Raw genomic sequence first — 230,686 nt, forward strand, 5'->3', positions numbered from 1 at the left:
TTCATGCGAAATATCCGGGCAAGCTGCTGGCCTATAACTGTTCACCGTCCTTCAACTGGCAAAAAAATCTGGACGACACGACCATCGCCAGCTTCCAGCAGCAGCTGTCGGATATGGGCTACAAGTACCAGTTCATCACCCTGGCGGGTATCCACAGCATGTGGTTCAACATGTTCGACCTGGCGCATGCCTACGCACAGGGCGAAGGCATGAAGCACTATGTTGAGAAGGTACAGCAGCCAGAATTTGCGGCGGGCAAAGAGGGTTACACCTTCGTTTCGCACCAGCAGGAGGTGGGAACCGGCTATTTCGATAATGTGACCACGATTATTCAGGGCGGGACTTCCTCCGTCACGGCATTAACGGGCTCAACGGAAGAAGCACAGTTCTGATCTTTCCCCCTCTCCCCCCCGGGGAGAGGGTTGGGGTGAGGGGGAATATATGTCGCGTGGTCTGGAATTACTGATAGCCCAAACTATTTTGCAGGGCTTCGATGCCCAGTATGGCCGCTTTCTGGAAGTTACCTCTGGCGCGCAACAGCGTTTTGAGCACGCCGACTGGCATGCGGTTCAGCAGGCCATGAAGCAGCGTATCCATCTTTATGATCACCATGTAGGTCTGGTGGTGGAACAACTGCGCTGTATCACCGACGGTAAAAGCCCGGATGCGGAATTTTTACTGCGCGTGAAAGAGCATTACACCCATCTGTTACCCGACTACCCGCGCTTCGAGATTGCGGAGAGCTTTTTTAACTCCGTCTATTGCCGGTTATTTGACCACCGCTCATTATCTCCTGAGCGGTTATTTATCTTCAGCTCCCAGCCCGAGCGACGCTTCCGTACCATTCCGCGTCCGCTGGCGAAAGATTTCTTTCCCGATCGCGGCTGGGAAAAGCTCCTGCACCGCGTCTTAACGGATTTGCCGCTGCGCCTGCCGTGGCAGAATAAACCCCGGGATATCGGCTATATCCACGCGTATCTCAGTGAAACCTTCGGTGAGGCGGTGCTCAGCCGCAGCCATTTGCAGGTTGCCAACGAGCTTTTCTACCGGAATAAGGCCGCCTGGCTGGTGGGTAAACTGGTTACGCCGACAGCCATCGTGCCGTTTCTGCTGCCCATTCACCGTACCGACGACGGCGAACTGTTTGTCGATACCTGCCTGACTACCAGCGCTGAGGCGAGTATCGTATTTGGCTTCGCCCGCTCCTATTTCATGGTCTACGCCCCGCTGCCCGCCGCCCTGGTGGAGTGGCTGCGCGAGATCCTGCCGGGCAAAACCACCGCCGAGCTGTATATGGCGATTGGCTGTCAGAAGCATGCCAAAACGGAGAGTTATCGGGAATACCTGCGTTATGTCACCACGGCTGATGAGCAGTTTATCGAAGCGCCGGGTATCCGCGGCATGGTGATGCTGGTTTTCACACTGCCGGGATTCGACCGGGTGTTTAAGGTGATTAAGGATAAATTCGCCCCGCAGAAAGAGATGACCGCAGCCCACGTCCGTGCCTGCTATCAGCTGGTAAAAGAGCACGATCGCGTCGGGCGAATGGCCGATACCCAGGAGTTTGAAAACTTTGTGCTGGATAAGCAGCAGATCGATCCGGCGCTAATGACGCTGTTAATGCAGGAAGCGCCGACGAAAATTACCGATCTTGGCGATAAGATTGCGATCAGCCATCTCTACATTGAGCGCCGTATGGTGCCGCTAAATATCTGGCTGGAACAGTCAGAGGGCCAGGCTTTACGTGATGCCATCGAAGAGTACGGCAACGCCATCCGCCAGCTCGCCGCTGCCAATATTTTCCCCGGGGATATGCTGTTTAAAAACTTCGGCGTCACCCGTCACGGGCGGGTGGTGTTCTACGATTACGATGAAATTTGCTACATGACCGAGGTGAACTTCCGCGATATCCCGCCGCCGCGCTACCCGGAAGATGAACTGTCCAGCGAGCCGTGGTACAGCGTCTCGCCGGGCGATGTGTTTCCGGAGGAGTTTCGCCACTGGCTGTGTGCGGACCCACGCATCGGGCCGTTATTTGAAGAGATGCATGCCGATCTGTTCCGCGCCAGCTACTGGCGCGGGCTGCAAACGCGGATTAAAAACGGGCACGTGGAAGATGTCTACGCTTACCGCCGCAAGCAGCGGTTTTGCATCCGCTTTTCTCCCTCTCCCGCAGGGTAAGGGCATCATGTTTTCTCCCTCTCCCTGTGGGCTGAGGGATCCCCAGTAATTTTTTTATGCAGAAGCAATAAAGTTGCTTTCTAAATGACTGAGGGCTGTCAGCGATGCCCTGGTCCGGCTGTAAATCGCTGAGGCGTTTGCCTTCCGGCCGGGGCGAGGCGCAGGGATGCGCCGAGAGGGCGGCTTTACAGGGACGTTGCCTCCGCCCGTACCCGATAAGCCGGAAGGAATAAGCCGAGGGCACCGCGAAGCGGCGATTTACCGCCGGGAGCCCGGGTCGCCAGGGTGGTGGCGACTGAGCCACCCTGGCACGTTCACCGGTCATGTCGTTACAGAGTAGCAAGGAACATAAAGTGAACGGAATGACCACCACCGCCGTATGTTCCCCTCACCCTAACCCTCTCCCCGGAGGGGCGAGGGGATTGCTCAGTGCTCGCATTAATTTGTGGGGAACCCTCAGCCCACAGGGAGAGGGCCGGGGTGAGGGCACCAGACCGCTCTCAATCCTAGCGAATCCCACCATACGCCAGCGTCACCTCTTTTGCGGCCTTAATCACCAGCGCACCCAGCTCGGTGACGCGGTCGTCGGTCATACGTGAAATCGGCCCGGAGATGGAGATGGCGGCAAACGGCTCGCGGTGTTCGTCGAAAATACAGGACGCGAGGCAGCGCAGCCCGAGGGCATGTTCTTCGTCATCAAACGAATAGCCGCGCTTGCGGGTCAGAGCCAGATCTTCTTTCAGATGCACCGGCGACACCAGGGTGGCGTGGGTGTAGGCGTGCAGACCTTTACGGTGCAGCAGACCCGTCACCTGCTCTTCGCTAAGCTGCGAGAGAAACGCTTTCCCTGCGCCAGAGGCATGCATCGGCAGCTTGCCGCCAATCGGTGCGGACATGCGCATCAGCTGCGTACACTGCACCTGGTCGATGATAATCGCCTGATGATCGCTCTGATCCAGCACGGCCAGGTTTACCGTCTCGCCGGACTCCTCCATCAGCTTGCGCAGAATCGGGTGGACAATCGCCAGCAGGTTGCGGCTTTGCAGGAAGCTGCTGCCGACAATAAACGCATGTGCGCCCACCGCCCAGTGTCCCAGCTCGCCCACCTGACGCACGAAGCCCAGCTGCTGCATGGTGGTCAGCAGACGGTGCGTGGTGGAGTTCGGCAGGCCAGCCTGCTGCGCCAGCTCTGTCAGGGCCACGCTACCATGCGATTCGGCTATCCATTCCAGCAGCTTCAGGCCGCGCGTCAGGGATTGAACCTGTCCGCCAGGTTGTGCAGCGGTGGTTGCAGCAGGTTTTCTGCCGCGTTTAGCGGGAACGGTCGTAACCATGACGAACTCCTTTTTCTGTATCGTGGAAATCATTTTCGTTTTATTTGGTGGTTTTGCAACCGCTTTCCTGACTGATCGGAGGAGTGATAGTGAACATGTCTCATGTTACCGCTGTGTGACTTTTCGACCCTTAGAGATTATGCCAGTATGGAACGCAGCCTTTTGGCCATGTTGAACGTTGTCGGGAGCAAGTGTGAGCAGCAAAGTAGAGCAACTGCGTGCGCAGTTAAATGAACGAATTCTGGTGCTGGACGGCGGCATGGGCACCATGATCCAGGGCTATCGTCTGAGTGAAGACGATTTCCGCGGCGAGCGCTTTGCCGACTGGCCTTGTGACCTGAAAGGAAACAATGACCTGCTGGTGTTGAGCAAACCCTCTGTCATCAGGGATATCCACAACGCCTACTTCGAAGCGGGTGCGGATATTGTAGAAACCAACACCTTCAACTCGACAACCATCGCCATGGCGGATTACCAGATGGAATCCCTGTCGGCGGAGATCAACTTTGAAGCGGCGAAACTCGCCCGCGCCTGCGCCGACGAGTGGACGGCCCGCACGCCGGACAAGCCGCGCTATGTTGCTGGGGTGCTGGGTCCGACCAACCGCACCGCGTCGATTTCTCCGGACGTGAACGATCCAGCCTTCCGCAATATCACCTTTGACCAACTGGTGGCCGCGTATCGTGAGTCCACTAAAGCGCTGGTGGAAGGCGGTTCCGACCTGATCCTGATTGAAACCGTATTCGACACTCTCAACGCCAAAGCTGCAATTTACGCGGTGAAAGAGGAGTTCGAGGCGCTGGGTGTTGACCTGCCGATCATGATTTCCGGCACCATCACCGATGCCTCGGGGCGCACGCTTTCCGGCCAGACAACCGAAGCGTTTTATAACTCTCTGCGCCATGCCGAAGCGCTCTCCTTCGGCCTGAACTGCGCGCTGGGGCCGGACGAGCTGCGCCAGTACGTGCAGGAGCTTTCGCGCATCGCAGAGTGCTACGTCACCGCCCACCCGAACGCCGGTCTGCCGAATGCATTCGGTGAGTACGATCTGGATGCCGACACCATGGCGGCGCAAATCCGCGAGTGGGCCGAATCTGGCTTCCTCAACATCGTCGGCGGCTGCTGCGGCACCACGCCGGAGCATATCGCCGCCATGAGCCGCGCCGTCGCCGGGCTTGCACCGCGCAAGTTACCCGAGCTTCCGGTAGCCTGCCGTCTGTCCGGCCTTGAGCCGTTGACCATCGGCGACGACAGCCTGTTTGTGAACGTGGGTGAACGTACTAACGTTACCGGTTCTGCGAAGTTCAAGCGCCTGATCAAAGAAGAGAAGTACAGCGAAGCGCTGGACGTTGCCCGCCAGCAGGTGGAGAGCGGCGCGCAGATTATCGATATCAACATGGACGAGGGGATGCTCGACGCCGAAGCGGCGATGGTGCGTTTCCTCAACCTGATTGCCGGTGAGCCGGATATCGCCCGCGTGCCGATCATGATTGACTCTTCCAAATGGGACGTCATCGAAAAGGGGCTGAAGTGCATTCAGGGCAAAGGCATCGTTAACTCCATCTCAATGAAAGAGGGTGTCGATACCTTTATCCACCACGCGAAGCTGGTGCGTCGCTACGGGGCCGCCGTGGTGGTGATGGCCTTCGATGAAGTGGGCCAGGCCGATACCCGCGAGCGCAAAATTGAGATTTGCCGCCGGGCGTACAAAATTTTGACCGAAGAGGTGGGCTTCCCGCCGGAAGACATTATTTTCGACCCGAACATCTTTGCTGTCGCAACCGGCATTGAAGAGCACAACAACTACGCCCAGGACTTTATCGGCGCGTGTGAAGACATAAAACGCGAGCTACCGCATGCGCTAATTTCCGGCGGCGTGTCGAACGTCTCGTTCTCGTTCCGCGGCAACGACCCGGTGCGTGAGGCCATCCACGCCGTGTTCCTCTACTATGCCATCCGCAACGGGATGGACATGGGGATCGTTAACGCCGGACAGCTGGCGATTTACGACGACCTGCCCGCAGAACTACGCGACGCAGTAGAAGATGTGATCCTCAACCGTCGCGACGACGCCACCGAACGCATGCTGGATCTGGCGGAAAAATACCGCGGCAGTAAAGCTGACGAATCAGCCAACGTTCAGCAGGCCGAATGGCGTTCCTGGGATGTGAGAAAGCGTCTGGAATACTCGCTGGTAAAAGGCATTACTGAGTTCATTGAGCAGGATACCGAGGAAGCGCGTCAGCAGGCAGCCCGTCCGATTGAAGTGATCGAAGGGCCGCTGATGGACGGCATGAACGTGGTCGGCGATCTGTTCGGCGAGGGCAAAATGTTCCTGCCGCAGGTGGTGAAATCCGCCCGCGTCATGAAGCAGGCCGTGGCTTATCTTGAGCCGTTTATCGAAGCCAGCAAAGAGAAGGGCTCCAGTAATGGTAAGATGGTCATTGCCACCGTGAAGGGCGACGTGCACGACATCGGCAAAAACATTGTCGGCGTGGTACTGCAATGCAATAACTACGAAATTATCGATCTTGGCGTGATGGTCCCGGCGGATAAAATCCTCAGGACCGCTCGCGAAGTGAATGCGGATCTGATTGGTCTTTCCGGGCTGATTACGCCGTCGCTGGACGAAATGGTCAACGTGGCAAAAGAGATGGAGCGCCAGGGCTTCACTATTCCGCTGCTGATTGGCGGGGCAACCACCTCGAAAGCCCACACCGCAGTGAAAATCGAGCAGAACTACAGTGGGCCGACGGTGTATGTCCAAAACGCCTCGCGCACCGTGGGCGTGGTCTCCGCGCTGCTGTCTGACACCCAGCGCGATGACTTTGTCGCCCGCACCCGCAAAGAGTATGAAACCGTCCGCATTCAGCATGGACGTAAGAAACCGCGCACGCCGCCGGTTTCGCTTCAGGCGGCGCGCGATAACGATCTGGCGTTCGACTGGTCCAGCTATACGCCGCCGGTCGCGCACCGTCTGGGCGTGCAGGAGGTGACGGCCAGCATCGAAACGCTGCGTAACTACATCGACTGGACGCCGTTCTTCATGACCTGGTCGCTGGCGGGCAAATATCCGCGCATTCTTGAAGATGAGGTAGTAGGCGAAGAGGCGAAACGCCTGTTTAAAGATGCCAACGATATGCTCGACAGACTGAGCGCAGAGAAAGCCCTCAACCCGCGCGGCGTGGTGGGGCTGTTCCCGGCGAACCGCGTGGGCGACGATGTTGAAATTTACCGCGATGAAACCCGCACCCATGTGCTGGCCGTGAGCCACCATCTGCGCCAGCAAACCGAGAAAGTGGGCTTTGCCAACTACTGCCTGGCGGATTTCGTCGCACCGAAACTCTCCGGTAAAGCCGACTATATCGGCGCCTTTGCGGTGACCGGCGGTCTGGAAGAAGACGCGCTGGCGGACGCGTACGACGCACAGCACGATGATTACAACAAAATCATGGTGAAAGCGATCGCCGATCGCCTGGCGGAAGCCTTTGCTGAGTACCTCCACGAGCGCGTACGTAAGGTGCACTGGGGCTACGCGGCGAATGAGAATCTCAGCAACGAGGAGCTGATCCGCGAAAACTACCAGGGCATTCGTCCGGCGCCGGGGTATCCGGCCTGCCCGGAACACACCGAGAAGGGCACTATCTGGAAACTGCTCGACGTGGAAGCGCATACCGGCATGAAACTTACCGAGTCGTTCGCCATGTGGCCGGGCGCGTCCGTTTCCGGCTGGTATTTCAGCCACCCGGACAGCAAGTACTTCGCCGTGGCACAGCTTCAGCGGGATCAGATTGAAGACTACGCCCTGCGAAAAGGCATGAGCGTGTCTGAGGTGGAACGCTGGCTGGCGCCGAATTTAGGCTACGACGCAGACTAACGTCACTTTTCCTTACAACAAACAGGGCACCGCTATGGTGCCTTGTCTCTTTCTTACGTTTAAACCCTTATACTGGAATAAAGTTCTTACTATATTGCCCGGCGGCGCTGCGCTGACCGGGCCTGCGCGTAGGCCGGATAAGGCGTAGCCGCCATCCGGCAAGATAACGCGCAACAAGCCTCAGGAAAACAGATAACGATAAGGAGGAAAACCCACTGTGTTGACGTTGTTACACCTGCTCTCCGCAGTCGCACTGCTGGTATGGGGCACCCATATCGTTCGTACCGGCGTGATGCGCGTGTTTGGCGCACGTTTACGTACTGTTCTCAGCGGCAGCGTTGAGAAGAAGCCGCTCGCCTTCTGTGCGGGTATTGGCGTCACGGCGCTGGTGCAAAGCAGCAACGCCACCACCATGCTCGTCACCTCGTTCGTGGCGCAGGATCTGGTGGCACTCGCCCCGGCGCTGGTGATTGTCCTTGGCGCCGACGTCGGTACCGCGCTGATGGCACGTATCCTGACCTTCGATCTCTCCTGGCTGTCGCCGCTGCTGATTTTTATTGGCGTCATTTTCTTCCTCGGCCGTAAGCAAAGCCGTGCCGGGCAGCTTGGCCGCGTCGGTATTGGCCTCGGGCTGATCCTGCTAGCGCTGGAGCTGATTGTGCAGGCAGTTACGCCGATTACCCAGGCCAACGGTGTGCAGGTCATTTTCGCCTCGTTAACCGGCGATATTATGCTGGATGCGCTGATCGGCGCGGTGTTTGCCATTGTCAGCTACTCCAGCCTGGCAGCGGTCCTCCTGACGGCGACCTTAACCGCTGCGGGCGCGATCTCTTTCCCGGTGGCGCTATGCCTGGTCATCGGTGCGAATCTTGGCTCTGGCCTGCTGGCGATGCTTAACAACAGTGCAGCCAATGCTGCCGCCCGACGGGTGGCGCTGGGGAGTTTGCTCTTCAAGCTGGTGGGTAGCCTGATCATTCTGCCGTTTGTGCACCCGCTGGCGAACCTGATGGACAACCTCTCTCTGCCGAAAGCGGAGCTGGTGATCTACTTTCACGTCTTCTACAACCTGGTGCGCTGTCTTGCGATGGTGCCGTTTGCCGCGCCGATGGCCCGCTTCTGCGAGCGGCTTATTCGTGATGAACCGGAGCTGGACGCGCGCCTTAAACCGAAGCATCTGGACACCTCGGTGCTGGACACGCCCGCGCTGGCCATCGCGAATGCCGCCCGCGAAACGCTGCGCATGGGTGACGCGATGGAAACCATGCTGGAAGGGTTGCAAAAGGTGATGCACGGCGAGCCGCGCGAAGAAAAAGAGCTGCGCAGGCTGGCGGACGATATCAACGTGCTGTATACCGCCATCAAGCTCTATCTGGCACGGATCCCCCAGGACGAGCTGGCGGAAGAGGAGTCGCGCCGCTGGGCGGAAATCATTGAGATGTCGCTTAACCTGGAGCAGGCTTCGGATATTGTCGAGCGTATGGGCAGTGAAATCGCAGACAAATCCCTGGCCGCACGTCGGGCGTTTTCTGTCGAAGGGCTGAAGGAGCTGGAAGCGCTGCACGAACAGCTGGTCAGCAACCTGAAGCTGGCGATGTCGGTCTTCTTCTCCAGCGACGTGCCGAGCGCGCGCCGCCTGCGCCGCAACAAGCACCGTTTCCGCATCCTCAACCGGCGCTACTCGCACGCCCACGTTGAGCGTCTGCACCAGCAGAACGTGCAGAGTATCGAAACCAGCTCGCTCCACCTGGGGCTGCTGGGAGATATGAAGCGTCTTAACTCATTGTTCTGTGCGGTGGCATACAGCGTGATGGAGCAGCCGGATGAAGACGATGAGCGGGATGAGTATTAATCTCTGAAAGCGCCTCGCAAAACGGTTTTGTGAGGCGTGACTACCATAAAGAGCAATTTATTCTTCAACCCTTACATTTTTAAGGGAATAGGAAGTGCTCAATTATTACGCTACACTTCGCCAGTTCATGCGCATTCCAATGGGGGTTCTCATGCGCGGTGCTAATAGCATTAAAAAATCAGTGAATGTTTCCCTGTCGCCGGACATTCTTGAAGAGGCGCGAAGGCTTAAACTTAACCTTTCTGCCGTGCTAACGGCGGCTTTGCAGGAGCAATTTCGTGAACATCGGCGCGCAGAGTGGCTTGAAGAAAAATAAAGCTTCTATGGTCGCTCCCGCCGTTGAGGTCGCGGGAAAACCCTACGTGGTGATGATGCACATGATGGCAGGCATATCGCTAAAAGAGTTAGGTGAACGCGTTGCCGCTCGTACTAACAGCAGTGCTTCATTGCGGGATGCACTCGATTTTCTGATCAGCGGTTACTAGGACTTTTTTGTCAGGCGCAAGGTAAGGTATATTTCGCCCTTCACAGGAGAAACTATGCTGCCAACTCAATCAACCCGATTAAACAAATACATTAGCGAGAGCGGGATCTGCTCACGTCGCGAGGCTGACCGTTACATTGAACAGGGTAACGTGTTTCTTAACGGCAAACGCGCCACCATTGGCGATCAGGTGGTACCTGGCGATGTGGTGAAAGTGAATGGTCAGGTCATCGAACCGCGTGATGCCGAAGACCTGGTGTTTATCGCGTTGAACAAACCGGTTGGGATTGTCAGCACCACGGAAGATGGCGAGCGGGACAACATTGTTGATTTCGTGAACCACAGCAGCCGCATTTTCCCGATTGGCCGTCTGGATAAAGACTCTCAGGGGCTGATTTTCCTCACCAACCACGGCGATCTGGTGAACAAAATTCTGCGTGCCGGTAACGACCACGAGAAAGAGTACATCGTGACGGTGAACAAGCCGGTCACGGACGAGTTCATCCGCGGGATGGGCGCTGGCGTGCCGATTCTGGGCACCGTGACGAAGAAGTGTAAAGTCAAAAAAGAAGCACCGTTCGCGTTCCGCATCACGCTGGTTCAGGGCCTGAACCGCCAGATCCGCCGCATGTGCGAGTACTTCGGTTATGAAGTGACGAAGCTGGAACGCACGCGCATCATGAACGTCAGCCTGTCTGGCATCCCGCTGGGCGAGTGGCGTGACTTAACGGATGACGAGCTGATCGAGCTGTTCAAACTTATCGAGAACTCCTCGTCCGAAGCGAAGCCGAAAGCTAAAGCCAAACCGAAAACGCAGGCGATTAAGCGTCCGGTGGTGAAGGCACCGCAGGCGGAAGAGAAAGGGCGAGGCAAGCCGGGCAACGGAAAACGCTTTACCCAGCCGGGGCGCAAAAAGAAAGGGCGCTGATTAGCGCCTTCCACGGGTTGATGTGCTGGCGGACCAGGAAAAAGTCGCCTCTGCGTCGGGTTTATACGCCAGCTCTTTTTTCAGCTTGCGGGCTTTTTTCGCCGCGGCATCACGTTGCGCCATCAGCTTATCGATGTACTCTTTTTTAACCTGATTGGTTTCGGCGTTCGTCAGCGTGCGGCCATGCGCGATGCGGGCGCGGTCGAGAAGCGTTTTAAGTTCGCGCTGCTCGGCTTCGGTCATGTCTTTCTGGGTCAAACGTGGTGTAGCCATTGCTGAAGCCTCCTGATGGGGAGGCTTCAGTGTAAAGCAAGCCGGCTCAATTAACCCTGTTTCACCGCATCTTTTTTCGGTTGGTCATCAATCGGCTTACCGGACCAGTACCCTGCTAACAGCGAACCGGACAGGTTGTGCCAGACGGAGAACAGCGCTCCCGGTAGCGCCGCCAGTGGTGAGAAGTAAATTTTACCCAGCGCCGCCGCCAGGCCAGAGTTCTGCATCCCCACTTCGATCGCCAGCGTGCGGCAGGTGGATTCGTCGAAACCAAACAGCTTTCCACCCCAGTATCCGCCCAGCAGACCAATGGTGTTATGCAGCACAACCGCGACGATCACTACAAAGCCCACCGAAGCAATGTGCGATGCGGAACCGGCTACCACGGCGCTGATAATGGCAAGTATGCAGACCATCGAAAACGCGGGCAGATACGGCTCAACCGCTTTCACCACCCGCGGGAAGAGATGGTGGATCACCAGTCCCAGCGCAATCGGGATCACCACGATTTGCAGAATGCTGAGCAGCATGCCCATCACATCCACCTGGATATGCGCGTCCACGTACAGGCGGGTTAACAGCGGCGTGGCAATCACGCCCACCAGCGTGGAAACGGAAGAGATAGTGACGGAGAGCGCCACGTCGCCTTTCGCCAGATAGATCATGACGTTAGATGCCGTGCCGCTGGCGACGCTCCCCACCAGCACCATCCCGGCGGAAAGGTCGGGCGGCATCTTAAAGGCCATCGCCAGCAGCCAGGCCGCGAGCGGCATCACCAGGTAGTGCAGGAAAATCCCTGCGGCAACCGGTGCCGGGCGAGACAGCACGCGTTTGAAATCGTCAATTTTTAGATGCACGCCCATGCCGAACATAATCAGCATCAGTAGCGTGGTGACCCACGGACCAATGCCCGTGAACGTGGTGGGAGTGTAATACGCGAGTACGGAGAGCAGCAGCGCCCATAACGGGAACAGCCGGGTGATAGCGGAGAGCATAGTGAATTCCTTGCAGTATTGTCGTGTTGTTTTGTTATAAAAAAGCCGGGTCTGTGCCCGGCTTATGGATAATGTTTATCGTGCTAACGAATTTTATTCAAATAAATTCTGATGAAGTTTCTGCACAACCTGCTCGGCCTGATCGGCAGGGACCAGGAAGCAGAGGTTGTAGCTGGAGGCGCCGTAGCAAATCATGCGGATGCTGAACGGGTCGAGCACGCCGAACACCTCTTTGCCCACGCCGCACGCGCGCGACAGCTTATTACCGATGATGGCAACCAGCGCCAGATCTTCTTCCACCTCCACGCGGCACAGCTCGGAAAGCTCAATCAGCAGCGACTGCGTCAGCAGGGTGTCGCCGGTAGAGGTGGAGCCGGTGGTGTCGAGCGTCAGCGCAATGCTGACTTCTGACGTGGTGATCAGGTCCACGGAGATATTGTGGCGCGCCAGGATGCCAAACACTTCCGCCAGGAATCCGCGGGAGTGCAGCATATTATGGCTGTGCAGGGTAACCAGCGTCTGCTTACGACGCAGGGCAAGCGCGCGGAACAGCGGCGGGTTCTCGGTTTTCTTGCAGACCAGCGTCCCGCCCGCTTTTGGATCTTTACTGGAGCCAACGAAGACCGGAATGTCGCTGCGCACGGCGGGCAGCAGCGTGGCCGGATGCAGCACTTTCGCGCCGAAGGTGGCCATTTCAGCCGCTTCTTCAAAGGCGATCACGTCAATGCGTTTTGCCGCAGAGACCACGCGCGGGTCGGTGGTGTAAATGCCCGGCACGTCCGTCCAGATATCCACGCGGGTGGCATGCAGGGCTTCACCCAGCAGGGCGGCGGTATAGTCGCTGCCGCCACGGCCCAGCGTGGTTGTGCGCCCTTTGGCTTCGCTGCCGATAAAGCCCTGGGTGATCACTATGCCTTCATCCAGACGCGGGGCAAGCTGCTGGTTAGTGAGCTCTGCCAAAGCTTCCACGTCCGGCTCGGCGCGGCCAAAGCGGTCGCTGGTGCGCATTACTTTACGCACGTCGAACCACTGCGCCTGAATATTGCGCTCGCGCATGATCTCAACGAACAGCAGGGTGGACATCAGTTCGCCGTGGCTGACCAGTTCGTCGGTTAGAGCGGTAGAGGTTGCCAGTGAAGCGGCTTCTGCCAGGGTAGTGATATTTTCCAGCAGGCGTTCCACTTCCTCACGAATGACGTTCGGGTTTTGCAGACGCTCAAGGATGTCGAACTGAATTTTGCGCAGTGCATCCAGCTTCACGAAACGCTCGGTCGCTTCCAGTCCTTCAGACAAAGAAACCAGCAGGTTCGTCACGCCGGCTGAGGCGGAGAGCACCACCAGGCGGGTATTCGGATCGGCCAGCACCACATCGGCGCTGCGGTTCATGGCAGCGTAGTCTGCCACACTGGTGCCGCCAAACTTGGCGACCACAAAACTCGTCATAACAACCTCGTGTCAGGGAATGAATAGAGCGACCTTGGCACAAGAATGAAGCGAGAACAGGTGCAGGCGCAAAATACGGCCCTATAAATAAAATGCGGGGGAGGTCCTGTCAATGCTGGGATTATGCGGATTTTTCATGGGGGGGTACCCCTCAGAAACAGGACTTATAACAGGCCCATATTTTATGCTCCTTTTTACCCCTTTTTGACCAACATTTCGCCACGCCGGAAGGGCGCGACAGCAGCTATACTTTTCGGGTCTTTTCACCTGCGTTTGATGCAGACCAGGGCAATGGCATAAAAACCATCACAATTTTTATTTGCAGGCGCTACAATCGACCGCAGTCACAATTCTCAAATCAGAAGAGTATTGCTATGAAAAACATCAACCCAACGCAGACCGCTGCATGGCAGGCACTACAGAAACATTTTGATGAAATGAAAGACGTCACTATCGCGGATCTGTTCGCGAAAGATGCCGATCGTTTCAGCAAGTTTTCCGCCACCTTCGATGACCTGATGCTGGTGGATTTCTCTAAGAACCGTATCACCGAAGAGACGCTGGCGAAGCTGCAAGATCTGGCGAAAGAGACTGAGCTGGCAGATGCCATCAAATCCATGTTCTCCGGTGAGAAGATCAACCGCACCGAAGACCGTGCCGTGCTGCACGTGGCGCTGCGCAACCGTAGCAATACTCCAATTATCGTTGACGGCAAAGATGTGATGCCGGAAGTGAACGCGGTGCTGGAAAAGATGAAAACCTTCTCTGAAGCGATCATCTCAGGTCAGTGGAAAGGCTACACCGGCAAAGCGATCACCGACGTCGTAAACATCGGTATCGGCGGCTCTGACCTCGGCCCGTTCATGGTGACCGAGGCGCTGCGCCCGTACAAAAACCATCTCAACATGCACTTCGTGTCCAACGTCGATGGGACTCACATCGCTGAAGTGCTGAAAAAGGTGAACCCGGAAACCACGCTGTTCCTGGTGGCGTCTAAAACCTTCACCACTCAGGAAACCATGACCAACGCCCACAGCGCGCGCGACTGGTTCCTGAAAACCGCGGGCGACGAAAAGCACGTGGCGAAACACTTCGCGGCGCTGTCCACCAACGGTAAAGCGGTAGGTGAGTTCGGTATTGATACTGCGAACATGTTTGAATTCTGGGACTGGGTGGGTGGCCGCTACTCACTGTGGTCTGCGATCGGTCTGTCCATCATCCTGTCCGTCGGCTTCGACAACTTCGTTGAGCTGCTCTCCGGCGCGCACGCGATGGACAAACACTTCTCCACCACCGCGCCTGAGAAAAACCTGCCGGTGCTGCTGGCGCTGATCGGGATCTGGTACAACAACTTCTTCGGCGCTGAAACCGAAGCGATTCTGCCGTACGACCAGTATATGCACCGCTTTGCGGCCTACTTCCAGCAGGGCAACATGGAATCCAACGGCAAGTACGTTGACCGTAACGGTAACGCGGTGGATTATCAGACTGGCCCAATCATCTGGGGCGAGCCGGGCACCAACGGTCAGCACGCGTTCTACCAGCTGATCCATCAGGGCACCAAAATGGTACCGTGCGATTTCATCGCCCCGGCGATTACGCACAACCCGCTTTCCGACCACCATCCGAAGCTGCTGTCTAACTTCTTCGCCCAGACCGAAGCGCTGGCGTTCGGTAAATCCCGCGAGGTGGTTGAGCAGGAGTACCGTGACCAGGGTAAAGATCCGGCAACCCTGGAACACGTTGTGCCGTTCAAAGTGTTCGAAGGCAACCGTCCAACTAACTCCATTCTGCTGCGTGAAATTACGCCGTTCAGCCTGGGCGCGCTGATTGCCCTCTACGAGCACAAGATCTTCACTCAGGGCGCTATTCTGAACATCTTCACCTTTGACCAGTGGGGCGTTGAGCTGGGCAAACAGCTGGCAAACCGCATTCTGCCAGAGCTGGGTGACGATAAAGCAATCGACAGCCACGACAGCTCCACCAATGGTCTGATTAACCGTTATAAAGCATGGCGTGCGTAATAAATATGTCATGAACAATGCCGGCGATATGCCGGCATTTTTTTATCGGATAATTCCTGATGTCTGTTAGTTATCTCAAATTCTGAATCTGAGTTTAATCCGAAAAACACGGTTACCCCGTTAATTGCTGAGGGTTATTTTAAGAAAATACGGAGTGATACTTTAATGGGTTTATATTATAACTGTTTGATAATGAATGGTTATCTATTTCAATAATTATTTTTTCTTTTCATTTTTAACCATTAGTCTGAAAACCTCATCCCTATTTACCCCCACGGTAAACCCACTGCTTTAGTTGTGTATACTCGAATCCGCCTGAATTTCTTTTCGGGCAAATCTCCATTCATTCATTGAAGGGAAATTGTTATGAAGAAAGTACTGTATGGCATTTTTGCCATATCTGCGCTTGCGGCGACGTCTGTCTATGCAGCTCCGGTCCAGGTCGGGGAAGCAGCAGGGTCGGCAGCGACGTCTGCGTCTGCGGGGAGTTCTACCGCAGCCAGCACCAGCGCCGTAAGTTCAGCCGTGGGTGTCGCGCTGGCGGCAACCGGTGGCGGTGATGGCTCCAATACCGGAACCACGACCACTACGACGACCAGCACCCAGTAATACCGGGTGTTTTAATCATAACCACACTTCGGTGTGGTTATTTCGCCCCTTCGGAGAAGAGTCGTGAAGCGACCTGCAATCATCCTGATTTGCCTGCTGTTGCAGGCGTGCTCAGCTACCACCAAAGGGCTGGGCCACTCACTGTGGGACAGCATGTTCGGCACGCCGGGCGTGCATCTGACCGATGACGAACTTCAGAACATGCCGTATGCCAGCCAGTACATGCAGCTAAACGATGGTCCGCAACTGTTTGTGGTGCTCGCTTTCGATGAAAACGGGCAGCAGAAATGGGTGACGCAGGATCAGGCCACCATCGTGACTCAGCATTCCCGAATCGTGAAAACGTTGCTCGGCGGCGACAACCTGCTTGAGGTAAACAACCTGGCTGAAGATCCGCTCATCAAGCCGAATCAGATCGTCGATGGCGCAAGCTGGACGCGCACAATGGGCTGGACCGAGCACAAACAGGTGCGCTACGCCACGGCCCGCTCCACCTTCCGCTGGGATGGTACGGACAGCGTCAAAGTGGGCAGCGACGAAACGCAGGTGCGCGTGCTGGATGAAGAGGTGACAACCGATCAGGCCACCTGGCATAACCGCTTCTGGGTGGACGAAGAGGGGCAAATCCGCCAGTCCTTACAGTATCTCGGTGCCGGTTTCTTCCCGGTGAAGACCACCCTGATCAAGGCGGCGAAATCATGAAAATGTTCATTCACGTTGCGCTTCTCGCCAGCCTGGCCTCGCCGCTGGCGTGGTCTGCGGGAACGGTACAGGTCTACACCCCGGACAGCGAAAAACCTAAAACCTTAACCAATGCCGGGTATCTGCTCGATCTGGTGGGGCAGCCGAGGCTGGCGAAAAGCTGGTGGACCGGGGCGGTTATCAGCGAGCGTCAGGCGACGATTGTAGCGGAACAAAAACATCAGGCGCTGCTCACCCGACTGAGCGGGCTGGCACAACAGGAAGATGCTGACGATGCCGCGGCCATTACTAGCCTGCGTCAGCAGCTTCAGGCGGTTAAGGTGACGGGTCGCCAGAAGGTGAATCTCGATCCGGATGAGGTGCGCGTCGCCGAAAACGGCAATCCGTCGCTGGAAGGGGACTATACCCTGTGGCTGCCAGCTCAGCCTTCCACCGTCACCGTGATGGGGCTTATCAGCAGCCCTGGCAAAAAGCCGTTTACGCCGGGCCGGGACGTCGTGAGCTATCTCGACGAGCAAAGCTTGCTCAGCGGTGCGGATAACAGCTATGCCTGGGTGGTCTATCCGGACGGGCATACGCAAAAAGCGCCGGTGGCTTACTGGAATAAACGCCATATCGAACCTATGCCAGGCAGCATCATTTTTGTCGGTTTTGCCGACCATTTCTGGACGAAAGCGTATGACGGGCTTAATGCCGATATCCTTCGCTCCCTGATACAGCGGATACCGGAATAATGAAAAAAACCTATCTCTACAGCATGCTTGCACTATGCGTGAGTGCCGCCTGTCATGCAGAAACGTATCCGGCACCCATCGGCCCGTCGCAGTCCGATTTTGGCGGCGTGGGCTTACTGCAAACCCCGACCGCGCGTATGGCCCGCGAGGGGGAAATCAGCCTTAACTATCGCGATAACGATCAGTACCGTTACTACTCTGCGTCCGTGCAGCTATTCCCCTGGCTGGAGACCACGCTGCGCTACACCGACGTGCGTACAAAACAGTACAGCAGCGTGGACGCCTTCTCCGGCGATCAGACCTATAAAGACAAAGCCTTCGACGTGAAGCTGCGCCTGTGGGAAGAGAGCTACTGGATGCCGCAGGTCTCCGTCGGGGCGAAAGACATTGGCGGGACCGGCCTGTTTGATGCGGAATACATCGTTGCCAGCAAAGCCTGGGGACCGTTTGATTTCTCGCTGGGTCTTGGCTGGGGCTACCTCGGCACCAGCGGCAACGTAACCAACCCGTTCTGTACCTACAGCGACAAATACTGCTACCGCGATAACAGCTACAAAAAAGCGGGTTCCATCAACGGTGACCAGATGTTCCACGGCCCGGCCTCGTTGTTTGGAGGCGTAGAGTATCAAACGCCATGGCAGCCGCTGCGCCTGAAGCTGGAGTACGAAGGCAATAACTACAGCGAAGATTTTGCCGGCAAGATTGAGCAGAAAAGCAAGTTTAACGTCGGCGCCATTTACCGCGTCACCGACTGGGCCGACGTTAACCTCAGCTATGAGCGCGGTAATACCCTGATGTTTGGCTTTACGCTGCGCACCAACTTTAACGACATGCGGCCGCGCTACAATGATAACCCGCGGCCCAAATACCAGCCGGAGCCGCAGGATGCGATCATTCAGCACTCCGTGGTAGCGAACCAGCTGACGCTGCTGAAATATAACGCAGGCCTGGCGGATCCGAAGATCCAGACCAAAGGCGATACGCTGTACGTCACCGGCGAGCAGGTAAAATACCGCGACTCCCGCGAAGGGATCGAGCGCGCCAACCGGATCGTCATGAACGATCTGCCGGAGGGGATCCGCACGATCCGCGTGACGGAGAACCGTCTCAACCTGCCGCAGGTCACCACTGAAACCGATGTTGCCAGCCTTAAACGTCATCTTGAAGGCGAACCGCTGGGACATGAAACCGAGCTGGTGCAAAAACGCGTTGAGCCGGTGGTGCCAGAGAGCACCGAGCAGGGCTGGTATATCGATAAATCCCGCTTCGATTTCCATATCGATCCGGTGCTGAACCAGTCCGTGGGTGGGCCGGAAAACTTCTACATGTATCAGCTGGGCGCGATGGCGACGGCGGATCTGTGGGTGACCGACCACCTGTTGACCACCGGTAGTCTGTTCGGCAACCTTGCCAACAACTACGACAAATTTAACTACACCAACCCGCCGAACGATTCAAAACTGCCGCGCGTGCGTACCCGCGTTCGCGAATATGTGCAGAACGATATCTACGTGAATAACCTGCAGGCCAACTACTTCCAGTACTTCGGTAACGGCTTCTACGGCCAGGTTTACGGTGGCTATCTGGAAACCATGTTCGGCGGCGCGGGGGCGGAGGTGCTTTATCGTCCCGTCGACAGTAACTGGGCGTTTGGGATTGATGCCAACTACGTGAAACAGCGTGACTGGCGCAGCGCGCAGGACATGATGAAGTTCACCGACTACAGCGTCAAAACCGGCCACCTGACCGCCTACTGGACGCCGTCGTTCGCACAGGATGTGCTGGTGAAAGCCAGCGTCGGACAGTACCTGGCGGGCGATAAGGGCGGCACGCTGGATATCTCCAAACACTTCGACAGCGGCGTTGTGGTAGGCGGTTATGCCACCATCACCAACGTTTCGCCAGACGAGTACGGGGAAGGGGACTTCACCAAAGGGGTGTATGTGTCGATTCCGCTGGATCTGTTCTCGTCAGGCCCAACCCGCAGCCGTGCGGCAGTGGGCTGGACGCCGCTGACGCGCGACGGCGGTCAGCAGCTTGGACGTAAGTTCCAGCTGTATGATATGACCAGCGATAAGAACATTAACTTCCGCTGATGCTTGTTTGCCCGGTGGCGCTGCGCTTACCGGGCCTACGAGAATATTTTTGTAGGCCGGGCAAACGCAGTGCCGCCCGGCAAGAATGTTCATGTGGACAAAACATAAACAAAAAATATAGATCCCCGTCACATTTTTGCGTTATACAGGAACCTCGCCCTGGAGAATGAGGTGCTGTATGACATCCCTGACTCGTCCGCGTGTTGAGTTTATCTCAACGATACTCCAGACCGTGCTGAACCTCGGTCTGCTGAGCCTTGGCCTGATCCTGGTCGTGTTTCTGGGTAAAGAGACGGTGCATCTGGCGGATGTGCTGTTCGCACCTGAGCAAACCAGCAAATACGCGCTGGTGGAAGGCCTGGTGGTCTACTTTCTCTACTTTGAATTTATCGCCCTGATTGTGAAGTACTTTCAGTCCGGCTTTCACTTCCCGCTGCGCTATTTTGTCTACATTGGCATCACCGCCATTGTGCGGCTGATCATCGTCGATCATAAATCCCCGCTCGACGTGCTGATCTACTCGGCGGCGATCCTGCTGCTGGTGATCACCCTCTGGCTGTGCAACTCAAAGCGGCTGAAACGCGAATAAAAAAAGGGCGCTCCGAAGAGCGCCTAACAACAGTCACAAGTTGGTTCAATACAATACGTCTAAAGTTGAGGGTTGCAGTGGCATAACAGATGAAACTTAACCTTTCACACCGCCCGCCGTCAGGCCGTTGACCAGCCAGCGCTGGGCCAGCAGGAACACCACGGTAATCGGGATGGCAGAGAGGACGGCCGCCGCGGCAAAGTCGCCCCACAGGTAGTTTTGCGGGTTGAGGTATTGCTGCATACCGACGGCCAGGGTGTAGCTGTTCACATCGCGCAGTAACAGAGAGGCGACCGGTACTTCGGTGATCGCCGCGATAAACGACAGGATGAACACCACCGCCAGAATCGGCACCGACAGCGGCAGCAGCACCAGACGGAACGCCTGCCACGGGGTGGCGCCATCCAGCGCGGCGGCTTCTTCCAGTGAACCATCGATGGTTTCGAAATAGCCCTTGATGGTCCACACATGCAGGGCGATGCCGCCAAGATAGGCGAAGATCACGCCGCCGTGGGTGTTCAGGCCGATAAACGGCACGTACTGGCCCAGACGATCAAACAGGGCATACAACGCCACCAGTGACAGCACCGCCGGGAACATCTGGAAAATCAGCATCCCTTTCAGCAGGGTCGCTTTGCCAGGAAAACGCATACGGGCGAAGGCGTAAGCACAGGTGGTGGAGAGCGTCACGATGCCGATGGCAGTGATGGTCGCCACTTTTACCGAGTTCCATAGCCACAGCAGCACCGGGAACGGCGGGGGAGTGACGCGGCCATCCGCGTGTTCCACACTGAAGCCCAGCGCGAGTTTCCAGTGCTCCCAGGAGATTTCATCCGGGATTAGGCTCCCGGTGGCGAAGTTCCCCGAACGCAGGGAGATGGCGATAACCATCAGCAGCGGGAACATGATCGCCGCGATGAAAATCAGCAGGCCTAAGTGCGTCGCGAGGAGGCGCAGTTTCTGAGATTTGGGTTGTACCATAGCCATGTTCAGTGCCCTCCTTAGTCAAATTTCATACGTGTAGCTTTCAGGTTCACGATCGCCAGGGCGCCCACCAGCAGGAAGATCAGGGTGGCAATCGCCGCCGCCAGTCCGAAGTCCTGGCCACCGCCGCCTTCGAAGGCGATACGGTAGGTGTAGCTCACGAGCAGGTCGGTATAGCCTGCCGGCGTGGTGGTGCCGAGACGGTCCGGACCGCCGTTGGTCAACAGCTGAATCAGCACAAAGTTGTTAAAGTTAAAGGCGAAGCTGGCAATCATCAGCGGCGTCAGCGGCTTAATGAGCAGCGGCAGGGTAATTTTGAAGAAGTTCTGGAACGGACCCGCGCCGTCCATCGCCGAGGCTTCGTACAGGTCGTCCGGGATGGCCTTCAGCAGCCCCATGCACAGGATCATCATGTACGGATAACCGAGCCAGGTGTTCACGATGATAATCATCGAGCGAGCGGTGGTCGGGTCGCTGAACCAGGCCGGTTTGATGCCGAACAGCGCGCTCAGCATCATGTTGATTTCACCGAAGCTCTGGTTAAACAACCCTTTGAAAATCAGAATCGAGATGAACGATGGCACGGCGTACGGCAGAATCAGCAGCACGCGGTAAATCGCTTTCCCTTTCAGGGACTCCCACTGGACCAGACAGGCCAGCACCATGCCCACGGCCACGGTCAGGATCACGGTCAGGATGGAGAAGACTACCGTCCAGACGAAGATGGCGAAGAACGGTTTCTGGATGCCTTCGTCGGTAAACACGCGGGTAAAGTTATCCCAGCCGATGGTAACGGTATAGCCCGGGCTGAGCTTGTCGTCGCCCCAGCTGCCGTCGGCATTCACCGACTGATAGAAACCAATGTCGTTATTCGGACGGTACTTCACGCCGCTCTGGTTGTTGGTCAGCGTGCCGTCATCCGCCAGAGTATAAAGCGGCTGCGTGCCGGAAAACTGGCGCAGCGAGCTCATGGTTACTTTGCTGTCATCGGGCAGCACAGCGGTGAGCTGGGTCAGCGCCTGGCGATTTTGAGTGATGATACGCAGGTTGGCACGTTCACCTTCTGGCAGGGCCGCGGCCTCTTTTAAGACCAGCTTCTGCTCGCCGCCAAATTTGAACGCGTCGGAAAGATAGTTTTTGCCGCTCTCACCGTCAGTGAGCGCTAACTTCCACTCATCTCCCGCAGGATACAGGCCGAAGTTAAAGGTTTTACCCGCCTGATAAGAACGATCCAGAAGCACCTGGGTGGCACGCTCCTGCGCGAGCTGGTTGGTGCTGCTGTAGTTAGTAAAGGCAATCGCGATGGTGCAGATCAGCGGAAAGAGGACAAACAGCCCCATCCCGGCAACACCGGGGTAGACATAGCGCCAGGCATACGCTTTACGGTTGGCGAAAATATACAGGCCAACCGAGCTTAAAATCAGCGTCATGATGGCAAAAAGGTATTCCCCTTGCACGTACATTAAAACAACAAGGTAACCCACCAGCAGACACAGCAGACCTATCACTGACCACTTCAGTGCGTCGCTTTGCCACCAGCGTTTCTTTTTAATGACATCCATGGGGTTCTTCCTCTACAACGGTGGAAACTTATCGTCAGGTGGCGCTGCGCTTACCTGACCTACGGATCGTGCCGTAGTCGTAGGGCGGGTAAGCGCACGCGCCACCCGCCGTTTTTCAGACTTACTTAGTAATACGACCCTGAGCATCTTTCAGCGCGGCATCAACAGTCTGGCGACCGCTTGCAGCGTTGATGACGGCGGTACGGGTGGCGTACCAGAACGCAGCCATCTGTGGGATGTTCGGCATGATTTCGCCTTTTTGGGCGTTATCCATGGTGGCCGCAATGCGTGGATCTTTCGCTAACTGATCCTGGAAGGATTTCAGCGCAACGGCGCCCAGCGGTTTGTCCTTGTTCACTTCATCCAGACCCTGATCGGTCAGCAGGTAGTTTTCCAGGAACTCTTTCGCCAGCTCTTTGTTCGGGCTGGCGGCGTTGATACCCGCGCTCAGCACGCCAACAAACGGTTTAGACGGCTTGCCGTTGAAGGTTGGCAGCAGGGTCACGCCGTAGTTGACTTTGCTCTTGTCGATGTTGGTCCAGGCCCACGGACCGTTGATGGTCATCGCGGTTTCGCCTTTGTTGAACGCCGCTTCCGCGATGGAGTAGTCGGTATCCGCGTTCATGTGTTTGTTCTTAATCAGGTCAACCAGGAAGGTCAGGCCTTTTTTCGCGCCCGCGTTGTCCACGCCCACGTCTTTCACGTCATATTTGCCGTTTTCAAACTTGAACGCGTAGCCGCCGTCGGCAGCAATCAGCGGCCAGGTGAAGTACGGCTCTTGCAGGTTGAACATCAGAGCGGATTTACCTTTCGCCTTCAGCTCTTTATCCAGAGCAGGGATCTCTTCCCAGGTTTTCGGTGGATTTGGCACCAGGTCTTTGTTGTAAATCAGTGACAGGGCTTCAACCGCGATTGGGTAAGCGATCAGCTTGCCGTTATAGCGAACGGCGTCCCAGGTGAACGGGAACAGTTTGTCCTGGAAGGCTTTGTCTGGCGTGACTTCTGCCAGCAGGCCAGACTGCGCGTAGCCCCCGAAACGGTCATGCGCCCAGAAGATAATGTCCGGACCATCGCCGGTTGCCGCAACCTGCGGGAACTTCTCTTCCAGTTTGTCCGGGTGTTCTACGGTGACTTTGATACCGGTGTCTTTCTCGAATTTTTTGCCCACTTCGGCCAGACCGTTATAGCCCTTGTCGCCGTTAATCCAGATAACCAGCTTACCTTCTTCAATTTTGGCGAGAGCCGGTGCGGAAATCATCATTGCTGCGAGGGCGGACAATGCGAAAACGCGTGCGCCAGTCTTGATCTTCATATCTGCCATCCTTTATTGGTGATGTGCTCGTGGATACATAAGGTGGTTCAACGTGACTCAGTCTCCTTATTTGACATCCTCTTTCCATCCTCCCAGTCCCTACGCCCCACCCCCTGTTTGTGTGATCCCTGTAACATAAATTTAAGTTATGAGTGCTGGCGCACATAAAAACCCACTGAATTTTGCAGGCCGCTTCACGATTTTCGCCTTTGCCCCTCCGCTGCGGTCGCAGAGCCTGCTCTCTCATCCTCCCGCCTCCTCCCCCATAAAAAAGCCGGGGGGTGGAGGATTCACGAAAGTAATGGAACACGCATAGTGAACTTATCTTGAATGTTTCTGTCGGTGACAGGTTGTAACGAAGGGAGAAGGGCATGGCGAGCGTACAGCTGCGTAATGTAACGAAAGCCTGGGGCGACGTTGTGGTGTCAAAAGACATCAATCTGGACATCCACGAAGGTGAGTTTGTGGTGTTCGTTGGTCCATCAGGCTGTGGTAAATCTACTCTGCTGCGTATGATTGCCGGTCTTGAAACCATCACCAGTGGCGATTTATTTATTGGTGATACCCGAATGAACGACATCCCGCCAGCTGAACGCGGCGTGGGCATGGTGTTCCAGTCTTATGCGCTTTATCCGCATCTTTCCGTTGCCGAGAACATGTCCTTTGGCCTGAAGCTGGCCGGCGCGAAAAAAGAGACCATTAACCAGCGCGTCACCCAGGTGGCGGAAGTGCTCCAGCTGGCACATCTGCTGGAGCGTAAACCGAAGGCGCTCTCCGGTGGTCAGCGTCAGCGTGTGGCGATCGGCCGTACGCTGGTGGCCGAGCCGCGCGTGTTCCTGCTCGATGAACCTCTCTCTAACCTGGATGCCGCCCTGCGCGTCCAGATGCGTATCGAAATCTCCCGTCTGCACAAGCGCCTGGGACGCACGATGATTTACGTCACCCACGATCAGGTCGAAGCGATGACGCTGGCCGACAAAATCGTGGTACTGGACGCCGGTCGCGTGGCGCAGGTGGGCAAACCGCTGGAACTGTATCACTACCCGGCAGACCGCTTTGTTGCGGGCTTCATTGGCTCGCCAAAGATGAACTTCCTGCCCGTAAAAGTGACCGCGACGGCAATCGAACAGGTACAGGTGGAGCTGCCAAACCGTCAGCAAGTCTGGCTGCCGGTCGACAGCGCCAACGTACAGGTGGGGGCCAATATGTCCCTCGGTATCCGCCCTGAGCATTTACTGCCGAGCCACATCGCTGATGTGACGCTGGAAGGTGAAGTTCAGGTCGTCGAACAGCTTGGTCACGAAACACAGATTCATATCCAGATCCCCGCCATCCGTCAGAACCTGGTCTACCGCCAGAATGACGTGGTGTTGGTAGAAGAGGGTGCCACATTCGCTATCGGTTTGCCGCCAGAGCGTTGCCATCTGTTCCGTGAGGATGGCACTGCATGTCGTCGGTTGCACAAAGAGCCAGGCGTTTAAGCATTCCAATTACAAAGAAAAGCAATGATCTCAGGAGATAGAATAATGATTACTCTGCGCAAACTTCCTTTGGCAGTTGCCGTCGCAGCGGGCGTAATGTCTGCTCAGGCACTGGCAGTGGATTTCCATGGTTATGCTCGTTCTGGTATCGGCTGGACGGGTAGTGGCGGTGAACAACAATGTTTCCAGGCAACAGGCGCACAAAGTAAATACCGTCTCGGTAACGAATGTGAAACCTACGCCGAACTGAAACTGGGCCAGGAAGTGTGGAAAGAAGGCGACAAGAGCTTCTATTTCGACACCAACGTAGCGTACTCCGTGGCACAGCAGAATGACTGGGAAGGTACCGATCCGGCGTTCCGTGAAGCTAACGTGCAGGGTAAAAACCTGATTGAATGGCTGCCTGGCTCTACCATCTGGGCCGGTAAGCGCTTCTATCAGCGTCATGACGTACACATGATCGACTTCTACTACTGGGATATCTCTGGTCCTGGTGCCGGTATTGAAAACATCGATCTGGGCTTCGGTAAACTGTCTCTGGCAGCGACGCGTTCCCAGGAAGCTGGCGGTTCTTATGCCTTCAGCAGCCAGAACATCTATGACCGTACCAAAGATACCGCGAACGACGTATTTGACGTGCGTTTAGCGGGCCTGGAAACTAACCCGGACGGCGTGCTGGAACTGGGTGTGGATTATGGCCGCGCGAACACGACCGACGGCTATGATCTTGCCGACGGCGCGTCGAAAGATGGCTGGATGTTCACCGCTGAACATACCCAGAGCATGCTGAAAGGCTATAACAAGTTTGTGCTGCAGTATGCGATGGACTCAATGACCACGCAGGGTAAAGGTCTGAGCCAGGGTTCCTATGGTTCTTCCAGCTTTACCATCACGAATCCTGATGGCACGACGACCAACTACGCCAACGATGTGATTAATAACAACGGCAGCCTCTGGCGCATTCTGGACCACGGTGCAATCACCCTGGCCGACAAGTGGGACCTGATGTATGTCGGTATGTACCAGAAACTCGACATGGATGATAACCAGGGGAGTGACTGGTGGACCGTGGGTGTACGTCCGATGTACAAATGGACGCCAATCATGAGCACCCTGCTGGAAGTGGGCTACGACAACGTCAAATCCCAGGAAACCGGCGATCGCAACAGCCAGTACAAAATCACCCTGGCGCAACAGTGGCAGGCTGGCGACAGCATCTGGTCTCGTCCGGCCATCCGTGTCTTCGCAACCTACGCGAAGTGGGATGAGAAATGGGGCTACGCGAAGAACGGTAACGGCGATGCCACCCGTTACGCGATCTCTGACTCCACCGGTAACGGTCGATTCTCTACCAGCCGCGGCGATGACGATGAGTTCTCCTTCGGCGCCCAGATGGAAATCTGGTGGTAACCGCATCCTGATCTGACGATGTAATCTGGGGGGCGAAAGCCCCTCAATTCCTGAGGTACTGCGCGCTATTGCCTGGCCACCGCAGTGCTTACGCTTTCTGAGGTGATAACAATGAAAATGAAGAAAAATCTCGTCGCGCTGTGCCTGTCAGCGGGTCTGCTGGCCTGTGTGCCTGGCGTTACGCTCGCTGACGTCAATTATGTCCCGCAGAATACCAGCGCAGCGCCTGCCATTCCGACAGCCGCTCTACAGCAATTAACTTGGACGCCGGTGGATCAGTCCAAAACGCAGAGCACACAGCTTGCGACGGGTGGCCAACAGCTCAATGTGGCTGGCATTACCGGGCCGGTAGCCGCCTATAGCGTACCGGCTAATATCGGTGAGCTAACGTTGACTTTATCCAGTGAAGTTAACAAACAGACCAGCGTTTTTGCGCCGAACGTTCTGATCCTCGATCAGAACATGACGCCTTCCGCCTATTTCCCCAGCAGCTATTTTACCTATCAAGAGCCGGGTGTAATGAGCGCGGACCGCCTGGAAGGGGTAATGCGTCTGACCCCGGCGCTCGGGCAGCAAAAGCTCTACGTACTGGTCTTCACCACTGAAAAAGATTTGCAGCAAACCACCACTCTGCTCGATCCGGCAAAAGCCTATGCCAAAGGGGTTGGTAACGCCATTCCCGATATTCCCGATCCGATTGCGCGCCATACCACCGACGGCCTGCTTAAGCTGAAGGTGAAAACCAACAGCAGCTCCAGCGTACTCGTAGGCCCACTGTTTGGCTCATCTGGCCCGGGTCCGGTAACGGTGGGTAATACTGCCGCGCCTGTGTATGCCGCGCCAGCCGCAGCACCAGCCGCAGCCCCGGCCCCGGCGAAAAAAGCCGAGCCGGTGCTTAACGATACTGAAACTTACTTTAACAACGCCATCAAGCAGGCAGTTAAAAACGGCGATGTCGATAAAGCGCTGAAACTGCTTGATGAAGCCGAGCGTTTAGGTTCAACCACTGCCCGTTCCACCTTTATCAGCAGTGTAAAAGGCAAGGGGTAACCGTCTCCCCACAGTGCTGATTTTGTTAGTCGTTTGGTGCGCCTTCGCGGGCGCACTTTTTTTGGCTAAGTTGCACCTTTGTTGCGATAGTGATCGTTAAATTCTGTTTGTCCGTCCTCATTTTGCCAATCTGCGATACAATGCTTTTACGTTATGTATCGGAGAGTCTGGCATGTCAAACCCCGCGCTAACGCAGCTGCGTGCGCTACGCTATTTCGACCACATCCCTGCGCTTGACCCGGAGCAACTGGACTGGCTGTTGCTGGAAGATTCCATGACAAAACGTTTTGAGCAACAGGGTAAAACGGTCACGGTGACGATGATTCAGGAAGGGTTTGTCTCGCCTGCGGAGATTGCCAGCGAGCTGCCGCTGCTGCCGCAAGAAGAACGCTACTGGCTGCGTGAAATTTTACTGTGTGCAGATGGCGAGCCGTGGCTTGCCGGGCGGACGGTGGTTCCTGAGTCTACACTTTCCGGGCCGGAGCTGGCATTGCAACGCCTCGGCAAAACGCCCCTGGGGCGCTATCTGTTCACCTCGTCTGAACTGACCCGTGATTTTATTGAAATTGGTTGCGATGCCGATTTGTGGGGGCGCCGTTCCCGCCTTCGTTTGAGTGGCAAGCCGTTAATACTGACGGAACTCTTTTTGCCTGCATCGCCGTTGTACTAAGAGGGAGAAAAAATGGAGTGGAGTCTGACGCAGAATAAGCTGCTGGCCTATCACCGCCTGATGCGTACTGATAAACCCATTGGCGCGCTGCTGCTGCTGTGGCCGACCTTATGGGCGCTGTGGGTTGCCACGCCGGGCGTACCGCCGCTGTGGATCCTGGCGGTGTTTGTGGCGGGTGTCTGGCTGATGCGCGCTGCGGGCTGTGTGGTCAACGACTATGCTGACCGGAAATTTGATGGACATGTTAAGCGCACCGCGAATCGTCCTTTGCCGAGCGGTCAGGTGACCGGGAAAGAGGCGCGCATCCTGTTTGTGGTGCTGGTGCTTCTCTCTTTCATGCTGGTGTTAACCCTTAACACCATGACCATTCTGCTGTCCGTCGCTGCTCTGGCGCTGGCCTGGGTCTACCCATTTATGAAGCGATACACCCATCTGCCGCAGGTGGTATTGGGTGCGGCATTTGGCTGGTCGATTCCCATGGCGTTTGCCGCGGTCAGCGAGTCCGTTCCGCTCAGCTGCTGGCTGATGTTCCTGGCGAATATTCTCTGGGCCGTTGCGTACGATACCCAATACGCGATGGTCGATCGCGATGACGATCTCAAGATTGGCATCAAATCGACGGCGATCCTGTTTGGCCGTCACGACAAACTGATCATCGGCATATTGCAGGTGGCGGTGCTGGCGTTGATGGTGGCGATTGGTCGCCTGAACGGGCTGAACTGGGAGTTTTACTGGTCCGTGCTGGTGGCGGGTCTGCTGTTTGCGTATCAACAGAAGCTGATCGCGAAGCGCGAGCGTGAAGCCTGCTTTAAAGCGTTTCTGAATAATAACTACGTCGGGCTGGTGCTGTTTATGGGGCTGGCGATGAGTTACTGGTCATAAAAAAACCGGGTGGCGGCTTCGCCTTACCCGGCCTACGATTTAGCAGAACATGTAGGCCGGGTAAGCGTTAGCGCCACCCGGCTTTAACATCACTCGCCCTGCGTCGAACTCTCAATCGTTAAACGCACATCCGCGGTAATCAGCTCTGCCAGCATCTGGTAAACCTTCATCGTCTCTTCCGGCTCAGCATCGCCCGTATCGCTAATGTAACCTTCGTCGCGCAGCGTCAGCACCAGGGAGCTGAATACCGCTTTGTCGAAGAATTCCGGGGCGTTAATGCCATGCAGAACGGACAGGCGCTGGGCCAGCGTCCGACTCTCTTTTTCCAGCGTACCGCGGTTGATTGACGGGTTAGCACTCAATAACCAGAAGGTAATGGCGTAGCGCTGCAACGTCTCACGCGCACCGGAAGCCAGGAGCTGCAAGGTTCGGGAACGTGACGGATTGATATGCAGTTCGTCATCACTGATGGTAATCAGCCCCTGACGACGCATCTCTGCGGACATTTTATCGAGCTCTGCCGCCAGCTCATCCTTACTCCAGCGCAGGAACAGCTCCGCTTTCAGCATCGGATAGATGGCCTGAATATGGCGCAGCAGCTCCTGACGCGAAATACGGCGGTGCTGGGTAATAATGGCTGCCATCAGTGACGGCAGCATCAGCATGTGCGTGATGTTATTACGGTAGTAGGTCATCAGCACGGCCTGCTCGCGCGGCAGAATGATGATGTCACCAATCGTATCTTTCTCGACTTCGAACTTGTTCATCTGCAACGCGTGATCGATCAGTTCGCTGGCGGTGGCAGACGGCACGGTCGAATCCACGGAATACGGCACGTTGCGCATGATATCCAGATAGCAATCAATCTGCTCGGTCAGCTGCTCGCGAGTCAGTGAACGCTGGCGAGAGGCCAGAAGCGCGGTACAACACAGGTTCATGGCGTTTGCCGCACCAGCATTGTTGATGCGTACCATCAGCTCGGATGCAATGCCGTTGACCGTTGGCGTCAGCCAGGCCGGACGTACCGCTTCGATAGGATCAATAGACTCGCGCCACTCCGGAACATGATGGTTCAGATACGTCATCAGCGGCAGGGGCTCGCCAAAGTTCACGTAGCCCTGGCCGAGATTGCGCAATTTACTCAGACCACGCAGCATCTGCGGCAGACTCTCTTTCTCTTTGGTCGCACCGCGCAGCTCTTTCGCGTAGGTGCCCACTTCCATCACGTGTTCATAACCGATGTAAATAGGCACCAGCGTAATAGGACGCGTACCGCCACGCAGCATGGCCTGAATGGTCATCGACAGCGTGCCGGTCTTCGGATCGAGCAGACGACCGGTACGGGAGCGACCGCCTTCAACAAAGTACTCCACGGAATAACCGCGGCTGAACAGCTCGCCCAGATACTCCCTGAAAACGGTGGAGTAGAGCTTGTTACCCTTGAAGGTACGACGAATGAAGAACGCACCCAGACGGCGGAAAATCGGACCTGCTGGCCAGAAGTTCAGGTTGATACCGGCAGCAATATGCGGCGGCACCAGGCCCTGGTGATAGAGCACGTAAGAGAGCAGCAGGTAGTCCATGTGGCTGCGGTGGCAGGGCACATAGACAATCTCGTGGCCGTCGTGCGCTAACTGACGCACGCGCTCGGCGTTGTGGACGTTAATCCCCTGATAGAGGCGGTTCCATGTGAAACCGAGAATACGGTCAGAGAGACGAATCATCTCGTAGGAGAAGTTCGCGGCGATCTCTTCCATCAGCGCGATTGCGTTCTGCTGCGCTTTCTCGTGCGAAATCTTCTTGCTGCGCGCTTCATCTTCTACGGCACGGGCAATCGCTTTGGAAGCCAGCAGCTTGTTGAACAGATCCTGACGCGCCGGGAGACGTGGCCCAACGGCCGCCAGACGCTGACGTGCAAAGTGCATACGCGCAACGCGCGCCAGCTTTTGCGCAATGATTTTGTCAGTGCCGTGTTCATCCGCCATGCGGCGCAGTGAAACGGAAGGCGAGAAGCGGACAAAGCTGTCGCGTCCCAGCCAGGAGACGGCGAAGAACTTCTGAATGCCGTTGAGCATACGCAGCGGCGGGTTCTCTTCCCCTTTTTCACGCCCCGGACGACGGCCAAACATCACCGACACCGGCACCATCTGCACGTCCAGATCGGGGTTGCTGCGGTGCAGATCGAGGTAATCATGGAACAGCTTAATGGACTCTTCTTTCGGCGTGTAATAGGTGAACACGCGCGGTCCGCCATGGATGAACACGTAGCGCGGCAGCAGCGTACCGTCGACTTCCAGCGGTTCAAGCGGGTCAGGTAAATCGTGCGCCAGACATTGAGCGCGAAGCGTCAGCAGGTCTGCCTTCGAGTTATAAGGCAAAACGTACATAATAGGGCGCGACGTATCGAGCCCTAATTCCAGCGCAGGTTCTGCTGGGATAGACTTACTTTTTACCAGTACGCTTAATGGTAAATTAAGTAATTTGTAGTAAATTCGTGGCCAGCCGGACATAAACGATGTAAAGCCTCTGGTTAATAATGCAATTGCGGCGCAAGGATAACAGAAAGCGCGCAAAATTTCTGTTGTTACCCGTCATACTTCAGGTCGCAGCAAAACGCGCTGCGGCTTTAGTTACTGACGCTATTTATCATAAAAGGTTCTTTTAATGGCCAATAATACCACTGGGTTAACTCGAATCATTAAAGCTGCCGGTTATTCATGGAAAGGTTTCCGCGCCGCATGGGTTAATGAAGCCGCTTTCCGCCAGGAAGCGGTTGCCGCAATCGTTGCCGTTGTCATCGCCTGCTTCCTTGATGTTGATGCTATCACCCGCGTACTGCTCATCGGATCTGTCCTTCTGGTGATGATAGTGGAAATTCTGAATAGCGCTATTGAGGCCGTTGTTGACCGAATCGGGTCGGAATTCCATGAACTGTCTGGCCGGGCGAAAGACATGGGTTCCGCTGCCGTACTGCTGTCGATTATCACGGCGGCGATCACCTGGGTCACGCTACTTTGGTCGCATTTCCGATGAGCCTCGAGGAATAATTAAGTCCCTGGTTTTTTGTGCAGTTTTTGGTTCCAAAATCGCCTTTGACTGTATATACTCACAGCATAACTGTATATACACCCAGGGGGCGGTATGAAAGCGTTAACGACCAGGCAGCAAGAGGTGTTTGATCTCATTCGGGATCATATCGGCCAGACGGGTATGCCACCCACGCGTGCAGAAATTGCGCAGCGTCTGGGCTTCCGTTCTCCTAATGCTGCCGAAGAGCACCTTAAGGCGCTTGCGCGTAAGGGCGTGATTGAGATTGTTTCCGGCGCCTCACGCGGCATCCGTCTGCTGGTGGAAGAAGAGAGCGGTATTCCGCTGGTGGGTCGCGTAGCCGCAGGTGAACCTCTGCTGGCGCAGCAGCACATCGAAGGGCACTATCAGGTTGACCCAGGCATGTTCAAGCCGAGCGCCGATTTCCTGCTGCGCGTTAGCGGAATGTCCATGAAAGATATCGGTATTCTTGATGGCGATCTGCTGGCGGTACACAAAACGCAGGACGTGCGTAACGGGCAAGTCGTGGTGGCGCGCATTGATGATGAAGTGACGGTTAAGCGCCTGAAAAAACAAGGCAATACCGTGCAGCTTCTGCCTGAAAACAATGAATTCTCCCCGATTGTGGTGGATCTCCGCGAGCAGAGCTTCTCTATTGAAGGGCTGGCGGTCGGCGTTATCCGCAACGGTGAATGGCTGTAATCTCTTCCTGACAGGCTGTAGTTCCTCTACAGCCTGGCCTGTTTTCTGATTCCGGTAATTTCCATGGCATTGCTAACTTCTGCCGATAAGGCGTTGTGGCGTCTTGCGCTACCGATGATTTTTTCCAATATTACCGTTCCTCTGCTGGGGCTGGTGGATACGGCAGTTATCGGGCATCTCGATTCGCCGATTTATCTCGGCGGCGTCGCGATCGGCGCAACGGCGACCAGCTTCCTCTTTATGCTGCTACTTTTTCTGCGCATGAGTACGACAGGCCTGACGGCCCAGGCGTATGGTGCAAAAGATCCCCTGCGTCTGGCGCGTGCGCTGGTTCAGCCGCTCATTCTGGCGTTCGGTGCTGGCGCGTTAATCGTTCTGTTGCGTACGCCGCTGATTGATCTTGCGCTCCATATTGTAGGCGGCAGCGATGCCGTACTGGAACAAGCCCGTCGGTTCCTCGAAATTCGCTGGCTCAGCGCGCCCGCTTCACTGGCAAACCTGGTCCTTCTGGGCTGGCTGCTGGGCGTGCAGTACGCCCGCGCGCCAGTGATCCTGCTGGTGGTGGGCAACCTGCTTAACATTGTGCTCGATCTCTGGCTGGTGATGGGACTGCACATGAACGTCCGGGGCGCGGCGCTGGCTACGGCAATTGCCGAGTACGGGACGCTGCTGATCGGTTTGGGGATGGTCTGGCGCGTGCTGGTGATGCGCGGTATCACCCTGGATCTGCTGAAATCGGCCTGGCGCGGCAATATGCGTAAGCTGCTGGCGCTTAATCGCGACATCATGCTCCGTTCGCTCCTGCTGCAACTCTGCTTCGGCGCATTAACCGTTTTTGGTGCGCGTCTTGGGCCTGAGATCGTCGCCGTCAACGCAGTGCTCATGACGTTACTGACCTTTACCGCTTACGCGCTGGATGGTTTTGCTTACGCCGTCGAGGCGCATTCAGGGCAGGCTTATGGCGCGCGTGAAAGCGGCCAGTTACGCGAAGTCTGGCGTGCAGCCTGTCGTCAGGCGGGTCTGGTGGCGCTGGTCTTTGCTCTGGTTTACGCCTGTTTTGGTGGGCATATTGTCGCGCTTCTCACCTCGTTGCCCGCGCTACGTGAGCTGGCCGATCGCTACATCCTCTGGCAGGTAGTATTACCGGTGGTGGGCGTGTGGTGCTATTTGCTGGACGGCATGTTTATTGGTGCGACGCGAGGGGCGGAGATGCGCAACAGTATGGCCGTCGCTGCGGCGGGGTTCGGCCTGACGCTGCTGACCTTGCCGTATCTCGGCAATCATGGTCTGTGGCTCGCGCTGGCGGTGTTTCTCTCACTGCGTGGCCTTTCGCTGGCCGTTATCTGGCGTCGTCACTGGCGAAACAATACCTGGTTTCCAGCCCCGCACGATATATCGTAACGGTTAAAGATTCCGAATATAAAAATAAATGCCGAATCCTTAACTACAATAATAATCACGTCCAGCAGAAAAGAACGAAGCGGACGATACTCATAGACGCTTAACACGAGGACACGATTATGAATAAAGATGAAATCGGCGGCAACTGGAAGCAATTCAAAGGTAAAGCGAAAGAACAGTGGGGTAAGCTGACAGATGACGATATGACCGTCATTGAAGGTAAGCGCGATCAGCTGGTAGGTAAAATCCAGGAGCGCTACGGTTACGAAAAAGATCAGGCGGAAAACGAAGTCAAAGACTGGGAAACCCGTAACGACTACCGCTGGTAACCGGTACTATCCCCAAGGGCGGCCCTGAGCCGCCTTTTTCTTTGGCTTTAACGCGGCTTTTTCTTCACCAGGATAGAGTGATCGTGCTGACAGTCATCCTGATGACGGCATGACTCCACCTCCACGCAGGCAGAACATAAGCCGTGGGCTTCAATCACGTTATGGCGCAGCGCAAAGCCCATTCTGGCTGCCAGCGTATGCATAATATCTTCCACACCTTCCGCACACTCTTCCTTCACCACACCACAGCGATCGCAGATAAACATGGCGGACGTGTGAGTAGGCTGGTCAAAAAGATGGCACAGCACATAGCTGTTTGTTGATTCCACTTTATGCACAAACCCTTGCTCCAGCAGAAAATCCAGCGCCCGATAGACGGTCGGCGGTTTTGCCTGCGGCTCGCTTTCACGCAGCAGGTCGAGCAGATCGTAAGCGCTGATGGCACCCTGTTGCAGGCTCATCAGACGCAGTACCTCAAGGCGCTGCGGGGTCAGGCGCACATTGCGTTGCGCACAGAGCTTTTCAGCTTGCGCTAACAGCTCCTTTGTGGACTTGTCCATCGGGCACCTCGGATGTGGTAAGGGGTGAAAACCCTCACTTTATCATGTTCTGCTAAAAACACCGAGATCCGCCAGGCTGTGCTATACCTGACGCATCGCAAATCGGGAGATCGCATGATGAAAAGACCTGACTGTATTCGGCACTGGCGGGACGTGGAAGGCGCCGATGACGCAACGTATCCGGACAGCAATGAACGGTTTTCTATTGGCGCGCCGCTGGCCCGCAAGCTGGGACTCGGCCGCATTGGTATTCACCATGAACGGCTGCCGCCCGGACGCCGTACTTCTTATCCGCATGCGGAAAGCGACGAAGAGGAGTTTGTTTACGTTCTGGAGGGTTACCCTGAGGCCTGGATCAATGGTTATCTGTGGAAGCTTGAACCCGGAGACAGCGTGGGATTTCCTGCCGGCACGGGCGTGTGCCATACCTTTATCAACAACACCGATGAAGAGGTGCGCTTACTGGTGGTGGGTGAGGCTAATAAAAAACATAACCGCATCTACTATCCCCTCAATCCGGTGTATGCCGTGACGCGCGAAGACCACTGGGTAGACCATCCGCCTCAGTTTTTTGGCCCGCACGATGGAAAACCTGGGCGAAAATAATTTCCTCTTCTATAAATATTGATGGTCGTCACACATTAGAACAGGCCGGGATGGAATTTAACTTAGGGAAATAGCGGGTCTTTTTGTACTTATTCACAGCAATAGTTCGTTCCTGTTTGGGTGATAACAGACAGGGTTAACTAATAACAAACTATTTACGAGCACACTGTGAAAAAACATTTTAAATTTTCGATGGTTAGCATTGCTGTCTCCTTTTTTATGGCAAATCAGGCGGGAGCAGCCAATACCTGGACGGAAGCGCGTAGCGACGCAATGGGCGGAACGGGTGTCGCGGCAGGGAGCTATGGCAGCGGGGCGTTAATCAACCCCGCGTTACTGGCAAAATCTAAGCCCGAGGATGATGTGACGGTCATTTTGCCGTCCGTTGGCGTGCAGGTGACCGATGAAGACAATCTTCAGGACGAGATTGATACCATTAACGATAAAATCAATCATTACAAGGACGTGGTTGATAGTCTGACCCCCATTGATATCATCACGAATCCATTAGGTTCGATCAATCAGTTCCAGGGCGCAGCGAAAGATCTCGCTGATGAGCTGGACTACCTGAAAGGCAAAACCGCACACGCCACCGCAGGGGCGGGGATTGCCGTCAGTATCCCTAACGATGTCCTTTCCGTGGCCTTTATGGCCAAAGGCTATGCACATGGCCGCGTCAGCTCTTCAATCGATCAGCAGGACATTGATTATCTGCGCGGTATACAACGAAGCGATGCGGTGGCTGCCGGTGTGGCGCTGGATGCCGCGCTAAACGGTTCCGATCAGATCACCAAAAACCTTAACTCTACGGCGTCTGGTCGGGCGGCGATTGTGTCCGACTACGGTATTGCGGTAGCCCGTCAGTTCGATCTTGGCGGCGTTCCGGTTTCCGTTGGCGTCACGCCGAAGCTGCAAAAAACCTGGCTCTATAACTACACCACCTCAATCTACGATTACGACAGTAATAAGTGGAACGACAGCCGCTACCGTACCGACGACACTGGCTTCAACGTTGATGCCGGTATTGCTGCTGATTTCGGTGAAAACTGGACGGTCGGCGTGAGCGGGCAAAACCTGATGTCGCGCGATATCGATACCAAAGATATCCGCATTCGCAACGGGCGCACGGGAGAGGTGGTGAGTTATAAAGACACCTATCAGATCCGTCCGCTGGTCACTGCCGGGGCCGCCTGGCACAACGATCTGGTCACGCTGACCGCAGATGGCGATCTGACCGAAACCAAGGGCTTTAAAAGCGAAGACACCTCCCAGTACGTTGGCGTCGGTGCCGAAGTCACGCCGCTGAGCTGGCTGGCAGTACGCGCCGGTTATCGTGCGGATATGAAAGGGAACGACAGCAACGTCTTTACCGGCGGTGTCGGTTTCGCGCCGTTCAACTCCGTCCACGTTGACCTGATGGGGCTTTATGGCGAAGACGAGACCTGGGGCGCAGGGGCACAGTTGAGCATGACGTTCTAAAGTACACCGGAGGCGCTGCGCCTCCGGCTTTTCTTTGTGCTATAGTAGCGCCCCTTTTCCACCAGATGCTTAAAAGTTCGCCATGTCGTCAGAATTTCAGACCGCTTTCCCTGCACATCGTTTCTCCATTGCGCCAATGCTCGACTGGACGGACAGACACTGCCGCTATTTCCTGCGTCAGCTCTCCCGCCATACGCTGCTATACACCGAAATGGTCACTACCGGCGCAATTATTCACGGCAAAGGCGACTATCTGGCGTACAGCGAAGAGGAGCATCCGGTTGCGCTGCAACTCGGTGGCAGCGATCCGGCTGCGCTGGCGCAGTGCGCGAAGCTGGCCGAAGAACGCGGCTATGACGAGATTAACCTCAACGTCGGTTGTCCGTCCGACCGTGTGCAAAACGGCATGTTCGGCGCGTGTCTGATGGGAAATGCGCACCTGGTGGCGGACTGCATCAAAGCGATGCGCGACGTCGTCTCTATCCCGGTCACGGTCAAAACCCGTATCGGCATAGACGACCAGGACAGCTATGAGTTTCTGTGTGATTTCATCAACACGGTATCAGGGAAGGGTGAATGCGAGATGTTTATCATCCACGCCCGTAAAGCCTGGCTCTCAGGCCTCAGCCCGAAAGAAAACCGCGAGATCCCGCCGCTGGACTACCCGCGCGTGTACCAGCTGAAACGCGACTTCCCACACCTGACCATGTCGATCAATGGCGGTATTAAGTCGCTGGACGAGGCCAAAGCGCACCTCGAACATATGGATGGCGTGATGGTCGGACGCGAGGCGTATCAGAATCCGGGCATTCTGGCGACGGTTGACCGGGAAATCTTTGGCGTTGAGGGTGCTGACACCGATCCCGTGGCCGTAGTGCGCGCCATGTATCCGTACATTGAGCGCGAGCTGAGTCATGGTACGTATCTGGGCCACATTACCCGCCATATGCTTGGCCTGTTCCAGGGCATTCCTGGCGCGCGCCAGTGGCGTCGTTATCTCAGCGAGAACGCGCATAAAGCCGGTGCGGATATTGAGGTACTGGAACACGCGCTGCGTCTGGTTGCGGATAAACGTTAAATTTCGCTAAAAGATGGTCAAATACGCCACGCCCTGCAACACATTGCGGGGCGTTTTGCTTTCAGAACAACAACTTATTTTTGGCATGATTCTTGTAATGATCGCAGCATCATTCGGGAACTCGTGGGAGAGCACCATGCTGGAACTACTTTTTGTGATTGGCTTCTTTATCATGCTGATGGTCACGGGCGTGTCGCTGCTCGGTATTCTGGCCGCGCTCGTTGTGGCCACGGTGGTGATGTTTGTCGGCGGATTATTTGCCCTGACGATTAAACTCTTGCCGTGGTTACTTCTGGCGATTGCGGTGGTATGGGCCATACGGGCGATTAAATCACCAAAACTGCCGACTTATCAGCGTAATAACCGCTTCCGTTACTAAGGTATTGAGGGGTACGTCACATACCTGCAACTTTTCCGGCAGCAATCTTTAGAACAGAATAGGATTTACTTATCGAATCTGTCACTATGGCTGCCGCTAAAGAATTCATCGAGCTGTACCCTACATACAGCCGAACTAAAAAAAAGAAAGGGCTTCCCATGGGAAGCCCAATTTCTTTTTATGGCTCAGGGAATTAACAGACTTGAGCCCTGGGTTGCCCGGCTCTCCAGCACCTCATGCGCACGTTGCGCATCGGTCAGCGGATATTTCTGCGCTTCTGCCACATCCACTTTGATCACCCCGCTGGCGATCAGCGAGAACAGCTCGTTGCTGGCTTCCTCAAGTTCTTCCCGATTAGTGATGTAACCTTGCAGGGAAGGGCGGGTGACATACAGCGACCCTTTCTGATTCAGAATGCCCAGGTTCACGCCGGTGACAGCCCCGGAGGCGTTACCGAAGCTCACCATCAGCCCGCGACGTTGCAGGCAGTCCAGCGAAGATTCCCAGGTGTCTTTCCCCACCGAGTCATACACCACGCGTACCTTTTTGCCGCCAGTGATCTCTTTCAGCCGCTCAACGATGCTCTCTTCCCGGTAGTTGATCACCTGCCATGCGCCCGCGTCCAGCGCGCGCTGCGCTTTTTGCGCGCTGCCTGTGGTGCCGATCAGCTTCGCCCCCAGGGCTTTCGCCCACTGGCAGGCAATCAGCCCTACGCCACCTGCGGCTGCGTGAAACAGGAATTGCTCGTCAGGCTTAATTTCGTAGGTTTTGCGCAGCAGATAATAGACCGTCAGCCCTTTCAGGAATGAGGCGGCAGCCTGCTCGAAGCCGATCGCATTTGGCAGAAGCGCCGCTTTCTCGGCCGGAACGTTATGGATGGAGCTGTAAGCGCCCAGCGCCGACTGCGCGTACACCACGCGATCGCCTTCCTTAATGTGCTTAACCGCGCTGCCCACTTTGCTGACGATACCGGCCGCCTCGGTGCCCAGTCCGCTCGGCATCGACGGAGGCGGATAGAGACCGCCGCGAATATAGGTATCGATGTAGTTAATGCCGATTGCTTTGTTTTCAACCTGGATTTCGTTCTCGCCAGGTGCCGTGGGGGTAAACTCCACGGCTTGCAGTACGTCTGGCCCGCCATGTTTCTGGAACTCAATGCGTGTTGCCATGCTCCCTCCGTTAGAAAATTATGGTAATCTTTCGACCCACTCTTTATCTCGGTAACTCCATTCACTATGGCAGGAAACAAACCCTTCAACAAACAGACTGAACCCCGTGAACGTGATTATCAGGTCGCCGGGTTAAAAGTCCCGCCGCACTCGATTGAAGCGGAACAGTCGGTGTTGGGCGGTTTAATGCTGGATAACGAACGCTGGGACGACGTCGCCGAGCGCGTTGTTGCGGAAGACTTCTATACCCGCCCGCACCGCCACATCTTTACGGAAATGGCGCGTTTGCAGGAGTCGGGCAGCCCAATCGACCTGATTACGCTCGCAGAATCGCTGGAGCGTCTGGGACAGCTCGACAGCGTCGGCGGATTTGCCTATCTGGCAGAACTGTCAAAAAACACGCCAAGTGCCGCGAACATCAGCGCTTACGCTGATATCGTCCGTGAACGTGCCGTTGTCCGCGAGATGATCTCGGTGGCGAATGAGATCGCCGAGGCCGGTTTCGATCCCCAGGGGCGCACCAGCGAAGATCTACTTGATCTTGCCGAGTCCCGGGTCTTTAAAATCGCCGAAAGCCGTGCGAACAAAGACGAAGGCCCGAAAAACATCGCCGATGTGCTCGACGCCACCGTTGCGCGTATTGAGCAGCTTTTCCAGCAGCCGCACGATGGCGTGACGGGGGTGAACACCGGTTATGACGATCTCAACAAGAAAACGGCAGGTCTTCAGCCATCGGATTTGATTATCGTCGCGGCGCGTCCGTCGATGGGTAAAACGACATTTGCGATGAACCTCGTCGAAAACGCAGCGATGTTGCAGGATAAACCGGTTCTTATCTTCAGTCTTGAGATGCCCTCAGAACAGATCATGATGCGTTCTCTGGCATCCCTGTCGCGCGTGGATCAGACCCGCATCCGTACCGGTCAGCTCGACGATGAGGACTGGGCGCGGATCTCCGGCACCATGGGGATTTTGCTGGAAAAACGGAACATCTATATTGATGACTCCTCCGGCCTGACGCCGACGGAAGTGCGCTCCCGCGCGCGCCGTATCGCCCGTGAACACGGTGGCATCGGCCTTATCATGATTGACTACCTCCAGCTGATGCGTGTTCCGTCGCTTTCCGACAACCGTACGCTGGAGATTGCCGAAATTTCCCGCTCGCTCAAAGCGTTAGCCAAAGAGCTGCACGTGCCGGTGGTGGCGCTGTCGCAGCTAAACCGTTCTCTGGAACAACGTGCAGACAAGCGCCCGGTCAACTCCGACCTGCGTGAATCCGGCTCCATCGAGCAGGATGCCGACTTAATCATGTTCATCTACCGTGATGAGGTTTATCACGAGAACAGCGATCTGAAAGGGATCGCCGAAATTATTATTGGTAAGCAACGTAACGGCCCCATCGGTACGGTACGTCTGACCTTTAACGGCCAGTGGTCGCGTTTCGACAACTATGCCGGTCCTCAATATGATGATGAGTAATTTCTAAGGAATTCAAATGCAAGCGGCAACTGTTGTGATTAACCGCCGCGCTCTGCGACACAACCTGCAACGTCTGCGAGAACTGGCGCCCACCAGTAAGCTCGTTGCAGTCGTGAAAGCGAACGCTTACGGACACGGTCTTCTTGAGACCGCGCGAACGCTCCCCGATGCCGACGCTTTTGGCGTCGCCCGTCTCGAAGAAGCTCTCCGCCTGCGCGTAGGTGGAATTACGCAACCGATTCTGCTCCTCGAAGGCTTTTTTGAAGCCTCGGACCTGCCGACCATTGCCGATCAGCACCTGCACACGGCGGTGCATAACGAAGAACAGTTGGCCGCGCTGGAAACGGCCGAACTGAGCGAGCCGGTCACCGTGTGGATGAAGCTCGACACGGGCATGCACCGCCTGGGCGTGCGCCCGGAGAATGCCGAAGCGTTTTATCAGCGGCTGTGCCAGTGCAAGAACGTGCGTCAGCCGGTGAATATCGTCAGCCACTTTGCCCGCGCCGATGAGCCTGAATGCGGCGCAACGGAACAGCAGCTTGATATCTTCACCACCTTCTGCGAAGGCAAACCGGGGATGCGCTCCATTGCGGCGTCCGGCGGCCTTCTGCTGTGGCCGCAGTCGCACTTCGACTGGGCGCGTCCGGGGATTATCCTGTATGGCGTTTCCCCGCTTGAGAACAAACCCTGGGGACCGGACTTCGGCTTTAAGCCGGTGATGTCGCTGGTTTCAAAGCTGATTGCCGTGCGTGAGCACAAAGCAGGCGAGCCGGTAGGTTACGGCGGCACCTGGACGAGTGAGCGCGACACGCGGCTTGGCGTGGTAGCGATGGGCTACGGCGACGGCTATCCACGCGCCGCGCCAACGGGCACGCCGGTGCTGGTCAATGGTCGCGAAGTGAAGATTGTCGGCCGTGTGGCGATGGACATGATTTGTGTCGATCTGGGACCCGACGCGCAGGATAGAGCGGGGGACGATGCGGTGATGTGGGGCGAAGGCCTGCCGGTAGAGCGTATTGCTGAAATAACAAAAGTGAGTGCTTACGAACTTATTACGCGCCTTACCTCAAGGGTCGCGATGAAATACGTCGACTAATCACAGTATCCGGGAAGGGATATGTCACCATCTGAAATGGCTGCTTGTCTGGCCTATGCGCTCTCTGTCTGGCTGGCGGCCAGAAACAATATCAACACGTGGTGGATCGGTATTCTCGGCAGCGGGCTATACGCTTGGGTCTTCTATTCAGTGCAGCTCTATGCTGATGTTACCCTACAGCTCTTTTTCATTATCACGAGCATAACGGGTTGGGTGCACTGGCTGAAAGGAAACCGCGGAGAGGTATTGCCGGTGCGGCGAACCCGCCCCAGACATTTTCTCCTTCTGCTGGCCTGTGCCGTGGCAGTAGCGGCACTGTACGGGCTTTTATTGCATCGGTATACCAACGCCTGGGCGCCCTGGCTGGACTCCATTATTTTAACCTTCAGCATCCTGGCGCAGTTCATGCTAATGGGCCGACGCCTGGAGAACTGGTACGTCTGGCTTGCCGTCAATACCCTTGCCGTGCCGCTGTATGCGATGAGGGGCCTGCATTTGACCGCGGTTCTGTATCTGGTGTTCTGGTTTAACGCCTGGCACGGTTTATATCAATGGCGTAAGGAGATCCGCGCGCGATGAAACCTTACGCAGAGGGTCTGATTGTCGGCAAGTTCGCGCCCTTACACGCAGGACATGAATTGCTTATCAACGCTGCGCTTGCCCGGTGCGAGACGGTGTTTATCATCAGCTATTCGCTACCGGAAATGCCGGGGTGCGAACCCGAAAAGCGCCTTCAGTGGCTACAGACGCGTTTCCCGCGGTGTCGTCACCTGGTGTTTTCGCCAGAGATCGCGGCGGGCCATGATATTGAACCGCCGCCGCCCAACGACGCAGATGCCGATCGCCACCGACACTACGTGGCTGCCCTATGCGAACGCTTCTTTCACTGCCGACCGGACGCCGTATTCACTGCGGAGGATTACGGCGATGGCTTTGCCCGCGTATTAAGCCAGCGTTTTGGCAAACCGGTCACGCACGTGCGGCTTCAGCGCCCGGAGGGCCCTGATGCGCCCTCAGGCACGCTTATTCGCTCTGATGTTCATCGCTACCGCGAGATGCTCTCGGCGGAGGTTTACCGGAGTTTTGTCTTTCGAATTTGCTTATTGGGCGGCGAGTCGACGGGCAAAAGCACGCTTTCCCGGGCGTTGGCAGCAGCGCTTAACGCGCCCTATGTCGCTGAGTTCGGGCGCGAATACTGGGAAGAAAAGAACGGAGTACTGGAATGCGACGATCTCCTGCATATTGCGCGCGAGCAGGTGCGGCGTGAGGACGCAGCCAGCACGGCGCCTTATCTGATTTGTGATACGTCGCCCTTAACCACGCTGTTTTATACCCTCGACCAGTATGGCTCGGCGCCTCAGGCGCTGCACGACTTAGCCGGGCGGGACTACTCGCTGGTTGTACTGTGCGGCGATGAATTTCCCTTTGTACAGGACGGTACCAGGCAAGGCGCGGCGTTTCGCCGCAGGCAGCAGTCGTGGTATATCGCTGAACTGGCGCGCCGAAACATCCCGTATTTACGCGTCACAGGGTCGACGTCTGAGCGTATCGAACAAATTCGTGGGCATATCCAGGAACGGTTTTCATAACCTTCTCGACCTTCTCCTGCTTCCGGTTTATTGTTGAAAATCCTGCCTCATAACAATCCGGAGAACATCGCGTGTTTCAGAAAGTAGACGCCTACGCCGGCGACCCTATCCTCTCCTTGATGGAGCGTTTCAAAGAAGATCCTCGCAGCGACAAAGTGAACCTCAGCATCGGTCTTTATTACAACGAGGACGGCATCATTCCTCAACTGAAAGCCGTTGCCGAAGCCGAAGCGCGTCTTAACGCAACCCCGCACGGGGCTTCGCTTTATCTGCCGATGGAAGGGTTAAATACCTACCGTAATACCATTGCGCCGCTGCTGTTTGGTGCGGATCACGCGGTGCTCGCGCAAAAGCGCGTGGCGACTATCCAGACGCTGGGTGGCTCGGGTGCGCTGAAGGTAGGCGCAGATTTCCTGAAAAAGTACTTCCCGGATTCCGGCGTGTGGGTCAGCGACCCGACGTGGGAAAACCACGTGGCCATCTTTGAAGGCGCGGGCTTTAAGGTTGCGACCTATCCATGGTTCGACAGCGAAACCAACGGCGTACGCGTTGATGCGCTGCTGGAAAAACTGAACACCCTGCCGGAGCGCAGTATCGTATTGCTGCATCCGTGCTGCCATAACCCGACCGGTGCGGACCTCACCAATGCCCAGTGGGATGCGGTGATCGAGGTACTGAAGGCGCGTAACCTGATCCCGTTCCTCGACATCGCCTATCAGGGCTTTGGGGCGGGCATGGAGGAGGACGCCTACGCCATTCGCGCGATTGCCAGCGCGGGTCTGCCTGCGCTGGTCAGCAACTCTTTCTCAAAAATCTTCTCCCTCTACGGCGAGCGCGTCGGCGGTCTGTCCGTGGTGTGTGAAGACGCCGAAGCCGCGGGACGCGTACTCGGTCAGTTGAAAGCGACGGTCCGCCGTATTTACTCCAGCCCGCCGAACTTTGGTGCGCAGGTGGTCGCGACCGTACTGGGCGATGATCAGCTGAAAGCCACCTGGCTTGCGGAAGTGGAAGGCATGCGTAAGCGCATCCTGTCGATGCGTCAGGAGCTGGTTAACGTTCTGAAAGAGGCCGTGCCTGGACATAACTTTGATTATTTTCTCAAGCAGCGCGGGATGTTCAGCTATACCGGACTGAGCGCGGCGCAGGTCGATCGCCTGCGGGAAGAGTTCGGCGTCTACCTGATCGCCAGCGGCCGTATGTGCGTGGCGGGGCTGAATGCTGGCAACGTCCAGCGCGTGGCGCAGGCGTTTGCAGCTGTGATGTAAGTACTCATTACTTATTATCTCCCTCTCCCTGTGGGAGAGGGCTGGGGTGAGGGCATCAGGCCGCAGAAAATCTTGCCCGGTGGCGGCTGCGCCTTACCGGGCCTACATCACTCATCCACACTTTGTGATCGTCTTCTTTTTATTCAGCTTCATAAGTAAAAACTCCTTTTCTTCCCCTCCCGCTGGGGTTATGGTCGGATAGTTTTTGACCATCCGCTCAAAATAAAAAGATAACAAACTGAATATTCAGGGGAAAACATGCGCAAGATCACACTGGCGCTCAGCGCCGCCTGCTTATTGTTCTCGCTTAATAGTACCGTTGTTGCGCGGGCTTCTGCACCCACGCCGCTTTATACCGGCACCACCGCCGCCATTCTTGCCGAACAGGCCCCCATTCACTGGGTTTCAGTGGCACAAATCGAAAACAGCCTGACGGGTCGCCCGCCGATGGCCGTGGGCTTCGATATTGACGATACCGTTCTCTTCTCCAGTCCCGGTTTCTGGCGCGGCAAAAAAACGTACTCCCCTGAGAGCGAAGCCTATCTGAAAAACCCGGAATTCTGGGAAAAGATGAACAACGGCTGGGATGAGTTCAGTATCCCGAAAGAGGTTGCCCGCGCGCTGATCGCCATGCACGTAAAGCGCGGCGACAGCATTTACTTCGTGACCGGACGTAGCCAGACCAAAACCGAAACCGTCTCGAAAACGCTACAGGATGATTTTCTGATCCCGGCGGCCAGCATGAATCCGGTCATTTTTGCCGGGGACCAGGAAGGGCAAAACACCAAAACCCAGTGGCTGGAAAAGAAAAATATCAAGGTGTTCTACGGTGATTCAGATAACGACATCACCGCGGCGCACGATGTGGGAGCCAGAGGCATCCGGGTGTTACGCGCCTCGAACTCCACCTACCGGCCGCTGCCAATGGCCGGAAAATTTGGTGAAGAGGTGATCGTTAACTCCGAATACTGATGCATTAACGGCGGGGTGAATGCTTTTTTAAGCAAATCTCGCCGCGCGGGTTTTACCTTTCGCTTTCTTGCTGCACACTTAGAAAGATTCATCTTTCAACACGGAGCAGCACATGTGGTATCAACAGACCCTGACCTTAAGCGCAAAACCACGCGGATTTCACCTGGTGACGGACGAAGTCATCGGGCAAATCCGCGACCTGTCGCGCGTCAAAACGGGTTTGCTGCATCTGCTGCTTCAGCACACGTCTGCTTCTCTCACGCTCAATGAAAATTGCGATCCCACCGTCCGGTCTGACATGGAGCGGCATTTTCTGAAAACCGTCCCGGATAACGCCCCGTATGACCATGATTACGAGGGGGCGGATGATATGCCTTCGCACATCAAATCCTCTTTGCTGGGGGTCTCGTTGATGCTGCCGGTCCACAACGGACGGCTGCTGCTGGGAACGTGGCAGGGGATCTGGCTGGGAGAACATCGCATTCACGGTGGTTCGCGTAAAATTATCGCAACGCTACAAGGGGAATAAAGATGACAATTTCGGAGATACTTCAGTACTGCATGAGCAAGCCGGGCGCAGAACAGAGCGTTCACAGCGACTGGAAAGCCACGCAGATCAAAGTGGGTGATGTGTTGTTCGCGATGGTAAAAGAGGTGGAGGGACGTCCTGCGGCATCGCTGAAAACCAGTCCTGAACTGGCCGACTTACTGCGCCAGCAGCACGATGATGTCAGGCCAAGCAAGCATCTGAATAAAGCACACTGGAGTACGGTGTTTCTCGACGGCTCGCTGCCAGATTCGCAAATTTACTACCTGGTAGATGCGTCGTATCAACAGGCGGTAGAACTGCTGCCGGAAACGATCCGACAGCAGCTCTCCGTGTAACGATTACAGCAACGGTTTAAGGAAGCGCGCGGTGTGCGAGGCTTCGCACTCTGCAACGGTCTCTGGCGTACCGGAGACGAGGATTTCACCGCCGCCGCTGCCGCCTTCCGGGCCGAGATCGACAATCCAGTCCGCGGTTTTAATCACGTCCAGGTTGTGCTCAATCACCACGATGGTGTTGCCCTGATCGCGCAGCTGGTGCAGCACGTCCAGCAGCTGCTGGATATCCGCAAAATGCAGGCCGGTGGTCGGCTCGTCCAGAATATACAGCGTCTGACCGGTTCCGCGTTTGGACAGCTCACGCGCCAGCTTCACGCGCTGCGCTTCACCACCGGACAGCGTTGTCGCTGACTGCCCCAGACGGATATAGGTCAGACCAACATCCATCAGGGTTTGCAGCTTACGCGCCAGCGCAGGGACGGCGTCAAAGAACTCGCGCGCCTCTTCGATAGTCATATCCAGCACTTCGTGGATGGTCTTGCCTTTGTACTTAATCTCCAGCGTTTCGCGGTTATAGCGCTTGCCTTTACACTGGTCGCACGGCACGTAGATATCCGGCAGGAAGTGCATCTCAACCTTGATTACGCCGTCGCCCTGGCACGCTTCACAGCGGCCGCCGCGCACGTTAAAGCTGAAACGTCCTGGCGTGTAGCCGCGCGAACGCGCTTCCGGTACACCCGCGAAGAGTTCACGGACGGGCGTAAAGACGCCAGTATAGGTCGCCGGGTTGGAACGTGGGGTGCGGCCAATCGGGCTCTGATCGATATCGATAACCTTGTCGAAATGCTCCAGCCCCTGAATGTCGCGGTACGGTGCAGGCTCGGCCAGCGTCGCGCCGTTCAGCGCCGTCTGCGCAATCGGGAACAGCGTATCGTTGATCAGCGTCGATTTACCGGAACCGGACACGCCGGTGATGCAGGTAAACAGCCCGACAGGCAGCGTCAGGGTCACGTCTTTCAGGTTGTTGCCACGCGCCCCGGTTAGCTTCAGCACTTTTTCCGGGTTCGCCGCCACGCGCTGTTTTGGCACTTCAATTTTGCGCTTGCCGCTCATGTACTGGCCGGTCAGCGACTCGGGCACCGCCATAATGTCTTTCAGCGTTCCTTCTGCCACCACCTGTCCGCCGTGCACGCCAGCGCCCGGGCCGATGTCGATCACGTGGTCTGCGGCGCGAATGGCGTCTTCGTCGTGCTCAACCACAATCACCGTGTTGCCAAGGTTACGCAGGTGAACCAGCGTGCCGAGCAGGCGTTCGTTGTCGCGCTGGTGCAGGCCGATAGACGGCTCATCCAGCACGTACATTACGCCGACTAAGCCCGCGCCAATCTGGCTCGCCAGGCGGATACGCTGGGCTTCACCGCCGGAGAGCGTTTCAGCCGATCGGGAAAGCGTCAGGTAGTTCAGGCCGACGTTCACGAGGAACTTGAGGCGATCGCCGATCTCTTTCAGCACTTTTTCGGCGATTTTCGCGCGCTGGCCGGAGAGCTTCAGGTTGTTGAAGAAGTCCATCGCGTGGCCGATGCTCATGTCTGAGATGGTCGGCAGCGCCGTGTTTTCGACAAACACGTGACGCGCTTCGCGACGCAGACGTGTACCCTCGCAGGTGGCGCAGGAGCGGTTGCTGATGAACTTCGCCAGCTCCTCGCGCACCGCGCTGGATTCGGTCTCTTTGTAGCGGCGCTCCATGTTGTGCAGCACCCCTTCGAACGGGTGGCGACGCACGGAAGTGTCACCGCGATCGTTCATGTACTTGAACTCGATGTTCTCTTTGCCGGAACCGAACAGGATCACTTTATGTACGTTCGCGCTCAGGCTGGCCCACGGGGCTTCAACGTCGAACTTATAGTGCTCTGCCAGCGATTTCAGCATCTGGAAGTAGTAAAAATTACGCTTATCCCAGCCGCGAATGGCGCCACCCGCCAGCGACAGCTCCGGGTTCTGGATCACGCGGTCCGGGTCGAAATATTGCTGAACGCCGAGGCCGTCACAGGTCGGGCACGCGCCCGCTGGGTTGTTGAACGAGAACAGGCGCGGTTCCAGCTCGCGCATGCTGTAGCCGCAAATCGGGCAGGCGAAGTTGGCGGAGAAGAGCAGCTCTTCCGCTTTCGCATCGTCCATGTCTGACACCACCGCCGTGCCGCCCGACAGTTCCAGCGCCGTTTCAAAGGATTCCGCCAGACGCGTCGCCAGATCTTCACGTACCTTAAAGCGGTCAATCACCACTTCGATGGTGTGTTTCTTTTGCAGCTCCAGCTTTGGCGGATCGGACAGGTCACACACTTCGCCATCGATACGGGCGCGGATATAGCCCTGGCTTGCCAGGTTTTCCAGCGTTTTGGTGTGTTCACCCTTACGCTCTTTAATGATTGGCGCCAGCAGCATCAGGCGTTTGCCTTCCGGCTGAGACAGCACGTTATCCACCATCTGGCTGACGGTCTGGGCCGCCAGCGGAACGTCATGATCCGGACAACGCGGCTCGCCCACGCGCGCATACAGCAGACGCAGGTAGTCATGGATTTCGGTAATGGTACCGACCGTAGAACGCGGGTTATGCGATGTGGATTTCTGCTCAATGGAGATAGCAGGAGACAACCCTTCAATGTGGTCGACATCCGGTTTTTCCATCAGCGACAGGAACTGACGCGCGTACGCCGAGAGCGATTCAACGTAACGACGCTGTCCTTCGGCATACAAAGTGTCGAAAGCCAGTGAGGATTTGCCAGACCCCGAAAGCCCGGTCACGACGATGAGTTTGTCGCGAGGGATTATGAGGTTGATATTCTTGAGATTGTGGGTGCGGGCGCCCCGAACTTCGATCTTATCCATTCACCTTTCCCGGTTGGAACACGGATTGCCTGATTTGTTTGAAGGACAAACGGCTGTCAGAAACGGCTAATTATGACACAAAATGACCTGTTTGAATATACAGTATTGGAATGCATTTTCTGATTCACTGTGTAACAATGTCGAGTCCGCGAGAGAACTCTGGAACATGCTACGCAACTATCAAAGTGTCGCATGGAAATGGTACACTCGCGCGTTTACACTATTAAGAAACGTATTCAGGAGACACGAACATGGCCAGCAGAGGCGTAAACAAGGTGATTCTCGTCGGTAATCTGGGCCAGGACCCGGAAGTACGCTACATGCCGAGTGGTGGCGCAGTTGCCAACATTACGCTGGCTACTTCCGAATCCTGGCGTGATAAAGCGACCGGTGAAATGAAAGAGCAGACCGAATGGCACCGCGTTGTGCTGTTTGGCAAACTGGCTGAAGTGGCCGGTGAGTATCTGCGTAAGGGTTCTCAGGTCTATATCGAAGGCCAGCTGCGTACCCGCAAATGGACCGATCAATCCGGTCAGGAAAAATACACCACGGAAGTGGTGGTCAACGTAGGCGGCACCATGCAGATGCTGGGTGGTCGTCAGGGCAGTGGCGCACCGGCAGGTGGCGGCCAGCAGCAGGGCGGTTGGGGTCAGCCTCAACAGCCTCAGGGCGGCAATCAGTTCAGCGGCGGCGCGCAGTCTCGTCCTCAGCAGCAGTCTGCTCCGGCACCGTCTAACGAACCGCCAATGGACTTCGACGACGATATCCCGTTCTGATATCCAGACGCGTGAAACACAAAAAACCCAGACAATGTCTGGGTTTTTTTATAACAGGCTATCAGGTAATCACCATCGGCCAGTCTGGCGGAGTGTGGCTCATGGCTTCAACCATCACCACTTTAATGTTTTCCCAGACGGCGGCCATATCCACCAGCGTAATGCCGAGCAAACCTGTCGCGAACCAGCATGCGGCACCCAACCCTAACAGGGTGCTAATCACAGCAAGACCTGCGTAGTCGGACTTTCGGAACTGAATGTTTAACGTGCTGGCCAGGAACATCAAAACCGCGCTCAACAACGGCCAGCGCAGGAGCACCATACTGGTGGTAATGGTTGCCATAAAACCCATCCTCGACAAAACAGACGAACTGGAATGAAACAATGTTTCTCGTTACATAAGATGTGTGAACTATATCACATTTGCTGTTTTATTCGCCAGTATCGTATGAGGTAAAAGTGGGTTTATAACCGGGTAAAATATATCGTCCTCGTTCAGATCGGCGCTAAGCCGGAATTTTTATTTTTAATTCATTCAGATAGCAAAACCTTTGCAAAACACCCTCGGCTGTATAGCGTTTACAGCATTATGTCTATGGATTATGCTTGTGTGGAACAATAAATGTACCCGCAAAAATAATTCATCACATTGAATTATTTGGTTTTTTTTGGATTTTTATTCTTTTTTAACACTCAGCATACTCTTTGATTTCGTGGTCTTATTCTTTTATTCAGATATGAGTTATTGCGGTTGCTCTCTCGATTAATGACCTGCGAAAAGATAATGAAAGAAAAAAGACGCGAGATTATTAACGACAGCATGCAGGCTCTGCACGCCCTGGCGAAGCTGATGCCACAACTCAACGCGCAGTGTTCGCCGGTTGAAATGCTGGAAATCATCAACAGCGCACTGGGGGCAAATCTCTCGTGGGTCAGTGTCGAATCCGCAGACGGGCCGCGCGTGGTTTGTGCCGGCGACGTGACGTGTCACGCCTTCAACGTGGCGGATTTTCTTGCCAGCACCCTGTTGCAACGGCATCACCGCGCCTGGCGCGTTATCTACTGGAAAGAGCATATTGGCCGGGCGGTATTTTCCCCTCAGCACCCGGGCTATGCGCGGCTGCAAAGCGGCGTGCTGTGTAAACTCTCAGCGCATGGCAGACAGTGCAGTGGTTATTTCTTTTTGGCTTTTAATGAAAAACTGACCTCGTTACCGATATTGAAAAATATCGTGGTGGTATTGGTCGAGAAGCTAAAAGATTATTTTGATGACATCATCGTGCGGGAAAAAACAGCGCAAGAGATGCAGCGCGTCGTCACGCAATATAAAACTTTATTTGAACGTGCTCCGGTATTGATGAACGCCTTTGACAGACATAACCGGTGTGTATTGTGGAACGCCGAATGCGAAAAAGTCTTTGGCTGGAGTATGACTGAAATCGGCGAGCACCCCGATCCGCTGGCCCTGTTTTACCCGGATCCCGAGGAGCGACAGCGCGTGCAGGAGTCGGTTCGTTTCGCACCACTTAAGGATATGTACGAATGGCACCCGGTGCGTAAAGACGGGACGCCGTTAACCATCCTCTGGTCAAACATCCTTTTACCGGATAACTCCATTCTCAATATTGGCCTCGATATCACCGAACGTAAAAAAGCAGAACAGCAGCTGACCGTCAAAGCCACCACGGACGATCTGACGGGCTGTCTGAATCGCTCGACAATTTTACAGCGGCTCAAAATGGCGCTGGCAGCCAGTTCGCCGCAGGATGTCAGTAGCCATTTCTGTCTCCTGATGTTCGATCTCGATTATTTCAAGCAGATCAACGATCGGTGGGGACATCAGGTTGGCGATGCGGCATTGATTCACTTTTGCGACCGTATTCGCGAAGTGAGCCCGGCCGGGTCAGCACTGGGACGGGTAGGGGGCGAAGAGTTTGTTCTTCTGCTGGCGCGTACGGATGGTATGGCCGCTACGTTGCTCTCTTCCCGGCTGCGTGCCGCGCTGATCTCAAAACCGCTGCGTGTGGGCGATAAAACGCTGGTACTCTCTTTCAGCGCCGGGGTGGTTGAAGTCTGTCAGGGGCAACGGGATACTTCTGCCATACTGATGCGTGCTGATAAGGCATTATATGACGCCAAGCGTACGGGAAGAGGAAAAACGGTTCTGGCGTCTGATTATTTATAAATCAGCATAAGAACAAAGAGCAGGCTATTTCAGCCAACAAATTTTCCACACCTGTCGCGGGTAATTATTATCCTTATCAGAAACGAAATGAATACTTTTAGTTTGGCTTACGGGAAAATATTATCGGCATCACGAATTTTAGGATTTTTAATACCAAAAGTCAGTTGCTAACTTCCCATGATTCATGCAACGTAATCACCTGTTTATCAAAGCAGCCGGTCTTCATTGCTACAGGCGTACAACATGCAGGGATACAGAGCGGGAAATGAATCGTAGCGCGCGGCGCAAAATGCTCAAAGCGGTCGGGATTATCATGGTAGTTATGCTGCCGGTGATGCTTGCGCTATGGTTTGCCCAGCTTAGAGCCGTGTCGGAAATCAGCGCTCAGCTGCGCACGTTTGCTGAACTTGCTTTAAACAAAACTGAACGGGTTATTCAACAGGTTGATATGGCCCGGGAAGACGCGGAAAAATATCAGGGTAAAGTGTGTACGCCGGAGCATCGTCAATATATGTTGAACGTTTCCCGCGGTCGCCTTTTTGTTGCCGATTTAATTTATGCTGAAGGCCAGGACTTTCTCTGCTCGACCCTTTTTACGCCGGATCATCCTTACATCATCCCCGCTGCCAATTACACACGTAAACCCGACGTTGCTATCTATTATTTTCGCGATACGCCATTTTTTAATGGTTATAAAATGATATATATGCAGCGCGGAAATTATGTCGCAGTGGTCAACCCGCTTTCGTACAGTGAGGTGATGTCAGACGATCGTTCCCTGTCGTGGGGAGTGTATGACACCGTCAGCAATGCATTCTTTTCTGTGAGTCAGAAAGCCAATATTTCTTTATTGCATTCGATGCTCCGACATCAGGAAACGACTTTTCAGAAAGATGACCGTTTTTATACGATCGTAAAATCAGAGCAGAGGCCCATTGCGGCCATCGTTTCAACCTCCAATGCCCGTTTTTATAAAACGCTTTATCATCAGGCTACTCTGACGCTACCGCTGGGGATGATTTGCAGCATTATTATTTTGCTGGTGTGGTCGCGAACACACCGTGAATTCAATTCGCCTGGCCGACTTCTGCACCGGGCGCTGAATAAACGCCAGCTGTGCGTCCATTATCAGCCCATTATTGATATAAAAAATAACCAGTGCGTGGGAGCAGAGGCGTTGTTGCGCTGGCCAGGATTCAACGGTCAGGTTATGAGCCCGGCGGAATTTATTCCCCTGGCCGAAAAAGAGGGGATGATTGAGCGCATTACGGATTACGTCGTGGAGGAGGTGTTCACCGATCTGGGCCATTTTCTTGCCGCTCACCCCGATCTGTATGTCTCGATTAACCTGTCGGCGTCGGATTTTCACTCTTCACGTCTTATTGCCCTGATCTCCGACAAAGCCCGCTTTTACTCGGTTCGCGCGCAGCAAATAAAAATTGAGGTGACGGAGCGGGGGTTTATTGACGTGCCGAAAACCACGCCGGTCATTCAGGCGTTTCGCCAGGCGGGGTATGAAGTGGCGATTGATGATTTCGGAACCGGCTACTCTAACCTGCATAACCTCTATTCGCTGAACGTCGATATCCTGAAAATCGACAAATCTTTTATCGATACCTTAACCACCAACAGCACCAGCCACCTGATTGCCGAGCACATCATTGAGATGGCGCAAAGCCTGCGGCTGAAAACCATTGCGGAAGGGGTCGAGACGGGGGAGCAGGTGAGCTGGCTGCTGAAGCGTGGCGTGCAGTATTGTCAGGGATGGCACTTCGCGAAAGCGATGCCGCCCCAGGCATTTATGGCCTGGCAGCAGCAACCCTTGCGTTAACACGCATTAATTGAGCTGATGGCGGTAGTCGCTCGGCGTACGGTCAAACTCGCGGCGGAAGACGCGGGAAAAGGTCTGCTGCGACACATAGCCCAGATCCATTGCGATATCAAAAATGGGCCGCTGCGTTGAGCGTAACGCCTGCGCCGCCAGCAGGAGCCTGCGCTGGCGAATGTAGTCACCCAGCGTTTGATGCATTACGGTGCGGAACATTCTCTGTAAATACCATTTCGAATAGCCCGACTTCTTAGCGACCACATCAATGTTCAACGGCTGGTCGATATGTTCATCAATCCATTCAATAAGCGTCTGAATAATTTGCTGATGCGACATAAGGTTACCCCTCTGTGGAGACATCTGTCCTGGTTGATTCGTCGTTTTCTCTGCGGGGGAGTATAATTCCTCAAGTTAACTTGAGGTAAAGAGGTTTTATGGAAAAGAGATTACCGCGCATCAAAGCGCTGTTAACCCCCGGTGAAGTGGCGAAACGAAGCGGCGTGGCGGTGTCGGCGCTCCACTTCTATGAAAGCAAAGGGTTAATAAAAAGTATCCGTAACGCCGGAAACCAGCGGCGCTATACCCGCGATGTGCTCCGCTACGTGGCGATTATCAAAATTGCGCAACGTATCGGCATCCCCCTGGCTACCATCGGCGACGCGTTCGGCGTATTGCCGGAAGGACACTCGCTGAGCGCGAAAGAGTGGAAGCAGCTGTCGTCCCAGTGGCGAGAAGAACTGGATCGTCGTATTCACACGCTGGTGGCCCTGCGCGATGAACTGGATGGCTGCATTGGTTGCGGGTGTTTATCACGTAGCGATTGTCCGCTGCGTAACCCGGGTGACAGGTTGGGCGAGCAGGGGACGGGGGCGCGGTTGCTGGAGGAGGATTGAGAGGTGTGTGCCGGGTAAGGCGCAGCCGCCACCCGGCAACAAGCATAAAGAACTAAAGCGCCACTAAGGGCGCTTTAGTTTTTTCCGGTCTTTGTCTTTCTCTCTATCCCGCTGGCTCACGGGAGGGTTTCCCCCGACATCAGTACTCCTCGTGTCGAGCTTGTGGAGGAGGTTCCGGTTTGTACTGACACTTTAATTCTATGCCCGGCCGCCGTTTTTGCCACCGGAGATGATGAGATTTTAGCCGAATTTTTTTCGTGAAGTTGTTCAGTTTTCTATAGTTAAAAAGTATGAATCACCGGAGAACATCATGCTAACGGTCCACCACCTTAACCAGTCTCGTTCCCATCGCGTCCTCTGGGCGCTGGAAGAGCTGGGTCTGACATATGAGATTGTGCGCTACCAGCGCGAAAAAACCATGCTCGCACCAGACGCGCTCAAAAAAGTGCATCCGCTGGGAAAATCCCCGGTACTGGAAGATAACGGACTGGTTCTGGCTGAATCAGGCGCGATTCTGGAATATCTTCAGGAAACGTACGATTCGGCGTCACGATTCAAACCGTTAGATCCCGCTCATAAAGTGCAGTATCGCTTCTGGCTGCATTACGCCGAAGGGTCCTTGATGCCGCTGCTGTTAATGAAGCTGGTATTTAACAGCCTCGGCAAACCCCCCGTCCCGTTTGGCCTGCGCACGCTGGGTAAGGCGCTGGGGCAGGGGGTGCAAAAAGCGTATCTCAACCGCCAGCTGGAAACGCATGCGCGCTTTATTAACGATCATCTTGCCGAAAACAGCTGGTTTGCCGGCGACACGCTGACCATGGCGGACATCCAGATGAGTTTTCCCCTCTTCGCCCTGCTGGCGAGAGGCGGCATCGACAATCTCGACCACATAGCGGCGTGGAAACAGAGAGTGGAGGCACGTCCGGGCTGGCAGACAACGCTTGCGAAAGGCGGCCCGCTGACGATACCCGGCGGGGGATGAAATGTAACGAAATTGCGCATGGACGATAACGTTTGCGCATCCTCTGCTTAATTCTTCATCGTCATGAGGCAATTTTAGCGAAAAACGAGAAAGTTCAGTTGAAAAGGGCGGGTATTAGGCTAGATAATCGTTTGCCTACATTTGACCACCCGTTTTGTAAGCGCGGAGCTAAACGTTTGCTTTTTTTGTGACGCCCCTTTCGTCGCAAACGCAGCACAAGGATTTGACGTTTCGCTGGCAGTGGAGTCTCCACCACGCTTACGGACTTTCAATAAAAATTTTCAGGGGATGTTTTCTATGTCTACGCCATCTGCGCGTACCGGCGGTTCACTTGACGCCATGTTTAAAATTTCTGCTCGCGGCAGCACCGTGCGCCAGGAAGTTGTTGCCGGTCTGACGACGTTTCTGGCGATGGTGTACTCCGTCATCGTGGTGCCGGGCATGCTCGGCAAAGCGGGCTTCCCGCCAGCGGCGGTCTTTGTTGCCACCTGCCTGGTTGCGGGTGTGGGTTCGATTGTGATGGGCCTGTGGGCGAACCTGCCGCTGGCGATCGGGTGCGCCATCTCCCTGACCGCGTTTACCGCCTTCAGCCTGGTGCTGGGCCAGCATATCAGCGTCCCCGTAGCGCTCGGCGCGGTGTTCCTGATGGGTGTTCTGTTCACCGTGATCTCTGCTACCGGCATCCGTAGCTGGATTTTGCGCAACCTGCCGCAGGGCGTGGCGCACGGCACCGGTATCGGCATCGGCCTGTTCCTGCTGCTGATCGCTGCCAACGGCGTGGGTCTGGTCATCAAGAACCCGCTGGACGGCCTGCCGGTTGCGCTGGGTAACTTCGCGAGCTTCCCGGTAATTATGTCGCTGGTGGGTCTGGCGGTGATCATTGGCCTGGAAAAACTGAAAGTGCCGGGCGGCATTCTGCTGACCATTATCGGCGTGTCCATCGTCGGTCTGATCTTCGACCCGTCCGTTCATTTCTCCGGGATTTTCGCCATGCCGTCGCTGAGCGATGACAACGGTAACTCCCTGATTGGCAGCCTGGATATTGTGGGCGCGCTGAACCCGGTGATCCTGCCAAGCGTGCTGGCGCTGGTAATGACCGCGGTGTTTGACGCCACCGGGACCATCCGCGCGGTGGCGGGGCAGGCTAACCTGCTGGACAAAGACGGCCAGATCATTGACGGCGGCAAAGCGCTGACCACCGACTCCCTGAGCAGCGTTTTCTCTGGCCTGGTGGGTGCAGCGCCAGCGGCAGTGTACATTGAGTCCGCAGCGGGTACGGCGGCAGGCGGCAAAACCGGCCTGACGGCTATTACCGTTGGCGTACTGTTCCTGCTGATCCTGTTCCTCTCTCCGCTCTCTTATCTGGTGCCAGCTTACGCGACCGCACCTGCGCTGATGTACGTCGGCCTGCTGATGCTGAGCAACGTGGCGAAAATCGACTTTGCTGACTTTGTTGATGCCATGTCCGGTCTGATCACCGCGGTCTTTATCGTGCTGACCTGTAACATCGTGACCGGCATTATGATCGGTTTCGCCTCGCTGGTGATTGGGCGTCTGGTCTCCGGTGAGTGGCGCAAGCTGAACATCGGTACCGTTGTCATCGCCGTTGCGCTGGTGGCGTTCTACGCGGGCGGCTGGGCAATTTAAGTTATCCATTGATGCGAAAACGGGTGGCTCAGGCCGCCCGTTTTTATTTTCAGGACTCATCCCGTTGTCTTTTACGTTACTCTGGAGAGGATAGAATAAGAGGCACGACGCCTCAGGTTTGGCTTAAAAAGAAACACAGCAAACAGGGAACGCATGGAAATTTTCTTCACAATACTCATCATGACCCTTGTGGTCTCATTATCCGGGGTGGTTACACGCGTACTGCCCTTCCAGGTCCCCCTGCCTTTAATGCAAATAGCTATCGGCGCGCTGCTGGCGTGGCCGACGTTCGGTCTGCACGTGGAGTTCGATCCGGAACTGTTCCTCGTGCTGTTTATCCCGCCGCTGCTGTTTGCCGATGGCTGGAAAACGCCGACGCGCGAATTTCTTGAGCACGGGCGAGAGATCTTCGGTCTGGCGCTGGCGCTGGTGGTCGTTACCGTGGTCGGGATTGGTTTCCTGATCTACTGGGCCGTACCGGGGATCCCGCTTATACCCGCCTTTGCGCTGGCTGCCGTGCTGTCGCCGACCGACGCCGTGGCGCTGTCCGGCATTGTGGGCGAAGGGCGCATTCCTAAGAAAATCATGGGCATTTTGCAGGGCGAGGCGCTGATGAACGACGCTTCCGGCCTGGTCGCCCTGAAGTTTGCCGTGGCGGTAGCCATGGGCACCATGGTCTTTACCGTCGGCGGTGCAACCCTCGAATTCTTCAAGGTGGCGATTGGCGGTATCCTCGCAGGCTTTGTTGTAAGCTGGCTGTACGGTCGTTCGCTGCGCTTCCTCAGCCGCTGGGGCGGCGATGAACCGGCGACGCAGATCGTCCTGCTGTTCCTGCTGCCGTTCGCCTCTTACCTGATTGCCGAACATATCGGCGTGTCGGGCATTCTGGCGGCGGTAGCCGCGGGGATGACCATCACCCGTTCCGGCGTGATGCGCCGGGCGCCGCTGGCGATGCGTCTGCGCGCGAACAGTACCTGGGCGATGCTCGAGTTTGTCTTTAACGGCATGGTGTTCCTGCTGTTGGGCCTGCAACTGCCGGGCATTATGGAATCTTCGCTGATCGCGGCCGAAGCGGATCCAAACGTTGAAGTCTGGATGCTGTTTACCGATATCGTACTCATCTACCTTTCGCTAATGCTGGTGCGTTTCGGCTGGCTGTGGACGATGAAGAAGTTCAGCGTTCGCTTCCTGACCAAAAAGCCGATGGAGTTCGGCTCCTGGACCACGCGCGAGCTGCTGATTGCCTCTTTCGCGGGCGTTCGCGGGGCGATTACCCTTGCTGGTGTGCTCTCCATTCCTCTGCTTCTGCCGACGGGCGACGTCTTCCCGGCGCGCTACGAGCTGGTGTTCCTGGCGGCGGGCGTGATCCTCTTCTCCCTGTTTGTCGGCGTAATTATGCTGCCGATTCTGCTGCAGCATATTGATGCGGGTGACACCTCGCAGCAGCATAAGGAAGAGCGGATTGCCCGTGCGGCGACGGCGGAAGTGGCGATTGTCGCCATCGAGAAGATGGAGGAGCGTCTGGCCGCCGATGCCGAAGAGAACATTGATAACCAGCTGCTGAAGGAAGTCAGTTCACGCGTGATCGGTAATTTGCGTCGCCGTGCTGACGGACGTAACGACGTGGAAAGTTCGTTGCAGGAAGAGAACCTCGAGCGCCGTTTCCGCCTGGCGGCGCTGCGCTCCGAGCGTGCCGAGCTGTATCACCTGCGCGCGACGCGGCAGATCAGCAACGAGACGCTGCAAAAGCTGCTGCACGATCTAGATCTGCTGGAAGCGTTGTTGATAGAGAATCAGTAGCGCTGTAATTGCCCGGTGGCGCTGCGCTTACCGGGCCTACGTGCTCGATCGGTTCCCTCTCCCTATGGGCTGAGGGTTCCCCACAAATTAATGCGAGCACTGAGCAATCCCCTCGCCCCTCCGGGGAGAGGGTTAGGGTGAGGGGAACATACGGCGGTGGTGGTCATTCCGTTCACTTTATGTTCCTTGCTACTCTGTAACGACATGACCGGTGAACGTGCCAGGGTGGCTCAGTCGCCACCACCCTGGCGACCCGGGCTCCCGGCGGTAAATCGCCGCTTCGCGGTGCCCTCGGCTTATTCCTTCCGGCTTATCGGGTACGGGCGGAGGCAACGTCCCTGTAAAGCCGCCCTCTCGGCGCATCCCTGCGCCTCGCCCCGGCCTGCAGGAAACGCCTCAGCGATTTACAGCCGGACCAGGGCATCGCTGACAGCCCTCAGTCATTTAGAAAGCAACTTTATTGCTTCTGCATAAAAAAATTACTGGGGATCCCTCAGCCCACAGGGAGAGGGTTAGGGTGAGGGTACCCAAAACCCCTCACAGCATTGCAACCACGCCTGTGCGCTGTGCGACAGATACACCCCTTCACGCCAGATCATCCCTAACTGCCAGTGCAGATCGCTCTCCAGCGGGATCCAGCGCAGCGTGTTTTTATCCAGCCGCTCGCAGATCGGCTGCGGCAGAATGGCTATCCCCACGCCCGCCTGTACCATCGCTGCCAGAAAATCCCACTGGCCGCTGCGCACCGCAATGCGCGGCTTTACGTTGTGCTGGTTAAACAGCGCCATCAGCTGGCGGCTTAAGGCGAAATCTTCGTTGTAAATCAGCAGCGGGTGTTCGCCGAGCAGCTCGGGTTTTACTGATTCAATCTTCAGCCAGTCGCCGGAGCGCGGCACCAGCACGCACAGCGGGTGGCTGAACAGCGGCAGCGTTGCCAGCCCGCTCTCTTCTTCCACGGGAAGGGCCGTCATGGCCACGTCCAGTTCACCGTTCATCACCGCCTGCTGCACGGTCAGGCCGCCAAACTCAGAGATTTTTAGCTCAACGCCGGGATAGCGCTGGCGAAACAGGCTAATCGGCCCGGCCATCATCATGCCGACCATCGGCGGAATGCCGAGCCGCAGCAGCCCTTTTGTCAGGTGGTTGATGTCCCCAAGCTCGGCCTCCAGCTGGCGGAACTCCGCCAGAATTGCCAGCCCGCGCTCGAACACCACGCGACCGGTATCGGTCAGCAGCAGCTTGCGCCCGTCGCGGATCAGCAGGGTACAGTTCAGCTCATCTTCGAGGTTTTTCAGCATCTTACTGATGGTAGGCTGGGTTACGAATAACTTCTCCGCTGCGCGGGTAAAACTTTGCTGGCGAACCACCTCGACAAAATAGCGCAGCGTTCTTATGTCCATGATTATTCCTCGAAACTATACCTTCGATGATTTTAATTCATTTCAGTCGATACCGTACGCTCACTATACTGGCGCCTCGTCTCATTTCTGAGGAAAACCCCCATGGCCGTGGCGTTAAGCCGTGTTACGCCTGCCGTTGTTCAACGACTCCAGGTACCGGTTCAGGTACTGCTCTACGCGGGACTGTTTGTTTTTGCTGAATATCTTGTCGACTGGCTGAACCTGCCTTTACCCGCCAACCTGGTGGGAATGGTGCTGATGCTGACGTTGATCCTCTGTCGCGCGTTACCCCTTAGCTGGGTGCGGGCCGGTGCGCGCTGGCTGCTGGCGGAGATGCTGCTGTTCTTCGTTCCGGCCGTGGTGGCGGTGGTGAATTATGCGCAACTGCTGATGGTCGACGGCTGGCGCATCTTTGCGGTTATCGCCCTGAGCACGCTGATGGTGCTGGGCGCCACCGCCTGGGTGGTGGATAAAGTGTATCGCTTTGAAATCAGCAGGCAGAAGCATGACTAACTTTCAGATAAGCGTGCTATGCCTGATTGCGACAGTCGTCATTTACTTTGCCAACAAGCGCCTGTATCGCCGCTTTCGCACGCTGCCGCTGATGCCGCTGGTCTTTACGCCGATCCTGCTGGTGCTGATGCTGGTCTTCGGCCATATCTCCTGGCAGAACTACATTGGTGAATCCCACTGGCTGCTGTGGCTGCTCGGCCCGGCGACTATCGCCTTTGCGGTGCCGGTGTATGACAACCTGGCAATTATTAAACGCCACTGGATGTCGCTCAGCGCGGGAGTCGTCACCGCGACGGTAGTGGCGGTGTGCAGCTCGGTCTGGCTGGCGCGGCTGTTTACCCTGTCTGATGAAATCCAGCGCAGCCTGGCGGTACGCTCGGTGACCACACCGTTCGCGCTGGCGGCGGCTAAACCGCTCGGCGGACAGCCGGATCTGGTGGCGCTGTTTGTGGTGGTGACCGGCGTGTTCGGCATGGCAGTGGGGGATGTGCTGTTTCTGCGCCTTTCCATTCGCGAAGGGATGGCGAAAGGGGCAGGGTTTGGCGCGGCGTCGCACGGGGCGGGGACGGCACGTTCGTATGAGCTGGGACAGCAGGAAGGCGTTGTTGCAAGCCTGATGATGATGCTCTCGGGCGTGACAATGGTATTAATCGCGCCGCTGGTGGCGTGGGTGATGTTTTAAGTTCCCCGGCCAGAGCGACCGGGGAGAAAAGGTTTAGTGCGCGCGGCCTTGCTCAACACCCAGGCCGGTTTGCGAGCGGATAAACTGGGCGCGGAATTTCTCACGCTCCAGGTTACCCTCCGGCGAGTTGTCGGTCGCTGAGAAGAACCAGATCCCGATAAACGCCACGGCAATGGAGAACAGCGCCGGGTATTCATACGGGAAGATAGCGCTTTCGTGACCGAGGATCTGCACCCAGATGGTCGGGCCGAGGATCATCAGAATCACCGCCGTCAGCAGCCCCAGCCAGCCGCCAATCATCGCCCCACGGGTGGTCAGTTTTGACCAGTACATGGAGAGCAGAATGATCGGGAAGTTACAGCTTGCCGCAATCGAGAAGGCCAGCCCCACCATAAAGGCGATGTTCTGCTTCTCGAACAAAATCCCCAGCAGGATGGCGACGACGCCCAGCACCAGTACGGTGATTTTGGAGACTTTCAGCTCATCGCGCTCGCTTGCGCCTTTGCGGAAAACGTTGGCGTAGAGATCGTGCGATACCGCAGACGCACCAGCCAACGTCAGCCCGGCAACCACCGCGAGGATGGTGGCGAAGGCCACGGCAGAGATAAAGCCGAGGAACAGGTTACCGCCTACCGCGTCGGCCAGATGCACCGCCGCCATGTTGTTACCGCCGATAAGCGCGCCCGCCGCGTCTTTAAACGCCGGGTTTGCCCCCACCAGCATGATCGCGCCAAAGCCGATGATAAAGGTCAGTATGTAGAAGTAGCCCATAAACCCGGTGGCGTAGAACACGCTTTTACGCGCTTCACGTGCATCAGACACCGTGAAGAAACGCATCAGGATATGCGGCAGGCCAGCGGTACCGAACATCAGGCCGAGACCGAGCGAGAGCGCGGATATCGGATCTTTCACCAGCCCGCCCGGGCTCATGATCGCTTCCCCTTTCGGGTGCACTGACATGGCTTCGGTAAACAGATTATTGAAGCTGAACCCGACGTGTTTCATCACCATAAAGGCCATAAAGCTGGCGCCGAACAGCAGCAGTACCGCTTTGATGATCTGTACCCAGGTGGTGGCCAGCATGCCGCCGAACAGGACGTACATCACCATCAGCACGCCTACCAGCACCACCGCGACGTGGTAGTTCAGACCGAACAGCAGCTCGATCAATTTACCCGCGCCCACCATCTGCGCAATCAGGTACAGCGCCACCACCACCAGCGAACCGCAGGCGGAGAGCATGCGGATGGGGCCTTGTTTGAGGCGGTATGAAGCTACGTCTGCAAAGGTGTAGCGGCCAAGGTTACGCAGGCGCTCGGCAATCAGGAACAGAATGATCGGCCAGCCGACGAGGAAGCCGAGGGAGTAGATCAGGCCGTCATACCCCGAGGTATAAACCAGCGCGGAGATCCCGAGGAACGAGGCGGCAGACATAAAGTCTCCCGCAATCGCCAGCCCGTTCTGGAAGCCGGTAATGTTGCCGCCCGCGGTGTAGTAATCGTTACGGGAGCGCACGCGTTTCGACGCCCAGTAGGTGATGTAAAGCGTTAGCACCACGAAAATCAGGAACATGATAATCGCCTGCCAGTTGGTTGGCTGGCGCTGGACCTCGCCGGTAAGGGCATCTGCCGCATGGGCAGCAAAGGGAAGTGTGGCGGCAAGCGCCGTCAGGACTCGCTTCATGATGCTTTTACCTCGCGCAGAACTTCTCTGTTAAGACGATCGAATTCACCGTTCGCACGCCAGACATACACACCTGTCAGCACAAACGAAATAACGATAACGCCAATGCCAATTGGGATGCCGCGCGTAACGCTGGTTCCGGCGTGCAGCGGCGTACCGAGCCACTGCGGCGCAAAGGCGATCAGCAGAATAAAGCCGACGTAAATAACCAGCATGATGATGGAAAGGATAAAGGCAAACCGTTGCCGTTTTTCGACGAGCTCCCTGTAGTGCGCACTATTCTCTATCTGCTGACAAATATCGTTATTCATCACAGAGTCTCCAAAGGTAAGGTTGGTTTGTTTTTATCCCCTCTCCCCTATGGGGAGAGGGTTAGGGTGATGGAAGGAAGGTGCGGTCTGATGCCCTCACCCCGGCCCTCTCCCACGGGGAGAGGGAGAAAACACTAGGAAGGCATTGCGATGGCCTGCTTCTCTTCGAGCAGTTTGTCCACCACGCCAGGATCGGCAAGCGTTGAGGTATCACCGAGGTTGCTGGTGTCGCCCGCTGCGATTTTGCGCAGAATACGGCGCATAATCTTGCCGGAACGGGTTTTCGGCAGTGAGTCGGTCCAGTGCAGCACGTCCGGCGTGGCCAGCGGGCCGATCTCTTTACGCACCCAGTTGCGCACCTCGGTATACAGCTCTGGCGACGGCTCCTCGCCGTGGTTCAGGGTGACGTAGGCGTAGATCGCCTGGCCTTTGATGTTGTGAGGAATGCCGACAACTGCCGCTTCGGCAATTTTCGGATGCGACACCAGCGCAGACTCAATCTCCGCCGTGCCCAGACGGTGGCCGGAAACATTCAGCACATCGTCCACGCGTCCGGTGATCCAGTAATAACCGTCTTCGTCCCGGCGCGCGCCGTCGCCGCTGAAGTACATGTTTTTAAAGGTTGAGAAGTAGGTCTGTTCGAAGCGCTCATGGTCGCCGAACAGGGTACGCGCCTGGCCAGGCCAGGAATCGACGATTACCAGGTTGCCTTCGGTGGCCCCTTCCTGCGGATTGCCTTCGTTGTCCACCAGCGCGGGCTGCACGCCGAAGAACGGACGGGTGGCCGAACCGGCTTTCAACTGCGTGGCGCCCGGCATCGGGGTGATCATGAAGCCGCCGGTTTCGGTCTGCCACCAGGTGTCCATCACCGGGCACTTCTCGTTGCCGATCTTCTTCCAGTACCACTCCCAGGCTTCCGGGTTGATCGGCTCGCCCACGGAACCGAGGATGCGCAGGGAAGAGCGGTCGGTCCCTTCGATGGCTTTATCGCCTTCCGCCATCAGCGCACGGATCGCCGTTGGCGCGGTGTAGAGAATGTTGACCTGATGCTTATCAACCACCTGACACATACGCGCCGGCGTTGGCCAGTTAGGTACACCTTCAAACATCAGCGTCGTTGCGCCGCAGGCCAGCGGGCCGTACAGCAGGTAGCTGTGACCGGTGACCCAGCCCACGTCGGCGGTACACCAGTAGATGTCGCCCGGATGGTAGTCGAAAACGTATTTAAAGGTGGTGGCCGCGTAAACCAGATAGCCGCCGGTGGTATGCAGCACGCCCTTCGGCTTACCAGTGGATCCGGATGTATAAAGGATAAACAGCGGATCTTCCGCGTTCATCTCTTCCGGCTGATGCTGGTCGCTCGCGTTTTCAATCAGATCGCTCCACCACAGGTCTCGGCCTTCGTGCCAGTCGATGTTGCCGCCCGTGCGTTTGAAGACAATGACGTTATGGATGGATTTCACGTTCGGGTTTTTCAGCGCTTCATCGACGTTTTTCTTCAGCGGAATGCCGCGCCCGGCACGCACGCCCTCGTCAGCGGTGATCACCAGCTTTGAGTTCGAGTCGACGATACGTCCGGCAACCGCCTCCGGCGAGAAGCCACCAAAAATAACGGAGTGGATCGCGCCGATGCGCGCGCAGGCCAGCATAGCCACCGCGGCTTCCGGCACCATCGGCATATAGATCGCCACCACATCGCCTTTTTTAATGCCCTGGGCCAGCAGCACGTTGGCGAAGCGGCAGACGTCGCGATGAAGCTCTTTATATGAGATGTGTTTGCTCTGAGAGGCATCGTCGCCTTCCCAGATAATGGCCGTTTCGTTGCCGCGTTCGGCAAGATGGCGGTCCAGGCAGTTCGCCGCCAGGTTCAGCGTGCCGTCTTCATACCATTTAATGGAGACGTTGCCCGGCGCGAAAGAGGTGTTCTTTACCTTCTGATAAGGTTTGATCCAGTCGAGGATGTGGCCCTGTTCACCCCAGAATGCGTCAGGGCTGGAAATGGACTGCTGGTATTTCTCCTGGTACTGCTCCGGGCTTATCAGGCAACGGTCCGCAATGTTTGCGGGAATGTCGTGTTTGTGTATTTGGCTCATGGCTTTTTTTCTCCTTGTAAGATGTTAATAATATGTCGCAAAAACGTTAATAGTAGGGGCTTTACAAGCTTTGTTTAGTATTTGGGCGACAGATCACGCAATGTCTGAAGAGTATGAAAATTGAGCGAATGAAACTTTGAAGGGAAATAATTCATCTGAAGAATTATTCACTTTTTTGTTTGTAAAAGTTTTTTCATAACAATCGGTTATTGATGTGGATTGCTATTAATTACCGTCAATGACGCTTTTTGCAGTGAAATGCCTTGTTCTTTAAGGCTTGCGCAGCATGCCGTGCAAATGATACTCATACGGCGCGTTAAAAAATCCCATAAACCAACGCAACACAATTCATACCCTTTCAGTATGTCTCCATATTCATGCAGTTTTGCTGGTGCGGAGATTTCATTGAGGAAGTCAGTTTCTATGAAAAATTTGAAAGTCAGCCTGGCCTGGCAGATCCTGCTGGCCCTTGTGCTGGGCATCTTGCTGGGCAGTTACCTCCATTACCATAGCGACAGCCGCGAGTGGCTGATTGCGAACCTTCTCTCGCCAGCGGGCGATATCTTTATTCATCTGATCAAGATGATTGTTGTGCCGATTGTGATCTCGACGCTGGTGGTCGGTATTGCCGGGGTAGGTGATGCGAAACAGTTAGGCCGCATCGGCGTTAAAACCATTCTCTATTTCGAAGTGATCACCACGGTTGCCATCATTCTTGGTATCACCCTGGCGAACGTGTTCCAGCCAGGTTCCGGGATTGATATGTCGCAGCTGGCGACGGTGGATATTTCGAAATATCAAAGCACCACCGCCGACGTGCAGAGCCATTCGCACGGTCTGATGGGCACAATTCTGTCACTGGTTCCGACCAACATTATCGCGTCAATGGCGAAGGGCGAGATGCTGCCGATCATCTTCTTCTCAGTGCTCTTTGGTCTGGGGCTTTCTTCCCTGCCCGCGACGCACCGTGAACCGCTGGTAACGGTGTTCCGCTCTATCTCTGAAACCATGTTCAAAGTCACCCACATGGTGATGCGCTATGCGCCGGTGGGTGTTTTTGCACTGATCGCCGTAACCGTGGCGAACTTCGGCTTTGCTTCCCTGTGGCCGTTGGCGAAGCTGGTGATTCTGGTGCACTTCGCGATCCTGTTCTTCGCGCTGGTGGTGCTGGGGATTGTGGCGCGCCTGTGCGGGCTGAGCATCTGGATCCTGATCCGCATTCTGAAAGATGAGCTGATTCTGGCGTACTCCACGGCAAGCTCCGAGAGCGTGCTGCCGCGTATCATTGAGAAGATGGAGGCCTACGGTGCACCGGCGTCCATTACCAGCTTCGTTGTACCGACCGGTTACTCCTTCAACCTGGATGGTTCAACGCTGTATCAGAGTATTGCGGCAATCTTTATCGCTCAGCTGTACGGCATTGACCTGTCGCTGTGGCAGGAAATCGTGCTGGTGTTGACCCTGATGGTGACCTCAAAGGGTATCGCAGGCGTGCCGGGCGTCTCCTTCGTGGTGCTGCTGGCGACGCTGGGCAGCGTCGGTATTCCGCTGGAAGGCCTGGCGTTTATCGCCGGTGTGGACCGTATCCTCGACATGGCGCGTACCGCGCTGAACGTGGTGGGTAATGCGCTGGCGGTGCTGGTAATCTCCAAGTGGGAACACAAGTTCGACCGTAAAAAAGCGCTGGCGTATGAACGCGAGGTGCTGGGTCGTTTTGATAAAACGGCTGACCAGTGATGTAAAAATGCCGGGTGGCGGCTTCGCCTTACCCGGCCTACATAACCGTAGGCCCGGTAAGCGCAGCGCCACCGGGCAATAATTTACTCCCCGCTCAACGCATCAAACTCTTCACACCCGGTATCAAACCCTTCCGTACAGCTCAGGTTTAACCAGTAAAGCGCTTTCTGTTTATTCGGTGTGATAAAGCCTTTCTCACCCTGCCTGAACAGCATGCCTGCCCAGTACTCCGCATAGCCCGTCCGGGACAGAGCCGAACTCCGCTTGAACCACGCCGCAGCCTGCACGTCATCCTGAGGGACTTCAACGCCGTTGGCATAGATCAGCCCCAGCAGCTGTTGCGCGTCTACCGCCGAGTCACTATCGATGTCTTCGGTCGCCGTTTGCAGCAGTTTAATGGCCTGCGGGTAGTCGGTCTTGCCTGCCTGCGTGTTCACCAGCACCCGCGCCAGCATGATCGCGCCGCGTTTGCTGCCCGCAATGTTTGCCTGTTGGGCCAGAGCTTTGGCCTGTGCGTAGTCGCCCTGCGTAAAGAGGATTTGCGACAGCAGCGCCATGGCGTCGACATTGCCGCCTTTCGCCGCTTTCTCGGCCCACAGCGCGGCCTGCTTGCTGTCGCCGGAGCTGAAGTACGTATCGGCAAGATAATACTGGGCGCGCGCATCACCGGCTTCCGCCTGTTTTCGATACTGGCTGCCTATCTCATCGGCACGGGCAAAGGCGGTTAAAAATAACAACAACAGAAAAATAGCTTTCATGGATTCTTATCATCGGGGTACATGCCGCGCAGTATAATCGCGGTGACAGAAGAAAAAAACGGGTGCGTTAAGACCTCAGCATCCCACAAGCCGGGCGGAACACGCGTTCCACCCGAAGAGGTTAGCCTGCGTTACAGGCTAATTTCGCCGCCACCTCCTGATGTTCACTCTTTATTGAAAACTCACATAAGTTACCGCGAGTAATAAAGGTAAAGATCACTATCGTCAGGCAAATAATAAAGACGATGCCTAACGCAGTTTTTAATGGCGTCATGCCTTTTACTCCTTGTGAAAAAAAGAATAAGAGGCTACTCTCAACCTGTTGGGGGTTGAGGGGTAGCCTCGGGTTGTACTGACCCCAAAAAGTTGGACAGTTAAACACGAGGCACATAGGTCTGGGTTCGATATTCAATTGGACTCAGACCTTTTAATTTCAGGCTAATTCTTCTGCTGTTGTAGTAGTCAATATATTCCGTAACAGCATCCTTCAGTTCGCTTATATTACTGAACTCGTCAAGATAAAAACACTCCGACTTTAAGGTTCCAAAGAAACATTCCACGACTGCATTATCCAGACAATTGCCTTTTCTGGACATGCTCTGTGTAATGCCTTGTTCTTTAAGGATGTTTTGATACCTTCTCATACGATACTGCCATCCCTGGTCAGAGTGCAGAATAGGATGCTCGTGAGGCTTAAGCTTTTTGAATGCCTGATCGAGCATATTCTCGACCATGTTCATCACAGGTCTTTCCGACAGGCTGTAAGAAATAACTTCGTTGTTGAAGAGATCTATTACTGGAGACAAATACAGCTTTCGCCCATTGACTGCAAATTCAGTAACGTCGGTAACCCACTTCTCGTTTGGCCGTGTAGCCTTGAAATCCCTTTGGAGAACATTGGGGGCGGTTTGCCCTACCTCTCCTCTGTAGGAGCTGTATCGCTTGACCTTAATCGCTGCCTTAAGCGAGAGGGTTCCCATCAGGCGCTGAACGGCTTTATGGTTAATCCGTTCCCCGTCTCGATGGAGAGACAACGTTACCCTACGGTATCCGTAACGACCTTTATTCTCGTGATAAATCTCACCAATACGCTTTTTAACATCCGCATACTTATCAGGCTTGCTGAGAGCCTTTAGATGGTAATAAAACGTACTGCGCGGTATCTCCGCTGCCTTGAGAAGCTCATCAAGAGGGTAAAACTGCCTTAGCTCGTTGAGTACTTTCACTTTTTCGCGGGATGAGCTAAGGCTTTCAGCTTTTTTAGATACGTAAGCCGCATTTCAAGGAATCGAACTTGTCTTTCAAGATCCTCAATACGTCGGTCTTTCGACAGCTCCAATGCTAACGCCGCTTTTTCTGGATCAACTGACATTGTAATGTTTCTTTTGGTGCCGATCTTGAGTGCGCGTAAACCAGCTTCTCCGTGCTCCTCATAGACTTTCAGCCACTTGGCTACAGAACCACTACCAGCAAGCATAAAGTGAGCAGCAGCCTGATTGAGGGACATCTGCTGCTCGGTCACGGCTTTCACGACCTTAATGCGCAACTCTGGATCAGCACTAACGCCTTTAGGTTTGGGAATTAAACCTTTTTCTCCATGTTTTTCATAGAGGGCAACCCACGTCCTGACCTGGGTTCGAGGCACACCAAAACGTGCAGAGATGATCCTGTAACCATCATCAGTTGTGAAGTAGTGATTCACGACTTCAAGGCGCTTTTCGAAGGGGTATTTTGGCTTTGACATATCAGGGACTATTCCATTTCATCGTCCAACAAAATGGGTGCAGTACAGGTAAATGCAAATTTCCCGGGGCTTTCCACTTTCTGTCCCTCAACAATGCTCAAGACAGAAAGTCTTAAGCACCCGCCGCATATCTTATCCCTCTGAATTAAAATGCAAAGATGTAATTAATTTTCGCGCAAATTACATTTTTCTGCGAGACGTCTTCAGAGAAATATATTGATATTATTAATAGCGATGCCAGAAATAATAATGGGGTGAATATCTCACCCCATTTAGTCAGCGATTAATTAACAGCTTCATCCCATTGCGCTTTCACGCAGGCGGGCTTTCAGCTTGTTATATTCGTCGATCACGTACTGTTCCGCTGCGCGCTGATCCGCTATGGGCTCCACGTTTACGGCGCAGTATTTATACTCCGGCGTTTTGGTTATCGGGCTTAAGTTCTCCGTCACCAGCTCGTTACAGGCGCCAATCCACCACTGGTAGGTCATATAGACCGCGCCTTTGTTCGGACGGTCGCTGACCTGCGCGCGGGTAATGATGCGGCCTTTACGCGAGTTCACCCACACCAGCGCTTCATCTTCAATACCGAGCCGTTCGGCATCGGCGGTGTTGATCTGCGCGTAGCCCGGTTCATCCGCCAGCGCCGCCAGCGCGGCGCAGTTGCCGGTCATGGAACGGCAGGAGTAATGGCCCACTTCACGCACGGTGGAGAGCACCATCGGATACTCGTCGGTGAGTTTATCGATCGGCGCGACCCAGTCGCAGGTGAAGAATTGCGCCAGCCCGTTCGGGGTGTCGAATTTTTCTTTAAAGAGGTACGACGTTCCCTGATCCGCCTCTGACTCATCCCGGCACGGCCACTGGATGTAGCCTAGCTCACCCATTTTTTCATAGGTTGCCCCATAAAAGTCCGGGCACAGATGCCGCAACTCGTCCCAGATCTCCTGGGTGTTGTTGTAGTGCATCGGGTAGCCCATGCGGGTGGCGATTTCGCTGATGATCTGCCAGTCCGTTTTCAGATCCCACTTCGGCTCGACAGCCTTGAAGAAGCGCTGGAAGCCGCGGTCTGCCGCCGTATAGACACCTTCATGCTCTCCCCAGGAGGTCGACGGTAAAATCACATCCGCCGCCGCCGCGGTTTTGGTCATAAAGATATCCTGAACAATCACCAGCTCCAGATCCTCAAACCCTTTACGCACCGCAGACAACTCGGCGTCGGTCTGGAGCGGATCTTCACCCATGATGTAGGCCGCACGCACTTCACCGTGCGCCGCGCGGTGCGGCAGCTCGCTGATGCGATACCCCGTGTGCTCAGGCAGGCTCTCCACGCCCCAGGCCTTCGCGAATTTCTCGCGATTTTCCGGGAATTTGACGTACTGGTAGCCCGGATAGGTGTCCGGCAGCGCGCCCATGTCGCACGCGCCCTGCACGTTATTCTGACCACGTACCGGGTTCACGCCCACATGCGCTTTACCCAGATTGCCGGTTAACATGGCGAGGCTGGTGAGCGAGCGCACGGTTTCCACGCCCTGGTAGAACTGGGTCACGCCCATACCCCACAGAATAGAGGCGGTTTTCGCTCCGGCGTACATCCGCGCCGCCTGGCGGATCTCCTGTGCGCTGACGCCGGTTATCGCCTCTACGGACTCCGGCGTATAGCCTTCGACAATCTTGCGATACTCTTCAAACCCTTCGGTACGGCTTGCGACAAACGCCTGGTCGTAGAGGTTCTCCTCAATAATGACGTGCCCCATTGCATTTAACAGCGCGATGTTCGAGCCGTTTTTCAGTGCGATGTGCATATCGGCAATGCGCGCGGTTTCAATTTTGCGCGGATCGCAGACGATGATTTTCGCCCCGTTCTGTTTGGCGCGAATCACGTGATTCGCGACGATAGGGTGAGAATCCGCCGGGTTATAGCCGAAGATGAACACCAGATCGGTGTTATCTATCTCATTGATGGCATTACTCATTGCGCCGTTACCGACCGACTGGTGCAGACCTGCAACCGATGGGCCGTGTCAGACGCGAGCGCAGCAGTCGACGTTATTGGTACCAATAACGGCGCGCGCGAATTTTTGCATCACATAGTTGGTTTCATTCCCGGTTCCGCGTGAGGAGCCGGTGGTCTGAATCGCATCCGGGCCATACTTGGCCTTGATGGCGCTAAGGCGCGTGGCAACATAATCCAGCGCTTCATTCCAGGAGACGGCTTCCAGCTTGCCGCCGCGCTCGCGGCGGATCATAGGGGTTTTCAGGCGCGGGGTGAGGATTTGGGTATCGTTAATAAAATCCCAGCCGTAGTACCCTTTCAGGCACAGCGTGCCCTGATTGGTTTTACCCTGCGCCGCTTCCGCCCGGACGATTTTGCCGTTATCGACCACCAGGTGGATCTTGCAACCTGAGGCACAATAAGGGCAAACCGTGACGACTTTTTTCATCACTTTGCTCCAGTTAAACAGTTCTTACCTGCCCAATATGCAGCTTCTATGCCATGTTTTTACTATGGGTATTTCCTGACTTTACGACCCTTTGCGGGGCAAAACCCTGACGAAAAACAGCCAATCGTCAAAATTGACGTGTCGAAAGGGCAGGGGATGTGACATGGATTGAATTTCCGTCACGTAAAAAACAATTCGGCTGGAGCCGGCGGCAGAATGGTTCAGACTTAACATAATTCCCTGACGGAAGCATGCGATGAAACCGGCGATTCTGGTGGTTGATGATGATGTCGCAGTCTGCGAACTGCTACAGGATGTGCTCAGCGAGCACGTCTTTACCGTGCTGACGTGTCACACCGGTCAGGAAGCGGTGAACCGTGTCCAGCAGGACTCCGGCATTGCGCTGGTTCTGCTGGACATGATGCTGCCGGATATCAACGGATTACAGGTTTTGCTGCAGATGCAAAAGCGGCGACCGTCGCTACCGGTGGTGATGCTGACGGGGCTGGGAAGTGAATCAGATGTGGTCGTTGGGCTGGAAATGGGCGCTGATGATTACATCGGAAAACCGTTCAATCCGCGCGTGGTGGTCGCCCGCGTTAAGGCGGTGCTGCGTCGTACCGGTGCGCTGGCCGCGGAGCCTGCCGCGCCGCGCGTTGAAGGTATTGCCTTTAACGGCTGGACGCTGGACACCACCCGCTGCGAGCTGAGCGATCCGCAGCGTAATACCGTGCCGTTAACCCAGGGCGAATATGGCCTGCTGCTGGCATTAACGCAAAACGCCCGCCGGGTACTGAGCCGTGAACAACTGCTTGAACTGACCCACAGCGAAAGCGCCGAGGTCTTTGACCGCACTATCGACGTGTTGATCATGCGGTTACGGCGAAAAATTGAGGTTAATCCGCACCAGCCTCTGCTGATCAAAACCATTCGCGGTCTGGGCTATGTTTTTGCCACGGACGTTTCCCATCATGAGAAAGCCGCCTGACCGTTCTCCTGAATAAACGTCTGAAGCTCGGCCAGCGTTTTCGCGCCGTCAATTGCATTAGCCGCCAGCAGGCTGGCCCGCGCGCAGGCGTGCGCCAGATAAATACTCTCCGTCAGCGGCAGGGATTCATGGCAGCCGTATAAAAAGCCCGCGCAAAACGCGTCGCCCGCGCCGACGCTGCCGATAATCTCGTCCTGCGTCAGCTTCCACGACGGAACCCATTGCCCTTTTTCACCCGGCGCTTCACCCCATGCCCCTTCCGGACAGTGGATCACCACCCGCTGTCGCACGCCTGCCGCCAGCAGCTGTGCGGCAGCGTCGGCGATATGGGCCATGTTCAGCGCATCATGGCCGTCGCGGATCTCAAGCCCGCTAAACTCACCGGCTTCCAGCTCGTTAATCACCAGATAATCAAGATGGCGCAGGGCAGGGAGCACCAGCGGCTGATAGCGCGGGTCGCCCTTGCGGGACACCAGATCGAGCGAGGTTTCATACCCCTGATCGTGCATCTGTGCCAGTAACCGCGCGCTGCGGGTGCCAAATTCCTCGTCCGGCATATCCAGGCTGTCGAGCAGCAGCAGATAGCCGAGATGGAAGATCTTCAGCGATCCGTCTAAACGATCGAAGGCGGGAAGATCCAGCAGGCGGTTGGCGCCCGGCGAGTGGAAAAAGGTGCGCTGTCCGCTGGGGTCGGTCATCACCTGCGACATCGACGTTGGGGAGAACGTCGTGCGCTGCACGCGCTGGCGATTGACGTGATACTGGTCGAGCATCGCCAGAATATAGTCTCCGTCGCTGTCTTCCCCAATCAGCCCCACCGCCTGTAACGGCAGGCCGACGTGCATTTTTGCCAGCGTCAGCAGAACGTTGAGCGGCGCACCGCCGGTTGAGCGTTCGCTGTGGGTGATTTCTGCCAGCCAGCCGCGCTCCGGCCACTGTACGATCTGGTGGACGTGATCCACCAGCATATTGCCTGCGGCGACGATCCCTTTGCGTTCCATTAGGCCTGCCCCGCACTGCCGAAGATGCGCATCTGTTCCGCAACCGTATCGGTAATGGCCTCTTCAATGCCCAGCAGCAGCTCGGCAAACTCATCGTAAAGCGGTTGGCGGTTCGCCATGCGTTGCTCAACGGCGGCAAGTGCGGCCTGCGACATGCCGGTATAGAAATTGATTTTATGAATACCGAGTTCAATGGCGCGGCGGAAATCAGTGTCGCTTATGCCAGAGCCACCATGTAAAACCAGCGGCAGGCCCGTCTGCTGGCGAATGGCGTCCAGACGCGGAAAATCAAGCTTCGGCTCGCCCTTGTATTTGCCGTGCGCGTTGCCAATGGCAACCGCCAGCGCATCGATGCCGGTTGAATCAACAAATTCGCGCGCCAGCTGCGGGTCGGTAAAGAAGGCTTCATCCGCATGACCGTACAGCGCGCCACCTTCATCCCCGCCTACCGCGCCCAGCTCCGCCTCTACCGAGACGCCCACCGCGTGGCACATCTTCACCACTTCCCGGGTCTGGCGGATATTTTCCTCATAGCTCAGCGTGGAGCCGTCGAACATCACCGAGCTGAACCCTAAACGCAGGGCGCGCACCACCGCCTCAAAATGCAGTCCGTGGTCGAGGTTAAGCACCACGGGAATATCGTGGCGGGCAGCTTCGAATTTCACCGCTTCCACCAGCGACTCCAGAGACACGTACTTAAAATGCACTTCGGCGATGTTGATGATAAACGGCGAGCGTTCCTGCTTCGCGGCGGCAAACAGCGCGCGCAGGAAATGGGAGTCGAGCACGTTGAACGCGCCCAGGGCGTAGCGGTGTTCCCTGGCGTGGGCCAGACCGTCGGCAAGAGAAATCAATGGCATCATTCACTCCTTATATCCGAAAGAGGGTGTACTCGTTGCACAGCACCAGCACCGCCGGTTCGTCTTCTTCAATGGTGTTGTAGCGGTCAATGGGCTGTAAAAAGTGGTTGTCGTGTTCATCGTCATTGACCGACGACACTTCGCCCACCAGCACGTCACCAAAGCCGCGTTCACCCCAGAAACTGTGGTACAGGCCGGGCGTCAGGCAGATGCTCTCCCCAGGCGTGAGGCGCAGCTGGCTGCCGGGCGCGTGCGTCTGCCGACAGCCGTCTATCGTGACGGTCACGTCGGTGTTTTCGGTCTCTTCATGCGCGCCCGCATTCCATAACTCAATAATCAGATTCCCGCCGCCGCGGTTAATAATGTCCTCCCGCTTGCGCCAGTGAAAATGCATCGGCGTCACCTGGCCGTCGCGGACGTGCATGATTTTTTCGGCATAGCACTTTTCATAGGGCACGCCGTTGGGGGAGCCGTTGCGCAGGGTGAAAAGCGTTAACCCCTGTGCAGCGAAGTTGTTGCCACCAAATGCCGTCACGTCCCAGCCGAGCCTGAGGTCAAACACCTCCTGCCATGCTGCCTGGTCAAGCTGCTGCCATTTTGTCGGCGGAAAGCTGGCAAAAGGCGGGAGATGCACGTCGTGCATGGAGAAGAACTGCCGCGTGTGGCCGAGGATTTCATTGATGTCGGAGCGTTTCATGGGGACTCCTTGAGTTTTTGCCGCCCCCTTACCCTAACCCTCTCCCCAAAGGGGAGAGGGTCGGGGTGAGGGGCTTACTTAACCGTCCACCCCTTATACGTGCCGACGTTCTTTTTATCGATCATCGTCACCGGGATCAGCACGGGCTCTTTCGGCGCAGGTTTGCCCTGAAGAATGTCATAGCCAATCTCCACCGCCTTCGCCGCCATCACTTGCGGATCCTGCGCCGGGGTAGCAACAAACAGCGAGTTTTCGCGCTTCAGGGCTTCTTCACCATCCGGGCTGCCATCCACGCCAACGATAAAGAATTCGTTGCGTTGAGCCTGTTTAGCCGCCAGATCGGCGCCGATCGCGGTCGGATCGTTAATCGCGAATACGCCGTCGATCTTCGGATTGGCCGCCAGCAGGGAGGTCATGACCTCCAGGCCGCCTTCGCGGCTGCCTTTGGCGTTCTGATTATCCGAGAGCACTTTGATATCCGGGTGGCGCCTGAACTCGGTCTGGCAGCCCTCCACGCGGTTTTGTACCGCAGAAACCGGCGGTCCGTTGATGATCACCACGTTGCCTTTACCTTTCAGGCGGTCGGTAATGTACTTACAGGCCATTTCTCCCGCCTGAGTGTTATCGGAGGTGATGGTCGCATCGGCCCCTTCCGCCGCCACGTCCACCGCCACGACCACGATCCCCGCCTCTTTAGCGCGTTTTACCGCGGGGCCGATCCCTTTGGAATCCGCGGCATTAAGGATGATCATGTCTACTTTCGCCGCAATGAAGTTATCGATCTGCGACACCTGCTGGCCCAGATCGTACCCGCTGGAGACCAGCGTCACCTTGACGTTATCTCCCGCCAGCTTGCGCGCTTCCAGCTCGGCACCTTTGGTGATCTGCACGAAGAACGGGTTAGCCAGGTCACCCACCGTCACGCCGATGGATTTCAGATCTTTTGCCTGCGCAAACGGGGTTGCGGCCAGCAGCGCGCCAGCACAGAGCGCGGTCACTAAGGGCTTCAATCTCATGCTGTATTCCTCACGTAGGGTATTGTTGTTATGCACTTTGATGGTGTCGGGTACGGTATTTGTCGATCAGCACCGCTATGATGATCACCGCCCCTTTGATCACCAGCTGCCAGAAATAGGAGACGCCCATCAGCGTCATGCCGTTGTTGAGGGTGGCGATGATCAGCGCGCCCACCAGGGTGCCGGTGATCGTGCCGATCCCGCCGACGAAGCTGGTGCCGCCGAGGATCACCGCCGCAATCGCATCCAGCTCGTACCCCGTGCCGAGGTTGCCGTTGGCGCTGTAGAGACGTGAAGCGCTCATCACGCCGCCTAAGCCCGAGAGCAGGCCACTCATGCCGTAGACAAACAGCAGCACCAGCCAGACCTTAATGCCGGTTAAGCGTGCCGCCTGCACATTGCCGCCGACCGCATAGATGTGAACACCGAGGGTGGTGCGGCGCAGGATGAACCAGCACACCACAATCACCGCCAGGGCGATCACCACCAGCCAGGGGATCGGGCCGAGGTAGTTATTGCCGATCCACTCGAAGTTAATGTTGGAGTTAATAACCGTCGTGCCGTCCGCCAGCAGGTAGGCCGCGCCGCGCAGCGCCGTGTAGGTGCCGAGCGTAACGATAAATGGCGGTAGTCCGGCGAAGGCCACCAGCGCGCCGTTGAACAGCCCCAGTACCATACCGAGCATTAGCGCCGCCGGAATGGAGAGCATCGCAAATTCAGGGATAAGCGAGACCACCATCGCCGCCACCGCCGTGGTGCCCAGAATCGAGCCCACGGAGAGGTCAATCCCGCCGGTCAGGATGATGAAGGTCATCCCGGCCGCCAGCACAATGTTGATCGACGCCTGCCGGGTAATGTTGAGCAGGTTGCTCTCGGTGAAAAAGTTCGGGGCGATAAAGCCAAATACCGCCACAATCAGGATTAAAATCGGCAAAATGCCGATCGTTTGCATCAGATCGCTCATCAGCATTTTTTTGGCGGAGGCGGATTTCGCCACCTGCTGCGGATGGGTTGGAGTTGTCATAATTACACCGCCTGATGATGTGTGTCGTTTACGCCGGTTGCCAGCGTCATGATGTTTTCCTGAGAGATGTCGCGCCCGTGCAGTTCACCCGCAATGCTGCCTTCCCGCATCACGTACACCCGGTCGCTCATCCCTACTACTTCCGGCAGCTCGCTGGAGATCATCAGTATCGCAACGCCTTTGCGCGCCATCTGGTTCATGATGCGGTAGATCTCGCTTTTTGCGCCGACGTCCACGCCGCGCGTGGGCTCGTCCAGAATCAGAATGCGCGGGCCTATCGCCACCCAGCGGGAGATCAGCAGTTTTTGCTGGTTGCCGCCGGAGAGCCCGCCCGCGCGCACCTGTGAATGGGGCACGCGGATATTGAGCAGGGCGATGGCGTCATCAGAAATAGACTGCGCTTTTTTGCGGTTCAGCCAGCCGAAAGTGGCGTCGCGCTCCAGCGTCGCCATGGTGATGTTCTCCTGCGCCGCCAGCTCCAGAAACAGACCTTGCTCCTTGCGGTTCTCGGTAAGAAAACCGATGCCGTTCTCAATGGCCGCGCGCGGGGAGTGGATCACCACCGGTTCGCCGTCCACCTCAATCATGCCGCCGGTGGCTTTGCGCACGCCGAAGATCAGCTGCGCCAGCTCGGAACGTCCGGCCCCGACCAGCCCCGCCAGTCCGACGATTTCACCGGAGCGCACCTGCAAACTACTGGGCTGCACTTTTTTGCCGTCGGTGAGGTGGTGGACGTTAAGACGCGGGCTGCCGAGGGGAATATCGCGCTCTTTGTTAAACAGATCGCTGAGCGGACGGCCCACCATCATGCGCACCAGCTCGGAGGCGTTGAGCCTGTCGCGCGTCAGGCTGCCGACGTATTGCCCGTCGCGCAGCACGCTGACGCGTTCAGAGAGTTCATACACTTCCGCCATCCGGTGGCTGATGTAAATAATCGCCATGCCTTCATCGCGCAGGCGCAAAATCAGTTCGAACAGACGGTGGGTTTCGCGCGAGGAGAGGGCGGCGGTAGGTTCGTCCATCACCAGAATGCGGCTGTTGCGGTGCAGGGCGCGGGCGATCTCCACCTGCTGCTGCTCGGCGATCGTCAGCTTCATGACCAGGTCGGTGGCGCTGAACTGCGCGCCCAGACGGTCAATGACCGCCTGCGCCTGGGCAGCCATCTCTTTGCGCTGGACCAGCCCGCCGCGCGACAGCTCGCTGCCGAGAAAAATGTTTTCCGCCACGGTCAGGTTAGGAGCAAGCTGCATCTCCTGATAAATCAGGGTAATGCCTGCGGCCAGCGCATCCTTCGGCCCTTTGATATGAAACGGCTTACCGTCGATGAGGATGTCGCCGCTGCTGGCGGTATAGGCACCTGCGAGGATCTTCATCAGCGTGCTTTTTCCGGCGCCGTTTTCCCCCATCAGCGCGTGGATCTCACCGGGGAAAACCGTCAAATCCACGCCCTTGAGCGCGTGGAAATTGCCAAAGGTTTTGGCAATGTGGCGCATCTCTAAAACCGGGGTTCTGCTCATGGCGGATCTCCTGTGAATGTCGATATCTGCACTTCATCACAGGCGCGTAAATGCAAAATGTCAGAAGCTGTTCATATTTGTCATAGTTATGAATAGCTAATCGCCATCACATTTTCCTTTTCCCTCTCCCTGTGGGAGAGGGCCAGGGTGAAGGCACCAATCCGCAGAGGAGCCCAAACCCATGTCTTCACGCCCCCCGTTCTTCACCAGCGCCCGCGGACGCCTGCTGATTTTTAATCTGCTGGTGGTCGCCGTCACGCTGATGGTGAGCGGTGTGGCGGTGCTCGGCTTTCGTCACGCCAGCCAGATCCAGGAGCAGGTCCAACAGCAAACGCTGGATGACATGACCGGCAGCATGAACCTCGCCCGTGATACCGCAAATGTGGCAACGGCGGCGGTGCGGCTGTCGCAGGTGGTCGGTGCGCTGGAGTACAAAGGCGAAGCCGAGCGGCTGAAACAAACGCAGATGGCGCTGCGCCACTCGCTGGATCAACTTGCCGATGCGCCGCTGGCGCAGCAGGAGCCGGCGCTGGTGGCGCGAATTATTCGCAGGAGTAATGAATTACAGCAGAGCGTGACGGGAATGCTGGAGCGCGGGCAAAAGCGGCATCTGGAGCGTAACGCGCTGCTCAGCTCGCTCTATCAAAGCCAAAGCTACCTGCGTCATTTGCAGGATATCAACCGCCGTTACGCGAGCAATGTGCCAGACGCCCGACAGCTTGCAGAGATGGACAGGTTGATCGTTGCCGCCATTGATACCCCTTCACCGCGCGCCACGGTGCAGCAGCTGGATGCAGTAACCGCGGGGTTACCCGCGAGCGCCCTGCAACCGGTGGCCAACCTGGTGCTCCCGGATTTTAATGATGAGCTGCGCAAGCTCGCACCACTGTCGACGCAGCTGGAGGAGAGCGATCTGTCCATCAGCTGGTACATGTTCCACATCAAGGCGCTGGTGGCGATATTAAACAGCGACATTAATCAGTACGTTGAACAGGTGGCGCAGGCTTCCCGGCTTCGCACGGCCCAGAGCCATCACGAGCTGCAATCCATCAGCGTGTTTATCAGCATCTTCGCGGTGCTGGCGCTGATCATCACCGGCTGTGCCTGCTGGTATATTTACCGCAATCTGGGCTCCAACCTGACGGCTATCTCAAGGGCGATGTCGCGTCTCGCTCACGGGGAGCAGGATGTGTCGGTGCCCGCGCTACAGCGGCGTGATGAGCTGGGGGAACTGGCGCGCGCGTTTAACGTTTTCGCCCGCAATACCGCTTCGCTGGAGCACACCACGCGGCTGCTGAAGGAGAAGACCTCACAGATGGAGGTTGACCGCATCGAACGTCAGGGGCTGGAGGAGGCGCTGCTGCACAGCCAGAAAATGAAGGCGGTCGGGCAACTGACGGGTGGCCTGGCGCATGATTTTAATAACCTGCTGGCGGTGATTATCGGCAGTCTGGAGCTGACCGATTCGGCATCACCGGACGCGCCGCGCATCACCCGTGCGCTTAAAGCCGCGGAACGCGGAGCCATGCTCACCCAGCGTCTGCTGGCCTTCTCGCGCAAGCAATCCCTGCAACCCCATGCGGTAGAGATGAAGCCGCTGCTGGAGAACCTGAGCGAGCTGATGCGGCACTCGCTTCCCGCCACGCTGACGCTGGATATTGAAGCGCAAACCCCGGCGTGGCCCGCATGGATTGACGTCAGCCAGCTGGAAAACGCCATTATCAACCTGGTAATGAACGCCCGTGACGCAATGGAGGGGCAATACGGTGTGATCAAAATCCGCACCTGGAACCAGCGTGTGACCCGCAGCGACGGGCGCAGGCAGGATATGGTCGCGCTGGAGGTGATTGACCACGGCTGCGGGATGTCGCAGGAGGTGAAATCGCAGGTCTTTGAACCGTTCTTCACCACCAAACAGACCGGCAGCGGCAGCGGGTTAGGGCTGTCGATGGTGTACGGCTTTGTGCGCCAGTCGGGTGGTCGCGTTGAGATCGAAAGCGCGCCGGGGCAGGGAACCACCGTGCGGCTCCAGCTGCCGCGCTCGACGCTGCCCGCGTTCTCCGATGATGTCGTGCTGGCGACCACGGCCCCGGCAGAAAGTGAGCTGCTTGTGCTGGTCCTGGAAGATGAGGCGGGCGTGCGGCAGACCCTGTGCGAGCAACTGCACCAGCTTGGCTACCTGACACTTGAAGCCGAAAACGGCGAGCAGGCGCTGAACATGCTGGACGCGTCGCCGGATATCGGTATGTTTATCAGCGACCTGATGTTGCCGGGCGGCCTGAGCGGTGCGGAGGTGATCGGCCATGTACGCAGCCACTATCCGCAGTTGCCGGTTCTGCTGATCAGCGGGCAGGATTTGCGCCCGGCGCATAACCCGCAGCTGCCGGACGTTCCGTTACTGCGAAAACCGTTCACCCGCGCACAGCTGGCGCAGGCGCTGCGCAAGGTGAGGGTAATTTGAGATTCCTCCGCTACACCAGCCAGTAGCCAGTCATTACTTTAAGGCCAGTTCACCTGCGAGTCTGGCCTTATGAAACGTTACTCTACCGCTCTGTTATTGGGTCTGCTGACTTTAACCAGCCAACTGGCGCATGCCGATGTGATTGATGATGCTATTGGCAATATTCAGCAGGCGATCAACGACGCCTATAACCCCGGCAGCAGCCGTAACGACGATGACGACGATCGTTACGATCGCAGCCGTCAAACCGACAGCCGCCAGTACGACGATCGTCGCCGGCAGTTAGAAGACCGACGCCAGCGCTTAGACGAGCGTCAGCGGCAGCTGGATGACGACCGGCGTCGGTTAGAGGAGGATGAGCGCCGGTTAGAGGATGATTACGATCGGTGGTAAACCCCGGTATCGCAACGCGTAGGCCGGGTAAGGCGCAGCCGCCACCCGGCAAAACCTAATCCAGCACCAGCACCATCCCGTCATACCCCGCTTCAATGCCGGACGGCAGCGGGTTATCCATCATCCAGACGTCAAACTGATGGCTGATATGCGTCAGAATCACCTGCGGACAGCCAATCACCTCGTTCAGCGCAATCACCGTATTCAAATCACAGTGGTTGCGCGGCGTCTCCTGGCGCGGTTCATGGCTACAGTCAATAATCATCGCCTGCGGCTGATTATTTAGCAGAAATGTCACCGTTTTATCCGGTAGCCCGGCGGTATCAGAAAGCCACGCCACGCGGCTGTGGGCGGACTCCAGCAGATAGCCAAATGTGAGTTTTGAATGGTTGAGCGGCAGCGGCGTGACCCGCAAGCCCTGAAGTTCAAACGTCACAAACGGCTCCACCGTGTGGCTGAAATCGAGAAGGCCCGGATGTTTGAACAGGTCGTCACAGCCTGCGTCGTCCGGCGGACCGTAAACCGGAATGGTCGCCCCCACGCCCCAGCGCAGAGGAAACAACCCCTGAACGTGATCCATATGATAATGGGTAAGCAAAAACTGCCTGAAACTCCCTGCGGGCCAGTCGTCCATCAGGTCTGGAATACCTGCGTCCAGCAAGGTGACCGCATCGTTGAATTTCACCGCCGCGCTGCAGGGGCGACGGCGATAATTTTCCTGTAAACGCGCCCGTCGGCACGCCGCGCAGTCGCAGCCAAACACCGGCACCAGCTGCGCCCCTCCGGTTCCTGTCAGCGTGATCGTCAGACTCATAACGCACCTCTACAGCGGTTTGGTGAAGCGGAAATGGCTTTGCGTATACCCTTCACGAACATAAAAACGGTGCGCGTCCACGCGCTTCACACTGGTGGAAAGCTCGGTCAGCTCGGCGCCTGCCTGGCGTGCGATCTCCTCTGCCCAGGCCAGCAACTGGCTGCCCACTTTCAATCCGCGCGCCTGCGGCATCACCACCAGCTCCTGGATCTCGCCGATCCAGCGGGCGTGGTGCAGGTGAAACTGCATGTGCAGGCCGATCATCCCGATGATCTTCCCGTCCAGCTCGGCCAGCTGGTAGCGCATATTGTGATCCTGCAAGTTGGCCAGATACCCGGCGTGAAACGCCTGATGATCGAACTCGGCCTGCTTAAGTTCGCAGATCAGAGCGTAAACGATCGGCGCATCGTCGGCGGTGGCGGGGCGAAGCTGGCAGTCAGGCATGCTGTTTCTCCTTCTGGCGAATAAGCGATAGAAAGGTCTCGACTGACTGTAGCAAACTTCCGTCGTTATTGAGGAGATGGCAACCCGACGGGGTGTAGCGCGCCGCCCGTTCCAGCCGCTGGTCGATCTCGCGTGCGTTTTCGCGTCCCCGCTTTTGCAGCCGGCTACGCAGAACCTCCGGGGAAACCTGCAAACAGACCGGGAGCAGCGCCGCTTCGTACCGGGCGCGAGCCTGCGGGAGATGCGCCCGTGAGCCGTTAACCAGCACGTCGAACCCCGCGTGCAGCCAGAGGTCGATCTCAATGCCGACGCCATAGTAGTAACCGTTGGCATGCCAGCTTAGCGCCAGCAGGTTTTGTCCGGCGCGGGTAAAAAACTCCTGCTCGCTCAGGGCGATATGGTTTTCGCTTCCGGCGTTGGCATCGCGCGTGATATAGCGGTGCGCCACCAGCAGCTGTGAGTGTTCCCGCTGCCGTAACGCCGATAGCAGGCTGTCCTTCCCGGAGCCGGACGGGCCCATTAACCAGATGAGTCTTCCCATCAGAACACCCTTTTTCCCTGACGCCAGACGTGGTCGATATGAATGTGCTCGCCCTTAAGGTGCGCCAGCACCAGATCGGCCCGTTTCCCCTCGGCAATTTCCCCGCGATCGTGAAGATTAAGCGCCGAGGCCGGGTTTTTCGTCACCAGACGAATCGCCTGCGGCAGCGTGAAGCTATTGCCTTCGTCGTCCGCGACGCGGAAGGCCGCGTCCAGCAGGCTGGCGGGGTAATAGTCAGATGAGAGGATATCCAGCAGGCCGAGGGAGGCGAGCTTGCTTGCCGCCACGTTGCCGGAGTGTGACCCGCCGCGCACGATGTTCGGCGCACCCATTAGCACGTTCATGCCATGCTTACGCGATGCCTCTGCCGCCTCGAACGTGGTGGGAAATTCGGCGATCACACTCCCAAGCTGGTGGGATTCGCGAACATGGTCGTGCGTGGCATCATCATGGCTGGCCAGGGCAATATTACGGTCACGGCACATCGCGGCAATGGAGAGACGATTCGGCTGCGACCACCGCGCCGCAAGCTGGAGCTGCTCTTCTTCATAGCGCGCCATCTCGGCATCATTGAGCGCGTATTTGCCCTGATAGTATTCGCGATACTTTTCAATGTTGGCGAACTGGCGCTGCCCCGGCGAGTGATCCATCAGGGAAACCAGCGAGACCGGCTCGCGGCCCACCAGCTTTTCAAACAGCGGCAGGGTGGTGTGGTGCGGCAGCTCGCAGCGCAGGTGCAGGCGGTGCTCGGCGCGGTTGAGGCCGCGCTTTTGCGTCTCCTCCACGGCGTTGATCATCTTCTCCAGGTTCTCCAGCCGATCGCCGCCGTCGCGCACGTCGCCGATCGCCACCGCGTCCAGCACCGTGGTGATGCCGCTGGCGACCATCAGCGCGTCGTGGCTGCTCATCGCTGAATGCGCGGGCCAGTCGACCTTCGGGCGGGGCGTGAAAAATTTATCAAGATTATCGGTATGCAGCTCAATCAGCCCCGGCAGCAGCCAGCCGCCTTCGCCATCCATCGCGTCCGGTGAGCGGCTCTGGGTTTCAGCAAAGGCGCGGATGACACCGTCCCGGACCTCAACCGAGCCGTTTACGACTTCATTTTCCAGTACCAGCCTGACGTTATTGATAATCATACGTTTGTCCCCATCGGGTGCAGTCTGTCCGCCACGCGATGGCGTACGGCGTCGTCGTGGAAGATCCCGACGATCGCCGCGCCGCGCGCTTTGGCCTGTTCGATCAGTTCCATCACCGCTGCGCTGTTTTTACTGTCGAGCGAGGCGGTGGGTTCATCCAGGAGTAAAATCGGGTAATCGACGATAAAGCCGCGGGCGATGTTCACGCGCTGCTGTTCGCCGCCGGAAAAGGTCGACGGGGCGAGGTGCCACAGACGCTCCGGTACGTTGAGACGCGTCAGCAGGCTGGCGGCTTTAGCGGCGCAGGTTTCGCGCGGCACGCCGAGATCCAGCAGGGGCTGCATGACCACGTCCAGGGCAGAGATCCGCGGGATCACCCGCAGGAACTGGCTGACCCAGCCGATCGTCGAGCGGCGTACTTCCAGCACCTTGCGCGCGGGAGCCTGGACCAGATCGACCCATTCATTGTTATGGCGGATATGAATATGGCCTTCGTCCGGCAGGTAGTTGGCATACAGGGAGCGCAGCAGGGTGGATTTTCCGCTGCCGGAATGGCCATGCAGCACCACGCATTCGCCGTTGCTGACCTCTAATGAGGCATTTTGCAGTACCGGCAGGCGGACACCGTTTTGCTGGTGGAGCACAAAGGTTTTACTGACATTTTCAACGTGGATCATTTTTGCCTCGCGATTCGTTTTGCCGGGTGGCGGCTTCGCCTTACCCGGCCTACGGGTGCGGTGTTCGTTTTGCCAGGTGGCGGCTTCGCCTTACCCGGCCTACGGGTGCGGTGTTCGTTTTGCCGGGTGGTGGCTTCGCCTTACCCGGCCTACGGGTGCGGTGTTCGTTTTGCCGGGTGGCGGCTTCGCCTTACCCGGCCTACGGGTGCGGTGTTCGTTTTGCCGGGTGGTGGCTTCGCCTTACCCGGCCTACGGGTGCGCTGTTCGTAGGCCGGGTAAGCGCAGCGCCACCCGGCAACAGCGCCCTCAGTTCTGCAACACCGACGACACCAGCAGCTGGGTATACGGATGATGCGGATCGTCGAGCACCCGGTCGGTTAACCCACTTTCCACCACCTGACCCTGCTTCATCACCAGAAGACGGTCCGCCAGCAGGCGCGCGACGCCTAAATCATGGGTGACAATCACCACCGCCAGGTTCAGCTCCACCACCAGGCCGCGCAGCAGGTCGAGCAGGCGCGCCTGCACGGATACGTCCAGCCCGCCGGTCGGTTCGTCCATAAACACCAGCTTCGGATGGGTGACGAGATTGCGGGCAATCTGTAAACGCTGCTGCATGCCGCCGGAGAAGGTGGTCGGCAGGTCGTCGATGCGCGAGGCGGGGATTTCAACTTCCTCCAGCCAGTGCTGCGCCGTGGCGCGGATATTGCCGTAGTGGCGTGCGCCGGTGGCCATCAGCCGTTCACCGATGTTGCCCCCCGCTGACACCTGACGGCGCAGGCCGTCCATCGGGTGCTGATGCACCACGCCCCACTCGGTGCGCAGCAGGCGGCGGCGCTCGGCTTCGCTCATGCCGTACAGCGACACGCCCTCATACAAAATGTCGCCATTCTGCGGCGTCAGGCGCGCGGAGATGGACTTCAGCAGGGTGGTTTTACCGGAGCCGGACTCGCCGACAATGCCCAGCACTTCGCCCGGCCACAGCTCAAACGACACGTCGCTAAAGCCTTTGCCCGGCGCATAAAGGTGAGTCAGGTTGTTAACCGAAAGCAGCGGTTTCATTGGCTGTTCGCCTCGCTCTGTTGGCGGCAGTAATCGGTGTCGGAGCAGACAAACATCCGTTTGCCCGTGTCGTCCAGCACCACTTCATCCAGATAGCTGTGTTTGGAGCCGCAGATGGCGCACGGCTCGTCCCACTCCTGCACCGTAAACGGGTGATCGTCGAAATCCAGGCTCTCTACGCGGGTAAACGGCGGTACGGCGTAGATGCGTTTTTCACGTCCGGCACCAAAAAGTTGCAGGGCGGGCATCATGTCCATCTTCGGGTTATCGAATTTCGGGATCGGCGACGGGTCCATCACGTAGCGGCCGTTCACCTTCACCGGGTAGGCGTAGGTGGTGGCGATATGGCCGAAGCGGGCGATGTCCTCATACAGTTTGACCTGCATGATCCCGTACTCTTCCAGGGCGTGCATGGTGCGGGTTTCGGTTTCCCGCGGCTCGATAAAGCGCAGCGGCTCCGGGATCGGCACCTGGAAAATCAAAATCTGATCTTCAGTCAGCGGGGTCTCCGGAATGCGGTGACGGGTCTGGATCAGCGTCGCGTCTTCGGTTTTTTCAGTGGTGTTGACGCCCGTTACGCGCCTGAAGAAGTTGCGGATCGACACGGCGTTGGTGGTGTCGTCTGCCCCCTGGTCGATGACCTTCAGCACGTCCGCTTCGCCAATCACGCTGGCGGTGATTTGAATACCGCCGGTGCCCCAGCCGTAGGGCATCGGCATTTCGCGGCCGCCGAACGGCACCTGGTAGCCGGGGATCGCCACAGCCTTAAGGATGGCGCGGCGGATCATGCGTTTAGTTTGCTCGTCCAGATAGGCAAAGTTGTAGCCGCTTAAGTTAGCCATTGGCGCGCTCCCGTTGCAGGCGTTTCAGCAGTTCCAGTTCGGCCTGGAAATCGACGTAGTGCGGCAGCTTGAGGTGCGAGACAAAGCCCGCGGCCTCAACGTTATCCGCGTGGGCCAGCACGAACTCTTCGTCCTGTGCCGGGCCTGCAATATGCTCGCCGTAGTCCGGCGCCTGGAGCGCACGGTCAACCAGCGCCATCGCCATCGCCTTGCGCTCGCTCAGGCCATACACCAGCCCGTAGCCGCGGGTAAAGTGTGGATCTTCATTTTCTGGCGCGACAAAACCGTTGACCATTTCGCACTCGGTCATCAGCAGTTCGCCGATGTTCACCGCAAACCCCAGCTCTTCTGGCACAATTTCGACATCGAGATAGCCGCTGCGGATCTCTGCCGCGAACGGGTGGTTGCGCCCGTAGCCGCGCTGCGTGGAGTAGGCCAGCGCCAGCAGATACCCTTCGTCGCCGCGCATCAGCTGTTGCAGACGGGACGAGCGCGAACAGGGATAGACCGGCGGCGTGCGGGTGATGTCATCCGGTGTGCTGCCGGTGTCTTCTTCCGCCTTCGTCAGCCCCTGGTTTGCCAGCAGGCTAAAGACGTGCGGGGAGGCGTCTTGTTCAGCATCAGAGGCGCTGAGCTGCGGTGTTTCACCGTTTGCCAGCAGAGCGAAGTCCATCAGACGATGGGTGTAGTCGTAGGTGGGGCCAAGCAGCTGGCCGCCAGGAATATCTTTATACACCGCAGAAATACGGCGCTCTAAACGCATTTCCGCCGTATTTACCGGCTCGCTCACCGCCAGCTTCGCAAGCGTTGTGCGGTAAGCGCGCAGCAGGAAGATGGCTTCCACGTTATCGCCGCTAGCCTGTTTCAGCGCCAGTGCCGCCAGCTCACGGTCCGCGATGCCGCCTTCGGTCATCACGCGGTCGACGGCCAGGTTTAACTGCTGTTCAATCTGGGCGACGCTCAGCTCGGGAAGAGCGTCATCCCCCCGGCGTCTGTGCGCCTGCAAGGCATGGGCGGCGGCGATCGCCTTCTCGCCCCCTTTGACGGCAACGTACATCAGCACACCTCCACGTGAGTGGTTCGCGGGATCGCCAGCAGGCGCTCGCCGCAGGTCAGGATCAGGTCGATACCGAGCGGAAACGGATGCGGGCGCTCGGTCAGCTCATGGATGATGCACTCCGGCAGCTGGGGGGCGACCATCCGCTCGTCGGCGATGCCTGCACCCGTCAGGCGAAGCATGCGACCACCGCTCAGGCTGGAGACCTGCAAAATCAGCGTGGCGCTGGTTTCCGGGGCGACGGCGCTGCCTTCGCTCAGGGCGTTAAGCTGCTCGTGGCTGATTTGCTCGTCTGCCACGGCGAAGACCGCCTGCTGGGGCTGCTCGACCAGCGGCGCGTTGGTATGAAAGCGCAGGTTCTGGCTGGCGATATCGTTCAGCAATGCCCCTGACAGCCATACCGGCGTGTCGTTGTCCGCCAGCGTCAGCAGCACGCTGGTAGAGGCGAGGTTCAGCGGCAGCCAGCCCTGCGAAAGCTGGTGCAGCGAGACGATCACGCCGGGCTCGCTCATGGCTTTCAGCAGGCGACGGAAACTCTGTTGGGCATCCTGGACGGCCAGGGTAAAGGCAGGTTGAAGCGTCATGCGTTGTCTCCGCGAACGAGCGTAAAGAAGTCGACCCGGCTGGTATTCACTTCGGTCTGACGCGCGGCAAGGCGTGCGGCGCGGTCAGCTTCCAGCGGGGCAATAAGGGTTTCCATTAAGGTCTGAAAATGCGGCTGTTCCTGTAAAAGCGCGTCGATCACGGCGCAGCGCTCGGCGTGTGTTTTGTCGCGCCCAAGTACGTAGCCGTAGCCCAGCGTGCCGCTGCTCAGGCGGATCACCGCGCGGGTGAGGGTGGCATCGCCGGCGAAGAAGCGCTCGCCGGTGCCGCCCATGCGTGCCTGGATCTGCACCAGGCCGATCTCCGGCGCGCGGATCGTGTCGTAGTCCGGCGTCAGGCCGAGCGCGTTCATGCGGGCAGCCAGCGCAGCAGGCTGGCTGTGGGCCAGCACGCGCATCCAGCGCTGACGAGTGGAGGTGTCGAAGTGCATTCAGTGCTCCATGGTAAATTCAATCATGTCGGCGCGGGTCAGGCTGACGGAGTATTCCGTTGCGTTGACGTCGCCGTCACGGTGGTTGAGGGTGCGCACGCAGAGCAGCGGGGCCATGTTGGGGATCTCCAGCACCTTGCTCTCTTTAGCCTGCGCGCGGCGGGCGCTGATGCGCGTCTGGGTGCGTTTGAGCGCGATACCCGTCGCCTCCTGAAGAAAATCATGCAGGGAACCGCTGGCGAAATGTTGCAGCACGGGCCAGAGGGAGAGGTCCGCGAAGTAGTGGTCGATCTGACAGACCGCCACGCCGTTCACCCGGCGCAACGTGCGCAGGTGAACGACGTTGTCGCCCTCCTGAATCCCCAGCGCGTCCGCTACGTGGCGGGAGGCCGGGCGCAGGACAGACAGCAGCTTTTCGCTGGTGGGGTGGCTGCCCTGATCGAGCAGGTTCTGGCTAAAACGCGCCTGAGCATTGAGCGGGTAGTCAAACGGGCGCATCAGCACCAGCACGCCGACGCCCTGACGACGCTGGACCCAGCCGCGTTCCACCAGCTGATCGATGGCGCGACGCAGGGTGTGGCGATTCACTTCGTAGCGGTCGGCAAGCTGCTGCTCGGCGGGCAGGTAGTCGCCGCACCGATAGTGCGTGCGCAGCTCCACTTCGAGCTTTGCCGCAATCTCTTGCCAGCGGGTAGGATAACTGGTCGGATGTCTGGATAAGTGCATACCAATCAAAGCCTCGCTTCTCAGATGAAGTGCTTACGCAAGCGTTGAGAGAGGAAATCCAGCAGGCTGACGGTGACGATGATAAGCACCATCAATGCGCAGGTTTGCTGGAACTGGAAACCGCGAATCGCTTCCCACAGGGTGACGCCAATACCGCCTGCGCCCACCATGCCGACCACGGTGGCGGAGCGAACGTTGGACTCGAAGCGGTATAGCGAATAGGAGATGAGCAGCGGCATGACCTGCGGCAGGACGCCGTAGAGGATCTCTTCGATTTTGTTCGCGCCGGTTGCGCGGATGCCTTCCACCGGGCCGGGCTCGATGGCTTCAACCGCTTCGGAGAGCAGCTTGGAGAGTACGCCGGTGGTGTGGATGAACAGCGCCATCACGCCAGCGAACGGACCCAGGCCGACGGCGACCACGAACAGCATCGCAAAGACCATTTCGTTGATGGCGCGACAGGCGTCCATCAGGCGACGCATCGGCTGGTAGATCCACCACGGCACGATGTTTTCGGCGCTCATCAGGCCAAACGGAATGGAGAGGATCACGGCGAGGGCGGTGCCCCAGACGGCGATTTGCAGGGTGGTGGCCATTTCACTGAGGTAGTCCTGCCACTGGCTGAAGTCAGGTGGGAAGAAGTCGGCGGCGAAGGTCGCCATGTTGCCCGAGTCCCTGAAGAGCAGCAGCGGATCCATCTCCGCGCCCTTCCAGGAGATAACGAGCACCGCCAGCAGAACGGCCCAGCTTATGAGCGAGAACCAGCTGCGCTTTGGCGGCGGGAGGGTGATGGTTTGCATGTTGGCTCCTTAATCTGTTCTCCCTCTCCCTGTGGGAGAGGGCCGGGGTGAGGGCATCAGCGTGCGCCTTTCCCCCTCACCCTAACCCTCTCCCTTGAGGGAGAGGGGACTTGAGTTACTGCACCGCTTTATTCACGCTGGTCATCGCGCCGAGCGCGGCGGTCAGGCGGTCGAGATCGTCCAGCTGCGCCTGAATTTCCGACACTTTGCTGGTCTTCTCTTCTTCCTTCAGACCTTTGTTGTCCTTCACGCCCTGCATCTGTTTAAACAGCGCCAGCTGGCGAATCGGCACCAGCTGCAAATCGCTGGACGCGCGGAACGGTGCCCAGCCCAGGTGCGCCAGCACCGCTTTCTCTTCCGGCGTTTTGCCGTAGTTCATAAAGAAGTCGTAGACCTTGTCTTTGGTGCTTTCGGAGAGGTTTTTACGCCACACGATCGGGTCGCCCGGGATCAATGGCGATTTCCAGATCACCTTCAGCGCTTTCAGCTTGTCCGGCGCGGAGGTCTTCAGCTTGTCGAGGTTTTCAGTGTTGTTGGTGGCAACGTCTACCTGCTTGTTCGCTACGGCCAGGGCGTTGGTTTCGTGGCTGGCGTTGACCGTGCGCTTGAAGTCGCTGGCGGAGATGTTGTTTTTCGCGAAGACGTAGTAACCCGGGACGAGGAAGCCGGACGTAGAATTCGGGTCGCCGTTACCAAAGGTCAGCTCTTTGCGTTTGGCGAGCATATCGTTGAGGTTGTTGATCGGGCTGTCTTTGTTAACGATCAGCACGCTCCAGTAGCCCGGGGAGCCGTCTGCTGCAACGGTCTGGGCAAAGACCTGGCCGTTGGCGCGATCTACCGCTTCCATGGCAGAGAGGTTGCCGTACCACGCGATGTCGACTTTGTTGAAGCGCATTCCCTGGATAATGCCCGCGTAGTCCGGGGCGAAGAAGGCGTTCACTTTGATCCCCAGTTTGGTTTCCATATCTTTCAGGAACGGTTCCCACTGCGGCTTCAGGTTTTGCTGTGATTCCGTTGAAATGATGCCAAAGTTCAACGCTTTTTCCTGTTCCTCTGCCCAGGCCGGGCTTAACAGGGTGCTGATGCTGAACATGCTGGTGAAGGCCAGCGCGGCAACGGCTTTGTAGTTCATTTCCATTCCTCGTTATCGGGGCGTTAAGCAGCCTGCGCGCGTTCTTCGACGCGGTTTACGCTGCGGTAGAGATGATCAAAACGTTCGTTATCAAACTGATGGCTGGCGCCATCGAAGAACACGTGGCCCTGACGCAGGGCGACGATGCGCTCGCAGTAGCGCAGGGCGTAATCCACCTGATGCAGCGTCACCACCACGGTGATGCCGTCGTTCTGGTTGATGTCGCGCAGGGTTTCCATCACGATGCGGGCCGATTCCGGATCCAGCGAGGCGATAGGCTCATCGGCCAGAATGATTTTGGCTTTCTGCATCAGGGCGCGGGCGATGGCGACGCGCTGCTGCTGTCCGCCGGAGAGCGTTGAGACGCGCTGGTGGGCAAAATGCGCCATGCCGACGCGGGTCAGCGCCTGTAAGGCTTCTTGTTTCTGGGAAGGGGAGAACCAGCGCAGGCAGGTGCGCCAGAACGGGGTGCTGCCGAGCGCGCCAATCAGCACGTTCTCGAGCACCGTCAGGCGGTTCACAAGGTTGAACTGCTGAAAGATATAGCCTGTCTGCGCGCGGCTTTTGCGAATATCGCTCGCCAGACGCCCCGCATGTTGCACGGTGTTACCCAGCAGCTCGACGCGGCTATCCGGTGTTTTGTCACAGGTAATGAGGCCGCTTAAGTGACGAAGAAGTGTGGATTTTCCTGAACCGGATGGCCCCAGCAGCGCCACCATTTCGCCCTGCTGGACGGTCAGATCAACGGCATGCAGCGCCTTGTTGTGATGGAAGGTTTTGCTCAGTTTCTCGACGCGAATGACAGTTTGCATGTGCTGGGCCTCACGATAAATGTGGCCTCATGCTGGCGTATCAATATGACATTCAGGTTAAGTGTTGGTTGCGGGAGTTTGAAGAGTTGAGGGGGATTTGATGACAATCACCGTAGGCCCGGCCAGCGCAGCGCCACCGGACGCTGTTGCCGGATGCGCTGCGCTTATCCAGCCTACGATTTAACGACGTTAATCATCCACGGCACGCCGTATTTGTCGGTCACAGTGCCGAATCCGTGCGCCCAGAAGGTCTCCTGCCAGGCCATTTCAATATTGCCGCCATCGGCGAGGTTGTCGAACCAGCGCTTGCCTTCCGACACATCCTGGGTGTCGAGCACCAGTGTGAAACCCGCGTATTGCGCGCTGCTGCCAGGCGGTATCCCGTCGCTCATCATAATGTCGCTGCCCGCGATGCGGACGTTAGAGTGGGCGATGGCGGTATCCGGGAAGTTCATGCCGGACGGACAGCCTTCTTCGCTGTTTTCGTCTTTAGGCATTTCGCCGAAGGTGATTTTGTAGAGGAGTTCTGCGCCGACGGCCTGCTGATAGAAGGCGGTGGCCTCCGCACAGTTGCCAGCGAAAGAGATGTAGGGACTTAACGGCATAATCTTTACCTCACGTAAGAAAAGCCCGTTAAGTGTAGTTCCCGAACGCCCGGTAAGCGAAGCGTCACCGGGCGGGTCAATCAGTTCTTTTTCACGAACTCAGATTTCAGTTTCATCGGACCGAAGCCGTCAATTTTGCAATCGATATTATGATCGCCTTCAACAAGACGGATGTTTTTCACTTTGGTACCAATCTTCAGCATGGAAGAACTGCCTTTTACCTTCAGATCTTTCACAACGGTAACGCTGTCGCCGTCTGACAGCAGGTTGCCGTTCGCGTCTTTCACAATCAGCGTATCGCTGTCCTGCGCAGGCTCCGCATCGTTCCATTCATGGGCGCATTCCGGGCAAACGAACATGCCATTGTCTTCATAGGTGTATTCAGAATTGCATTTCGGGCAGTGTGGAAGTTGCATGTTGGTATCCTCAAAAGTGTTAACACGCTGGAAAACGCCAGCTAAATGACGGCAGTGTGCCGAAAAAGGCAGCGAGTATAACGCAAATCCCCACTTTTGTCGGTGATATTGTTTTAGAAAAATAGCGCAAAAATGCGTAAAAGATGACACGAACTGTCAGTGAATTAAGGGAAGCTTATGCCCTGCACGGCAGTGATCGTTATGATGATAAATATATCGAATATTTTATTACAGCAAATTGCTACGCTGTGCCATTTCGGATAAGGTGAAGGAACAAGCCGTTATTTATCTATCCTTTCTGATGCTATACATCTTTTGGTGTCAGGGAATACCTCTCTTTTTTGGTGGGTAAATAACGATGATATCTCCTGATGTTTCCTGAAAATGCGTTTTGTCTATTTACTTTTGGTCTTCTGACCAGAGGGATGTTTTACACGTATTAGAAGGGTGAGATTTAAATTCTCATTATCTTCAGTTACTTGTATTAAATGAACATGTTTTCCATACGTGATCATATAAGCCTGAACAGTATAATTAAAAAAACGTGGCTTAATAAAAGTAATAAATTTGCGTTAAGGGAAGGCTTTTATCATGCACACACAGACCATATTTGAATTAAGCCAGGAAGCCGAACGTTTGTTACAGCTGGCTCTGAACAATCTTGATTCATTAAAATCAATGCCGATTGCAAAGCTGGATAGCACAGCCGCTGCCATGAGCGGAGTTAATAACAACGTTTTGCCATTACATTTTAGCGCGCGGGGTGTCGACGCTCAGCAGGCGTTGCTGAATAACGAATTACGCAAAATAACCCGCCTCGAAATGGTGCTGGCGATTGTGGGTACCATGAAAGCGGGAAAATCGACCACCATTAATGCGATTGTGGGTACGGAAGTGCTGCCGAACCGCAATCGTCCGATGACGGCGCTGCCCACGCTGATCCGCCATACGCCGGGCCAGAAGGAGCCGGTGCTGCATTTTTTGCACGTTGCGCCCATTGATACCCTGATTTCCCAGTTGCAGACGAAATTGTGCGATAAAGATCGCGGCAAGCTGGCGCGGCGTCTGGAAATCGACAAGGACATGAATACGCTGCTGGAGCGCATCGAAAGAGGTGAGGCGTTCGGAAAACATCACCTGGGCGCGGAGCCCATCTTTCATTGTCTGAAAAGCCTGAACGATCTGGTGCGGCTTTCTCAGGCGCTGGGCGTGGAGTTTCCTTTTTCTGAGTACGCCGCGATTGAACATATTCCGGTGATTGAGGTGGAATTTGTGCACCTCGCCGGTCTGGATGCGCACCTGGGGCAACTGACGCTGCTCGACACGCCGGGGCCGAACGAGGCCGGTCAGCCGCACCTGCAAAAAATGCTCAGCGAGCAGCTGGCGCGCGCCTCTGCCGTGCTGGCGGTGATGGACTATACCCAGCTTAAATCCATTTCCGACGCCGAGGTTCGGCAGGCAATTTCGGCGGCGGGGAAATCCGTGCCGCTTTACGCCCTGGTCAACAAATTCGATCAGAAAGATCGTAACAGCGACGATGAAGAGCAGGTACGGGCGATGATTTCCGGCACGCTGATGAAAGGGAATATTTCTCCGGGACAAATTTATCCGGTCTCTTCCATGTGGGCCTACCTGGCAAACCGCGCCCGCTATGAGATGAACACCCATGGGCGGCTTCCCGATCATCAGGATCAGCGTTGGGTGCAGGATTTTGCCGAGGCCGCGCTGGGCCGCCGCTGGCGTACGGCCGATCTCGACGATAGTGACCATATTCGCCATGCGGCGGATCTGCTGTGGGAGGATTCGCTGTTCGAACAGCCCATCCGCAAGCTGATTTACGCGGCTTACGCCAACGCCTCGCTGTTCGCCCTGCGGTCGGCATCGCATAAGCTGCTGAACTATGCGCAAAATGCCAGAGAATACCTGGATTTTCGCCATCAGGGACTGACGGTCGCCTTTGATGAGCTGGAGCGGAATATTAAGCGCCTGGAAGAGGACATGGCGATGCTGCGTCAGCGGCAGAGCGTAGTGAGCGATGAGGTCCAGCATGAAGTTGAAGAGGCGCTCAACGCAGCGGATGCATTTCTGCTTAGTCAGAAAGGCGAACTTCACCAGGCGCTGGACGACATGTTTAGCCGCCCGTTAATTCTTGATTTAGCCGGGCGCGAGCCATCCAGCATGCGTACAGACGACACGGATGAGCACCAGCAGCTGGTGCTTGACGATGAAGGGCAGGCACAGATTGTCCTGAGCAAGATCCGATCGTCATGCGAGCAGATTTTGCTGAATGCGCAGAGCAGAATTAGCCGGGAGCTGGCGTTACGCTTCGATCAGCTGGAGTCTACGCTCGCCCGATCGTTGAATGAGGCGATGCGCCCCATCGAGATGCAAATTAAGGAACAGCTCAGTCATGCCGGCTTTCGGGCGCGGATTAGCTTTCCGGCGTTTCAGGCAAACCAGCTTAACTTCAATACGCGCGGCTTATTTAATGATGCCATTGTGCAGGACACCCCTCCCGCCAGTCAGCCTGCAGGGGCGGGCAGCGTACGTAATACCGTCTCGCGCTGGCTCAATCATCCCGGCTGGGGCTGGGAAGCGTATGTGGAGACGCGCACCCGATATGTCATCGATATCGCTCAGCTTCATGGCAAATTTACGCAGCATACCGATCAGTTTTGCGATCAAATACGTAAAGCTTTGGCCGCGCAGGTCGATGTCTCTGTTACGGCAGGTATGGCAACGTTTTTTGCAGAGTTTTCGTTGTGCCTGACCGGGTTACAGGAAAGCTTGCGTGATAGCCTTGCCGTGCGGCAGCAGAATGAGCATTCAACCCGGGCGCTTAGCCAGTTGTTGAAGCAAAGTATGACCACAGCGGCGTGGATTCAGGAAGATACCCGACTGTTACGCGATGATATTCAAACCTTATTCGCGGCAGAGCAACCATGACAACACAGCTACTGGACGGTCCCGGGCGGACGCTGGAGTGTATTCATCCAAAATTTATGGTCGATTTGGTCCAGGGGGCGGATGCTGCTCGTCACACCCTCCTGGGGCCACAGCAACTGCAATTTCGTGAGCGTTTGACGCAGGAGATCGTTACGCAGACCCGGTTGCGGCCATGGGCAATGGCGGGAATGCTCAACGAAAATGCAGCACTGCGGCTGGGTCTGGCGGAGAAACTGGCCGGTATGCTCGACCCCGGACACCTGGCGCTGACCCGCATGTCCGACAAGCTGGTAGCCCTGCGCCAGCAGGTTAATCCACGCCTCCCTCAACCTTCCGGATTGTTGCAACAGTACGAGGCGCTCTCCGCACATTTCAACCAGCGTGCCGCCTATAAAGAGAAAGCGCTCGCGCAGCGCGGCCTTACGGTTCAGGCGGGTGAGCACAGCGAGCAAATTTTTACCCGCTGGCGAGCCGGGCAGTATGACGGCTGGTCGCTGGCTGGCCGCTGCTTTATCGTGCTGGAAGAGTTGCGCTGGGGCGCGTTTGGCGATGCCTGTCGTCTGGCGAATAGTGATGTGGCGGCCATGCTGAAAGATAACCTGCGCAGCATGGCCGCAAACTATCTGGCACAGGGGATTAACGCTTCTCCCACCACCCGGCATTTTTACCATCAGTGGCTGACGACGCCCGCTTCTCCTGGTCTGATGGATTATAAAGATATGCTTGGCTGGCTGGGGGACTGGTGTCAGGCGGATAAACATCCGGTGAGCTGGTCAGTGACGCAGAGCTGGCAAACGGTCGCGCTGGGTATGCCGAGACTCTGTTCGGCAAAACGGCTGGTGGATGGCATGGTGGAAGAGATATTTAGTGCGTGATTGCCCCCTCTTTTTAAGGAGGGGGCGAACGGCTTAGTGGTGCATTTCTACCGCTTTCGGCTCTGCCTGGGTCTCCGGAACCTGTCCAAAACGTCTGGCGTACAGCGCCGTGATGATCGGGACCAGAATCGCCGTCACAATCACGCTGGCGGCAACCAGGGCCGTGGCGGAAGCCGCCACCGGTTCAAAGGCCGGGTTAATCTGGGCGATAATCACCGGGTTAGCTACCGCAGCGCCTGCGGCCGACGAGGCGGCCACACCTGCGGTTCCGTTACCGCCCCCAATGACGCGGTCTGCAATAATTAGCGGGATACCCGTGATGACGATGACGGCAACACCCAGCACAATACCCAGCAGGCCGGTTTCCAGAATCACGTTCAGATTGATGGTATTGCCCAACGCGAAGCCGAAGAACGGGATCAGTACCGGGGTGGCTTTGCTGAAGAAATCGCGCAGATCGTGATCGAGGTTGCCTAGCGCAAAACCAATCAGGAACGGCAGGATCGCCCCGACAAAATGGTGGGGTTCAAAGGAGGCAAGGCCGGCAGAACCCAGAATCAGCATGGTCATCAGCGGACCCGACTCCAGGGACATCAGCACGAACGCGCCTGATTCTTCTTTGGTGCCATATTGATTCATCAGGCTGGCATAGAGACCGCCGTTGGTCATATCCATTGCTGAAACAATGGCCAGAACGGATAATCCGGCGAAGAATCCGGTCTGTATGCCATTCTCCGGAATGAACATCGCGCAGATCATGGCAACGACCCAGGCGACCGCAATTTTAGTAATGACCAGCGTCCCTGATTTACGTAATACCGTACCAGTTGCACGTAAATTAATAGATGCGCCGATGCAAAAGAACCAGACTGCCAGAATCGGCACCGTTCCAGTGATCATACCTTTTGTAAAACCGCCAAAATAAGCACCGGTATTCGGGGCCAGCGTATTTAATATCGCGCCAAGTACCAGCGGGACCAGCATCATCCCGCCCGGGATGCGTTCTATTGTTGCTTTAATCTTCATCATTAACCCTCACATCTCGCCCGCGTGGCTGGCGGAAATCTCAAAAAATAGATCAACAAATTCAAATGATTGCCTTTTTTGAAGACCAATCGATTCGTTACTTATGCTGTAAAGCGAAATTCAGGTGCTTAGCATTCCTTCATTTGAAAGCCGCTGGGATATTGTGTTCGGGTTTATCATGCGATCTTTGGAATTGCGATTCAATGAAAATAAAACACTGTTTTAGTTATCTGCGTCACATATTGAATGTAAACAGGAATGCCCGCTGTTAATAATTAAATTTTGTGTAAATTCGATGTGAAGAAATGTGATTGTTTTTTGTTTTAAGAGGAATAATAACGGGTGTTAAGATGTGCTTGATAAAGGGGGTGAGAATGACCTTATTTATCGTGAATTGACAAAACCTGAAGCCAACTTACGAACCGGAAAAATATATGTGAAGTTGATCACATATATAAACGCTGGTAGGGTAAAAAGGTCTTTAACTGCCCAGACAGGCGTCAACAGGTTCGGTTGTATTGAGTTAAAACGTCAATGTAAGTAAACCTGCTACGCTTGAATAAGGAGATTCGCATGGAGCGGATCTCTGGTTCACAGCTTGCAAATGCGCTGTGAAACGGACGGGGCTGAGTCTACGAGGAAAGCTATGCTTAGAAGGAAAAAAGTAAAACCCATCACGCTGCGCGATGTCACCATTATTGATGATGCGAAACTGCGCAAAGCGATTACGGCGGCCTCGCTCGGTAATGCGATGGAGTGGTTCGATTTTGGTGTCTACGGCTTTGTTGCCTATGCGCTTGGTAAAGTGTTCTTCCCCGGTGCCGATCCCAGCTTGCAGATGATTGCCGCGCTGGGTACGTTCTCTGTTCCCTTCCTTATTCGCCCTCTCGGTGGCCTGTTCTTCGGCATGCTGGGTGATAAATATGGTCGCCAGAAGATCCTGGCTATTACTATTGTCATCATGTCGATAAGTACATTCTGTATCGGCCTTATTCCGTCCTATGCGACCATTGGTATATGGGCACCGATCCTGCTGTTGATCTGTAAGATGGCGCAGGGCTTCTCCGTTGGCGGCGAATATACCGGTGCATCGATTTTTGTCGCCGAGTATTCTCCGGACCGAAAACGCGGCTTTATGGGCAGCTGGCTCGACTTTGGTTCGATTGCCGGGTTTGTCATGGGCGCGGGAGTTGTGGTTCTGATTTCAACCGTAGTGGGTGAAGAGAACTTCCTCGACTGGGGCTGGCGTATTCCGTTCTTCCTGGCGCTGCCGCTTGGCATCATCGGTCTTTACCTGCGTCACGCCCTGGAAGAGACGCCTGCGTTCCAGCAGCACGTTGAAAAGCTGGAACAGGGCGACCGTGAAGGGTTGCAGGATGGCCCGAAAGTGTCGTTCAAGGAGATTGCGACCAAACACTGGCGCAGCCTGCTGACCTGTATCGGTCTGGTGATTTCCACCAACGTGACCTATTACATGCTGCTGACATACATGCCGAGCTATCTGTCGCATAACCTGCACTACTCGGAAGACCACGGTGTGCTGATTATTATCGCCATCATGGTAGGCATGCTGTTCGTGCAGCCGATTATGGGTCTGCTGAGCGACCGCTTTGGCCGTAAGCCATTCATTATTCTCGGTAGCGTCGCGCTGTTCGCGCTGGCAATCCCGGCCTTTATTCTGATTAACAGCAATGTGCTGGGGCTGATTTTCGCCGGTCTGCTGATGCTGGCGGTGATCCTCAACTGCTTTATCGGGGTGATGGCTTCTACGCTACCGGCAATGTTCCCGACGCATATTCGCTACAGTGCGCTGGCGGCAGCCTTTAATATCTCCGTTCTGATTGCGGGCCTGACGCCGACGCTTGCTGCTTCACTGGTGGAGAGCACGCAGAACCTGATGATGCCTGCTTACTATCTGATGGTTATTGCGGTGATTGGCCTGATTACCGGTATTACTATGAAGGAGACGGCGAACCGTCCACTGAAAGGGGCAACGCCTGCGGCGTCCGATATTCAGGAAGCGAAGGAGATCCTGCGCGAGCACTACGATAACGTAGAGCAGAAGATTGAAGATATTGACGCAGAGATTGAAGAGCTTCAGAAAAAACGTTCTCGCCTGGTTGACCAGCATCCGCGAATTAACGAGTGATAAAAAACCCGCCGCTGGCGGGTTTTCTTTTATTAGCATCCTGCGGCGATATAGTCGCCGCTGGCGCTGACGGGGATCACCGTCAGGAAGAGGATAGTTGCGAACAGTATCAGAACAACTCCTCCGGCTATTTTGACCATCGGCATTACCCAGTTCAGGGAAGTGCCGCCACTAAACCAGGCTACTGTGCGTTCACGCGCGTAACGTACTGCCAGCGACAGCCCCATAATCGACAGCGCCGTTCCCAGCGACATTGTCATCACAGCAGCAATTCCCCAGCTAATAATGCCGAGCGCATTCGAGAACATCAGGATCATAATTGCTCCGCTGCACGGGCGTGCGCCAATGGCCAGCACCACGCCCAGACGGGTTTTCCAGTCGCTTTTAGCCAGATCCACCCCTACGCCGTGATGGCCGCAGCCACAGTTTTCATTATACTGATGATGCGGCTTGATGGCGCTAATCGCCATTTTGCGCGGACGCAGGCTGCTGAGCGCCTGATAAATGATAAACGCACCGAAGGCGGCAATCAGTAAGGCGCTGATTTTCTCGACGTACCAACGGCTGGTGCTGATATCTCCTGACGCGAGGTTCAATCCAACCGCCAGGATAAAGACAAAGAGGATCGCGCTGACGCCCTGCATCAGGCTACCGATAAACGGTACGACGCGCGCCGCGAGCTGGCTCTCTTTATTGGTGCTGAGATACGTGGCGACGATAAATTTGCCGTGTCCTGGTCCAACGGCATGGAGTACACCATAAAGAAACGCACCGGTTAACAACCACAGCCCACCGCTGTACTGATGATTATTAAGTTGCAGCAAATACATTACCAGATAACGGTGCAGGGTGATCTGAGCGGCGAGGCACCACTGAATAAAAGCATTCCAGTGCGTATGCAGTGCGAAACCTGCCATAAGTAACACCAGCACGGCGAGCCCGGCGGTTGGGATACGCCAGTCACGTTGAAGTCGTTGTGTCGTCATCAGGTTGGTCTGCGAGAGGAATATTTGCCGCTAGTATAGTGTTCAATTAGCGGGATCGCACCGGGATCGTCAATGGATTGTGGATAACTCTGTGCGTAAAAGGGTATAAGGCGGGGTTTTGCTGGGGAATACAGCAGTCAGTCATTTTTTTGCAACTTTTCTGTTGCGGTCGCTCGGGAACTCCCTATAATGCGCCTCCATCGACACGGCGGATGTGAATCACTTCACAGACAACCCGGTCGGTTGAAGAGAAAAAATCCTGAAATAACGGGTTGACTCTGAAAGAGGAAAGCGTAATATACGCCACCTCGCAACGATGAGCTGAAAGCCACGTTGCAACTGCTCTTTAACAATTTATCAGACAATCTGTGTGGGCACTCAAAGTGACATGGATTCTTAACGTCCTCGGACGAAAAATGAATACCAAGTCTCTGAGTGAACATACGTAATTCATTACGAAGTTTAATTCACGAGCATCAAACTTAAATTGAAGAGTTTGATCATGGCTCAGATTGAACGCTGGCGGCAGGCCTAACACATGCAAGTCGAACGGTAACAGGAAGCAGCTTGCTGCTTTGCTGACGAGTGGCGGACGGGTGAGTAATGTCTGGGAAACTGCCTGATGGAGGGGGATAACTACTGGAAACGGTAGCTAATACCGCATAACGTCGCAAGACCAAAGAGGGGGACCTTCGGGCCTCTTGCCATCGGATGTGCCCAGATGGGATTAGCTAGTAGGTGGGGTAACGGCTCACCTAGGCGACGATCCCTAGCTGGTCTGAGAGGATGACCAGCCACACTGGAACTGAGACACGGTCCAGACTCCTACGGGAGGCAGCAGTGGGGAATATTGCACAATGGGCGCAAGCCTGATGCAGCCATGCCGCGTGTATGAAGAAGGCCTTCGGGTTGTAAAGTACTTTCAGCGGGGAGGAAGGCGACAGGGTTAATAACCCTGTCGATTGACGTTACCCGCAGAAGAAGCACCGGCTAACTCCGTGCCAGCAGCCGCGGTAATACGGAGGGTGCAAGCGTTAATCGGAATTACTGGGCGTAAAGCGCACGCAGGCGGTCTGTCAAGTCGGATGTGAAATCCCCGGGCTCAACCTGGGAACTGCATTCGAAACTGGCAGGCTAGAGTCTTGTAGAGGGGGGTAGAATTCCAGGTGTAGCGGTGAAATGCGTAGAGATCTGGAGGAATACCGGTGGCGAAGGCGGCCCCCTGGACAAAGACTGACGCTCAGGTGCGAAAGCGTGGGGAGCAAACAGGATTAGATACCCTGGTAGTCCACGCCGTAAACGATGTCGACTTGGAGGTTGTGCCCTTGAGGCGTGGCTTCCGGAGCTAACGCGTTAAGTCGACCGCCTGGGGAGTACGGCCGCAAGGTTAAAACTCAAATGAATTGACGGGGGCCCGCACAAGCGGTGGAGCATGTGGTTTAATTCGATGCAACGCGAAGAACCTTACCTACTCTTGACATCCAGAGAACTTAGCAGAGATGCTTTGGTGCCTTCGGGAACTCTGAGACAGGTGCTGCATGGCTGTCGTCAGCTCGTGTTGTGAAATGTTGGGTTAAGTCCCGCAACGAGCGCAACCCTTATCCTTTGTTGCCAGCGGTCCGGCCGGGAACTCAAAGGAGACTGCCAGTGATAAACTGGAGGAAGGTGGGGATGACGTCAAGTCATCATGGCCCTTACGAGTAGGGCTACACACGTGCTACAATGGCGCATACAAAGAGAAGCGACCTCGCGAGAGCAAGCGGACCTCATAAAGTGCGTCGTAGTCCGGATTGGAGTCTGCAACTCGACTCCATGAAGTCGGAATCGCTAGTAATCGTGGATCAGAATGCCACGGTGAATACGTTCCCGGGCCTTGTACACACCGCCCGTCACACCATGGGAGTGGGTTGCAAAAGAAGTAGGTAGCTTAACCTTCGGGAGGGCGCTTACCACTTTGTGATTCATGACTGGGGTGAAGTCGTAACAAGGTAACCGTAGGGGAACCTGCGGTTGGATCACCTCCTTACCTTAAAGAACCTGCCTTTGTAGTGCTCACACAGATTGTCTGATAAATGATGAACTTCTGAATGTACTTTTGAGTGCATTAAGAAGTTTTGCTCTTTAAAAATCTGGATCAAGCTGAAAATTGAAACGACACATCTTTAATGGTGTGTTCGAGTCTCTCAAATTTTCGCAATCAGAAGTGAAACATCTTCGGGTTGTGAGGTTAAGCGACTAAGCGTACACGGTGGATGCCCTGGCAGTCAGAGGCGATGAAGGACGTGCTAATCTGCGAAAAGCGCCGGCGAGGTGATATGAACCTTTGACCCGGCGATGTCCGAATGGGGAAACCCAGTGCAATCCGTTGCACTATCGTTAACTGAATACATAGGTTAACGAGGCGAACCGGGGGAACTGAAACATCTAAGTACCCCGAGGAAAAGAAATCAACCGAGATTCCCCCAGTAGCGGCGAGCGAACGGGGAGCAGCCCGGAGTCTGAATCAGCTTGTGTGTTAGTGGAACGGTCTGGAAAGTCCGACGGTACAGGGTGATAGTCCCGTACACGAAAGCACACTTGCTGTGAACTCGAAGAGTAGGGCGGGACACGTGGTATCCTGTCTGAATATGGGGGGACCATCCTCCAAGGCTAAATACTCCTGACTGACCGATAGTGAACCAGTACCGTGAGGGAAAGGCGAAAAGAACCCCGGCGAGGGGAGTGAAAAAGAACCTGAAACCGTGTACGTACAAGCAGTGGGAGCCTCTTTATGGGGTGACTGCGTACCTTTTGTATAATGGGTCAGCGACTTATATTCTGTAGCAAGGTTAACCGTATAGGGGAGCCGAAGGGAAACCGAGTCTTAACTGGGCGTTAAGTTGCAGGGTATAGACCCGAAACCCGGTGATCTAGCCATGGGCAGGTTGAAGGTTGGGTAACACTAACTGGAGGACCGAACCGACTAATGTTGAAAAATTAGCGGATGACCTGTGGCTGGGGGTGAAAGGCCAATCAAACCGGGAGATAGCTGGTTCTCCCCGAAAGCTATTTAGGTAGCGCCTCGTGAACTCATCTTCGGGGGTAGAGCACTGTTTCGGCTAGGGGGCCATCCCGGCTTACCAACCCGATGCAAACTACGAATACCGAAGAATGTTATCACGGGAGACACACGGCGGGTGCTAACGTCCGTCGTGAAGAGGGAAACAACCCAGACCGCCAGCTAAGGTCCCAAAGTCATGGTTAAGTGGGAAACGATGTGGGAAGGCACAGACAGCCAGGATGTTGGCTTAGAAGCAGCCATCATTTAAAGAAAGCGTAATAGCTCACTGGTCGAGTCGGCCTGCGCGGAAGATGTAACGGGGCTAAACCATGCACCGAAGCTGCGGCAGCGACACTATGTGTTGTTGGGTAGGGGAGCGTTCTGTAAGCCGTTGAAGGTGTCCTGTGAGGGGTGCTGGAGGTATCAGAAGTGCGAATGCTGACATAAGTAACGATAAAGCGGGTGAAAAGCCCGCTCGCCGGAAGACCAAGGGTTCCTGTCCAACGTTAATCGGGGCAGGGTGAGTCGACCCCTAAGGCGAGGCCGAAAGGCGTAGTCGATGGGAAACAGGTTAATATTCCTGTACTTGGTGTTACTGCGAAGGGGGGACGGAGAAGGCTATGTCAGCCGGGCGACGGTTGTCCCGGTTTAAGCATGTAGGCGGAGGTTCCAGGTAAATCCGGTACCTTATTAACGCTGAGGTGTGATGACGAGGCACTACGGTGCTGAAGTGATAAATGCCCTGCTTCCAGGAAAAGCCTCTAAGCATCAGGTAACACGAAATCGTACCCCAAACCGACACAGGTGGTCAGGTAGAGAATACCAAGGCGCTTGAGAGAACTCGGGTGAAGGAACTAGGCAAAATGGTGCCGTAACTTCGGGAGAAGGCACGCTGATATGTAGGTGAAGCCCCTGCGGGCGGAGCTGAAATCAGTCGAAGATACCAGCTGGCTGCAACTGTTTATTAAAAACACAGCACTGTGCAAACACGAAAGTGGACGTATACGGTGTGACGCCTGCCCGGTGCCGGAAGGTTAATTGATGGGGTTAGCGGCAACGCGAAGCTCTTGATCGAAGCCCCGGTAAACGGCGGCCGTAACTATAACGGTCCTAAGGTAGCGAAATTCCTTGTCGGGTAAGTTCCGACCTGCACGAATGGCGTAATGATGGCCAGGCTGTCTCCACCCGAGACTCAGTGAAATTGAACTCGCTGTGAAGATGCAGTGTACCCGCGGCAAGACGGAAAGACCCCGTGAACCTTTACTATAGCTTGACACTGAACACTGGTCCTTGATGTGTAGGATAGGTGGGAGGCTTTGAAGCGTGGACGCCAGTCTGCGTGGAGCCAACCTTGAAATACCACCCTTTAATGGCTGGTGTTCTAACGTAGACCCGTAATCCGGGTTGCGGACAGTGTCTGGTGGGTAGTTTGACTGGGGCGGTCTCCTCCCAAAGAGTAACGGAGGAGCACGAAGGTTGGCTAATCCTGGTCGGACATCAGGAGGTTAGTGCAATGGCATAAGCCAGCTTGACTGCGAGCGTGACGGCGCGAGCAGGTGCGAAAGCAGGTCATAGTGATCCGGTGGTTCTGAATGGAAGGGCCATCGCTCAACGGATAAAAGGTACTCCGGGGATAACAGGCTGATACCGCCCAAGAGTTCATATCGACGGCGGTGTTTGGCACCTCGATGTCGGCTCATCACATCCTGGGGCTGAAGTAGGTCCCAAGGGTATGGCTGTTCGCCATTTAAAGTGGTACGCGAGCTGGGTTTAGAACGTCGTGAGACAGTTCGGTCCCTATCTGCCGTGGGCGCTGGAGAATTGAGGGGGGCTGCTCCTAGTACGAGAGGACCGGAGTGGACGCATCACTGGTGTTCGGGTTGTCATGCCAATGGCACTGCCCGGTAGCTAAATGCGGAAGAGATAAGTGCTGAAAGCATCTAAGCACGAAACTTGCCCCGAGATGAGTTCTCCCTGAGACTTTAAGTCTCCTGAAGGAACGTTGAAGACGACGACGTTGATAGGTCGGGTGTGTAAGCGCAGCGATGCGTTGAGCTAACCGATACTAATGAACCGTGAGGCTTAACCTTACAACGCCGAAGCTGTTTTGGCGAAGAGAGACAGACACGATTTTCAGCCTGATACAGATTAACAGAATTTGCCTGGCGGCTTTAGCGCGGTGGTCCCACCTGACCCCATGCCGAACTCAGAAGTGAAACGCCGTAGCGCCGATGGTAGTGTGGGGTCTCCCCATGTGAGAGTAGGGAACTGCCAGGCATCAAACAGAAAGAACCCCGTACCGGAAGGTGCGGGGTTTTTTGCTTTGTGCACGGAAAAACATGCCGGATGGCGGCTTCGCCTTATCTGGCCTGCGGGTTTTGTAGGCCCGGTAAGCGCAGCGCCCCCGGGCAATGCTGGCTGCGCGACCTCATCGGGAAGAGATACAGGAATAAATTTAAGGTAAGGTTTTGATAAGCGCAGAAAAGCAAAAACCCAGCCATAGGCTGGGTTCTTTAAATAGTGGTGCCCGGACTCGGAATCGAACCAAGGACACGGGGATTTTCAATCCCCTGCTCTACCGACTGAGCTATCCGGGCAACGGAGCGCATTAAACCGCAATCGCGCGCGATCGTCAACATTATTTCGGGAAAAGCTGTTCAACTGCTTAAGTTTGCGGCAATCTGTCCGTTTGTGCGCTGAAAATGCACAAATCTTCCAGACAGTTCAGGCAAGAGGTGGCAATGCTGACGGTAAGAGGAGGGCAGTATGGCAAACGACTGGCTTGAGCTGCGTCAGCATGCAGAAACAGGTATTGAGACAATTAAGGCGCATTTCGAAGGACACGCCTTTGATCCCCACTGGCATGATAGCTATCTGGTCGGAATAACCCTTTCCGGTACGCAGCAGTTCCACTGTCGCCGTGAACGCCACCGTAGCCAGCCGGGCGATGCTTTTTTACTTGAGCCTGGTGAAATACATGACGGTGATGCACCGGTAGAGGGTGGCTTTACTTATCTGACCTTTTATCTGGATGAACACTGGCTCACCCGTACGCTTCAAGGGCTGTATGACTCTACTCCCGGGAGTTACACCCTCCACTTTGCCCAAACGCTGACGCGAGAGCCTCAGCTGGTGCGCGCTATCGGTGATACATTTGCCTCGCTGCATAACGATGAGATGAAGATCGTACAACAGAGCACAATGGATAACCTGCTCACTAAGATTACAGCCCACTGCCACTGGCGGAAGAAACTCCCGTCGCAGTTACAAAGCTCCGCTGTGGCGCATCGTGCCCGCGACTATCTCTATGCGCATATCGGCGAGAACGTGGGGCTGTCAGACCTTGCGCGGGAGACGGGGACGGATCGCTTTACGCTCACCCGCTGCTTTAAGCGCGAATTTCACCTTGCGCCGCACGCCTGGCTTATCCAGCTGCGCCTGGCAAAGGCCCGACAGATGCTGGCGTATGGGGAACTGCCTGTTGATGTGGCGACGGCAGTAGGTTTTGCCGATCAAAGCCATCTTGGTCGCTGGTTCCAGCGGGCGTACCGTATTTCTCCGGCACACTACCGTCGGTTGTGCACAAACCTTCCAGACGTTTCCAGAAAATAACGGCACATTCATGGCTCTACTAAAAGGAGCCACCTGTGAATTTAATACCCTTCCTGCTGTTTGCATTTGTCGCCTCGATTACGCCGGGGCCAACCAATATTTTGGTACTGGCTAACAGTCAGCACTTTGGCGTAAAAAATACGATTCCTGCGATCCTGGGTGGGTGTATTGCCGCCAGCGCTATTGTTTTGGTTTCAGGCGCTGGGGCAGGAGAAGTGTTACGCCAGTATCCGCTGATACGTCAGGTGATGAGCTGGGCGGGCGTGCTGTGGCTTTCCTGGATGAGCTGGCAGCTGTTTAGCGCCCCGGCCGCGAATCTCTCCTCCAGGCGTCATGTCCGATTTACCGCGCGGGCGGCGGCGTTATTACAGGTTGTAAACCCAAAAACCTGGATGATGGCGCTGGCCGTCGTCAGCCTGTTTGCTCCGGCAAGCGACCATGCATTACGGGATATTTCGCTGATGGCGCTATGGTTTCTGGCGATCTCAGTGGTCTGTTTGTTGTGCTGGGCGTGGCTGGGGAAGGCGGTGAACCGGATTTTCCGCACCACCGCGGCGATGGTGCGATTTCAACGTGCAATGGCGCTGTGTTTGTTTATTTCCGCCTGGACGGGAATGCTGGCTTAGGTCAGTGCACCACCCATACGACACTGCGCAAACCGCAAAATATCTTCCGCCAGACGGTGCGCCGTATCCACATCCGCCTGGCTACGGTTCACCAGCATGCGGCTCAGGCAACCTTCCAGCACCAGCTCCATCTGCTTCGCGACCATTGCCGGATCATCCACTTCAAGTGTGGTCAGCAGCTCGTGTGTGAACTCGTGCGCGGCTCGTTTTTGCTGATCTGCCAGTTGATGGATGGGATGTCCGGGATCCGGATAGTAGGTGCAGGCGGCGATAAACAGACAGCCTGGGTAACGGTTGTTGGTGACACACTCCGTCAGTGCGGTATAGCGTGCCAGCAGCTTTTGCTCGGTGGTCAGCTCTTCATTCAGCATCAGTTGCCTGCGCCAGATATCCACCTGCTGGCTGAGATAGCGCAGGGCATCATACAGCAGCGCCTCTTTATCCGGCCAGAAGCGCTTAAGTTCATCCAGAGGGTAATCGATACGGTCGGCTACCATCTCAAGCGTGGTGCTGGCGATCCCTTGAATCTCAAGTAATTGCAGGGCTTGTCCCAGTACGTCTTCGCGTTGCACGGTTATCTCCTCCGCTATTCCCAACGGTTTGTCCCGTCTAAAGTGTTGTTTACGGTTGGCGATTGCGCAAATGCGCGTTGAATGCCGTCGCGTCCATAAACCCGGTTACACGCTGCGTCAGCTGTTCTTCCCCCTGTTCATTGAAGAACAGGATGGTAGGCAGCCCGAGCACGTTAAGTTGCTTCAGCAGAGCCTTATCCTGCGCGCTGTTGGCGGTAACGTTCGCCCGGAGCAGAACGGTATCGCTCAGCGCATGTTGTACCTGCGGATCGCTGAAGGTGTATTTTTCAAACTCTTTGCAGGCCACGCACCAGTCGGCATAGAGATCGAGCATGACCGGTTTGCCTTTCGCCTGCACCAGGGCGCGGTTGAGATCGTCCACGTTTTTAATCTGTATAAAATTCAGATGAGCCTGCGTCTGATCTGTCGGGGTGCCAAACGCCCAGTCCTGTAGCGGACGGACGCTCACCAGCGCGGCCGCCAGCAGAAGGATCTGTAGCAGGCGCATCCACGGTTTCTTCGCACCCAGACTCACGATAAATGCCCAGCTGAAGAAGGCCACGCCGAGCATAGCCCACAGACGCGTACCCCACACATCACCGATGATGCGTTCCAGCAGGAAGACCGGTAGCGCCAGAATGACAAAACCAAACGCGGTTTTCACTGTCTCCATCCACGGGCCGCTCTTCGGCAGCAGACGATTGCCAAATACCGTCACAAGGATCAGCGGCAGACCCATGCCGAGCGCGTAAAGGTACAGTGTGCCGCCGCCGAGCCAAAGGTTGCCGCTCTGGGCAATGTATAACAGGATGGCGCTCAGCGGCGCGGTGGTGCAGGGGGAGCAAATCAGCCCGGCGATGGCACCCATGGCGAACACGCCGCCCGCAGAGCCCCCCTGCTGACGGTTGCTCATTAGCGTCAGACGGGTTTGCAGGGAAGAGGGCAGTTGCAGAGTGAACAGGCCAAACATCGACAGCGCCAGCAGAATAAACACTGCTGACAGTCCGATAAGCACATAGGGGTGCTGAAGGGCGGCCTGGAACTGCAACCCGGCAGCGGCGACCACGAGGCCGAGCGCCGTATAGGTTAACGCCATGCCCTGCACATAGATAAAGGCCAGCAACAGCGCGCGGGCGGTGGAAAGGCGTTGCTTACCACCCAGCACGATGCCAGAGATGAGCGGGTACATAGGCAGTACGCAGGGCGTAAAGGCGATGCCGATACCAATCAATAACGCCCAAAGCGCTGAGAACGGAAGGTCTGAAGCGGCTTCGCCTTCACCCCTCACACTGGCCATTTCCCCTGAGGGGAGAGGGGAGGCCGCCGCTTTCACTTCGCTAAGCGGAACGACCTTTGTTTCAGGGGGATAGCAGAAGCCCGCATCGGCGCAGCCCTGATACGTCACCGTCAGGGTAGCGCCTTTATCCGCCTGATTCACCGTGACGGGCACGCTTAAGCGCTGGCGATAAATTTCACTTTTACCGTAGAACTCGTCCTCGTGCCATTCGCCAGCGGGCATCTGCAATGCGCCGACGTCAGCCTTTGCCGGCGTGATGCTGACCTGCTTGCGATAGAGGTAGTAACCCTCTTTCACCTGCCAGGTGAGGCTGAGATCGTGCTGGTTTTGCTGAAAGTCGAAAACGAATGCCTGGTCGGCAGGAATAAAGTTCGAACGGCCGGGCGCGTCAAACAACCCGGCAAAAACTGACGTGCTGCACAGCAGCAGGATCAGCGTAAAGAAGCGTTGAGCCATGAGAGATAATCGTTATCGCCGTGGACCACTGGCAGCACCAGCAGCTCCGGGGTTTGGTAAGGATGATGAGACTTGAGGCAGTCGAGGAGCGCCTGCTGGTTGGTCAGATTGGTTTTGAGCAACATCTGGACTTCGTACTCTTGCTCCAGCTTGCCTTCCCAGTAATAAAGGGAGGTGGCGCCGGGAAGTAGCGTGACGCAGGCAGCCAGTTTTTCGGCCAGCACTTTGGCGGCGAGATCCTGGGCAGAAGCTTCATCAGGGGCGGTACACAGTACAACAACAGCATCAGGCGTGTTCACAAGTCGACCTCCTCATCACGAAAGTCTTCACTATATCACGCCATGTGATTGGTCATTAATGAAACGGGCCGCAGCGCGGCCCGTTTTTAACTATTTTTACAACGGCTAACCGTTTACAGCACAATGCCGCCGATGATAAAGCCGAGGACCACGCAGAGCGTAATCGCCACCACGCCCGGGATGAGGAACGCGTGGTTAAACACGTATTTACCGATACGGGTCGAGCCGGTGTCATCCATCTCAACCGCGGCCAGCAGGGTTGGGTAGGTTGGCAGCACGAACAGGGCGGAAACCGCCGCGAAAGAGGCAATCGCCGTCAGCGGCGTCACGCCCAGCATCAGTGCCGCAGGCATTAGCGCTTTGGTGGTCGCAGCCTGGGAGTACAGCAGCGTTGCGGCAAAGAACAGCACCACCGCCAGTAGCCACGGATAGTTGTGCAGCAGGTCGCCTGCAACTGTCTGGATATCGCTGATGTGCGCTTTCACGAAGGTGTCACCGAGCCACGCCACACCCAGCACGCACACGCAGGCGCTCATACCGGATTTGAAGGTGCTGGCGTTCAGCACTTCGCTGGTGTCGATTTTACAGGTGATACTGATCAGCGTCGCGATGGTCAGCATAAATACCACAATCGCTTCGTTACGCGGCAGAACCGGGTTCTGGATCAGACCTACCGTATCGCTGATGGCGGTCGCGTAGAACATCACGGCGACGATACCAATCAGGAACAGCAGCACGGAGCGTTTTGCATGCGGCTTCAGCTCAAAGACCTGGCTACCGCGCAGGCTCACTTCACCTTTTGCCAGGCGCTCCTGGTAAACCGGATCGTCTTTCAGCTCGGCGCCGAGGAAGTTACACAGCACGGCAGTGATCATTACCGCAATCAGCGTGACCGGAATACAGATCGCCAGCAGCGTCAGATAACTTACGCCCATCGGCTCGAGAATACCCGCGAAAAAGACCACCGCCGCGGAAATGGGCGAGGCGGTGATCGCAATCTGGGAGGCGACTACAGCAATAGAAAGAGGGCGAGACGGGCGAATACCCTGCTCTTTCGCCACTTCGGTGATGACCGGCAGCGTGGAGAAAGCGGTATGGCCAGTACCGGCGAGAATGGTCATAAACCAGGTCACCAGTGGGGCAAGGAAGGTGATGTATTTTGGATGACGACGCAGCATACGCTCCGCCAGGCTCACCAGGTAGTCCATACCGCCAGCAACCTGCATGGCCGCAATGGCAGCGATAACCGCCATGATGATTTCGATAACGTCAAAAGGGATTGCGCCGGGTTTAATCTGAAAGATCAGGGTAAGTACGAGCACGCCGAGACCGCCGGCAAAGCCGATGCCGATACCCCCGAGTCGTGCGCCCAAATAAATCGCCAACAGGACGATGACGAGTTCTGCTCCAAACATAAAGACCTGCCTTGCTTATTAACAAGTTGATATTGAATTGTTGTGTTTTGGTAACGGCCATAAAGAAAAAAGGCACGTCACAAGTGACGTGCCTTTCGGAAGCTTAGCCTGAACGGTTACTGTTCGCTTTCATCGGTATATCGTTTCGCTTTATATGCCGGGTGCATCAGGTTCTGGGCGGAGAAGATATCGTCCAGTTCGGCTTCGGTCAACAATCCTCGCTCGAGAACCACCTCACGCACGCTCTTACCGGTTTCGGCACAAATCTTCCCGACGATATCGCCGTTGTGGTGGCCGATGAACGGGTTGAGGTAGGTGACGATGCCGATGGAGTTATAGACGTAGCCTTCACACACTTCTTTATTCGCGGTGATGCCGTTAATGCATTTTTCCAGCAGGTTGTAGCAGGCGTTGGTCAGAATGTGGATAGATTCAAACATCGCCTGGCCAATCACCGGCTCCATTACGTTCAGCTGGAGCTGACCGGCTTCGGAGGCCATGGTGACGGTCGTATCGTTACCAATAACCTTGAAGCAAACCTGGTTCACCACTTCAGGCACCACCGGGTTCACTTTAGCTGGCATGATGGATGAACCCGCCTGCAACTCTGGCAGGTTGATTTCATTCAGGCCAGCGCGCGGACCGGAGGAGAGCAGGCGCAGGTCGTTACAGATTTTGGACAGTTTCACCGCCAGACGTTTCAATGCGCTGTGCACCATCACGTAGGCGCCGCAGTCTGAGGTGGCTTCAATCAGGTCTTCTGCAGGCACAACCGGCAGGTTGGACACTTCAGCCAGCTTCTGTACCGCCAGCTGCTGATAGCCATCCGGGGTGTTCAGGCGTGTACCGATGGCGGTAGCGCCCAGGTTCACTTCCAGCAACAGTTCGGACGTGCGCAGCAGGTTTTTGGTCTCTTCGTTCAACAGCACGTTAAACGCGTGGAACTCCTGGCCGAGGGTCATTGGCACCGCGTCCTGCAGCTGGGTACGACCCATTTTCAGGATGTCCTGGAACTCAACGGCTTTACGCTGGAAGCCATCACCCAACTGATTAATCGCGTCGACCAGTTTGACGACAGAGGCATACACCGCGATGCGGAAGCCGGTTGGGTAGGCGTCGTTGGTGGACTGACATTTGTTAACGTGGTCGTTCGGGTTCAGGTACTGGTATTCACCTTTCTGATGACCCATCAGCTCCAGGCCGATGTTTGCCAGCACTTCGTTGGTGTTCATGTTGACGGAGGTGCCTGCGCCGCCCTGATAGACGTCAACCGGGAACTGATCCATGCATTTGCCGTTGTTCAGCACTTCATCGCACGCGGCGATAATCGCATTTGCAGCGCTTTTAGGAATGGTTTGCAGCTCTTTGTTTGCCAGAGCCGCGGCTTTTTTTACCATCACCATGCCACGCACAAATTCAGGGATGTCGCTGATTTTGCTGTTGCTGATGTAGAAGTTTTCAATCGCTCTCAGAGTGTGAACACCATAGTAGGCATCCGCTGGAACTTCCCTGGTACCCAACAAATCTTCTTCGATACGAATGTTGTTTAACATGTGAACCTTCTTTTCAAGCTGCCGATGGATTGTACTAAACACACAGTAGATATGTGGTTTTGAATATTTTATGACCGACGATTATTCCCTCAATCGGCCAGATGTTCGAGATCATATGCTGATGATAGCGAATTGCCGTAAGCTGGATCACTTATTATCGACCCGATTTCATGATAATTATTAATCTGTGAAATATGTCACCGCTTTAATATTTCCAGAAAAAATATCCGTGCAAACCGATTGAATTTTGGCTAACCGTCACCATTTCTTATCTACGCGCTTCGCGAACACATTCAGTCAGGGGCCAGAAGGCACCTGCCACACAGGAGATGCCAGTGCGCTGGATACCATTTATTGCTTTCTTTCTTTATGTTTACATTGAGATTTCGATTTTCATCCAGGTTGCCCATGTGCTGGGCGTCCTGCTGACGCTGATTCTGGTGATCTTCACCTCCGTCATCGGCATGTCGCTGGTGCGCAATCAGGGTTTCAAAAATTTCCTGTTAATGCAGCAGAAGATGGCCGCAGGCGAAAGCCCGGCCGCCGAGATGATCAAAAGCGTGTCGCTGATTATTGCTGGCCTGCTGCTGATCCTGCCGGGCTTCTTTACAGACTTCCTCGGCCTGCTGTTGCTGTTGCCGCCGGTGCAGAAGCATCTGACCATGAAGCTGCTGCCGCATCTGCGTTTCAGCCGTATGCCAGGCGGTGGTTTCAGCACCGGCCCGGGCGATACCTTTGAAGGGGAATATCAGCGTAAGGATGAGCAGCGCGACCGGTTAGATCATAAAGACGATCGGTAAGTTTCTTGCCCGGTGGCGCTCGCTCACCGGGCCTGCGGATTTTGCCGCTTCGGTAAAAACACCCACAGCCCCGCCAGCATGACGATGGCGTACACACTCTTCCATCCCACCATCGCCAGCAGCAGCAGGCACAGGACACACCCGATAGCCGCCAGCGCCTTAAAGCGTCCTTTCAGTAGCCGACAGCCCGCCAGCATGCACAACAGATAGATCATGATGAAAATACCGTTGGCGTAGATAATCAGCGCGTCAAGGTTGATGTCGAGGAGATAAATGGCCAGGGAACTCACCACGCAGCAGCCCAGTACGGTATTCAGCGCATTCACCGGAAGCTGACGCTTTGACAGGCGTGAGAGGGGGCTATCCGGTTTATAAAGTGCCTGAGACCACACCAGCCGGGCGAAGCTCTGAATATAGATGTTGAGGCTGGCAAAGCAGGCGAGATAGCCAATCATGCAGGCTACCCACAGGGCTTTAACGCCAAACAGCTGCACCACGATGCCCGGCAGCGACGCGGCGGCGGCTTTCTCTTCACCGAACGCGTTGAAGTGCAGCACCAGTACGGTACAGGCCCAGTACACGGTGCCCGCCAGCAGCAGGCCAATCATCAGGGCTCGGGGAAAATCACGCTCGGGCTGTTTAAACTCGGATGCCAGATGAGCGAACGCCTCCAGACCGACGAAACACCAGAACATGACGGATAGTGCAGCGAAAAGCTGTGTGTGGTCGATGTCATTAATCGCGGGGAAAGGAATATCCGCCACCGTAATGTCACCCGCAAACCAGATGGCGACGATCAGCGCGACGATTAACACGGCGACCAGCGTTTGCAGGTTGGCGCTGGAACTGGCCCCGCGTGAGCCAACCCACCAGATAATCGCCAGCGTACCGAGTTCAGCCAGCAGCAGCTGTTCATCGTGCCAGCCAAACAGCGCCTGTCCGAAGCCGGTTGCGATATGCAGGGCTGCCGGAAGGCCAACGGGTATCACCGACAAAAATAGCCAGCCGGTGACGCGTTCCATTCGCGGCCCAAACGCCATGCCGACAAAATGCGCTACGCCGCCTGCGCTCGGGAAGTGCCGCCCGAGTATGGCAAAGACAATCGCCACAGGAAACACCAGCACGATCAGCACCGGCCATGCCCAAAGACTGTTATTGCCGGCAACCAACGCCGCCAGCGCGGGAACCGCAAAAACGCCCGTGCCTAACAAAGACGTTGAGAGTAAGCCAATGCCCTGCGCCAGCCCCAACTCCTGCCTGAGTCCACTCATTTACCTCGTCCCGCCACCATCAAAAGAGAGTGGATGGTAACACTTTCGCAAATTTTTTTTCGATTACCCCTTGAAGGGGTAAAAAGCTATCCCCATCTCTCAGGGCACTAGCCGGAAAACCGCATGCGGACCGGCGTCATCCATAACTGATAATGACTTTCTCAAAGGAGAGCTATCAATGAGTATTCGTCCGTTACATGATCGTGTGATCGTCAAACGTAAAGAAGTTGAAACCAAGTCTGCTGGCGGCATCGTTCTGACCGGTTCAGCAGCAGCAAAATCAACGCGTGGCGAAATCATCGCTGTCGGTAAGGGCCGCATCCTGGAAAACGGAACTGTGCAGCCACTGGACGTTAAAGTTGGTGACATCGTCATTTTCAACGATGGCTACGGCGTGAAATCCGAGAAGATCGACAATGAAGAAGTGTTGATCATGTCCGAGAGCGACATTCTGGCAATTGTTGAAGCGTAATTAACGCACGAAACTGTACGAATTTGAGGAAATAAGAACATGGCAGCTAAAGACGTAAAATTCGGTAACGACGCTCGTGTAAAAATGCTCCGCGGCGTAAACGTACTGGCAGACGCAGTGAAAGTCACTCTGGGCCCGAAAGGCCGTAACGTCGTGCTGGACAAATCCTTCGGCGCGCCAACCATCACTAAAGATGGTGTTTCTGTTGCACGTGAAATCGAGCTGGAAGACAAGTTCGAAAACATGGGCGCACAGATGGTGAAAGAAGTTGCCTCTAAAGCGAACGACGCTGCTGGTGACGGTACCACCACCGCGACCGTACTGGCGCAGGCGATCATCACCGAAGGCCTGAAAGCCGTTGCTGCGGGCATGAACCCAATGGATCTGAAACGTGGTATCGACAAAGCTGTCGCCTCTGCTGTTGAAGAGCTGAAAGCGCTGTCCGTACCGTGCTCTGACTCTAAAGCCATTGCTCAGGTTGGTACTATCTCCGCTAACTCCGACGAAACCGTAGGTAAACTTATCGCTGAAGCGATGGATAAAGTCGGTAAAGAAGGCGTGATCACCGTTGAAGACGGTACTGGTCTGGAAGACGAACTGGATGTGGTTGAAGGTATGCAGTTCGACCGCGGTTACCTGTCCCCATACTTCATCAACAAGCCAGAAACTGGCGCTGTTGAGCTGGAAAGCCCGTTCATCCTGCTGGCTGACAAGAAAATCTCCAACATCCGCGAAATGCTGCCAGTGCTGGAAGCCGTTGCGAAAGCAGGCAAGCCGCTGGTAATCATTGCTGAAGACGTTGAAGGCGAAGCGCTGGCGACTCTGGTGGTTAACACCATGCGTGGCATCGTGAAAGTGGCAGCGGTTAAAGCACCAGGCTTCGGCGATCGTCGTAAGGCGATGCTGCAGGATATCGCTACCCTGACCGGCGGTACCGTGATCTCCGAAGAGATTGGTATGGAGCTGGAAAAAGCGACCCTGGAAGACCTAGGCCAGGCGAAACGCGTTGTGATCAACAAAGACACTACCACCATCATCGACGGTGTGGGTGAAGAAGCCGCTATTCAGGGCCGTGTTGGTCAGATCCGTAAGCAGATCGAAGAAGCAACTTCCGATTACGACCGTGAAAAACTGCAGGAGCGCGTAGCGAAACTGGCAGGCGGCGTTGCGGTAATCAAAGTTGGTGCTGCGACCGAAGTTGAAATGAAAGAGAAGAAAGCACGCGTTGACGATGCCCTGCATGCGACCCGTGCTGCGGTAGAAGAAGGCGTAGTTGCTGGTGGTGGTGTCGCGCTGGTGCGTGTAGCCGCTAAACTGGCTGGCCTGACCGCTCAGAACGAAGACCAGAACGTAGGTATCAAAGTTGCGCTTCGCGCAATGGAAGCCCCTCTGCGTCAGATCGTGTCCAACGCCGGTGAAGAGCCATCAGTAGTTGCGAACAACGTGAAAGCGGGCGAAGGTAACTACGGTTACAACGCAGCAACTGAAGAATACGGCAACATGATCGACTTCGGTATCCTGGACCCAACTAAAGTTACCCGTTCTGCTCTGCAGTACGCGGCATCTGTAGCTGGCCTGATGATCACGACCGAATGCATGGTAACCGACATGCCTAAAGGCGACGCGCCTGACTTAGGTGCTGCTGGTGGTATGGGCGGCATGGGTGGCATGGGCGGCATGATGTAATCATGTTGTTCTGAACCTCTCAGAATGAACCCCGGGCAGCGATGCCCGGGGTTTTTTATTGCCCGTCGAGCCGTTACTCAAACAAGATGTGCATGGCGGAAGAGATGCGGTTCCAGCACTGAAAAATCCATTTTTATCTCCTCAGAAGAGTAGCTGCATCACCCACATCGAGAGCAGGGCGTTGATGACGCAGACAGCGATGATGTGCGGGTAATATTTCGGGTTCACGCCCGCGGTGCCGAGGCAGCGGCCCGTGTTTTGCACCGGATTGCCCATCAGGTAGATGGCGGGCAGCAGGATGGTGGCATCATGGCCGCTGAGCGTGCCGGCGACGACCAGGCTGGCGCAAACCCCCACGCCGCCGCCCATGCTCATCACCGATGCCAGAAGTACCGTTGCCGCCGCACCCGGAAGCGCCCACAGGGCCATGATGGGCTCGCATACCCTGCCGACAATATCCAGCAGGCCGGTCACCTTAAGCGCCTGAATGATGACAAACGCCATGACCACGTTCGGCAGCAGGCTGGTGGTGGCGATGGTAAAGCCGCGGCGGGCGCCATCGATAAACAAGTCCATGATATTTTTACGCGTCTGGGCGATCATTTTTCCTCCTGAACGCGACGAACTTCCATGTGGGCGATCCACAGTCGCAGGAAGTTCGCGCCAACAAATTTGAACACCAGAATGACGGCAAGCGGCGCGATCACCGGGACGGTAATGAAGGTAAAAAGTGCGGCACCGGAAGAAAAATAGTTGGTAATAATGGCGCTACCGCTGGTCTGGAAGGTGGCGAAAATGGCGCGTTCATGGTCAGTAATCGACCCTTCGTCGGTCAACTCTTTGGTCATCCCTGCGGCTGCATCGGTATTTTGCAGGTTGGCGATAAGCGCCAGAGAGCAGATGCCCGGCACGCCGAGCAGCGGGCGCAGAATGGGCGTCATGAGCTGTTGTGCGGCGCGCAGCCCGCCCAGCCCCTCGGTAACGGCAATGATCCCGAGCGATAAAATGACCGAGGGCGCCAGTTCAAGGGCAAACAAAAAACCGTCTTTCGCTCCTGTGCCACCCTCGCCGCGAAACGTTAGGGCGCCGTTCACCGGTCCAAAGCTGCCGTTCAGGACGGTAAAATCCAGCACGCGCCACCATTCAGTACTTTTGGCGAAAAAACCTGAGAAAAATACGATGGTGAGCACGAACGCCAGATAGCCCACCCAGGTTACTTTTTCCTCTCCTGAGGATGATGCACTCATGAAACCCCCTTTTTTTTAGTCCCGTACAAAAGTTGTACGTCGCATCACTAAAAACGATCGGGGGCTAAAACACGATATCCCAAAGGTTATTATCAGAATTCATTTAAGATGTCGGAGGAGTGCCAGCGGAATCTGGCTCGCAGAAATGCTCAGCATTTTTCTTTTGGTCATCTTTTTAGTATAAGGTTTACACGCGGACAACTACTGTCCAGCTTATTGAAAACGAGGAATAACATGCGCATAAAAGTCTGTGCAGGGATTGTAGGTGCAGCATTGCTGCTGGCGGGTTGTAGCACCAGCAATGAGCTGACGGCAGCGGGCCAGAGCGTTCGCTTTGTGGAAGATAAGCCGGGCAGCGAATGCCAGCTGTTAGGCACCGCCTCTGGCGAGCAAAGCAACTGGATGTCAGGGCAGCACGGCGAGGAGGGCGGCTCTATGCGCGGTGCGGCCAATGCCCTGCGTAATCAGGCTGCGGCAATGGGCGGCAACGTGATTTACGGGGTGAGCAGCCCGACGCAGGGTATGCTGTCCAGCTTTGTGCCAACCGCCAGCCAGATGAACGGCCAGGTCTATAAGTGCCCGAACTGATATAACATTTTGATGGCGCTGCCGCTTTACCTGTAGGCAGGTAAGCGTAGCGCCACCTGCTTTTTTTACTGCTGCCGCAGCTGCAAATCCAGCGGCGTCTTACTCGGCTCTCCGCCAATCTCACGTGCCAGCTTCGGCACCATATAACCTGAAACCAGCGTTAACAGCTCGCGCATAATCTTCCGGGCCTCTTCATCCGTCACCATGAAGTGCGCCGCGCCCTGGACGCGATCCAGAACATGCAGGTAATAGGGCATTACGCCCGCATCAAATAAGGCATTGCTGAGATCGGCCAACACGTGGGCGCTGTCGTTCACGCCGCGCAGTAATACGCTCTGGTTGAGCAGCGTCACGCCTGCCATTCGCATACGCGTCATCGCCGCACGAAAGTCCGCGTCAATTTCATTTGCATGGTTGATATGATTTACCAGCAGCACCTGTAAACGGGACTGCTCCAGGCGCGTGACCAGGGCGTCGGTGATACGCGCCGGGATGACGATCGGTAAACGGCTGTGAATGCGCAGACGCTTAATGTGCGGGATGGTCTCAAGTTGAGTCAGCAGCCAGTCCAGCTCATGATCTTTTGCCATCAGCGGGTCGCCGCCGGAAAAGATGATTTCATCCAGTTCCGGATGCGCTGCGATGTAGTCCAGCGCCACCTGCCAGTTGCGCTTATTACCCTGATTTTCGGCGTACGGGAAGTGGCGACGGAAGCAATAGCGGCAATTTACCGCGCACCCGCCCTTAACCAGCAGCAGGGCACGATTGCGGTATTTATGCAGTAAACCCGGTACAACACTGTTCTGCTCTTCCAGCGGATCGGTGCTGTATCCGGGGGCGGTAATAAACTCATCCTGAGAGGTCAGCGTTTGTTTTAATAATGGATCATCAGGGTTACCCTTTTCCATTCGGGCAACAAACGCGCGGGGAACGCGCAGGGCGAAAAGGCGCTTCGCCTCACGGCCTGCACGCAACGCTTCGTGCTGTTCGAGGTCTAAAAGACGCAGCAATTCATCAGGACTGGTGATTACATCGGCAAGTTGCGATAACCAATCTTCTCTGGACGGGGTGTTTAGGGTTACAATATGCGCCATTTTGTGGCTTAGCTACCAGTTAACAAATTTAGAGGGCCTTATGGCAACGTACTATAGCAACGATTTTCGTGCTGGTCTTAAAATCATGATGGACGGCGAACCGTACGCGGTTGAAGCCAGCGAATTCGTTAAACCAGGTAAAGGCCAGGCATTTGCGCGCGTTAAGCTGCGCCGCCTGCTGACCGGTACCCGTGTTGAGAAAACCTTCAAATCTACTGACTCCGCTGAAGGCGCTGATGTTGTCGATATGAACCTGACTTACCTGTACAACGACGGTGAGTTCTGGCACTTCATGAACAACGAAACCTTCGAGCAGCTGTCTGCGGACGCGAAAGCGATTGGCGACAACGCCAAGTGGCTGCTGGATCAGGCTGAGTGCATCGTGACCCTGTGGAACGGTCAGCCTATCGCGGTTACGCCGCCGAACTTCGTTGAGCTGGAAATCGTTGAAACCGATCCAGGTCTGAAAGGTGATACCGCAGGTACTGGCGGCAAGCCTGCCACCCTGTCTACCGGCGCTGTGGTGAAAGTGCCACTGTTCGTACAGATCGGTGAAGTGATCAAAGTGGATACCCGCTCCGGCGAATACGTATCCCGCGTGAAGTAATTTACGTCATGATTAAAGGCGCAGCGCCCGCTGCGCCTGATTTTGCAGGCAGGGAAGATGAAACGTACCGTTAAAATTCTGCTTCTGTTAGCGCTCTCCAGCGCAATTCTCTCCGGCTGCAACACCGCGCGTGGCGTGGGTGAAGATATCCAGGATCTCGGCCATATCATTTCCCATGCGGCCAGCTAATTCCGTCTAATTTTCCTAAAAATTCTTCCTTTTCCGTCAAACGGCAAGATTTTGTCTATTCTTAAGTTGCTATACACAAAATAACTTTGGCTATAAAAGGAAGATATTATGGTTAAGAAAACAATTGCAGCGATCTTTTCTGTTCTGGTGCTTTCTTCGGTACTGACTGCATGTAACACCACCCGTGGCGTAGGGGAAGATATCTCCGACGGTGGTAGCGCGATTTCTGGCGCAGCAACTAAAGCTCAGAACTAATGTAAGCGACGGTACGGCAAGTTATTACACCGTACCGTCAATTCTCCACTTCCTGTAGCGATAAAAACGGCGAGTAGCGCGTATCCATATGCAGCTTCATGCGGATATTGCGTTTGTACGTATATACCGTTTTTCCGTTAATGCGAAGATTGCTGGCAATTTTCTGGTTGCTCGCACCATCCATCCACAAGGTCAGAACTCTTTCTTCCTGACGCGTCAGCAACGGTGCCGCCATTTTCGGTAGCTCCGCGCTCGCGCATGACGTTAGCGCATCGTTTATCACCGCCGCCAGTGCTTCCAGATCGGTATTTTTGGAGAGCGAAGACCATATCGGGAACTGCGCCAGATAATCAGTCATCTCCTGCTCCTGCCCTGATTGCAGCATAATAAAAGGCAGTGTTTCGCTGGCAATTAGCAGGGAGGAAAGCTGCTGAAAATGGTGTAAATCCTGCCGGAAGCCAGATAAATCAGCGATGACCAGCGCAGGTTTCCATTGCAGGATATGCTCTCTGGCGAGGAAAAGATTATTTACCCCGGTTACGACGAAATGACCCGAAAACAGGTCTGAATGATTGACCCAGGCTTCAAATCCCGCGCGGGTGAAGTGACAACGGTCAATCAAAAGAATTTTGAACATAAAATTTTCGCAGTCGGCTAGTGGTTTGGCTTCCTGCCATCAGAAAGCCTATCATCATAGAGAAGTCGGATGAGTCATAAATGCCTGAACTACGTGCCTTACTGAGGCTATTTCTTGCTTTAAGGTGTTCAGCAGAAAAAGTTTGAAAAAAAATTCCACGCTAACCAAAATATAAGGCGCAACTTCTGCCTTGCGGGACGACCCGTAAGCGCTTCACTCATCGGGGACGGCCCCAACTTGTCTTTAAGTTAAGGAGCCTGAAATGTCCTGGATCGTTCTTGTTATTGCTGGTTTGCTCGAAGTGGTATGGGCAATTGGTCTGAAATACACACACGGTTTTACCCGCCTGACGCCCAGCGTCATCACTATCGCCGCAATGATTGTCAGTATCGTCATGCTGTCATGGGCGATGCGAACCTTACCCGTCGGCACAGCTTACGCTGTCTGGACGGGAATTGGCGCGGTAGGGGCTGCCATTACCGGCATTCTGCTGCTGGGGGAGTCTGCGAGTCTGGCGCGCATCGCCAGCCTCGCGTTGATTGTCGCGGGTATCATCGGGTTAAAACTCAGTACGCACTAATGCGGCTGTTTTACCCAGATTAACTTCGTCACATCAAACCCTTGCCGGGTCGCTATGTCCAGCATCTGCTGTTTCATTTCCGCCGAGATCGTTGGCGTGCGTGAGAGGAGCCACAGATAGTTGCGATCCGGCCCACAGACCAGCGCGTGGCGGTACTCTCTGTCCAGCGCAATGACGTTATACCCGCCGTAGTATGGGCCGATGAAAGAGGCTTTCATGGCCGCGCGGTTAGATGCACCGGTGAAATAGGCCTGACCAACTGACTGCTGCCACATCTGGCGATCCGGGTTATAGCCGCGGTTAATGACCCGGATCCCGCCGTTATCCATCGCGCTGTAGCTGACCGTGACTTTTTCTAAGCCCCGTTCGAACTGATGGTCCAGCCGGGCGATTTCATACCAGGTGCCGAGGAAGCGCTGTGCGTCGAAATTACTGACTACCGTGACGCCAGGCGGAGGAGTAGGGGAACTGCAAGCAACCACTAAAAACGCGGCTGTTACTGCGGCAATAACAGGCAGAATGCGCATAGGAGTTTCCTTACTGTTTTTTGTTAAGTGTAGATGACAGCAGGGAAAATGAGGGAGATTGTGCAGGGTGTTTTGCCGGGTGGCGGCTTCGCCTTACCCGGCCTACAAAGTTCATGCGTTGTGTAGACCGGGTAAGCGCAGCGCCACCCGCAATGTTTTACTGTAGCGCGTCGAGGATATGGTATGCCGCCTCAACGCGTGCCGGGTTCGGATAGCTTTTATTCGCGAGCATCACAATACCGATCTGCTTTTCAGGAATAAAGGCCACGTAGCTGCCAAACCCGCCAGTAGAGCCCGTTTTATGGACCCAGGACGCTTTGACCGGGGGAGCCGGTGGATTCACTTCTGCCACGGGCAGCGGTGCCAGCGCCACCTTACTGTCGCTGCCCTCGATCACCGTGTTGGCCTCCACGGGCCAGTTGAGCATCTCCCAGCCCAGACCCTGATACATTGACCCGATACGCCAGTAGCGCGACTGCGCCAGCGCGATGCCCTGCTTAAGTGAGGCATCAGCAACGTTCTCCGGCGCCATATTTGCCATGACCCAGTTCGCCATATCCTGCACGTTGGTTTTCACGCCATAGGCTTGTGCATCCAGCATTCCCGGCGAAACGCGCACCGCTTTACCGTCACGATAGCCCCAGGCGTAATGCGCCTCTTCCGCTTTCGGAACGTTAATCCAGGTATGGTCCAGCTTGAGCGGCTTAAGGACCCGCGTCGTCATGGCCTGCTCATAGGGCATGCCGGAAGGTTTGACCGCCAGCGCGCCAAAAAGACCGATACTGGCGTTGGCGTAAAGACGCGTTGTGCCAGGCTTCCACTGCGGCTGCCAGTTTTGATAAAAGCGCAGCAGGGCGGCATTATCCGTGACCTCATCCGGTACCTGTAGCGGCAGGCCGCCAGCGGTGTAGGTTGCGAGATCCAGCATACGAATCCCCTGCCACTGCTTGCCCGTTAGCTGTGGCCAGTATCTGGTCACCGGATCGTCCAGCGAAATTTCACCGCGAGCAATGGCATCCCCTCCTAAAACCCCGGTGAAGGTTTTACTTATAGAACCCAGCTCGAACAGAGTCTGAGGCGTAACGGGTTTGCTGGCCGCGATATCGGCTTTGCCAAACGTATAATAGTGCGGTTTACCCTGATAAATAACGGCCACCGCCATGCCTGGAATCGACTGGGCTTTCATCAGCGGGGTAACCGTATTCGCCACCACCTCCGCCAGCTGTTTTTCTGACACTGGCGCGGCGAGAGCAGAGCAAGAGATGCCGAGCAGCAGGGCGCAGCAAAGAGATTTTTTCATCATCAGTAATCTTCCGTAATAGCGAGTCAAGGGGATGTCCGGGCCCGTCAGACAGGCGTAGTCTGTTGGATTTGACTGTGCCTGACAAACGGTTAAATTTAGCATTAGCTGTTAATTTTTCTAACGGAAGAGACCATGACGCGAAGCTATCTCCCCCTCAATTCGCTTCGAGCCTTTGAAGCCGCCGCGAGACATCTCAGCTTTACGCATGCGGCCATTGAGCTGAACGTGACCCATTCAGCCATTAGCCAGCATGTGAAAACGCTGGAGCAGCACCTGAACTGTCAGCTGTTCGTTCGCGTGTCGCGCGGGCTGATGTTGACTACCGCGGGAGAAAACTTACTGCCGGTACTGAATGATTCGTTCGATCGTATAGCCGGAATGCTGGATCGCTTCGCTAACCATCGTGCGCAGGAGAAGCTGAAAATCGGCGTGGTGGGTACGTTTGCCATCGGGGTTTTATTCTCACAGCTGGACGATTTTCGCCGTGGCTATCCGCACATCGATCTTCAGCTTTCCACCCATAACAACCGCGTTGATCCGGCTGCCGAAGGGCTTGACTATACGATCCGCTACGGTGGCGGGGCGTGGCATGGCACCGAGGCTGAATTTCTTTGTCATGCGCCGCTCGCGCCGCTGTGTACGCCCGATATCGCCGCCTGTCTGCACAGTCCGGCCGACATCCTCAGGTTTACGCTGCTGCGCTCCTACCGACGCGACGAGTGGACCGCGTGGATGCAGGCGGCCGGCGAGCACCCCCCTTCGCCAACGCACCGTGTGATGGTATTTGATTCGTCCGTGACCATGCTGGAGGCCGCTCAGGCAGGGGTAGGTATTGCCATTGCACCTGTCGATATGTTTACCCATCTGTTAGCCAGCGAGCGCATTGTGCAGCCCTTTGCAACGCAGATTGAACTCGGCAGTTACTGGCTGACCCGATTGCAGTCCCGGGCAGAAACGCCTGCCATGCGCGAATTTTCCCGGTGGCTGGTGGAGAAGATGAAAAAGTAAAAAGCCCGCCGGATGGCGGGCCTGTTCAGTCAGATGGTGACCACGGCAATCAACGTGACGACCGTCAGAATGGTTGCCAGGCCGTAGAAGACCCATTTACCGCTTGGCACATGGATTTTCAGATCGTGCATCGCATGGTGGATACGGTGCAGACCACACCACAGCGGCAGGACGATCATCAGGAAGATGAACACCCGGCCAATAAAGCTGCTCGCAAAGGCCAGTACGCGCTCATAGCTCAGCGCATCGCCCGGAAACAGCCCCAGCGGCAGCATAATACCGACCAGCAGGATAATGACCGGGGCAATAATGGCGCTCCACATGCCGCCTGCGCCAAACAGCCCCCAGAAGACCGGCTCATCTGAACGTTTTGGATTTGGATTGATCACAGTAGTCTCCTTACCAGAACAGTGCGACAAACAGAATGACCACAGAGACAACTGCCGTCACTGCCCAGAGCCCTTTAATAACCGGCTCTGGCCCCATTTTTTCGCCTTTTACAATGATGTTCGCTGCTTTTGGCGCCAGTTCAAACCAGGTTTTGGTATGCAGTAGCGCGGCTGCGAGCACAATCAGATTCAGAACCACGATGATTGGGTTTTGCAGGAAACCCACAAAACTGGCCCAGGCTTCCGGGCCGTGCTTGAGGGCATACACCCCGTACATCAGTTCGAGGCTGAACCAGACCGCGGGAACAGCCGTGCCTTCACGCAGCATATAGAAGCGATAAAACGGCAGTTTTTTCCACCAGGTGGACGGCATTGGTCGCACGTAGGCTTTGCGTTTAGTCGTCATCATGCACTCCTTAGCGTGGTTTCAGGGTAGCGATAAGAAAGTCTTTCGAACTTTCCACTTTTCCCTGCTGAATAGCGGCGGCCGGGTCGACATGCTTCGGACAGACTTCGGAGCAGTAACCGACAAACGTGCAGGTCCAGACCCCGTTCTGGCCGTTAAGCTGTGCCATACGTTCTTTTTTGCCGTGGTCGCGGCTGTCCTCGTTATAGCGGTGCGCCAGGGTAATGGCGGCCGGGCCGATAAACTCAGGGTTCAGGCCAAACTGTGGACAGGCGGCGTAGCACAGGCCGCAGTTGATGCAGCCGGAAAACTGATGGTATTTCGCCATCTGCGCGGGCGTTTGGGTGTTTGGCCCCTGATCCGGCGTGCGCGGGTTGCCGATGATGTACGGCTTAATCGCTTCGAGGCTTTCGATAAAGTGGGTCATGTCGACCACCAGATCGCGCTCAATCGGGAAGTTGCCCAGCGCTTCAACCTTGATGCCTTTGGTGTAATTACGCAGGAAAGTTTTGCACGCCAGCTTCGGCACTTTGTTGACCATCATGCCGCAGGAGCCGCAGATTGCCATGCGGCAGGACCAGCGGTAGCTCAGGTCCGGGGCCAGGTTATCTTTGATATAGCCGAGCGCATCCAGCAGGGAGGTTTGCTCGTCGTAAGGGACTTCATAGAAAGCGCTGTGCGGCGCGGCGTCCACTTCCGGGTTGTAGCGCACCACTTCAACTTTCAGTTTTTGCATCTCAGCCATTCGCCTTCTCCTTCTTATCGGCGGCTTCTGCTTCTGCACCGTACACGCGTTTCGCCGGTGGCAGCGTAGTGATTTTCACGTCGCTGTAGTCCAGCCGGGTGGTACCATCCGCATCGCGCCAGGCGAGAGTATGTTTAAGGAAATTGACGTCGTCACGTTCGGTGCAGCCCTCATCCAGGCGCTGGTGTGCGCCGCGGGACTCTTTACGCGCCAGGGCGGAATGGGCCATACACTCTGCGACGTTCAGGCCGTGGCCCAGTTCAATGGTATAGAGCAGGTCGGTATTGAAGACGCTGGAGGTGTCGGTGATGCGCACGCGCTTGAAGCGTTCCTGGAGTTCTGCCAGCTTGTCGACGGTTTTCTGCATCAGCTCTGGCGTACGGTAGATCCCGCAGCCTTCTTCCATCGACAGCCCCATTTCGTCGCGGATCTTCGACCAGTTTTCGTTACCTTCCTGGTTCACCAGGCCTTTCAGGCGTTTTTCGATGTCTGCAACCTGCGCATCCAGCGCCGCGCTGTTAGCTTCACCTGCCGTTGCGGCACGCTCCATCGCGCGTTCGCCCGCCATGCGACCAAAGACCACCAGCTCAGCCAGCGAGTTCGAGCCCAGACGGTTTGCGCCGTGCAGACCGACGGAGGAACACTCACCCACCGCAAACAGCCCTTTGATGCGGGTTTCGCACTGCTGGTCGGTTTCGATACCGCCCATGGTGTAGTGCGCGGTTGGACGCACCGGGATCGGCTCTTTCACCGGGTCGACGCCCACATAGGCTTTCGCCAGCTCGCAGATAAACGGCAGACGCTCCAGCAGTTTCTTCTCGCCGAGATGACGCAGGTCGAGATGTACCACGTCGCCGCGCGGCGTTGAGATGGTATTGCCTTTGCGCCACTCGTGCCAGAAAGCCTGAGAGACTTTGTCGCGTGGGCCGAGTTCCATGTATTTGTTTTTCGGCTCGCCAAGCGGGGTTTCCGGACCCATGCCGTAATCCTGCAAATAGCGATAGCCGTTTTTGTTGACCAGAATACCGCCTTCGCCGCGGCAGCCTTCCGTCATCAGAATACCGGAGCCCGGCAGGCCGGTTGGGTGATACTGGACGAACTCCATATCACGCAGCGGGACGCCGTGGCTGAGCGCCATGCCCATACCGTCACCGGTGACGATGCCGCCGTTGGTGTTGTAGCGGTATACGCGGCCCGCACCGCCCGTTGCCATCACCACCGCCTTAGCGCGGATCTGGACGAGCGTGCCTTCCATCATGTTCATTGCTACCAGTCCGTGCGCATGACCGTCGTCGACCAGAATGTCGAGAACGAAATGTTCGTCAAAGCGCTGGATTTGTGGGAACTGGAGGGAGGTCTGGAACAGGGTGTGCAGCATGTGGAAGCCGGTCTTATCGGCGGCAAACCAGGTGCGTTCGATCTTCATGCCACCGAAGCGGCGGACGTTGACGCTCCCGTCCGGACGGCGGCTCCAAGGACATCCCCACTGTTCCAGCTGGGTCATTTCCGTTGGGCAATGGTGCACGAAGTAATCAACGACATCCTGTTCGCAAAGCCAGTCGCCCCCTGCAACCGTGTCGTGGAAATGGTATTCGAAGCTGTCATGATCCTGCGCGACGGCGGCGGATCCTCCTTCTGCGGCTACCGTGTGGCTGCGCATCGGATAGACTTTTGAAATCAATGCGATTTTGGCGTTCGGATTGGCTTGTGCCGCAGCAATTGCTGCGCGTAATCCAGCCCCGCCAGCGCCTATTACGGCAAGATCGGCTTGAAAAGTTTGCACGACATTCCTCCAGATTTTGGTTTTCCCGCAACGTGATGAGCTAAAGGACGTTCACCTGCCCGAACGGACGATTGCGGAAGCGATTCCACTGCTCCTTTATGGGTAAAACAGTATAACCGCGTAGAAGTGAGGGAAATTTGACGTGTTCGATTTTTTTGCTGTTCTGTGCGGTGATTTATCATCGTGATTAATGAATGGCGTCACAGTATTTCTCTGTGCAATGAAAAGGAGCTTTTACTGTGCAAAATTTGTCTCTGCCCCGGCTTGCGAGTAGACTTCGTGCCCTTGTCTGAAAACGGAGAAATAACTCATGAGCGAAACGGCCACCTGGCAGCCGAGCGCATCCATTCCAAACCTGCTAAAGCGCGCAGCAATTATGGCGGAGATACGCCGCTTCTTTGCAGATCGCGGCGTCCTGGAGGTGGAAACGCCGTGCATGAGTCAGGCGACGGTCACGGATATTCATCTGGTCCCGTTTGAAACCCGTTTTGTTGGCCCAGGCCACTCTCAGGGCATGAATCTGTATCTGATGACCAGCCCGGAATACCATATGAAGCGTCTGCTGGCGGCCGGGTGTGGTCCGGTCTATCAGCTGTGCCGTAGCTTCCGTAATGAAGAGATGGGCCGACACCATAATCCGGAATTCACTATGCTGGAGTGGTACCGCCCGCACTACGACATGTATCGTCTGATGAACGAAGTCGACGATCTGCTCCAACAGGTGCTGGATTGCGCGGAAGCTGAAACGCTCTCCTATCAGCAGGCCTTCCAGCGTCATCTGGAAATTGATCCGCTGTCGGCTGATAAAACACAGCTGCGTGAAGTGGCGGCAAAACTGGATTTGAGCAACGTGGCGGATAACGAAGAGGATCGCGACACGCTGCTGCAACTGCTGTTCACCTTTGGTGTTGAACCGCAGATTGGCAAAGATCGTCCGACGTTTGTCTATCACTTCCCGGCCAGCCAGGCTTCACTGGCGCAGATCAGCACCGAAGATCACCGCGTGGCGGAGCGCTTTGAGGTGTACTTTAAAGGCATCGAGCTGGCGAACGGTTTCCATGAGCTGACCGACGCGCGCGAACAGCAACAGCGTTTCGAGCAGGATAACCGCAAGCGCAACGCGCGCGGTCTGCCGCAGCAGCCGATTGACACCAACCTGCTGGAAGCGCTTAAAGCCGGTCTGCCGGACTGCTCCGGCGTGGCGCTGGGTGTGGATCGCCTGGTCATGCTGGCGCTGGGCGCAGAACAACTGGGCGATGTGATTGCCTTTACGGTCGATCGCGCATAAAGAATTGCCGGGTGGGGCTGTCGCTTACCCGGTCTACTCGGTCATTTAACTCTGCCACATTAAAAACTACTATCTTCTCTATGCACGGGTCTTTTTCTTAATTTGACTCGGATAGCCACAATATTTGTCTGGTCATCTGCTACCATCCGCGCAGTTTAATTCCGTTTCGGATGGTTTTATGTCTCACTCACTCAAAAAAATGACCCTTACCGGGCTCATCCTGATGATTTTTACGTCAGTTTTTGGCTTTGCCAATAGCCCGTCCGCGTTTTATCTGATGGGCTACAGCGCGACGCCGTTTTATATCGTTTCCGCGCTGTTCTTCTTTATTCCGTTTGCGCTAATGATGGCGGAGATGGGGTCGGCGTACAGGAAAGAAGAAGGCGGCATCTATTCGTGGATGAACAACAGCGTCGGTCCGCGTTATGCGTTTATCGGTACGTTCATGTGGTTTTCATCCTATGTCGTCTGGATGGTCAGCACGGCGGCCAAGGTCTGGGTGCCGTTCTCAACGTTTCTCTTCGGTGCGGATAAAACGCAGGTCTGGTCTCTGGCGGGGCTGAGTTCCACACAGGTGGTCGGTATTCTGGCGGTGTGCTGGATGGTGGTTGTCACGCGGGTGGCCTCGAAAGGCATCAACAAAATTGCCCGTATCACTGCCGTTGGCGGAATTTCTGTGATGTGCCTGAACCTGGTGCTGCTGCTGGTCAGCATCGCTATTCTGTGCCTGAACGGTGGGCATTTCGCACAGGAAGTCAACTTCGTTTCATCGCCTAATCCGGGTTACCAGTCCGGGCTGGCCATGCTCTCCTTCGTGGTGTTTGCCATCTTTGCTTACGGTGGAATTGAAGCCGTGGGCGGGCTGGTCGATAAAACCGAAAACCCGGAAAAGAACTTCGCCAAAGGCATTATCTTTGCCGCCATCGTCATTTCCATTGGCTACTCGCTGGCGATTTTCCTCTGGGGCGTCAGCACCAACTGGCAGCAGGTACTGAGCAATAACACCACCAACCTCGGCAACATTACCTACGTGTTGATGAAAAGCCTGGGGGTGACGCTGGGCAACGCCATGGATCTCGCGCCGGAAACGTCGGCCACCCTGGGGATCTGGTTTGCGCGGATTACCGGTTTGTCGATGTTCCTCGCCTATACTGGCGCGTTCTTCACGCTGATCTACTCGCCGCTGAAAGCGATTATTCAGGGGACGCCAAAGGCGCTGTGGCCTGCACGTATGACGCAGCTGAACGCTGCCAGTATGCCTGCCAACGCAATGTGGATGCAGTGCCTGCTGGTGTGCGTGTTCATTCTGCTGGTGTCCTTTGGCGGCGATACCGCGTCGGCGTTCTATAACAAGCTGACCCTGATGGCAAACGTATCGATGACGCTTCCGTACCTATTCCTGGCGCTGGCGTTCCCGTTCTTTAAGGCGAAGCGGGATCTGGAGCGACCGTTTGTGATCTTCAAAACCCGCGTGGCGACGCTGCTGGCGACCACTGTTGTGGTGCTGGTCGTCGCGTTCGCCAACATCTTTACCGTCATTCAGCCCGTGGTTGAGGCAAATGACTGGAGCAGCACGCTGTGGATGGTTGGCGGACCGATCTTCTTCTCGCTGCTGGCAATGGGAATTTATGAGAACTACCGCCGCCGCATGATGACCTGCGTGGCAGAAGTGGCATAGCGGATGAAAAAACCCCTCCCGGAAGGGAGGGGGAAATGGATTATAAACTTCCCGCCGGGCGCGAACGCGCCGCAGACGTCAACGTTCTTCCCGTCTTACGTCCGTCCAACGTTTCCAGACGCATCTGGAAAGGTGGGAACGGCATATCAATTCCGTGCTCGCGGAAGCCAGCCAGGATCAGCTGGTGGATCTCATGGCGCAGCGGCATACGGTGTCCCATCTCGGCGGCGTAGATACGCAGCTCGAAAATCTGGATCCCCTGCTGCAAATCAACCAGGAAGACTTCCGGCGGCGGGTTGTCGATTACCAGCGAACAGCGTTCAGCAGCCGTATACAGGATCTGCGTCACCTCTTCGCTGTTGGCATCCGACGGAGCGGGTACGGTCAGCACCACACGCGTGACGGAGTCAGACAGCGACCAGTTGATAAACTGCTCGGTGATAAACGCTTTGTTCGGGACGATGATCTCTTTACGGTCCCAGTCGCTGATGGTGGTGGCGCGGGTGTTGATCCTGGTGACGCTGCCGGTCAGATCGCGGATGGTCACCGTATCGCCAATTCGAATCGGCTTTTCAAACAGAATGATCAGACCCGAGACGAAGTTGGCAAAGATCTCCTGTAAACCAAAGCCCAGGCCTACGGTCAGGGCGGCAACCAGCCATTGCAGTTTTGACCATTCGATACCAATCATCGAGAAGCCAACCAGCCCACCAAACAGCATGATTAAATACTTGGTAATGGTGGTGATCGCATAGCCTGTGCCGGGGGTTAAATCCAGATGCTGCAACAGCGCCAGCTCCAGCAGGGCAGGGAAGTTACGGATCAGCTGCGTGGTGATAATGAGTACCAGAATCGCAATCAGCACGGCCCCTAAGGTGATGGGCTCCAGGCTTTCGACCCCCTGCACCGTCGACGTCACATCCCACAAAGAGATGTTCTCCAGGAAGCCAAACGCAGAGTGGATTTCCGACCACAGGAAGATCACCGACAGCAGGGCAACCAGCATCAGAATTGAGCGTACCAGCCGCAGGGACTGGGTACTGATCGCATCGAGATCCAGTTCGACGTCATCGGCGTCTGAAGTCCCTTCGGTGCTGTTGACGTGGTTCGGCTCTTCCTCACCCCGCGCGCGCTGGGCCAGTATTTCTGCGCGACGATGTTTGGCACGGTCAAACGCCAGACGACGACGCTGGATCAGCATGCCGCGGCGAATAACATGGTAGACCACCAGCAGCAGGAACCAGATAGCTACTGACGTTTCCAGTCGTGCGAGCAGCGCTTGCGATGTGGCGAGATAACCGACAGCCGCCGCCAGCATCGCCGCCAGCGGCGCGCTAAGCAGCAGGTTCCACAGCAGACGGTTAAACATGTTATCGCCACTGCCGGACTTGTCGAGATAGAGCGGGATCCCGGCGCGCTTCAGGCTGAGCGTCACTACCGCTAATGCCCCGCAGATCAGCATAAAGCACAGACGTCCCAGCGAGCCGGAGAACTCCCGGTCATTGAGATTATCGAACATGATCAGCGCCATAATCAGCGGCACAATCAGCCCGATGCTCATCAGGTAATAGCGCATCGCCCGCGCCACGCGATTACGCGGCCAGCCAAAGTGAGCGATGAACAGACCATTTGGCCGCGCAAACGTGGCGCAAATCATCACCACCCACAGCAGCGGAACGGTGGCGGTCACGCCATCGCCAATTGCGACGGCAAGCGGATAGGGCCAGGCTTCACGCAGGCCGTATCCGAGCGTCATCCACAGCACCGGCAGCGGGGACGCGACCAGAATTGACCAGAACACTGTACGCAGCGTCAGCCAGAAGTGATCCTGTGTCACTTTCCCCACCCGGGCGCTGGAGCGCTCAAGGAAACGGGTGAAGTGGCGACGGGAATAAATACTGAAACCCACCAGAATCAGTGCCCCCAGCAGCGGGAAGATGGTCTCCTTACTGGTGAGCATCATCACGCTGGCGAGACCCAGCTGGCTGAAGGTGTCCAGCGAAATGAGGCGGCGCAGATCCTGCACGATCTCGATCGGCCAGGCGAAGGTCATCGGCCGCACGTCGGAGGTCCAGAACAGGTAACGGTGCGTGGCTTCGTTGACCTCTTTCAGCGCGTCCTCCAGCTGGCTGTTTGAGACTTTCAGCTTGGTGAGTTCGAGGATCAGCGTATCGCCCCCCTGCAACAGGGAATTGAGCAGTTCGCGTTGGGTGCGCAGCTGCGCTTCCAGAATACGGCTTTGCTCGCCGGTGAGCGGCTGTCCGTCAGCCTGACGGATCTGGCGGATTTGCGGCTGCTTATTAAGAAGGTCTTCATAATGAAGACGCTGAACGCGCAGCTGCGCCATCTCCGTATCAAGCTGCTGCGGTTTTGGCATCTCTGGCAGACGAGCCACCTGTGCGCGTAACGCTTCGCCCAACAGGTTAGATGAGCCAAGCCACTGGGACTGTTCACGCAGCGTGTTGAGAGCCTGACGAACCTGGAGGGTTTGATTAGTGGCCTGACGCTGCTGCGAGGCCACCAAATCCATGCGCTGCGCCTGCTGATTCAGCGCGGCAGAAAGCTCGCGGTTAACCTTAAACTGGGCGACGATGCTGTCGGGCAGGTTAGCGCTGTTTTCGGCCAACAACTCGGTGCTTTCCAGCGCACGTTCAGCTTCACGCTGACGCTGGCTGTTGAGTTGATTTCTCAGCGCCTGGAGATACGCATCCAGCTGTTCGCTCTGCTTCTGCGCCAGTTCCGAACGCATCCGCGACAGCTCCTGGCGGTTGTTAGCAGAAAGCTGTGCCAGCTCCAGTTCATCAACCAGTGCTTTAAGTCTGGCGGATTCCGCCTGTAGCCCAAGATTTTGGGCCTGATTCTGCGGGGTGTTGCCGGTCTGCGTCCCAATGCGGCGTTCCACCTCATTTAACTGACGGCGGGCATCGGTTTGCTGCTGTGGAAGCTGACTGAGAGAGTCGGCAATTTCACGCGCCCGTTCCTGCTCCTGCTGTGCCAGACGGCTTTTTTCCAGCAGCTGGCTGCTGACTTGCAGGATCTCCTGATTCAGCGCCTCGGACGTCATCCCTGCGGGTACCTGGCGTGGTTCGTCACGCAGGCTGTTTAACTGCGAGCGCAGGGTCTGAGAGAGTTTGGGGAAGTTGTCGATAACCTGCTGATATTGCTGGGCGCGCTCAAGAGAACCCTTTCGTTCCTCAAGTGCGTTCAGTGCAGACTGGAGCGACTCAACGGCCTCCGGCTGAGCGGGTTTCGCCGCTTTTGCCTGCTCCAGCTCCTGGGTTATCTGTTTGGCGTCGGGGGCCGTCGCTGCGTACGCCCCCATGCTGAGGCACCAGGCCATCAGTAATACGATAATCGGGCGCACGTCAGCGATCCTTCTGTTGTTAACCTTCGTCTTTTTTGCCGTCAACCAGCGGGCTGGCATCGTGCTCGGCTTTGATCTCTTCTTCCGGCAACTGGGCTGGCGCAACGGCTGGCGTTGCAAAGACCTCCGTCGATACTGCCAGAGGCTGGCCGAGTTTGGTCACGGACAGGCTTTCCAGCTCGTCGACAAGGTTAACTTTGCCCGGTGCGAACAGGTTGATTACCGTTGAGCCCAGCTTGAAGCGGCCCATCTCCTGACCTTTCAGCAGGGCCACAGAACCTTCTTCTTCCCCGGCAGGCCAGGTCCAGCGCTTGATCACGCCTTCGCGTGGCGGCGTAATGGTGCCCGCCCAGACGGTTTCGATGCTGCCCACAATGGTAGCACCTACCAGAATCTGCGCCATTGGGCCAAATTCAGTATCAAACAGGCAGATGACGCGCTCGTTACGGGCAAACAGGTTAGGGACGTTTTGCGCCGTCAGGTGGTTTACAGAGAACAGATCCCCCGGCACGTAGATCATCTCGCGCAGGATGCCATTACACGGCATATGAACGCGGTGGTAGTCGCGTGGGGAGAGATAGGTGGTCGCGAAAGTCCCGTTGCGGAACAGATCCGCCATTATGTAGTTACCGGCCAGCAGCGCTTCCAGGCTGTAGTTATGGCCTTTCGCCTGCAAAATTTTGTCGTCTTCAATTTTACCCAGCTGGCTGATCACGCCGTCAGCAGGCATCACCAGCACGTTCGGGTCGGTATTCAGCGGGCGCACTTCGTCGCGCAGCGGACGCACAAAAAATTCGTTGAAGGTGCGGTAGCTTGCCGTATCCGGCTTCTGCGCTTCTTTCATGTCGACCTTGTAGTATTTCACGAACAGGTCGATGACCAGTTTGGTCAGCCAGCCCGCTCGTTTGCTCGCGCCCCAGCCCGCCAGGCGAGTGAGCCACAGTTTAGGCAGAATGTATTGAAGCGAAAGTTTAAATGAGTTTAACAAGGTAGCCTCCAGGCCATTGTTTTGTCGTTCCTGATCCGGCAGTACGCTGCCGGAACCTGAAAAAAGGGGACGATTTTAGCGACGCTTAGCTTAGTTGTCAGTTATCAGAATCAGAAAAGTTTTTACGCGTTTTTACCTGGTCCATGCTTTCGAGAATACGATGGTAATTTTCGAAACGGGTTTCCGTTATTTCACCGTTCTCCACCGCTTCGCGGATGGCGCAGCCCGGATCGTTGTCATGTTTACAGTCGCGGTATTTGCAAGCGCCTATATAGTCATGGAATTCGACAAATCCGTTGAAGATTTGTTCCGGCTCAAGATGCCAGAGACCAAATTCACGCACACCCGGGGAGTCAATCACATCGCCGCCGTGCGGGAAGTGATAGAGACGTGAGGCGGTGGTGGTGTGCTGGCCCAGCCCGGAGACGTCCGACACATCGTTGGTCAGGATTTCTTGCTGAAGGCCGAGCAGGTTGTTAAGCAGGCTCGATTTACCCACGCCAGACTGCCCTGCAAAGATACTGATGCGGTCGGTCAGCGCATCTTCTAACGGCTTCAGGCCATCTTTGGTGCGGCTGGAAACCATCAAAACGCGATAACCAATATTGCGATAGATATCCATCTGCTCATTCACAAAGGCCATGGCCTCGTCATCCAGCAGATCGATTTTATTCAGCACGATGAGCGGCTCAACCTGTAGCGTTTCGCAGGCCACCAGATAACGGTCAATAATGTTGAGCGAAAGTTCGGGTAAAATCGCCGAAACGATCACGATCTGGTTGATATTGGCGGCAATGGGCTTTACGCCGTCGTAGAAATCAGGACGGGTCAGAACCGACGTGCGTTCATGCACGGCTTCAACGATACCTTTAACCGTTACCCCTTCCGCAGCCGCTTTGCCTGGACGCCAGACCACGCGGTCACCGGTCACCAGGGAACGGATGGTGCGACGGATATTGCAACGGTGGATGTCCCCGTCGGCAGACTCGACATCGGCATGCATACCGAAGCGGCTAATCACCACGCCTTCCGTCGCTTCGCCAAACAGGTTGTCGTCGTAATCGGGCTTCTCCGTAGTGGTTTTAAGACGGCGCTGGTGATTTGCATTCACGCGGCGCTGCTGCCCTTTGGAGAGTTTATTTTTACTCAATCGCGCTGGCTCCTGGTCGCCCATAGCGGGCAAAACCTCTATGATACACTCTAATTAATACTAGTTAACCTGCTACTGCCGGTTAAGCGAGAAGGGTGGAAAATAACATGAGCGCGGACGAAAACAACCTGATTTGGATCGATCTGGAGATGACCGGCCTGGATCCCGAGCGCGATCGCATTATTGAGATCGCCACACTGGTCACCGATGCCAACCTCAATATTCTGGCGGAAGGCCCAACGATTGCCGTGCACCAGTCCGATGACCAGCTTGCGCTGATGGATGAGTGGAACGTGCGTACCCATACTGGCAGCGGGCTGGTGGAACGCGTGAAGGCCAGCACTCTGGGCGACCGCGAAGCGGAGCTGGCGACGATTGAGTTTCTGAAGCAGTGGGTGCCGGCAGGAAAATCGCCTATCTGTGGCAACAGCATTGGTCAGGATCGTCGTTTCCTGTTTAAGTACATGCCGGAGCTGGAGTCCTATTTCCACTACCGCTATCTGGATGTGAGCACCTTAAAAGAGCTGGCCCGCCGCTGGAAACCGGAAATTCTCGACGGCTTCACAAAGCAGGGGACGCACCAGGCAATGGACGACATCCGTGAGTCTGTTGCGGAGCTGGCGTACTATCGCGAAAACTTTATTAAGCTTTAATTTTGCGATCCGGCGCCTTGCGTGGCCGGGTTTTTGTCGCTAAATTGTTCAGCTTGCCGATTAAATAAGCACTTGAACTGAATTTCAAAAAAATCGCTTTGAGGGGGGTTGCAGCTAAACGGATTTCTCGTATAATGCGCCTCCCGTAACGACAGAGAATTACACGTTACGACAGCAACAAAAGCAGTACAGATTTGCGGGAATAGCTCAGTTGGTAGAGCACGACCTTGCCAAGGTCGGGGTCGCGAGTTCGAGTCTCGTTTCCCGCTCCAAAATTTGAAAAGTATCGCAAGATACGCCAGCACCAGAACACCCAAGCGGGAATAGCTCAGTTGGTAGAGCACGACCTTGCCAAGGTCGGGGTCGCGAGTTCGAGTCTCGTTTCCCGCTCCAAAATTTGAAAGTATCGCAAGATACGCACAGCACCAGAATACCCAAGCGGGAATAGCTCAGTTGGTAGAGCACGACCTTGCCAAGGTCGGGGTCGCGAGTTCGAGTCTCGTTTCCCGCTCCAAATTCTTCTTCTTTCCTAAATTATCCACAGCGAAATGCTTCGTTGGGGACGTTTTCTATTGTATCTGAAACACTCTTGTAAACAGAGTTATCCACAGAAACTGTGATAAATCTCAGTTGTACAAAATGTTAGCAGGGTGAATAATATCTTAGTAATTAACTGTAATCTATGAAGAAAATTTGATTTCAAAATGTTATTGAGATCACTTGACCTGTTTGCTACACCTTATGGCGCCTGAATTCTTATTTTTATTCACAGCCTGTGAATATATCACACATCCCGTGGCAGCCCTTTTTCAATCACCCTGACCAGGCGCTGTTTCTTCGGTAACTGCACTTCAACCACGCCGGCATTTCGCTTCTCAATTTGCTGCGCAATCGCCCATTCTATGTGCTCATCAAGAAGTGGGTGCTCACCTCTGCGGCTTTCGAGCGCCTGAAGATTGGCTTCATCCCATGGGGCATTACCCAGCGCAACGGCCACATTACGCAGCCAGCGCAGGTGGCCGATACGACGTATGGCGGAACCTTCCGTCACCTTCAGGAACCAGGCTTCGCTCCAGGCGAACAGTTCGATCAGCTGCGGGGCATGTAACGCCTTGCGGGGACTGAAGTCTTCTTCGTCCGTCAACTGTGAATAGCGGTTCCACGGACAAATCAGCTGGCAGTCATCACAGCCGTAGATGCGGTTGCCAATAAGCGGACGAAATTCCTCTGGAATAGCACCTTCCAGCTCGATGGTGAGATAAGAGATACAGCGGCGCGCATCAACGGTATAGGGTTCAACGATAGCGCCCGTTGGGCAGATGGTCATACAGGCCACGCAGCGGCCACACCCTTCTTCCACCGGACCGTCTACCGGCAGGGGTAAATCAATCAACAGTTCACCCAGGAAAAAGAATGAGCCCGCGTCGCGGCTTAAGATAAGTGAGTGCTTACCTGTCCAGCCAAGCCCGGCTTTTTCGGCGATCGGGCGCTCAAGAATAGGCGCAGAATCGACAAAGGGTCTAAAATTCAGCGAAACACAGTGCTGCTGAATGGTTTCCCCGAGCTTTTTTAGACGGTTGCGCAGAAGTTTATGGTAATCACGTCCCAGCGCGTATCGGCTGACGTAACCCAGCGAAGGATTTTTTAGCGTGCGCGCAAAGGCCGCGTTAGCGGGCAGATAGTTCATGCGTACGCTAATGACGCGCAGCGTACCCGGCAACAGCTCGTGAGGGCGGGCACGCATCATACCGTGACGCGCCATCCACTCCATCTCGCCGTGGTATTGTTTATCCAGCCATGCCTGTAGCTTAGGCTCGCTGGCAGAGAGGTCGGTATCGGTAATACCGACCTTCTGGAAGCCCAGTTCAGCACCCCACTGTTTTATTTTTTGCGCTAATTCATTGAGATCGAGGGGCTGTGACATGACGGACCATACTGTGAAGAAAAACCCCGCAAGTATACCACATTCCATCTGGCATGCGGATGACCTCCGTCGGGCCGAAAAAGAGGCCGCAGACAGCCTCGGCATTACCCTTTATGAACTGATGCAGCGCGCGGGCGAGGCGGCGTTTAACGTGGCGCGCACGGCTTATCCGGATGCCTCGCACTACCTGATTCTGTGCGGGCACGGCAATAACGGTGGCGATGGCTATGTGGTGGCTCGTCTTGCGGTGGCGGCGGGGCTGCGCGTTACCCTGCTGGCGCTGGAGAGCGACAAGCCGCTACCGGAAGAGGCTGGCATGGCGAGAGAGGCCTGGCTGAATGCGGGGGGCATTATTCATGCGCCTGATATTATCTGGCCCGAGGATGTCGACGTGATTGTTGATGGTCTGCTGGGGACGGGGCTGATGCGCGCGATTCGCGATGACGTCGCCGCGCTGATTACCCACGCTAATGCGCACCCCGCCCCGGTGGTGGCGCTGGATATTCCCTCCGGCCTGATGGCGCAAACCGGCGCGACGCCGGGCGTGTCGATTGAGGCTGCGCACACCGTGACCTTTATCGCCCTGAAGCCGGGTTTGCTTACCGGAAAAGCGCGGGATGTCGTGGGGACGTTACATCACAACGCACTGGGGCTGGAAAACTGGCTGGCTGGACAGGATACCCACATCACCCGCTTTGATGCCTCCCTGCTTGCTCAGTGGCTGCCTCCGCGCCGCCCCACATCCCATAAGGGTGATCATGGCCGGCTGCTGATTATCGGTGGCGATCATGGCACGGCAGGTGCGATTCGCATGACAGGAGAGGCCGCGTTGCGCAGCGGTGCCGGATTAGTACGCGTGCTGACCCGCAGCGAAAACATTCCGCCGATTATTACCGCGCGGCCGGAGCTGATGGTCCACGAGCTTGCCCCACAGGCGATTGAAGAGGGTCTTGAGTGGGCGGACGTGGTAGTCATTGGTCCGGGCCTGGGTCAGCAGGAGTGGGGTAAACAGGCCCTGCAAAAGGCCGAGAATTTTCGTAAGCCGATGCTCTGGGATGCCGACGCGCTTAACCTTCTGGCAATAAACCCGGATAAGCGTCACAATCGCATTCTGACGCCACACCCCGGCGAAGCCGCACGGCTGCTTAACTGTAGCGTGGCAGAAATTGAAAGCGATCGCTTACTTTCAGCCCAACGTCTGGTAAAACGTTACGGAGGTGTTGTCGTTTTGAAAGGGGCGGGGACCGTTATTGCCAGCGATGATGCGATGGGCATCGTTGATGCCGGTAATGCAGGCATGGCGAGCGGCGGCATGGGTGATGTGCTCTCTGGCATCATTGGCGCATTGCTCGGACAGAAACTTCCCCTTTATGATGCAGCCTGTGCTGGCTGCGTGGCCCACGGTGCGGCGGCTGACAGGCTGGCTGCTCGTTACGGAACGCGCGGTATGCTGGCCACCGATCTTTTTTGCACGCTGCGGCGTGTTGTTAACCCGGATGTGATTGACGTAGAAAATGACTAATCGAGCGATTCCTTTACCTGATGAACAAGCCACTTTAGATCTCGGCAAGCGCGTGGCGCAGGCCTGTCAGGGGGCGACCGTCATTTATCTGTATGGTGATTTAGGCGCGGGTAAAACAACCTTCAGCCGTGGTTTTTTGCAGGCGTTAGGCCATAACGGGAACGTAAAAAGCCCGACTTATACGCTAGTAGAACCGTACACGCTTGAAAATATCATGGTGTACCACTTTGATTTATATCGTCTTGCGGATCCTGAGGAGCTGGAATTTATGGGGATCCGCGATTACTTTGCCAACGACGCCATTTGCCTGGTGGAGTGGCCGCAACAAGGTGCGGGTGTGCTGCCTGACCCGGATGTCGAAATTCACTTGGATTATCAGGCACAAGGGCGTGAGGCGCGCATCAGTGCGGTTTCCTCATCAGGCTGTTCCTTACTGGCGCGTTTAGCCGGTTGAGCGTAGGGATAACGGGATGATTAATCGCGTTAAAGGTTGGATTTTGGCAGCCACGGTTCTGCTGTGCGCGCAGGCCGGTGCGGCCAGCCTCTCGGATATTCAGGTGTCGAATGGCGATAGCCAGGCCCGCATTACCTTCAGCTTTATGGGCGATCCTGAATATGCTTTCTCACAAATCGACAGCCGCAGCGTGGCGCTCGATATTAAACAGTCCGGGGTGATCCAGGGGCTGCCGCTCCAGTTCAGCGGCAACAATCTGGTGAAAAGCATCCGTTCGGGGACGCCGAAGGATGCGCAGTCTCTGCGTCTGGTGGTCGATCTCACCGAAAAGGGCAAAACGAAGGCGGTTAAGCAGCAAAACGGCGCCAGTTATACGGTGGTTTTTACCATTAATGCTGATGTTCCGCCGCCGCCACCGCCTGCACCTGTGGTAGCAAAACGCGTAGAAGCGCCGGTTTATACCCCAAGGCCGTCTGAGCCAGCCCGTAATCCGTTTAAATCACAAAATGACCGACTTACCGCCGTGACCAGCAGCAACACGGTGACGCGTCCGGCGGTCAGCGCGCGGCGAACGCCGGTCAGTGGCGACAAAGTGATTATCGCCATCGACGCCGGACACGGCGGGCAAGATCCTGGCGCGATTGGCCCGGGCGGCACGCGGGAGAAAAACGTCACTATCGCCATTGCCCGTAAGCTGCGTGCGCTTCTGAATGACGATCCGATGTTCAAAGGGGTCATGACCCGCGACGGAGATTATTTTATTTCAGTGATGGGACGCTCGGATGTGGCGCGTAAGCAAAACGCCAACTTCCTGGTGTCGATTCACGCGGATGCTGCGCCGAACCGTAACGCCACCGGCGCGTCGGTATGGGTACTGTCGAACCGTCGTGCCAACAGTGAAATGGCGAACTGGCTTGAAGAGCACGAGAAGCAGTCTGAACTGTTAGGCGGGGCAGGCGATGTGCTGGCAAACAGCCAGGCCGATCCGTATCTCAGCCAGGCGGTGCTGGATTTACAGTTCGGTCATTCTCAGCGCGTCGGGTATGATGTCGCCACTAACGTACTCAACCAGCTGCAAAGCGTCGGATCGCTGCATAAGCGTCGTCCGGAACATGCGAGCCTCGGTGTCCTGCGTTCACCGGATATTCCGTCGATTCTGGTAGAGACGGGTTTTATCAGTAATCACGGTGAAGAGCGTTTACTGGGAAGCGACAGCTATCAGCAGCAAATTGCTGAAGCAATTTATAACGGTCTGCGTAAATACTTTGACGCGCATCCGCTTCAGTCTGCGCCGCAGGGCGGGGCAGCCCAGACGGCAAGCGCCGCGCTGCCGGGTGAGATGACCGCGACTAATTAAGGAGAGTTCATGCCGATTCAGGTTCTACCGCCGCAGCTCGCGAACCAAATCGCCGCCGGTGAGGTGGTGGAACGCCCTGCATCGGTGGTAAAAGAGCTGGTGGAAAACAGCCTCGATGCAGGGGCGACCCGCATTGATATCGATATTGAACGCGGGGGCGCAAAGCTTATCCGCATTCGTGATAACGGCTGTGGCATCAAAAAGGACGAGCTGGCGCTGGCGCTGGCGCGTCATGCCACCAGTAAAATTGCGTCACTTGACGATCTGGAAGCGATTATTAGCCTGGGTTTTCGCGGCGAAGCGCTGGCCAGTATCAGCTCCGTTTCCCGCTTAACGTTGACCTCCCGCACGGCCGACCAGCAGGAAGCCTGGCAGGCCTACGCCGAAGGGCGCGATATGGACGTCACGGTTAAACCAGCGGCGCACCCGGTAGGCACCACGCTTGAAGTGCTGGATCTTTTCTATAACACGCCCGCCCGGCGCAAGTTTATGCGAACCGAGAAGACCGAATTCGGACATATCGACGAGATCATCCGCCGCATCGCGCTGGCACGCTTTGATGTCACTCTTAACCTCAGTCATAACGGTAAGGTGATGCGTCAGTACCGGGCAGTGGCGGAAGGCGGGCAAAAGGAGCGTCGGCTGGGCGCCATCTGCGGCACGCCGTTCCTGGAAAAAGCGCTGGCCATTGAGTGGCAGCATGGCGATTTGGCCCTGCGCGGCTGGGTTGCCGATCCGAACGCCAGTAGCGCCGCGTTTGCTGAGATTCAGTACTGCTACGTCAACGGTCGCATGATGCGCGACCGCCTGATTAACCACGCCATTCGCCAGGCCTGTGAAGATAAGCTCGGCGCCGATCAACAGCCCGCCTTTGTGCTTTATCTGGAGATCGACCCGCATCAGGTTGACGTTAACGTGCACCCCGCCAAGCACGAGGTGCGTTTCCACCAGTCGCGTCTGGTGCATGATTTTATCTATCAGGGCGTCGTTAGCGTTTTGCAGAAGCAGGCTGAGCCAACGCTGCCGCTGGAAAACGACGTTCCTGCACCGCGATCGCTGCCAGAAAATCGCGTGGCGGCCGGACGTAACCATTTCGCTGAACCCGCAGCCGCGCGCGAACCAGTGGCTCCGCGTTTTTCGTCAGCGGGAAGCGCACCGCGCCCGACGGGCGCCAACTACCCAAATGCCCAGCCGGGGTATCAAAAGCAGCAAGGTGCGTTATACCGTAAATTGCTGGACACCCCAGCCGTGGAACGGAAAGAACATATTGAGGTATCGCCGTCTTCCCTTGACGGACATAGCCAGAGTTTTGGCCGGGTATTGACGATTGTCGCCCCGGACATGGCACTGCTTGAACGTGAGGGGAAATTGATGCTGCTGGCGTTGCCGGTAGCGGAACGCTGGCTTAAACAGGCGCAACTGACGCCAGGGGAAAACGCCGCCTGTGCTCAGCCGTTACTGATCCCGGTTCGGTTGAAAATAAACCATGAAGAAACAGGGGTTTTGCAGCGTGCCCAGGCGCTTCTTGCCGAAATGGGGATTGAAATCGTACTGGACGCGCAGCATGTGACAATTCGCGCAGTGCCTTTACCCTTACGCCAACAAAATTTACAAAACTTGATTCCTGAACTGATAGGCTACCTGGCGCAGCAAACGACGTTTGATGCCGCCGATACCGCGCAGTGGATCGCCCGCCATCTGGCCAGCGAACATTCGCCGTGGAGTATGGCGCAGGCGATTACCGTTCTGGCAGAGGTGGAACGCCTCTGTCCACAGCTGGTGAAAGCGCCGCCAGGTGGTTTGTTACAACCTGTTGATTTAAAAACGGCGATGACCGCCCTGAAACATGACTGATGTAAGTAAGGCGAGCCTGCCAAAGGCGATTTTTTTAATGGGGCCAACGGCCTCCGGTAAAACGGCGTTAGCCATTGAGTTACGTAAAGTTTTGCCAGTAGAGTTGATTAGCGTTGATTCAGCCCTCATTTACCGAGGAATGGACATCGGCACGGCGAAGCCCAACGCAGACGAACTGCGTGCGGCACCGCACCGTTTACTGGATATTCTCGACCCGGCACAGGCTTACTCCGCAGCAGATTTTCGCCGCGACGCCTTATCTGAGATGGCCGAGATTACCGCCGCGGGACGCATACCGCTGTTAGTTGGCGGCACGATGCTCTACTTTAAGGCGCTGCTGGAGGGGTTATCGCCTCTGCCATCGGCCGATCCGGAAGTGAGAGCGGAGATTGAGCGGCAGGCGGCAGAGCAGGGGTGGGACGTTTTGCACAGGCAACTGGAAGAGATTGATCCGGTTGCCGCAGCGCGGATCCACCCAAACGATCCGCAAAGGCTTTCCCGGGCACTGGAAGTTTTTTTCATTTCGGGTAAAACTTTAACGGAACTGACGCAAACGTCAGGAGACGCTCTGCCGTATCAGGTGCATCAGTTCGCCATCGCCCCGGCGAGCCGTGAACTGCTCCATCAACGAATTGAGCAGCGTTTTCATCAGATGTTGGCTTCAGATTTTGAAGCAGAAGTGCGGGCGCTTTTTGCCCGTGGAGATTTGCATACGGACATGCCTTCCATTCGTTGTGTGGGATACCGCCAGATGTGGTCGTATCTTGAAGGCGAGATTTCATACGATGAAATGGTTTATCGAGGTGTTTGCGCCACGAGACAGTTAGCGAAGCGCCAGATCACCTGGTTGCGCGGTTGGGAGGGGGTTCACTGGTTAGACAGTGAAAAACCACAACAGGCGTTAAACGAAGTGATTGAGGTTATTGGTGATATCGCTGACTGAATGTGTACAATTAAGCCGTATCGTGCGCAATTTTTCAGAATCGCAAGGTTCTAAGTACAAAACAAGCATATAAGGAAAAGATAGAATGGCTAAGGGGCAATCTTTACAAGATCCGTTCCTGAACGCATTGCGTCGGGAGCGTGTTCCAGTTTCTATTTATTTGGTGAATGGTATTAAGCTGCAAGGTCAGATTGAGTCTTTCGATCAGTTCGTGATCCTGTTGAAAAACACGGTCAGCCAGATGGTCTATAAGCACGCGATTTCTACTGTTGTTCCGTCCCGTCCGGTATCTCATCACAGCAATAACACTGGCGGCGGCACTGGCAGTAACTACCATCATGGCAGCAACGCGCAGGGTTCATCTGCTCCTGCGCAGGACAGCGAAGAAACCGAATAAGGTTTTGGGCTGTTTTCCACACGGGGAGCCAGGGATCCTGCGTTCCCCGCTGATCTTTTTAGAGAGGTTTACGCTTGTTTGACCGTTATGACGCCGGTGAGCAGGCGGTGCTGGTACACATCTATTTTTCGCAAGACAAAGATATGGAAGACCTCCAGGAGTTTGAATCTCTGGTCTCTTCCGCCGGTGTCGAAGCAATGCAGGTGATTACCGGTAGCCGTAAAGCGCCGCACCCGAAGTACTTTGTTGGTGAAGGTAAAGCAGTTGAAATTGCGGATGCCGTAAAAGCAACCGGCGCATCAGTCGTGCTGTTTGATCATGCGCTGTCTCCGGCTCAGGAACGTAACCTGGAAGCTCTCTGCGAATGTCGTGTTATCGATCGCACGGGGTTGATCTTAGATATTTTTGCTCAGCGTGCGCGTACCCACGAGGGTAAGTTGCAGGTTGAGCTGGCGCAGTTGCGCCATCTGGCGACGCGTCTGGTGCGTGGCTGGACACACCTTGAAAGACAAAAAGGCGGGATTGGTTTACGTGGCCCGGGTGAAACCCAGCTCGAAACCGACCGTCGTTTGCTGCGTGGCCGTATAACCCAGATCCTTTCTCGTCTGGAGCGTGTCGAGAAACAGCGCGAACAGGGGCGTCGGGCGCGAACCAAAGCCGACATCCCAACGGTGTCGCTGGTGGGCTATACCAACGCCGGTAAATCCACCCTGTTTAACCAGATAACCGAGGCCCAGGTGTATGCCGCAGACCAGCTGTTTGCGACCCTGGACCCTACGCTGCGCCGTATTGACGTCGCAGACGTCGGTGAAACGGTACTGGCGGATACCGTAGGGTTTATCCGCCATCTGCCGCACGATCTGGTGGCAGCGTTTAAAGCGACGTTGCAGGAGACGCGTCAGGCGACCCTGCTGCTGCACGTGATTGATGCGGCTGACGTACGCGTGCAGGAAAACATCGACGCGGTGAATGTGGTGCTCGAAGAGATTGACGCCCACGAAATTCCCACCCTGTTGGTGATGAACAAGATCGATATGCTGGACGATTTCGAACCGCGTATCGACCGAGACGAAGAGAACAAACCAATTCGGGTCTGGCTATCTGCTCAGGCCGGGATTGGTGTGCCACTGCTTTTCCAGGCTTTGACAGAACGTCTTTCCGGTGAGGTAGCTCAGCACACGCTGCGACTGCCGCCACAGGAAGGCAGGCTGCGTAGCCGGTTTTATCAGCTTCAGGCGATAGAAAAAGAGTGGATGGAGGATGACGGCAGCGTGGGGATGCAGGTGCGTATGCCGATCGTTGACTGGCGTCGCCTCTGTAAACAAGAACCTGCGCTGGCGGACTATATCGTCTGATCAGAAAGGGGAAGCCTGAAAAATTCGCCCTTGCATAACAAATATGGAGCATATACATGGCGTGGAATCAGCCCGGTAATAACGGACAAGACCGCGACCCGTGGGGAAGCAGCAATAATCAAGGCGGCAACTCTGGGGGAAATGGCAACAAAGGTGGTCGCGAGCAGGGGCCGCCGGATCTGGATGATATCTTCCGCAAACTGAGCAAAAAGCTTGGTGGCCTTGGCGGAGGAAAAGGTTCTGGCTCGGGTGGCAACTCCACTCAGAGTCCGCGCCCGCCTATGGGTGGCCGCGTAGTAAGCATTGTGGCCGCGGCGGTAGTCATCATCTGGGCAGCCAGCGGGTTCTACACCATTAAAGAAGCAGAGCGCGGCGTGGTAACCCGTTTCGGTAAGTTCAGCCATCTGGTTGAGCCGGGCCTGAACTGGAAACCGACCTTCATTGATAACGTGACCGCAGTGAACGTGGAGTCCGTCCGTGAACTGGCGGCGTCTGGCGTGATGTTGACCTCTGACGAAAACGTGGTGCGCGTTGAGATGAACGTCCAGTACCGCGTGACCGATCCTGAGCGTTATCTGTTTAGCGTGACCAGCGCGGATGACAGCCTGCGTCAGGCGACCGACAGCGCCCTGCGTGGCGTGATCGGTAAATACACCATGGACCGTATCCTGACCGAAGGTCGTACCGTTATTCGTAGCGATACCCAGCGCGAGCTGGAAGAGACCATCCGTCCGTACAACATGGGTATCACCCTGCTGGACGTCAACTTCCAGGCTGCACGTCCGCCGGAAGAGGTGAAAGCGGCGTTTGACGATGCGATTGCCGCGCGTGAAAACGAACAGCAGTACATCCGTGAAGCGGAAGCGTATACCAACGAAGTTCAGCCGCGTGCAAACGGTCAGGCGCAGCGTATTCTGGAAGAAGCGCGCGCGTATAAGACCCAGACCATCCTGGAAGCACAGGGTGAAGTGGCTCGCTTCGCGAAGATCCTGCCGGAATATAAAGCCGCGCCGGAAATTACCCGTGAGCGTCTCTATATCGAGACCATGGAAAAAGTGCTGAGCCATACGCGTAAAGTGCTGGTTAACGACAACAAAGGCGGAAACCTGATGGTCCTGCCGCTGGATCAGATGCTTAAAGGCGGTTCTGCACCGGCAGCAAAAGACAACAGCGGAGCCAACAACCTGCTGCGTCTGCCGCCAGCCTCGTCTGGCAGCTCCAGCGCGAACACAACGCCTTCTTCGAACGATGGTGACATTATGGACCAACGCCGTGCTAACGCGCAGCGTAACGACTACCAGCGTCAGGGGGAATAAGGATGCGTAAGTCAGTTATTGCGATCATCATCATCGCACTGGTCGTGCTCTACACCTCCATCTTTGTGGTGAAAGAGGGCGAACGTGGGATCAAGTTCCAGTTTAGCAGCGTCGTGCGTGACGGCGACAAGCGTCCGGTGATCTACGAGCCGGGTCTGCACTTCAAGGTGCCTTTCATTCAATCAGTCAAAACGCTCGACGCACGTATCCAGACCATGGATAACCAGGCCGACCGTTTCGTGACTAAAGAGAAGAAAGACCTGATCGTTGATTCCTACATCAAATGGCGTATCAGCGACTTCAGCCGCTACTTCCTGGCAACCGGCGGTGGTGATGTTTCTCAGGCAGAAGTGCTGCTGAAACGTAAGTTCTCTGACCGTCTGCGTTCTGAAATTGGTCGTCTGGATGTAAAAGACATCGTGACCGACTCCCGTGGTCGTCTGACACTGGAAGTGCGTGATGCGTTGAACTCAGGTACAGCGGGTACCGAAGACGAAGTGGAAACACCGGCAGCGGATGACGCGATTGCCAAAGCGGCTGAACGCGTTCAGGCTGAAACCAACGGTAAAGTACCGGTGATCAACCCGAACAGTATGGCTGCACTGGGTATCGAAGTGGTTGACGTGCGTATCAAGCAGATCAACCTGCCAGCGGAGGTGTCCGAGGCGATCTACAACCGTATGCGCGCCGAGCGTGAAGCGGTAGCCCGTCGTCACCGTTCACAGGGTCAGGAAGAGGCCGAGAAACTGCGTGCCGCAGCGGACTACGAAGTGACCAAGACGCTGGCGGAATCTGAGCGTCAGGGCCGTATCCTGCGTGGTGAAGGCGATGCCGAAGCCGCGAAGCTGTTTGCCGATGCCTTCAGCCAGGATCCCGACTTCTACGCCTTTATCCGTAGCCTGCGTGCTTACGAGAATAGCTTCCAGAGCAACCAGGATGTGATGGTACTCAGCCCGGACAGCGATTTCTTCCGTTATATGAAGACGCCGACTAACGCAACGCGATAAACTCAGGCTCGTTTGAGTATTCAAACCACCGCTCTTCACGGAGCGGTGGTTTTCTTTTATAAGGATGAAAAATGAATTCAACGATCTGGCTCGCACTGGCTTTAGTTTTGGTGCTGGAAGGCCTCGGCCCGATGCTCTATCCACGCGCATGGCGACGGATGATCGCGACAATGAGCCAACTTCCGGACAATATTTTGCGTCGTTTTGGTGGTGGACTTGTGGTTGCCGGTATCGTTATCTACTACATGTTGAGGAAAACGATTGGCTGATCAAAAACTAACCGCAATCGGCATATTTTAGGGTCAAAAAGTGCTGTATATCTGAAAAAGCGATGGTAGAATCCATTTTTAAGCAAACGGTGATTTTGAAAAAAATGGGTAACAACGTCGTCGTACTGGGCACCCAATGGGGTGACGAAGGTAAAGGGAAGATTGTCGATCTTCTGACTGAACGGGCTAAATATGTTGTACGCTACCAGGGCGGTCACAACGCAGGCCATACTCTCGTAATCAACGGTGAAAAAACCGTCCTCCATCTTATTCCATCAGGCATTCTTCGCGAAAACGTCACTAGCATCATCGGTAACGGCGTTGTGCTGTCTCCAGCTGCGCTGATGAAAGAGATGAAAGGTCTGGAAGACCGTGGTATCCCTGTTCGTGAGCGTCTGCTGCTCTCCGAAGCCTGCCCGCTGATCCTGGACTATCATGTGGCGCTGGACGTGGCGCGTGAAAAAGCGCGTGGCGCGAAAGCGATCGGCACTACCGGTCGTGGCATCGGCCCGGCATACGAAGATAAAGTGGCTCGTCGCGGTCTGCGCGTGGGCGACCTCTTCGACAAAGCGACCTTCGCTGAAAAACTGAAAGAAGTGATGGAATATCACAACTTCCAGCTGGTGAATTTCTATAAAGCCGAAGCCGTTGACTACCAGAAAGTGCTGGATGACGTCATGGCGATTGCTGACATTCTGACCGGCATGGTTGTTGATGTGTCCGATCTGCTGGACCAGGCGCGCAAGCGTGGCGATTTCGTCATGTTTGAAGGTGCGCAGGGTACCCTGCTGGACATCGACCACGGTACCTATCCGTACGTAACGTCCTCTAACACCACCGCGGGTGGCGTGGCAACCGGCTCCGGCCTGGGCCCACGTTATGTGGATTACGTTCTGGGCATCATCAAAGCGTACTCCACTCGCGTGGGTGCAGGTCCATTCCCGACCGAGCTGTTTGATGAAACCGGCGAGTTCCTCTGCAAGCAAGGTAACGAGTTTGGCGCAACCACCGGTCGTCGTCGTCGTACCGGCTGGCTGGACGCCGTTGCCGTGCGTCGTGCTGTGCAGATCAACTCCCTGTCTGGCTTCTGCCTGACCAAGCTGGACGTACTGGACGGCCTGAAAGAAGTGAAAATCTGCGTGGGCTACCGTCTGCCAGATGGTCGCGAAGTGACTACCACTCCGCTGGCCGCTGACGACTGGGAAGGCATTGAGCCAATCTACGAAACCATGCCGGGCTGGTCTGAGACCACCTTCGGTGTGAAAGAACGTAGTGGCCTGCCAAAAGCTGCGCTGGACTACATTAAGCGTATTGAAGAACTGACCGAAGTGCCGATCGATATTATTTCTACCGGCCCGGATCGTACTGAAACGATGATCCTGCGCGACCCGTTCGACGCATAATCTTCGTGACTGCTGGCCTGCGGGGAAACCCGTAGGCCGGATAAGCGCAGCGCCATCCGGCGACCGCTCCTGGATCTCCGCTTTTTCGCCCCGTCTGTCAAATAAATTAGCCGCTAACTATCTGGCTGGTTTATCATCATTAATGAATATCTCTGCGGTTTGATCGCGTTTTCCCTTTTTCCTGAGGTTGATGTGCAGTTAACAAGTTTCACCGATTACGGCTTACGCGCGCTGATTTACATGGCGTCGTTACCCGATGGGAAGATGACCAGCATCTCTGAAGTCACAGAGGTGTACGGTGTGTCCCGTAATCATATGGTCAAAATAATCAATCAACTTAGTCGTGCCGGATACGTTGCTGCCGTCCGCGGGAAGAATGGAGGGATCCGTCTCGGTAAACCGGCACAGAGTATCCGTATCGGCGATGTGGTACGTGAACTGGAGCCGCTATCTCTGGTGAACTGTAGCAGTGCGTTTTGCCACATTACGCCCGCTTGCCGCCTGAAACAGGCGCTTTCAAAGGCCGTGCAAAGTTTTCTCAAGGAACTGGATAACTACACGCTGGCCGATTTGGTTGAAGAGAATCAACCGCTTTATAAATTATTGCTGGTGGAATGAAGAAAATTTCCACCGGAGCTGACAACGGAGGAACCGACATGTCACAAGATCCTTTCCAGGAACGCGAAGCCGAAAAATACGCGAATCCTATCCCCAGCCGCGAGTTCATCATTGAACACTTAACAAAACGCGAAAAACCCGCCAATCGTGAAGAACTTGCCGTTGAATTAAACATTGAGGGTGAAGAGCAAATTGAAGCCCTTCGCCGCCGCCTGCGCGCCATGGAGCGCGACGGCCAGCTGGTCTTTACTCGTCGCCAGTGCTACGCGCTGCCAGAACGCCTCGATCTGCTGAAAGGCACCGTTATTGGTCATCGCGATGGCTTCGGCTTCCTGCGCGTGGAAGGCCGTAAAGACGACCTGTACCTCTCATCCGAACAGATGAAGATGTGTATTCACGGCGACCAGATCCTGGCGCAGCCGCTGGGTGCAGATCGTAAAGGCCGCCGCGAAGCGCGCGTGGTCCGCGTGCTGGTGCCGAAAACCAGCCAGATTGTAGGCCGTTACTTTACCGATGCGGGCGTAGGCTTTGTGGTGCCGGACGATAGCCGTCTGAGCTTCGACATTCTCATCCCGCCTGAAGAGGTGATGGGCGCACGCATGGGCTTTGTGGTAGTGGTTGAACTTACCCAGCGCCCGACCCGCCGTACCAAAGCGGTAGGTAAAATCGTCGAAGTGCTGGGCGATAACATGGGCACCGGCATGGCCGTTGATATGGCGCTGCGCACCCATGAAATTCCTTACGTCTGGCCGAAAGCGGTTGAAGACCAGATCGAAAACCTGCGTGAAGAAGTGCCGGAAGAGTCCAAAGCAGGCCGCGTGGATCTGCGCGATCTGCCGCTAGTCACCATTGATGGTGAAGACGCCCGCGACTTCGATGATGCCGTGTACTGTGAGAAAAAACGCGGTGGCGGCTGGCGTCTGTGGGTGGCTATCGCGGATGTGAGTTATTACGTACGTCCACACACGCCGCTGGATAACGAAGCGCGTAGCCGCGGTACGTCAGTATACTTCCCGTCGCAGGTTGTACCGATGCTGCCAGAAGTGCTCTCTAACGGCCTGTGTTCCCTCAACCCGCAGGTGGACCGCCTCTGTATGGTCTGCGAAATGACCATCTCCAGCAAGGGACGTCTGACGGGCTATAAGTTCTACGAAGCGGTGATGAGTTCTCATGCGCGCCTGACCTATACCAAGGTCTGGCATATGTTGCAGGGCGATCAGGATCTTCGCGAACAGTACGCGCCGCTGGTCAAACACATCGAAGAGCTGCACAACCTCTACAAAACGCTGGATCAGGCGCGCGAAGAGCGCGGTGGGATTTCGTTTGAGAGTGAAGAGGCGAAATTCATCTTTAACGCTGAGCGTCGTATCGAGCGAATCGAGCAGACTCAGCGTAACGATGCGCACAAGCTGATTGAAGAGTGTATGATCCTGGCGAACATCTCGGCGGCACGTTTCGTTGAGAAAGCCAAAGAGCCTGCGCTGTTCCGTATTCACGATAAGCCAACCACGGAAGCTGTGACCTCATTCCGCTCCGTGCTGGCTGAACTCGGCCTGGAGCTGCCTGGCGGCAATAAGCCTGAGCCACGCGATTATGCCGAGCTGCTGGAATCCATCAGCGATCGTCCTGACGCGGAAATGCTGCAAACCATGCTGCTGCGTTCCATGAAGCAGGCGATTTACGATCCGGAAAACCGGGGCCACTTTGGTCTGGCGTTACAGTCGTATGCGCACTTTACCTCGCCGATTCGCCGTTATCCGGATCTGTCCCTGCACCGTGCGATCAAGTATCTGCTGGCGCACGAGCAGGGTCACAAAGGCAATACGACCGAAACCGGTGGGTATCACTACTCCATGGAAGAGATGCTGCAACTGGGCCAGCACTGTTCCATGACCGAGCGTCGTGCGGATGAAGCAACGCGCGACGTGGCGGACTGGCTGAAGTGTGACTTTATGCTGGATCAGGTGGGTAACGTCTTTAAAGGTGTGATTGCCAGCGTCACCGGCTTTGGCTTCTTCGTACGTCTGGATGAGCTGTTTATCGACGGTCTGGTGCACGTTTCCAGCCTTGATAACGATTACTACCGCTTCGACCAGGCCGGACAACGTCTGATCGGTGAATCCGGCGGTCAGACCTACCGTCTGGGCGATCGGGTGGAAGTGAAGGTAGAAGCCGTGAATATGGACGACCGTAAAATCGACTTCAGCCTCATCTCCAGCGAACGTGCTCCGCGTAACGTCGGGAAAACCGAGCGTGAGAAAGCGAAAAAAGGCGGCAACGGTAAAGCGGGCGGCAAGCGACGTCAGGCAGGTAAAAGAGTAAACTTTGAGCCAGACAGCGCCTTCCGTGGCGAGAAGCAGCAGAAGCCCAAGGCGGCGAAAAAAGACGCTCGTAAAGCGAAAAAACCGTCGACCAAGACCCAAAAAATAGCGGCCGCAACCAAAGCGAAGCGCGCGGCGAAGAAACAGCAGGCGGAGTAATTTCCCCTCACCCTGACCCTCTCCCCAACGGGGAGAGGGACAATATTTATTACGAGAACCATCAATGAGTGAAATGATTTACGGCATCCACGCGGTGCAGGCCCTGCTGGAGCGCGCGCCGGAGCGTTTTCAGGAAGTTTTTATTCTGAAAGGGCGTGAAGACAAACGTCTGATGCCGCTGATCCACGCGCTGGAAGCGCAGGGCGTCGTGATCCAGCTGGCGAACCGCCAGTATCTGGATGAGAAAAGCGAAGGTGCTGTACACCAGGGCATTATCGCGCGCGTGAAGCCGGGCCGTCAGTATCAGGAGAACGATCTGCCGGATCTGATCGCTGAGCTGGATAACCCGTTCTTCCTGATCCTCGATGGCGTAACCGACCCGCACAACCTGGGCGCGTGCCTGCGTAGCGCCGATGCAGCAGGCGTGCATGCGGTAATTGTGCCAAGAGATCGTTCCGCGCAGCTTAACGCTACCGCTAAAAAAGTGGCCTGCGGCGCGGCGGAAAACGTTCCGCTGATCCGTGTGACTAACCTGGCGCGCACCATGCGTCTGTTGCAGGAAGAGAATATCTGGATCGTCGGCACGGCCGGTGAAGCGGATCACACTCTGTATCAGAGCAAAATGACCGGCCGTATGGCGCTGGTGATGGGGGCAGAAGGTGAAGGCATGCGTCGCCTGACCCGCGAGCACTGCGATGAGCTGATCAGCATTCCGATGGCGGGCAGCGTATCGTCCCTGAACGTTTCTGTTGCGACGGGTATCTGCCTGTTTGAAGCGGTGCGTCAGCGCGGGTAGCCTGTTGTGCCGGGTGGCGGCTTCGCCTTACCCGGCCTACAAAAGCATGGTACCGTAGGCCCGGTAAGCGCAGCGCCACCGGGCAACAATCTCACTCCTCTAACGACCGTAAATGGTCATCCTTCCTCAACGTCATCAGCGCGAAAATACTCACCACCGCCGTTGCCATCACGTAGTAGGCCGGAATATCCAGATTGCCCGTCTCTTTAATCAGCCCGGTAATGATCAGCCCCGCACAGCCCGAGAAGATCGCATTCGACAGAGAATAGGCCAGCCCCAGCCCGGTATAACGCACGCGCGTCGGGAACATCTCAGACAGCATTGCCGGCCCCGGCCCTGCCAGCATCCCAACCAAACCCCCCGCAATCAACACCACAATCGCTTTGACAGCCAACGTGCTGGACTCCGCCTGCAAAATTTTCAGCAGCGGCAGGGCGAGGATCAGCAGGAGCACGGTGGCGATAATCATCACCGTCCGCCGCCCGATCCTGTCGCTCAGTATGCCCGACGGAATGATCGTGAGCGCAAACCCAATGTTAGAAATCACCGCAATCAGCAGCGCCTGGTTAAAACCGGTGTGCAGCGCAGATTGCAGATAGGTCGGCATAATCACCAGATAGGTATAACCCGCCGCAGACCAGACCATCACGCGACCAATGCCCATCAGAATGGTTTTGAACGTGGCGGCGGTGCTGGCCTGAGTAACAACCGGTTTTTCCCGTTGCTGCACAAAGCTCGGTGTCTCTTCCATGCTTACCCGCAGCCATAGCGCGACCGCACCCATCGGCAACGCCAGGAAGAACGGAATGCGCCAGCCCCAGTCGTGCAAGGCTTCAGGGGAGAGAAGGGCAGAGAGCAACGCGACAATGCCTGCGCCTGCTAACAGCCCGAGCGCCACGGTGAAGGACTGCCATGCCCCGTAAAGACCGCGCTTGCCGCGCGGGGCGAACTCCGTCATCAACGAGACCGCGCCGCCATACTCACCGCCCGCGAACAGTCCTTGCAGAATACGCAGGAGTGTAACGATCAGCGGCGCGGCAATCCCGATACTGGCGTAGACCGGCACAATACCGATGGCAGCGGTGGCGAGCGTCATCAATACCAGCACAATAATCAGCGTCGGTTTACGGCCAATCCTGTCGCCAATGCGGCCAAAGACCACCGCACCCAGCGGGCGGAAGAAGAAAGCGATGGCGAATGAGGCCCAGGTGAGGATCAGGCTGGTGAGCTCCGCTTCCCCCTCAAGCTGGAAGAAGTTTCTGGCAATCACCGTTGCCAGAAAACCATAGACCGCAAATTCATACCACTCGATGAAATTACCGATGGAGCCTGCAATTAATGCACGCTTGTGCGCATCCTGTTGCATAACGATCCTCACAAAAACGGGGTAAGAATAAATTATTCAGCATTAGTTAAGTAAGGAAATAGTTTATTCTTATGTTCTGTGAGCTATTTCACGAATGATATCAACACGATCGTCATCGTGTGACCCCCCTCCCATGCAGCGTTCATGCCCTCTGTCCATACTTACCTTTATTGCCAATGAAAGGAGGGAGACAGCATGCACTGGCAGACACATACCGTTTTTAATCAACCCGCACCGCTATCGAACAGCAACCTTTTTCTCTCTGATTGCGCCCTGCGCGATGCGGTAGCGCGCGAAGGGGCTGAGTGGGATGTGGATCTTCTTGCCAGCATCGGCCAGCAGTTGGGTACGGCAGAGTCGCTGGAGCTGGGCAGACTGGCGAACGTTAATCCGCCGGAGCTGCTGCGTTATGACGCCACGGGAGCGAGGCTGGATGACGTCCGCTTTCATCCGGCATGGCATCTTCTGATGCAGGGGCTTTGCGCCAACCGGGTGCACAACCTGGCGTGGGAGGAGGAGGCGCGGAAAGGATCGTTCGTCGCCAGGGCCGCGCGTTTCGTACTTCATGCTCAGGTGGAGGCGGGAACGCTTTGCCCGGTGACCATGACCTTTGCGGCCACGCCGCTGTTGCAACGGTCGCTGCCCAAACCGTTTCATGAGTGGTTAACGCCGCTGATGAGCGATCGCTACGACCCCCATCTCGCGCCGGGGGCGCAAAAGCGCGGCCTGCTGATCGGCATGGGGATGACGGAAAAGCAGGGCGGTTCGGACGTACTCAGTAATACTACCAAAGCAGAGAAATGCAGCGATGGCAGTTACCGGCTGGTGGGGCACAAATGGTTTTTCTCCGTGCCGCAGAGCGATGCGCATCTGGTGCTGGCGCAGGCGAAGGGCGGGTTGTCCTGCTTTTTTGTCCCGCGTTTCTTACCCGACGGGCAACGTAATGCCGTGCGCCTTGAGCGTCTGAAGGACAAGCTCGGCAACCGCTCAAATGCCAGCAGTGAGGCTGAATTTCTTGATGCTTCCGGCTGGCTGCTGGGCGAAGAGGGGGAAGGCGTCCGGCAAATTCTGAAGATGGGCGGGCTGACGCGCTTTGACTGCGCGCTGGGCAGTCACGGACTGATGCGCCGTGCGCTCTCGGTGGCGCTTTATCATGCCCATCAGCGGCAGACCTTCGGCAAAAATCTGATCGACCAGCCGTTAATGCGCGACGTGCTAAGCCGTATGGCGCTGGTGCTGGAGGGACACACGGCACTGCTGTTCCGACTCGCCCGGGCGTGGGACAACCGCAACGACCCGCAGGAAGCCGCATGGGCGCGGCTTTTCACTCCGGCGGCAAAATACAGCGTCTGCAAAGCGGGCATACCGTTTGTGGCAGAGGCAATGGAGGTGCTGGGCGGTGCAGGCTATTGCGAAGAGAGTGAGCTTCCGCGGTTGTACCGTGAAATGCCCGTCAACAGCATCTGGGAAGGCTCTGGCAATATTATGTGCCTAGATGTACTGCGCGTGCTGGCGAAGCAGTCGGGCATTCTCGACCTGCTCGCCAATGATTTCGCGCAGGTCAAAGGTCAGGACAGGCACTTCGATCGCAGCTGGCGGCAGCTACAGCAGAAGCTGCGTAAACCGCAGGAAGCGCAGGGCAGGGAGATCGCGCAGCAGCTCTTTTTACTCGGGGCCGGAAGTCAAATACTGCGGCACGCATCGCCGCCCGTGGCGCAGGCGTGGTGCCGCATGATGCTGGATACCCGGGGCGGCACGCTGATGAGCGAGCAGGTGCAAAACGACCTGCTGCTGCGCGCCACGGGCCGGGTCGGTTAAGCCTTCAGCTGGAACAGGCTCACCAGCCGGGTGAGATGTGAACCCTTCTCGCGCAGCGTCTGTGCCGTCTGCTCGCTGCGTGAGATGCGATCGGCATTGATGTGCGATGCCTCACCGATGTGCGTCATCGCCAGATTCACCTGGCCAATTCCCGCCGACTGCTCGCGGGAGGCGTGGTTGATCTCGGTGACAAGCTGGCTGATGTTATCGATATGAACAATGATGGCATCCATTGCCAGACGCGTCTGCTCAGACAACGCATGGCCTTCGCTCACCTTGTTCAGCGTGTCGCCAATCAGCTGTTCAATCTCTTTTACGGCGTTGGCGCTGCGTGCGGCCAGGGCGCGTACCTCTTGTGCCACCACTGCGAAACCTTTCCCGTGCTCGCCCGCCCGCGCCGCTTCAACCGCCGCATTGAGCGCCAGGATATTGGTCTGGAAAGCGATGGACTCAATCACGCGGGTGATGTCTTCAATGCGTTTCGATGCATCGCGAATATCATCCATGGTGGAGACTGCGTGGGTCACCGTCTCTCCACCCTGATGCACCGCGCGCGAGGTTTCACCCACCAGCTGCTGCGTTTGCTCCATGTTGGCGGCATTTTGCTGCACGGTGGCGGCTAATTGCTCCATGCTGGCGGAGGTCTCCTCAACGCTGCTGGCCTGCTTGTTGATCTGTTCAGAGATCTCGCCGGTGTCTGAAGCCAGCGCGTTAGTCCCCAGATGGATCTCGCTTGCGGCCTCGCGGACCTGCAACACAATTTTTTGCAGGCCTTCCCCGATCCCGTTGATGGCGTCAATCAGCTGGCCGACTTCATCCTGGCGGGTAACCGGCAGGCTGGCGCGCAGATCGCCTGCGGCATACTGCCGGGCAAGCGCGATCACCTCGCGCAGTGGGCGGGTTAGCATCCGGCGAATGAGGATAACGAACAGGCCCGCGAAGAGTGCGGATAGCACCACGCCCGCCATCAGGAAGCGATCGCGCAGTGTGGTGACGCTTGAAAGCAGTACGGCTTTATCGACTTCACCCACGATGGTCCAGTTCCAGCCCGGCAGCGGCGTGTAGGCAACTTTGAGCGTACGGCCATCCGCGCTCACGCGTTCCAGCGTGCCGGCTTTATCACTCAGAAGCTGCTGCTGTGTCGCCGTGTCCCAGTTAGGCAGTTTGCCCTCTTCGCTGGCATGGAACAGATACTGTCCGCGCGTTTTGCCGCTGCTGCGATCCAGTACAAAGAAGTGGCCGCTCTCGCCCAGACGACGGTTAAGGATTTTCTCGCGCATGACGTTCCACGAATGGGTGATGTCCACGCCGACAAAGATAATCCCGATAACCTGGCCTTCCGCATTCTTAACAGGCTGGTACTGCGTGATATAGCGCTTGCCGAACAGCAGCGCGAGGCCACGATAGACCTCCCCTTTAGTGACGGCGGCAAATGCCGGGCTGGTGGTATCAAGAACGGTTCCGATGGCGCGGTCGCCATTCTCTTTGCGCAGCGACGTCGCCACGCGGACAAAATCGTTACCGCTGCGGACAAACAGCGTCGAGATGGCTCCCGTTCGGCTCAGGAAGTCATCAGAAAGCGTATTGTTTTCATGCAACTCCGTTTCGCCGCCTTTCAGCAAAGGAACGGTAAGCCCATTTATGGTCCGGCTCTGGCTACTGTCGCTGTTCAATGGCTGTGGCAAAAAGGTGGTGAACAGACGGGTATAGCTTTCAACTTCTTCGCTCAGGCTGGTGTTGAACATCTCTACCATATCCACCATGCCGTTGGACTGGTTATGCAGGTCTTCAACCGCAAGATCTTCAAGCTGCTGGCTGGCGTTGTGGCTCAACAGGAAAGTGAACAGCAAAAAAAGCGTAGCGACACTTACAGCTGTTAGCAGCGATAACTTCGTGCCCAGTCCTGCCCGGCGGAAAAAGGTGATCATAAATTGCTCATTATTGAAAAGTGATGGCTGTTCAACGGCAGAGCGGAGAGAACGTTTATCTGTTTAATGTAACTGAATGTTACGCGTTTGTTTTTATTGAGTTTCGGGAGAGATAAAAAATTTGCAAAAGTGAAAAGCCACTAAAATTAAGTGGCTTTTATCGGAGGGGATTATGCATAAAGAATGGCCTGCACGCGCCAGTGATTAACATGGTGATCTTCCTGCATCTGGACGATGCGATACCAGGATGCGCCCTGTTCATCCGCCTTCAGGGCGACGACACGTTCAACGTCTTGCGGACTCCCCGTGATATTATTGACGGAAATCTGACCAATCTCATTCAGGCCCGTGACGCAATCCGCGCTGGCAAATTCAGCCGACTGCGCCGTGGTGCTCAACAGGCCCGCTGAAAGCAATAGCGTCGTTAAAGCAAGGGTTCGTTTCATCGTCAGCTCCTTTTCACGTGTCTCCGGTATCCGCCGGGCAATCCTTCGCGAATAAACTCATTTCCATTGTTGCTGGCATGGAGTTTATTGTGGACAGGAAAATGTCTACGGACGCAAAGCAGTGTAAAGGTCGTTCAAATGATGATGCTCACTTACGGTACAAAATGCCTTGTGCATACCACTGTCCCGTAATAATGGTTTCATCAATCATCGTGATGACGTAATAATCTGCTTTTGCGGCAACGGCCTGTGCTTCAATTGCGTCTTCTGCATCATCCGGTGAACCGCGAACCATCGCGGATACGGTTCCCAGGCGTTGTAATCCTTCCGTCTGATTACGACGAATTTCCTGAGGATGATCGGTAACCGGCGGTGCCGGTTCTGGCGTACCCTGCAATACGGAACATCCGCTGAGCAGTGAGACCAGCAATAAAGCGGTAAGCCTGCGCATAAACCTGTCTATTTTCCTGATAGCCATAGTGTAGTGGTCTGCGAATTTAGTTTTGGGGGAATGTTCCCGAAGTGTTATCTGGGACGTAGATTTCGAATGAAAATATCGTGAAACCGTAATCCAGCTCTCAACATTATGAATCATTCATCAGCACAGGATCGACAATGATTGAAATTGAAACTCGCCTGCTTAGTGAGCATGAAATCATCCATGCTTTTCCGGCTGGTAAAGGTGAACAGCCGCTGCCGACGGTAGTTTTCTATCATGGTTTTCTCTCCTCAAAGCTGGTCTACAGCTATTTTGCCGTCGCGCTGGCGCAGGCCGGTTTCCGGGTGGTCATGCCTGATGCGCCGAATCATGGGGCACGCTTTACGGGCGATGAACAGGCGCGGCTGGGGCTGTTCTGGCAAACGCTGCACGGCAATCTGACCGAGTTCGCCGGGCTGCGTGACGCGCTTTTACAGGCCGGGCTGGTGGAGGGGAAACGGCTGGCGGTCGCAGGCGCATCAATGGGCGGAATGACGGCGCTGGGGATCATGGCCAGGCATCCAGAGGTGACGTCCGTGGCTTGCCTGATGGGATCGGGCTACTTTATGTCACTGGCAAAGACGCTGTTCCCGCCGCAGGCTCCTCAGGAGATTGAGGCCCTGTTGTCTGAATGGGACGTCAGCCATGCGCTTTCGCAGCTGGCCGATCGTCCCCTGCTGCTGTGGCATGGGGATGCCGACGATGTCGTACCGCCCGGTGAAACGTTCCGTCTGCAACAGGCGCTACAGCGTGAAGGGCTGGACAGCAATCTGACCTGCCTGTGGGGTGCCGGTGTCCGGCACCGTATTACTCCGGCTGCGCTGGAAGCCACCGTGGAGTTTTTCCGTCAGCACCTTTAAACGCGCAGCACCGTGACACCCTGATCCTCGAGCTTGCTGAGGATCTCGGGGTTGGCGTTTTTGCCGGTGATCACCATGCTGATTTGCTCGGCGCGGCTGAAAAGCATGCCGGCGCGTTCACCGACCTTGCTGCTGTCGACCAGCACCACCAGTTTACCCACCACGTTGAGCATGTTCTGCTCTGCCATTGCGGTGAGCATATCGGTTTTATACAGGCCATCCGCCGTCAGGCCTTTGCCGCTGGTAAACATCCAGTGCCCGGCGTAGAGGCTGTTTTCACTGTCCTGCGGGCTCAGGGTTATGGACTGGCTCTTGTTATACTGGCCCCCCATGATCACCACGCTTTCATGTTCCTGGTCAATGAGATAGTTGGCCAGCGGCAGATAGTTGGTAATGATTTGCACCGGCTTGCCGCACATCTCTCGGCCCAGTAAAAACGCTGTCGAGCCGCAGTTAATCACCACGCTTTCCCCGGGATTCACCAGCTGTGATGCCGCTCTGGCAATCCGCACCTTTTCATCGTGATTCTGCGCCTGGTGAATATTCATCGGCGTCCAGCGTGGACGCTGCTGGCTGATGGCCTCTGCGCCGTTGCGGACTTTTTTCAGCTTGCCGCTTTCATCCAGCTTGTTAATGTCCCGCCGCGCGGTAGCAGGGGAGATCCCTAAACGTTCGATCACTTTCTCGACGGTGATAAACCCTGTTTGCGCCAGGAGTTCCAGTAAAATTTGATGCCGTTGCGCTTCCGTCATGAGCTATTCCGAAAAGAATTGATTTGAAAAGATGATATTTGAAATAGCATGAAATTACTAAATTAAATATGACATCGCCAGACACAGTGTCTGGCGATTGGGCTGCACAATCAGAGGAAGGACTTGAACGGCAGGTCTGGCTCAATGGTGAAGCAATCATCAAAACCACGCGGGTAGTGGTACTCGAGATTGTCTTTATCCAGCGGCCAGGTGAACTTGCCGCCAACCTGCCAGATGAACGGCTTGAAACCATACTTGAGTCGGTCTTTTTTCATCTCCCACAGGACGCGGATCTCTTGCGGATCGGCCTGGAAGTTTGACCAGATATCGTGGTGGAAGGGGATCACCACTTTGGTGTTCAGCGCTTCGGCCATGCGCAGCATGTCCGCGCTGGTCATTTTGTCGGTAATCCCGCGCGGGTTTTCACCGTAAGAGCCAAGCGCCACGTCAATCTGGTGCTCGTTACCGTGCTTCGCGTAGTAGTTGGAGTAGTGAGAGTCACCGCTGTGATACAGGGAACCGCCAGGCGTTTTGAACAGGTAGTTCACTGCGCGCTCGTCCATCCCGTCTGGCAGTACGCCTGCGGCTTTCTGGTCGGCAGGCAGGGTGATCAGCGCGGTGCGATCAAAGGCATCCAGCGCGTGAATTTCAACGTCTTTGATTTTCACCACGTCGCCCGGCTTCATCACGATGCAGCGCTCTTTTGGCACGCCCCAGCCAATCCACAAATCCACGCAGGTCTGCGGCCCGATAAAGGGTACGTCGTCCGCGCAGTTTTGCATTACCGCTGCCGCCACGTTCACGTCGATATGATCGTTGTGATCGTGGGTAGAGAGAACGGCGTCGATCTGGCGAATGGCGAAAGGATCAAGCACAAAAGGCGTGGTGCGCAGGTTCGGCTGGAGCTTTTCAACGCCGGCCATACGCTGCATCTGGTGGCCTTTTTTCATCAGTGGATTGCCGTGGCTCTGTTTGCCGGTGCCGCACCAGAAATCGACACAAATGTTGGCGCCGCCTTCTGATTTCAGCCAGATCCCGGTGCATCCCAGCCACCACATCGCAAATGTGCCAGGAGCAACCTGTTCCTGCTCGATCTCTTCGTTCAGCCAGCTACCCCACTCCGGAAAGGTACTCAAAATCCATGATTCACGGGTGATGGTTTTCACTTTACTCATCGTTTGACTCCTGGTTTTAATCAAAAGTAATCATACTGTGACTTGTTGTGATTAATGCTGGCACTGTTTGAATCGATTTGCAATGGCTGATTTGCGGAAAATTCCCCTCGCCACATCACAGAAAATACACCTCGTCGTTGTTAAGATAACCGCTACATATAATTAATATATTGAAAATTAAGAATTTATTTATCTTTCTGGATCGGTAGTGAAAATCATTACTAACTCCATGGAAATAAATTGCGTGATCCGTCACAAATAATCAAATGCAATCTTGTGGTGATTATTTGTGATTAATAGAGTGATGACACCAACCACACAGGGATTGCCCCTCGTGTTCTCATTTTCTGGAGAGAGTTATGGAGAGCCTCTACAACGTCTTTACCGTTTTCTTTAATCAGGTAATGACCAACGCCCCGCTGTTGCTGGGTATCGTGACGTGCCTGGGGTACATCCTGCTGCGCAAAAGCGTCAGCGTGATTATCAAAGGCACCATCAAAACCATCATTGGTTTTATGCTGTTGCAGGCGGGGTCTGGCATTCTGACCAGCACGTTTAAGCCGGTTGTTGCCAAAATGTCAGAGGTATATGGCATTAACGGCGCCATCTCTGACACTTACGCGTCCATGATGGCCACCATCGATCGCATGGGGGATGCGTACAGCTGGGTTGGGTATGCGGTACTGCTCGCGCTGGCGCTGAACATCATTTACGTGCTCCTGCGCCGCATCACCGGTATTCGCACCATCATGCTCACCGGGCACATCATGTTCCAGCAGGCGGGGCTGATTGCCGTTTCTCTCTATATCTTCGGCTACCCAATGTGGACCACGGTCATCTGCACGGCAGTGCTGGTCTCGCTTTACTGGGGCATCACCTCCAACATGATGTATAAGCCAACGCAGGACGTTACTGACGGCTGCGGCTTCTCCATCGGTCACCAACAGCAGTTCGCCTCCTGGATTGCGTACAAAGTTGCACCGTACCTGGGTAAAAAAGAGGAGAGTGTTGAAGACCTCAAATTGCCTGGCTGGTTGAATATCTTCCACGACAACATCGTCTCCACGGCGATTGTGATGACCCTTTTCTTCGGTGCCATCCTGCTCTCCTTTGGCATTGACGTGGTGCAGGTGATGGCGGGTAAAACCCACTGGACGGTCTATATCCTGCAAACCGGTGTGGCCATTTTCATCATCACTCAGGGCGTGCGTATGTTCGTCGCCGAGCTGTCGGAAGCGTTCAACGGTATCTCTCAGCGCCTGATCCCTGGCGCGGTGCTGGCGATTGACTGTGCGGCTATCTATAGCTTTGCGCCAAACGCCGTCGTCTGGGGCTTTATGTGGGGCACCATCGGCCAGCTGATTGCGGTCGGCATCCTGGTGGGCTGTGGCTCCTCAATCCTGATTATTCCTGGCTTTATCCCGATGTTCTTCTCCAACGCCACTATCGGCGTGTTTGCTAACCACTTCGGCGGATGGCGCGCCGCGCTCAAGATCTGCCTGGTGATGGGCATGGTTGAAATCTTCGGGTGCGTGTGGGCGGTCAAGCTCACCGGCATGAGCGCCTGGATGGGCATGGCGGACTGGTCAATTCTGGCGCCGCCGATGATGCAGGGCTTTGCGTCCGTCGGGCTGGTCTTTATGGCCGTCATCATCCTGATTGCACTGACTTATATGTTCTTCGCTGGCCGTTCGCTGCGAGCTGAAGAAGATGCGGAAAAACAAACAGCAGAAGTTTCTGCTCACTAAGGAGTTTCGATTATGACCGTACGTATCCTGGCTGTGTGTGGCAATGGGCAAGGAAGCTCCATGATCATGAAAATGAAAGTGGACCAGTTTTTAACCCAGTCAAACATTGACCACACGGTGAACAGCTGCGCAGTGGGTGAATACAAAAGTGAACTGAACGGCGCGGACATCATCATCGCTTCAACGCACATTGCCGGCGAGATTAGCGTGTCGGGCAACAAATACGTGGTAGGCGTGCGCAACATGCTGTCGCCTGCGGATTTTGGGCCAAAACTGCTGGAAGTGATCAAAGAGCACTTCCCACAAGACGTGAAGTAAGGATGCCACATGAAACTACGTGATTCGCTGGCTGAGAATAACTCCATCCTTTTACAGGCCGAAGCCAGTACCTGGCAGGAAGCGGTGAAGCTGAGCGTGGACCTGCTGGTTAAGGCGGACGTTGTCGAGCCGCGTTATTACCAGGCCATCCTGGATGGCGTGGCGCAGCACGGCCCCTATTTTGTGATTGCCCCGGGGCTGGCAATGCCGCATGGCCGCCCGGAAGAGGGTGTCAAGAAAACCGGTTTTGCGCTGGTGACGCTGAAAACCCCGCTGGTGTTCAACCACGAAGATAACGACCCGGTCGACATTCTGATCACCATGGCAGCTGTCGATGCCAACACCCACCAGGAGGTGGGCATCATGCAGATCGTTAACCTGTTTGATGACGAAGCTAATTTTGACCGTTTACGTGCCTGCCGTACCGCGCAGGACGTGCTGGATTTAATTGATAACGCCACTGCGGCGGCCGTTTAAGAGGAATTGAAAATGTCATTACCAATGTTGCAGGTCGCGCTGGATAACCAGACGCTGTCTCACGCTTACGAAACCACCCGTCTGATTGCGGAAGAGGTGGACATCATCGAAGTCGGCACCATTCTGTGCGTGGGCGAAGGCGTTCGTGCGGTTCGTGACCTGAAGGCGCTCTATCCGCATAAAATCGTGCTGGCGGATGCCAAAATTGCCGATGCGGGCAAAATTCTCTCTCGCATGTGCTTTGAAGCCAACGCCGACTGGGTCACCGTGATCTGCTGTGCAGATATCAACACTGCGAAAGGCGCGCTGGACGTGGCGAAAGAGTTCAACGGCGACGTGCAGATTGAACTGACCGGCTTCTGGACCTGGGAGCAGGCACAGGAGTGGCGCGAAGCGGGTATCCAGCAGGTGGTTTATCACCGCAGCCGTGATGCGCAGGCCGCAGGTGTGGCGTGGGGCGAAGCTGATATCAACGCGATCAAACGCCTGGCCGATATGGGCTTCAAAGTGACCGTGACCGGTGGTCTGGCGCTGGAAGATCTGCCGCTGTTCAAGGGTATTCCAATCCACGTCTTTATTGCCGGTCGTAGCATTCGCGATGCGGAATCTCCGGTGGAAGCTGCGCGTCAGTTTAAACGCTCAATCGCTCAGCTTTGGGGTTAAGGAGCGGGTATGTTGTCAAAACAGGTCCCGCTTGGCATCTATGAAAAGGCACTCCCTGCGGGGGAGTGCTGGCTGGAGCGGTTACAGCTGGCGAAGCAGCTGGGTTTCGATTTTGTCGAAATGTCGGTGGATGAGACGGACGAGCGTCTTTCTCGCCTGGACTGGCGCCGCGACCAGCGTCTGGCGCTGGTGAGCGCCATTGCCGAAACCGGCGTGCGCGTGCCGTCCATGTGCCTGAGCGCTCACCGTCGTTTTCCGCTTGGCAGCGAAGATGATGCCGTACGCGCCGAAGGGCTGGAGATCATGCGTAAAGCCATTCGCTTTGCACAGGATGTTGGCATCCGCGTGATCCAACTGGCGGGTTACGATGTTTACTATCAGGAAGCCAACGATGAGACGCGCCGTCGTTTCCGTGACGGCCTGAAAGAGAGCGTTGAGATGGCAAGCCGTGCGCAGGTGACGCTGGCGATGGAGATCATGGATTATCCATTGATGAACTCCATTAGCAAGGCGCTGGGCTACGCGCACTATCTGAACAATCCGTGGTTCCAGCTTTATCCGGATATCGGCAACCTGTCGGCATGGGATAACGACGTACAGATGGAGTTGCAGGCGGGCATCGGGCATATCGTGGCGGTGCACGTAAAAGATACCCGTCCCGGCGTGTTTAAAAACGTACCGTTCGGTACCGGGGTGGTGGATTTCGAACGGTGCTTCCAGACGCTCAAACAGACAGGTTATTGCGGACCTTACCTGATTGAGATGTGGAGCGAAACCGCGGACGACCCGGCGGCAGAAGTGGCGAAAGCCCGGGACTGGGTGCGCGAGCGCATGGCGCGGGCAGGCTTACTGGAGGCGGAACATGCTTAAGCTGAAACAGCAGGTCTTTGAGGCCAATATGGATCTCCCGCGCTATGGACTGGTGACGTTTACCTGGGGCAACGTAAGCGCCATCGATCGCGATCGGGGGCTGGTGGTGATTAAGCCGAGCGGCGTGGCCTATGACGCCATGAAAGTGGACGATATGGTGGTGGTTGACCTGGAAGGACACGTTGTTGAAGGCAAATGGCGTCCTTCTTCAGATACGGCAACCCATCTGGCGCTGTACCAGCGTTACCCGTCCCTGGGTGGTGTTGTGCATACCCATTCCACGCACGCCACCGCCTGGGCACAGGCCGGGCTGGCGATCCCTGCTTTGGGTACGACGCACGCGGACTACTTCTTCGGCGATATTCCCTGCACGCGGGCGTTAACGCAGGCTGAGGTCGAAGGCGAGTACGAACTTAACACCGGCAGGGTCATTATCGAAACGCTGGGTGAGACGGAACCACTGCATACGCCGGGTATTGTGGTGTACCAGCATGGTCCATTCTCCTGGGGTAAAGATGCGCATGACGCCGTGCATAACGCGGTGGTGATGGAAGAGGTGGCTCGAATGGCGTGGATTGCGCGCGGCATTAACCCACAGCTTCAGGGCATTGATGATTATCTGATGAACAAGCATTTCATGCGTAAGCACGGCCCGAATGCTTATTACGGGCAGAAGTGAATAAGTGCTCTGGAATACCGAAACAGTTGTAACCGGTGGTATTCCGGAGCCATTCATAAAAAAAGCCCCCGGCAGGGGGCAATCATATATAGCTATGATTTTCGTTGGCTTTCCTGGTGCTGGCGATAAAGCGTTACTGGTAAATATCTGCACTGGCGCGCATATTGCCGTTGCTGCCGGGCTCACGTGTCAGTATGACGTGATAGTATTTTGCGCCCTGCGCATCGGTTTCTTCATTAAGCGCCTGATCTGCTTCACTTTCAGTGGCGAAGTTATGATTGATGTAAATAACGCCTAAGCTCTGCACATCATCCATGTTTCTGGCCTGTCGGCTATCTATCTTGATGGCTGCCATCGCGTTTGCACTGAGCAAAAGCGCAGCCAAAATGGTGAATGCGATTCTTTTCATGATATGCGCTCCACGACTGCGTGCTGTGATATGGGGTAATGCTCTCCTTCTCTGCTTAAGGCTTCTGATTAAAGTGTAATCGCTACTCGGGTTGCGATGGGTGACCATTTCTGATGGTGTTGTTCAAAAAAACAGCGTTTCTGATAAGTGAGATTTTAAATCACCCACTTAGAACAGCTTTACCCTTTGTGCGAATTATTTGTGCAATCACCTTGTGTTTAGCGGGGCGCGCAAGTATTATGACGCGTCAATTTTTCAGCCGACCTTTAACACGTTCCTTGCCTCCCCGGGCCTCGGCTGACCCAGACAGGAGGCTGAATAATCCGTAAGGAGCAATTCGATGCGTCATTACGAAATCGTTTTTATGGTCCATCCTGACCAGAGCGAACAGGTTCCGGGTATGATCGAGCGTTACTCTGCTGCCATCACTGGTGCAGAAGGCACGATCCACCGTCTGGAAGACTGGGGCCGCCGTCAGCTGGCTTACCCAATCAACAAACTGCACAAAGCTCACTACGTTCTGATGAACGTTGAAGCGCCGCAGGAAGTGATTGATGAGCTGGAAACTACCTTCCGCTTCAACGATGCCGTTATCCGCAGCATGGTTATGCGTACCAAACACGCAGTGACCGAAGCATCTCCGATGGTTAAAGCGAAAGACGAGCGCCGTGAGCGTCGCGATGATTTCGCAAACGAAACCGCAGATGATTCTGATGCTGGGGATTCTGAAGAGTAATTTCTGATGACCAACCGTCTGGTGTTGTCCGGCACCGTGTGCAGGACCCCCCTTCGAAAGGTCAGCCCATCAGGAATTCCGCATTGCCAGTTCGTGCTTGAGCATCGTTCTGTGCAAGAGGAAGCCGGGTTTCACCGGCAGGCGTGGTGCCAAATGCCCGTTATCATTAGCGGACACGAAAACCAGGCCATTACTCACAGTTTAACGGTCGGTAGTGCAGTAATCGTTCAGGGGTTCATCTCTTGCCACAAGGCAAAGAACGGCCTGAGCAAAATGGTTCTGCATGCCGAGCAGATTGATTTGATAGATACTGGAGACTAGCCAAATGGCACGTTATTTCCGTCGTCGCAAGTTCTGCCGTTTCACCGCGGAAGGCGTTCAAGAGATCGACTATAAAGATATCGCAACGCTGAAAAACTACATCACCGAAAGCGGTAAGATTGTCCCAAGCCGTATCACCGGTACTCGTGCAAAATATCAGCGTCAGCTGGCTCGCGCTATCAAACGCGCTCGCTACCTGTCTCTGCTGCCGTACACTGATCGTCATCAGTAATCGGGCACGGTCCATTAATACGACTTTAAGAGGATAAGGTAATGCAAGTTATTCTGCTTGATAAAGTAGCAAACCTGGGCAGCCTGGGTGATCAGGTAAACGTTAAAGCGGGTTACGCTCGTAACTTCCTGGTACCACAGGGTAAAGCTGTTCCAGCTACTAAGAAAAACGTAGAGTTTTTCGAAGCACGTCGTGCTGAACTGGAAGCCAAACTGGCTGACGTTCTGGCGGCTGCTAACGCTCGCGCTGAAGCAATCAACGCACTGGGCACCGTTACCATCGCGTCTAAAGCCGGCGACGAAGGTAAACTGTTCGGTTCCATCGGTACCCGCGATATCGCTGATGCAGTCACTGCAGCAGGCGTTAAAGTGGCTAAGAGCGAAGTTCGCATGCCGAACGGCGTTCTGCGTACCACTGGTGAGCACGAAGTTGACTTCCAGGTTCACAGCGAAGTGTTCGCTAAACTGGTTGTTAACGTAGTAGCTGAGTAATTTTTTACTCTGCTCACGTCGAAGCGCCGGCCTTGTGCCGGCGTTTTGCTTTTTAGCGTGACCCTACGTCATGTTTTGCGATTGTAAGGTCGCTATTCCTGATGCATTCTCTGATAATAAATTGAAACGCAATTTTATTTATGAGATTTGTCATGGATACCGCTCTGCCCACGCCCGTCTTTGCCCGTCGAAATGTGGCCTATGCCTGCGCCACGCTCTGCTGTCTGCTTTGGGGAAGCTCATACCCGGCCATTAAAAGCGGCTACGAACTCTTCCAGATCGCGACCGATGATATTCCGTCCAAAGTCGTCTTTGCTGGATACCGTTTTCTGTTTGCCGGTGCGTTGCTGCTGCTCTTTGCCCTGGCCCAGCGTAAACCGATTGGCAGGCTCACACCCACGCAGTTTGGTCAGCTCACGATCCTCGGGCTGACCCAGACCACCATCCAGTACACCTTCTTTTATATCGGCCTTGCTTACACCACCGGGGTGAACGGTTCGATCATGAATGCCACCGGGACCTTCTTCAGCGTGCTGCTGGCGCACTTTATCTACCACAACGACAAACTCAGCTATAACAAAACGCTGGGCTGTGTTCTGGGCTTTACCGGCGTGATGCTGGTGAACTTCCACGGCGGGTTAAGTGATTTCCAGTTTGTCTGGCAAGGTGACGGATTTGTGGTGCTGGCGGCCTTTATTCTCTCTGCGGCCACGCTTTACGGGAAACGCATTTCCCAGACCGTTGACCCGACGGTGATGACGGGATGGCAGCTGGCGATAGGCGGGGCGGCACTGGTTGTGGGAGGCTATGCCACGGGCGGGACGCTGGAGGTGCACAGCATGAAAGCCGTCGCCGTGCTGGGGTATCTGACGCTGCTCTCATCCGTGGCGTTCGCCCTGTGGAGCGCGCTGCTGAAAGTAAACCGCGTGAGTATGATTGCCCCGTTCAACTTTGTCATACCTGTAGCAGGGACGGTGCTCTCCGCCATCTTCCTCGGCGAAAACATTCTGGACATCAAATACGCGATTGCGCTGGTGCTGGTCTGCTCGGGGATCTGGTGGGTGAATAAACGGCGTGCCTGAGAACAAAAGTGCCGGGTGGCGGCATCGCCTTACCCGGCCTGGGCCATTAACGTGCTCTGATGAAACTGCCGTCCGGCTGGCGGGTAAACAGTACCTGCTGCCCGTTTCCGGTATCGATCGTTAACCCGGTCACCACCCCACTGGCATTCTGGCGGATCTGCACCATCTGACCATTTTGCAGGTTGCTGAGCGGCTTGCCAGCCCCCTCGACTTGCGCCATGGCATACACATCCGTTGCCGGCAGATTGTGGTCGCGGAACAGCTGAGCAAGGGTTTTCCCTGGCTCTACGCGATACGAACGCCACTGCTGCTCAATGCCGGTGGGCTGTTGCGCCTGTGGCTCTGAAGGGGCGGTGGCCTGCTCCTGATCTTCCTGAACAGGTTCAGGTTCAACCGGCGCAACCTGGCCCGGATCGTTAGACGGTGTGACCAGTTGCGTCTGCATCGGCTGTGAATCAGGCTGCGACTGGCTTTGCGATTGGATATCCAGCTCAGCATTGCGGCTTACCGGCCCGGTATCAACGTTGTCACTGCCGGAAGGAAGCAGGAAACCGATGACCATCAGCAACGCGCCGATGATAATGCCTCTGCGGTGCAAAGGCGGCAGCGGGTCCATGATGCGAAAGTTATCCGGCGCATGCCAGATTTTCGCCAGGGTAGGTTTCAGTTCAAATCGCCCGGGCATGGCTCTCCTCCTGCTCCGCGTCTTTTTATCCTGTCCTGAGAAGTGTAGTTTGCTAACTGCCTGATGGGCGTAACAAAGCCAGCTTTCGTGACATATATTAGGGAAAATCCTGACGGCTACTATTGTTTCCGTTTCGTCGCAGTTTGTCACCTTTACTTAAGACAAAGTTTTACCCATAAGGGCATGGCTGATATGCTGCCCGCTACTTTAAATGTGATGGAAGGAAAACCCATGACCACCCCGACTTTTGACACTATCGAAGCGCAGGCAAGCTACGGCATCGGCTTGCAGGTAGGACAGCAGCTGAGCGAATCCGGCCTGGAAGGTCTGTTACCGGAAGCGCTGGTGGCGGGTATCGCTGACGCGCTGGAAGGCAAGCAGCCCGCTGTGCCGGTTGACGTTGTGCACCGTGCGCTGCGTGAAATCCACGAACGTGCTGACACCGTACGTCGCGCGCGTTTCGAAGAGATGGCGGCAGAAGGCGTGAAATATCTGGAAGAGAACCGTGAGCGTGAAGGCGTGAACAGCACCGAGTCCGGCTTGCAGTTCCGCGTAATCAATCAGGGTGATGGCGCAATCCCGGCGCGTACCGACCACGTTCGCGTACACTACACCGGTAAGCTGATCGACGGCACCGTGTTCGACAGCTCCGTCGCGCGTGGCGAACCGGCTGAATTCCCGGTCAACGGCGTGATTGCAGGCTGGATCGAAGCCCTGACCCTGATGCCAGTAGGTTCAAAATGGGAACTGACTATCCCGCACAACCTGGCATACGGCGAGCGTGGCGCTGGCGCGTCCATTCCGCCATTCAGCACCCTGGTGTTTGAAGTCGAGCTGCTGGAAATCCTGTAATCGGTTTTTCTTATTTTCCTCTCTCCGATCGGGGAGAGGAAAATAGCGATAAAACCTGGAGTTACGACGGAATCAACATTTTGTATTGCAAACGAAACTGTTACGTGTATTTTTGTGAGCTGTTTCGCGCTGTATGAGTGATATGGCACTCACTTTCAACATATTATTAACATAATATTCAAATCATAGTATTCATCCCGCCGATTCTTACCTACTATCGATAAGCCCTTACAAAGGGAACGTCATTTTTTTGGCGTATTTAAAGGCCAGAAGAGCCTTAACAACACAGACAGGCATAAACAGGAAAATATCACATGGTAGATCAGGTCAAAGTCGCCGCCGCAGAAGAGGCGACGTCTGAACAGTCGCTACGGCGAAATCTCACGAACCGTCACATTCAGCTTATTGCCATTGGCGGCGCCATCGGCACAGGGCTATTTATGGGCTCGGGCAAAACCATCAGTCTTGCAGGCCCGTCGATCATCTTCGTTTATATGATCATCGGTTTTATGCTCTTTTTCGTGATGCGTGCAATGGGTGAATTGCTGCTCTCGAACCTCGAATACAAATCCTTCAGCGACTTCGCGTCAGACCTGCTTGGCCCGTGGGCGGGCTATTTTACCGGCTGGACCTACTGGTTCTGCTGGGTGGTTACCGGCATGGCGGATGTTGTCGCTATTACGGCCTACGCCCAATTCTGGTTCCCCGGCCTGTCGGACTGGGTGGCCTCACTGGCGGTGATTGTCCTGCTGCTGAGCCTCAACCTCGCGACCGTTAAAATGTTCGGTGAGATGGAGTTCTGGTTCGCGATGATCAAAATCGTCGCCATCATCGCGCTGATTGTCGTCGGGCTGGTAATGGTGCTGACGCACTTCCAGTCGCCAACTGGCGTTCAGGCCTCGTTTGCCCATCTGTGGAATGATGGCGGCTGGTTCCCGAAAGGCATCAGCGGCTTCTTCGCCGGTTTCCAGATTGCGGTGTTCGCGTTTGTCGGGATTGAGCTGGTGGGAACCACGGCGGCGGAAACTAAAGATCCGGAGAAATCCCTGCCGCGCGCGATCAACTCCATTCCGCTGCGTATCATCATGTTCTACGTGTTCGCGCTGATCATCATTATGTCCGTGACGCCATGGAGCTCAGTAGTGCCAACCAAGAGCCCGTTCGTCGAGCTGTTCGTGTTGGTGGGGCTGCCCGCTGCCGCGAGCCTGATTAACTTCGTGGTGCTGACCTCTGCGGCCTCTTCCGCGAACAGCGGCGTCTTCTCCACCAGCCGTATGCTGTTTGGTCTGGCGCAGGAGGGCGTTGCCCCGAGCGCGTTCGCCAAACTGTCTAAACGTGCGGTACCGGCGAAAGGGCTGACCTTCTCCTGCATCTGTCTGCTGGGCGGTGTGGTGATGCTCTACGTTAACCCGAGCGTAATCGGCGCGTTCACCATGATCACCACGGTGTCGGCGATCCTGTTTATGTTCGTCTGGACCATCATCCTCTGCTCATACCTGGTGTACCGCAAACAGCGTCCACATCTGCATGAGAAGTCGATCTACAAGATGCCACTGGGCAAGCTGATGTGCTGGGTATGCATGGCGTTCTTCGTCTTCGTGCTGGTGCTACTGACGCTGGAAGAAGATACCCGTCAGGCGCTCATCGTCACGCCGCTGTGGTTTATCGCGCTGGGGCTGGGCTGGCTGTTTATCGGTAAGAAACGGATGGCTGGCATGCGTTAAGCATGTTGCCGGGTGGCGCTGTCGCTTACCCGGCCTACGTTCGAGGACGTTGTAGGCCCGGTAAGCGCTAGCGCCACCGGGCTTTTTTATTTACCCGATAATGCACGCGGGAACAGAACGTTATTCTCAAGACTGATGTGTTCCATCAGATCGTCGATCATCTCGTTGATGCCGTTGTACATCGCTTTCCAGGTGGTGCACGCCTCTGGCGGCGGTGTGACATTGTGGGTGGTGTGTTTGATCACTTCCAGCAGTTCGCCGGCGTCATCATGTTCGCTTTCCATCACGCTGATTGGCCCCATTGCCTGGCTGCCCATGCCCTGTTTGATCATCGGGAAGAGGATCTGCTCCTCTTTCATCATGTGGCTGGATAGTTCTTCGTGCAGCATGGTCAGGTATTTCGCCAGGCCGCGCGGTACGGAAGGTTTATCGGCGTGAACGCGCTCAACTTTGGTGGCCTGTAAAATCAGCTCCGGCAGCTGTTCGCGGTGACGGTCGTGGTAACGCACAATGATATGGTCGATGATTTCAGCCAGCGGCGCGGTGCGCCAGTCTTTGTCGACAGGCTGTTCTGCCAGCTTAGCCAGCTCCGCTTCGATAGCTTCTACATCCAGCTCTTTACGCGACGCTGCGCGCGCCAGCGTTTGCTTACCGCCGCAGCAGTAATCCATATCGTATTTACGGAACAGCGCTGAAGCGCGAGGGATGGAGAGCGCCAGCTCGCCTAAGGGTTGGTCGCGGAAGGCCATAGCAGTTACCTCATCATCAGGAATATAAGATGCATTTTAAATGCATCTTTATGTGGATACTATAACCCTTTAGAGGCAAGGGTAAAAATGAGAAGTGGATCGCAAAAAAAGCGTGCTTTTAACTTGCTGATTGAATGCAGAAAAGGGCTTTCGAAAGTTTTTAAAGGTGGAGAAACAGTAAACAACCTACCGCGCGTGCCGATAGATACAGGTCAGACAATACCTGTATATAAAAAAGGCAACGCATGTTTAAACGTATAAAAGTCATTACTCTTTTGATTTCGGTGCTGCTTGTGCTCGGCATCATGCAACTGATCTCCGCCGGCATTTTCATTAATGCGCTCAATAACGACAAAGAGAACTTCACCGTTTCTCAGCTTTCCAGCCAGAACGTCGCGGAGTTTACCGACGCCTGGATCAGCCTGAATCAGGCGCGTGTCACCCTTAACCGCGGCATGCTGCGTCTGCAAAGCAGCATGGCGTCGCAGATTAATGGCGGGCAGCTGAACGAGCTGGTCAATACCGCGAAAAACCTGCTGGCTGATGCCCAGACACATTACGATAAATATTACGCGCTGCCGGAAACGCCGGGTATGGACGAGCACCTGGCCGACAGGCTGGAAGAGCACTACCGCATCTACTCCGCCACGCTGACGCAAATGAACGTTCTGCTGGGGCAGGGCAATCTGGAAGATATGTTCAAACAAAATGCCGAACAGAAGCAGACCGCGATGCAAAAGGTCTATCGCGAATGGCGCGAGGCGCAGGCCGCGCTCACCGACAAAGGCATCAAAGACAATGAAAGCGACTACAAACGCATTCTGTGGATCCTCTCTGCGGTGATGCTGCTGGTGATCGCGGTGATTATTTCCAGCTGGATTGCGATGCGCCGCGTGCTGCTGCTGCCGCTGGAAGAGGTGATCTGCCATATCCGCGCCATTGCGGCAGGGGATTTAACCCAGCCGATTCAGGCTGAGGGTAAAAATGAAATGGCGATCCTGGCGCGCAACGTTCAGGAGATGCAGACTGCGCTGGCCAACACGGTGGGCGTAGTGCGTGAAGGCGCAGATACCATCTACACCGGCGCGGGTGAAATCTCGGCGGGCAGCAACGATCTCTCGTCTCGCACCGAGCAGCAGGCCGCTTCTCTGGAAGAGACGGCAGCCAGCATGGAACAGTTAACCGCCACCGTGAAGCAAAACGCCGATAACGCGCGTCAGGCGTCGCGTCTGGCGCTGGACGCCTCCTCCACCGCGAAGAAGGGCGGAAATGTGGTAGAAGGCGTGGTGCGCACCATGGACGAAATCGCCACCAGTTCCAGCAAAATTGCGCAAATTACCAACGTAATCGATGGCATTGCCTTCCAGACCAATATTCTGGCGCTGAACGCGGCGGTAGAAGCGGCGCGTGCGGGCGAGCAGGGGCGTGGCTTCGCGGTTGTCGCGGGTGAGGTGCGTACCCTTGCCCAGCGCAGCGCTCAGGCGGCGAAAGAGATCAAAGCCCTGATCGATGATTCCGGCGAGCGCGTTAACGCGGGCTCTCAGCTGGTAAATGAAGCGGGCGCGACGATGGCAGAGATCGTCAATGCAGTTACGCGCGTGACGGACATCATGGGTGAGATTGCGTCGGCCTCCGACGAACAGAGCCGCGGTATCGACCAGGTGGGCCAGGCGGTGGCGGAGATGGATCGCGTTACCCAGCAGAACGCCTCGCTGGTGGAGGAGTCTGCGGCGGCGGCGGCGGCGCTGGAAGATCAGGCCGCGCGCCTGAACGACGCGGTGGCGGTGTTTAAGATCACCCGTAACCAGGCGGTGAAAGCCGCGCCGGTAAAGACCTATGCACCTAAAGCGCAGCCCGTAGCGGCGTCTGAAGCGAACTGGGAAACGTTCTGATACTGTGCCGGGTGGCGCTGACGCTTATCCGGCCTACGGTTTTGTAGGCCCTGCAAGCTAAGCGCCGCTGGTCGAAAAGCTCACCCCTCCGACGCCGGAACGACCATCGGTTTTTCCGGCTTCGCTCTCACCGCAATCACCACCCCAACGACCAGCAGCGCGATCCCGCAGGCCGTTAGCAGCGGCGGCACGCTCTGGCGCATCAGGAAGGTATAGAGCAGCCCGGCCAGCGTTTCAAAGACAATCAGCGGCCCCAGTATCACCGTCGGCAGCTTCTGGCTGGCAATGTTCCAGCACAGTGCGCCAACCCACGAACAGAGCACGGCAATGGCGACCATTAGCCCGACGAATATCCACGGGCGCGGTCCGAAGGGCAGGGTAAATGCCGGTTGCTGGCTACCCAGCCAGACACACGCGCCCACATAGCCCAGCAACGAGACAGGAAGCGTGACCAGCGCCTGCGCCGTCGCCCACATCATCGGATGCTTATCCGGGTTTTCCCGCAGCCAGCGTGCGTTGCGCAGGGCATACCAGGCCCAGCAGACAACCGAAATAACCGCCAGAAAGATCCCAGAACCGTAACGCCACAAGCTGAAGTTTTCGAGGCCGTGGCGTAGCTCGGCAATATTCACGCACACCAGCCCCACGGCGATGCATACTAGCGCGGGCACCATTTTTGACCACGCCAGTTTGCCGTCACGCTGGCTATAAAGCAGGTTTGCGAAAACCGGAATGACCACCGGCAGCGTGCCGATAATCATGGTCGACACCGGCGCACCGGTACGCTGAATGGCGCTCGCCAGGCAGACGTAGTAGATAAGATTACCCATCATGGTCAGCCACAGCGCGGTGAGCCAGTCCTGGCGACTCAGCTGGCGCAGACGCGCACGCCCCAGCCATGCCAGCGGCACGGCAATAAGCCCCAGCGCCAGATAGCGTCCGGTCGACTGCAATATTGCCGGATACTCCGGCACAATCAGCGGGCCGACGAAAATCAGCCCCCACATCAACCCTGCAAGCAGGGCATACAACACGCCGCTAATCATCTTTTCGTCCACAGTAATACATGTTGTAGCCAGTGTAGGAGGCACAGATGCACGCGTATTGTATGAGGTTGCGCATTAGCGCTCAGGGAACGTAAAGACATGGGGCCAAAGCGTCAGCCGCCAGGATACTTTTTCCGTGGTTTCAGTTTAATCCTACAAGACATACCTATAAGACCTACAGGCTTCGAAGGACGGTGTCATTACTATAGTCGACGGATTTTTACGACCACGGCATAACGTCGGTTTTCATATCCTGCAATCAACGACGTGGGACGATGAGAACGATCGGCCTATTTTACAGGAAAGAAGATGCAGGAAGTCATATGGTCCGAACAGGTGATGCTGACAGGGCGTTCCCGTATTTCTATCAGCGGAGCCAATAATGTATTTTGTTCCGCGCTGGTGGTGCTTTTCAGGAATATTATTTCGCCAGACATTATTACCATGCCAGAGATCCAGGTGCAGGTCTTTGTCGGAATGACGCTGCCACAGGTGTTCGTATGGCGGATGAAGGAGGATGCGGCAATGGAAGGGAAGATCCCTCGTATTGTTTTCTGTACTGACTCTTGCTTCCGAATGCTGTCAGGGACCAGCGGATATGAACGAACACTGTTCATTACTCCAGATACCAGCATTTATGCGGTGGCTGAAATAATCAGACGCTGGATTGCCGGTTACGCCTCGCACGCTTCGGACAACGTTCTGCCTCTGCTCACTCGATGTGATAACCGAACCATGCAAATGCTGGAAAAAGATATCCCACTTCCTCTTGAGGCCAGACGGCTCTTTCGCTCGGTAAAAACGCTTTATTGTCAGCGCGCTTTACTGTCGGACCGGATCGGGACGCACAGCCGTCAGGAATTATATCTAAAAGCGCGTCTGATACTCAGTCAAAGCCAAACATTAGCGCTTGGTTAGGCTCAAGGTTCATGACGAGAGATCGCTTACCGCATCTTCAAGACGTAGCGCAAGCTGAAGGCAGAGGCTGATGGTTTTCCTGTCTGCGGCTTCTTCCAGTTCAGTACATAAGTCAGCCAGCGAATCGTTCTTCAGAAGATAAAAACCGCCTTTCATCAGGTGAGCAAGTTCGGCGATCTGCAAGAAATCTTCCGCGCTGATAGCGTCGTGCAAATCGCTGATGGTGACGTCGAGATGCGCTAAGCAGGAGTTAAATACATGCTGGTCGACCCGATCTTCCGCTTTTGCGCATGCGTTTGTGGCGGGCTGGATAGCGCTGGCAAATTTGCTTAATGCGAGGGATAGGGTTTTGAGCGAAACGGGTTTAAAGAGGCATTCCGTCATCCCGGCCTGAAGACAGGCTCCTCTTTGTTCATCGCGGGCATCAGCCGTCAGGCCGATAATTACAGTATCGCTGTTTTCCTTACGGATTAATTTTGTCAGCTCAATTCCTGAGATATACGGCATATTACAGTCAGTGATAATAATCTCGGCACCGGTGCTTCTCCACTGAGCATATGCGTCACGAGGATCGCTACATTCGATCACGACGTAGCCAAGGTATGACAGCTGCTTATTTAACAGCATGAGATTTGGGTAAAAATCATCAACGACAAGAACGGTGGCTGAGCTGTTTTGACGCTGGATATCTATAACCTCTGCCGCAGCACGCTTGCTCTTCTGTTGGCTTACGCCCACTTTTAACGTAATGTCGACTCTGGTTCCCACGCCCGGTTGACTATGAAGTTGTATGCCTCCACCCAAAGCTTCACAAAGCCGGCGAGAGATGAGGAGTCCAAGCCCGGAGCCTGACTGATGAGAATAGCCGTTAATATCAGCCTGGGAAAAAGGTCGGAATAATGTCTGTTGCCCTTCAGGCGATATACCGCAGCCCGTATCCGTTATGGCAATTTGCAGCAGGGCGACGTCTGTGACTTGAGAATTAACGCATTCTACTGCGACACGCACTTCGCCTTCATTCGTGAATTTGATGGCATTACTGATGATATTGCTGACAACCTGTCTGAACCGAAGCTCATCTGTTGTCACAATGATGTCGTCGAGCTTTGCTGGATATAGGAGTACAAGCTCGATACCGTTGTTGAACGCGCCAGGCCTGAATAAGGAGATAATCTGTTCAATGGTTTTTCTGAGCTCCATTTCTGTATAATGAATAACCAGTTTTTCAGATTCAATCATGGAAATATCAAGGATATTACCAATAAGTTCCTGTAGTACGTTTGACGAAGAATAGGCGACGTCGAATGCGGTACTGTCTATGATTCCATCGTGGAGTTTTTTTGTTCCAAGCTCCAGCATACCGATAATGGCATTCAGAGGCGTTCTAATTTCATGGCTCATGGTGGCAAGAAAAGTGGATTTTGCTACATTCGCCCTTTCAGATTCCTTCCTGGCTGCTCTTAGGCTCTCTTCCATTTCGATTCTCGACGTGATGTCAATCCAGCCGCCAATAACGCCATTTACGCGGCCTTCGGCATCCAGGAATGGCACCATCCAGCGATATATCACGGCATCAGGGCGCCCATCGCTGAATGTAATTGCCCGGTCTTTCGATATTGATACCTTATCCCGTAACACGCTGAAGAAATCCTGGCGGTATGTTTCAAGAGACGAAAGATGTGAGGCCGTTGTATTTTCATACTCAGCCTGACTAAAAGCGTATTCCTGTTCGATATGGAAATCTTTTAAAGCTTCCGTATAGGCCTCATTAAACGATATGAGCTCTGCATCTTTATTACGAACATACAGGGGATTCGGCGTGCCGTTGATAAGCGCGTTTGTCAAAGCCAGCTGATCGTCCAGTTTTCTCTGGGTCCGCTGTGCATGTCGAACGTGCTTTCGAAGGACAAGCGCCCAGCCGGTGGAAATCATGCCCAGCAGGAGAAGGACTATTACCGTGTAGAGAATGGCGGTTTTGTTTGCTTCGATGAAACTTGTTTTTGAGGGCGCGGCGGTCCATTTCGTGGTGATATCGTCGAGTTCAGATCCGGCGAGGTTCTTTAATGATTTATTGATTATTTCATACAAAACTTCATTGTGCGCGGAAATGCCCAGGGAAAGTTTGGCAAAATTTCCATCAACTATATCGTCTATGGCCAGGGAATATTGATGCGTGTGTGTGTAATAATTAGCGGAGACAAAATTATCAAGTACGGCATCGACTTTGTTACTGCTTAATAAATTATAGGCAGCTGCCGTCGAAGATACAGGCACAACGGTATACGAAGTGAGATCATAACCCTCGAGATGATTAACATCCATAAAAGTCGCGATCCGGCGAGCGCGCGTAGGCAATTTTTTTAGGCTCTCACCGTGACGAGTAACGAAAACGAGAGGAAATTGAATGAAGCTTCGGGTAAACCGATATCGCGTATCGGTGTTGTATACGGAGCTGGCAAAGCCAACGATCTCATCAGGATTAATGTTCTTTGATGACGGGTTTTCTGGCAAAAATGCAAACGTAACGTTAAGCATTTTGCCAATCAGACTAAAGACATCAGGGATGATGCCAGTAAACGTCCCGTTAGCATATTCTGAAAAAGGTGGCGCGGTTGTTGGCAGCTGAACATAAAACTGCTTCTTACCTTGTAACCACCGGGCTTCCTTTTCGGTGAGATATTGTGGTGAGCCCGGCGTGATAAAATCACTGGATTTATCCCAGCCCCTTATGAATTCTGACAGATCTGACTGGGATATCTTTTGTAGCCCGGATTCTATGATTTGTCTGGTTTTTATATCAGAGTTACGTATTGCGAAGTATACTTTTCCTTCTGCCTGGTTAATGGTATTAAGCTGGCGACTGACGTGAAGAGTATTGAAAACGCTATTGTTATAAAAATAACCAGCACTTATTGCATCACCCACATAGATATCGTTTTTATGGAGGGCGACAGAGGCAAGCGCATTCAGTACGGAATCGTAGCGGTTTATTTTTGCTTCAGGATAGCGCTCTTTTATAAACTCATCAGAAATAAACCGATCAACGGTGGCAATCGTCTCGTAATCTTTTGTATCGGGTTTATTTTCCGCGGGTGCGATTTCAACTATTTTATTCGTTGAAATAACCGGGAGATAAGAATACCTGGATTTTTTCGTTTCAGTTACCGGGCCAGTGGTCGTGATCGCATCAATAGACCCTTCTGCCAGCGCGTCAAAAGCAGCGACAGCGTTATCGAAAAGGGTGACAGAGAAATGGATATCCGAATTATTACGGATTGTCCGCAGTATGTCGGCATTGATCCCATCAAGGTATTCGCCATTAATAACGATATCGAAAGGCGGATAATCGGGTCTGTATACACCCACCTTCAGAGATTGCTTATAAAAACGCTGGATGATTGTATCGGGGTAAAGTTCCAGAGACAGAGATTTGTCGCTCAGTGGTTCCGCACAGGCGTACAATGGCAATAAAATAAGCAGCAGCTTAAAGTGAACCCATCGCTTCATTCAATCTTTTCTCTTTTAGCAATCTCGATCAAATCAACCAGTGTCGTAACGCCCATTTTTGTCATTATCCGGGTTTTATAGGTACTGATTGTTTTGCTGCTCAGGCACATGCTGTCTGCTATTTCAATATTTTTCATTCCAGCAATGATTTTACGCAGTACCTCTAGTTCGCGGTTTGTCAGTGAGGATGATTTTCTTGATGTAAAATTGTTGGCATAGCTTATATTTGGAAAAAATGTAAAACCAGAATTGATGGCTTTGATCGCCGCTGAAACATCTTCCATACCCTCATTCTTTGTCAAAAATCCAGACACGCCGGACATCATGCATCTGCTGGCATAGAGTTCCGCTGACTGTGAGGTGAACACCAGGATTTTTGTATTAATCTCTGCTTTTCGCACCGCCGCGATAACCGACATCCCATCCATGTTAGGAATACCAATATCCAGTATGACGATATTGTATTTCCCTTTTTTTATCTGGTTTATAGCCTGCGCACCGTTATCACATTCATCCACATGAGTGAAGCCTATCTTTTCTAATGTCATTTTCAATGCCATGCGGACTGAAGGATGATCGTCTACAACAAGTGCGGTTTTCATACTAACCCTTAATATAATCGGCAAGCGATGCATTATTCTGATGTTAACGCATTAGCCTGGTTCATTCCACTGGTGCGGCGACAAACTGGCTGTAGGTTGAACCCGTGCAGTCAGTTCATTTCAAATCAGGCTTCACCAAAACAACCTGAATGCGTAAAATGTATATAACGTGTTGAATAATAGGTTGTTAAATCGTTCTGTTTACTTGCTACTTAACGCTCAGTATAGCCATTTTTACTACAGAACGAGGTGTCCCTTTTCGCTTTCACGTGTAAGGTTTTTCCTCTTTTTATCGTCACTGACTGATTTCCGTAACACGCAACTCTCCACGCAGGATTGTGGGACTTTTCCTACGTACATTGTCGCCAACGCTGATGTTATCCATTCGGCTGGTAAAATAAAATACAGTCAGTTCGATGTTGACAGGAAAACAAATGAAATTACATTTTTTAAAAAATGCGCTACTGCTGCTTTCAATAACGCTTTTTACCGGCTGTACGGCTAATTCATGGATTGATGCGGTTGGAAGTGTGTTAGAGGAGAAAGATAAATATGAGAAAGACTCGCGATCCAAAAGAATTAAGGCTGCCAATAAGGCAGCAGGCTACTAGATTATTTCAGGCGTGGTAAGCGTTTTTGATGGTTTTTCATTTTTTATCTGCACCATATTAATAGCCACAGCGAGCTGGCGATTATGTTTGTCTTACGATCGAACGTTAATGTAATAATTGTGATAAAACTATTTTTAGTCTGCTTAATGGCGGTGTTTGCACTAATGGTTGTAAACCCAAGCGCGATCTTTGGAAACAGGAGTAATGAAGAAATCAATGAAAGCGAAGACCATTATCGTGCTCAGGATTTAGCCCGGCAAAAACCGGTTTTATTTGTGACCGGCTTTAGATGAGGAATTATAATTCTTGAGTTGAATGTAACATTACTCTATTATTGATACGCTATTTGAGTGATCGCGCGTGTATAACAAAAATGCCTGATAACTCATTTTATTTCAAAGGGATAAAATAAAGACATGAAAAAAAGAGCGATAGTATTATTCAGTATGGCGTTAACCGCATGCTCAGCAAATAACTTGAACCAGGGCGCTGAACGGGTACGTATTACTAATACTGAACCAACCGGCAATTGTACATTCCTGGGGGAAGTGACGGGCAGCCAGGGAAACTTCTTCACGGGTGGATGGACGTCAAACTCTAATCTTGAGACTGGCGCACGTAATGATTTAAAAAACCAGGCTTACAGTATGGGGGGTAACGTTGTCGTTATTCTTACGCAGCGAGCAGGGCAGACCGGGAGCGCCTACTTCGGCTCAGGTTCCAGCCAACAAACTAACGTCACGCTAAGCGGTACAGTGTATCGCTGCAATAACTGATAAATAATCTAAGCACAGTATTTAACGTGCAATAAAGCCCTGAGCCGTTAAGCGCGGCGAAACCTGCTTCTGGTAACGCACGGGCGTAATGCCGTAGCGGCGGGTAAAGGCGCGGGTCAGGTGAGACTGATCGGTCAGCCCCGTTGCGGCGGCCACCTCGGCGGCAGGCATGCCGTGGGTGAGGAATGCTTTGGCGCGCCACAGCCGGATGGCCATCAGCATCTGGTGTGGGGTGACGTGAAAATGGGCCTTAAACTGGCGCTGGAAATGGTACGGACTGAGCGACACAACGTTCGCCAGTTCGTCCAGCGTAAGGGCGCGCATATAGTTGTCGTGCAGATAGTCGCGAACGCGCTCGAAGCGGTGCGCGCCCTCCCGGGCTACCGGCGCGTGACGGGCCAGCGGCTGGAACGTCTCAATCAGATCCAGCAGCAACCCTTTTTGTGCCAGCGCATCGTTCGTATGCCAAAGGCCGTAAATCAGCTGGCCAATTTGCTGCGAGCGCAGCGGGTCGTGGCGGGTCACGTCGCTAAACCACCAGTGGCGCAGGCCGGTGACTTCTTCCAGCAGGTCGGGTTCGATATAGACCATCCGGTAGCGCCAGCCGCCTTCGGTGGCGGATTCGCCCGTGTGGATCTCGTCCGGGTTCATGGTCACGACCGATTTTTCAGCGGCTAAGTGTTGGGTACCGCGATAGCGGAAGCGTTCGGCGCCGGTTTCAATGGTGCCGATACCGAAGGCTTCATGCGTGTGAGGCTCAAAGGCGTAGTCAGCAATATGCGCGTGATATAGCTCCAGACCCGGCAACTGCGCCAGATGGCGAAAGCGCGCGCTGTCTCTCTCATCAGTAAACTGTTCCGGTACGCCTTGCACGGTGAGCCTCCTTGTGGGTCATCGCTTCATTATCCGAGATGACCCGAAGGGATGCCACAAAAAATAACCAATTCTTAACAATTACAGAATGGCTTTGATGCTCTCCGCCAGCGGCGTGGTCGGACGGCCAATCAGTTTGCTCAGGGTACGGCTGTCGTCAAACAGGCCGCCTTTGGACGCGCCGGTATCGGAATCCGCCAGCATCTCCGCCAGCCCGGCAGGCAGACCAACGCCTTTCAGTGCAGCGGCATAATCGGCTTCGCTGAGGTTCTGATACGTTACCGGCTTACCGCTCTGCTTGCTAAGCTCCGCAGCCAGTTCGCTCAGCGTCCAGGCATTGTCACCTGCCAGTTCATACACCTTGCCGGCGTGACCCTCTTCAGAAATCACTTTTGCCGCAGCCGCCGCGTAATCCGCACGGGTCGCAGAGGCAATTTTGCCTTCGCCTGCGGCACCTATAAATACGCCGTGTTCCAGCGCTGGCGGCGCGCTTGCCAGGTAGTTTTCGGTGTACCAGCCGTTGCGCAGCAGGGCGTAAGGCACGCCTGAAGCCGCCAGTGCATTTTCGGTTTCGACGTGCTCAACGTGCAGACCCAGCGGGGATCTGTCCGCATGCAGCAGGCTGGTATAGGCGATGAATTTCACCCCGGCGGCTTTGGCGGCGTTTATCACGTTCTGGTGCTGTACGGCGCGCTGGCCCACTTCGCTGGAGGAGATAAGCAGCAGCTTATCCACGCCGTTCAGGGCGGTGGTGAACGCGGCCTGGTCGGTATAGTCCGCCTGACGTACCACAATTCCCCGCTGGCTTAAGGCGTCGGCTTTTGCCGGGTTACGCACAATAGCCACGATCTGGCTGGCCGGAACGGTTTTCAGCAGTTCTTCAATAACGTGTTGGCCAAGCTGGCCGGTTGCGCCGGTAATCGCGATCATGATGAATCTCCTTCGTGTTTGTCTGGTGTTGTGGCACACTATCACCATAACTAACTTTTAGTAAGTACGCACAAAAAGGTAAGTATGAAAACACCGATACCGACGCTCAGCGAGCAAATGCGCGATGGCAATCTCTTTGCAGAACAGTGCCCGTCACGGGAAGTGCTCAAACATGTTACCAGCCGCTGGGGCGTGCTGATCCTGGTGGCGTTACGTCAGGGGACGCATCGTTTTAGCGATCTGCGCCGCAAGCTGGGCGGTGTGAGCGAGAAGATGCTGGCCCAATCGCTTCAGGCGCTGGAGCAGGACGGGTTTGTCGATCGCGTTTCTTATCCGGTTGTGCCGCCGCACGTGGAATACAGCCTGACGCCGATGGGGCTGGAGGTGAGCGAGAAGGTGGCCGCGCTGGCTGACTGGATTGAGGTGAATACGCCGAAGGTGATGGCGAATCGGGACGATCGTGCGGCATGAAATGCCGGGTGGCGGCTTCGCCTTACCCGGCCTACCCGCAATCCTCGATCCCGTAGGCCGGGTAAGCGCAAGCGCCACCCGGCACAATCATCGCTACCTGCTCAAATCCACCTGATAAATCGCGAACCCAATATCATCCGTCGCGACCTGTTTCATCGGATACTGCGCCTTATCCTTGATAAACACGGCTGCTTTATCGGACGGTGATGTCTCAAAGCGAATATCCAGCGTCGTGTCGCTGTGGATCGGCGCCAGACGCCAGTTGTTATCCACCGCCGGATGAATTTCACCCGCTTTTTTCGACTCCGCGCTAATCCACGCCGCCAGCACCGAACGGTTCTCATCCGGCGAGGCAAAGGCGATGTGGCTGTCACCCGTACCGGTAAACTTACCGCCATAGGCGCGGTAGTTGTTGGTCACCACGAGGAAAGTGGCATTCGGATCAATCGCTTTGCCGTTGAAGGTCAGGTGTTTAATGCGTTCTGCCTGCGGATTAATGGCCTGACATTCGCCGTCATATTTCGCGGGCTGGGTTACATCAATCTGATATTCCACGCCGTCGATCACGTCGAAGTTGTAGGTGCGGAAACCGTCCCAGTTTATCAGCGACTGCGGTTTGCTGCTGTGCGGATCGATCTGGTTGAACTGCCCGGCAGAGCACTCCAGCCACTCCTTCACCTCTTTCCCGGTGGCTTTCACCACCACGAGGGTGTTGGGATAGAGGTAGAGATCGGCGGCATTACGGAAGGTCAGCTGGCCTTTTTCCACCTCAACGTAGCTGGCCGGATCGTTCTTACGCCCGCCCACTTTGAATGGCGCCGCGGCAGACAGAACCGGCAGATTGGCCAGATCCGGATCGCCCTGAATATAGTGCTCGGCATAGGCTTTCTGCGCCATGTTGACTACCTGCACGGTCGGGTCATCCTGTACCAGCGCGAGGAAGCTGTACATGTTATCAGCCGATTTACCGATCGGCTTGCTGACAAATTCACGCGTTGCGTCGTGGTCATGCTTCAGGACGTCGACCAGCTTTTTATCTTCTTCGGCCAGGGATTTTTTTGCAGCGGCATCATAAATCGGACGCGCTTCCGCTTTCGACTGCGTGACTTTCCAGCTCCCGCTGTCGTTATTCAGCACCAGATCTACCACGCCAAGGTGGTCGCCCCACATGCCCGGCATCACCGATGGCACACCGTTGAGCGTCCCTTTTTCGATGTCCGCGCCTTTGATACTGGCGAAATCTTTGCCCGGGAAGACGGCGTGGGCGTGACCAAACAGGATCGCATCGACGCCCGGTACCTGGCTGAGGTAATACACGGAGTTCTCAGCCATCGCCTGATACGGGTCGGCCGAGAGGCCAGAGTGGGCCACAACGACCACCACATCTGCGCCTTTCGCCCGCATCTCCGGCACGTATTTTCGCGCCGTTTCGGTAATGTCGTTGACGGTTACTTTCCCGTCGAGGTTGGCTTTATCCCACGTCATGATCTGCGGCGGCACAAAGCCGATATAGCCGATTTTCAGCGTCTGTTTTTTACCGTCCTGGTCGACAACCTCGGTCTCTTTAATCAGGTAAGGGGTAAAGAGCGGCTTTTTCGTCTTAACGTCGATGATATTGGCATTAACGTACGGGAATTTTGCCCCTGCCAGCGCATCGTGCAGGTATTTCAGGCCGTAGTTAAATTCGTGGTTGCCCAGGTTGCCGACGGCATAGTCCAGCGTATTCATTGCCTTATAAACAGGATGGATCTCGCCTTTCTTCAGCCCCTTCGCCGCCATGTAGTCGCTGAGCGGGCTGCCCTGAATTAAGTCCCCGTTATCGACCAGCACGCTGTTTTTCACTTCACCGCGGGCGGCGTTGATCAAACTTGCCGTACGTACCAGTCCGAATTTTTCGACAGGCGTATCTTTGTAGTAATCGAAGTCCATCATGTTGCCGTGCAGATCGGTGGTTTCCAGAATGCGGAGATCCACCGTCGCTGCCTGAACGCTTGCCGCAATCAGCGTTGCCAGGAGCGTTGCGCTAAACTTAATCATCTGAGGAGTCCTTTTTTCGATCCAAGCCACAAAAGAGTATGTATGTAGTATTTGTTGCTTACAGAAGTGTGAATGCTGCCAGAAAAAAGAACGCTGAAACCAGAATTGCTTCACAGATAGCGGAATTGTTCACATTACGATATAACTAAAACAATAAGTTATGCCCACTGCGTTAACGAAGAGGTGGAGAATGTTAGATCAAATTTGTCAGCTCGCACGGGATGCGGGTGATGCCATTATGCAGGTGTACGACGGTGCGAAACCGATGGATGTTGTCAGCAAAGCGGACGACTCCCCGGTGACGGCGGCGGATATCGCGGCGCATACGGTGATCCTGAAAGGTTTGCAGACCCTGACGCCGGATATTCCGGTCCTTTCTGAAGAAGCGCCCCAGGGCTGGGACGAACGTCAGCACTGGCAGCGTTACTGGCTGGTGGACCCGCTGGACGGCACGAAAGAGTTCATCAAGCGTAACGGTGAATTTACCGTGAATATCGCCCTGATTGAAAAAGGAAAGGCGGTGCTTGGCGTGGTTTATGCCCCGGTGATGAAGGTGATGTACAGCGCGGCGGAAGGTAAAGCCTGGAAGGAAGAGTGCGGCGTGCGTAAGCAGATCCAGGTGCGAGATGCCCGTCCTCCGCTGGTGGTGATCAGCCGCTCGCACAGCGACAGCGAGCTGGAGGAGTACCTGCAACAGCTGGGGGAACACCAGACGACGTCGATTGGCTCGTCGCTGAAGTTCTGTCTGGTGGCGGAAGGGCAGGCGCAGTTGTACCCCCGTTTCGGGCCGACGAACGTCTGGGATACGGCGGCAGGGCATGCGGTGGCTGCGGCCGCTGGCGCGCATGTGCATGACTGGCAGGGTAAGCCACTGGACTACACCCCGCGCGAGTCATTCCTCAATCCTGGCTTCAGGGTGTCACTTTACTGAGCCAGTAGCTTATGCAGCAGGGCAACCACCTGCTGCACCTCATCCTGCGTCAGCGCGCCGTCCTTAACCCACTGTACGCGACCGTTTTTGTCCAGCACAACAATCGCTGAACTCTCTTCTTCCAGCTGCCACGCCTTACGCGTCACGCCGTTGCTGTCGACAATAAACTGCGACCAGGGATAGAGCTTCTTATTGCTCTCAAGGCTTGAGCGCACAAACATCCCGGAGCCGGGAATCGCGTCGTCGGTATTCACGATGGTGGTGGTCTGGTAGCGATCGTGCGGGAGTTTTGCGGCCTTGATCGCTTCCACGAGGGTGGCGTTTTTCTCTTTAGCGGATGTACGTCCGGCAATATGCTGTACAACTCTCACTTTGCCCGCAAGCTGCGCGCTATTCCAGGCTTTGTAGCTAAACTTATCATTGTCGAGAATCAATTCTCCCCGGTCAGCAATGCCGACCGGCGGGACACGTTGTCCTTTTTCAATGTTGTGTGCGGAAGCCATCAGCGGCAGCAACAGGCAAGCTGCTGCCAGGAGGTTACGTAGGGTCATGGTGTTTCCTTATTGTGAGCAGGTGATCCGACCACTTGGTCATGCGCTTTTAATCATAAGTGCGATCAATGGGCTTTTCCCGCAATCCCGATGCCAGTTTGCGGGCGAACGCACATATCCACGCAAAAACGACGGCATATACTGCTCTGTATCACGCTTTGCAAAGATTATTCTGAATAATTGTAATCAAACGGTAAATAAACTTATGCACACTGGGTAAGTACGAGGTTCTGGTCTATAGTCATTGGGCATCAAAATTTGCGCTCAGGACAGTCGGGCCGATTGTGGCACCGCAAGGGCGTATGATTCGCAGGAGATACAAGAATGAAAATTTTCCAACGCTACAACCCGCTTCAGGTGGCGAAGTACGTGAAGATCCTGTTCCGTGGACGGTTGTATATCAAGGATGTTGGCGCTTTTGAGTTCGATAAGGGCAAAATCCTTATCCCGAAAGTGAAGGACAAACAGCACTTGTCTGTGATGTCCGAAGTCAACCGTCAGGTTATGCGTCTGCAAACTGAGATGGCTTAACCAACGTGCTATGCAGTAGTAGTTAAAAAGACGGCTCCCGATGGGAGCCGTTGATGTTTGTGGGACATACAAAGGGTTACGCTGACACCTTATCTTCCGCATCTGGCAGCTTCGGTACCAGCACGGTCGGTTTACTATCAATGCGCGTTACCAGCAGTTGGTCGATGCGGTAGTTATCAATATCCACCACTTCAAACTTGAAGCCAGAGAATTTCACCGAGTCGGTACGTTTCGGGATCTTACGCAGCATAAACATCATAAAGCCGCCGATGGTCTCGTAGTTTCCGGACTGCGGGAACTCGTCGATGTCGAGCACGCGCATGACGTCTTCAATCGGCGTACCACCATCGATCAGCCATGAGTTCTCATCACGCTGCACAATTTGCTCTTCCAGCCCCTGGCCGACCAGGTCGCCCATCAGCGTCGTCATGACGTCGTTGAGGGTGATAATGCCCACCACCAGCGCATATTCGTTCATGATCACCGCGAAGTCTTCACCGGCGGTTTTGAAACTTTCCAGCGCTTCGGAGAGCGTCAGGGTGTCCGGCACAATCAGGGTGTTACGGATCTGCACGCCGCTGTTCAGCGCCAGGCTCTGGTTTGCCAGTACGCGGTTCAGCAGGTCTTTGGAGTCCACATAGCCGATGATATGGTCGATATCTTCGTTACAGACCAGGAACTTGGAGTGCGGATGCTGCGCCACTTTGGTCTTCAGGCTCTGCTCGTCTTCATGCAGATCGAACCAGATGATGTTCTCACGGCCGGTCATGGAGGACGGCACGGTACGGGATTCCAGTTCGAAAACGTTCTCGATCAGCTCGTGCTCCTGCTTGCGCAGCACGCCTGCCAGCGCCCCGGCTTCCACCACCGCATAAATATCGTCGGAGGTGATGTCGTCTTTACGCACCATCGGCAGCTTGAAGATGCGGAAAATGACGTTCGCCAGGCCGTTGAAGAACCACACCAGCGGACGGAAGACATACAGGCAGAAGCGCATCGGGTTGATGATACGCAAAGCCACAGCTTCTGGCGCAATCATACCGATGCGTTTCGGGGTCAGGTCCGCGAATAGAATGAACAAACCGGTGACCAGCGAGAAGGAGAGGATGAAGCTCAACTGCTCGGCCAGCTCTGCGGACATGTACTTTACAAAGAGGCTATAAAACGCCGGAGAAAATGCTGCATCGCCCACGATACCGCCAAGAATGGCGACCGCGTTCAGGCCAATCTGCACCACGGTAAAGAACATGCCTGGGTTTTCCTGCATTTTCAGAATGCGTGATGCGTTGATGTTGCCCTCGTCGGCAAGCAGCTTCAGTTTGATTTTACGGGAGGCAGCCAGCGAGATCTCCGATATCGAGAAAAATGCACTGACGGCAATAAGACAAAGTATTACTAAAATACTGTTTAACATAGTTTATCCGGCTTCTCGCCAGATCCTCAGAAGGGGAGTTGATACCATTCGTGTGAAGACACATTGAACTCAGCTCGTAGCGTTGAGCCGATTATTTCAGCGGTAGTATAGCGTAAAGGCGTGTAAATCTGCCAGAGGTCACGTTTTCGGCAAAAAGTGGCCGGATGAAAGGGCAGAGAGTGGTTAAGTAATGAACTGACACTTTTGCTTACAGGCGCGCCACGCGGCTCGCGTGGCGCTGATGTTGTAATCAGTCCTGCTGTGGAGGCAGACAGACGCCGATGCCGCCAATGCCGCAGTAGCCGTACGGATTTTTATGCAGATACTGCTGGTGGTCGTCTTCGGCATAGTAGAACGGTTTCGCAGTAGCGATTTCCGTCGTGACCTGACGTTTATCACCGGCTGCCTGCATCGCTTCCTGGAAACGCGTCAGGCTGGCGTGGGCCGCAGCCTCCTGCTCAGGGGTGAGCGGATAGATGGCCGAGCGGTATTGGGTGCCGTGATCGTTACCCTGACGCATGCCCTGCGCCGGGTCATGATTTTCCCAGAACACCTGGAGCAGCTGTTCATAGCTGATGACGCTCGGGTCATACACCACACGCACCGCTTCAGCATGACCGGTCTCACCGGAACAGACTTCGCGGTAGGTTGGGTTAGGCGTATATCCTCCGGTGTAGCCCGCAGCGGTGCTGTACACGCCCGGCAGTTGCCAGAACAGGCGTTCTACGCCCCAGAAGCAGCCCATGGCAAACAGGGCGATCTCCATTCCATCAGGAACGTTTGTCATTGAATGGTTGTTTACGGCGTGTAATGTCGCCACTGGCATAGGGGTGTTGCGTCCCGGTAACGCATCGGCTAGTGATACCAGATGCTTTTTATCAAATAAACTCACGGTGGGGCCTCCGGGGTAGCGTTGTTTCGGTTAAGGTTGTCACGAAGCGTTTAATTGAACACAATAAATGCGATGAATGAGTCTAGATTTAATCATAAGAAATATTTGGGTGTTAGGCCCTTTTTCAACCCGTAATTTGGGTTTTTGGCTTTCAGGCCGTATTTTGCCGCGGAGCGGCACTGCATTTGCTTCCAGGGTGGAAACAGGGATATTCAGGAGAAAACGTGACAAAGATCCGCCAGTTATGTTTAGTCAGTTTAATGCTGACAAGCGGGATTGCCAGCGCGGCGAATGTCCGTTTGCAGGTTGAGGGGTTATCCGGGGCGCTGGAAAAAAACGTGCGTGCGCAGCTTTCCACCATCCAGAGCGATGAAGTCACGCCGGATCGGCGTTTTCGCGCGCGCGTGGATGACGCCATTCGCGAAGGCTTAAAGGCGTTGGGGTACTACGAACCCACCATTGATTTCGATTTACGGCCGCCGCCGGCTAAAGGACGTCAGGTATTGATTGCCCGCGTCTCGCCGGGAGAACCCGTCCTGATTGGCGGCACGAACGTGGTGCTGCGCGGCGGTGCACGCACGGATCGTGACTACCTGGATCTGCTCAGCAACCGCCCGAAAGTGGGCACCGTGCTTAATCACGGGGATTACGATCGCTTTAAAAAATCCTTAACCAGCGTTTCGCTGCGCAAAGGCTACTTTGACAGCCAGTTCAACAAAAGCCAGCTGGGCGTTGCGCTTGAACGACGTCAGGCATTCTGGGATATCGATTACGACAGCGGCGAGCGCTATCGGTTTGGCGATGTAACCTTTGAAGGATCGCAAATCCGTGATGAGTATCTGCAAAACCTGGTGCCGTTTAAAAAGGGTGACTACTACCAGTCCAGCGACCTGGGCGAGCTGAACCGTCGTTTATCTGCCACCGGCTGGTTTAACTCCGTGGTGGTGGCACCGCAATTTGATAAATCCCGTAAAACGAAAGTGTTACCGCTGCATGGCGTGGTCTCACCGCGCACCGAGAACACCATTGAGACCGGTGTCGGCTACTCCACGGACGTCGGCCCGCGCGTGAAAGCCTCGTGGAAAAAACCGTGGATGAACTCCTACGGTCACAGCCTGACCACCAGCCTCAGCCTGTCTGCGCCTGAACAGCAGCTGGACTTCAGCTATAAAATGCCGCTGCTGAAAAATCCGCTTGAGCAATACTACCTCGTGCAGGGCGGCTTTAAACGTACCGATTTGAACGATACCGAGCAGGATTCGACGACGCTTGCGGTATCACGCTTCTGGGATCTCTCCAGCGGCTGGCAGCGCGCCATTAACCTGCGCTGGAGCCTTGACCACTTTACTCAGGCAAACGTCACCAACACCACCATGCTGCTTTATCCGGGCGTGATGATCAGCCGTACCCGCTCGCGCGGTGGCCTGATGCCGACCTGGGGCGATTCACAGCGCTACTCCATCGATTATTCCAACTCCGCCTGGGGCTCAGACGTGGATTTCTCCGTCGTGCAGGCGCAAAACGTCTGGATCCGTACCCTCTACGATAAGCACCGCTTTGTGGTTCGCGGCAACCTGGGCTGGATCGAAACCGGTGACTTCGAACGCGTTCCGCCAGATCTGCGTTTCTTCGCCGGGGGCGACCGCAGCATTCGCGGCTATAAGTACAAATCGATCTCACCTGAAAACGAGAAAGGCCAATTGACCGGGGCCTCTAAACTGGCGACCGGCTCGCTGGAGTATCAGTACAACGTCAGCGGCAAATGGTGGGGCGCCATGTTTGTCGACAGCGGCGAGGCGGTGAACGACATCCGCCGCAGCGATTTCAAAACCGGCGCGGGTGTGGGCGTGCGCTGGCAGTCACCGGTCGGGCCGATCAAGCTCGATTTCGCCGTTCCGGTGGGCGACAAAGAAGAACACGGTTTACAGTTTTACATCGGTCTGGGGCCTGAATTATGAGTTTATGGAAGAAGATAAGCCTCGGGGTGCTGATTTTTATCGTATTACTGCTCGGTACGGTGGCGTTTCTGGTGGGCACCACCACGGGTCTGCATCTGCTGTTTAACGCCGCGAACCGCTGGGTTCCAGGGCTGGAAATCGGCCAGGTGACGGGCGGCTGGCGCGATCTGCGCCTGAAGAATATTCGTTATGAACAGCCCGGCGTGGCGGTGAACGCGGGCGAATTTCATCTGGCGGTAAAGCTCGGCTGCCTGCGGGACAGCCAGCTTTGCGTAAACGATCTGTCGCTAAAAGATGTGAACGTGGCGATAGACTCCAAAAAAATGCCGAAGTCTGAGCCTGTCGTAGAAGAGGACAGCGGCCCGCTGAATCTCTCCACGCCGTACCCGATTGCGCTCTACCGGGTCGCGCTGGATAACGTCAATATCAAAATCGACGACACGACGGTATCCGTGATGGATTTCACCTCCGGTCTGCGCTGGCAGGAGAAAAACCTCACCCTGACCCCAACCTCCCTGCAAGGGCTGCTGATTGCGCTGCCGAAGGTGGCCGACGTGGCGCAGGAAGAGATCGTCGAGCCGAAGATCCAGAACCCGCAGCCGGAAGAAAAACCGCTGGGTGAAACGCTGAAAGATCTCTTCTCGAAACCGGTTCTGCCGGAGATGACCGACGTGCATCTGCCGCTGAACCTCAATATCGAAGAGTTTAAGGGCGAGCAGCTGCGTCTGACCGGCGATACCGATCTGACGGTCTTCAACATGCTGCTTAAAGTCAGCAGTATCGACGGCAACATGAAGCTCGACGCGCTGGATATCGATACCAACCAAGGGTCGGTAAACGCCTCAGGCAATGCGCTGCTGCGCGATAACTGGCCGGTAGATATTACCCTTAACAGCGCCCTGAACATCGATCCGCTGAAAGGCGAGAAGGTGAAGGTGAAAGTCGGCGGCGCGCTACGCGAGAAGCTGGAGTTCGGCGTGAACCTCTCCGGCCCTGTGGATATGGTACTGCTCGGGCAAACCCAGCTGGCAGAGGCCGGTCTACCGCTCAACCTTGAGATTGTCAGCAAGCAGCTTTACTGGCCGTTCACCGGTGAAAAGCAGTTCCAGGCCGACGATCTAAAGCTGAAGCTGAGTGGCAAAATGACCGACTACACGCTGTCGTTCCGTACGGCAGTGAAGGGGCAGGGAGTACCGCCCGCCGATATTACTCTGGATGCGAAGGGTAACGAGTTGCAGGTTAACCTCGACAAGCTGACCGTGGCGGCGCTGGAAGGGAAAACCGAGCTGACCGCGCTGCTCGACTGGCAGCAGGCGATCAGCTGGCGCGGCGAGCTAAAGCTGACCGGGATCAACACCGCTAAAGAAGTCCCGGACTGGCCGTCAAAACTGAATGGTCTGATCAAAACCCGCGGTAGCCTGTACGGCGGCACCTGGCAGATGGACGTGCCGGAACTCAAGCTCACCGGTAATGTGAAGCAGAACAAAGTCAACGTAGAGGGCTCGCTTAAGGGCAACAGCTATCTCCAGTGGGTGATCCCGGGCCTGCACGTGGCGCTGGGCCGCAACACGGCAGATATCAAAGGCGAGCTGGGGGTGAAAGATCTCGATCTGGATGCCACCATCGACGCGCCAAATCTCGATAACGCCCTGCCGGGTCTTGGCGGGACGGCGAAGGGGTTAGTGAAGGTTCGCGGTACAGTGGAGGCGCCGCAGCTGCTGGCGGACATCACCGCCAATAACCTGCGCTGGCAGGAACTTTCCATTGCCCGCGTGCGCGTCGAAGGGGACGTGAAATCCACCGATCAGATCGGCGGAAACCTGGACCTGCGCGTGGAGCGTATCTCCCAGCCGGACGTGAACATCAGTCTGGTCACGCTGGCGGCAAAAGGTAACGAAAAGCAGCACGATCTCCAGCTGCGCGTGCAGGGCGAGCCGGTCTCCGGGCAGCTGCACCTGACGGGCAGTTTTGACCGCCAGGCAACGCGCTGGAAGGGCGTGCTGGATAACACCCGCTTCAGCACGCCGGTCGGCCCGCTGGTGCTGTCCCGATCCATCGCGCTGGACTACCGCAATGCGGAGCAAAAGATCAGCATTGGGCCACACTGCTGGACCAACCCGAATGCTGAGCTGTGCGTGCCGCAGACCATTGATGCGGGCGCGGAAGGACGCGCGCAGATCAACCTCAACCGTTTTGACCTGGCGATGCTGAAACCGTTTATGCCGGAAACCACCCAGGCCAGCGGGGTCTTCAGCGGTAAAGCGGACGTCGCGTGGGACACCACTAAAGAGGGACTGCCGCAGGGCAGCGTTACCCTCTCCGGGCGTAACGTGAAGGTGACGCAGGAGGTCAATGACGCGCCGCTGCCGGTGGCGTTCGACACCCTGAATGTGAACGCTGACCTGCGTAACAATCGTGCGGAACTGGGATGGATTATTCGTCTGACCAACAACGGTCAGCTTGACGGACAGGTGCAAATTACCGATCCGCAAGGGCGGCGCAATCTCGGCGGCAACGTCAATATTCGCAACTTCAACCTGACGATGGTGAATCCGATTTTCTCGCGGGGAGAAAAGGCGGCGGGGATGCTCAGCGCCAACCTGCGTCTGGCGGGGGATGCGCAAAGCCCGCAGCTGTTTGGCCAGATGCGGTTAAACGGCGTGGACATTGACGGTAACTTTATGCCGTTCGATATGCAGCCAAGCCAGCTGACGATGAACTTTAACGGCCAAAGCTCAACCCTCAGTGGCTCAGTGCTGACACAGCAGGGACAAATCAACCTGAATGGTGACGCAGACTGGAGCCAGCTCGACAACTGGCGCGCCCGTATAGCGGCCAAGGGCAGCAGGGTGCGTATCACGGTACCGCCGATGGTGCGCCTGGACGTGTCGCCAGACGTGGTCTTTGAGGCAACGCCGAGTCTCTTCACCCTGGACGGCCGCGTCGACGTACCCTGGGCACGCATCGTGGTTCACGAAGTGCCGGAAAGCGCGGTCGGCGTCTCCAGTGATGAAGTTATGCTCAATGAAAATCTGAAACCTGTTGAACAGAAGAGCGCTGGCATACCGATCAATAGTAATCTTATTGTGCACGTGGGGAATAACGTGCGTTTGGACGCGTTTGGGCTGAAGGCGAGACTCACGGGTGACCTGAAGGTGGCGCAGGATCAACAGGGGCTTGGCCTCAATGGACAAATCAATATTCCTGAAGGGCGCTTCCATGCCTACGGTCAGGATTTGATTGTGCGTAAAGGTGAGCTGCTGTTCTCCGGCCCACCGGATCAGCCGGTACTCAATATCGAAGCGATCCGTAACCCGGAAGCCACCGAAGATGATGTGATTGCGGGCGTGCGCGTGACGGGCTCCGCCGATGAACCTAAGGCAGAGATCTTCTCTGACCCGGCCATGTCGCAGCAGGAAGCGCTCTCCTACCTGCTGCGCGGCCAGGGTCTGGATAGCCAACAGGGCGATGGTGCGGCAATGACATCGATGTTAGTCGGTCTGGGGGTTGCACAAAGTGGTCAGGTTGTGGGTAAAATCGGCGAGACGTTTGGCGTAAGCAATCTGGCGCTGGACACTCAGGGCGTGGGTGACTCTTCGCAGGTAGTGGTCAGCGGCTATGTACTGCCGGGTCTACAGGTAAAATATGGCGTGGGGATCTTTGACTCACTGGCTACACTCACGTTACGTTATCGCCTGATGCCTAAGCTATATCTGGAAGCAGTGTCCGGCGTAGACCAGGCACTTGATCTGCTCTATCAGTTTGAGTTTTAGCAATGCGAATATTTGTTTACGGCAGTTTACGAACCAAGCAAGGCAACAGCCACTGGATGACCAACGCCCAGTTGCTGGGAAATTACACAATCGAAAACTACCAGTTGTACAGTCTGGGCCACTATCCAGGCGCGGTTCCGGGGAACGGAACGGTACAGGGTGAGGTTTATCGTATTGATAATGCTACGCTGGCCGAACTTGATGCCTTGCGCACCAGGGGCGGTGAATACGCTCGCCAGTTGATCCAGACGCCTTACGGCAGTGCATGGATGTATGTGTACCAACGTTCGGTCGACGGGTTAACGCTGATTGAAAGCGGTAACTGGTTAGACAGAGACCAGTTCTGAAAAACGACAGCGCCACCGTAAGGTGGCGTTATCGTTTTGCGCCTCTTGCTGATTGTAGGCCCGTGCAAGCGTAGCGCCGCCGGGCGCATCGAAAGGCACAAAAAAGCCCCGACGCGCGGGGCTTAGTATCAGCAGTAAGAATTACTTCTTAGCAGCACGCTCGAAAGAGGCGATGATTTCTGCTTTCGCCGCTTCTGCGTTATCCCAGCCTTCAACTTTAACCCATTTGCCTTTTTCGAGATCTTTGTAGTGCTCGAAGAAGTGGGCGATCTGCGCTTTCAGCAGCTCTGGCAGGTCGTTCACATCTTTAATGTGATCGTACTCTTTGCTCAGCTTGGTGTGCGGTACGGCAACCAGTTTCGCATCTTCACCCGCTTCGTCAGTCATTTTCAGCACGCCAACAGGACGGCAGCGAATGACGGAGCCTGGCTGCAATGGGTATGGCGTTGGGACCAGTACGTCAACCGGATCACCGTCCAGAGACAGAGTGTGGTTGATGTAGCCGTAGTTGCACGGATAGAACATGGCGGTAGACATGAAACGGTCAACGAACAGCGCACCGGTGTCTTTGTCGATTTCGTATTTGATTGGATCTGCGTTGGCCGGGATTTCGATCACAACGTAGATGTCTTCTGGCAGTTCTTTACCCGCAGGGACGTTGAGTAAGCTCATGTCGGTGTCCTTTAAAATGGATGGTAAACAAGTGGCAGGTATTATAGCCAACTGGCGCTGAAAGTCTTCGCCTGTTTTCGTCTTATCTCCCTCGCGCTTTCACTTTTCAGACCGTTTCCATGACAGGATAATCCATAAACTCAGCCGCATTTTAAATGTGGAAATGAAAGCGATTACAAACTTGTGATTAACGTTTTATTCACTTTTCTGAAGTGTGATGTAACGCAATCCGTAACATATTCCATTGGCTATAGTTCATCCGCAGAACATCTTTTAACCAACAATAACCTACCCTACGAGGACGTTCATATGTGGAAGCGCTTACTTCTTGTTACAGCAGTTTCGGCAGCCATGTCGTCTATGGCGATGGCCGCACCGTTAACCGTTGGATTTTCGCAGGTCGGATCTGAATCCGGCTGGCGCGCCGCTGAAACGAACGTGGCGAAAAGTGAGGCCGAAAAGCGCGGTATTACCCTGAAAATCGCCGATGGTCAGCAAAAGCAAGAGAATCAGATTAAAGCGGTGCGCTCTTTTATCGCTCAGGGCGTGGATGCCATCTTTATCGCCCCGGTTGTTGCCACGGGCTGGGAGCCGGTGCTGAAGGAAGCTAAAGAGGCTGAAATTCCTGTGTTCCTGCTCGACCGTTCCATCGACGTAAAAGACAAATCTCTCTATATGACCACCGTCACCGCCGATAACGTGCTGGAAGGCAAATTGATTGGTGACTGGCTGGTGAAGCAGGTGGATGGCAAGCCGTGTAACGTGGTTGAGTTGCAGGGCACCGTCGGGGCGAGCGTGGCTATCGACCGTAAGAAAGGTTTCGCGGAGGCCATCGCCAAAGCACCAAACATCAAGATCATCCGTTCTCAGTCCGGCGACTTCACCCGCAGCAAGGGTAAAGAGGTCATGGAAAGCTTCATCAAGGCAGAAAATAACGGCAAAAATATCTGCATGGTTTACGCCCACAACGACGACATGGTGATCGGCGCCATCCAGGCCATCAAAGAAGCGGGCCTGAAGCCGGGCAAAGATATTCTCACCGGCTCGATCGACGGCGTACCGGACATCTACAAAGCGATGATTGACGGCGAAGCGAACGCCAGCGTGGAGCTGACGCCGAACATGGCGGGCCCGGCATTCGATGCGCTGGAGAAATTCAAGAAAGACGGCACCCAGCCTGAGAAGTTGACCATCACCAAATCCACGCTCTACCTGCCGGACACGGCGAAAGAAGAGTTAGAGAAGAAGAAAAATATGGGCTACTAAGCTCAGCCCCCCTCACCCTAGCCCTCTCCCCGGAGGGGAGAGGGAAAAGGGCAGTTTGGGCAGAAAATTAAAGACTGGCACGAATAATCCCCTCTCCCCTCCGGGGAGAGGGTCAGGGTGAGGGGAAACCATGACCACCGAACAACACCAGGAAATCCTCCGCACAGAGGGCCTGAGTAAATTTTTCCCTGGCGTTAAGGCGCTGGATAACGTTGATTTCAGCCTGCGGCGGGGGGAGATCATGGCGTTGCTCGGCGAAAACGGGGCGGGGAAGTCGACGCTGATCAAAACCCTGACCGGGGTCTATCACGCCGATCGCGGCGCTATCTGGCTGGAAGGTAATGCTATTTCGCCCAAAAACACCGCGCATGCGCAGCAACTGGGGATCGGCACGGTCTACCAGGAAGTGAACCTGCTGCCAAACATGTCGGTAGCGGATAACCTGTTTATTGGCCGCGAGCCCAGACGTTTTGGCCTGCTGCGCCGTAAAGAGATGGAAGCGCGCGCCGCGAAGCTGATGGAATCGTATGGCTTCTCTCTCGACGTGCGCGAACCGCTGAACCGTTTTTCCGTGGCGATGCAGCAGATCGTGGCGATCTGTCGCGCTATCGATCTCTCGGCGAAAGTGCTGATCCTTGATGAACCCACCGCCAGCCTCGATACCCAGGAAGTGGAGATGCTTTTTACCCTGATGCGCCAGCTGCGCGATCAGGGCGTGAGCCTGATCTTTGTTACGCACTTCCTCGATCAGGTTTACGAGGTGAGCGACCGTATTACGGTGCTGCGCAACGGCGGCTTTGTCGGCTGCCGGGAAACCCGCGAGCTGCCGCAGATTGAGCTGGTCAAAATGATGCTGGGCCGCGAGCTGGAGACCAACGCACTCCAGCGTGCGGGCCGCACGCTGCTGAGCGAAAAACCGATCGCCGCGTTTCACGATTACGGCAAAAAAGGGACCATCGCGCCGTTTAACCTCGAGGTACGCCCCGGTGAAATTGTGGGTCTGGCAGGGCTGTTAGGCTCCGGGCGCACCGAAACCGCCGAAGTGATCTTCGGGATCAAACCTGCCGACAGCGGAACGGCGCTGATCAAAGGCAAACCGCAAACGCTACGTTCACCGCATCAGGCGTCGTGCCTCGGCGTGGGCTTCTGCCCGGAGGACAGAAAAACGGACGGGATTATTGCCGCCGCCTCGGTGCGGGAAAACATCATTCTGGCGCTACAGGCCCAGCGCGGCTGGCTGCGTCCTATCCCTAAGCGCGAGCAGAACGCGATTGCCGAGCGCTTCATCCGCCAGCTCGGTATCCGTACCCCGAGCGCGGAACAGCCCATCGAGTTCCTTTCGGGCGGTAATCAGCAGAAGGTGTTGCTCTCGCGCTGGCTGCTGACCAAACCGCAGTTCCTGATCCTCGACGAGCCCACGCGCGGTATCGACGTGGGCGCGCATGCCGAAATCATCCGGCTTATCGAAACGCTGTGCGCCGACGGTCTGGCGCTGCTGGTGATCTCGTCTGAGCTGGAGGAGCTGGTTGGCTATGCCGATCGCGTCATCATCATGCGCGATCGCAGGCAGGTGGCAGAGATCCCGCTGGATAAACTGTCGGTTCCGGCGATCATGAATGCCATCGCGGCGTAAGGAGTCATATGTGATGTCCCGTTCTCTTTCGCAAACTGGCGAAGCGAAGCGCCGCTTCAGCTGGCCGACCGGCACGCCGCAAATCGTGGCGCTGCTGCTGGTGCTGCTGGTGGATAGCCTGGTGGCTCCGCATTTCTTCCAGATCGTCGTGCAGGATGGCCGCCTGTTTGGTAGCCCGATCGACATCTTAAACCGTGCCGCGCCCGTGGCGCTGCTGGCGATTGGCATGACGCTGGTGATTGCCACCGGCGGGATTGACCTCTCCGTCGGTGCGGTAATGGCGATTGCGGGCGCCACCGCCGCCTCGATGACCGTTGCCGGGCACAGCCTGCCGGTGGTTCTGCTGGCCGCGCTGGGCTCCGGTGTATTAGCCGGGCTGTGGAACGGCATTCTGGTCGCGGTGCTCAAGATCCAGCCGTTTGTCGCGACGTTGATTTTGATGGTGGCCGGGCGCGGTGTGGCGCAGCTTATCACCTCCGGTCAAATCGTCACCTTTACCTCCCCGAATCTTGCGTGGATCGGCAGCGGTAATTTTCTGTTCTTCCCGACCCCGGTAATCGTCGCGCTCGTGACGCTGGTGGTGTTCTGGCTTTTCACCCGCAAAACGGCGCTCGGGATGTTCATCGAAGCGGTGGGAATTAACATTCGGGCCGCGAAAAACGCCGGGGTAAATACACGGCTGATGGTGATGCTGACCTACGTGCTGAGCGGCGTCTGTGCTGCGATTGCCGGGGTGATTGTGGCGGCCGACATTCGCGGGGCGGATGCCAACAACGCCGGACTCTGGCTGGAGCTTGATGCGATCCTCGCGGTGGTTATCGGCGGTGGGTCGCTGATGGGCGGACGTTTTAATCTGCTGCTCTCGGTGGTGGGGGCGTTAATTATTCAGGGTATGAATACCGGTATTTTGCTCTCCGGGTTCCAGCCGGAGCTTAATCAGGTCGTCAAAGCGGTCGTGGTGCTTATCGTACTTATCGTGCAGTCGCCGCGCTTTATCACTCTCATTAAGGGGTTCCGCGGTCATGATAAAACGTAATTTGCCGTTAATGATCACGCTGGGCGTGTTCGTGCCGGGATACCTTTACTGCCTGACCCAGTTCCCGGGCTTCGCCTCCACGCGGGTGATTTGCAACATCCTGACCGACAACGCCTTTTTAGGCATTATCGCCGTCGGCATGACGTTTGTGATCCTCTCCGGCGGGATCGATCTCTCCGTTGGGTCGGTGATCGCCTTTACCGGCGTGTTCCTTGCCAAGGCGATTGGCTTTTGGGGTATTTCGCCGCTGCTGGCGTTTCCGCTGGTGCTGGTCATGGGCTGCGCGTTCGGCGCCTTTATGGGGCTTTTGATCGACGCGCTGAAAATACCGGCGTTTATCATCACCCTCGCCGGGATGTTCTTCCTGCGCGGCGTGAGCTATCTGGTGTCGGAGGAGTCAATTCCGATTAACCATCCGATCTACGACACGCTTTCCAGCCTGGCGTGGAAAATCCCCGGCGGGGGGCGCCTGAGCGCAATGGGGCTGCTGATGCTGGGCGTGGTGGTGATCGGGATCTTCCTCGCCCACCGTACCCGGTTTGGTAACCAGGTTTATGCCATTGGCGGCAGCGCCACGTCCGCGAACCTGATGGGGATTTCCACGCGCAGCACCACCATCCGCATCTACATGCTTTCGACCGGCCTTGCCACGCTCGCGGGGATTGTGTTTTCGGTATACACCCAGGCAGGCTATGCCCTGGCGGGGGTGGGCGTTGAGCTTGACGCCATTGCCTCGGTGGTGATTGGCGGTACGCTGCTCAGCGGCGGGGTAGGGACGGTGCTCGGTACGCTGTTTGGCGTGGCGATCCAGGGGCTGATTCAGACCTACATCAACTTCGACGGCACGCTCAGCTCCTGGTGGACCAAAATCGCCATCGGTATTCTGCTGTTTATTTTTATCGCGCTCCAGCGCGGCCTGACGGTGCTGTGGGAGAACCGCCAGAGCTCGCCTGTTACCCGTGTGAATACATCTTTAACAGGGCGATAACATGCTGAAATTGCTTAAACTCTAAACATTTTCCGGTAGCGGTCGATACTCTTTTTTTATGCCCAGAAATATCTCGCTACCGGAAATAACATCATGCTTAAAACGCTATCGATTCGTACCGGCTTGCTCTCTTTACTGGCCGTTATGACCCTTCTGCTGCTGATTGTCAGCGGCATTGGCATTTATGCCCTTACGCAAAGTTCCGCTTCTCTCCAGCGCATCAATCATCTTCAGGGTGAACAGATGGTGCAGCTGAATGCCGGCTATACGCTGATCCTGCGCGCGCGTAACGAAGCGGGACAGGCCGTCCGCATGATGGAGGTCGGCCTGCTGGACGATGCGGCCAGGGCGGTCAAAACCATTAACCAGGAAGTGGCGCTGGCACAGAAAACGCTGAAGGGCGTGATCGGCGGCGGCGTGGCGGATGAGCAGGGGCAAAAGCTGCTGGATAACGTCGCCTCAAGCCTGGCGGTGTACAACCAGCAGGGTATCAGCCCGATGCTGAAAGCCCTGAACGAGCAAAGTGCGGACGGCTATTACGATCTGCTGGAAAGCAAGCTGGTCCCGGTGGCGAAGCAGTTTGATAACGATATGCAGGCGTTCCAGACATGGAGCGAGGCGCGCGGCAAAGCGGAGGTGAGCGCCGTGCAGGCGAGTAAAACCCGTGTGCTGATCCTGATTATCGTCGCGGCGCTGCTGACGGCAGGCATTATCGTGCTGGCCTGGCTGGTGCTGCGCCATATGCTGCTCAAGCCGCTTTCAGCCTCAATTGCCCAGCTGGAGCACGTAGCGGCCGGGGATTTAACCCACACCCTGAACGCGCCGGCGAGCCAGGAATTTAATCGCCTCAACGCGGTCATCGAAGAGATGCGCCAGTCGCTGATGAATTCCGTTCTGCGGGTGCGTGACGCCAGCTCGCAGATTGATACCGGCAGCCGCGAGCTGGCGGCAGGGAACCTGAACCTGGCCCAGCGCACGGAATCCACCGCCACCTCGCTGGAGCAGACGGCCGCCAGCATGGAAGAGATCACCGCCACGGTGAAACTTAACGCCGATAACGCCGGGCAGGCGCACCAGCTGGCGCAGTCGGTCTCCGATACCGCCGATCGCGGCAGCGAAATGGTCTGCTACGTCATTGAGAAGATGCGCGACATCGCCGGCAGCTCGGCGCGCATCGCCGATATCCTGAGCGTCATCGACGGCATTGCCTTCCAGACCAATATTCTGGCGCTGAACGCCTCCGTGGAAGCGGCGCGCGCGGGCGAGCAGGGACGGGGTTTTGCGGTCGTGGCGGGTGAGGTGCGCAATCTCGCCAGCCGCAGTGCCGATGCGGCGAAAGAGATCCGCTCGCTTATCAGCGATTCGCAAACCCACGTGAACGAGGGCAGCGAACTGGCGCAACAGGCCGGTGAGACGATGGACGAGATCGCTACCGAAGTGCTGCGTATGACCAAACTGATGCGAGAAATTGCGACGGCGTCTCAGGAGCAGAGCCGCGGTATTGAGCAGGTTAACATTGCCGTCAATCAGATGGATGAAACGGCGCAACAAAACGCGGCGCTGGTTCAGCAATCCTCTGCGGCAACGCGTTCCCTGGAGGAACAATCGCGCGAGCTGATGGAGGCGATGGCATCCTTCAAACTGACGGCGCAAACGGCATGATAAAAATAGGGGAGCCTGTCGGGCTCCCCTATTTACGCGTTACGCGTCCGGGAATTCGCGGATCATGCGTTCAACGTCTTCCACCATGTGGTCGTTGCCGACAAAGAACGAACGGCGCTGGTGCAGGCTTTCCGGCACGATATCCAGAATACGCTCTTTACCGTCACTCGCTTTGCCGCCTGCCTGTTCGGCCAGGAATGCCATCGGGTTGCACTCGTACAGCAGACGCAGTTTTCCGTCCGGGTGGCTGGCGGTGCTTGGGTAGAGGTAAATACCGCCCTTCAGCAGGTTACGGTGGAAATCCGCCACCAGCGAGCCGATATAGCGCGAGGTGTACGGGCGCTGGGTGGCTTTATCCTCTTCCTGGCAGAATTTGATGTACTTCTTCACGCCATTCGGGAATCGGATGTAGTTGCCTTCGTTGATGGAGTAGGTATTGCCCTTCTCCGGGAAGCGCATGCGCTCCTGGCTCAGACAGAAAACGCCCAGCGACGGATCGTAGGTAAAGGCGTGCACGCCGCAGCCGGTGGTGTACACCAGCATGGTGGATGAGCCATACACCACGTAACCGGCAGCAACCTGCTTGCTGCCCGGCTGCAGGAAGTCTTCTTCCGTCACCGGTGTGCCAACCGGGGTGACGCGACGGTAGATGGAGAAAATGGTACCGACAGAAACGTTAACGTCGATGTTGGAGGAGCCGTCCAGCGGATCCATCAGAACAACGTATTTTGCGTGTTCACACCCTTCGAATACGACGATCTCATCTTCTTCTTCAGAGGCGATACCCGCAACGATGTCGCGCGCGCGCAGTGCTGCTTTCAGTTTTTCATTGGCGAACAGGTCGAGTTTCTGCTGAACCTCACCCTGAACGTTCTCGGCACCGCTGGCACCCAGGATATCGACCAGACCGGCCTTGTTGATATCGCGGTGGATGATCTTAGCGCCCAGCTTTATTGCCGACAGCAAAGCAGTGAGCTCACCCGTAGCATGAGAGAACTCGTGCTGCTTTTCGACAATAAATTCACCTAACGTTTTCATAACACTTTCCCTGCATCTTATGTTGAGTAAAGCGGTTGATGTCCAACAATCTTAACAAACATTCAAATATTAGCGCAGAGGTGAATCGCGCCAGCAAAATACGGATTTACCTGAAATGCGTTTCACAGCCGCTGACATGTGAGTAAAATGTGCGCCACATTGAAGAAGGATAGTGACGTATGCGCATTCATATATTGGGGATTTGTGGCACTTTCATGGGCGGACTGGCAATGCTGGCGCGCTCGCTGGGCCATGAAGTGACAGGTTCGGACGCCAATGTGTATCCGCCGATGAGCACGCTGCTGGAGAAGCAGGGGATTTCTCTGATTCAGGGATATGACGCCAGCCAGCTCGAGCCGCAGCCGGATCTGGTGATCGTTGGTAACGCCATGACCCGTGGGAATCCATGCGTTGAAGCGGTGCTGGAACGCAATATCCCGTACATGTCTGGCCCGCAGTGGCTGCATGACTTTGTCCTGCGCGACCGCTGGGTTGTCGCCGTTGCCGGGACGCACGGCAAAACCACCACCGCCGGTATGGCGACCTGGATCCTCGAAGCCTGCGGCTACAAGCCGGGGTTCGTGATCGGCGGCGTGCCGGGGAATTTCGACGTCTCCGCGCGTCTGGGCGACAGCCCGTTCTTTGTGATTGAAGCGGATGAATACGACTGCGCATTCTTCGACAAGCGCTCCAAGTTCGTGCATTACTGCCCACGCACGCTGATCCTCAACAACCTTGAGTTCGATCACGCGGATATCTTTGACGACCTGAAAGCGATTCAGAAACAGTTCCACCATCTGGTGCGCATTGTTCCGGGTCAGGGCCGCATTATCCTGCCGGAGAACGACATCAACCTGAAGCAGACTATGGCGATGGGGTGCTGGAGCGAGCAGGAGCTGGTTGGCGAGCAGGGGCACTGGCAGGCGAAAAAGCTCAACGCGGATGCTTCCGAATGGGAAGTGCTGCTCGACGGCGAAAAAGTGGGCGAAGTGAAGTGGGGCCTGGTGGGCGAGCACAATATGCACAACGGCCTGATGGCGATCGCCGCGGCGCGTCACGTGGGCGTACTGCCTGCGGATGCCGCCAATGCGCTGGGTTCGTTCATTAACGCCCGCCGCCGTCTGGAGCTGCGTGGTGAAGCGAATGGCGTGACGGTGTACGACGATTTCGCGCACCACCCAACCGCCATTCTGGCGACGCTTGCCGCATTGCGTGGCAAAGTTGGCGGCACCGCGCGCATTCTGGCCGTGCTGGAACCGCGTTCGAACACCATGAAAATGGGGATATGCAAAGACGATCTCGCGCCGTCCTTAGGGCGTGCCGACGAGGTCTTCCTCCTGCAACCGCAGCATATTCCGTGGCAGGTGGCCGAAGTGGCCGACGCCTGCATTCAGCCAGCGCACTGGAGTGCGGACGTGGATGTCTTAGCGGATATGGTGGTGAAAGCCGCACAGCCTGGCGATCACATTCTAGTGATGAGCAACGGCGGGTTTGGTGGGATCCATCAGAAGCTGCTGGACGGTCTGGCGAAGAAAGCCGCGGCCGCAGAGTAAAAAAAGGCCCGGTGGCGTTAGCGCTTCCCGGGCCTACATTATCTCTTCTCCCTCTCCCCTTTGGAGAGAGGGCTGGGGTGAGGGGTTTACTCTTCGTTCTCAGACAGCTCGCGCAGATACTGGAAAATCAGACGCGCAGACTTCGGCGGCTTATTCCCTTCTTTCTCTTTCTTCGCGTTACGGATCAAAGAACGCAGCTGCTGGCGGTCGGCATTCGGCCACAGGTTCAGCACTTCAGGTACCGCGTCATCACCTTGCTCGATCAGACGGTCGCGGATCTGCTCCAGCTTATGGAACAGCGCAACCTGCTGGTTGTGGCGGTTCTTAAGTTTATCCAGCGCCTGACGGATCGGCTCAACATCGCGCTGACGCAGCAGTTTCCCGATAAGCTGAAGCTGGCGGCGACGCCCTTCTTTCTTGATTTTCTGTGCCAGTTCAATGGCATCACGCAGATCCTGGTCGAGCGGGATCTTATCCAGCGCGTTCTTACCCAGTTCTACCATTTCTGCGCCAAGCTGTTTTAACTCTTCGGCGTCACGTTTAATTTCACTTTTACTGACCCAGATGATCTCATCATCTTCGTCTTCGATGTCATCACCGGGAACGTCGTCGAGCCAGTCTTCGGGCTGCTTAGTCATGTCAGGCTCCTTAAAAAAAGAGGCTAATGTTACCAGTTAAGACGCGCACTGAAAAACGGTTCTCTGTTAGACTTCACTTAACTCTCTCTTACAGTATGGCATTTGCGATGAAAGTAACCTCACAAGTTGAAGCGCAGCGTAAGATCCTGGAAGAAGCCGTCTCCACCGCGCTGATGCTCGCTTCAGGTAAATCAGATGGCGCCGAAGTGGCGGTCAGCAAAACCACCGGTATTAGCGTGAGCACCCGCTATGGCGAAGTGGAGAATGTAGAATTTAACAGCGATGGCGCGCTGGGGATCACGGTGTATCACCAGAATCGCAAAGGCAGCGCGTCGTCTACCGATCTCAGCCCGGATGCCATCGCCCGTACAGTGCAGGCGGCGCTGGATATCGCGCGGTACACCTCCCCGGATCCTTACGCTGGCGTGGCTGATAAAGAGCTGCTGGCGTTTGACGCGCTGGATCTCGATCTGTTCCATCCGGCGGAAGTGACCCCGGATGAGGCCATTGAGCTGGCCTCGCGCGCCGAGCAGGCCTCTTTGCAGGCTGACAAACGCATCACCAATACCGAAGGCGGCAGCTTTAACAGCCACTACGGCATCAAAGTGTTTGGTAACTCCCATGGCATGTTGCAGGGGTACTGCTCAACCCGCCACTCGCTTTCCAGCTGCGTGATCGCCGAAGAGAACGGCGATATGGAGCGTGATTACGCGTATACCATTGGCCGCGCGCTGGGGGATTTGCAGTCTCCGGAGTGGGTGGGAAAAGAGTGCGCCGAACGTACGCTGTCACGCCTCTCGCCGCGTAAACTCTCTACCATGAAAGCCCCGGTCATTTTTGCCAACGAAGTGGCAACCGGTCTGTTTGGTCATCTGGTGGGGGCGATTGCGGGTGGTTCGGTGTACCGTAAATCGACCTTTCTGCTCGACTCGCTGGGCAAGCAGATCCTGCCGGAATGGCTGACCATCGAAGAGCACCCGCACCTGCTGAAAGGGCTGGCCTCCACGCCGTTCGACAGCGAAGGCGTGCGCACGGAGCGCCGGGATATCGTTAAAGACGGCATTCTGACCCAGTGGCTGCTGACCAACTACTCCGCGCGTAAGCTGGGGCTGAAAAGCACCGGGCACGCGGGCGGCATTCATAACTGGCGCATTGCCGGGCAGGGCCTGAATTTTGAACAGATGCTGAAAGAGATGGGCACCGGTCTGGTGGTCACCGAGCTGATGGGGCAGGGCGTGAGCGGTATCACCGGCGACTACTCTCGCGGCGCAGCGGGCTTCTGGGTGGAAAACGGTGAAATTCAGTATCCGGTGAGCGAAATCACCATCGCCGGCAACCTCAAGGACATGTGGCGCAATATTGTTACGGTCGGTAACGATATTGAAACACGCAGCAATATTCAGTGTGGTTCTGTATTACTGCCGGAGATGAAAATCGCCGGGCAATAATCCCCGTAAAAGCGTGATTTATAATAAAAAAGGAAGTGAGCAATGCGTAAACACCTGTTAGCGATCGTCGCGGCTTCAACGCTGGTTCTTGGTTCATCTGCGTTTGCTGCCGATCTTGAAGACAACATGGACATCCTCAGTCAAAACCTGAAGGTGGTGCAGAAAACCGACGATGCGGCGGAGATGAAAGACGCACTGACCAAAATGCGTGAAGCGGCGCTGGATGCGCAAAAAGCGACGCCGCCGAAGCTGGAAAGCAAAGCGGCGGACAGCGCCGAGATGAAAGACTACCGCCACGGTTTTGACGTGCTGGTCGGCCAGATCGACGGCGCGCTGAAGCTGGCTAACGAAGGCAAAGTGAAGGAAGCCCAGGCGGCAGCCGACCAGTTTGCGGCGACCCGCAACGCGTATCACAAAAAGTATCGTTGATAGTCTGGATGAGCGGGGCGCGTTAAGCATCCCCGCTCACACTCTTCTCCCTCCCCATAAGAAAACCTTATCCACGTCACATTTCTACGAGCCTGCTCGTAATCTTTTCCACTCCGCTTACCTGTTTAGTGCCGCGTAATAGCGTGATATTCATCACGTAAATCCAGCGATTAATCCAGATTCACCGCATTTATGTGGCACAGATCACTGCCGCGGCTCGCCTTTCCACTTCGAAGTGGAAAACAACTCGCTACAAACAACGCCCCCTCGACGTTAGTTTTATTCCAGAGCCATTAACGGGGTAAGACGAGTGATTAACGGAGCGGTAATGAACGACGTTGGGGAACAGGCGGTGCAAACAGAACAGCTCGCGAACACCATGCTTCAGCAGGTCTACGCCCTGCTGGCCCGGCACAACATCATCCCCAACGCGGTACAGGAGCAGATGCTGACCTCCCACGTTCGCGCAATGGCGCACCGGTCTGTGACCGGCGAGCCGCTGCCGGAGGTTGAAGCAGAGCTGTTCGACGAAATTTCACCAGATTCAATGCAACTTGCCCGTGAAGTGGTAGCGCAGTTTGGCAATCTTCCTGATGAAGAAGCCTGGCTGCTCTCCGTTCACTTCGAAGTCGCGAAAGACAACCTTTAAGGAGCAACACATGGAACAGATTACAGTCGTGATTGGCGATCGCCTGGGTAAAGGTCAGAAAGTGGCTGCGGGTGTGGAAAAAGCCGGCGGACGCGCGGTTGTCGTACCGGGCATGGCAGCGGATATGAAGCTCGGTGACGTGATGAAAGCAGAAAACGCCACCTTCGGGATCTCGTTCTGCGGCAGCGGCGGCGCGGGTGCCATCACCGCCCAGACCAAATACGGCTACAAGGCCAAATACGGCATGCGCTCCGTGGATGAGGGGGTGACCGCTATCAACGAAGGCTGCAACGTGCTGGGCTTTGGCTTTATGGATAAAGAAGAGCTGGGCGAGCGTCTGGTACAGGCGTGGCAGAAGAAATACGGCGCGTAAGCATGAAAGAACAGTTCACGACCACGGTGAGAGTGAAGGGGAAGGGCGATGCCAAAGCGCGCGCCTTTGCCGACGCCCTCAACCACGTACAGGCCGCGGTGATGAAAGCCTCACCGCATATCTTACTGCGTATTGAGCCACAGGATGTGCAGGTTGTTCAGGCGCAAGAAGCGGTGCGAAAAGAAGCGTTTTTGTTCTTCTTTCTGCGTCGGGAAAGACGCACCTACAGCGTGGAGCTGGATGTGACCGTCAACGTGACCGCCATCAATCTCGACCAGGTGGATTTCGTCACGCAACGCTGATTATTCATAAAAGGGCAGACTGATGTTCTTAATTATATTAATAAAATCGCTCATCATTGGCGGCCTGGTTGGCGTCGGTGTTGGAGCCGGGGCTGCACGCATGTTTCATGCGCCTACCACTCAGGGTATGGGCGCGTTTCGTACATTGGGGGAACTGAACTCCTGTGAAGGGGATCCGGCGTCCCACTTCTCCTTTGGGTTAGGTTTCTTCTTTAACGCCTGGGCCTCTTCCGTGGCCGCAGGTGCCTTCACACAGGACGTTGACCACCGCATCATCCCGAACTGGGGTGCTGCTGCACTGATGATCAAAAACCGTAACGTCGGTGAAACGCTGCATGACCCGCGCAAAATGGCGATTGCCTGCGGCATTATCGGCATGATTGTCGTGACCTTCCTTAACCTGACCGCCTCCTCCGTTCCGGCTGCGCTTCAGGTCACCGCCGTGAAGGTGCTGGTGCCTGCCGCGAACCTGCTGGTCAACACCGTGATGCCGGTGATCTTCTGGCTGGCAGCCATCGACGCGGGTAAAAAATCGGGCTTCTGGGCCACCATCTTTGGCGGCGCAGCGCAGCTGATCATGGGTAACGCCGTGCCGGGTCTGGTGCTGGGGATCCTGATCGGTAAAGGCGTGGAAGAGAGCGGCTGGAACCACGTCACCAAAGTGATGATGGCGGCGATCGTCCTGCTGTTTGTGCTGAGCGGCTTCTTCCGCGGCTTCGACATGAAGATGATCGAATCCTTCCATCTGACCGTGCCGAACTGGCTCGACATGATCCACAACTCGCTCAGCGGTAAATAACAGGAGCCTCTAAATGGAACAGAATAAAGGTTTTTGGTATGCCGACTGGTCGTTCCCGATCTTCGTTGGCCTGCTCTCCTCCGGCGTCTTCGCCGGGACGCACATGTACTACCTCTACGGTATCGGCGCGTTTAACGAAGTGGCCTTCGTGGCGATGCTGAAAGCGGGAATCGATACCGGCGTTTACGGCGCGGTGGCGGCGTTCGGCGCAAGCTTCCTGTTCGCCCGTATCATCGAAGGGTCGCTGGTCGGGATTCTCGACATCGGCGGGGCGATCCAGACCGGCGTGGGCCTCGGCGTACCGGCGCTGCTGCTGGGCGCGGGGATCATGTTCCCGGTGACCAACTTTATTGCCTCGCTGATTACCGGCCTGGTGATTGGTCTGGCGATTGGCTACGTCATCATCCTGGCGCGTAAGTTCACCATCAACCAGAGTAACTCCACCTACGGTGCAGACGTGATGATGGGCGCGGGTAACGCCTCCGGCCGCTTCCTCGGGCCGTTGATTATCCTCAGCGCCATGACCGCCTCCATTCCAATCGGCGTCGGTTCCCTGGTGGGCGCGCTGCTGTTCTACATCTGGCAGAAGCCGATTACCGGTGGCGCCATCCTCGGCGCAATGATTTTGGGCTGGCTGTTCCCGGTCGCCCTTTAATACCTGCGGGCGCTTCGGTGCCCGCCTTATCAGGAGAACCCCATGTTTGATCTACTCCTGCGCCGTGCGCGCCTCGCCGACGATACCCTGACCGATATCGCCATTCAGGACGGGAAGATCGCCGCGACAGGCCAAATTGACGCTCCCGCTCGTAAAACGGTTGAGCTTAACGGTGTCGTGTTCGTCAGCGCGGGCTGGATTGACTCCCACGTCCACTGCTACCCGAACTCCCCAATTTACCACGACGAGCCGGACAGCGTGGGCATTGCCACCGGCGTCACCACCGTGGTGGACGCGGGCAGTACCGGGGCCGACGACGTGGATGATTTTTACGCCATCACCCGCAAAGCATCCACCGAGGTGTTTGCCCTGCTGAACATCTCCCGCGTGGGGCTGATTGCCCAGAACGAGCTGGCCAATATGGCCAATATTGATGCTGATGCGGTGAAGCAGGCGGTGACGCGCTACCCGGATTTTATCGTCGGCCTGAAGGCGCGCATGAGCAGCAGCGTGGTCGGTGAAAACGGCATTACCCCGCTGGAGCGCGCGAAAGCGATTCAAAAAGAGAATGGCGACCTGCCGCTGATGGTGCACATCGGCAACAACCCGCCGAACCTCGATGAGATTGCCGAACTGCTGAGCTCCGGCGACATCATCACCCACTGCTACAACGGCAAGCCTAACCGCATTCTGACGCCCTCCGGCGAGCTGCGCGCCTCCATCACCTCCGCCCTGAAGCGCGGCGTGCGCCTGGACGTCGGTCACGGCACGGCGAGCTTCAGCTTTGAAGTGGCGAAGCGCGCCATCGCGATGGGCATTCTGCCGCACACCATCAGCTCGGATATCTACTGCCGCAACCGCATCAACGGCCCGGTCGGCTCGCTGGCCAGCGTGATGTCGAAATTCCTCGCCATCGGCATGTCATTGCCGCAGGTGATTGACTGCGTCACCGCCAACGCCGCAGACGGCCTGCGCCTGACGCGCAAAGGCCGCATTCAGCCTGGTCTCGACGCTGATCTGACGCTGTTCACCCTCAAACGCCAGCCGACGGTGCTGACGGATGCTGAAAACGACAGCCTGCAGGCTGAACACATTCTGGTGCCGCTTGCCGCGATCCGCGCGGGCAAGGGCTACATGACCGAACAAGGGAGCACGGAACATGCCTTCGATTTATGAGAAGTACAACTTAAAGCAGGTTATCAACACCTCTGGCCGCATGACGGCGCTGGGTGTCTCCACGCCGCGCCCGGAAGTGGTGCAGGCGGCGATGGACGGCATGAATCACTATTTCGAGATAAAGGATCTGGTCAATAAAACCGGCGAATACATCGCGAAGTTGCTGGAGGTGGAAGGCGCAACGGTGGTCTCCTGCGCGTCAGCGGGCATTGCCCAGTCCGTGGCGGCGGTACTGGTGAAAGACAGCGACTGGCTGCTGGAAAACCTGCACGTCACACCGATTGAGAACAACGAGATCGTCCTGCCGAAAGGCCACAACGTTAACTTTGGCGCGCCGGTAGGCACCATGGTAGCGCTGGGTGGCGGCAGGCTGGTGGAAGCGGGCTACGCCAACGAATGCTCTGCCGATCAGCTGGCGGCGGCGATCACCCCGCGTACAGCGGCTATCCTCTACATTAAATCGCACCACTGCGTACAGAAAAGCATGCTCAGCGTCGAGCAGGCGGCGGTCGTGGCGCGTAAACACGATCTGCCGCTGATCGTTGACGCCGCGGCGGAAGAAGATCTGCATACCTATTACCGATCCGGCGCCGATCTGGTGATCTACAGCGGCGCGAAGGCGATTGAAGGGCCAACCAGCGGCCTGGTGATCGGCAAAACCCAGTACGTTGAGTGGGTGAAGCGCCAGACGGCGGGCATTGGCCGCGCGATGAAGGTGGGCAAAGAGGGCATTCTTGGCCTGACCTGCGCCATCGAACACTACCTGACGGCCACTAGGGAGAGCGGGGCCGAGATGGTGGCGAAGATGACGCCGTTTATTGACGCGCTCAACACCCTGAACGGCGTCACCGCCCGCGTGGTCTGGGACAGCGCGGGTCGCGATATCGCGCGCACCGAGATTAAGTTTGACGAAGCGACCACCGGCGTCGGCACCGGTGAACTGGTGAACGCGCTCAAGCAGGGCGAATACGCCGTTTACTTCCGTGGCTACAAGGCCAACGAAGGGATTATCGAAGCGGATGTGCGCAGCGTGAATGCTGACCAGCTAAACATCGTGTACCGCCGTATTAGCGAAGTATTAGGACAGGAGAAAAAAGCATGAAACTGACCCCCAACTTTTACCGTGACCGCGTCTGCCTGAACGTGCTGGCAGGATCGAAAGCCAACGCCAGCGCCATTTACGAGGCGGCGGAAGGTCATGTGCTGGTGGGCGTGCTCTCCAAAAATTACCCCGACGTGGCGAGCGCCGTCGCGGATATGCGCGAGTACGCGGCACTGATTGATAACGCGCTCTCTGTGGGGCTGGGCGCAGGCGATCCGAACCAGTCGGCGATGGTGAGTGAAATCTCCCGCCAGGTACAGCCGCAGCACGTCAATCAGGTCTTTACCGGCGTGGCCGCCAGCCGCGCGCTGCTGGGGCAGAATGAGTCGGTGGTCAATGGCCTGGTCTCCCCGACCGGCACCGTCGGCATGGTTAAAATTTCCACCGGCCCGCTGAGCAGCAACGCGCCGGACGGCATTGTGCCGGTGGAAACCGCGATTGCTCTGCTGAAAGATTTCGGCGGCAGCTCAATCAAGTACTTCCCGATGGGCGGCCTCAAGTGCCGTGACGAGTATAAAGCGGTGGCGGAAGCCTGCGCCCGTCACGACTTCTGGCTGGAGCCGACCGGGGGAATCGATCTGGAGAACTTTGAGGAGATCCTGCAGATCGCCCTGGACGCGGGCGTGAGCAAAATCATCCCGCATATCTACAGCTCGATTATCGACAAAGCCAGCGGCGACACGCGTCCGGAAGATGTGCGTACGCTGCTGGAGATGACGAAGAAGCTGGTGAAGTAGAACCTGCCCCTCACCCCAGCCCTCTCCCCAAAGGGGAGAGGGTGTAATCGTCCCCTCTCCCCTTTGGGAAGAGGGTTAGGGTGAGGGGAAACACACCGCACACACCCGAAGGAGCCACCATGCACACCCGTACCCTGCTTGTCGCTTCACTCTCAATGCTCGCCACCGCCGCTGTCGCCCAGACGCAATACGCCTGGGTGGGTACCTATAATCCCAACGGCGAAGGGCTGTACCGTTTTACCGTCGACCCGCAAACCGGCGCGCTCGATAACAAAACGCTGGTGAGCCAACTCCCGAACGCTGCGCAGCTTACCGTCTCGCACGACGGCAAAACGCTCTACCTGGCAAGCGAGGTGGAGCAGGGCGTGGTGCAGGCGTTGCGAATAGGCGATAACGGCGCGCTGAGCGAGCTGAATCAGGTGGCCTCCGGCGGCGCGGGGCCGGTGTATCTTTCCCTGACGCCGAACGGCAAACATTTGCTGGTGGCGAACTACGTCAGCGGATCGATCGCGGTGCTGCCCGTTAACGCAGACGGCAGCCTGGGCGATGCTACGGACACCCATCAGGACAAAGGCGAACCGGGCGCGGCAAAGCCGGAAGCTGCCGTCGAGGGCAGTTTCGCCATCAGCGATCATAACGGCCCTCACGCGCACATGATCGCCGCCGATCCGAGCGGGAAATACGTTTTTTCCACCGATCTGGGGCTGGATCGCATCTATCAGTACCGTTTTGACGATCAGACCGGAAAGCTGACCCCGAACGATCCGCCGTTTATCAGCGCCTCCTCAAAAGGAGCCGGGCCGCGCCACTTCGTCTTTACGCCGAAAGGTGATGCCCTGTGGCTGATTAACGAAGAGGCATCTACGCTCACCCATTATGCGCTGGACAGCAACGGCAGGCTGAAAGAGGGTAAAACGGTTTCAGCCTTGCCGGACGGTTATAAAGGCACCAGTTTTGCCGCCGGGCTGGCGCTAAGCGCCGACGGGAAACAGCTGTATGTCGCTAACCGTTTGCATAACAGCATCGGGCACTTTACCGTAACGGCGGAGGGCACGCTGACACATCAGGACGATGTCTGGACGCGGGGCGACTATCCGCGCACCCTGACGCTTGATAAGCAGGGGCGATGGCTGTACGTCATGAACCAGCGCAGCGACAACATTACCCGTTTCCGCGTGGCGCCGGACGGCAAGCTGAGCGCCGAGCCAGACTATACCCCGGTCGGCAGCCCATCCCAGATGGTCATTTCACCCTGAGCAGTAAGAGGACAACGACGTGCGATTTCCGAACCAACGTTTAGCGCAACTTTTCGATCTGTTGCAAAACGAGACGCTGCCGCAGGACGAGCTGGCGCAGCGGCTGTCGGTCTCCACGCGAACCGTCCGGGCGGATATCACCGCCCTGAACGCGCTGCTGGCCAGCCACGGCGCGCAGTTCATTTTGAGCCGGGGCAACGGCTATCAGCTCAAAATCAATGATGTGGTGCGCTATCAACAATTGCAGTCGTCCCACCCGCGCGCGCTGCGTATTCCGCGAACCGGACCTGAGCGCGTGCACTATCTGGTGGTGCGTTTTCTGACGTCAGCCTTTTCCATCAAGCTGGAGGATCTGGCCGATGAGTGGTTCGTCAGCCGGGCCACGTTGCAGAGCGACATGGTGGAAGTACGCGAGTGGTTCCACCGTTACAACCTGACGCTGGAAACCCGCCCGCGCCACGGCATGAAGCTGTTTGGCAGCGAGATGGCGATCCGCGCCTGCCTGACCGACCTCCTGTGGGAGCTGGCGCAGCAGGATAGCCTGAACCCGCTGGTGACCGACGTGGCGCTCAACGCGGGCGTGGCGGAAAAGATGGTCCCTGTCCTGCACGACGCGCTGACGCGCCATCACATTCGCCTGACCGATGAAGGCGAGCTGTTCCTGCGCTTGTACTGCGCGGTGTCGGTGCGGCGCATCAGCGAGGGGTATCCGCTGCCGGAATTCCACGCTGAAGACGTGGAAGAGAACGTACGCGAGGCGGCGAAAGATATCGCCGTGGCTATCCAGGAGCTGGCGGGCAAAGCGCTTTCACCATCGGAAGAGAGCTGGCTGTGCGTGCACATTGCGGCGCGGCAGATCCAGGAGATCGCCCCCAGCGCCATTAATGCTGACGACGACGAAGCCCTGGTCAACTATATCCTGCGCTACATCAACACCCACTATAACTACAACCTGTTGAGCGACGAGCAACTGCATGCAGATCTGCTCACGCACATCAAAACCATGATTACCCGCGTGCGGTATCAAATCATGATCCCCAATCCGCTGCTGGATAACATCAAGCAGCACTACCCGATGGCGTGGGATATGACCCTCGCGGCGGTGTCGAGCTGGGGCAAATACACGCCGTATGTGATCAGCGAAAACGAAATTGGTTTTCTGGTGCTGCATATCGGTGTCGGTCTGGAGCGCCACTACAACATCGGCTACCAGCGTCAGCCGCGCGTGCTGCTGGTATGTGACGCCGGTAACGCGATGGTGCGCATGATTGAGGCGGTGCTTCAGCGCAAATACCCGCAGATTGAGGTGACGCGCACGCTCACCCTGCGCGAGTACGAACTTGCCGATGCCATTGGCGAAGACTTCGTGATCTCCACCGCTCGCGTGAGCGAAAAATCCAAACCGGTGGTGATAATCGCCCCGTTCCCGACCGATTATCAGTTAGAGCAGATCGGCAAGCTGGTGCTGGTGGACCGTACCCGTCCGTGGATGCTGGAGAAATACTTCGACGCGGCCCATTTCCGCATTCTCGACAAGCCTGTCGACCAGCAAACGCTGTTCCGCGAACTGTGTGGGCAGCTTGAAAGTGAAGGCTTTGTCGGCGCTGAATTTCTGGAATCGGTTATCGAGCGTGAAGCTATCGTCAGCACTATGCTCGGCGACGGCATCGCGCTGCCGCACTCCCTCGGCCTGCTTGCGCAAAAAACGGTGGTCTACACCGTACTGGCGCCGCAGGGCATTCAGTGGGGAGATGAAACCGCCCATGTCATTTTTCTGCTCGCCATCAGCAAAAGCGAGTACGAAGAGGCAATGGCGATTTACGATATTTTTGTCACTTTCCTGCGTGAACGCGCGATGGCGCGCCTGTGCCAGTGCGAGGATTTTGCGGCGTTTAAGGCTGAGGCAATGGAGAGTGTGAGTCGGTTTTGACGTTCAGGCGGAAAGAGGATATCCGCCTTCATTCAACGCAGATGATGCACAACCTGGTTGCTGCTGCCGCGCCAGATAAGCATAGGATCTTTTAGATCCTGCACGAACTTGCCGTCGACCAGGACGTTAATCAGATCCACCACTTCCTTCTGCTGCGCATTCAGTTCATCCAGCTTGTAACCCGTCCAGACCCAGATGTCTTTTCCCGCGCACTCGCGGCGGATGCGTTTTACCAGCTTCAGGATCGCCGGCACGTTTTGCGGATGGAGCGGGTCGCCGCCGGAGAGCGAGATCCCCTGGCGTTTAATGCGCGTGTCGTTCAGGTCGTTGATGATGCGGTCTTCCATCTCAGCGGTAAACGGCATACCCGAGTTCAGGCGCCAGGTGCTTTTGTTATAGCAGCCGGGGCACTCGTGAACGCAGCCTGATACAAAGAGGGTGCAGCGGGTGCCGGGGCCGTTGACGATGTCGACGGGGTAGTACTGGTGATAGTTCATCGCGAATAACCACGCCGGGTGGCGCTGCGCTTACCCGGCCTACAAAAGAGAGCGGTCCGTAGGCCCGGTAAGCGCAGCGCCACCGGGCATTAACGTGGCAGCGGATTACCCGATCTGCCCATTTCCCAGATGTTTCACCCTGCGCTTCACCTCTTCCTGCTTACCGGCGTTAAACGGACGGGCGTCCGGGCTGCCGAGGTAGCCGCACACGCGGCGGGTTACGGAGACGCGGGCTGCATCGTGGTTACCGCATTTAGGGCAGGTGAAGCCTTTGCTGGTACACTCGAACTCACCGGTAAAGCCGCACTCGTAGCACTCGTCGATTGGCGTGTTGGTTCCGTAGTACGGAACGTGCTGATAGCTGTAATCCCACACGTCTTCCAGCGCCTTCAGGTTATGCTGAATGTTCGGGTACTCGCCGTAGCAGATAAAACCGCCGTTCGCGATGGGCGGATAGGCCGCTTCGAAGTCGATCTTGTCGTACGGGTTCACCTTCTTCTCCACATCGAGGTGGAAGCTGTTGGTGTAGTAACCTTTGTCGGTCACCCCTTCCACGATGCCGAACTCGGCGGTATCCAGACGGCAGAAGCGATCGCAGAGGTTTTCGCTCGGCGTGCTGTACAGGCTGAAACCGTAGCCGGTTTCCTCTTTCCACTGGTCTACCGCATCGCGCAGGCGCTGCACAATCGCGATACCTTTCTCACGCAGGGCGTCGTTGTCATAGATGTGCTTGTCGCCAAACAGCGCGTTAATGGTTTCGTGAATGCCGATATAGCCGAGAGAGATCGACGCGCGACCGTTTTTGAAGATCTCCGACACATCATCATCCGCCTTCAGGCGCACGCCGCAGGCCCCTTCCATATAGAGAATTGGCGCGACGCGGGCTTTCACCCCTTCAAGGCGGGCGATGCGGGTCATCAGCGCCTTACGTGCCAGCTGTAAACGTTCATCCAGCAGCGCCCAGAAGGCCGCTTCATTACCTTTGGCTTCCAGCGCGATGCGCGGCAGGTTCAGGCTGATGACGCCCAGGTTGTTGCGCCCGTCGTGGATCTGCTCGCCGTTCTCATCCTCGTACACGCCGAGGAAGCTGCGACAGCCCATTGGCGTTTTAAACGAACCTGTGACTTTTACCACCTGGTCGTAGTTCAGAATGTCCGGGTACATACGCTTGCTCGCGCACTCCAGCGCCAGCTGTTTGATGTCGTAGTTCGGATCGCCAAACTTGTGGTTCAGGCCGTCGCGAATGGCGAACACCAGTTTCGGGAACACCGCCGTTTTACGGTTTTTACCGAGGCCGGAGATACGGTTACGCAGAATAGACTGCTGGATCAGGCGTGATTCCCAGCTGGTTCCGAGGCCAAACCCGAAGGTCACAAACGGCGTCTGGCCGTTGGCGGTGTGCAGCGTGTTTACTTCATATTCCAGCGACTGGAACGCGTCGTAGCACTCTTTCTCGGTGCGGGAACGGGCATAACCGTCGGCGTCCGGGATCTGCCACTCTTCCGCCGTTTTACGGTGTTTGTTGAAGCTCTCGGTCACGAACGGGGCCAACACTTCATCGATGCGGTTAATGGTGGTGCCGCCATAGATGTGGCTCGCCACCTGGGCGATGATCTGCGCCGTGACCGCCGTCGCGGTGGAGATGGATTTCGGCGGCTCAATCTCGGCGTTACCCATTTTAAAACCCTGGGTCAGCATGCCTTTCAGGTCGATCAGCATGCAGTTAAACATCGGGAAGAACGGCGAGTAGTCGAGATCGTGGTAGTGGATCTCACCGCGCTCGTGCGCCGAGACTACATCGCGCGGCAGCAGGTGCTGGCGGGCATAGTGCTTGGCGACGATACCGGCCAGCAGGTCGCGCTGGGTCGGGATCACTTTGCTGTCTTTATTGGCATTTTCATTGAGCAGCGACGAGTTGGTTTGCTCTACCAGGCCGCGGATCTCCTGGTTCAGGCGACCGCGTTTCTCACGCTGGACGTCACGGTCGTGACGATACTCAATGTAGGCGCGCGCCAGCTGCTTGTACGGACCAGACATCAGCTGGTTTTCAACCGCGGTCTGGATCTCGTTAATATCCACCTGGCTGCGTTCGTGCATCTGGCTGCTAACGACTTCTGCGACGGTGGCGCAGTAATCTGCGTCATCGACTCCCGCTGCTTTAGCTGCACGCAGAATGGCTTCTTTGATGCGCTCTGATTTAAACGGCACTTTACAGCCATCACGTTTCATCACATGCGGTGTCATGATCACTCCATTTTAAAAACAGGTTATCCACAGAGGTGGAGAAGTATTCACCTGGCGTATTCCTCGCCGCGGCAAAGACTTCCCGCGTGCCCAGCCCGTGTTATCCACAATTCCGGCCAGCGTAAGCGCCGTCTTGTTGTTGGAATAGTAGACGATAAATACAAGATGTTGGGTCGGCGTGCATTTTAAGTGCTACATATAGTGATTTGCATCAAACATGTTTGCGATTTTTTTGATGCAGGACAAAGTAAAAAGACGAGAGTACAAACGGCGGGCGCTGGGGCAATTGTAAAGACGCGAAGGAAAAATCTGATTAATTATTCAACAAAAACAGCAAAGTAAGCCGGACACGGCATCGTGCCCGGCGGAGGAATTACTGCTTTAACCACCACACGGCTTCAAACGGACGAAGCATTGAGGTTTGAGGGGCGGGGTAGTTGCTTATCACCACCTGCGACTCGCCGCTGAGAGCGTCCGCTTGCCATTCCTGAGGCAAATGGCTCAGGTTCGCCACCACCATCAGCGTTTGCCCCTGCCACTGGCGGCGATAGCACCACAGGGAAGGGTGGTCAGGCAGGAGATCCTCATAATCCCCCCACGTCAGTACCGGCAGGGTTTTGCGCAGGCTAATCAGCGACTGATAGGTGTAGAACACCGAATCGGGGTCGTCCAGCGCCGCGCGGACATTCACGGTTTCGTAGTTGTCGCAAACGCCAATCCACGGCTCGGCCTCGGTAAAGCCCGCATTGTGCGAGGCGTCCCACTGCATCGGCGTGCGCCCATTATCACGTGACTTACTCGCCAGAATCGCCAGCAGTTCATCCGTATCGCGGCCGTTAGCCCGCTGTTCGGCGAACATATTCAGGCTTTCTACGTCGCGGTAGTCGGTGATACGGCTGAAATGCGGGTTGGTCATGCCCAGCTCTTCACCCTGATAGATATACGGCGTGCCCTGCATCCCGTGCAGCACCATACCGAGCATTTTCGCCGCCGCCACGCGGTGTTCCCCTTCGTCACCAAAGCGTGACACGATGCGCGGCTGGTCATGGTTACACCAGAACAGCGCGTTCCAGGCTTTGTTGTGCATCCCCTGCTGCCAGTGGCGGAAAAGGGTTTTCAGCGCCACAAAATCCGGCTTCGCAAGCGTCCACTTTTCGCCGCCGGGGTAGTCGACCTTCAGATGATGGAAGTTAAAGGTCATCGACAGCTCGCGCCCGTCGAGCGACGCATACTGCTGACAGTTCTCCAGCGAGGTGGAGGACATCTCGCCCACCGTCATCAGGTTGCGCGGCGTAAAGACATCCCGGCTCATCTCCTGGAGATATTCGTGGATGCGCGGCCCGTCAGTGTAGAAACGGCGACCGTCGCCGAGGGTATCGTCCGGGAAATCCTGATCTTTTGAAATCAGATTAATCACGTCCAGACGCAAGCCGTCCACGCCGCGATCGGCCCAGAACTCGCACACTTTTTTCAGCTCGGCGCGCACCGCCGGTTTTTCCCAGTTGAGATCCGCCTGCTCCGGTGCGAACAGGTGCAGATAATACTGTTCGCTTTCGGCGTGCCAGCGCCAGGCGTTGCCGCCAAATTTGGAGCGCCAGTTGTTGGGAAGCGTATCCGGCGTACCGTCCCGCCAGATATAGAACTGGCGGTACGGACTCGCTTTATCCAGCGACTCGCGGAACCAGGCGTGCTGCGTGGACGTGTGGTTAAAGACCATATCCAGCACGATGCGGATACCGCGTTCATGCGCCCGGGCAACCAGTTCGTCAAAGTCGTCCAGCGTGCCGTAGGTCGGGTCAATGGCAGTGTAGTTCGCCACGTCGTAACCGTTATCCACCTGCGGCGAGATATAAAACGGCGTCAGCCAGATAGCGTCAATGCCGAGGGTTTTCAGGTAGTCCAGGCGCTGCGTTACGCCGCGTAGATCGCCGGTGCCGCTGCCGGTGGTATCCTGAAAACTCTTTGGGTAAATCTGATAGATAACGCCGTTCTGCCACCAGTGAGGAAGGGTATTCATAGTACGTTCCTGCAAATGCGAAGGGGCGCAACTGCGCCCCGAAAAAGGGAATTAAACAATCTGCAACGTGCCCTGACGGAACTTACGCTGGTAAACCACGGTAGTCAGCGCCATTGGGATGATAATCGCCACCGCCATCGCCAGCGCAAATACCTGCCAGAATGAAGGCTGAATGGAGAGGATACCCGGCAGGCCGCCGACGCCAATCCCGTTTGCCATTACGCCGTTCAGGCCGCACAGCAAGCCCGCCAGACCGGAGCCGATCATCGCGCAGAGCATCGGGAAGCGATATTTCAGGTTGATACCGTACATCGCCGGTTCAGTGACGCCGAGGTAGGCGGAGATAGCAGCCGGAACGGATATCTCACGCTCGTTGTGCTTACGGCTGACGATGATAATGCCGGTTACAGCGGAGGCCTGCGCAATGTTAGACAGGGCGATGATCGGCCAGACCGGCGTGCCGCCGAGGCTCTGGATCATCTGCATATCGATCGCCAGCGTGGTCTGGTGCACGCCGGTGATCACCAGCGGAGCGTACAGGAAGCCGAAC

At 55.8% G+C, this 230,686-nt stretch carries 210 protein-coding genes, 4 tRNA genes, 3 rRNA genes and 1 pseudogene (2 of these 218 only partly in view); 127 read left to right on the plus strand and 91 right to left on the minus strand.

Features of this window, described 5'->3' with window-relative positions:
• Positions 1-392, plus strand: the 3' end of a protein-coding gene (gene aceA / locus ACQG2Q_RS01395; protein WP_023299080.1) for an isocitrate lyase. Its footprint begins 913 nt before the window's first position; only the last 392 of its 1,305 coding nucleotides appear in the window; its start codon lies off the left edge, out of view; it ends in the stop codon at positions 390-392.
• A 49-nt stretch (positions 393-441) separates the two neighbouring features.
• Positions 442-2,181, plus strand: a complete 1,740-nt coding sequence (gene aceK, locus ACQG2Q_RS01400; RefSeq protein WP_058677321.1) for a bifunctional isocitrate dehydrogenase kinase/phosphatase — start codon at positions 442-444, stop codon at positions 2,179-2,181.
• Between the two features lie 506 nt (positions 2,182-2,687).
• Here aceK and iclR read toward each other — a convergent pair.
• Positions 2,688-3,515, minus strand: coding sequence for a glyoxylate bypass operon transcriptional repressor IclR (gene iclR / locus ACQG2Q_RS01405; RefSeq protein WP_022646720.1), 828 nt, complete (start codon positions 3,513-3,515; stop codon positions 2,688-2,690).
• A 193-nt stretch (positions 3,516-3,708) separates the two neighbouring features.
• Between iclR and metH the strand changes: the two genes are divergently transcribed.
• The 5 genes and pseudogenes from metH (at position 3,709) to rluF (ending at position 10,653) form a co-directional block, all read left to right on the plus strand.
• Entirely contained in the window at positions 3,709-7,392 is a 3,684-nt protein-coding gene (gene metH, locus ACQG2Q_RS01410) for a methionine synthase (protein ID WP_023299082.1), read from the plus strand.
• Between the two features lie 217 nt (positions 7,393-7,609).
• Positions 7,610-9,241, plus strand: coding sequence for a Na/Pi cotransporter family protein (locus tag ACQG2Q_RS01415; protein WP_022646722.1), 1,632 nt, complete (start codon positions 7,610-7,612; stop codon positions 9,239-9,241).
• Positions 9,242-9,335: 94 nt separating this feature from the next.
• Positions 9,336-9,551: pseudogene (locus ACQG2Q_RS01420) on the plus strand (type II toxin-antitoxin system CcdA family antitoxin); the annotation flags it as partial.
• A 13-nt stretch (positions 9,552-9,564) separates the two neighbouring features.
• Positions 9,565-9,726 (plus strand): CcdB family protein, encoded by a 162-nt coding sequence (locus ACQG2Q_RS01425; protein WP_080394701.1) that lies wholly within the window; start codon positions 9,565-9,567, stop codon positions 9,724-9,726.
• 54 nt (positions 9,727-9,780) lie between these two features.
• Entirely contained in the window at positions 9,781-10,653 is an 873-nt protein-coding gene (rluF, locus tag ACQG2Q_RS01430; protein WP_022646725.1) for a 23S rRNA pseudouridine(2604) synthase RluF, read from the plus strand.
• Here rluF and ACQG2Q_RS01435 read toward each other — a convergent pair whose 3' ends face one another.
• The 3 genes from ACQG2Q_RS01435 to lysC all read right to left on the minus strand — a co-directional run bounded on the left by ACQG2Q_RS01435 (position 10,654) and on the right by lysC (position 13,364).
• On the minus strand, positions 10,654-10,926 hold the full coding sequence (locus tag ACQG2Q_RS01435) for a DUF3811 domain-containing protein (protein ID WP_045620921.1): 273 nt from the start codon (positions 10,924-10,926) through the stop codon (positions 10,654-10,656).
• Between the two features lie 50 nt (positions 10,927-10,976).
• A complete protein-coding gene (panS, locus tag ACQG2Q_RS01440; RefSeq protein WP_023295757.1) occupies positions 10,977-11,921 on the minus strand; it encodes a ketopantoate/pantoate/pantothenate transporter PanS in 945 nt (314 codons plus the stop codon).
• Positions 11,922-12,014: 93 nt separating this feature from the next.
• Positions 12,015-13,364, minus strand: coding sequence for a lysine-sensitive aspartokinase 3 (lysC, locus tag ACQG2Q_RS01445; RefSeq protein ID WP_022646727.1), 1,350 nt, complete (start codon positions 13,362-13,364; stop codon positions 12,015-12,017).
• Positions 13,365-13,738: 374 nt separating this feature from the next.
• Between lysC and pgi the strand changes: the two genes are divergently transcribed.
• From pgi to psiE, 6 genes are all read left to right on the plus strand, one after another.
• Positions 13,739-15,388, plus strand: a complete 1,650-nt coding sequence (pgi, locus tag ACQG2Q_RS01450; RefSeq protein ID WP_022646728.1) for a glucose-6-phosphate isomerase — start codon at positions 13,739-13,741, stop codon at positions 15,386-15,388.
• A 366-nt stretch (positions 15,389-15,754) separates the two neighbouring features.
• Positions 15,755-15,997: an exopolysaccharide production protein YjbE gene (gene yjbE, locus ACQG2Q_RS01455; RefSeq protein WP_003860341.1), complete on the plus strand. Its 243-nt coding sequence runs from the start codon at positions 15,755-15,757 to the stop codon at positions 15,995-15,997.
• Positions 15,998-16,060: 63 nt separating this feature from the next.
• On the plus strand, positions 16,061-16,699 hold the full coding sequence (locus ACQG2Q_RS01460; RefSeq protein WP_003860339.1) for a YjbF family lipoprotein: 639 nt from the start codon (positions 16,061-16,063) through the stop codon (positions 16,697-16,699).
• Positions 16,696-17,433, plus strand: coding sequence for a capsule biosynthesis GfcC D2 domain-containing protein (locus ACQG2Q_RS01465; protein ID WP_096216822.1), 738 nt, complete (start codon positions 16,696-16,698; stop codon positions 17,431-17,433). Before ACQG2Q_RS01460 ends, ACQG2Q_RS01465 begins: the two co-directional genes overlap by 4 nt.
• Positions 17,433-19,529 carry a YjbH domain-containing protein gene (locus tag ACQG2Q_RS01470; protein WP_023299084.1) on the plus strand — a complete coding sequence of 699 codons (2,097 nt, stop codon included), beginning with the start codon at positions 17,433-17,435 and terminating at the stop codon, positions 19,527-19,529. The genes ACQG2Q_RS01465 and ACQG2Q_RS01470 overlap by 1 nt, the downstream gene beginning before the upstream one ends.
• Before the next feature lie 178 nt (positions 19,530-19,707).
• The gene (gene psiE, locus ACQG2Q_RS01475) at positions 19,708-20,118 is read left to right on the plus strand and encodes a phosphate-starvation-inducible protein PsiE (RefSeq protein ID WP_000202963.1); all 411 of its coding nucleotides are present in this window, start codon (positions 19,708-19,710) and stop codon (positions 20,116-20,118) included.
• A 96-nt stretch (positions 20,119-20,214) separates the two neighbouring features.
• On the opposite strand, the gene malG is transcribed toward psiE, so the two are convergent.
• The 3 genes from malG to malE form a co-directional block, all read right to left on the minus strand.
• Positions 20,215-21,105, minus strand: coding sequence for a maltose ABC transporter permease MalG (gene malG / locus ACQG2Q_RS01480; RefSeq protein ID WP_003860332.1), 891 nt, complete (start codon positions 21,103-21,105; stop codon positions 20,215-20,217).
• Between the two features lie 14 nt (positions 21,106-21,119).
• Positions 21,120-22,664 carry a maltose ABC transporter permease MalF gene (gene malF / locus ACQG2Q_RS01485; protein WP_023299085.1) on the minus strand — a complete coding sequence of 515 codons (1,545 nt, stop codon included), beginning with the start codon at positions 22,662-22,664 and terminating at the stop codon, positions 21,120-21,122.
• A 121-nt stretch (positions 22,665-22,785) separates the two neighbouring features.
• A complete protein-coding gene (gene malE, locus ACQG2Q_RS01490) occupies positions 22,786-23,976 on the minus strand; it encodes a maltose/maltodextrin ABC transporter substrate-binding protein MalE (RefSeq protein ID WP_022646733.1) in 1,191 nt (396 codons plus the stop codon).
• Between the two features lie 371 nt (positions 23,977-24,347).
• Here malE and malK point away from each other — a divergent pair, with 371 nt between their 5' ends.
• The 5 genes from malK (at position 24,348) to ubiA (ending at position 29,469) form a co-directional block, all read left to right on the plus strand.
• The gene (gene malK / locus ACQG2Q_RS01495) at positions 24,348-25,457 is read left to right on the plus strand and encodes a maltose/maltodextrin ABC transporter ATP-binding protein MalK (protein ID WP_003860329.1); all 1,110 of its coding nucleotides are present in this window, start codon (positions 24,348-24,350) and stop codon (positions 25,455-25,457) included.
• Between the two features lie 42 nt (positions 25,458-25,499).
• Positions 25,500-26,867, plus strand: a complete 1,368-nt coding sequence (locus tag ACQG2Q_RS01500) for a maltoporin (RefSeq protein ID WP_032621777.1) — start codon at positions 25,500-25,502, stop codon at positions 26,865-26,867.
• A gap of 111 nt (positions 26,868-26,978) precedes the next feature.
• Complete coding sequence (malM, locus tag ACQG2Q_RS01505) at positions 26,979-27,917, plus strand: maltose operon protein MalM (RefSeq protein WP_022646735.1); 939 nt, start codon at positions 26,979-26,981, stop codon at positions 27,915-27,917.
• A gap of 172 nt (positions 27,918-28,089) precedes the next feature.
• Entirely contained in the window at positions 28,090-28,587 is a 498-nt protein-coding gene (ubiC, locus tag ACQG2Q_RS01510; RefSeq protein ID WP_063850399.1) for a chorismate lyase, read from the plus strand.
• Positions 28,588-28,599: 12 nt separating this feature from the next.
• Positions 28,600-29,469, plus strand: coding sequence for a 4-hydroxybenzoate octaprenyltransferase (gene ubiA / locus ACQG2Q_RS01515; RefSeq protein WP_023305257.1), 870 nt, complete (start codon positions 28,600-28,602; stop codon positions 29,467-29,469).
• A gap of 89 nt (positions 29,470-29,558) precedes the next feature.
• Here ubiA and plsB read toward each other — a convergent pair whose 3' ends face one another.
• The gene (gene plsB, locus ACQG2Q_RS01520; protein ID WP_023299088.1) at positions 29,559-31,979 is read right to left on the minus strand and encodes a glycerol-3-phosphate 1-O-acyltransferase PlsB; all 2,421 of its coding nucleotides are present in this window, start codon (positions 31,977-31,979) and stop codon (positions 29,559-29,561) included.
• A gap of 154 nt (positions 31,980-32,133) precedes the next feature.
• Between plsB and ACQG2Q_RS01525 the strand changes: the two genes are divergently transcribed.
• From ACQG2Q_RS01525 to ACQG2Q_RS01540, 4 genes are all read left to right on the plus strand, one after another.
• Complete coding sequence (locus ACQG2Q_RS01525) at positions 32,134-32,502, plus strand: diacylglycerol kinase (RefSeq protein ID WP_006810487.1); 369 nt, start codon at positions 32,134-32,136, stop codon at positions 32,500-32,502.
• A gap of 108 nt (positions 32,503-32,610) precedes the next feature.
• A complete protein-coding gene (lexA, locus tag ACQG2Q_RS01530; RefSeq protein WP_003860318.1) occupies positions 32,611-33,219 on the plus strand; it encodes a transcriptional repressor LexA in 609 nt (202 codons plus the stop codon).
• Positions 33,220-33,282: 63 nt separating this feature from the next.
• Positions 33,283-34,620, plus strand: coding sequence for an MATE family efflux transporter DinF (gene dinF, locus ACQG2Q_RS01535; protein ID WP_063850400.1), 1,338 nt, complete (start codon positions 33,283-33,285; stop codon positions 34,618-34,620).
• 119 nt (positions 34,621-34,739) lie between these two features.
• A complete protein-coding gene (locus tag ACQG2Q_RS01540; protein ID WP_003860314.1) occupies positions 34,740-34,949 on the plus strand; it encodes a CsbD family protein in 210 nt (69 codons plus the stop codon).
• Positions 34,950-34,996: 47 nt separating this feature from the next.
• On the opposite strand, the gene zur is transcribed toward ACQG2Q_RS01540, so the two are convergent.
• The gene (zur, locus tag ACQG2Q_RS01545; protein ID WP_003860309.1) at positions 34,997-35,509 is read right to left on the minus strand and encodes a zinc uptake transcriptional repressor Zur; all 513 of its coding nucleotides are present in this window, start codon (positions 35,507-35,509) and stop codon (positions 34,997-34,999) included.
• Between the two features lie 117 nt (positions 35,510-35,626).
• Here zur and ACQG2Q_RS01550 point away from each other — a divergent pair, with 117 nt between their 5' ends.
• The 4 genes from ACQG2Q_RS01550 (at position 35,627) to pspG (ending at position 39,051) form a co-directional block, all read left to right on the plus strand.
• On the plus strand, positions 35,627-36,115 hold the full coding sequence (locus tag ACQG2Q_RS01550; protein WP_022646741.1) for a cupin domain-containing protein: 489 nt from the start codon (positions 35,627-35,629) through the stop codon (positions 36,113-36,115).
• 192 nt (positions 36,116-36,307) lie between these two features.
• The gene (gene traF, locus ACQG2Q_RS01555) at positions 36,308-37,594 is read left to right on the plus strand and encodes a conjugal transfer protein TraF (RefSeq protein WP_227414713.1); all 1,287 of its coding nucleotides are present in this window, start codon (positions 36,308-36,310) and stop codon (positions 37,592-37,594) included.
• A gap of 82 nt (positions 37,595-37,676) precedes the next feature.
• Positions 37,677-38,672 carry a tRNA dihydrouridine(20/20a) synthase DusA gene (gene dusA, locus ACQG2Q_RS01560; protein WP_003860304.1) on the plus strand — a complete coding sequence of 332 codons (996 nt, stop codon included), beginning with the start codon at positions 37,677-37,679 and terminating at the stop codon, positions 38,670-38,672.
• Positions 38,673-38,808: 136 nt separating this feature from the next.
• Positions 38,809-39,051 (plus strand): envelope stress response protein PspG, encoded by a 243-nt coding sequence (pspG, locus tag ACQG2Q_RS01565; protein WP_017382623.1) that lies wholly within the window; start codon positions 38,809-38,811, stop codon positions 39,049-39,051.
• A gap of 185 nt (positions 39,052-39,236) precedes the next feature.
• Here the strand turns inward: pspG and ACQG2Q_RS01570 are convergent, their stop codons facing one another.
• On the minus strand, positions 39,237-40,220 hold the full coding sequence (locus ACQG2Q_RS01570; protein WP_022646744.1) for a quinone oxidoreductase: 984 nt from the start codon (positions 40,218-40,220) through the stop codon (positions 39,237-39,239).
• A 66-nt stretch (positions 40,221-40,286) separates the two neighbouring features.
• Between ACQG2Q_RS01570 and dnaB the strand changes: the two genes are divergently transcribed.
• The 8 genes from dnaB (at position 40,287) to ACQG2Q_RS01610 (ending at position 47,506) form a co-directional block, all read left to right on the plus strand.
• On the plus strand, positions 40,287-41,699 hold the full coding sequence (gene dnaB / locus ACQG2Q_RS01575) for a replicative DNA helicase (RefSeq protein ID WP_003860298.1): 1,413 nt from the start codon (positions 40,287-40,289) through the stop codon (positions 41,697-41,699).
• Positions 41,700-41,715: 16 nt separating this feature from the next.
• Positions 41,716-42,795 carry an alanine racemase gene (alr, locus tag ACQG2Q_RS01580; protein WP_063850402.1) on the plus strand — a complete coding sequence of 360 codons (1,080 nt, stop codon included), beginning with the start codon at positions 41,716-41,718 and terminating at the stop codon, positions 42,793-42,795.
• A 21-nt stretch (positions 42,796-42,816) separates the two neighbouring features.
• Positions 42,817-43,374 (plus strand): nicotinamide riboside transporter PnuC, encoded by a 558-nt coding sequence (gene pnuC / locus ACQG2Q_RS01585; RefSeq protein ID WP_038415071.1) that lies wholly within the window; start codon positions 42,817-42,819, stop codon positions 43,372-43,374.
• A complete protein-coding gene (locus ACQG2Q_RS01590) occupies positions 43,371-44,384 on the plus strand; it encodes an AAA family ATPase (protein WP_063850404.1) in 1,014 nt (337 codons plus the stop codon). The genes pnuC and ACQG2Q_RS01590 overlap by 4 nt, the downstream gene beginning before the upstream one ends.
• 71 nt (positions 44,385-44,455) lie before the next feature.
• Positions 44,456-45,649, plus strand: coding sequence for an aromatic amino acid transaminase (gene tyrB / locus ACQG2Q_RS01595; protein WP_096216821.1), 1,194 nt, complete (start codon positions 44,456-44,458; stop codon positions 45,647-45,649).
• A 258-nt stretch (positions 45,650-45,907) separates the two neighbouring features.
• Positions 45,908-46,621, plus strand: coding sequence for an acid phosphatase AphA (aphA, locus tag ACQG2Q_RS01600; RefSeq protein ID WP_048966216.1), 714 nt, complete (start codon positions 45,908-45,910; stop codon positions 46,619-46,621).
• Positions 46,622-46,733: 112 nt separating this feature from the next.
• On the plus strand, positions 46,734-47,150 hold the full coding sequence (locus tag ACQG2Q_RS01605; RefSeq protein WP_023305263.1) for a secondary thiamine-phosphate synthase enzyme YjbQ: 417 nt from the start codon (positions 46,734-46,736) through the stop codon (positions 47,148-47,150).
• Positions 47,151-47,152: 2 nt separating this feature from the next.
• Positions 47,153-47,506 carry an MmcQ/YjbR family DNA-binding protein gene (locus tag ACQG2Q_RS01610; RefSeq protein WP_006810472.1) on the plus strand — a complete coding sequence of 118 codons (354 nt, stop codon included), beginning with the start codon at positions 47,153-47,155 and terminating at the stop codon, positions 47,504-47,506.
• Between the two features lie 3 nt (positions 47,507-47,509).
• Here the strand turns inward: ACQG2Q_RS01610 and uvrA are convergent, their stop codons facing one another.
• Positions 47,510-50,332: an excinuclease ABC subunit UvrA gene (gene uvrA / locus ACQG2Q_RS01615; RefSeq protein ID WP_003860287.1), complete on the minus strand. Its 2,823-nt coding sequence runs from the start codon at positions 50,330-50,332 to the stop codon at positions 47,510-47,512.
• Positions 50,333-50,583: 251 nt separating this feature from the next.
• Between uvrA and ssb1 the strand changes: the two genes are divergently transcribed.
• Positions 50,584-51,108, plus strand: coding sequence for a single-stranded DNA-binding protein SSB1 (gene ssb1 / locus ACQG2Q_RS01620; RefSeq protein WP_045620928.1), 525 nt, complete (start codon positions 50,584-50,586; stop codon positions 51,106-51,108).
• A 61-nt stretch (positions 51,109-51,169) separates the two neighbouring features.
• Here ssb1 and ACQG2Q_RS01625 read toward each other — a convergent pair whose 3' ends face one another.
• Positions 51,170-51,451: a YjcB family protein gene (locus ACQG2Q_RS01625; protein WP_022646751.1), complete on the minus strand. Its 282-nt coding sequence runs from the start codon at positions 51,449-51,451 to the stop codon at positions 51,170-51,172.
• 441 nt (positions 51,452-51,892) lie between these two features.
• Here ACQG2Q_RS01625 and ACQG2Q_RS01630 point away from each other — a divergent pair, with 441 nt between their 5' ends.
• Positions 51,893-53,293, plus strand: a complete 1,401-nt coding sequence (locus ACQG2Q_RS01630; RefSeq protein ID WP_063850406.1) for a sensor domain-containing diguanylate cyclase — start codon at positions 51,893-51,895, stop codon at positions 53,291-53,293.
• Positions 53,294-53,558: 265 nt separating this feature from the next.
• A complete protein-coding gene (locus ACQG2Q_RS01635) occupies positions 53,559-55,124 on the plus strand; it encodes an EAL domain-containing protein (RefSeq protein ID WP_023299098.1) in 1,566 nt (521 codons plus the stop codon).
• A 6-nt stretch (positions 55,125-55,130) separates the two neighbouring features.
• On the opposite strand, the gene soxS is transcribed toward ACQG2Q_RS01635, so the two are convergent.
• On the minus strand, positions 55,131-55,457 hold the full coding sequence (gene soxS, locus ACQG2Q_RS01640; protein ID WP_003860277.1) for a superoxide response transcriptional regulator SoxS: 327 nt from the start codon (positions 55,455-55,457) through the stop codon (positions 55,131-55,133).
• A gap of 98 nt (positions 55,458-55,555) precedes the next feature.
• On the opposite strand from soxS, the gene soxR reads away from it, so the two are divergent.
• The 4 genes from soxR (at position 55,556) to ACQG2Q_RS01660 (ending at position 60,443) form a co-directional block, all read left to right on the plus strand.
• Positions 55,556-56,014 carry a redox-sensitive transcriptional activator SoxR gene (gene soxR, locus ACQG2Q_RS01645; RefSeq protein WP_003860275.1) on the plus strand — a complete coding sequence of 153 codons (459 nt, stop codon included), beginning with the start codon at positions 55,556-55,558 and terminating at the stop codon, positions 56,012-56,014.
• A gap of 310 nt (positions 56,015-56,324) precedes the next feature.
• Entirely contained in the window at positions 56,325-56,996 is a 672-nt protein-coding gene (locus ACQG2Q_RS01650; RefSeq protein ID WP_022646756.1) for a glutathione S-transferase family protein, read from the plus strand.
• A gap of 297 nt (positions 56,997-57,293) precedes the next feature.
• The gene (gene ghxP / locus ACQG2Q_RS01655) at positions 57,294-58,643 is read left to right on the plus strand and encodes a guanine/hypoxanthine transporter GhxP (protein ID WP_022646757.1); all 1,350 of its coding nucleotides are present in this window, start codon (positions 57,294-57,296) and stop codon (positions 58,641-58,643) included.
• Between the two features lie 153 nt (positions 58,644-58,796).
• On the plus strand, positions 58,797-60,443 hold the full coding sequence (locus tag ACQG2Q_RS01660) for a Na+/H+ antiporter (RefSeq protein WP_022646758.1): 1,647 nt from the start codon (positions 58,797-58,799) through the stop codon (positions 60,441-60,443).
• A 512-nt stretch (positions 60,444-60,955) separates the two neighbouring features.
• Here the strand turns inward: ACQG2Q_RS01660 and ACQG2Q_RS01665 are convergent.
• Positions 60,956-61,843 carry a LysR family transcriptional regulator gene (locus tag ACQG2Q_RS01665; RefSeq protein WP_022646759.1) on the minus strand — a complete coding sequence of 296 codons (888 nt, stop codon included), beginning with the start codon at positions 61,841-61,843 and terminating at the stop codon, positions 60,956-60,958.
• Between the two features lie 102 nt (positions 61,844-61,945).
• Between ACQG2Q_RS01665 and ACQG2Q_RS01670 the strand changes: the two genes are divergently transcribed.
• The gene (locus ACQG2Q_RS01670; RefSeq protein WP_022646760.1) at positions 61,946-62,356 is read left to right on the plus strand and encodes a CidA/LrgA family protein; all 411 of its coding nucleotides are present in this window, start codon (positions 61,946-61,948) and stop codon (positions 62,354-62,356) included.
• Positions 62,349-63,038: an LrgB family protein gene (locus ACQG2Q_RS01675; RefSeq protein ID WP_063850425.1), complete on the plus strand. Its 690-nt coding sequence runs from the start codon at positions 62,349-62,351 to the stop codon at positions 63,036-63,038. The genes ACQG2Q_RS01670 and ACQG2Q_RS01675 overlap by 8 nt, the downstream gene beginning before the upstream one ends.
• Before the next feature lie 33 nt (positions 63,039-63,071).
• Here ACQG2Q_RS01675 and actP read toward each other — a convergent pair whose 3' ends face one another.
• The 3 genes from actP to acs form a co-directional block, all read right to left on the minus strand.
• Complete coding sequence (gene actP / locus ACQG2Q_RS01680; RefSeq protein WP_023299099.1) at positions 63,072-64,721, minus strand: cation/acetate symporter ActP; 1,650 nt, start codon at positions 64,719-64,721, stop codon at positions 63,072-63,074.
• Entirely contained in the window at positions 64,718-65,032 is a 315-nt protein-coding gene (locus ACQG2Q_RS01685; protein ID WP_022646763.1) for a DUF485 domain-containing protein, read from the minus strand. The genes actP and ACQG2Q_RS01685 overlap by 4 nt, the downstream gene beginning before the upstream one ends.
• 134 nt (positions 65,033-65,166) lie before the next feature.
• Positions 65,167-67,125: an acetate--CoA ligase gene (gene acs, locus ACQG2Q_RS01690; protein ID WP_023299100.1), complete on the minus strand. Its 1,959-nt coding sequence runs from the start codon at positions 67,123-67,125 to the stop codon at positions 65,167-65,169.
• A gap of 423 nt (positions 67,126-67,548) precedes the next feature.
• Here acs and gltP point away from each other — a divergent pair, with 423 nt between their 5' ends.
• Positions 67,549-68,862 (plus strand): glutamate/aspartate:proton symporter GltP, encoded by a 1,314-nt coding sequence (gltP, locus tag ACQG2Q_RS01695; protein ID WP_022646765.1) that lies wholly within the window; start codon positions 67,549-67,551, stop codon positions 68,860-68,862.
• A gap of 83 nt (positions 68,863-68,945) precedes the next feature.
• Here gltP and ACQG2Q_RS01700 read toward each other — a convergent pair whose 3' ends face one another.
• From ACQG2Q_RS01700 to fdhF, 4 genes are all read right to left on the minus strand, one after another.
• Positions 68,946-69,620: a tetratricopeptide repeat protein gene (locus ACQG2Q_RS01700; RefSeq protein WP_038415085.1), complete on the minus strand. Its 675-nt coding sequence runs from the start codon at positions 69,618-69,620 to the stop codon at positions 68,946-68,948.
• A 121-nt stretch (positions 69,621-69,741) separates the two neighbouring features.
• The gene (locus ACQG2Q_RS01705) at positions 69,742-69,894 is read right to left on the minus strand and encodes a Hok/Gef family protein (protein WP_022646767.1); all 153 of its coding nucleotides are present in this window, start codon (positions 69,892-69,894) and stop codon (positions 69,742-69,744) included.
• Positions 69,895-69,994: 100 nt separating this feature from the next.
• A protein-coding gene (locus ACQG2Q_RS01710) for an IS3-like element ISKpn8 family transposase (protein WP_085949440.1) occupies positions 69,995-71,364 on the minus strand; the annotation gives its coding sequence in 2 pieces (ribosomal slippage) (positions 69,995-70,884 and positions 70,884-71,364; 1,371 coding nt in all).
• A 296-nt stretch (positions 71,365-71,660) separates the two neighbouring features.
• A complete protein-coding gene (fdhF, locus tag ACQG2Q_RS01715; RefSeq protein WP_080465274.1) occupies positions 71,661-73,808 on the minus strand; it encodes a formate dehydrogenase subunit alpha in 2,148 nt (715 codons plus the stop codon).
• Positions 73,809-74,064: 256 nt separating this feature from the next.
• Between fdhF and ACQG2Q_RS01720 the strand changes: the two genes are divergently transcribed.
• A complete protein-coding gene (locus ACQG2Q_RS01720) occupies positions 74,065-74,796 on the plus strand; it encodes a response regulator (protein WP_022646769.1) in 732 nt (243 codons plus the stop codon).
• Here the strand turns inward: ACQG2Q_RS01720 and ACQG2Q_RS01725 are convergent.
• The 6 genes from ACQG2Q_RS01725 to ACQG2Q_RS01750 form a co-directional block, all read right to left on the minus strand.
• Positions 74,778-75,797 carry a carbohydrate kinase family protein gene (locus tag ACQG2Q_RS01725; protein WP_023299104.1) on the minus strand — a complete coding sequence of 340 codons (1,020 nt, stop codon included), beginning with the start codon at positions 75,795-75,797 and terminating at the stop codon, positions 74,778-74,780. The two genes, ACQG2Q_RS01720 and ACQG2Q_RS01725, sit on opposite strands and share 19 nt — an antisense overlap.
• Entirely contained in the window at positions 75,797-76,657 is an 861-nt protein-coding gene (locus ACQG2Q_RS01730) for a ketose 1,6-bisphosphate aldolase (RefSeq protein ID WP_048965641.1), read from the minus strand. Before ACQG2Q_RS01730 ends, ACQG2Q_RS01725 begins: the two co-directional genes overlap by 1 nt.
• Before the next feature lie 10 nt (positions 76,658-76,667).
• Entirely contained in the window at positions 76,668-77,354 is a 687-nt protein-coding gene (locus ACQG2Q_RS01735) for a D-lyxose/D-mannose family sugar isomerase (protein WP_045309106.1), read from the minus strand.
• 74 nt (positions 77,355-77,428) lie between these two features.
• Positions 77,429-78,370, minus strand: a complete 942-nt coding sequence (locus ACQG2Q_RS01740; RefSeq protein ID WP_003860240.1) for an ABC transporter substrate-binding protein — start codon at positions 78,368-78,370, stop codon at positions 77,429-77,431.
• Positions 78,371-78,398: 28 nt separating this feature from the next.
• Positions 78,399-79,394, minus strand: coding sequence for an ABC transporter permease subunit (locus ACQG2Q_RS01745; RefSeq protein ID WP_063850426.1), 996 nt, complete (start codon positions 79,392-79,394; stop codon positions 78,399-78,401).
• Between the two features lie 2 nt (positions 79,395-79,396).
• The gene (locus ACQG2Q_RS01750) at positions 79,397-80,911 is read right to left on the minus strand and encodes a sugar ABC transporter ATP-binding protein (RefSeq protein WP_063850427.1); all 1,515 of its coding nucleotides are present in this window, start codon (positions 80,909-80,911) and stop codon (positions 79,397-79,399) included.
• A 181-nt stretch (positions 80,912-81,092) separates the two neighbouring features.
• Between ACQG2Q_RS01750 and ACQG2Q_RS01755 the strand changes: the two genes are divergently transcribed.
• Both ACQG2Q_RS01755 and yjdP read left to right on the plus strand, forming a co-directional pair.
• Positions 81,093-83,372 (plus strand): hybrid sensor histidine kinase/response regulator, encoded by a 2,280-nt coding sequence (locus ACQG2Q_RS01755; protein ID WP_063850429.1) that lies wholly within the window; start codon positions 81,093-81,095, stop codon positions 83,370-83,372.
• Between the two features lie 69 nt (positions 83,373-83,441).
• Positions 83,442-83,765, plus strand: a complete 324-nt coding sequence (gene yjdP, locus ACQG2Q_RS01760) for a DDRRRQL repeat protein YjdP (RefSeq protein WP_017382647.1) — start codon at positions 83,442-83,444, stop codon at positions 83,763-83,765.
• A 55-nt stretch (positions 83,766-83,820) separates the two neighbouring features.
• On the opposite strand, the gene phnP is transcribed toward yjdP, so the two are convergent.
• From phnP to ACQG2Q_RS01840, 16 genes are all read right to left on the minus strand, one after another.
• Positions 83,821-84,579, minus strand: a complete 759-nt coding sequence (gene phnP, locus ACQG2Q_RS01765; RefSeq protein WP_063850432.1) for a phosphonate metabolism protein PhnP — start codon at positions 84,577-84,579, stop codon at positions 83,821-83,823.
• A gap of 9 nt (positions 84,580-84,588) precedes the next feature.
• A complete protein-coding gene (gene phnO, locus ACQG2Q_RS01770) occupies positions 84,589-85,023 on the minus strand; it encodes an aminoalkylphosphonate N-acetyltransferase (RefSeq protein WP_022646777.1) in 435 nt (144 codons plus the stop codon).
• Positions 85,016-85,567, minus strand: a complete 552-nt coding sequence (phnN, locus tag ACQG2Q_RS01775; protein ID WP_032621424.1) for a ribose 1,5-bisphosphokinase — start codon at positions 85,565-85,567, stop codon at positions 85,016-85,018. Before phnN ends, phnO begins: the two co-directional genes overlap by 8 nt.
• Positions 85,564-86,700, minus strand: coding sequence for an alpha-D-ribose 1-methylphosphonate 5-triphosphate diphosphatase (gene phnM / locus ACQG2Q_RS01780; RefSeq protein ID WP_063148475.1), 1,137 nt, complete (start codon positions 86,698-86,700; stop codon positions 85,564-85,566). Before phnM ends, phnN begins: the two co-directional genes overlap by 4 nt.
• A complete protein-coding gene (gene phnL, locus ACQG2Q_RS01785; RefSeq protein ID WP_022646780.1) occupies positions 86,697-87,377 on the minus strand; it encodes a phosphonate C-P lyase system protein PhnL in 681 nt (226 codons plus the stop codon). The genes phnM and phnL overlap by 4 nt, the downstream gene beginning before the upstream one ends.
• A 306-nt stretch (positions 87,378-87,683) precedes the next feature.
• Entirely contained in the window at positions 87,684-88,439 is a 756-nt protein-coding gene (phnK, locus tag ACQG2Q_RS01790) for a phosphonate C-P lyase system protein PhnK (RefSeq protein WP_003860225.1), read from the minus strand.
• Positions 88,436-89,281 carry an alpha-D-ribose 1-methylphosphonate 5-phosphate C-P-lyase PhnJ gene (gene phnJ / locus ACQG2Q_RS01795; RefSeq protein WP_023299113.1) on the minus strand — a complete coding sequence of 282 codons (846 nt, stop codon included), beginning with the start codon at positions 89,279-89,281 and terminating at the stop codon, positions 88,436-88,438. Before phnJ ends, phnK begins: the two co-directional genes overlap by 4 nt.
• A complete protein-coding gene (locus ACQG2Q_RS01800; protein WP_063850434.1) occupies positions 89,274-90,338 on the minus strand; it encodes a carbon-phosphorus lyase complex subunit PhnI in 1,065 nt (354 codons plus the stop codon). The genes phnJ and ACQG2Q_RS01800 overlap by 8 nt, the downstream gene beginning before the upstream one ends.
• A complete protein-coding gene (gene phnH, locus ACQG2Q_RS01805; protein WP_003860219.1) occupies positions 90,338-90,922 on the minus strand; it encodes a phosphonate C-P lyase system protein PhnH in 585 nt (194 codons plus the stop codon). Before phnH ends, ACQG2Q_RS01800 begins: the two co-directional genes overlap by 1 nt.
• Positions 90,919-91,371: a phosphonate C-P lyase system protein PhnG gene (gene phnG, locus ACQG2Q_RS01810; protein WP_022646783.1), complete on the minus strand. Its 453-nt coding sequence runs from the start codon at positions 91,369-91,371 to the stop codon at positions 90,919-90,921. Before phnG ends, phnH begins: the two co-directional genes overlap by 4 nt.
• Entirely contained in the window at positions 91,372-92,097 is a 726-nt protein-coding gene (gene phnF, locus ACQG2Q_RS01815; protein ID WP_022646784.1) for a phosphonate metabolism transcriptional regulator PhnF, read from the minus strand.
• 20 nt (positions 92,098-92,117) lie between these two features.
• A complete protein-coding gene (gene phnE, locus ACQG2Q_RS01820) occupies positions 92,118-92,897 on the minus strand; it encodes a phosphonate ABC transporter, permease protein PhnE (RefSeq protein ID WP_022646785.1) in 780 nt (259 codons plus the stop codon).
• A 115-nt stretch (positions 92,898-93,012) separates the two neighbouring features.
• The gene (phnD, locus tag ACQG2Q_RS01825) at positions 93,013-94,029 is read right to left on the minus strand and encodes a phosphonate ABC transporter substrate-binding protein (protein ID WP_022646786.1); all 1,017 of its coding nucleotides are present in this window, start codon (positions 94,027-94,029) and stop codon (positions 93,013-93,015) included.
• Positions 94,030-94,052: 23 nt separating this feature from the next.
• Positions 94,053-94,841, minus strand: a complete 789-nt coding sequence (gene phnC / locus ACQG2Q_RS01830) for a phosphonate ABC transporter ATP-binding protein (RefSeq protein ID WP_063850436.1) — start codon at positions 94,839-94,841, stop codon at positions 94,053-94,055.
• 173 nt (positions 94,842-95,014) lie between these two features.
• A complete protein-coding gene (gene yjdN / locus ACQG2Q_RS01835; protein WP_022646788.1) occupies positions 95,015-95,446 on the minus strand; it encodes a VOC family metalloprotein YjdN in 432 nt (143 codons plus the stop codon).
• 80 nt (positions 95,447-95,526) lie between these two features.
• Positions 95,527-95,862 (minus strand): zinc ribbon domain-containing protein YjdM, encoded by a 336-nt coding sequence (locus ACQG2Q_RS01840; protein WP_022646789.1) that lies wholly within the window; start codon positions 95,860-95,862, stop codon positions 95,527-95,529.
• 591 nt (positions 95,863-96,453) lie between these two features.
• On the opposite strand from ACQG2Q_RS01840, the gene crfC reads away from it, so the two are divergent.
• Complete coding sequence (gene crfC, locus ACQG2Q_RS01845; protein WP_058677497.1) at positions 96,454-98,808, plus strand: clamp-binding protein CrfC; 2,355 nt, start codon at positions 96,454-96,456, stop codon at positions 98,806-98,808.
• Complete coding sequence (locus tag ACQG2Q_RS01850; protein WP_022646791.1) at positions 98,805-99,683, plus strand: diguanylate cyclase regulator RdcB family protein; 879 nt, start codon at positions 98,805-98,807, stop codon at positions 99,681-99,683. Before crfC ends, ACQG2Q_RS01850 begins: the two co-directional genes overlap by 4 nt.
• Positions 99,684-99,716: 33 nt before the next feature.
• On the opposite strand, the gene kdgT is transcribed toward ACQG2Q_RS01850, so the two are convergent.
• Positions 99,717-100,709, minus strand: coding sequence for a 2-keto-3-deoxygluconate transporter (gene kdgT, locus ACQG2Q_RS01855; RefSeq protein WP_022646792.1), 993 nt, complete (start codon positions 100,707-100,709; stop codon positions 99,717-99,719).
• Between the two features lie 646 nt (positions 100,710-101,355).
• Here kdgT and proP point away from each other — a divergent pair.
• Positions 101,356-102,858: a glycine betaine/L-proline transporter ProP gene (gene proP, locus ACQG2Q_RS01860; RefSeq protein WP_022646793.1), complete on the plus strand. Its 1,503-nt coding sequence runs from the start codon at positions 101,356-101,358 to the stop codon at positions 102,856-102,858.
• A 32-nt stretch (positions 102,859-102,890) separates the two neighbouring features.
• Here proP and ACQG2Q_RS01865 read toward each other — a convergent pair whose 3' ends face one another.
• Positions 102,891-103,844 (minus strand): nickel/cobalt transporter, encoded by a 954-nt coding sequence (locus ACQG2Q_RS01865; RefSeq protein ID WP_063850437.1) that lies wholly within the window; start codon positions 103,842-103,844, stop codon positions 102,891-102,893.
• A gap of 484 nt (positions 103,845-104,328) precedes the next feature.
• On the opposite strand from ACQG2Q_RS01865, the gene ACQG2Q_RS01870 reads away from it, so the two are divergent.
• From ACQG2Q_RS01870 to rrf, 3 genes are all read left to right on the plus strand, one after another.
• A 16S ribosomal RNA gene (locus ACQG2Q_RS01870) occupies positions 104,329-105,870 on the plus strand.
• A 199-nt stretch (positions 105,871-106,069) separates the two neighbouring features.
• Positions 106,070-108,974, plus strand: a 23S ribosomal RNA gene (locus tag ACQG2Q_RS01875).
• A gap of 71 nt (positions 108,975-109,045) precedes the next feature.
• Positions 109,046-109,161 (plus strand): 5S ribosomal RNA (rrf, locus tag ACQG2Q_RS01880).
• The 16S, 23S and 5S rRNA genes sit together here, the layout of an rRNA operon.
• 244 nt (positions 109,162-109,405) lie before the next feature.
• On the opposite strand, the gene ACQG2Q_RS01885 is transcribed toward rrf, so the two are convergent.
• A tRNA-Phe gene (locus tag ACQG2Q_RS01885) sits at positions 109,406-109,481 on the minus strand.
• 169 nt (positions 109,482-109,650) lie between these two features.
• On the opposite strand from ACQG2Q_RS01885, the gene ACQG2Q_RS01890 reads away from it, so the two are divergent.
• Positions 109,651-110,496 (plus strand): AraC family transcriptional regulator, encoded by an 846-nt coding sequence (locus ACQG2Q_RS01890; RefSeq protein WP_023299117.1) that lies wholly within the window; start codon positions 109,651-109,653, stop codon positions 110,494-110,496.
• 35 nt (positions 110,497-110,531) lie between these two features.
• On the plus strand, positions 110,532-111,122 hold the full coding sequence (locus ACQG2Q_RS01895) for a LysE family translocator (protein WP_063849815.1): 591 nt from the start codon (positions 110,532-110,534) through the stop codon (positions 111,120-111,122).
• Here ACQG2Q_RS01895 and ACQG2Q_RS01900 read toward each other — a convergent pair.
• The 5 genes from ACQG2Q_RS01900 to aspA form a co-directional block, all read right to left on the minus strand.
• On the minus strand, positions 111,119-111,694 hold the full coding sequence (locus ACQG2Q_RS01900) for a transcriptional regulator (RefSeq protein ID WP_017383972.1): 576 nt from the start codon (positions 111,692-111,694) through the stop codon (positions 111,119-111,121). The two genes, ACQG2Q_RS01895 and ACQG2Q_RS01900, sit on opposite strands and share 4 nt — an antisense overlap.
• A 49-nt stretch (positions 111,695-111,743) precedes the next feature.
• Positions 111,744-113,447, minus strand: coding sequence for a protein-disulfide reductase DsbD (locus ACQG2Q_RS01905; protein ID WP_063849816.1), 1,704 nt, complete (start codon positions 113,445-113,447; stop codon positions 111,744-111,746).
• Positions 113,423-113,746 carry a divalent cation tolerance protein CutA gene (cutA, locus tag ACQG2Q_RS01910; protein ID WP_003855908.1) on the minus strand — a complete coding sequence of 108 codons (324 nt, stop codon included), beginning with the start codon at positions 113,744-113,746 and terminating at the stop codon, positions 113,423-113,425. The genes ACQG2Q_RS01905 and cutA overlap by 25 nt, the downstream gene beginning before the upstream one ends.
• 113 nt (positions 113,747-113,859) lie before the next feature.
• Positions 113,860-115,161 carry an anaerobic C4-dicarboxylate transporter gene (locus ACQG2Q_RS01915; protein WP_008502949.1) on the minus strand — a complete coding sequence of 434 codons (1,302 nt, stop codon included), beginning with the start codon at positions 115,159-115,161 and terminating at the stop codon, positions 113,860-113,862.
• Positions 115,162-115,277: 116 nt separating this feature from the next.
• The gene (aspA, locus tag ACQG2Q_RS01920) at positions 115,278-116,714 is read right to left on the minus strand and encodes an aspartate ammonia-lyase (RefSeq protein WP_003855923.1); all 1,437 of its coding nucleotides are present in this window, start codon (positions 116,712-116,714) and stop codon (positions 115,278-115,280) included.
• 335 nt (positions 116,715-117,049) lie between these two features.
• On the opposite strand from aspA, the gene ACQG2Q_RS01925 reads away from it, so the two are divergent.
• On the plus strand, positions 117,050-117,514 hold the full coding sequence (locus ACQG2Q_RS01925; protein ID WP_003855925.1) for an FxsA family protein: 465 nt from the start codon (positions 117,050-117,052) through the stop codon (positions 117,512-117,514).
• Positions 117,515-117,537: 23 nt separating this feature from the next.
• Here ACQG2Q_RS01925 and yjeH read toward each other — a convergent pair whose 3' ends face one another.
• Positions 117,538-118,785, minus strand: a complete 1,248-nt coding sequence (gene yjeH, locus ACQG2Q_RS01930; RefSeq protein ID WP_032625164.1) for an L-methionine/branched-chain amino acid transporter — start codon at positions 118,783-118,785, stop codon at positions 117,538-117,540.
• A gap of 178 nt (positions 118,786-118,963) precedes the next feature.
• Between yjeH and ACQG2Q_RS01935 the strand changes: the two genes are divergently transcribed.
• Positions 118,964-119,257 (plus strand): co-chaperone GroES, encoded by a 294-nt coding sequence (locus tag ACQG2Q_RS01935; protein WP_003855929.1) that lies wholly within the window; start codon positions 118,964-118,966, stop codon positions 119,255-119,257.
• A 39-nt stretch (positions 119,258-119,296) separates the two neighbouring features.
• A complete protein-coding gene (groL, locus tag ACQG2Q_RS01940; protein ID WP_006810416.1) occupies positions 119,297-120,943 on the plus strand; it encodes a chaperonin GroEL in 1,647 nt (548 codons plus the stop codon).
• A gap of 141 nt (positions 120,944-121,084) precedes the next feature.
• Here groL and ACQG2Q_RS01945 read toward each other — a convergent pair whose 3' ends face one another.
• Together ACQG2Q_RS01945 and ACQG2Q_RS01950 are read right to left on the minus strand one after the other, a co-directional pair.
• Positions 121,085-121,546, minus strand: a complete 462-nt coding sequence (locus tag ACQG2Q_RS01945; protein WP_048965858.1) for a YjiG family protein — start codon at positions 121,544-121,546, stop codon at positions 121,085-121,087.
• A complete protein-coding gene (locus tag ACQG2Q_RS01950; RefSeq protein WP_048965857.1) occupies positions 121,543-122,190 on the minus strand; it encodes a nucleoside recognition domain-containing protein in 648 nt (215 codons plus the stop codon). The genes ACQG2Q_RS01945 and ACQG2Q_RS01950 overlap by 4 nt, the downstream gene beginning before the upstream one ends.
• 234 nt (positions 122,191-122,424) lie before the next feature.
• Here ACQG2Q_RS01950 and ACQG2Q_RS01955 point away from each other — a divergent pair, with 234 nt between their 5' ends.
• The gene (locus tag ACQG2Q_RS01955) at positions 122,425-122,778 is read left to right on the plus strand and encodes a DUF4156 domain-containing protein (RefSeq protein ID WP_022646802.1); all 354 of its coding nucleotides are present in this window, start codon (positions 122,425-122,427) and stop codon (positions 122,776-122,778) included.
• A 65-nt stretch (positions 122,779-122,843) separates the two neighbouring features.
• On the opposite strand, the gene epmB is transcribed toward ACQG2Q_RS01955, so the two are convergent.
• On the minus strand, positions 122,844-123,872 hold the full coding sequence (gene epmB, locus ACQG2Q_RS01960; RefSeq protein ID WP_022646803.1) for an EF-P beta-lysylation protein EpmB: 1,029 nt from the start codon (positions 123,870-123,872) through the stop codon (positions 122,844-122,846).
• A gap of 40 nt (positions 123,873-123,912) precedes the next feature.
• On the opposite strand from epmB, the gene efp reads away from it, so the two are divergent.
• The 3 genes from efp (at position 123,913) to ecnB (ending at position 124,923) form a co-directional block, all read left to right on the plus strand.
• Positions 123,913-124,479 carry an elongation factor P gene (efp, locus tag ACQG2Q_RS01965; RefSeq protein WP_003855940.1) on the plus strand — a complete coding sequence of 189 codons (567 nt, stop codon included), beginning with the start codon at positions 123,913-123,915 and terminating at the stop codon, positions 124,477-124,479.
• A 57-nt stretch (positions 124,480-124,536) separates the two neighbouring features.
• Positions 124,537-124,668: an entericidin A/B family lipoprotein gene (locus tag ACQG2Q_RS01970; RefSeq protein ID WP_006810410.1), complete on the plus strand. Its 132-nt coding sequence runs from the start codon at positions 124,537-124,539 to the stop codon at positions 124,666-124,668.
• Positions 124,669-124,776: 108 nt separating this feature from the next.
• A complete protein-coding gene (gene ecnB / locus ACQG2Q_RS01975) occupies positions 124,777-124,923 on the plus strand; it encodes a lipoprotein toxin entericidin B (protein WP_006178941.1) in 147 nt (48 codons plus the stop codon).
• Between the two features lie 37 nt (positions 124,924-124,960).
• Here the strand turns inward: ecnB and ACQG2Q_RS01980 are convergent, their stop codons facing one another.
• Positions 124,961-125,560 carry a helix-turn-helix transcriptional regulator gene (locus ACQG2Q_RS01980; RefSeq protein ID WP_023299123.1) on the minus strand — a complete coding sequence of 200 codons (600 nt, stop codon included), beginning with the start codon at positions 125,558-125,560 and terminating at the stop codon, positions 124,961-124,963.
• Between the two features lie 262 nt (positions 125,561-125,822).
• Here ACQG2Q_RS01980 and sugE point away from each other — a divergent pair, with 262 nt between their 5' ends.
• Positions 125,823-126,140: a quaternary ammonium compound efflux SMR transporter SugE gene (gene sugE, locus ACQG2Q_RS01985; protein WP_015572453.1), complete on the plus strand. Its 318-nt coding sequence runs from the start codon at positions 125,823-125,825 to the stop codon at positions 126,138-126,140.
• Here sugE and ACQG2Q_RS01990 read toward each other — a convergent pair.
• Entirely contained in the window at positions 126,137-126,667 is a 531-nt protein-coding gene (locus tag ACQG2Q_RS01990; protein ID WP_022646806.1) for a lipocalin family protein, read from the minus strand. The two genes, sugE and ACQG2Q_RS01990, sit on opposite strands and share 4 nt — an antisense overlap.
• A gap of 157 nt (positions 126,668-126,824) precedes the next feature.
• On the minus strand, positions 126,825-127,970 hold the full coding sequence (gene blaACT / locus ACQG2Q_RS01995) for an ACT family cephalosporin-hydrolyzing class C beta-lactamase (protein ID WP_063148049.1): 1,146 nt from the start codon (positions 127,968-127,970) through the stop codon (positions 126,825-126,827).
• Positions 127,971-128,102: 132 nt separating this feature from the next.
• Between blaACT and ampR the strand changes: the two genes are divergently transcribed.
• Complete coding sequence (gene ampR, locus ACQG2Q_RS02000) at positions 128,103-128,978, plus strand: LysR family transcriptional regulator AmpR (protein WP_426759051.1); 876 nt, start codon at positions 128,103-128,105, stop codon at positions 128,976-128,978.
• Between the two features lie 29 nt (positions 128,979-129,007).
• Here the strand turns inward: ampR and frdD are convergent, their stop codons facing one another.
• The 4 genes from frdD to frdA are packed head-to-tail and all read right to left on the minus strand — an operon-like array spanning position 129,008 to position 132,301.
• Positions 129,008-129,367 (minus strand): fumarate reductase subunit FrdD, encoded by a 360-nt coding sequence (gene frdD, locus ACQG2Q_RS02005; RefSeq protein ID WP_000609653.1) that lies wholly within the window; start codon positions 129,365-129,367, stop codon positions 129,008-129,010.
• Between the two features lie 10 nt (positions 129,368-129,377).
• On the minus strand, positions 129,378-129,773 hold the full coding sequence (frdC, locus tag ACQG2Q_RS02010) for a fumarate reductase subunit FrdC (RefSeq protein WP_003855953.1): 396 nt from the start codon (positions 129,771-129,773) through the stop codon (positions 129,378-129,380).
• Between the two features lie 10 nt (positions 129,774-129,783).
• On the minus strand, positions 129,784-130,518 hold the full coding sequence (locus tag ACQG2Q_RS02015; protein ID WP_063849817.1) for a succinate dehydrogenase/fumarate reductase iron-sulfur subunit: 735 nt from the start codon (positions 130,516-130,518) through the stop codon (positions 129,784-129,786).
• Positions 130,511-132,301 carry a fumarate reductase (quinol) flavoprotein subunit gene (gene frdA / locus ACQG2Q_RS02020; RefSeq protein WP_023305293.1) on the minus strand — a complete coding sequence of 597 codons (1,791 nt, stop codon included), beginning with the start codon at positions 132,299-132,301 and terminating at the stop codon, positions 130,511-130,513. Before frdA ends, ACQG2Q_RS02015 begins: the two co-directional genes overlap by 8 nt.
• A 310-nt stretch (positions 132,302-132,611) precedes the next feature.
• On the opposite strand from frdA, the gene epmA reads away from it, so the two are divergent.
• Complete coding sequence (gene epmA, locus ACQG2Q_RS02025; RefSeq protein WP_003855960.1) at positions 132,612-133,589, plus strand: elongation factor P--(R)-beta-lysine ligase; 978 nt, start codon at positions 132,612-132,614, stop codon at positions 133,587-133,589.
• Positions 133,590-133,767: 178 nt separating this feature from the next.
• Positions 133,768-135,267: a glutamate/gamma-aminobutyrate family transporter YjeM gene (yjeM, locus tag ACQG2Q_RS02030; RefSeq protein ID WP_063849819.1), complete on the plus strand. Its 1,500-nt coding sequence runs from the start codon at positions 133,768-133,770 to the stop codon at positions 135,265-135,267.
• A gap of 40 nt (positions 135,268-135,307) precedes the next feature.
• On the opposite strand, the gene mscM is transcribed toward yjeM, so the two are convergent.
• The 3 genes from mscM to rsgA form a co-directional block, all read right to left on the minus strand.
• On the minus strand, positions 135,308-138,631 hold the full coding sequence (mscM, locus tag ACQG2Q_RS02035) for a miniconductance mechanosensitive channel MscM (protein ID WP_022646812.1): 3,324 nt from the start codon (positions 138,629-138,631) through the stop codon (positions 135,308-135,310).
• A 19-nt stretch (positions 138,632-138,650) separates the two neighbouring features.
• Positions 138,651-139,619, minus strand: coding sequence for an archaetidylserine decarboxylase (gene asd / locus ACQG2Q_RS02040; protein ID WP_063849820.1), 969 nt, complete (start codon positions 139,617-139,619; stop codon positions 138,651-138,653).
• A 97-nt stretch (positions 139,620-139,716) separates the two neighbouring features.
• Entirely contained in the window at positions 139,717-140,769 is a 1,053-nt protein-coding gene (rsgA, locus tag ACQG2Q_RS02045) for a small ribosomal subunit biogenesis GTPase RsgA (protein ID WP_074169627.1), read from the minus strand.
• Positions 140,770-140,876: 107 nt separating this feature from the next.
• On the opposite strand from rsgA, the gene orn reads away from it, so the two are divergent.
• The 4 genes from orn to ACQG2Q_RS02065 all read left to right on the plus strand — a co-directional run bounded on the left by orn (position 140,877) and on the right by ACQG2Q_RS02065 (position 141,936).
• Positions 140,877-141,422 carry an oligoribonuclease gene (gene orn / locus ACQG2Q_RS02050; RefSeq protein WP_038415130.1) on the plus strand — a complete coding sequence of 182 codons (546 nt, stop codon included), beginning with the start codon at positions 140,877-140,879 and terminating at the stop codon, positions 141,420-141,422.
• Positions 141,423-141,618: 196 nt separating this feature from the next.
• Positions 141,619-141,694 (plus strand) — tRNA-Gly (locus tag ACQG2Q_RS02055).
• Positions 141,695-141,739: 45 nt separating this feature from the next.
• Positions 141,740-141,815 (plus strand) — tRNA-Gly (locus ACQG2Q_RS02060).
• Between the two features lie 45 nt (positions 141,816-141,860).
• Positions 141,861-141,936: transfer RNA gene (locus tag ACQG2Q_RS02065), tRNA-Gly, on the plus strand.
• A 270-nt stretch (positions 141,937-142,206) separates the two neighbouring features.
• On the opposite strand, the gene queG is transcribed toward ACQG2Q_RS02065, so the two are convergent.
• A complete protein-coding gene (queG, locus tag ACQG2Q_RS02070) occupies positions 142,207-143,346 on the minus strand; it encodes a tRNA epoxyqueuosine(34) reductase QueG (protein ID WP_015572463.1) in 1,140 nt (379 codons plus the stop codon).
• On the opposite strand from queG, the gene nnr reads away from it, so the two are divergent.
• From nnr to rlmB, 14 genes are all read left to right on the plus strand, one after another.
• Positions 143,345-144,868, plus strand: coding sequence for a bifunctional ADP-dependent NAD(P)H-hydrate dehydratase/NAD(P)H-hydrate epimerase (gene nnr / locus ACQG2Q_RS02075; protein WP_426759052.1), 1,524 nt, complete (start codon positions 143,345-143,347; stop codon positions 144,866-144,868). The genes queG and nnr overlap by 2 nt on opposite strands.
• Positions 144,861-145,322, plus strand: a complete 462-nt coding sequence (tsaE, locus tag ACQG2Q_RS02080; protein ID WP_003855970.1) for a tRNA (adenosine(37)-N6)-threonylcarbamoyltransferase complex ATPase subunit type 1 TsaE — start codon at positions 144,861-144,863, stop codon at positions 145,320-145,322. Before nnr ends, tsaE begins: the two co-directional genes overlap by 8 nt.
• Positions 145,323-145,338: 16 nt before the next feature.
• Positions 145,339-146,679, plus strand: coding sequence for an N-acetylmuramoyl-L-alanine amidase AmiB (gene amiB / locus ACQG2Q_RS02085; RefSeq protein WP_022646817.1), 1,341 nt, complete (start codon positions 145,339-145,341; stop codon positions 146,677-146,679).
• A gap of 9 nt (positions 146,680-146,688) precedes the next feature.
• Entirely contained in the window at positions 146,689-148,533 is a 1,845-nt protein-coding gene (gene mutL, locus ACQG2Q_RS02090) for a DNA mismatch repair endonuclease MutL (protein ID WP_022646818.1), read from the plus strand.
• Complete coding sequence (miaA, locus tag ACQG2Q_RS02095) at positions 148,526-149,476, plus strand: tRNA (adenosine(37)-N6)-dimethylallyltransferase MiaA (RefSeq protein WP_046620992.1); 951 nt, start codon at positions 148,526-148,528, stop codon at positions 149,474-149,476. Before mutL ends, miaA begins: the two co-directional genes overlap by 8 nt.
• An 85-nt stretch (positions 149,477-149,561) precedes the next feature.
• A complete protein-coding gene (hfq, locus tag ACQG2Q_RS02100) occupies positions 149,562-149,873 on the plus strand; it encodes an RNA chaperone Hfq (RefSeq protein ID WP_023299134.1) in 312 nt (103 codons plus the stop codon).
• A gap of 74 nt (positions 149,874-149,947) precedes the next feature.
• Positions 149,948-151,228, plus strand: a complete 1,281-nt coding sequence (gene hflX / locus ACQG2Q_RS02105) for a ribosome rescue GTPase HflX (RefSeq protein WP_003855991.1) — start codon at positions 149,948-149,950, stop codon at positions 151,226-151,228.
• 56 nt (positions 151,229-151,284) lie between these two features.
• Positions 151,285-152,544 carry an FtsH protease activity modulator HflK gene (gene hflK / locus ACQG2Q_RS02110; protein ID WP_022646820.1) on the plus strand — a complete coding sequence of 420 codons (1,260 nt, stop codon included), beginning with the start codon at positions 151,285-151,287 and terminating at the stop codon, positions 152,542-152,544.
• Between the two features lie 2 nt (positions 152,545-152,546).
• Positions 152,547-153,551, plus strand: coding sequence for a protease modulator HflC (gene hflC, locus ACQG2Q_RS02115; RefSeq protein ID WP_022646821.1), 1,005 nt, complete (start codon positions 152,547-152,549; stop codon positions 153,549-153,551).
• Between the two features lie 71 nt (positions 153,552-153,622).
• The gene (locus ACQG2Q_RS02120) at positions 153,623-153,820 is read left to right on the plus strand and encodes a DUF2065 domain-containing protein (protein WP_003855996.1); all 198 of its coding nucleotides are present in this window, start codon (positions 153,623-153,625) and stop codon (positions 153,818-153,820) included.
• A gap of 104 nt (positions 153,821-153,924) precedes the next feature.
• Entirely contained in the window at positions 153,925-155,223 is a 1,299-nt protein-coding gene (locus tag ACQG2Q_RS02125; RefSeq protein ID WP_032621775.1) for an adenylosuccinate synthase, read from the plus strand.
• Between the two features lie 192 nt (positions 155,224-155,415).
• Positions 155,416-155,841: a nitric oxide-sensing transcriptional repressor NsrR gene (nsrR, locus tag ACQG2Q_RS02130; protein WP_003855998.1), complete on the plus strand. Its 426-nt coding sequence runs from the start codon at positions 155,416-155,418 to the stop codon at positions 155,839-155,841.
• A gap of 38 nt (positions 155,842-155,879) precedes the next feature.
• Positions 155,880-158,321, plus strand: a complete 2,442-nt coding sequence (gene rnr / locus ACQG2Q_RS02135; RefSeq protein ID WP_271079825.1) for a ribonuclease R — start codon at positions 155,880-155,882, stop codon at positions 158,319-158,321.
• 64 nt (positions 158,322-158,385) lie between these two features.
• The gene (gene rlmB / locus ACQG2Q_RS02140; RefSeq protein ID WP_003856001.1) at positions 158,386-159,117 is read left to right on the plus strand and encodes a 23S rRNA (guanosine(2251)-2'-O)-methyltransferase RlmB; all 732 of its coding nucleotides are present in this window, start codon (positions 158,386-158,388) and stop codon (positions 159,115-159,117) included.
• Positions 159,118-159,208: 91 nt separating this feature from the next.
• On the opposite strand, the gene ACQG2Q_RS02145 is transcribed toward rlmB, so the two are convergent.
• Positions 159,209-160,483, minus strand: coding sequence for an MFS transporter (locus ACQG2Q_RS02145; protein WP_023299137.1), 1,275 nt, complete (start codon positions 160,481-160,483; stop codon positions 159,209-159,211).
• A gap of 195 nt (positions 160,484-160,678) precedes the next feature.
• Between ACQG2Q_RS02145 and ACQG2Q_RS02150 the strand changes: the two genes are divergently transcribed.
• Positions 160,679-162,301: an isovaleryl-CoA dehydrogenase gene (locus tag ACQG2Q_RS02150; protein WP_063849823.1), complete on the plus strand. Its 1,623-nt coding sequence runs from the start codon at positions 160,679-160,681 to the stop codon at positions 162,299-162,301.
• Here the strand turns inward: ACQG2Q_RS02150 and ACQG2Q_RS02155 are convergent.
• From ACQG2Q_RS02155 to bsmA, 3 genes are all read right to left on the minus strand, one after another.
• The gene (locus ACQG2Q_RS02155; RefSeq protein WP_063849824.1) at positions 162,298-164,229 is read right to left on the minus strand and encodes a methyl-accepting chemotaxis protein; all 1,932 of its coding nucleotides are present in this window, start codon (positions 164,227-164,229) and stop codon (positions 162,298-162,300) included. The genes ACQG2Q_RS02150 and ACQG2Q_RS02155 overlap by 4 nt on opposite strands.
• Before the next feature lie 170 nt (positions 164,230-164,399).
• Positions 164,400-164,675, minus strand: a complete 276-nt coding sequence (gene yjfN, locus ACQG2Q_RS02160; protein WP_003856009.1) for a DUF1471 family protease activator YjfN — start codon at positions 164,673-164,675, stop codon at positions 164,400-164,402.
• A gap of 148 nt (positions 164,676-164,823) precedes the next feature.
• Positions 164,824-165,153, minus strand: coding sequence for a biofilm peroxide resistance protein BsmA (gene bsmA, locus ACQG2Q_RS02165; protein WP_426759053.1), 330 nt, complete (start codon positions 165,151-165,153; stop codon positions 164,824-164,826).
• Positions 165,154-165,290: 137 nt separating this feature from the next.
• On the opposite strand from bsmA, the gene yjfP reads away from it, so the two are divergent.
• A complete protein-coding gene (gene yjfP, locus ACQG2Q_RS02170) occupies positions 165,291-166,013 on the plus strand; it encodes an esterase (RefSeq protein WP_023299141.1) in 723 nt (240 codons plus the stop codon).
• Here yjfP and ulaR read toward each other — a convergent pair.
• Both ulaR and ulaG read right to left on the minus strand, forming a co-directional pair.
• Entirely contained in the window at positions 166,010-166,765 is a 756-nt protein-coding gene (ulaR, locus tag ACQG2Q_RS02175; RefSeq protein ID WP_003856014.1) for an HTH-type transcriptional regulator UlaR, read from the minus strand. The two genes, yjfP and ulaR, sit on opposite strands and share 4 nt — an antisense overlap.
• 110 nt (positions 166,766-166,875) lie before the next feature.
• Positions 166,876-167,940 (minus strand): L-ascorbate 6-phosphate lactonase, encoded by a 1,065-nt coding sequence (ulaG, locus tag ACQG2Q_RS02180; protein WP_023299142.1) that lies wholly within the window; start codon positions 167,938-167,940, stop codon positions 166,876-166,878.
• Positions 167,941-168,299: 359 nt separating this feature from the next.
• On the opposite strand from ulaG, the gene ulaA reads away from it, so the two are divergent.
• The 6 genes from ulaA to ACQG2Q_RS02210 are packed head-to-tail and all read left to right on the plus strand — an operon-like array spanning position 168,300 to position 172,695.
• Positions 168,300-169,688: a PTS ascorbate transporter subunit IIC gene (gene ulaA, locus ACQG2Q_RS02185; RefSeq protein WP_096216726.1), complete on the plus strand. Its 1,389-nt coding sequence runs from the start codon at positions 168,300-168,302 to the stop codon at positions 169,686-169,688.
• A 12-nt stretch (positions 169,689-169,700) separates the two neighbouring features.
• Positions 169,701-170,006 carry a PTS ascorbate transporter subunit IIB gene (ulaB, locus tag ACQG2Q_RS02190; protein WP_003856022.1) on the plus strand — a complete coding sequence of 102 codons (306 nt, stop codon included), beginning with the start codon at positions 169,701-169,703 and terminating at the stop codon, positions 170,004-170,006.
• Between the two features lie 9 nt (positions 170,007-170,015).
• Positions 170,016-170,483, plus strand: a complete 468-nt coding sequence (ulaC, locus tag ACQG2Q_RS02195; protein WP_003856024.1) for a PTS ascorbate transporter subunit IIA — start codon at positions 170,016-170,018, stop codon at positions 170,481-170,483.
• A 12-nt stretch (positions 170,484-170,495) separates the two neighbouring features.
• On the plus strand, positions 170,496-171,146 hold the full coding sequence (gene ulaD / locus ACQG2Q_RS02200) for a 3-keto-L-gulonate-6-phosphate decarboxylase UlaD (RefSeq protein WP_022646832.1): 651 nt from the start codon (positions 170,496-170,498) through the stop codon (positions 171,144-171,146).
• Between the two features lie 9 nt (positions 171,147-171,155).
• On the plus strand, positions 171,156-172,016 hold the full coding sequence (locus tag ACQG2Q_RS02205) for an L-ribulose-5-phosphate 3-epimerase (protein WP_022646833.1): 861 nt from the start codon (positions 171,156-171,158) through the stop codon (positions 172,014-172,016).
• Positions 172,009-172,695, plus strand: coding sequence for an L-ribulose-5-phosphate 4-epimerase (locus ACQG2Q_RS02210; RefSeq protein WP_022646834.1), 687 nt, complete (start codon positions 172,009-172,011; stop codon positions 172,693-172,695). The genes ACQG2Q_RS02205 and ACQG2Q_RS02210 overlap by 8 nt, the downstream gene beginning before the upstream one ends.
• 133 nt (positions 172,696-172,828) lie before the next feature.
• Here ACQG2Q_RS02210 and yjfY read toward each other — a convergent pair whose 3' ends face one another.
• The gene (gene yjfY, locus ACQG2Q_RS02215) at positions 172,829-173,104 is read right to left on the minus strand and encodes a DUF1471 family protein YjfY (RefSeq protein ID WP_063849827.1); all 276 of its coding nucleotides are present in this window, start codon (positions 173,102-173,104) and stop codon (positions 172,829-172,831) included.
• A gap of 340 nt (positions 173,105-173,444) precedes the next feature.
• Here yjfY and rpsF point away from each other — a divergent pair, with 340 nt between their 5' ends.
• The 5 genes from rpsF (at position 173,445) to ACQG2Q_RS02240 (ending at position 175,966) form a co-directional block, all read left to right on the plus strand.
• Positions 173,445-173,840 carry a 30S ribosomal protein S6 gene (gene rpsF, locus ACQG2Q_RS02220; RefSeq protein ID WP_003856034.1) on the plus strand — a complete coding sequence of 132 codons (396 nt, stop codon included), beginning with the start codon at positions 173,445-173,447 and terminating at the stop codon, positions 173,838-173,840.
• Between the two features lie 6 nt (positions 173,841-173,846).
• On the plus strand, positions 173,847-174,161 hold the full coding sequence (priB, locus tag ACQG2Q_RS02225; RefSeq protein WP_022646836.1) for a primosomal replication protein N: 315 nt from the start codon (positions 173,847-173,849) through the stop codon (positions 174,159-174,161).
• Between the two features lie 4 nt (positions 174,162-174,165).
• Entirely contained in the window at positions 174,166-174,393 is a 228-nt protein-coding gene (rpsR, locus tag ACQG2Q_RS02230; protein ID WP_000135199.1) for a 30S ribosomal protein S18, read from the plus strand.
• A 41-nt stretch (positions 174,394-174,434) separates the two neighbouring features.
• Positions 174,435-174,884: a 50S ribosomal protein L9 gene (gene rplI, locus ACQG2Q_RS02235; RefSeq protein WP_006810372.1), complete on the plus strand. Its 450-nt coding sequence runs from the start codon at positions 174,435-174,437 to the stop codon at positions 174,882-174,884.
• Between the two features lie 152 nt (positions 174,885-175,036).
• Positions 175,037-175,966, plus strand: a complete 930-nt coding sequence (locus ACQG2Q_RS02240; RefSeq protein ID WP_063849828.1) for a DMT family transporter — start codon at positions 175,037-175,039, stop codon at positions 175,964-175,966.
• Positions 175,967-176,012: 46 nt separating this feature from the next.
• Here the strand turns inward: ACQG2Q_RS02240 and ACQG2Q_RS02245 are convergent, their stop codons facing one another.
• Positions 176,013-176,651, minus strand: coding sequence for an OapA family protein (locus ACQG2Q_RS02245; protein ID WP_063849829.1), 639 nt, complete (start codon positions 176,649-176,651; stop codon positions 176,013-176,015).
• Positions 176,652-176,882: 231 nt separating this feature from the next.
• On the opposite strand from ACQG2Q_RS02245, the gene fklB reads away from it, so the two are divergent.
• Together fklB and cycA are read left to right on the plus strand one after the other, a co-directional pair.
• Positions 176,883-177,503, plus strand: coding sequence for an FKBP-type peptidyl-prolyl cis-trans isomerase (gene fklB / locus ACQG2Q_RS02250; protein WP_022646839.1), 621 nt, complete (start codon positions 176,883-176,885; stop codon positions 177,501-177,503).
• A gap of 314 nt (positions 177,504-177,817) precedes the next feature.
• Positions 177,818-179,227: a D-serine/D-alanine/glycine transporter gene (gene cycA / locus ACQG2Q_RS02255; protein WP_022646840.1), complete on the plus strand. Its 1,410-nt coding sequence runs from the start codon at positions 177,818-177,820 to the stop codon at positions 179,225-179,227.
• 86 nt (positions 179,228-179,313) lie between these two features.
• Here cycA and ytfE read toward each other — a convergent pair whose 3' ends face one another.
• On the minus strand, positions 179,314-179,976 hold the full coding sequence (gene ytfE / locus ACQG2Q_RS02260; protein ID WP_023299148.1) for an iron-sulfur cluster repair protein YtfE: 663 nt from the start codon (positions 179,974-179,976) through the stop codon (positions 179,314-179,316).
• 245 nt (positions 179,977-180,221) lie between these two features.
• On the opposite strand from ytfE, the gene ACQG2Q_RS02265 reads away from it, so the two are divergent.
• The gene (locus ACQG2Q_RS02265) at positions 180,222-181,868 is read left to right on the plus strand and encodes a methyl-accepting chemotaxis protein (protein WP_063849830.1); all 1,647 of its coding nucleotides are present in this window, start codon (positions 180,222-180,224) and stop codon (positions 181,866-181,868) included.
• Between the two features lie 80 nt (positions 181,869-181,948).
• Here ACQG2Q_RS02265 and ACQG2Q_RS02270 read toward each other — a convergent pair whose 3' ends face one another.
• Positions 181,949-182,914: a DMT family transporter gene (locus ACQG2Q_RS02270; RefSeq protein ID WP_022646843.1), complete on the minus strand. Its 966-nt coding sequence runs from the start codon at positions 182,912-182,914 to the stop codon at positions 181,949-181,951.
• A 309-nt stretch (positions 182,915-183,223) separates the two neighbouring features.
• Here ACQG2Q_RS02270 and ACQG2Q_RS02275 point away from each other — a divergent pair, with 309 nt between their 5' ends.
• Positions 183,224-183,832 carry a hypothetical protein gene (locus ACQG2Q_RS02275; RefSeq protein ID WP_023305305.1) on the plus strand — a complete coding sequence of 203 codons (609 nt, stop codon included), beginning with the start codon at positions 183,224-183,226 and terminating at the stop codon, positions 183,830-183,832.
• 9 nt (positions 183,833-183,841) lie between these two features.
• Here ACQG2Q_RS02275 and ACQG2Q_RS02280 read toward each other — a convergent pair whose 3' ends face one another.
• Both ACQG2Q_RS02280 and ACQG2Q_RS02285 read right to left on the minus strand, forming a co-directional pair.
• Positions 183,842-187,339: an ATP-binding protein gene (locus ACQG2Q_RS02280; protein WP_426759054.1), complete on the minus strand. Its 3,498-nt coding sequence runs from the start codon at positions 187,337-187,339 to the stop codon at positions 183,842-183,844.
• Positions 187,336-187,941 (minus strand): response regulator transcription factor, encoded by a 606-nt coding sequence (locus ACQG2Q_RS02285; protein WP_023305307.1) that lies wholly within the window; start codon positions 187,939-187,941, stop codon positions 187,336-187,338. Before ACQG2Q_RS02285 ends, ACQG2Q_RS02280 begins: the two co-directional genes overlap by 4 nt.
• A gap of 434 nt (positions 187,942-188,375) precedes the next feature.
• Here ACQG2Q_RS02285 and ACQG2Q_RS02290 point away from each other — a divergent pair, with 434 nt between their 5' ends.
• Positions 188,376-188,552, plus strand: a complete 177-nt coding sequence (locus tag ACQG2Q_RS02290; RefSeq protein ID WP_023305308.1) for a hypothetical protein — start codon at positions 188,376-188,378, stop codon at positions 188,550-188,552.
• 416 nt (positions 188,553-188,968) lie between these two features.
• Positions 188,969-189,328 (plus strand): DUF4156 domain-containing protein, encoded by a 360-nt coding sequence (locus ACQG2Q_RS02295; RefSeq protein WP_023305310.1) that lies wholly within the window; start codon positions 188,969-188,971, stop codon positions 189,326-189,328.
• 21 nt (positions 189,329-189,349) lie between these two features.
• On the opposite strand, the gene ACQG2Q_RS02300 is transcribed toward ACQG2Q_RS02295, so the two are convergent.
• Positions 189,350-190,201 carry an AraC family transcriptional regulator gene (locus ACQG2Q_RS02300; RefSeq protein WP_058647071.1) on the minus strand — a complete coding sequence of 284 codons (852 nt, stop codon included), beginning with the start codon at positions 190,199-190,201 and terminating at the stop codon, positions 189,350-189,352.
• Positions 190,202-190,282: 81 nt separating this feature from the next.
• On the minus strand, positions 190,283-191,131 hold the full coding sequence (locus tag ACQG2Q_RS02305) for an SDR family oxidoreductase (protein WP_023299152.1): 849 nt from the start codon (positions 191,129-191,131) through the stop codon (positions 190,283-190,285).
• A gap of 84 nt (positions 191,132-191,215) precedes the next feature.
• On the opposite strand from ACQG2Q_RS02305, the gene ACQG2Q_RS02310 reads away from it, so the two are divergent.
• Positions 191,216-191,602 (plus strand): winged helix-turn-helix transcriptional regulator, encoded by a 387-nt coding sequence (locus tag ACQG2Q_RS02310; RefSeq protein ID WP_022646846.1) that lies wholly within the window; start codon positions 191,216-191,218, stop codon positions 191,600-191,602.
• Between the two features lie 93 nt (positions 191,603-191,695).
• Here the strand turns inward: ACQG2Q_RS02310 and ACQG2Q_RS02315 are convergent, their stop codons facing one another.
• Positions 191,696-193,639 carry a bifunctional 2',3'-cyclic-nucleotide 2'-phosphodiesterase/3'-nucleotidase gene (locus ACQG2Q_RS02315; protein WP_096216727.1) on the minus strand — a complete coding sequence of 648 codons (1,944 nt, stop codon included), beginning with the start codon at positions 193,637-193,639 and terminating at the stop codon, positions 191,696-191,698.
• Positions 193,640-193,829: 190 nt separating this feature from the next.
• Between ACQG2Q_RS02315 and cysQ the strand changes: the two genes are divergently transcribed.
• Positions 193,830-194,570, plus strand: a complete 741-nt coding sequence (gene cysQ, locus ACQG2Q_RS02320) for a 3'(2'),5'-bisphosphate nucleotidase CysQ (protein WP_022646848.1) — start codon at positions 193,830-193,832, stop codon at positions 194,568-194,570.
• Here the strand turns inward: cysQ and ACQG2Q_RS02325 are convergent.
• The gene (locus ACQG2Q_RS02325; protein ID WP_045620972.1) at positions 194,564-195,121 is read right to left on the minus strand and encodes a YtfJ family protein; all 558 of its coding nucleotides are present in this window, start codon (positions 195,119-195,121) and stop codon (positions 194,564-194,566) included. The two genes, cysQ and ACQG2Q_RS02325, sit on opposite strands and share 7 nt — an antisense overlap.
• 324 nt (positions 195,122-195,445) lie before the next feature.
• On the opposite strand from ACQG2Q_RS02325, the gene ACQG2Q_RS02330 reads away from it, so the two are divergent.
• Positions 195,446-195,652: a DUF1107 domain-containing protein gene (locus tag ACQG2Q_RS02330; RefSeq protein WP_003856054.1), complete on the plus strand. Its 207-nt coding sequence runs from the start codon at positions 195,446-195,448 to the stop codon at positions 195,650-195,652.
• 76 nt (positions 195,653-195,728) lie between these two features.
• On the opposite strand, the gene ACQG2Q_RS02335 is transcribed toward ACQG2Q_RS02330, so the two are convergent.
• Together ACQG2Q_RS02335 and msrA are read right to left on the minus strand one after the other, a co-directional pair.
• Positions 195,729-197,066, minus strand: a complete 1,338-nt coding sequence (locus tag ACQG2Q_RS02335; RefSeq protein WP_022646849.1) for a hemolysin family protein — start codon at positions 197,064-197,066, stop codon at positions 195,729-195,731.
• Between the two features lie 250 nt (positions 197,067-197,316).
• Positions 197,317-197,958 (minus strand): peptide-methionine (S)-S-oxide reductase MsrA, encoded by a 642-nt coding sequence (gene msrA, locus ACQG2Q_RS02340; protein ID WP_063849833.1) that lies wholly within the window; start codon positions 197,956-197,958, stop codon positions 197,317-197,319.
• A gap of 224 nt (positions 197,959-198,182) precedes the next feature.
• Here msrA and tamA point away from each other — a divergent pair, with 224 nt between their 5' ends.
• The 3 genes from tamA to ACQG2Q_RS02355 are packed head-to-tail and all read left to right on the plus strand — an operon-like array spanning position 198,183 to position 204,036.
• Positions 198,183-199,916, plus strand: a complete 1,734-nt coding sequence (gene tamA / locus ACQG2Q_RS02345; protein WP_022646850.1) for an autotransporter assembly complex protein TamA — start codon at positions 198,183-198,185, stop codon at positions 199,914-199,916.
• Complete coding sequence (tamB, locus tag ACQG2Q_RS02350) at positions 199,913-203,689, plus strand: autotransporter assembly complex protein TamB (protein WP_063849835.1); 3,777 nt, start codon at positions 199,913-199,915, stop codon at positions 203,687-203,689. The genes tamA and tamB overlap by 4 nt, the downstream gene beginning before the upstream one ends.
• A 2-nt stretch (positions 203,690-203,691) precedes the next feature.
• On the plus strand, positions 203,692-204,036 hold the full coding sequence (locus tag ACQG2Q_RS02355; RefSeq protein ID WP_045307822.1) for a gamma-glutamylcyclotransferase family protein: 345 nt from the start codon (positions 203,692-203,694) through the stop codon (positions 204,034-204,036).
• 141 nt (positions 204,037-204,177) lie between these two features.
• Here the strand turns inward: ACQG2Q_RS02355 and ppa are convergent, their stop codons facing one another.
• Complete coding sequence (ppa, locus tag ACQG2Q_RS02360; protein WP_006810347.1) at positions 204,178-204,708, minus strand: inorganic diphosphatase; 531 nt, start codon at positions 204,706-204,708, stop codon at positions 204,178-204,180.
• A gap of 309 nt (positions 204,709-205,017) precedes the next feature.
• Between ppa and ytfQ the strand changes: the two genes are divergently transcribed.
• From ytfQ to ACQG2Q_RS02385, 5 genes are all read left to right on the plus strand, one after another.
• Entirely contained in the window at positions 205,018-205,974 is a 957-nt protein-coding gene (ytfQ, locus tag ACQG2Q_RS02365) for a galactofuranose ABC transporter substrate-binding protein YtfQ (RefSeq protein ID WP_022646853.1), read from the plus strand.
• A gap of 130 nt (positions 205,975-206,104) precedes the next feature.
• Positions 206,105-207,607 (plus strand): galactofuranose ABC transporter, ATP-binding protein YtfR, encoded by a 1,503-nt coding sequence (gene ytfR, locus ACQG2Q_RS02370; protein ID WP_022646854.1) that lies wholly within the window; start codon positions 206,105-206,107, stop codon positions 207,605-207,607.
• A 10-nt stretch (positions 207,608-207,617) separates the two neighbouring features.
• Positions 207,618-208,643 carry a galactofuranose ABC transporter, ATP-binding protein YtfT gene (gene ytfT / locus ACQG2Q_RS02375; RefSeq protein WP_161496795.1) on the plus strand — a complete coding sequence of 342 codons (1,026 nt, stop codon included), beginning with the start codon at positions 207,618-207,620 and terminating at the stop codon, positions 208,641-208,643.
• Positions 208,630-209,631 carry a galactofuranose ABC transporter, permease protein YjfF gene (yjfF, locus tag ACQG2Q_RS02380; RefSeq protein WP_426759056.1) on the plus strand — a complete coding sequence of 334 codons (1,002 nt, stop codon included), beginning with the start codon at positions 208,630-208,632 and terminating at the stop codon, positions 209,629-209,631. The genes ytfT and yjfF overlap by 14 nt, the downstream gene beginning before the upstream one ends.
• Before the next feature lie 93 nt (positions 209,632-209,724).
• On the plus strand, positions 209,725-211,293 hold the full coding sequence (locus ACQG2Q_RS02385; RefSeq protein ID WP_063849836.1) for a methyl-accepting chemotaxis protein: 1,569 nt from the start codon (positions 209,725-209,727) through the stop codon (positions 211,291-211,293).
• Between the two features lie 39 nt (positions 211,294-211,332).
• On the opposite strand, the gene fbp is transcribed toward ACQG2Q_RS02385, so the two are convergent.
• Positions 211,333-212,331 (minus strand): class 1 fructose-bisphosphatase, encoded by a 999-nt coding sequence (fbp, locus tag ACQG2Q_RS02390; RefSeq protein ID WP_022646858.1) that lies wholly within the window; start codon positions 212,329-212,331, stop codon positions 211,333-211,335.
• A gap of 179 nt (positions 212,332-212,510) precedes the next feature.
• Here fbp and mpl point away from each other — a divergent pair, with 179 nt between their 5' ends.
• On the plus strand, positions 212,511-213,884 hold the full coding sequence (gene mpl / locus ACQG2Q_RS02395; protein WP_022646859.1) for a UDP-N-acetylmuramate:L-alanyl-gamma-D-glutamyl-meso-diaminopimelate ligase: 1,374 nt from the start codon (positions 212,511-212,513) through the stop codon (positions 213,882-213,884).
• Positions 213,885-213,970: 86 nt separating this feature from the next.
• Here the strand turns inward: mpl and yjgA are convergent, their stop codons facing one another.
• Positions 213,971-214,522, minus strand: coding sequence for a ribosome biogenesis factor YjgA (gene yjgA, locus ACQG2Q_RS02400; RefSeq protein WP_003856072.1), 552 nt, complete (start codon positions 214,520-214,522; stop codon positions 213,971-213,973).
• A 95-nt stretch (positions 214,523-214,617) separates the two neighbouring features.
• Here yjgA and pmbA point away from each other — a divergent pair, with 95 nt between their 5' ends.
• From pmbA to ACQG2Q_RS02460, 12 genes are all read left to right on the plus strand, one after another.
• A complete protein-coding gene (pmbA, locus tag ACQG2Q_RS02405) occupies positions 214,618-215,970 on the plus strand; it encodes a metalloprotease PmbA (RefSeq protein ID WP_063849837.1) in 1,353 nt (450 codons plus the stop codon).
• A 42-nt stretch (positions 215,971-216,012) separates the two neighbouring features.
• Positions 216,013-216,399, plus strand: a complete 387-nt coding sequence (gene cybC / locus ACQG2Q_RS02410) for a cytochrome b562 (protein WP_022646861.1) — start codon at positions 216,013-216,015, stop codon at positions 216,397-216,399.
• A gap of 310 nt (positions 216,400-216,709) precedes the next feature.
• A complete protein-coding gene (locus ACQG2Q_RS02415; protein ID WP_026080657.1) occupies positions 216,710-217,048 on the plus strand; it encodes a PRD domain-containing protein in 339 nt (112 codons plus the stop codon).
• Between the two features lie 10 nt (positions 217,049-217,058).
• Positions 217,059-217,421 (plus strand): SFCGS family glycine-rich protein, encoded by a 363-nt coding sequence (locus ACQG2Q_RS02420; protein ID WP_006810339.1) that lies wholly within the window; start codon positions 217,059-217,061, stop codon positions 217,419-217,421.
• A 2-nt stretch (positions 217,422-217,423) separates the two neighbouring features.
• Positions 217,424-217,723, plus strand: a complete 300-nt coding sequence (locus ACQG2Q_RS02425; protein WP_006810338.1) for a DUF4312 family protein — start codon at positions 217,424-217,426, stop codon at positions 217,721-217,723.
• A gap of 22 nt (positions 217,724-217,745) precedes the next feature.
• On the plus strand, positions 217,746-218,522 hold the full coding sequence (locus ACQG2Q_RS02430) for a DUF4311 domain-containing protein (RefSeq protein ID WP_006810337.1): 777 nt from the start codon (positions 217,746-217,748) through the stop codon (positions 218,520-218,522).
• A gap of 13 nt (positions 218,523-218,535) precedes the next feature.
• Positions 218,536-219,177 carry a DUF4310 family protein gene (locus ACQG2Q_RS02435; RefSeq protein ID WP_003856081.1) on the plus strand — a complete coding sequence of 214 codons (642 nt, stop codon included), beginning with the start codon at positions 218,536-218,538 and terminating at the stop codon, positions 219,175-219,177.
• 42 nt (positions 219,178-219,219) lie between these two features.
• Positions 219,220-220,353, plus strand: a complete 1,134-nt coding sequence (locus ACQG2Q_RS02440; protein WP_022646862.1) for an amidohydrolase/deacetylase family metallohydrolase — start codon at positions 219,220-219,222, stop codon at positions 220,351-220,353.
• On the plus strand, positions 220,337-221,455 hold the full coding sequence (locus ACQG2Q_RS02445) for a DgaE family pyridoxal phosphate-dependent ammonia lyase (protein ID WP_063849838.1): 1,119 nt from the start codon (positions 220,337-220,339) through the stop codon (positions 221,453-221,455). Before ACQG2Q_RS02440 ends, ACQG2Q_RS02445 begins: the two co-directional genes overlap by 17 nt.
• Positions 221,452-222,192, plus strand: a complete 741-nt coding sequence (gene dagF / locus ACQG2Q_RS02450; protein WP_023299185.1) for a 2-dehydro-3-deoxy-phosphogluconate aldolase — start codon at positions 221,452-221,454, stop codon at positions 222,190-222,192. The genes ACQG2Q_RS02445 and dagF overlap by 4 nt, the downstream gene beginning before the upstream one ends.
• A 119-nt stretch (positions 222,193-222,311) precedes the next feature.
• Positions 222,312-223,448, plus strand: coding sequence for a lactonase family protein (locus tag ACQG2Q_RS02455; protein WP_063849839.1), 1,137 nt, complete (start codon positions 222,312-222,314; stop codon positions 223,446-223,448).
• Between the two features lie 19 nt (positions 223,449-223,467).
• Positions 223,468-225,378, plus strand: coding sequence for a BglG family transcription antiterminator (locus ACQG2Q_RS02460; RefSeq protein ID WP_063849840.1), 1,911 nt, complete (start codon positions 223,468-223,470; stop codon positions 225,376-225,378).
• 32 nt (positions 225,379-225,410) lie between these two features.
• On the opposite strand, the gene nrdG is transcribed toward ACQG2Q_RS02460, so the two are convergent.
• The 4 genes from nrdG to treB form a co-directional block, all read right to left on the minus strand.
• Positions 225,411-225,875, minus strand: coding sequence for an anaerobic ribonucleoside-triphosphate reductase-activating protein (gene nrdG, locus ACQG2Q_RS02465; RefSeq protein ID WP_022646867.1), 465 nt, complete (start codon positions 225,873-225,875; stop codon positions 225,411-225,413).
• Between the two features lie 105 nt (positions 225,876-225,980).
• Positions 225,981-228,119 carry an anaerobic ribonucleoside-triphosphate reductase gene (gene nrdD, locus ACQG2Q_RS02470; RefSeq protein ID WP_022646868.1) on the minus strand — a complete coding sequence of 713 codons (2,139 nt, stop codon included), beginning with the start codon at positions 228,117-228,119 and terminating at the stop codon, positions 225,981-225,983.
• Between the two features lie 373 nt (positions 228,120-228,492).
• Positions 228,493-230,136 carry an alpha,alpha-phosphotrehalase gene (gene treC / locus ACQG2Q_RS02475; protein WP_063849841.1) on the minus strand — a complete coding sequence of 548 codons (1,644 nt, stop codon included), beginning with the start codon at positions 230,134-230,136 and terminating at the stop codon, positions 228,493-228,495.
• 51 nt (positions 230,137-230,187) lie between these two features.
• A protein-coding gene (treB, locus tag ACQG2Q_RS02480; protein ID WP_063849871.1) for a PTS trehalose transporter subunit IIBC crosses the window boundary here: on the minus strand, positions 230,188-230,686 show its 3' end. 920 nt of this gene lie beyond the right edge of the window; only the last 499 of its 1,419 coding nucleotides appear in the window; its start codon lies off the right edge, out of view; its stop codon occupies positions 230,188-230,190.

This window comes from Enterobacter cloacae complex sp. 370H10, from assembly GCF_050031535.1.
In the GTDB taxonomy this organism is placed as follows: domain Bacteria; phylum Pseudomonadota; class Gammaproteobacteria; order Enterobacterales; family Enterobacteriaceae; genus Enterobacter; species Enterobacter intestinihominis.

Coding starts and splice junctions, on each gene's coding strand:
- ACQG2Q_RS01905 (WP_063849816.1), bottom strand. CDS start 113,447: ATGGCTCAACGCTTCTTTACGCTGATCCTGCTGCTGTGCAGCACGTCA.
- phnK (WP_003860225.1), bottom strand. CDS start 88,439: ATGAAACCGCTGCTTTCGGTTAACAACCTGACTCACCTTTATGCGCCG.
- ACQG2Q_RS02310 (WP_022646846.1), top strand. CDS start 191,216: ATGAAAACACCGATACCGACGCTCAGCGAGCAAATGCGCGATGGCAAT.
- bsmA (WP_426759053.1), bottom strand. CDS start 165,153: ATGGCTATCAGGAAAATAGACAGGTTTATGCGCAGGCTTACCGCTTTA.
- cycA (WP_022646840.1), top strand. CDS start 177,818: ATGGTAGATCAGGTCAAAGTCGCCGCCGCAGAAGAGGCGACGTCTGAA.
- fklB (WP_022646839.1), top strand. CDS start 176,883: ATGACCACCCCGACTTTTGACACTATCGAAGCGCAGGCAAGCTACGGC.
- pgi (WP_022646728.1), top strand. CDS start 13,739: ATGAAAAACATCAACCCAACGCAGACCGCTGCATGGCAGGCACTACAG.
- ACQG2Q_RS01540 (WP_003860314.1), top strand. CDS start 34,740: ATGAATAAAGATGAAATCGGCGGCAACTGGAAGCAATTCAAAGGTAAA.
- yjeM (WP_063849819.1), top strand. CDS start 133,768: ATGTCTCACTCACTCAAAAAAATGACCCTTACCGGGCTCATCCTGATG.
- ACQG2Q_RS02305 (WP_023299152.1), bottom strand. CDS start 191,131: ATGATCGCGATTACCGGCGCAACCGGCCAGCTTGGCCAACACGTTATT.
- pmbA (WP_063849837.1), top strand. CDS start 214,618: ATGGCATTTGCGATGAAAGTAACCTCACAAGTTGAAGCGCAGCGTAAG.
- ACQG2Q_RS01970 (WP_006810410.1), top strand. CDS start 124,537: ATGAAACGTACCGTTAAAATTCTGCTTCTGTTAGCGCTCTCCAGCGCA.
- yjbE (WP_003860341.1), top strand. CDS start 15,755: ATGAAGAAAGTACTGTATGGCATTTTTGCCATATCTGCGCTTGCGGCG.
- ACQG2Q_RS01915 (WP_008502949.1), bottom strand. CDS start 115,161: ATGTTTGGAGCAGAACTCGTCATCGTCCTGTTGGCGATTTATTTGGGC.
- actP (WP_023299099.1), bottom strand. CDS start 64,721: ATGAAGCGAGTCCTGACGGCGCTTGCCGCCACACTTCCCTTTGCTGCC.
- ACQG2Q_RS01890 (WP_023299117.1), top strand. CDS start 109,651: ATGGCAAACGACTGGCTTGAGCTGCGTCAGCATGCAGAAACAGGTATT.
- ACQG2Q_RS02275 (WP_023305305.1), top strand. CDS start 183,224: ATGCAGGAAGTCATATGGTCCGAACAGGTGATGCTGACAGGGCGTTCC.
- ACQG2Q_RS01525 (WP_006810487.1), top strand. CDS start 32,134: ATGGCCAATAATACCACTGGGTTAACTCGAATCATTAAAGCTGCCGGT.
- priB (WP_022646836.1), top strand. CDS start 173,847: ATGACCAACCGTCTGGTGTTGTCCGGCACCGTGTGCAGGACCCCCCTT.
- ACQG2Q_RS02435 (WP_003856081.1), top strand. CDS start 218,536: ATGGAACAGAATAAAGGTTTTTGGTATGCCGACTGGTCGTTCCCGATC.
- epmB (WP_022646803.1), bottom strand. CDS start 123,872: ATGGCGCATATTGTAACCCTAAACACCCCGTCCAGAGAAGATTGGTTA.
- ACQG2Q_RS01850 (WP_022646791.1), top strand. CDS start 98,805: ATGACAACACAGCTACTGGACGGTCCCGGGCGGACGCTGGAGTGTATT.
- ACQG2Q_RS01675 (WP_063850425.1), top strand. CDS start 62,349: ATGACTAACTTTCAGATAAGCGTGCTATGCCTGATTGCGACAGTCGTC.
- phnE (WP_022646785.1), bottom strand. CDS start 92,897: ATGCAAACCATCACCCTCCCGCCGCCAAAGCGCAGCTGGTTCTCGCTC.
- ACQG2Q_RS02425 (WP_006810338.1), top strand. CDS start 217,424: ATGAAAGAACAGTTCACGACCACGGTGAGAGTGAAGGGGAAGGGCGAT.
- yjdP (WP_017382647.1), top strand. CDS start 83,442: ATGAAACGTTACTCTACCGCTCTGTTATTGGGTCTGCTGACTTTAACC.
- ACQG2Q_RS02125 (WP_032621775.1), top strand. CDS start 153,925: ATGGGTAACAACGTCGTCGTACTGGGCACCCAATGGGGTGACGAAGGT.
- ACQG2Q_RS02280 (WP_426759054.1), bottom strand. CDS start 187,339: ATGAAGCGATGGGTTCACTTTAAGCTGCTGCTTATTTTATTGCCATTG.
- ACQG2Q_RS01730 (WP_048965641.1), bottom strand. CDS start 76,657: ATGCCATTGATTTCTCTTGCCGACGGTCTGGCCCACGCCAGGGAACAC.
- groL (WP_006810416.1), top strand. CDS start 119,297: ATGGCAGCTAAAGACGTAAAATTCGGTAACGACGCTCGTGTAAAAATG.
- ACQG2Q_RS01935 (WP_003855929.1), top strand. CDS start 118,964: ATGAGTATTCGTCCGTTACATGATCGTGTGATCGTCAAACGTAAAGAA.
- phnO (WP_022646777.1), bottom strand. CDS start 85,023: ATGCCTGACTGCCAGCTTCGCCCCGCCACCGCCGACGATGCGCCGATC.
- ACQG2Q_RS01700 (WP_038415085.1), bottom strand. CDS start 69,620: ATGAAAGCTATTTTTCTGTTGTTGTTATTTTTAACCGCCTTTGCCCGT.
- epmA (WP_003855960.1), top strand. CDS start 132,612: ATGAGCGAAACGGCCACCTGGCAGCCGAGCGCATCCATTCCAAACCTG.
- yjgA (WP_003856072.1), bottom strand. CDS start 214,522: ATGACTAAGCAGCCCGAAGACTGGCTCGACGACGTTCCCGGTGATGAC.
- phnP (WP_063850432.1), bottom strand. CDS start 84,579: ATGAGTCTGACGATCACGCTGACAGGAACCGGAGGGGCGCAGCTGGTG.
- ACQG2Q_RS01605 (WP_023305263.1), top strand. CDS start 46,734: ATGTGGTATCAACAGACCCTGACCTTAAGCGCAAAACCACGCGGATTT.
- nrdG (WP_022646867.1), bottom strand. CDS start 225,875: ATGAACTATCACCAGTACTACCCCGTCGACATCGTCAACGGCCCCGGC.
- dusA (WP_003860304.1), top strand. CDS start 37,677: ATGTCGTCAGAATTTCAGACCGCTTTCCCTGCACATCGTTTCTCCATT.
- ACQG2Q_RS01955 (WP_022646802.1), top strand. CDS start 122,425: ATGCGCATAAAAGTCTGTGCAGGGATTGTAGGTGCAGCATTGCTGCTG.
- ACQG2Q_RS02430 (WP_006810337.1), top strand. CDS start 217,746: ATGTTCTTAATTATATTAATAAAATCGCTCATCATTGGCGGCCTGGTT.
- ACQG2Q_RS01990 (WP_022646806.1), bottom strand. CDS start 126,667: ATGCGCATTCTGCCTGTTATTGCCGCAGTAACAGCCGCGTTTTTAGTG.
- ampR (WP_426759051.1), top strand. CDS start 128,103: ATGACGCGAAGCTATCTCCCCCTCAATTCGCTTCGAGCCTTTGAAGCC.
- ACQG2Q_RS01945 (WP_048965858.1), bottom strand. CDS start 121,546: ATGATCGCCCAGACGCGTAAAAATATCATGGACTTGTTTATCGATGGC.
- ubiC (WP_063850399.1), top strand. CDS start 28,090: ATGTCAAACCCCGCGCTAACGCAGCTGCGTGCGCTACGCTATTTCGAC.
- ytfE (WP_023299148.1), bottom strand. CDS start 179,976: ATGGCCTTCCGCGACCAACCCTTAGGCGAGCTGGCGCTCTCCATCCCT.
- nnr (WP_426759052.1), top strand. CDS start 143,345: ATGACGGACCATACTGTGAAGAAAAACCCCGCAAGTATACCACATTCC.
- ACQG2Q_RS01650 (WP_022646756.1), top strand. CDS start 56,325: ATGCTAACGGTCCACCACCTTAACCAGTCTCGTTCCCATCGCGTCCTC.
- phnD (WP_022646786.1), bottom strand. CDS start 94,029: ATGAACTACAAAGCCGTTGCCGCGCTGGCCTTCACCAGCATGTTCAGC.
- yjfY (WP_063849827.1), bottom strand. CDS start 173,104: ATGAAAAGAATCGCATTCACCATTTTGGCTGCGCTTTTGCTCAGTGCA.
- ACQG2Q_RS02325 (WP_045620972.1), bottom strand. CDS start 195,121: ATGACCCTACGTAACCTCCTGGCAGCAGCTTGCCTGTTGCTGCCGCTG.
- ACQG2Q_RS02295 (WP_023305310.1), top strand. CDS start 188,969: ATGAAAAAAAGAGCGATAGTATTATTCAGTATGGCGTTAACCGCATGC.
- yjfF (WP_426759056.1), top strand. CDS start 208,630: ATGATAAAACGTAATTTGCCGTTAATGATCACGCTGGGCGTGTTCGTG.
- rpsF (WP_003856034.1), top strand. CDS start 173,445: ATGCGTCATTACGAAATCGTTTTTATGGTCCATCCTGACCAGAGCGAA.
- cysQ (WP_022646848.1), top strand. CDS start 193,830: ATGTTAGATCAAATTTGTCAGCTCGCACGGGATGCGGGTGATGCCATT.
- miaA (WP_046620992.1), top strand. CDS start 148,526: ATGACTGATGTAAGTAAGGCGAGCCTGCCAAAGGCGATTTTTTTAATG.
- phnG (WP_022646783.1), bottom strand. CDS start 91,371: ATGCACTTCGACACCTCCACTCGTCAGCGCTGGATGCGCGTGCTGGCC.
- ACQG2Q_RS01660 (WP_022646758.1), top strand. CDS start 58,797: ATGGAAATTTTCTTCACAATACTCATCATGACCCTTGTGGTCTCATTA.
- panS (WP_023295757.1), bottom strand. CDS start 11,921: ATGCTCTCCGCTATCACCCGGCTGTTCCCGTTATGGGCGCTGCTGCTC.
- cybC (WP_022646861.1), top strand. CDS start 216,013: ATGCGTAAACACCTGTTAGCGATCGTCGCGGCTTCAACGCTGGTTCTT.
- phnF (WP_022646784.1), bottom strand. CDS start 92,097: ATGCACTTATCCAGACATCCGACCAGTTATCCTACCCGCTGGCAAGAG.
- aceK (WP_058677321.1), top strand. CDS start 442: ATGTCGCGTGGTCTGGAATTACTGATAGCCCAAACTATTTTGCAGGGC.
- ulaB (WP_003856022.1), top strand. CDS start 169,701: ATGACCGTACGTATCCTGGCTGTGTGTGGCAATGGGCAAGGAAGCTCC.
- mpl (WP_022646859.1), top strand. CDS start 212,511: ATGCGCATTCATATATTGGGGATTTGTGGCACTTTCATGGGCGGACTG.
- ACQG2Q_RS02015 (WP_063849817.1), bottom strand. CDS start 130,518: ATGGCTGAGATGCAAAAACTGAAAGTTGAAGTGGTGCGCTACAACCCG.
- ACQG2Q_RS01840 (WP_022646789.1), bottom strand. CDS start 95,862: ATGCAACTTCCACACTGCCCGAAATGCAATTCTGAATACACCTATGAA.
- ACQG2Q_RS02245 (WP_063849829.1), bottom strand. CDS start 176,651: ATGCCCGGGCGATTTGAACTGAAACCTACCCTGGCGAAAATCTGGCAT.
- yjeH (WP_032625164.1), bottom strand. CDS start 118,785: ATGAGTGGACTCAGGCAGGAGTTGGGGCTGGCGCAGGGCATTGGCTTA.
- ACQG2Q_RS01980 (WP_023299123.1), bottom strand. CDS start 125,560: ATGTTCAAAATTCTTTTGATTGACCGTTGTCACTTCACCCGCGCGGGA.
- plsB (WP_023299088.1), bottom strand. CDS start 31,979: ATGTCCGGCTGGCCACGAATTTACTACAAATTACTTAATTTACCATTA.
- rpsR (WP_000135199.1), top strand. CDS start 174,166: ATGGCACGTTATTTCCGTCGTCGCAAGTTCTGCCGTTTCACCGCGGAA.
- frdC (WP_003855953.1), bottom strand. CDS start 129,773: ATGACGACTAAACGCAAAGCCTACGTGCGACCAATGCCGTCCACCTGG.
- ulaR (WP_003856014.1), bottom strand. CDS start 166,765: ATGACGGAAGCGCAACGGCATCAAATTTTACTGGAACTCCTGGCGCAA.
- ulaD (WP_022646832.1), top strand. CDS start 170,496: ATGTCATTACCAATGTTGCAGGTCGCGCTGGATAACCAGACGCTGTCT.
- malE (WP_022646733.1), bottom strand. CDS start 23,976: ATGAAGATCAAGACTGGCGCACGCGTTTTCGCATTGTCCGCCCTCGCA.
- ACQG2Q_RS01725 (WP_023299104.1), bottom strand. CDS start 75,797: ATGGAACGCAAAGGGATCGTCGCCGCAGGCAATATGCTGGTGGATCAC.
- ACQG2Q_RS02420 (WP_006810339.1), top strand. CDS start 217,059: ATGGAACAGATTACAGTCGTGATTGGCGATCGCCTGGGTAAAGGTCAG.
- hfq (WP_023299134.1), top strand. CDS start 149,562: ATGGCTAAGGGGCAATCTTTACAAGATCCGTTCCTGAACGCATTGCGT.
- malF (WP_023299085.1), bottom strand. CDS start 22,664: ATGGATGTCATTAAAAAGAAACGCTGGTGGCAAAGCGACGCACTGAAG.
- efp (WP_003855940.1), top strand. CDS start 123,913: ATGGCAACGTACTATAGCAACGATTTTCGTGCTGGTCTTAAAATCATG.
- sugE (WP_015572453.1), top strand. CDS start 125,823: ATGTCCTGGATCGTTCTTGTTATTGCTGGTTTGCTCGAAGTGGTATGG.
- ACQG2Q_RS01635 (WP_023299098.1), top strand. CDS start 53,559: ATGAATCGTAGCGCGCGGCGCAAAATGCTCAAAGCGGTCGGGATTATC.
- malK (WP_003860329.1), top strand. CDS start 24,348: ATGGCGAGCGTACAGCTGCGTAATGTAACGAAAGCCTGGGGCGACGTT.
- ACQG2Q_RS01755 (WP_063850429.1), top strand. CDS start 81,093: ATGTCTTCACGCCCCCCGTTCTTCACCAGCGCCCGCGGACGCCTGCTG.
- ACQG2Q_RS02440 (WP_022646862.1), top strand. CDS start 219,220: ATGTTTGATCTACTCCTGCGCCGTGCGCGCCTCGCCGACGATACCCTG.
- ACQG2Q_RS01590 (WP_063850404.1), top strand. CDS start 43,371: ATGAAACCTTACGCAGAGGGTCTGATTGTCGGCAAGTTCGCGCCCTTA.
- tsaE (WP_003855970.1), top strand. CDS start 144,861: ATGACTAATCGAGCGATTCCTTTACCTGATGAACAAGCCACTTTAGAT.
- ubiA (WP_023305257.1), top strand. CDS start 28,600: ATGGAGTGGAGTCTGACGCAGAATAAGCTGCTGGCCTATCACCGCCTG.
- phnC (WP_063850436.1), bottom strand. CDS start 94,841: ATGCAAACTGTCATTCGCGTCGAGAAACTGAGCAAAACCTTCCATCAC.
- ACQG2Q_RS01685 (WP_022646763.1), bottom strand. CDS start 65,032: ATGAATAACGATATTTGTCAGCAGATAGAGAATAGTGCGCACTACAGG.
- ACQG2Q_RS02270 (WP_022646843.1), bottom strand. CDS start 182,914: ATGATTAGCGGCGTGTTGTATGCCCTGCTTGCAGGGTTGATGTGGGGG.
- ACQG2Q_RS01465 (WP_096216822.1), top strand. CDS start 16,696: ATGAAAATGTTCATTCACGTTGCGCTTCTCGCCAGCCTGGCCTCGCCG.
- ACQG2Q_RS01740 (WP_003860240.1), bottom strand. CDS start 78,370: ATGAGATTGAAGCCCTTAGTGACCGCGCTCTGTGCTGGCGCGCTGCTG.
- pspG (WP_017382623.1), top strand. CDS start 38,809: ATGCTGGAACTACTTTTTGTGATTGGCTTCTTTATCATGCTGATGGTC.
- ACQG2Q_RS01665 (WP_022646759.1), bottom strand. CDS start 61,843: ATGGACATAAGAACGCTGCGCTATTTTGTCGAGGTGGTTCGCCAGCAA.
- dagF (WP_023299185.1), top strand. CDS start 221,452: ATGAAACTGACCCCCAACTTTTACCGTGACCGCGTCTGCCTGAACGTG.
- ACQG2Q_RS01745 (WP_063850426.1), bottom strand. CDS start 79,394: ATGACAACTCCAACCCATCCGCAGCAGGTGGCGAAATCCGCCTCCGCC.
- ACQG2Q_RS01550 (WP_022646741.1), top strand. CDS start 35,627: ATGAAAAGACCTGACTGTATTCGGCACTGGCGGGACGTGGAAGGCGCC.
- soxS (WP_003860277.1), bottom strand. CDS start 55,457: ATGTCGCATCAGCAAATTATTCAGACGCTTATTGAATGGATTGATGAA.
- dnaB (WP_003860298.1), top strand. CDS start 40,287: ATGGCAGGAAACAAACCCTTCAACAAACAGACTGAACCCCGTGAACGT.
- ghxP (WP_022646757.1), top strand. CDS start 57,294: ATGTCTACGCCATCTGCGCGTACCGGCGGTTCACTTGACGCCATGTTT.
- ulaA (WP_096216726.1), top strand. CDS start 168,300: ATGGAGAGCCTCTACAACGTCTTTACCGTTTTCTTTAATCAGGTAATG.
- ACQG2Q_RS02155 (WP_063849824.1), bottom strand. CDS start 164,229: ATGATCACCTTTTTCCGCCGGGCAGGACTGGGCACGAAGTTATCGCTG.
- ACQG2Q_RS02210 (WP_022646834.1), top strand. CDS start 172,009: ATGCTTAAGCTGAAACAGCAGGTCTTTGAGGCCAATATGGATCTCCCG.
- ACQG2Q_RS01425 (WP_080394701.1), top strand. CDS start 9,565: ATGGTCGCTCCCGCCGTTGAGGTCGCGGGAAAACCCTACGTGGTGATG.
- kdgT (WP_022646792.1), bottom strand. CDS start 100,709: ATGAAGATTAAAGCAACAATAGAACGCATCCCGGGCGGGATGATGCTG.
- ACQG2Q_RS01705 (WP_022646767.1), bottom strand. CDS start 69,894: ATGACGCCATTAAAAACTGCGTTAGGCATCGTCTTTATTATTTGCCTG.
- rlmB (WP_003856001.1), top strand. CDS start 158,386: ATGAGTGAAATGATTTACGGCATCCACGCGGTGCAGGCCCTGCTGGAG.
- ACQG2Q_RS02265 (WP_063849830.1), top strand. CDS start 180,222: ATGTTTAAACGTATAAAAGTCATTACTCTTTTGATTTCGGTGCTGCTT.
- ACQG2Q_RS02290 (WP_023305308.1), top strand. CDS start 188,376: ATGAAATTACATTTTTTAAAAAATGCGCTACTGCTGCTTTCAATAACG.
- proP (WP_022646793.1), top strand. CDS start 101,356: ATGCTTAGAAGGAAAAAAGTAAAACCCATCACGCTGCGCGATGTCACC.
- rnr (WP_271079825.1), top strand. CDS start 155,880: ATGTCACAAGATCCTTTCCAGGAACGCGAAGCCGAAAAATACGCGAAT.
- ACQG2Q_RS01735 (WP_045309106.1), bottom strand. CDS start 77,354: ATGAAACGCTCCGACATCAATGAAATCCTCGGCCACACGCGGCAGTTC.
- ACQG2Q_RS01950 (WP_048965857.1), bottom strand. CDS start 122,190: ATGAGTGCATCATCCTCAGGAGAGGAAAAAGTAACCTGGGTGGGCTAT.
- psiE (WP_000202963.1), top strand. CDS start 19,708: ATGACATCCCTGACTCGTCCGCGTGTTGAGTTTATCTCAACGATACTC.
- hflC (WP_022646821.1), top strand. CDS start 152,547: ATGCGTAAGTCAGTTATTGCGATCATCATCATCGCACTGGTCGTGCTC.
- ACQG2Q_RS01435 (WP_045620921.1), bottom strand. CDS start 10,926: ATGGCTACACCACGTTTGACCCAGAAAGACATGACCGAAGCCGAGCAG.
- gltP (WP_022646765.1), top strand. CDS start 67,549: ATGAAAAATTTGAAAGTCAGCCTGGCCTGGCAGATCCTGCTGGCCCTT.
- lexA (WP_003860318.1), top strand. CDS start 32,611: ATGAAAGCGTTAACGACCAGGCAGCAAGAGGTGTTTGATCTCATTCGG.
- ACQG2Q_RS01630 (WP_063850406.1), top strand. CDS start 51,893: ATGAAAGAAAAAAGACGCGAGATTATTAACGACAGCATGCAGGCTCTG.
- ACQG2Q_RS01800 (WP_063850434.1), bottom strand. CDS start 90,338: ATGTACGTTGCCGTCAAAGGGGGCGAGAAGGCGATCGCCGCCGCCCAT.
- ACQG2Q_RS02205 (WP_022646833.1), top strand. CDS start 171,156: ATGTTGTCAAAACAGGTCCCGCTTGGCATCTATGAAAAGGCACTCCCT.
- aspA (WP_003855923.1), bottom strand. CDS start 116,714: ATGTTAAACAACATTCGTATCGAAGAAGATTTGTTGGGTACCAGGGAA.
- amiB (WP_022646817.1), top strand. CDS start 145,339: ATGATTAATCGCGTTAAAGGTTGGATTTTGGCAGCCACGGTTCTGCTG.
- ecnB (WP_006178941.1), top strand. CDS start 124,777: ATGGTTAAGAAAACAATTGCAGCGATCTTTTCTGTTCTGGTGCTTTCT.
- ACQG2Q_RS02445 (WP_063849838.1), top strand. CDS start 220,337: ATGCCTTCGATTTATGAGAAGTACAACTTAAAGCAGGTTATCAACACC.
- malM (WP_022646735.1), top strand. CDS start 26,979: ATGAAAATGAAGAAAAATCTCGTCGCGCTGTGCCTGTCAGCGGGTCTG.
- ACQG2Q_RS02455 (WP_063849839.1), top strand. CDS start 222,312: ATGCACACCCGTACCCTGCTTGTCGCTTCACTCTCAATGCTCGCCACC.
- ACQG2Q_RS01610 (WP_006810472.1), top strand. CDS start 47,153: ATGACAATTTCGGAGATACTTCAGTACTGCATGAGCAAGCCGGGCGCA.
- ACQG2Q_RS02240 (WP_063849828.1), top strand. CDS start 175,037: ATGGATACCGCTCTGCCCACGCCCGTCTTTGCCCGTCGAAATGTGGCC.
- traF (WP_227414713.1), top strand. CDS start 36,308: ATGGTTAGCATTGCTGTCTCCTTTTTTATGGCAAATCAGGCGGGAGCA.
- zur (WP_003860309.1), bottom strand. CDS start 35,509: ATGGACAAGTCCACAAAGGAGCTGTTAGCGCAAGCTGAAAAGCTCTGT.
- phnM (WP_063148475.1), bottom strand. CDS start 86,700: ATGATTATCAATAACGTCAGGCTGGTACTGGAAAATGAAGTCGTAAAC.
- orn (WP_038415130.1), top strand. CDS start 140,877: ATGAGCGCGGACGAAAACAACCTGATTTGGATCGATCTGGAGATGACC.
- phnJ (WP_023299113.1), bottom strand. CDS start 89,281: ATGGCTAACTTAAGCGGCTACAACTTTGCCTATCTGGACGAGCAAACT.
- ulaC (WP_003856024.1), top strand. CDS start 170,016: ATGAAACTACGTGATTCGCTGGCTGAGAATAACTCCATCCTTTTACAG.
- malG (WP_003860332.1), bottom strand. CDS start 21,105: ATGGCTATGGTACAACCCAAATCTCAGAAACTGCGCCTCCTCGCGACG.
- hflK (WP_022646820.1), top strand. CDS start 151,285: ATGGCGTGGAATCAGCCCGGTAATAACGGACAAGACCGCGACCCGTGG.
- treC (WP_063849841.1), bottom strand. CDS start 230,136: ATGAATACCCTTCCTCACTGGTGGCAGAACGGCGTTATCTATCAGATT.
- phnL (WP_022646780.1), bottom strand. CDS start 87,377: ATGATCCACGTTGAAAATGTCAGTAAAACCTTTGTGCTCCACCAGCAA.
- acs (WP_023299100.1), bottom strand. CDS start 67,125: ATGAGCCAAATACACAAACACGACATTCCCGCAAACATTGCGGACCGT.
- queG (WP_015572463.1), bottom strand. CDS start 143,346: ATGTCACAGCCCCTCGATCTCAATGAATTAGCGCAAAAAATAAAACAG.
- ACQG2Q_RS02315 (WP_096216727.1), bottom strand. CDS start 193,639: ATGATTAAGTTTAGCGCAACGCTCCTGGCAACGCTGATTGCGGCAAGC.
- rplI (WP_006810372.1), top strand. CDS start 174,435: ATGCAAGTTATTCTGCTTGATAAAGTAGCAAACCTGGGCAGCCTGGGT.
- crfC (WP_058677497.1), top strand. CDS start 96,454: ATGCACACACAGACCATATTTGAATTAAGCCAGGAAGCCGAACGTTTG.
- aphA (WP_048966216.1), top strand. CDS start 45,908: ATGCGCAAGATCACACTGGCGCTCAGCGCCGCCTGCTTATTGTTCTCG.
- ACQG2Q_RS01470 (WP_023299084.1), top strand. CDS start 17,433: ATGAAAAAAACCTATCTCTACAGCATGCTTGCACTATGCGTGAGTGCC.
- ppa (WP_006810347.1), bottom strand. CDS start 204,708: ATGAGCTTACTCAACGTCCCTGCGGGTAAAGAACTGCCAGAAGACATC.
- yjfP (WP_023299141.1), top strand. CDS start 165,291: ATGATTGAAATTGAAACTCGCCTGCTTAGTGAGCATGAAATCATCCAT.
- rluF (WP_022646725.1), top strand. CDS start 9,781: ATGCTGCCAACTCAATCAACCCGATTAAACAAATACATTAGCGAGAGC.
- ACQG2Q_RS01750 (WP_063850427.1), bottom strand. CDS start 80,911: ATGAGCAGAACCCCGGTTTTAGAGATGCGCCACATTGCCAAAACCTTT.
- ytfR (WP_022646854.1), top strand. CDS start 206,105: ATGACCACCGAACAACACCAGGAAATCCTCCGCACAGAGGGCCTGAGT.
- ACQG2Q_RS01625 (WP_022646751.1), bottom strand. CDS start 51,451: ATGGCAACCATTACCACCAGTATGGTGCTCCTGCGCTGGCCGTTGTTG.
- ACQG2Q_RS02335 (WP_022646849.1), bottom strand. CDS start 197,066: ATGTTAAACAGTATTTTAGTAATACTTTGTCTTATTGCCGTCAGTGCA.
- ACQG2Q_RS02355 (WP_045307822.1), top strand. CDS start 203,692: ATGCGAATATTTGTTTACGGCAGTTTACGAACCAAGCAAGGCAACAGC.
- ulaG (WP_023299142.1), bottom strand. CDS start 167,940: ATGAGTAAAGTGAAAACCATCACCCGTGAATCATGGATTTTGAGTACC.
- ACQG2Q_RS01670 (WP_022646760.1), top strand. CDS start 61,946: ATGGCCGTGGCGTTAAGCCGTGTTACGCCTGCCGTTGTTCAACGACTC.
- iclR (WP_022646720.1), bottom strand. CDS start 3,515: ATGGTTACGACCGTTCCCGCTAAACGCGGCAGAAAACCTGCTGCAACC.
- dinF (WP_063850400.1), top strand. CDS start 33,283: ATGGCATTGCTAACTTCTGCCGATAAGGCGTTGTGGCGTCTTGCGCTA.
- soxR (WP_003860275.1), top strand. CDS start 55,556: ATGGAAAAGAGATTACCGCGCATCAAAGCGCTGTTAACCCCCGGTGAA.
- ACQG2Q_RS02285 (WP_023305307.1), bottom strand. CDS start 187,941: ATGAAAACCGCACTTGTTGTAGACGATCATCCTTCAGTCCGCATGGCA.
- nrdD (WP_022646868.1), bottom strand. CDS start 228,119: ATGACACCGCATGTGATGAAACGTGATGGCTGTAAAGTGCCGTTTAAA.
- alr (WP_063850402.1), top strand. CDS start 41,716: ATGCAAGCGGCAACTGTTGTGATTAACCGCCGCGCTCTGCGACACAAC.
- ACQG2Q_RS02385 (WP_063849836.1), top strand. CDS start 209,725: ATGCTTAAAACGCTATCGATTCGTACCGGCTTGCTCTCTTTACTGGCC.
- pnuC (WP_038415071.1), top strand. CDS start 42,817: ATGTCACCATCTGAAATGGCTGCTTGTCTGGCCTATGCGCTCTCTGTC.
- ssb1 (WP_045620928.1), top strand. CDS start 50,584: ATGGCCAGCAGAGGCGTAAACAAGGTGATTCTCGTCGGTAATCTGGGC.
- blaACT (WP_063148049.1), bottom strand. CDS start 127,970: ATGATGAAAAAATCTCTTTGCTGCGCCCTGCTGCTCGGCATCTCTTGC.
- lysC (WP_022646727.1), bottom strand. CDS start 13,364: ATGACGAGTTTTGTGGTCGCCAAGTTTGGCGGCACCAGTGTGGCAGAC.
- ytfQ (WP_022646853.1), top strand. CDS start 205,018: ATGTGGAAGCGCTTACTTCTTGTTACAGCAGTTTCGGCAGCCATGTCG.
- ACQG2Q_RS01865 (WP_063850437.1), bottom strand. CDS start 103,844: ATGACGACACAACGACTTCAACGTGACTGGCGTATCCCAACCGCCGGG.
- ACQG2Q_RS02150 (WP_063849823.1), top strand. CDS start 160,679: ATGCACTGGCAGACACATACCGTTTTTAATCAACCCGCACCGCTATCG.
- yjfN (WP_003856009.1), bottom strand. CDS start 164,675: ATGAAACGAACCCTTGCTTTAACGACGCTATTGCTTTCAGCGGGCCTG.
- phnH (WP_003860219.1), bottom strand. CDS start 90,922: ATGACGCTTCAACCTGCCTTTACCCTGGCCGTCCAGGATGCCCAACAG.
- mutL (WP_022646818.1), top strand. CDS start 146,689: ATGCCGATTCAGGTTCTACCGCCGCAGCTCGCGAACCAAATCGCCGCC.
- yjdN (WP_022646788.1), bottom strand. CDS start 95,446: ATGCCGTTAAGTCCCTACATCTCTTTCGCTGGCAACTGTGCGGAGGCC.
- uvrA (WP_003860287.1), bottom strand. CDS start 50,332: ATGGATAAGATCGAAGTTCGGGGCGCCCGCACCCACAATCTCAAGAAT.
- ACQG2Q_RS02120 (WP_003855996.1), top strand. CDS start 153,623: ATGAATTCAACGATCTGGCTCGCACTGGCTTTAGTTTTGGTGCTGGAA.
- fbp (WP_022646858.1), bottom strand. CDS start 212,331: ATGAAAACGTTAGGTGAATTTATTGTCGAAAAGCAGCACGAGTTCTCT.
- ACQG2Q_RS01720 (WP_022646769.1), top strand. CDS start 74,065: ATGAAACCGGCGATTCTGGTGGTTGATGATGATGTCGCAGTCTGCGAA.
- tamB (WP_063849835.1), top strand. CDS start 199,913: ATGAGTTTATGGAAGAAGATAAGCCTCGGGGTGCTGATTTTTATCGTA.
- ACQG2Q_RS02145 (WP_023299137.1), bottom strand. CDS start 160,483: ATGCAACAGGATGCGCACAAGCGTGCATTAATTGCAGGCTCCATCGGT.
- ACQG2Q_RS01570 (WP_022646744.1), bottom strand. CDS start 40,220: ATGGCAACACGCATTGAGTTCCAGAAACATGGCGGGCCAGACGTACTG.
- ACQG2Q_RS02330 (WP_003856054.1), top strand. CDS start 195,446: ATGAAAATTTTCCAACGCTACAACCCGCTTCAGGTGGCGAAGTACGTG.